The organism is Amycolatopsis sp. lyj-90 (assembly GCF_046549035.1).
Taxonomy (GTDB): domain Bacteria; phylum Actinomycetota; class Actinomycetes; order Mycobacteriales; family Pseudonocardiaceae; genus Amycolatopsis.
This window is the reverse complement of the sequence record NZ_JAJPWP010000009.1, coordinates 55,878-282,903: the sequence shown is the minus strand read 5'-3', so window position 1 is coordinate 282,903 and position 227,026 is coordinate 55,878. Positions and strand designations below refer to the sequence as shown.

The 227,026-nt window shown below is 69.1% G+C and carries 206 protein-coding genes, 3 tRNA genes, 1 pseudogene and 1 riboswitch (2 of these 211 only partly in view); of the genes and pseudogenes, 92 read left to right on the top strand and 118 right to left on the bottom strand.

From position 1 onward, the window contains the following. From ACLJPX_RS32495 to ACLJPX_RS32475, 5 genes are all read right to left on the bottom strand, one after another. Positions 1-79 carry the 5' end (the start) of an ABC transporter ATP-binding protein gene (locus ACLJPX_RS32495; protein WP_410604259.1) on the bottom strand. 854 nt of this gene lie to the left of the window's left edge, so the window shows 79 of its 933 coding nt (coding positions 1-79); its start codon is at positions 77-79; the stop codon falls past the left edge of the window. A gap of 198 nt (positions 80-277) precedes the next feature. Beyond that, on the bottom strand, positions 278-1,666 hold the full coding sequence (locus ACLJPX_RS32490) for a glycine--tRNA ligase (protein ID WP_101606096.1): 1,389 nt from the start codon (positions 1,664-1,666) through the stop codon (positions 278-280). 92 nt (positions 1,667-1,758) lie between these two features. Beyond that, positions 1,759-2,421, bottom strand: a complete 663-nt coding sequence (locus ACLJPX_RS32485) for a class F sortase (protein ID WP_410604258.1) — start codon at positions 2,419-2,421, stop codon at positions 1,759-1,761. An 87-nt stretch (positions 2,422-2,508) separates the two neighbouring features. Next, the gene (locus ACLJPX_RS32480; protein ID WP_410604257.1) at positions 2,509-3,138 is read right to left on the bottom strand and encodes a class F sortase; all 630 of its coding nucleotides are present in this window, start codon (positions 3,136-3,138) and stop codon (positions 2,509-2,511) included. 7 nt (positions 3,139-3,145) lie between these two features. Then, on the bottom strand, positions 3,146-4,216 hold the full coding sequence (locus tag ACLJPX_RS32475) for a hypothetical protein (RefSeq protein WP_410604256.1): 1,071 nt from the start codon (positions 4,214-4,216) through the stop codon (positions 3,146-3,148). A gap of 225 nt (positions 4,217-4,441) precedes the next feature. On the opposite strand from ACLJPX_RS32475, the gene ACLJPX_RS32470 reads away from it, so the two are divergent. Both ACLJPX_RS32470 and ACLJPX_RS32465 read left to right on the top strand, forming a co-directional pair. Further along, complete coding sequence (locus tag ACLJPX_RS32470; protein ID WP_101613013.1) at positions 4,442-4,825, top strand: ArsR/SmtB family transcription factor; 384 nt, start codon at positions 4,442-4,444, stop codon at positions 4,823-4,825. A 2-nt stretch (positions 4,826-4,827) separates the two neighbouring features. Next, on the top strand, positions 4,828-5,241 hold the full coding sequence (locus tag ACLJPX_RS32465; RefSeq protein ID WP_101606092.1) for a Fur family transcriptional regulator: 414 nt from the start codon (positions 4,828-4,830) through the stop codon (positions 5,239-5,241). 69 nt (positions 5,242-5,310) lie between these two features. On the opposite strand, the gene ACLJPX_RS32460 is transcribed toward ACLJPX_RS32465, so the two are convergent. From ACLJPX_RS32460 to ACLJPX_RS32355, 22 genes and pseudogenes are all read right to left on the bottom strand, one after another. After that, the gene (locus tag ACLJPX_RS32460; protein WP_410604255.1) at positions 5,311-6,036 is read right to left on the bottom strand and encodes a TIGR03943 family putative permease subunit; all 726 of its coding nucleotides are present in this window, start codon (positions 6,034-6,036) and stop codon (positions 5,311-5,313) included. Beyond that, positions 6,033-7,049 carry a permease gene (locus tag ACLJPX_RS32455; RefSeq protein WP_410604254.1) on the bottom strand — a complete coding sequence of 339 codons (1,017 nt, stop codon included), beginning with the start codon at positions 7,047-7,049 and terminating at the stop codon, positions 6,033-6,035. The genes ACLJPX_RS32460 and ACLJPX_RS32455 overlap by 4 nt, the downstream gene beginning before the upstream one ends. Before the next feature lie 37 nt (positions 7,050-7,086). Next, positions 7,087-7,509, bottom strand: coding sequence for a hypothetical protein (locus ACLJPX_RS32450; RefSeq protein ID WP_410604253.1), 423 nt, complete (start codon positions 7,507-7,509; stop codon positions 7,087-7,089). Further along, the gene (locus ACLJPX_RS32445; protein ID WP_410604252.1) at positions 7,506-8,327 is read right to left on the bottom strand and encodes an isoprenyl transferase; all 822 of its coding nucleotides are present in this window, start codon (positions 8,325-8,327) and stop codon (positions 7,506-7,508) included. The genes ACLJPX_RS32450 and ACLJPX_RS32445 overlap by 4 nt, the downstream gene beginning before the upstream one ends. A gap of 39 nt (positions 8,328-8,366) precedes the next feature. Beyond that, positions 8,367-9,128 (bottom strand): DNA repair protein RecO, encoded by a 762-nt coding sequence (recO, locus tag ACLJPX_RS32440; protein WP_101606087.1) that lies wholly within the window; start codon positions 9,126-9,128, stop codon positions 8,367-8,369. A gap of 49 nt (positions 9,129-9,177) precedes the next feature. Further along, on the bottom strand, positions 9,178-9,618 hold the full coding sequence (locus ACLJPX_RS32435; RefSeq protein WP_101606086.1) for a CD225/dispanin family protein: 441 nt from the start codon (positions 9,616-9,618) through the stop codon (positions 9,178-9,180). 27 nt (positions 9,619-9,645) lie between these two features. Then, positions 9,646-10,152, bottom strand: coding sequence for a CD225/dispanin family protein (locus ACLJPX_RS32430; protein ID WP_410604251.1), 507 nt, complete (start codon positions 10,150-10,152; stop codon positions 9,646-9,648). A 57-nt stretch (positions 10,153-10,209) separates the two neighbouring features. Beyond that, positions 10,210-11,397, bottom strand: a complete 1,188-nt coding sequence (locus ACLJPX_RS32425) for an RDD family protein (protein ID WP_410604250.1) — start codon at positions 11,395-11,397, stop codon at positions 10,210-10,212. A 147-nt stretch (positions 11,398-11,544) separates the two neighbouring features. Then, positions 11,545-11,997, bottom strand: coding sequence for a DUF2752 domain-containing protein (locus ACLJPX_RS32420; RefSeq protein WP_410604249.1), 453 nt, complete (start codon positions 11,995-11,997; stop codon positions 11,545-11,547). Beyond that, positions 11,994-12,344, bottom strand: a complete 351-nt coding sequence (locus ACLJPX_RS32415; protein ID WP_101606082.1) for a CD225/dispanin family protein — start codon at positions 12,342-12,344, stop codon at positions 11,994-11,996. Before ACLJPX_RS32415 ends, ACLJPX_RS32420 begins: the two co-directional genes overlap by 4 nt. A 25-nt stretch (positions 12,345-12,369) precedes the next feature. Next, the gene (locus tag ACLJPX_RS32410) at positions 12,370-12,711 is read right to left on the bottom strand and encodes a CD225/dispanin family protein (protein ID WP_410604248.1); all 342 of its coding nucleotides are present in this window, start codon (positions 12,709-12,711) and stop codon (positions 12,370-12,372) included. A 156-nt stretch (positions 12,712-12,867) separates the two neighbouring features. Then, entirely contained in the window at positions 12,868-13,767 is a 900-nt protein-coding gene (gene era, locus ACLJPX_RS32405; RefSeq protein ID WP_410604247.1) for a GTPase Era, read from the bottom strand. Beyond that, the gene (locus tag ACLJPX_RS32400) at positions 13,767-14,093 is read right to left on the bottom strand and encodes a cytidine deaminase (RefSeq protein ID WP_410604246.1); all 327 of its coding nucleotides are present in this window, start codon (positions 14,091-14,093) and stop codon (positions 13,767-13,769) included. Before ACLJPX_RS32400 ends, era begins: the two co-directional genes overlap by 1 nt. Next, the gene (locus ACLJPX_RS32395; RefSeq protein WP_410604245.1) at positions 14,086-15,438 is read right to left on the bottom strand and encodes a hemolysin family protein; all 1,353 of its coding nucleotides are present in this window, start codon (positions 15,436-15,438) and stop codon (positions 14,086-14,088) included. Before ACLJPX_RS32395 ends, ACLJPX_RS32400 begins: the two co-directional genes overlap by 8 nt. Before the next feature lie 2 nt (positions 15,439-15,440). Next, the gene (gene ybeY / locus ACLJPX_RS32390) at positions 15,441-15,995 is read right to left on the bottom strand and encodes an rRNA maturation RNase YbeY (protein ID WP_076166333.1); all 555 of its coding nucleotides are present in this window, start codon (positions 15,993-15,995) and stop codon (positions 15,441-15,443) included. Beyond that, positions 15,992-17,092: a PhoH family protein gene (locus ACLJPX_RS32385; RefSeq protein ID WP_410604244.1), complete on the bottom strand. Its 1,101-nt coding sequence runs from the start codon at positions 17,090-17,092 to the stop codon at positions 15,992-15,994. The genes ybeY and ACLJPX_RS32385 overlap by 4 nt, the downstream gene beginning before the upstream one ends. 114 nt (positions 17,093-17,206) lie before the next feature. Beyond that, complete coding sequence (locus ACLJPX_RS32380; RefSeq protein WP_410604243.1) at positions 17,207-17,557, bottom strand: histidine triad nucleotide-binding protein; 351 nt, start codon at positions 17,555-17,557, stop codon at positions 17,207-17,209. Between the two features lie 569 nt (positions 17,558-18,126). Continuing rightward, entirely contained in the window at positions 18,127-18,879 is a 753-nt protein-coding gene (locus ACLJPX_RS32375; protein ID WP_410604242.1) for a 16S rRNA (uracil(1498)-N(3))-methyltransferase, read from the bottom strand. Between the two features lie 3 nt (positions 18,880-18,882). Then, positions 18,883-20,049, bottom strand: coding sequence for a molecular chaperone DnaJ (dnaJ, locus tag ACLJPX_RS32370; RefSeq protein ID WP_410604241.1), 1,167 nt, complete (start codon positions 20,047-20,049; stop codon positions 18,883-18,885). A gap of 40 nt (positions 20,050-20,089) precedes the next feature. Next, positions 20,090-21,115, bottom strand: coding sequence for a heat-inducible transcriptional repressor HrcA (gene hrcA / locus ACLJPX_RS32365; RefSeq protein WP_101606072.1), 1,026 nt, complete (start codon positions 21,113-21,115; stop codon positions 20,090-20,092). A 108-nt stretch (positions 21,116-21,223) separates the two neighbouring features. Continuing rightward, positions 21,224-22,048 (bottom strand): annotated as a pseudogene (locus ACLJPX_RS32360) (aldo/keto reductase); the annotation flags it as partial. Positions 22,049-22,131: 83 nt separating this feature from the next. Then, positions 22,132-23,628 carry a CoA-acylating methylmalonate-semialdehyde dehydrogenase gene (locus ACLJPX_RS32355; RefSeq protein ID WP_410604240.1) on the bottom strand — a complete coding sequence of 499 codons (1,497 nt, stop codon included), beginning with the start codon at positions 23,626-23,628 and terminating at the stop codon, positions 22,132-22,134. 143 nt (positions 23,629-23,771) lie between these two features. Here ACLJPX_RS32355 and ACLJPX_RS32350 point away from each other — a divergent pair, with 143 nt between their 5' ends. After that, positions 23,772-25,394: a PucR family transcriptional regulator gene (locus tag ACLJPX_RS32350; RefSeq protein ID WP_410604239.1), complete on the top strand. Its 1,623-nt coding sequence runs from the start codon at positions 23,772-23,774 to the stop codon at positions 25,392-25,394. Positions 25,395-25,453: 59 nt separating this feature from the next. Further along, the gene (locus ACLJPX_RS32345) at positions 25,454-25,819 is read left to right on the top strand and encodes an SSI family serine proteinase inhibitor (protein WP_101606068.1); all 366 of its coding nucleotides are present in this window, start codon (positions 25,454-25,456) and stop codon (positions 25,817-25,819) included. 224 nt (positions 25,820-26,043) lie between these two features. Here ACLJPX_RS32345 and ACLJPX_RS32340 read toward each other — a convergent pair whose 3' ends face one another. From ACLJPX_RS32340 to ACLJPX_RS32315, 6 genes are all read right to left on the bottom strand, one after another. After that, entirely contained in the window at positions 26,044-27,075 is a 1,032-nt protein-coding gene (locus ACLJPX_RS32340) for a hypothetical protein (protein ID WP_410604238.1), read from the bottom strand. Positions 27,076-27,268: 193 nt separating this feature from the next. Then, the gene (locus tag ACLJPX_RS32335) at positions 27,269-27,886 is read right to left on the bottom strand and encodes an imm11 family protein (protein WP_410604237.1); all 618 of its coding nucleotides are present in this window, start codon (positions 27,884-27,886) and stop codon (positions 27,269-27,271) included. Continuing rightward, complete coding sequence (locus ACLJPX_RS32330) at positions 27,883-34,461, bottom strand: polymorphic toxin-type HINT domain-containing protein (protein WP_410604236.1); 6,579 nt, start codon at positions 34,459-34,461, stop codon at positions 27,883-27,885. Before ACLJPX_RS32330 ends, ACLJPX_RS32335 begins: the two co-directional genes overlap by 4 nt. A gap of 516 nt (positions 34,462-34,977) precedes the next feature. Next, a complete protein-coding gene (locus ACLJPX_RS32325; RefSeq protein WP_410604235.1) occupies positions 34,978-36,543 on the bottom strand; it encodes a DUF4153 domain-containing protein in 1,566 nt (521 codons plus the stop codon). A gap of 68 nt (positions 36,544-36,611) precedes the next feature. Continuing rightward, positions 36,612-37,649 (bottom strand): ATP-binding protein, encoded by a 1,038-nt coding sequence (locus tag ACLJPX_RS32320; RefSeq protein WP_410604234.1) that lies wholly within the window; start codon positions 37,647-37,649, stop codon positions 36,612-36,614. Then, positions 37,646-38,329, bottom strand: a complete 684-nt coding sequence (locus ACLJPX_RS32315) for a response regulator transcription factor (protein ID WP_168214530.1) — start codon at positions 38,327-38,329, stop codon at positions 37,646-37,648. Before ACLJPX_RS32315 ends, ACLJPX_RS32320 begins: the two co-directional genes overlap by 4 nt. 242 nt (positions 38,330-38,571) lie before the next feature. Here ACLJPX_RS32315 and ACLJPX_RS32310 point away from each other — a divergent pair, with 242 nt between their 5' ends. From ACLJPX_RS32310 to ACLJPX_RS32295, 4 genes are all read left to right on the top strand, one after another. Beyond that, positions 38,572-40,143: an NCS1 family nucleobase:cation symporter-1 gene (locus ACLJPX_RS32310; RefSeq protein WP_410604233.1), complete on the top strand. Its 1,572-nt coding sequence runs from the start codon at positions 38,572-38,574 to the stop codon at positions 40,141-40,143. After that, a complete protein-coding gene (locus ACLJPX_RS32305; RefSeq protein ID WP_101606063.1) occupies positions 40,094-40,936 on the top strand; it encodes a nitrilase-related carbon-nitrogen hydrolase in 843 nt (280 codons plus the stop codon). The genes ACLJPX_RS32310 and ACLJPX_RS32305 overlap by 50 nt, the downstream gene beginning before the upstream one ends. Continuing rightward, positions 40,936-42,321: a dihydropyrimidinase gene (gene hydA, locus ACLJPX_RS32300; protein WP_410604232.1), complete on the top strand. Its 1,386-nt coding sequence runs from the start codon at positions 40,936-40,938 to the stop codon at positions 42,319-42,321. The genes ACLJPX_RS32305 and hydA overlap by 1 nt, the downstream gene beginning before the upstream one ends. Positions 42,322-42,383: 62 nt before the next feature. Beyond that, positions 42,384-43,373, top strand: a complete 990-nt coding sequence (locus ACLJPX_RS32295; RefSeq protein WP_410604231.1) for a TIGR03842 family LLM class F420-dependent oxidoreductase — start codon at positions 42,384-42,386, stop codon at positions 43,371-43,373. 77 nt (positions 43,374-43,450) lie between these two features. Here the strand turns inward: ACLJPX_RS32295 and ACLJPX_RS32290 are convergent, their stop codons facing one another. Next, positions 43,451-44,941, bottom strand: coding sequence for an FAD-dependent monooxygenase (locus ACLJPX_RS32290; protein ID WP_410604230.1), 1,491 nt, complete (start codon positions 44,939-44,941; stop codon positions 43,451-43,453). A gap of 215 nt (positions 44,942-45,156) precedes the next feature. On the opposite strand from ACLJPX_RS32290, the gene ACLJPX_RS32285 reads away from it, so the two are divergent. Then, positions 45,157-46,626: an alpha/beta hydrolase gene (locus tag ACLJPX_RS32285; protein WP_410604229.1), complete on the top strand. Its 1,470-nt coding sequence runs from the start codon at positions 45,157-45,159 to the stop codon at positions 46,624-46,626. On the opposite strand, the gene ACLJPX_RS32280 is transcribed toward ACLJPX_RS32285, so the two are convergent. From ACLJPX_RS32280 to ACLJPX_RS32260, 5 genes are all read right to left on the bottom strand, one after another. Beyond that, positions 46,602-47,831 carry a styrene monooxygenase/indole monooxygenase family protein gene (locus tag ACLJPX_RS32280; protein ID WP_410604228.1) on the bottom strand — a complete coding sequence of 410 codons (1,230 nt, stop codon included), beginning with the start codon at positions 47,829-47,831 and terminating at the stop codon, positions 46,602-46,604. The two genes, ACLJPX_RS32285 and ACLJPX_RS32280, sit on opposite strands and share 25 nt — an antisense overlap. Before the next feature lie 87 nt (positions 47,832-47,918). Beyond that, on the bottom strand, positions 47,919-49,154 hold the full coding sequence (locus ACLJPX_RS32275) for a serine hydrolase domain-containing protein (protein ID WP_410604227.1): 1,236 nt from the start codon (positions 49,152-49,154) through the stop codon (positions 47,919-47,921). A 10-nt stretch (positions 49,155-49,164) separates the two neighbouring features. Further along, positions 49,165-49,965 (bottom strand): siderophore-interacting protein, encoded by an 801-nt coding sequence (locus tag ACLJPX_RS32270; protein WP_410604226.1) that lies wholly within the window; start codon positions 49,963-49,965, stop codon positions 49,165-49,167. A 30-nt stretch (positions 49,966-49,995) separates the two neighbouring features. After that, positions 49,996-50,352 carry a hypothetical protein gene (locus ACLJPX_RS32265; RefSeq protein WP_410604225.1) on the bottom strand — a complete coding sequence of 119 codons (357 nt, stop codon included), beginning with the start codon at positions 50,350-50,352 and terminating at the stop codon, positions 49,996-49,998. Continuing rightward, entirely contained in the window at positions 50,349-50,762 is a 414-nt protein-coding gene (locus ACLJPX_RS32260; protein WP_410604224.1) for an SgcJ/EcaC family oxidoreductase, read from the bottom strand. Before ACLJPX_RS32260 ends, ACLJPX_RS32265 begins: the two co-directional genes overlap by 4 nt. A 113-nt stretch (positions 50,763-50,875) precedes the next feature. On the opposite strand from ACLJPX_RS32260, the gene ACLJPX_RS32255 reads away from it, so the two are divergent. Then, positions 50,876-51,550, top strand: coding sequence for a TetR/AcrR family transcriptional regulator (locus ACLJPX_RS32255; protein ID WP_410604223.1), 675 nt, complete (start codon positions 50,876-50,878; stop codon positions 51,548-51,550). 47 nt (positions 51,551-51,597) lie between these two features. On the opposite strand, the gene hemW is transcribed toward ACLJPX_RS32255, so the two are convergent. From hemW to ACLJPX_RS32240, 3 genes are all read right to left on the bottom strand, one after another. Continuing rightward, positions 51,598-52,812 carry a radical SAM family heme chaperone HemW gene (gene hemW / locus ACLJPX_RS32250; protein WP_410604222.1) on the bottom strand — a complete coding sequence of 405 codons (1,215 nt, stop codon included), beginning with the start codon at positions 52,810-52,812 and terminating at the stop codon, positions 51,598-51,600. A 64-nt stretch (positions 52,813-52,876) separates the two neighbouring features. Continuing rightward, entirely contained in the window at positions 52,877-53,233 is a 357-nt protein-coding gene (locus ACLJPX_RS32245) for a hypothetical protein (protein ID WP_410604221.1), read from the bottom strand. 85 nt (positions 53,234-53,318) lie between these two features. Continuing rightward, complete coding sequence (locus ACLJPX_RS32240; RefSeq protein WP_101606044.1) at positions 53,319-53,732, bottom strand: VOC family protein; 414 nt, start codon at positions 53,730-53,732, stop codon at positions 53,319-53,321. An 82-nt stretch (positions 53,733-53,814) separates the two neighbouring features. On the opposite strand from ACLJPX_RS32240, the gene ACLJPX_RS32235 reads away from it, so the two are divergent. The 10 genes from ACLJPX_RS32235 to ACLJPX_RS32190 all read left to right on the top strand — a co-directional run bounded on the left by ACLJPX_RS32235 (position 53,815) and on the right by ACLJPX_RS32190 (position 61,808). Then, positions 53,815-54,387: a TetR/AcrR family transcriptional regulator gene (locus tag ACLJPX_RS32235; protein ID WP_101606043.1), complete on the top strand. Its 573-nt coding sequence runs from the start codon at positions 53,815-53,817 to the stop codon at positions 54,385-54,387. Positions 54,388-54,539: 152 nt separating this feature from the next. Then, positions 54,540-54,626: a putative leader peptide gene (locus ACLJPX_RS32230; RefSeq protein WP_360907593.1), complete on the top strand. Its 87-nt coding sequence runs from the start codon at positions 54,540-54,542 to the stop codon at positions 54,624-54,626. A gap of 36 nt (positions 54,627-54,662) precedes the next feature. After that, positions 54,663-56,357 carry a nitrite/sulfite reductase gene (locus ACLJPX_RS32225; protein WP_410604220.1) on the top strand — a complete coding sequence of 565 codons (1,695 nt, stop codon included), beginning with the start codon at positions 54,663-54,665 and terminating at the stop codon, positions 56,355-56,357. Further along, positions 56,354-56,506, top strand: a complete 153-nt coding sequence (locus ACLJPX_RS32220; RefSeq protein WP_101606041.1) for an Insertion element protein — start codon at positions 56,354-56,356, stop codon at positions 56,504-56,506. Before ACLJPX_RS32225 ends, ACLJPX_RS32220 begins: the two co-directional genes overlap by 4 nt. After that, entirely contained in the window at positions 56,503-57,198 is a 696-nt protein-coding gene (locus ACLJPX_RS32215) for a phosphoadenylyl-sulfate reductase (RefSeq protein ID WP_410604219.1), read from the top strand. Before ACLJPX_RS32220 ends, ACLJPX_RS32215 begins: the two co-directional genes overlap by 4 nt. Positions 57,199-57,209: 11 nt before the next feature. Beyond that, a complete protein-coding gene (gene cysD / locus ACLJPX_RS32210; protein WP_410604218.1) occupies positions 57,210-58,130 on the top strand; it encodes a sulfate adenylyltransferase subunit CysD in 921 nt (306 codons plus the stop codon). After that, a complete protein-coding gene (locus ACLJPX_RS32205) occupies positions 58,130-59,392 on the top strand; it encodes a sulfate adenylyltransferase subunit 1 (protein ID WP_410604217.1) in 1,263 nt (420 codons plus the stop codon). Before cysD ends, ACLJPX_RS32205 begins: the two co-directional genes overlap by 1 nt. Continuing rightward, the gene (locus tag ACLJPX_RS32200; RefSeq protein ID WP_410604216.1) at positions 59,389-60,138 is read left to right on the top strand and encodes a sirohydrochlorin chelatase; all 750 of its coding nucleotides are present in this window, start codon (positions 59,389-59,391) and stop codon (positions 60,136-60,138) included. Before ACLJPX_RS32205 ends, ACLJPX_RS32200 begins: the two co-directional genes overlap by 4 nt. Before the next feature lie 194 nt (positions 60,139-60,332). Beyond that, the gene (locus tag ACLJPX_RS32195) at positions 60,333-60,956 is read left to right on the top strand and encodes a cyclase (protein ID WP_101606036.1); all 624 of its coding nucleotides are present in this window, start codon (positions 60,333-60,335) and stop codon (positions 60,954-60,956) included. A 78-nt stretch (positions 60,957-61,034) separates the two neighbouring features. Next, positions 61,035-61,808, top strand: a complete 774-nt coding sequence (locus tag ACLJPX_RS32190; protein ID WP_101606035.1) for an enoyl-CoA hydratase-related protein — start codon at positions 61,035-61,037, stop codon at positions 61,806-61,808. Here the strand turns inward: ACLJPX_RS32190 and ACLJPX_RS32185 are convergent. From ACLJPX_RS32185 to ACLJPX_RS32175, 3 genes are read right to left on the bottom strand one after another with little or no spacing between them, the layout of a single operon-like run. Continuing rightward, entirely contained in the window at positions 61,805-62,161 is a 357-nt protein-coding gene (locus ACLJPX_RS32185; RefSeq protein WP_101606034.1) for a barstar family protein, read from the bottom strand. The genes ACLJPX_RS32190 and ACLJPX_RS32185 overlap by 4 nt on opposite strands. Further along, positions 62,158-62,643 (bottom strand): ribonuclease domain-containing protein, encoded by a 486-nt coding sequence (locus ACLJPX_RS32180; protein ID WP_410604215.1) that lies wholly within the window; start codon positions 62,641-62,643, stop codon positions 62,158-62,160. The genes ACLJPX_RS32185 and ACLJPX_RS32180 overlap by 4 nt, the downstream gene beginning before the upstream one ends. 11 nt (positions 62,644-62,654) lie before the next feature. Further along, positions 62,655-62,858, bottom strand: a complete 204-nt coding sequence (locus ACLJPX_RS32175) for a CDP-alcohol phosphatidyltransferase family protein (RefSeq protein ID WP_101606032.1) — start codon at positions 62,856-62,858, stop codon at positions 62,655-62,657. A 59-nt stretch (positions 62,859-62,917) separates the two neighbouring features. Here ACLJPX_RS32175 and ACLJPX_RS32170 point away from each other — a divergent pair, with 59 nt between their 5' ends. The 3 genes from ACLJPX_RS32170 to ACLJPX_RS32160 all read left to right on the top strand — a co-directional run bounded on the left by ACLJPX_RS32170 (position 62,918) and on the right by ACLJPX_RS32160 (position 66,661). Further along, positions 62,918-63,883 (top strand): quinone oxidoreductase family protein, encoded by a 966-nt coding sequence (locus ACLJPX_RS32170; protein ID WP_410604214.1) that lies wholly within the window; start codon positions 62,918-62,920, stop codon positions 63,881-63,883. Between the two features lie 173 nt (positions 63,884-64,056). Then, positions 64,057-65,103, top strand: a complete 1,047-nt coding sequence (locus ACLJPX_RS32165) for an alpha/beta hydrolase (protein ID WP_101606030.1) — start codon at positions 64,057-64,059, stop codon at positions 65,101-65,103. 79 nt (positions 65,104-65,182) lie between these two features. Further along, positions 65,183-66,661 carry an amino acid permease gene (locus ACLJPX_RS32160; RefSeq protein WP_410604213.1) on the top strand — a complete coding sequence of 493 codons (1,479 nt, stop codon included), beginning with the start codon at positions 65,183-65,185 and terminating at the stop codon, positions 66,659-66,661. Here ACLJPX_RS32160 and ACLJPX_RS32155 read toward each other — a convergent pair. Next, on the bottom strand, positions 66,636-67,685 hold the full coding sequence (locus tag ACLJPX_RS32155; protein WP_410604212.1) for an NAD(P)H-dependent flavin oxidoreductase: 1,050 nt from the start codon (positions 67,683-67,685) through the stop codon (positions 66,636-66,638). The two genes, ACLJPX_RS32160 and ACLJPX_RS32155, sit on opposite strands and share 26 nt — an antisense overlap. A 155-nt stretch (positions 67,686-67,840) precedes the next feature. Between ACLJPX_RS32155 and ACLJPX_RS32150 the strand changes: the two genes are divergently transcribed. From ACLJPX_RS32150 to ACLJPX_RS32140, 3 genes are all read left to right on the top strand, one after another. Beyond that, positions 67,841-69,604 (top strand): family 20 glycosylhydrolase, encoded by a 1,764-nt coding sequence (locus ACLJPX_RS32150; RefSeq protein ID WP_410604211.1) that lies wholly within the window; start codon positions 67,841-67,843, stop codon positions 69,602-69,604. Between the two features lie 70 nt (positions 69,605-69,674). Beyond that, entirely contained in the window at positions 69,675-70,253 is a 579-nt protein-coding gene (locus ACLJPX_RS32145) for a hypothetical protein (protein ID WP_410604210.1), read from the top strand. Between the two features lie 20 nt (positions 70,254-70,273). Further along, the gene (locus ACLJPX_RS32140; RefSeq protein WP_410604209.1) at positions 70,274-70,720 is read left to right on the top strand and encodes a pyridoxamine 5'-phosphate oxidase family protein; all 447 of its coding nucleotides are present in this window, start codon (positions 70,274-70,276) and stop codon (positions 70,718-70,720) included. A 51-nt stretch (positions 70,721-70,771) separates the two neighbouring features. Here the strand turns inward: ACLJPX_RS32140 and lepA are convergent, their stop codons facing one another. After that, positions 70,772-72,610, bottom strand: a complete 1,839-nt coding sequence (gene lepA, locus ACLJPX_RS32135; protein ID WP_410604208.1) for a translation elongation factor 4 — start codon at positions 72,608-72,610, stop codon at positions 70,772-70,774. A 113-nt stretch (positions 72,611-72,723) separates the two neighbouring features. On the opposite strand from lepA, the gene ACLJPX_RS32130 reads away from it, so the two are divergent. Next, the gene (locus ACLJPX_RS32130) at positions 72,724-73,311 is read left to right on the top strand and encodes a class I SAM-dependent methyltransferase (RefSeq protein ID WP_410604207.1); all 588 of its coding nucleotides are present in this window, start codon (positions 72,724-72,726) and stop codon (positions 73,309-73,311) included. Here the strand turns inward: ACLJPX_RS32130 and ACLJPX_RS32125 are convergent. Then, on the bottom strand, positions 73,308-73,682 hold the full coding sequence (locus ACLJPX_RS32125; RefSeq protein WP_410604206.1) for a VOC family protein: 375 nt from the start codon (positions 73,680-73,682) through the stop codon (positions 73,308-73,310). The two genes, ACLJPX_RS32130 and ACLJPX_RS32125, sit on opposite strands and share 4 nt — an antisense overlap. 23 nt (positions 73,683-73,705) lie before the next feature. Beyond that, positions 73,706-74,611, bottom strand: a complete 906-nt coding sequence (locus tag ACLJPX_RS32120; RefSeq protein WP_410604205.1) for an EamA family transporter — start codon at positions 74,609-74,611, stop codon at positions 73,706-73,708. 333 nt (positions 74,612-74,944) lie between these two features. On the opposite strand from ACLJPX_RS32120, the gene rpsT reads away from it, so the two are divergent. Continuing rightward, positions 74,945-75,205, top strand: a complete 261-nt coding sequence (gene rpsT, locus ACLJPX_RS32115; RefSeq protein WP_037310642.1) for a 30S ribosomal protein S20 — start codon at positions 74,945-74,947, stop codon at positions 75,203-75,205. A gap of 217 nt (positions 75,206-75,422) precedes the next feature. Here rpsT and holA read toward each other — a convergent pair whose 3' ends face one another. Further along, positions 75,423-76,409: a DNA polymerase III subunit delta gene (holA, locus tag ACLJPX_RS32110; RefSeq protein WP_410604204.1), complete on the bottom strand. Its 987-nt coding sequence runs from the start codon at positions 76,407-76,409 to the stop codon at positions 75,423-75,425. Positions 76,410-76,544: 135 nt separating this feature from the next. Beyond that, positions 76,545-76,677: riboswitch (SAM riboswitch) on the top strand. 12 nt (positions 76,678-76,689) lie between these two features. Between holA and thrC the strand changes: the two genes are divergently transcribed. Further along, on the top strand, positions 76,690-77,955 hold the full coding sequence (gene thrC, locus ACLJPX_RS32105) for a threonine synthase (RefSeq protein ID WP_276368351.1): 1,266 nt from the start codon (positions 76,690-76,692) through the stop codon (positions 77,953-77,955). A 16-nt stretch (positions 77,956-77,971) separates the two neighbouring features. On the opposite strand, the gene ACLJPX_RS32100 is transcribed toward thrC, so the two are convergent. The 7 genes from ACLJPX_RS32100 to nadD all read right to left on the bottom strand — a co-directional run bounded on the left by ACLJPX_RS32100 (position 77,972) and on the right by nadD (position 84,514). After that, positions 77,972-80,377, bottom strand: coding sequence for a ComEC/Rec2 family competence protein (locus ACLJPX_RS32100; protein ID WP_410604203.1), 2,406 nt, complete (start codon positions 80,375-80,377; stop codon positions 77,972-77,974). Then, positions 80,374-81,099, bottom strand: a complete 726-nt coding sequence (locus tag ACLJPX_RS32095) for a helix-hairpin-helix domain-containing protein (protein ID WP_410604202.1) — start codon at positions 81,097-81,099, stop codon at positions 80,374-80,376. The genes ACLJPX_RS32100 and ACLJPX_RS32095 overlap by 4 nt, the downstream gene beginning before the upstream one ends. Before the next feature lie 145 nt (positions 81,100-81,244). Further along, positions 81,245-82,090, bottom strand: a complete 846-nt coding sequence (locus ACLJPX_RS32090; protein WP_101606017.1) for a DegV family protein — start codon at positions 82,088-82,090, stop codon at positions 81,245-81,247. Between the two features lie 10 nt (positions 82,091-82,100). Continuing rightward, positions 82,101-82,826 (bottom strand): diglucosylglycerate octanoyltransferase, encoded by a 726-nt coding sequence (gene octT, locus ACLJPX_RS32085; RefSeq protein ID WP_410604201.1) that lies wholly within the window; start codon positions 82,824-82,826, stop codon positions 82,101-82,103. Between the two features lie 3 nt (positions 82,827-82,829). After that, positions 82,830-83,444 carry a histidine phosphatase family protein gene (locus ACLJPX_RS32080; RefSeq protein ID WP_101606015.1) on the bottom strand — a complete coding sequence of 205 codons (615 nt, stop codon included), beginning with the start codon at positions 83,442-83,444 and terminating at the stop codon, positions 82,830-82,832. Next, positions 83,441-83,860 (bottom strand): ribosome silencing factor, encoded by a 420-nt coding sequence (rsfS, locus tag ACLJPX_RS32075; RefSeq protein WP_410604200.1) that lies wholly within the window; start codon positions 83,858-83,860, stop codon positions 83,441-83,443. The genes ACLJPX_RS32080 and rsfS overlap by 4 nt, the downstream gene beginning before the upstream one ends. A gap of 54 nt (positions 83,861-83,914) precedes the next feature. Continuing rightward, positions 83,915-84,514: a nicotinate-nucleotide adenylyltransferase gene (nadD, locus tag ACLJPX_RS32070; RefSeq protein ID WP_076166208.1), complete on the bottom strand. Its 600-nt coding sequence runs from the start codon at positions 84,512-84,514 to the stop codon at positions 83,915-83,917. A gap of 161 nt (positions 84,515-84,675) precedes the next feature. On the opposite strand from nadD, the gene ACLJPX_RS32065 reads away from it, so the two are divergent. The 4 genes from ACLJPX_RS32065 (at position 84,676) to argS (ending at position 90,914) form a co-directional block, all read left to right on the top strand. Continuing rightward, on the top strand, positions 84,676-86,781 hold the full coding sequence (locus ACLJPX_RS32065; RefSeq protein WP_410604199.1) for a RecQ family ATP-dependent DNA helicase: 2,106 nt from the start codon (positions 84,676-84,678) through the stop codon (positions 86,779-86,781). Between the two features lie 144 nt (positions 86,782-86,925). Then, entirely contained in the window at positions 86,926-87,753 is an 828-nt protein-coding gene (locus ACLJPX_RS32060; RefSeq protein WP_410604198.1) for an alpha/beta hydrolase, read from the top strand. A gap of 78 nt (positions 87,754-87,831) precedes the next feature. Beyond that, the gene (locus ACLJPX_RS32055) at positions 87,832-89,118 is read left to right on the top strand and encodes an MFS transporter (RefSeq protein WP_410604197.1); all 1,287 of its coding nucleotides are present in this window, start codon (positions 87,832-87,834) and stop codon (positions 89,116-89,118) included. A gap of 71 nt (positions 89,119-89,189) precedes the next feature. Further along, the gene (argS, locus tag ACLJPX_RS32050) at positions 89,190-90,914 is read left to right on the top strand and encodes an arginine--tRNA ligase (protein WP_410604196.1); all 1,725 of its coding nucleotides are present in this window, start codon (positions 89,190-89,192) and stop codon (positions 90,912-90,914) included. Here argS and ACLJPX_RS32045 read toward each other — a convergent pair. Further along, positions 90,909-92,183 (bottom strand): FAD-dependent oxidoreductase, encoded by a 1,275-nt coding sequence (locus ACLJPX_RS32045; RefSeq protein WP_410604195.1) that lies wholly within the window; start codon positions 92,181-92,183, stop codon positions 90,909-90,911. The genes argS and ACLJPX_RS32045 overlap by 6 nt on opposite strands. Positions 92,184-92,272: 89 nt before the next feature. On the opposite strand from ACLJPX_RS32045, the gene ACLJPX_RS32040 reads away from it, so the two are divergent. The 3 genes from ACLJPX_RS32040 to ACLJPX_RS32030 all read left to right on the top strand — a co-directional run bounded on the left by ACLJPX_RS32040 (position 92,273) and on the right by ACLJPX_RS32030 (position 94,226). Next, positions 92,273-92,908 (top strand): TetR/AcrR family transcriptional regulator, encoded by a 636-nt coding sequence (locus ACLJPX_RS32040; protein ID WP_410604194.1) that lies wholly within the window; start codon positions 92,273-92,275, stop codon positions 92,906-92,908. Positions 92,909-93,000: 92 nt separating this feature from the next. Next, positions 93,001-93,492: a SigE family RNA polymerase sigma factor gene (locus ACLJPX_RS32035; protein WP_410604193.1), complete on the top strand. Its 492-nt coding sequence runs from the start codon at positions 93,001-93,003 to the stop codon at positions 93,490-93,492. A 2-nt stretch (positions 93,493-93,494) separates the two neighbouring features. After that, positions 93,495-94,226, top strand: coding sequence for a hypothetical protein (locus ACLJPX_RS32030; protein ID WP_410604192.1), 732 nt, complete (start codon positions 93,495-93,497; stop codon positions 94,224-94,226). On the opposite strand, the gene proB is transcribed toward ACLJPX_RS32030, so the two are convergent. From proB to ACLJPX_RS32005, 5 genes are all read right to left on the bottom strand, one after another. Further along, the gene (gene proB, locus ACLJPX_RS32025) at positions 94,223-95,332 is read right to left on the bottom strand and encodes a glutamate 5-kinase (RefSeq protein ID WP_410604191.1); all 1,110 of its coding nucleotides are present in this window, start codon (positions 95,330-95,332) and stop codon (positions 94,223-94,225) included. The genes ACLJPX_RS32030 and proB overlap by 4 nt on opposite strands. Next, positions 95,329-96,786, bottom strand: a complete 1,458-nt coding sequence (obgE, locus tag ACLJPX_RS32020; protein WP_410604190.1) for a GTPase ObgE — start codon at positions 96,784-96,786, stop codon at positions 95,329-95,331. Before obgE ends, proB begins: the two co-directional genes overlap by 4 nt. A gap of 107 nt (positions 96,787-96,893) precedes the next feature. After that, positions 96,894-97,151 carry a 50S ribosomal protein L27 gene (rpmA, locus tag ACLJPX_RS32015; RefSeq protein ID WP_003067129.1) on the bottom strand — a complete coding sequence of 86 codons (258 nt, stop codon included), beginning with the start codon at positions 97,149-97,151 and terminating at the stop codon, positions 96,894-96,896. Between the two features lie 38 nt (positions 97,152-97,189). Beyond that, on the bottom strand, positions 97,190-97,504 hold the full coding sequence (rplU, locus tag ACLJPX_RS32010) for a 50S ribosomal protein L21 (RefSeq protein WP_005158538.1): 315 nt from the start codon (positions 97,502-97,504) through the stop codon (positions 97,190-97,192). 170 nt (positions 97,505-97,674) lie between these two features. Continuing rightward, the gene (locus ACLJPX_RS32005) at positions 97,675-100,812 is read right to left on the bottom strand and encodes a translation initiation factor IF-2 N-terminal domain-containing protein (RefSeq protein ID WP_410604189.1); all 3,138 of its coding nucleotides are present in this window, start codon (positions 100,810-100,812) and stop codon (positions 97,675-97,677) included. 536 nt (positions 100,813-101,348) lie between these two features. On the opposite strand from ACLJPX_RS32005, the gene ACLJPX_RS32000 reads away from it, so the two are divergent. Continuing rightward, on the top strand, positions 101,349-102,779 hold the full coding sequence (locus tag ACLJPX_RS32000) for a S8 family peptidase (RefSeq protein ID WP_410604188.1): 1,431 nt from the start codon (positions 101,349-101,351) through the stop codon (positions 102,777-102,779). Between the two features lie 41 nt (positions 102,780-102,820). Here the strand turns inward: ACLJPX_RS32000 and ACLJPX_RS31995 are convergent, their stop codons facing one another. The 3 genes from ACLJPX_RS31995 to ACLJPX_RS31985 are packed head-to-tail and all read right to left on the bottom strand — an operon-like array spanning position 102,821 to position 105,379. Further along, the gene (locus ACLJPX_RS31995) at positions 102,821-103,648 is read right to left on the bottom strand and encodes an ABC transporter permease (protein WP_101606003.1); all 828 of its coding nucleotides are present in this window, start codon (positions 103,646-103,648) and stop codon (positions 102,821-102,823) included. A gap of 1 nt (position 103,649) precedes the next feature. Continuing rightward, positions 103,650-104,465: an ABC transporter permease gene (locus ACLJPX_RS31990; protein ID WP_410604187.1), complete on the bottom strand. Its 816-nt coding sequence runs from the start codon at positions 104,463-104,465 to the stop codon at positions 103,650-103,652. Then, entirely contained in the window at positions 104,465-105,379 is a 915-nt protein-coding gene (locus ACLJPX_RS31985) for an ABC transporter ATP-binding protein (RefSeq protein ID WP_410604352.1), read from the bottom strand. The genes ACLJPX_RS31990 and ACLJPX_RS31985 overlap by 1 nt, the downstream gene beginning before the upstream one ends. A 118-nt stretch (positions 105,380-105,497) precedes the next feature. Between ACLJPX_RS31985 and ACLJPX_RS31980 the strand changes: the two genes are divergently transcribed. After that, on the top strand, positions 105,498-106,523 hold the full coding sequence (locus tag ACLJPX_RS31980; protein WP_410604186.1) for a M14 family zinc carboxypeptidase: 1,026 nt from the start codon (positions 105,498-105,500) through the stop codon (positions 106,521-106,523). Positions 106,524-106,582: 59 nt separating this feature from the next. On the opposite strand, the gene ACLJPX_RS31975 is transcribed toward ACLJPX_RS31980, so the two are convergent. From ACLJPX_RS31975 to ACLJPX_RS31960, 4 genes are all read right to left on the bottom strand, one after another. Next, positions 106,583-109,927, bottom strand: coding sequence for a phosphodiester glycosidase family protein (locus ACLJPX_RS31975; protein ID WP_410604351.1), 3,345 nt, complete (start codon positions 109,925-109,927; stop codon positions 106,583-106,585). 128 nt (positions 109,928-110,055) lie between these two features. Continuing rightward, positions 110,056-110,799: a maleylpyruvate isomerase family mycothiol-dependent enzyme gene (locus ACLJPX_RS31970; protein ID WP_410604185.1), complete on the bottom strand. Its 744-nt coding sequence runs from the start codon at positions 110,797-110,799 to the stop codon at positions 110,056-110,058. A gap of 56 nt (positions 110,800-110,855) precedes the next feature. Beyond that, the gene (gene ndk, locus ACLJPX_RS31965; RefSeq protein WP_020629465.1) at positions 110,856-111,266 is read right to left on the bottom strand and encodes a nucleoside-diphosphate kinase; all 411 of its coding nucleotides are present in this window, start codon (positions 111,264-111,266) and stop codon (positions 110,856-110,858) included. 64 nt (positions 111,267-111,330) lie between these two features. Continuing rightward, positions 111,331-111,678, bottom strand: a complete 348-nt coding sequence (locus ACLJPX_RS31960) for a winged helix-turn-helix transcriptional regulator (RefSeq protein ID WP_410604184.1) — start codon at positions 111,676-111,678, stop codon at positions 111,331-111,333. 112 nt (positions 111,679-111,790) lie between these two features. Between ACLJPX_RS31960 and ACLJPX_RS31955 the strand changes: the two genes are divergently transcribed. Beyond that, complete coding sequence (locus ACLJPX_RS31955; RefSeq protein ID WP_410604183.1) at positions 111,791-112,684, top strand: NAD(P)-dependent oxidoreductase; 894 nt, start codon at positions 111,791-111,793, stop codon at positions 112,682-112,684. Here the strand turns inward: ACLJPX_RS31955 and ACLJPX_RS31950 are convergent. Then, on the bottom strand, positions 112,638-114,194 hold the full coding sequence (locus tag ACLJPX_RS31950) for an alkaline phosphatase D family protein (protein WP_410604182.1): 1,557 nt from the start codon (positions 114,192-114,194) through the stop codon (positions 112,638-112,640). The genes ACLJPX_RS31955 and ACLJPX_RS31950 overlap by 47 nt on opposite strands. A gap of 160 nt (positions 114,195-114,354) precedes the next feature. Between ACLJPX_RS31950 and ACLJPX_RS31945 the strand changes: the two genes are divergently transcribed. After that, complete coding sequence (locus ACLJPX_RS31945; RefSeq protein WP_410604181.1) at positions 114,355-116,736, top strand: penicillin acylase family protein; 2,382 nt, start codon at positions 114,355-114,357, stop codon at positions 116,734-116,736. 453 nt (positions 116,737-117,189) lie between these two features. On the opposite strand, the gene ACLJPX_RS31940 is transcribed toward ACLJPX_RS31945, so the two are convergent. Beyond that, entirely contained in the window at positions 117,190-117,591 is a 402-nt protein-coding gene (locus ACLJPX_RS31940; protein ID WP_410604180.1) for a DUF4233 domain-containing protein, read from the bottom strand. Beyond that, positions 117,588-119,264 carry a bifunctional tetrahydrofolate synthase/dihydrofolate synthase gene (folC, locus tag ACLJPX_RS31935; RefSeq protein WP_410604179.1) on the bottom strand — a complete coding sequence of 559 codons (1,677 nt, stop codon included), beginning with the start codon at positions 119,262-119,264 and terminating at the stop codon, positions 117,588-117,590. Before folC ends, ACLJPX_RS31940 begins: the two co-directional genes overlap by 4 nt. Positions 119,265-119,334: 70 nt before the next feature. Here folC and ACLJPX_RS31930 point away from each other — a divergent pair, with 70 nt between their 5' ends. Both ACLJPX_RS31930 and ACLJPX_RS31925 read left to right on the top strand, forming a co-directional pair. Continuing rightward, on the top strand, positions 119,335-119,964 hold the full coding sequence (locus ACLJPX_RS31930; RefSeq protein ID WP_410604178.1) for a class I SAM-dependent methyltransferase: 630 nt from the start codon (positions 119,335-119,337) through the stop codon (positions 119,962-119,964). Between the two features lie 107 nt (positions 119,965-120,071). After that, positions 120,072-120,947: an SGNH/GDSL hydrolase family protein gene (locus ACLJPX_RS31925; protein ID WP_410604177.1), complete on the top strand. Its 876-nt coding sequence runs from the start codon at positions 120,072-120,074 to the stop codon at positions 120,945-120,947. A gap of 70 nt (positions 120,948-121,017) precedes the next feature. Here the strand turns inward: ACLJPX_RS31925 and ACLJPX_RS31920 are convergent, their stop codons facing one another. Next, entirely contained in the window at positions 121,018-123,651 is a 2,634-nt protein-coding gene (locus tag ACLJPX_RS31920; RefSeq protein ID WP_410604176.1) for a valine--tRNA ligase, read from the bottom strand. Positions 123,652-123,757: 106 nt separating this feature from the next. Here ACLJPX_RS31920 and ACLJPX_RS31915 point away from each other — a divergent pair, with 106 nt between their 5' ends. From ACLJPX_RS31915 to ACLJPX_RS31895, 5 genes are all read left to right on the top strand, one after another. After that, positions 123,758-124,741 carry a hypothetical protein gene (locus ACLJPX_RS31915; protein WP_410604175.1) on the top strand — a complete coding sequence of 328 codons (984 nt, stop codon included), beginning with the start codon at positions 123,758-123,760 and terminating at the stop codon, positions 124,739-124,741. 29 nt (positions 124,742-124,770) lie between these two features. Beyond that, positions 124,771-125,094, top strand: a complete 324-nt coding sequence (locus tag ACLJPX_RS31910; RefSeq protein WP_410604174.1) for a hypothetical protein — start codon at positions 124,771-124,773, stop codon at positions 125,092-125,094. 43 nt (positions 125,095-125,137) lie between these two features. After that, a complete protein-coding gene (locus ACLJPX_RS31905; protein WP_410604173.1) occupies positions 125,138-127,453 on the top strand; it encodes an FdhF/YdeP family oxidoreductase in 2,316 nt (771 codons plus the stop codon). Then, on the top strand, positions 127,450-129,012 hold the full coding sequence (locus ACLJPX_RS31900; RefSeq protein WP_410604172.1) for an SMI1/KNR4 family protein: 1,563 nt from the start codon (positions 127,450-127,452) through the stop codon (positions 129,010-129,012). Before ACLJPX_RS31905 ends, ACLJPX_RS31900 begins: the two co-directional genes overlap by 4 nt. An 87-nt stretch (positions 129,013-129,099) precedes the next feature. Continuing rightward, positions 129,100-129,987, top strand: a complete 888-nt coding sequence (locus ACLJPX_RS31895; RefSeq protein WP_410604171.1) for a hypothetical protein — start codon at positions 129,100-129,102, stop codon at positions 129,985-129,987. 3 nt (positions 129,988-129,990) lie between these two features. Here ACLJPX_RS31895 and ACLJPX_RS31890 read toward each other — a convergent pair whose 3' ends face one another. The 4 genes from ACLJPX_RS31890 to ACLJPX_RS31875 are packed head-to-tail and all read right to left on the bottom strand — an operon-like array spanning position 129,991 to position 133,704. After that, the gene (locus ACLJPX_RS31890; RefSeq protein WP_410604170.1) at positions 129,991-131,397 is read right to left on the bottom strand and encodes an LCP family protein; all 1,407 of its coding nucleotides are present in this window, start codon (positions 131,395-131,397) and stop codon (positions 129,991-129,993) included. A 48-nt stretch (positions 131,398-131,445) separates the two neighbouring features. Then, positions 131,446-132,204 (bottom strand): SDR family NAD(P)-dependent oxidoreductase, encoded by a 759-nt coding sequence (locus tag ACLJPX_RS31885; protein WP_410604169.1) that lies wholly within the window; start codon positions 132,202-132,204, stop codon positions 131,446-131,448. 13 nt (positions 132,205-132,217) lie between these two features. Beyond that, the gene (locus tag ACLJPX_RS31880) at positions 132,218-132,346 is read right to left on the bottom strand and encodes a hypothetical protein (protein ID WP_255355414.1); all 129 of its coding nucleotides are present in this window, start codon (positions 132,344-132,346) and stop codon (positions 132,218-132,220) included. Then, positions 132,343-133,704: an OFA family MFS transporter gene (locus ACLJPX_RS31875; protein WP_410604168.1), complete on the bottom strand. Its 1,362-nt coding sequence runs from the start codon at positions 133,702-133,704 to the stop codon at positions 132,343-132,345. The genes ACLJPX_RS31880 and ACLJPX_RS31875 overlap by 4 nt, the downstream gene beginning before the upstream one ends. Positions 133,705-133,805: 101 nt before the next feature. On the opposite strand from ACLJPX_RS31875, the gene fdhD reads away from it, so the two are divergent. After that, positions 133,806-134,636, top strand: coding sequence for a formate dehydrogenase accessory sulfurtransferase FdhD (gene fdhD, locus ACLJPX_RS31870; protein WP_410604167.1), 831 nt, complete (start codon positions 133,806-133,808; stop codon positions 134,634-134,636). Between the two features lies 1 nt (position 134,637). Here fdhD and ACLJPX_RS31865 read toward each other — a convergent pair whose 3' ends face one another. Further along, positions 134,638-136,077 carry a carotenoid oxygenase family protein gene (locus ACLJPX_RS31865; RefSeq protein WP_101605981.1) on the bottom strand — a complete coding sequence of 480 codons (1,440 nt, stop codon included), beginning with the start codon at positions 136,075-136,077 and terminating at the stop codon, positions 134,638-134,640. A 75-nt stretch (positions 136,078-136,152) separates the two neighbouring features. Between ACLJPX_RS31865 and ACLJPX_RS31860 the strand changes: the two genes are divergently transcribed. Both ACLJPX_RS31860 and ACLJPX_RS31855 read left to right on the top strand, forming a co-directional pair. Further along, the gene (locus tag ACLJPX_RS31860; protein ID WP_410604166.1) at positions 136,153-136,851 is read left to right on the top strand and encodes a TetR/AcrR family transcriptional regulator; all 699 of its coding nucleotides are present in this window, start codon (positions 136,153-136,155) and stop codon (positions 136,849-136,851) included. Between the two features lie 127 nt (positions 136,852-136,978). Beyond that, positions 136,979-137,917 carry an alpha/beta hydrolase gene (locus ACLJPX_RS31855; protein ID WP_410604165.1) on the top strand — a complete coding sequence of 313 codons (939 nt, stop codon included), beginning with the start codon at positions 136,979-136,981 and terminating at the stop codon, positions 137,915-137,917. A gap of 6 nt (positions 137,918-137,923) precedes the next feature. Here the strand turns inward: ACLJPX_RS31855 and ACLJPX_RS31850 are convergent, their stop codons facing one another. From ACLJPX_RS31850 to tig, 6 genes are all read right to left on the bottom strand, one after another. After that, complete coding sequence (locus ACLJPX_RS31850) at positions 137,924-138,844, bottom strand: anti-sigma factor RsbA family regulatory protein (protein WP_410604164.1); 921 nt, start codon at positions 138,842-138,844, stop codon at positions 137,924-137,926. A gap of 76 nt (positions 138,845-138,920) precedes the next feature. Next, positions 138,921-139,301: a hypothetical protein gene (locus ACLJPX_RS31845; RefSeq protein ID WP_410604163.1), complete on the bottom strand. Its 381-nt coding sequence runs from the start codon at positions 139,299-139,301 to the stop codon at positions 138,921-138,923. Positions 139,302-139,405: 104 nt separating this feature from the next. Beyond that, the gene (clpX, locus tag ACLJPX_RS31840; RefSeq protein ID WP_101605976.1) at positions 139,406-140,701 is read right to left on the bottom strand and encodes an ATP-dependent Clp protease ATP-binding subunit ClpX; all 1,296 of its coding nucleotides are present in this window, start codon (positions 140,699-140,701) and stop codon (positions 139,406-139,408) included. A gap of 230 nt (positions 140,702-140,931) precedes the next feature. Then, positions 140,932-141,603 (bottom strand): ATP-dependent Clp protease proteolytic subunit, encoded by a 672-nt coding sequence (locus tag ACLJPX_RS31835; protein WP_016332354.1) that lies wholly within the window; start codon positions 141,601-141,603, stop codon positions 140,932-140,934. Between the two features lie 28 nt (positions 141,604-141,631). Next, positions 141,632-142,234: a ClpP family protease gene (locus ACLJPX_RS31830; protein WP_076166113.1), complete on the bottom strand. Its 603-nt coding sequence runs from the start codon at positions 142,232-142,234 to the stop codon at positions 141,632-141,634. 184 nt (positions 142,235-142,418) lie between these two features. Next, the gene (tig, locus tag ACLJPX_RS31825) at positions 142,419-143,789 is read right to left on the bottom strand and encodes a trigger factor (protein WP_410604162.1); all 1,371 of its coding nucleotides are present in this window, start codon (positions 143,787-143,789) and stop codon (positions 142,419-142,421) included. 466 nt (positions 143,790-144,255) lie between these two features. Between tig and ACLJPX_RS31820 the strand changes: the two genes are divergently transcribed. The 6 genes from ACLJPX_RS31820 (at position 144,256) to ACLJPX_RS31795 (ending at position 153,837) form a co-directional block, all read left to right on the top strand. After that, a complete protein-coding gene (locus ACLJPX_RS31820; protein WP_410604350.1) occupies positions 144,256-146,268 on the top strand; it encodes a fatty acid desaturase in 2,013 nt (670 codons plus the stop codon). Between the two features lie 188 nt (positions 146,269-146,456). Next, positions 146,457-147,995: a sensor histidine kinase gene (locus ACLJPX_RS31815; protein ID WP_410604161.1), complete on the top strand. Its 1,539-nt coding sequence runs from the start codon at positions 146,457-146,459 to the stop codon at positions 147,993-147,995. A gap of 4 nt (positions 147,996-147,999) precedes the next feature. After that, positions 148,000-149,850 carry a glycosyltransferase family 39 protein gene (locus ACLJPX_RS31810; protein WP_410604160.1) on the top strand — a complete coding sequence of 617 codons (1,851 nt, stop codon included), beginning with the start codon at positions 148,000-148,002 and terminating at the stop codon, positions 149,848-149,850. Positions 149,851-149,924: 74 nt separating this feature from the next. Further along, positions 149,925-151,178 (top strand): glycosyltransferase, encoded by a 1,254-nt coding sequence (locus ACLJPX_RS31805; protein WP_410604159.1) that lies wholly within the window; start codon positions 149,925-149,927, stop codon positions 151,176-151,178. A 4-nt stretch (positions 151,179-151,182) separates the two neighbouring features. Then, positions 151,183-153,033 carry an ArnT family glycosyltransferase gene (locus ACLJPX_RS31800; RefSeq protein ID WP_410604158.1) on the top strand — a complete coding sequence of 617 codons (1,851 nt, stop codon included), beginning with the start codon at positions 151,183-151,185 and terminating at the stop codon, positions 153,031-153,033. 105 nt (positions 153,034-153,138) lie between these two features. After that, entirely contained in the window at positions 153,139-153,837 is a 699-nt protein-coding gene (locus tag ACLJPX_RS31795) for a PP2C family protein-serine/threonine phosphatase (RefSeq protein ID WP_101605970.1), read from the top strand. A 9-nt stretch (positions 153,838-153,846) separates the two neighbouring features. Here ACLJPX_RS31795 and ACLJPX_RS31790 read toward each other — a convergent pair whose 3' ends face one another. Next, positions 153,847-154,311 carry a DUF2127 domain-containing protein gene (locus ACLJPX_RS31790; protein WP_410604157.1) on the bottom strand — a complete coding sequence of 155 codons (465 nt, stop codon included), beginning with the start codon at positions 154,309-154,311 and terminating at the stop codon, positions 153,847-153,849. A 72-nt stretch (positions 154,312-154,383) separates the two neighbouring features. Beyond that, positions 154,384-155,841: an amidohydrolase gene (locus tag ACLJPX_RS31785; protein WP_410604156.1), complete on the bottom strand. Its 1,458-nt coding sequence runs from the start codon at positions 155,839-155,841 to the stop codon at positions 154,384-154,386. 74 nt (positions 155,842-155,915) lie between these two features. On the opposite strand from ACLJPX_RS31785, the gene ACLJPX_RS31780 reads away from it, so the two are divergent. Beyond that, positions 155,916-156,656, top strand: coding sequence for a metallophosphoesterase family protein (locus ACLJPX_RS31780; protein ID WP_410604155.1), 741 nt, complete (start codon positions 155,916-155,918; stop codon positions 156,654-156,656). A gap of 52 nt (positions 156,657-156,708) precedes the next feature. Here ACLJPX_RS31780 and ACLJPX_RS31775 read toward each other — a convergent pair whose 3' ends face one another. Then, positions 156,709-157,161, bottom strand: coding sequence for a MarR family winged helix-turn-helix transcriptional regulator (locus tag ACLJPX_RS31775; RefSeq protein ID WP_410604154.1), 453 nt, complete (start codon positions 157,159-157,161; stop codon positions 156,709-156,711). A gap of 143 nt (positions 157,162-157,304) precedes the next feature. On the opposite strand from ACLJPX_RS31775, the gene ACLJPX_RS31770 reads away from it, so the two are divergent. The 3 genes from ACLJPX_RS31770 (at position 157,305) to ACLJPX_RS31760 (ending at position 161,400) form a co-directional block, all read left to right on the top strand. After that, positions 157,305-158,486, top strand: coding sequence for an MFS transporter (locus ACLJPX_RS31770; protein WP_410604153.1), 1,182 nt, complete (start codon positions 157,305-157,307; stop codon positions 158,484-158,486). Positions 158,487-158,514: 28 nt separating this feature from the next. Further along, positions 158,515-159,348 carry an aldo/keto reductase gene (locus tag ACLJPX_RS31765; protein WP_410604152.1) on the top strand — a complete coding sequence of 278 codons (834 nt, stop codon included), beginning with the start codon at positions 158,515-158,517 and terminating at the stop codon, positions 159,346-159,348. Between the two features lie 168 nt (positions 159,349-159,516). Next, on the top strand, positions 159,517-161,400 hold the full coding sequence (locus ACLJPX_RS31760) for a M48 family metalloprotease (protein ID WP_410604151.1): 1,884 nt from the start codon (positions 159,517-159,519) through the stop codon (positions 161,398-161,400). Here ACLJPX_RS31760 and ACLJPX_RS31755 read toward each other — a convergent pair. Both ACLJPX_RS31755 and ACLJPX_RS31750 read right to left on the bottom strand, forming a co-directional pair. Then, positions 161,390-162,223, bottom strand: coding sequence for an SAM-dependent methyltransferase (locus ACLJPX_RS31755; protein ID WP_410604150.1), 834 nt, complete (start codon positions 162,221-162,223; stop codon positions 161,390-161,392). The two genes, ACLJPX_RS31760 and ACLJPX_RS31755, sit on opposite strands and share 11 nt — an antisense overlap. 139 nt (positions 162,224-162,362) lie before the next feature. Next, positions 162,363-163,460, bottom strand: a complete 1,098-nt coding sequence (locus ACLJPX_RS31750; protein WP_410604149.1) for a hypothetical protein — start codon at positions 163,458-163,460, stop codon at positions 162,363-162,365. 144 nt (positions 163,461-163,604) lie between these two features. Between ACLJPX_RS31750 and ACLJPX_RS31745 the strand changes: the two genes are divergently transcribed. Together ACLJPX_RS31745 and ACLJPX_RS31740 are read left to right on the top strand one after the other, a co-directional pair. After that, positions 163,605-164,924: a serine/threonine-protein kinase gene (locus tag ACLJPX_RS31745; protein WP_410604148.1), complete on the top strand. Its 1,320-nt coding sequence runs from the start codon at positions 163,605-163,607 to the stop codon at positions 164,922-164,924. A 49-nt stretch (positions 164,925-164,973) separates the two neighbouring features. Continuing rightward, the gene (locus ACLJPX_RS31740; protein WP_410604147.1) at positions 164,974-165,369 is read left to right on the top strand and encodes a hypothetical protein; all 396 of its coding nucleotides are present in this window, start codon (positions 164,974-164,976) and stop codon (positions 165,367-165,369) included. On the opposite strand, the gene ACLJPX_RS31735 is transcribed toward ACLJPX_RS31740, so the two are convergent. Continuing rightward, positions 165,362-165,544 carry a hypothetical protein gene (locus ACLJPX_RS31735; protein ID WP_410604146.1) on the bottom strand — a complete coding sequence of 61 codons (183 nt, stop codon included), beginning with the start codon at positions 165,542-165,544 and terminating at the stop codon, positions 165,362-165,364. The two genes, ACLJPX_RS31740 and ACLJPX_RS31735, sit on opposite strands and share 8 nt — an antisense overlap. 68 nt (positions 165,545-165,612) lie before the next feature. Continuing rightward, positions 165,613-166,155, bottom strand: a complete 543-nt coding sequence (locus tag ACLJPX_RS31730; RefSeq protein ID WP_410604145.1) for a type 1 glutamine amidotransferase domain-containing protein — start codon at positions 166,153-166,155, stop codon at positions 165,613-165,615. Between the two features lie 100 nt (positions 166,156-166,255). Here ACLJPX_RS31730 and ACLJPX_RS31725 point away from each other — a divergent pair, with 100 nt between their 5' ends. Then, positions 166,256-167,263 carry a DNA topoisomerase IB gene (locus ACLJPX_RS31725; RefSeq protein WP_410604144.1) on the top strand — a complete coding sequence of 336 codons (1,008 nt, stop codon included), beginning with the start codon at positions 166,256-166,258 and terminating at the stop codon, positions 167,261-167,263. Here ACLJPX_RS31725 and ACLJPX_RS31720 read toward each other — a convergent pair. Beyond that, positions 167,246-168,823, bottom strand: coding sequence for a SpoIIE family protein phosphatase (locus tag ACLJPX_RS31720; protein WP_101605958.1), 1,578 nt, complete (start codon positions 168,821-168,823; stop codon positions 167,246-167,248). The genes ACLJPX_RS31725 and ACLJPX_RS31720 overlap by 18 nt on opposite strands. A 130-nt stretch (positions 168,824-168,953) precedes the next feature. Here ACLJPX_RS31720 and ACLJPX_RS31715 point away from each other — a divergent pair, with 130 nt between their 5' ends. Further along, on the top strand, positions 168,954-173,633 hold the full coding sequence (locus tag ACLJPX_RS31715) for a HAMP domain-containing protein (RefSeq protein ID WP_410604143.1): 4,680 nt from the start codon (positions 168,954-168,956) through the stop codon (positions 173,631-173,633). A 108-nt stretch (positions 173,634-173,741) separates the two neighbouring features. Here ACLJPX_RS31715 and ACLJPX_RS31710 read toward each other — a convergent pair. Beyond that, a tRNA-Gly gene (locus ACLJPX_RS31710) sits at positions 173,742-173,815 on the bottom strand. Between the two features lie 85 nt (positions 173,816-173,900). Between ACLJPX_RS31710 and ACLJPX_RS31705 the strand changes: the two genes are divergently transcribed. From ACLJPX_RS31705 to ACLJPX_RS31665, 9 genes are all read left to right on the top strand, one after another. Continuing rightward, positions 173,901-173,974 (top strand) — tRNA-Pro (locus ACLJPX_RS31705). Positions 173,975-174,036: 62 nt separating this feature from the next. Next, complete coding sequence (locus tag ACLJPX_RS31700; protein WP_410604142.1) at positions 174,037-174,477, top strand: GNAT family N-acetyltransferase; 441 nt, start codon at positions 174,037-174,039, stop codon at positions 174,475-174,477. A 60-nt stretch (positions 174,478-174,537) separates the two neighbouring features. Further along, on the top strand, positions 174,538-175,704 hold the full coding sequence (locus tag ACLJPX_RS31695) for an ROK family protein (protein ID WP_410604141.1): 1,167 nt from the start codon (positions 174,538-174,540) through the stop codon (positions 175,702-175,704). Between the two features lie 96 nt (positions 175,705-175,800). Next, positions 175,801-176,829 (top strand): ABC transporter substrate-binding protein, encoded by a 1,029-nt coding sequence (locus tag ACLJPX_RS31690; protein ID WP_410604140.1) that lies wholly within the window; start codon positions 175,801-175,803, stop codon positions 176,827-176,829. Further along, positions 176,826-177,587, top strand: a complete 762-nt coding sequence (locus ACLJPX_RS31685) for an ABC transporter ATP-binding protein (protein WP_410604139.1) — start codon at positions 176,826-176,828, stop codon at positions 177,585-177,587. The genes ACLJPX_RS31690 and ACLJPX_RS31685 overlap by 4 nt, the downstream gene beginning before the upstream one ends. Next, positions 177,584-178,423, top strand: coding sequence for an ABC transporter permease (locus ACLJPX_RS31680; protein ID WP_101605952.1), 840 nt, complete (start codon positions 177,584-177,586; stop codon positions 178,421-178,423). The genes ACLJPX_RS31685 and ACLJPX_RS31680 overlap by 4 nt, the downstream gene beginning before the upstream one ends. Next, positions 178,420-179,751 carry an LLM class flavin-dependent oxidoreductase gene (locus ACLJPX_RS31675; protein ID WP_410604138.1) on the top strand — a complete coding sequence of 444 codons (1,332 nt, stop codon included), beginning with the start codon at positions 178,420-178,422 and terminating at the stop codon, positions 179,749-179,751. Before ACLJPX_RS31680 ends, ACLJPX_RS31675 begins: the two co-directional genes overlap by 4 nt. Beyond that, positions 179,748-180,650: a TauD/TfdA dioxygenase family protein gene (locus ACLJPX_RS31670; RefSeq protein ID WP_410604137.1), complete on the top strand. Its 903-nt coding sequence runs from the start codon at positions 179,748-179,750 to the stop codon at positions 180,648-180,650. Before ACLJPX_RS31675 ends, ACLJPX_RS31670 begins: the two co-directional genes overlap by 4 nt. A 27-nt stretch (positions 180,651-180,677) precedes the next feature. Then, the gene (locus ACLJPX_RS31665; RefSeq protein ID WP_410604136.1) at positions 180,678-181,892 is read left to right on the top strand and encodes an RNA polymerase sigma factor; all 1,215 of its coding nucleotides are present in this window, start codon (positions 180,678-180,680) and stop codon (positions 181,890-181,892) included. On the opposite strand, the gene ACLJPX_RS31660 is transcribed toward ACLJPX_RS31665, so the two are convergent. Together ACLJPX_RS31660 and ACLJPX_RS31655 are read right to left on the bottom strand one after the other, a co-directional pair. Then, positions 181,889-182,335 carry a nuclear transport factor 2 family protein gene (locus ACLJPX_RS31660; protein WP_101605948.1) on the bottom strand — a complete coding sequence of 149 codons (447 nt, stop codon included), beginning with the start codon at positions 182,333-182,335 and terminating at the stop codon, positions 181,889-181,891. The genes ACLJPX_RS31665 and ACLJPX_RS31660 overlap by 4 nt on opposite strands. 3 nt (positions 182,336-182,338) lie before the next feature. Further along, entirely contained in the window at positions 182,339-183,214 is an 876-nt protein-coding gene (locus ACLJPX_RS31655) for a TIGR03619 family F420-dependent LLM class oxidoreductase (RefSeq protein WP_410604135.1), read from the bottom strand. Between the two features lie 130 nt (positions 183,215-183,344). Between ACLJPX_RS31655 and ACLJPX_RS31650 the strand changes: the two genes are divergently transcribed. Then, on the top strand, positions 183,345-184,130 hold the full coding sequence (locus tag ACLJPX_RS31650) for a hypothetical protein (RefSeq protein ID WP_410604134.1): 786 nt from the start codon (positions 183,345-183,347) through the stop codon (positions 184,128-184,130). A 108-nt stretch (positions 184,131-184,238) separates the two neighbouring features. Here the strand turns inward: ACLJPX_RS31650 and ACLJPX_RS31645 are convergent, their stop codons facing one another. Both ACLJPX_RS31645 and ACLJPX_RS31640 read right to left on the bottom strand, forming a co-directional pair. Continuing rightward, positions 184,239-185,048, bottom strand: coding sequence for an Fpg/Nei family DNA glycosylase (locus ACLJPX_RS31645; protein ID WP_101605945.1), 810 nt, complete (start codon positions 185,046-185,048; stop codon positions 184,239-184,241). Position 185,049: 1 nt separating this feature from the next. Then, complete coding sequence (locus ACLJPX_RS31640; protein ID WP_276368222.1) at positions 185,050-185,523, bottom strand: ribose-5-phosphate isomerase; 474 nt, start codon at positions 185,521-185,523, stop codon at positions 185,050-185,052. A 45-nt stretch (positions 185,524-185,568) separates the two neighbouring features. On the opposite strand from ACLJPX_RS31640, the gene ACLJPX_RS31635 reads away from it, so the two are divergent. Both ACLJPX_RS31635 and ACLJPX_RS31630 read left to right on the top strand, forming a co-directional pair. Continuing rightward, positions 185,569-186,312, top strand: coding sequence for a 2-phosphosulfolactate phosphatase (locus ACLJPX_RS31635; RefSeq protein ID WP_410604133.1), 744 nt, complete (start codon positions 185,569-185,571; stop codon positions 186,310-186,312). Then, a complete protein-coding gene (locus ACLJPX_RS31630; protein ID WP_410604132.1) occupies positions 186,309-187,112 on the top strand; it encodes an MBL fold metallo-hydrolase in 804 nt (267 codons plus the stop codon). The genes ACLJPX_RS31635 and ACLJPX_RS31630 overlap by 4 nt, the downstream gene beginning before the upstream one ends. Here the strand turns inward: ACLJPX_RS31630 and ACLJPX_RS31625 are convergent. Further along, positions 187,109-187,729 (bottom strand): disulfide bond formation protein DsbA, encoded by a 621-nt coding sequence (locus ACLJPX_RS31625; RefSeq protein WP_101605943.1) that lies wholly within the window; start codon positions 187,727-187,729, stop codon positions 187,109-187,111. The two genes, ACLJPX_RS31630 and ACLJPX_RS31625, sit on opposite strands and share 4 nt — an antisense overlap. Positions 187,730-187,896: 167 nt before the next feature. On the opposite strand from ACLJPX_RS31625, the gene pepN reads away from it, so the two are divergent. Continuing rightward, on the top strand, positions 187,897-190,473 hold the full coding sequence (gene pepN / locus ACLJPX_RS31620; RefSeq protein ID WP_410604131.1) for an aminopeptidase N: 2,577 nt from the start codon (positions 187,897-187,899) through the stop codon (positions 190,471-190,473). Positions 190,474-190,579: 106 nt separating this feature from the next. Here the strand turns inward: pepN and ACLJPX_RS31615 are convergent, their stop codons facing one another. Next, positions 190,580-191,062 carry a DUF5130 family protein gene (locus ACLJPX_RS31615; protein ID WP_410604130.1) on the bottom strand — a complete coding sequence of 161 codons (483 nt, stop codon included), beginning with the start codon at positions 191,060-191,062 and terminating at the stop codon, positions 190,580-190,582. Then, on the bottom strand, positions 191,049-191,312 hold the full coding sequence (locus tag ACLJPX_RS31610) for a hypothetical protein (RefSeq protein ID WP_410604129.1): 264 nt from the start codon (positions 191,310-191,312) through the stop codon (positions 191,049-191,051). Before ACLJPX_RS31610 ends, ACLJPX_RS31615 begins: the two co-directional genes overlap by 14 nt. Before the next feature lie 308 nt (positions 191,313-191,620). On the opposite strand from ACLJPX_RS31610, the gene ACLJPX_RS31605 reads away from it, so the two are divergent. Beyond that, positions 191,621-191,974, top strand: coding sequence for a hypothetical protein (locus ACLJPX_RS31605; RefSeq protein WP_101605939.1), 354 nt, complete (start codon positions 191,621-191,623; stop codon positions 191,972-191,974). Positions 191,975-192,109: 135 nt separating this feature from the next. Here ACLJPX_RS31605 and ACLJPX_RS31600 read toward each other — a convergent pair whose 3' ends face one another. Continuing rightward, the gene (locus ACLJPX_RS31600) at positions 192,110-192,604 is read right to left on the bottom strand and encodes an HNH endonuclease (protein ID WP_101605938.1); all 495 of its coding nucleotides are present in this window, start codon (positions 192,602-192,604) and stop codon (positions 192,110-192,112) included. A gap of 431 nt (positions 192,605-193,035) precedes the next feature. Between ACLJPX_RS31600 and ACLJPX_RS31595 the strand changes: the two genes are divergently transcribed. The 3 genes from ACLJPX_RS31595 to ACLJPX_RS31585 are packed head-to-tail and all read left to right on the top strand — an operon-like array spanning position 193,036 to position 195,982. Then, entirely contained in the window at positions 193,036-194,013 is a 978-nt protein-coding gene (locus ACLJPX_RS31595) for a mechanosensitive ion channel family protein (RefSeq protein WP_101605937.1), read from the top strand. A gap of 20 nt (positions 194,014-194,033) precedes the next feature. Beyond that, positions 194,034-194,429 (top strand): globin, encoded by a 396-nt coding sequence (locus tag ACLJPX_RS31590; protein WP_101605936.1) that lies wholly within the window; start codon positions 194,034-194,036, stop codon positions 194,427-194,429. Further along, positions 194,429-195,982: a glycoside hydrolase family 13 protein gene (locus tag ACLJPX_RS31585; protein WP_410604128.1), complete on the top strand. Its 1,554-nt coding sequence runs from the start codon at positions 194,429-194,431 to the stop codon at positions 195,980-195,982. Before ACLJPX_RS31590 ends, ACLJPX_RS31585 begins: the two co-directional genes overlap by 1 nt. Before the next feature lie 77 nt (positions 195,983-196,059). Here the strand turns inward: ACLJPX_RS31585 and ACLJPX_RS31580 are convergent, their stop codons facing one another. Next, on the bottom strand, positions 196,060-197,508 hold the full coding sequence (locus ACLJPX_RS31580; protein ID WP_410604127.1) for an LVIVD repeat-containing protein: 1,449 nt from the start codon (positions 197,506-197,508) through the stop codon (positions 196,060-196,062). Positions 197,509-197,594: 86 nt separating this feature from the next. On the opposite strand from ACLJPX_RS31580, the gene ACLJPX_RS31575 reads away from it, so the two are divergent. Next, positions 197,595-198,236, top strand: coding sequence for a DUF305 domain-containing protein (locus ACLJPX_RS31575; RefSeq protein WP_410604126.1), 642 nt, complete (start codon positions 197,595-197,597; stop codon positions 198,234-198,236). Here ACLJPX_RS31575 and ACLJPX_RS31570 read toward each other — a convergent pair. From ACLJPX_RS31570 to ACLJPX_RS31535, 8 genes are all read right to left on the bottom strand, one after another. Beyond that, entirely contained in the window at positions 198,233-198,517 is a 285-nt protein-coding gene (locus tag ACLJPX_RS31570; RefSeq protein WP_101605932.1) for a hypothetical protein, read from the bottom strand. The genes ACLJPX_RS31575 and ACLJPX_RS31570 overlap by 4 nt on opposite strands. Positions 198,518-198,580: 63 nt before the next feature. Then, positions 198,581-199,216, bottom strand: coding sequence for a hypothetical protein (locus ACLJPX_RS31565; RefSeq protein ID WP_410604125.1), 636 nt, complete (start codon positions 199,214-199,216; stop codon positions 198,581-198,583). Continuing rightward, entirely contained in the window at positions 199,209-199,628 is a 420-nt protein-coding gene (locus tag ACLJPX_RS31560) for an acyl-CoA thioesterase (protein ID WP_410604124.1), read from the bottom strand. The genes ACLJPX_RS31565 and ACLJPX_RS31560 overlap by 8 nt, the downstream gene beginning before the upstream one ends. Next, complete coding sequence (locus tag ACLJPX_RS31555; RefSeq protein WP_410604123.1) at positions 199,628-204,601, bottom strand: NAD-glutamate dehydrogenase; 4,974 nt, start codon at positions 204,599-204,601, stop codon at positions 199,628-199,630. The genes ACLJPX_RS31560 and ACLJPX_RS31555 overlap by 1 nt, the downstream gene beginning before the upstream one ends. A gap of 346 nt (positions 204,602-204,947) precedes the next feature. Further along, positions 204,948-207,473 (bottom strand): hypothetical protein, encoded by a 2,526-nt coding sequence (locus ACLJPX_RS31550; RefSeq protein WP_410604122.1) that lies wholly within the window; start codon positions 207,471-207,473, stop codon positions 204,948-204,950. Between the two features lie 16 nt (positions 207,474-207,489). Then, entirely contained in the window at positions 207,490-209,166 is a 1,677-nt protein-coding gene (gene ettA / locus ACLJPX_RS31545; RefSeq protein ID WP_101605927.1) for an energy-dependent translational throttle protein EttA, read from the bottom strand. A 97-nt stretch (positions 209,167-209,263) separates the two neighbouring features. Beyond that, positions 209,264-209,719, bottom strand: coding sequence for a single-stranded DNA-binding protein (locus ACLJPX_RS31540; protein ID WP_101605926.1), 456 nt, complete (start codon positions 209,717-209,719; stop codon positions 209,264-209,266). Between the two features lie 168 nt (positions 209,720-209,887). Next, positions 209,888-211,909, bottom strand: coding sequence for a cytochrome c oxidase assembly protein (locus tag ACLJPX_RS31535; protein WP_410604121.1), 2,022 nt, complete (start codon positions 211,907-211,909; stop codon positions 209,888-209,890). A gap of 42 nt (positions 211,910-211,951) precedes the next feature. Here ACLJPX_RS31535 and ACLJPX_RS31530 point away from each other — a divergent pair, with 42 nt between their 5' ends. Beyond that, entirely contained in the window at positions 211,952-212,590 is a 639-nt protein-coding gene (locus ACLJPX_RS31530; RefSeq protein ID WP_410604120.1) for a histidine phosphatase family protein, read from the top strand. Here the strand turns inward: ACLJPX_RS31530 and ACLJPX_RS31525 are convergent. Together ACLJPX_RS31525 and ACLJPX_RS31520 are read right to left on the bottom strand one after the other, a co-directional pair. Next, complete coding sequence (locus ACLJPX_RS31525; RefSeq protein WP_410604349.1) at positions 212,564-213,739, bottom strand: sensor histidine kinase; 1,176 nt, start codon at positions 213,737-213,739, stop codon at positions 212,564-212,566. The two genes, ACLJPX_RS31530 and ACLJPX_RS31525, sit on opposite strands and share 27 nt — an antisense overlap. A gap of 103 nt (positions 213,740-213,842) precedes the next feature. Beyond that, complete coding sequence (locus ACLJPX_RS31520; protein ID WP_410604119.1) at positions 213,843-215,021, bottom strand: MFS transporter; 1,179 nt, start codon at positions 215,019-215,021, stop codon at positions 213,843-213,845. Between the two features lie 121 nt (positions 215,022-215,142). Between ACLJPX_RS31520 and ACLJPX_RS31515 the strand changes: the two genes are divergently transcribed. The 3 genes from ACLJPX_RS31515 to ACLJPX_RS31505 all read left to right on the top strand — a co-directional run bounded on the left by ACLJPX_RS31515 (position 215,143) and on the right by ACLJPX_RS31505 (position 217,086). Next, positions 215,143-216,192: a LacI family DNA-binding transcriptional regulator gene (locus ACLJPX_RS31515; RefSeq protein ID WP_410604348.1), complete on the top strand. Its 1,050-nt coding sequence runs from the start codon at positions 215,143-215,145 to the stop codon at positions 216,190-216,192. A 188-nt stretch (positions 216,193-216,380) separates the two neighbouring features. After that, on the top strand, positions 216,381-216,770 hold the full coding sequence (locus ACLJPX_RS31510; protein WP_410604118.1) for a peptidase inhibitor family I36 protein: 390 nt from the start codon (positions 216,381-216,383) through the stop codon (positions 216,768-216,770). A gap of 242 nt (positions 216,771-217,012) precedes the next feature. Continuing rightward, positions 217,013-217,086, top strand: a tRNA-Arg gene (locus tag ACLJPX_RS31505). A gap of 242 nt (positions 217,087-217,328) precedes the next feature. Here the strand turns inward: ACLJPX_RS31505 and ACLJPX_RS31500 are convergent. Continuing rightward, entirely contained in the window at positions 217,329-217,739 is a 411-nt protein-coding gene (locus ACLJPX_RS31500; protein WP_410604117.1) for a MarR family transcriptional regulator, read from the bottom strand. A gap of 87 nt (positions 217,740-217,826) precedes the next feature. Here ACLJPX_RS31500 and ACLJPX_RS31495 point away from each other — a divergent pair, with 87 nt between their 5' ends. The 3 genes from ACLJPX_RS31495 (at position 217,827) to ACLJPX_RS31485 (ending at position 220,590) form a co-directional block, all read left to right on the top strand. Next, positions 217,827-218,903 (top strand): substrate-binding domain-containing protein, encoded by a 1,077-nt coding sequence (locus ACLJPX_RS31495; RefSeq protein ID WP_410604116.1) that lies wholly within the window; start codon positions 217,827-217,829, stop codon positions 218,901-218,903. A 78-nt stretch (positions 218,904-218,981) separates the two neighbouring features. After that, positions 218,982-219,605 carry an AmiS/UreI family transporter gene (locus ACLJPX_RS31490; protein WP_410604115.1) on the top strand — a complete coding sequence of 208 codons (624 nt, stop codon included), beginning with the start codon at positions 218,982-218,984 and terminating at the stop codon, positions 219,603-219,605. Continuing rightward, complete coding sequence (locus ACLJPX_RS31485; protein ID WP_101605908.1) at positions 219,592-220,590, top strand: aliphatic amidase; 999 nt, start codon at positions 219,592-219,594, stop codon at positions 220,588-220,590. Before ACLJPX_RS31490 ends, ACLJPX_RS31485 begins: the two co-directional genes overlap by 14 nt. On the opposite strand, the gene ACLJPX_RS31480 is transcribed toward ACLJPX_RS31485, so the two are convergent. Further along, positions 220,571-221,059: a hypothetical protein gene (locus tag ACLJPX_RS31480; protein WP_410604114.1), complete on the bottom strand. Its 489-nt coding sequence runs from the start codon at positions 221,057-221,059 to the stop codon at positions 220,571-220,573. The two genes, ACLJPX_RS31485 and ACLJPX_RS31480, sit on opposite strands and share 20 nt — an antisense overlap. Before the next feature lie 65 nt (positions 221,060-221,124). On the opposite strand from ACLJPX_RS31480, the gene ACLJPX_RS31475 reads away from it, so the two are divergent. Further along, the gene (locus ACLJPX_RS31475) at positions 221,125-221,589 is read left to right on the top strand and encodes an SRPBCC family protein (protein ID WP_410604113.1); all 465 of its coding nucleotides are present in this window, start codon (positions 221,125-221,127) and stop codon (positions 221,587-221,589) included. Here the strand turns inward: ACLJPX_RS31475 and ACLJPX_RS31470 are convergent. Further along, positions 221,529-222,980 carry an MFS transporter gene (locus ACLJPX_RS31470; protein ID WP_410604112.1) on the bottom strand — a complete coding sequence of 484 codons (1,452 nt, stop codon included), beginning with the start codon at positions 222,978-222,980 and terminating at the stop codon, positions 221,529-221,531. The two genes, ACLJPX_RS31475 and ACLJPX_RS31470, sit on opposite strands and share 61 nt — an antisense overlap. 92 nt (positions 222,981-223,072) lie before the next feature. Here ACLJPX_RS31470 and ACLJPX_RS31465 point away from each other — a divergent pair, with 92 nt between their 5' ends. Together ACLJPX_RS31465 and ACLJPX_RS31460 are read left to right on the top strand one after the other, a co-directional pair. After that, positions 223,073-223,501, top strand: a complete 429-nt coding sequence (locus tag ACLJPX_RS31465) for a winged helix-turn-helix transcriptional regulator (protein WP_101605904.1) — start codon at positions 223,073-223,075, stop codon at positions 223,499-223,501. An 8-nt stretch (positions 223,502-223,509) separates the two neighbouring features. Next, complete coding sequence (locus ACLJPX_RS31460; RefSeq protein WP_410604111.1) at positions 223,510-224,481, top strand: ROK family protein; 972 nt, start codon at positions 223,510-223,512, stop codon at positions 224,479-224,481. Here the strand turns inward: ACLJPX_RS31460 and ACLJPX_RS31455 are convergent. Both ACLJPX_RS31455 and ACLJPX_RS31450 read right to left on the bottom strand, forming a co-directional pair. Beyond that, entirely contained in the window at positions 224,459-225,847 is a 1,389-nt protein-coding gene (locus ACLJPX_RS31455; protein WP_410604110.1) for an amino acid permease, read from the bottom strand. The genes ACLJPX_RS31460 and ACLJPX_RS31455 overlap by 23 nt on opposite strands. Before the next feature lie 35 nt (positions 225,848-225,882). Further along, positions 225,883-227,026, bottom strand: partial view of a pyridoxal phosphate-dependent decarboxylase family protein gene (locus ACLJPX_RS31450; RefSeq protein WP_410604109.1) — the 3' portion only. 221 nt of this gene lie beyond the right edge of the window; 1,144 of the gene's 1,365 nt are visible here — the last part of the coding sequence; its start codon lies beyond the right edge, outside the window; its stop codon occupies positions 225,883-225,885.

Here is a 227,026-nt window from a genome sequence, read left to right as displayed (position 1 = left end):
CGGCATGGACGTCGCCATAGTGCTTACGCAGGCCGGAAAGCCGTACCGCCGCCCCCGCGGTGATGTCTTGTTCTCGCATGCCTAGAGCTTGTCGCGCTCAGGCGTCCCGTCCGTGGGCCGCGCGTCACGACCTGGGGGTGACAGTTGTCAGGGGTGGCGCGCTCTGGGGGGGTCCAGGGACGCTATGAAAGGCCCGTTACTTGCAAATTTTGCAAGTAACGGGCCTTTCATAGCGTTGGCGCGCGAGGTGTGGCGGCAGCGGGGTGGGTCGGGTTGGTCAGCAGCCGATCAGCCGGGCCGCCAGGTACGACTCGAGCTTGTCGATCGCGACCCGCTCCTGCGCCATGGTGTCGCGCTCCCGCACGGTCACCGCGAGGTCGTCGAGCGTGTCGAAGTCGACGGTGACGCAGAACGGCGTCCCGATCTCTTCCTGGCGCCGGTAGCGCTTGCCGATCGAGCCGGCGTCGTCGAAGTCGGCGTTCCAGTGCTTGCGCAGCATCGCCGCGACGTCACGCGCCTTGGGCGTGAGATCGGCGTTGCGGGACAACGGAAGCACGGCGACCTTGAACGGCGCGAGCCGGTAGTCCAGCTTCAGCACGGCGCGCTTGTCGACGCCGCCCTTGGCGTTGGGGACCTCGTCCTCGTGGTACGCGTCGACCAGGAACGCCATCATCGAACGGCCGACCCCGGCCGCGGGTTCGATGACGAACGGGCGGAACCGCTGCTTCGAAGCCTGGTCGAAGAACGACAGGTCGACGCCGGAGTGGTTCGAGTGCGTCGTCAGGTCGTAGTCGGTGCGGTTCGCGATGCCCTCGAGCTCGCCCCACTCCTGGCCCGCGTTGAACGCGAACCGGTACTCGATGTCGACGGTGCGCTTCGAGTAGTGGGAGAGCTTTTCCTTCGGGTGCTCGTAAAGGCGCAGGTTCTCCGGCTTGATGCCGAGGTCCTTGTACCAGTCGGTGCGCGCGTCGATCCAGTACTGGTGCCAGGTCTCGTCCTCACCCGGCTCGACGAAGAACTCCATCTCCATCTGCTCGAACTCACGCGTGCGGAAGATGAAGTTGCCCGGGGTGATCTCGTTCCGGAACGACTTGCCGATCTGGCCGATGCCGAACGGCGGCTTCTTCCGCGCGGTGGTCTGCACGTTGAGGAAGTTGATGAAGATGCCCTGCGCGGTCTCCGGACGGAGGTAGTGCACGCCCTCCTCGGACTCGACCGGGCCGAGGTAGGTCTTCAGCATCATGTTGAAGTCACGCGGCGCGGTGTATTCGCCCCGGTTGCCGCAGTTCGGGCACGGGACCTCGGACAGGTCGTCCTCGGTCACCTCCTTGCCCGTACGTGCGGAGAAGTCCTCCGCCAGCTGGTCGGCGCGGAAACGCTTGTGACAGGAGAGACATTCGATCAGCGGGTCGGTGAAGACGTCGAGGTGACCCGACGCGCTCCAGACCTGGCGGGGCAGGATCACCGAGGAGTCGAGGCCGACGACGTCGTCCCGGCTCTGCACGACGGTCTTCCACCACTGGCGCTTGATGTTGTCCTTGAGTTCGACCCCGAGCGGCCCGTAGTCCCACGCCGACTTGGTACCGCCGTAGATCTCTCCACACGGGAAAACGAAGCCTCGACGCTTACACAGGCTGACGACGGTCTCAATGGTGTTCGCGGGCACTCCACGCTCCGAAGCATGCGGGGACGGTTAGGACTTGGAACGACAAGACTAACCGCAGGACCCCGCACGACCTCCGGCGAGGTTGGAACGGCTCAGGGCCGGCTGACCAACGAGGCGGTGACGATGCGGTTGTCCTCGTAGCCGTCGGTCCCGCCGACGTACTCGCCACCGCACGTGACCAGCACCAGCCGGTGCGGCCCGTCCGGCCCGAACAGCTTCTCCGCCTGCTCGGCCAGCTTCGTTTTGTGCACGGTGACGATCTCGCCGATCTTGTAGACCCACTTGCCGCCGTCGGTGTCGACGACGTTGACCTCTTGCCCGGTCTTGAGCCGCCACAGTTCGTCGAACGGGCCCTTCTTGCCCTTCCAGTTCACGTGCCCGGAAAGCAGGGACGCGCCCTGGTCGGCGCCCAGTTTCGAGCCCCACCAGGTGGCTTCGTCGAGACCCTCGGGGATGGGGAGGGTCCCGTCGGCGGTCAGTTCCTTGCGGATCAGTTTCGCCGTGCCGCCACCGGGCAGTTTGACCGTTCCGGGTGCCTGTCCCGTGTCCGCGGCGACCTCGGCCGTCTGCACCGCCGACGTGTTCGCCGCGTCCTGGGCCGCCGCGACGACCGGCTCACTCCTTCCGGTGAACACGAGCACCGCGACCACGGCCGCCACCACGAAAACCGCGGCGCCGGCGAGGATCCATCGCAGGCCGGGGCGTTTCTTCGGCTGCTCCTCGCCCACCATGCCGTCGTCGAACTGTCCCACCATCGGGTATTACTCCTTGCTCGCGTCAAGCCGCCGGAGCGGCCGGTGTCGCTAGACACGCGACGCGAGCCGACGCGGGTTGCATCGACTTCAGGCGGGCGGCCCGGAAACGGGGGTCGCGACGACGACCCGGTTGTCCCGGTAGCCGTCGGTCCCGCCGAGGTAGTCGCCGCCGCAGGTGACCAGCACCAGCCGGTGCGGCCCGCTCTGGGCGAACAGTTTCGCCGCCTGCGCGGGCAGATCGTTCTTGTGCACCGTGACGACCTCGCGCACGCGATAGACCCAGACCCCGCCCGCCGCGTCGCTGACGGCCACTTCCTGGCCTTCCCGCATCCGCCACAGCTCGTCGAACGGGCCTTTGGCGCCGCTCCAGTTGACGTGCCCGGAGATCAGCGCGGTACCGGCTTCGGCGCCGAGCCGCGCGCCCCACCACGCCGCGTCGCCGAGACCGCGCGGGATCGGGAGGACGCCGTCGGCGTTGACCTCGGAGCGGACGAGCTTCGCCGAGCCGCCTTCGGGCAGGCGGATGGTGCCGGGCCGCTGCCCGCGTTTCGAGGTGTCGGCGGGCAGCACCAAAGGAGCGCCGTCCTCCCCCGGCATGACCGCGGGTTCCGCGACCGGGACCGCCGGTTCCGGCGGGATCCAGGTCAGCACGACGACGCCCGCGGAAATGGCGAGCGCGGAGACGACGGCGGAGAGTCCCGCCAGCCAGGTCCGCACGGGACCGCTACTTCTCCCGCGCCGGAACGGACTTGCGACGGCGGTGCAGCAGCATGGCCGCGACGCCGATCAGGATGCCGCCGCCCAGCAGCCCGAGCCCGACCACGGTCCGCGTCGAGCCGTCGGCCTGCGGCGGGATACCGCCCGCGGGCACCGTCCCCGGCACCGCGGGCTGTTCGGGCGCCGCGCCCGGCCCGGTGCCACCGGCGGGCTTCGCCACGAAGTTCTTCGGGATCGCGCAGCTCACGCCGCCGAGGACGATCGTCGTGCGGGCCTCGCGCAGGTCCTTGCCCACCGCGTCACGCACGTGCGTGACGATGTCCAGCTTCCAGCCCGCCACCGCGGTCACGTCGCCGTCGCGCCAGCCGCTCTGCCGGATGAGCTGGTCGAAGGCGGTCACCCGGGACACGGTCAGGTCGGAGGTCGTCTTGTCCTTGCTGAGGTTCTCGTTCTTGACGAACGACGGCGGCCCGAGCTTGAGTCCCTTGACGTCGACACCCGAAGCCCCGGACTGCCTGAGCGCGCCGGTCTCGTCCCGCACCCAGATCTTGCCCACGCTGGTCGACGACGTCGTTTTGCCCGGCGCGGCGCAGTTGACCGCGCTCTTCGCGCCTTCGAGCACCAGCACCGTGTTGTCCGCGGGCTTCGTGCCGCCGTGCCCGTTGTCGATCAGCGCGTAGTTGCTCTCCGCGCTCGCGGTCGGGACGGTGGTCTGCTGCAAGGCGGCGAGGACGTTGTGGTCACGGCTGGCGATCCCGGCCGGGTACGGGCTCTGCGCGCCGTAGCGGCCCAGGTTGATGTCCCATTTGTCGCCGAAGGTGTTCCGCTCGCCGTCGTCACGGGGGACGACGGTGCGGTCCGGGGAGAGTTTCGACTGTCCGGGCGACAGCGGCGAGCGCTGGGTCTCGGTGATCAGCGATCCCGGGTTCCCGATGCGCACCGACGCCACGTTCGCGAACGACACGGGGCCGGTCTTCTCATCCACGGCCTGCGTCGTCTGTGCCGAGGCCGGCCCCGGAACCGACGCCAAGGCGACGGCCGCCGTCGCGGCGGCCAGCTTCGTCACGAAACGAGTCATGTCTCCCCACTGCCTCCCTCTGACCCTCGCGACAACCTTGCACCGTTAGCGACCACATGCGAAGTGGAATGGTCATTTCTTTGCGAAGTCACCCGAAAGGAGCAGTAACGGCGCCGCCAAGTGGTCGACCGCTCGGCGAACAGACCACGCGGGACGGGAACACTAAGATGGGCTGGACTGTTACTGGCAATGACTTCGGAAATCATGATGAACTTGGAGGCGGCCATGGCTACGGTGACCCCGGACTCTGCCGCCCCGGGCTTCACGGAAGACCCCGGCCCGCATTCGACGGCCCGTCCCCCCGCCGAGCCCGCGGCGTCGGCCTCGGCCGCCGCCCTCGCGGACGCCGGCGACCTGCTCAGGGCGCTCGCCGCGCCCGTGCGCATCGCCATCGTCCTGCAGCTGCGTAACGCGGACAGGTGCGTACACGAACTTGTGGACACGCTCGATGTCGCGCAGCCGCTGATCAGCCAGCACCTCCGGGTGCTCAAGACGGCGGGCGTCGTACAGGGTGAGCGACGCGGCCGTGAGGTGGTGTACCGACTGGTCGACGATCACCTTGCGCATATCGTGGTAGACGCCGTAGCCCACGTTCAGGAGGGGAAGTGAGCATGAGTCCCACGACGGCCAACAGTTCCGCGCCGGTACCGGGACGCCGGTCGACGAAACAGCGGGCCGCCGTGGTCGAGCTGCTCAAGGCGATCGACGACTTCCGTTCCGCCCAGGAACTGCACGACGAGCTGCGCAAACGCGGCGACGGTATCGGGCTCACCACGGTGTACCGGACCCTGCAGTCACTGTCGGAGGCCGGCGAGATCGACGTCCTGCGCACCGACACCGGCGAGGCCATCTACCGGCGCTGCTCGTCGCACCACCACCATCACCTGGTGTGCCGTCTCTGCGGCAGCACCGTCGAGGTGGAGGGCCCCGCGGTCGAACGCTGGGCCGAGAAGATCGCCTCGGAGCACGGCTTCTCCGACATCAGCCACACCGTGGAGATCGTCGGGACCTGCTCGAACCACTGACGTTCAAAACGCTATGAAAGGCCCGTTACTTGCAAATTTTGCAAGTAACGGGCCTTTCATAGCATCGGGTCAGTACTCGTAAGGGTCCTTAGGCGCCGGAACCTGCCGCACCGAAGTGAGCGTCAAGTCCGGCATGTAGCTGTTCTCCCGCACCGCCGTCCCCGGGACGACGACGCCGGTCACCTCCAGCCAGGTGTCGTTGCCGAACCCCGAAACGCCGTCGCCCACCAGCCGCACGGTGATCGGGAAGGCGTCGGCCGCGCAGCAGCCGATCACCAGCCTGGCCAGCATCGTGTTGCCTTCGTTGTGCACGACGAACCCGGACAGCCGCACCGTGCGCCCGTTCAGGGACCCGCTCTTGTCCCAGCCCGCGCGGCTGACGAACTCGTTGACCTCCAGCGGCACCACGTCGCCCGCGGGCAGGGGCGGGAAGGCGGCCGCGTTGCTCGCCGACGCGCTCTGCGGCGCCCTGGCCTCGGTCCTGGTCACCGAGTCGGCGCCCAGCGCGGGCGGCGCGACCAGGAAGACGGCCAGCACCGGCACCATCAGCAGCCAGGCCGAACGCGTGTGGTGGTCGTGCGCGTGGACATCCCCCGGGACGGCGGCGGCGGCCCGGGCGGCCAGCAGGTCGCGGACGATCGCGACCGCGCCCAGCGCGACCATCACCGCGCCGCCCGCGATGATCCACGGCTGCTGCGCGGGTTTGACGTAGCGCAGGTAGTCGCCGTTGACGGTGATCTTGAGCAGCGCCCCGCCGAGCAGGATCAGCAGGATGTTCTGGGTCTCGCGTTTCACGCGCCACCTCCGAGGATGAGCACGCCCGAGACCACGGCGCAGGACAGCGCGACGACGAACGTCACCGGCGCGAACCGCAGCGCGAAGGATTTGCCGAAGGTGCCGGTCTGCAAGGCGAACAGCTTGACGTCGATGGCCGGACCGACCACGAGGAACACCAGTTTCGGCAGCAGCGGCATCGCGGTCAGCGACGCGGCGACGAAGGCGTCCGCCTCACTGCACAGGGCCAGGACGACGGCGAGCACGGCCATCACCAGCACCCCGAGCACGATCTGCTCGCCCAGCACGCCGAACCACTTGGCGGGCACCAGCACGTTCATCGTGGCCGCGATCATCGCGCCGAGCACGAGGAAACCGCCCGCCTCGACCAGGTCCCCGCGCGCGGTCTCGGCGAAGGTCTTCCAGCGCGAACCGTGCTGGACCTCCGGCAGCCGCCGCAGCGCCCGTTCCGCGATCCAGTCGAGCTTGCCCCACTTCGCCCACAGCCAGCCCATCACCATCGCCGTGGCGAGCGAACCGGCGAACCGGGCGAACACCATCTCCGGGTTCCCGGGGAACGCCACCGCCGTGGCGACCAGCACCACCGGGTTCACCGCGGGCGCGGCCAGCAGGAACGTCAGCGCGGCCGCGGGCGCCACACCCTGCCCGATCAGCCGCCGCGCGACAGGCACCGAAGCGCATTCACAGCCCGGCAGGGCGACCCCGGCCAGTCCCGCGACGCCGACCGCCGCTCCGGCTCGCTTGGGCAGCACCTTTTCCAGGACCCGCGCGGGGACGAACGCCGCGATAGCGCCGCTGATCAGCACCCCGAGCACCAGGAACGGCAACGCCTGCACGCAGACCGCGACGAACACCGTCGAACCGGTCCGCAGCGCGGGCACGTCGAAGACCTGCTGGAGCCAGCTCTGCCCGAGGATCGCGATCAGCAGGATCGCGCAGAGCACCTCGATCGAGGTGATCTTGAACCGCCGGGCCGGCTTCTTCTCCGGGGCGCTCCTGGAAATGGTTTCCATGCGCGAGATGATGCCAGGTGACCCTGTGTCCCGGCGGTCACTCCCCGGGAGCGGTGCCCAGCAGGTCGGTGCGCAGCTGCGAAGCGGTAGAGATGACCAGCATGAGCAGCGTCCCGAGCGGCGAGGAGTCCATGCCCTCGGCCGGGAACGCGTACCTCAGCGTGATGTCGATGCCCTTTTCCGAGCGCACGACCCCGAGCGTCCCGAACAGGCCCTGCCCGGCACGTTCCGCCGCCGAAACGGCGATCGCCGGATCGTCCGGCAGATCCCAGGCGACCACGCAGGTCAGGCTCAGCACGGTCAGCCCTTCGGCCAGCCGGGTCGCCTGGATGACGCAGGGAACGTCCGCGTGCGAGAAGGTCAGCGCGCCGTCGTCGTCGACGTGGACTTCGAGGTAGCGCTCGAGCGCTTCCCGCGCGGAGGTGAGCAGGGCCGCCGTGTCCGCCGCTTCGGTGGTCATGAGGTTCCTTCCGAAGCCTTGTCGATGGCGCCGCCGAAGCGGCGGTCCCGTTTCGCGAACTCGAGGCACGCGCGCCACAGGTGGGTGCGGTCGAAGTCGGGGAAGAGCGTGTCCTGGTAGACCATCTCGGCGTAGGCCGACTGCCAGAGCAGGAAGTTCGACGTCCGCTGCTCCCCCGACGGCCGCAGGAACAGGTCCACGTCCGGCATGTCGGGCTGGTACAGGTACTTCCCGATGGTCTTCTCGGTGACCTTGTCCGGGTTCAGCTTCCCGTCGGCGACGTCCTGGGCGATCCGGCGCATGGCGTCGGCCAGTTCGGCACGGCCGCCGTAGTTGACGCACATGGTCATGTTCAGCGCCGTGTTGTCCTTGGTCTTCTCCTCGGCGACCTGCAGTTCCTTGATGACGCTCGCCCACAGCTTCGGGCGGCGGCCCGCCCAGCGGATGCGGACGCCGATCGAGCCGAGGTAGTCGACCTGGCGGCGGATGGTGTCGCGGTTGAAGCCCATCAGGAAGCGGACCTCTTCCGGGCTCCGCTTCCAGTTCTCGGTGGAGAACGCGTACACCGACAGCCATTTGACGCCGAGTTCCACGGCACCGCTGGCGACGTCGATCATCACCGCTTCACCGCGCTTGTGGCCCTCGATCCGCGGCAGGCCCCGCTGGTTGGCCCAGCGGCCGTTGCCGTCCATCACCAGCGCCACATGCTTCGGGAGGAGTTCCCGGGGGATCTCCGGCGGCCGGGCACCGGACGGATGCGGCTCCGGCGCGCGAAGCTCGATTTGCGACGCCTTGTTCTCGCGTCCCCTGCGCAGCACCTTCGAGCCTCCTGATCGAGTGAACCTGTGCCTGCGACCCTACTGCGCCGGAGTGACGCCCTCCCGCGCACGCCTCTCCACCAGCGGCAGCGAGCGCAACTGGCGCTCCAGATGCCACTGCAGATGCGCCGCGACCAGGCCGGAAGCGTCCCGCCGCGGCACCGGCTGCGACGCTTCGGCCACCGGCCACTCCCCGTGCAGGAGCGCCGCGAGCAGGGTCAGGACCTCATGGGAGGGGTGGACACAGCCGGGAACCCGGCAATCCGGGCACATCGAACCGCCGGCGGACACGCTGAACGCCTTGTGCGGACCCGGCAGACCGCACCGGGCGCATTCGGTGATGGCGGGCGCCCATCCCGCGTAGGCCATGGCCCGCAGGAAGAAGGCGTCGAGCACGAGGGAGCTGTCCCGTTCGCCGCCCGCGAGTGCCCGAAGGGCGCCGACGACGAGCATGTAGAGCTTCAGCACCGGCTCGCCCTCTTCGGCGGACAGCCGGTCCGCCGTTTCGGCGATGGCGCTCGCGGCGGTGTAGCGCTGGTAATCGGCCACCAGCGGCAGCGCGAAGGCGTCGACCGTCTCGACCTGGGTGATCACGTCGAGGGAGCGGCCGGTGTAGAACTGGACGTCGACGTGCCCGAAAGGCTCCAACCGGGCCCCGAAGCGCGACGACGTCCGACGCACGCCTTTCGCGACCGCACGGACCTTGCCGTGCCGCCGCGTGAGCAGGGTGATGATCCGGTCGGCCTCACCCAGCTTGTGCGTCCGCAACACCACTCCGGTGTCGCGATAGAGGTTCACCACCCCGACATCGTCCCACCTGGGACCGACATCGGGGTGGTGCGCCCCGGAATCAGCAGTAGCTGCCGTAGCAGCTGTAGGTCGCCGTCGAAGCCGCGATGATCGAAAAGATGAAGATGACGATGCCGACGAGACAGCCGAGCCCGCCGATGATCGACGCGATCATGCACATGGTCTTCGTCGACCTCGACGCGTCCGCGGCGGCCGCGTAGTTGCCCTGCATCTTGTAGGTGTTGACCTCGTTGGACTTCATGATCGCGAAGATCGCGATGATCCAGCAGAGGAAGATGCAGCCGATCGCCCAGCCCTTGTAATCCTTGATGGCGTTGATGTCACCGCCGCCACCGGGCATGCCGCCCGGAGCGCCGTAGGGGGACGGCTGGCCGTACGGGGCCGGCTGGCCATAGGGAGAGGGCATGCCGCCGGACGGCGGGCCGTAGCCCGGCTGAGGCTGCTGGCCGTAGGGCTGCTGCTGGCCGTAAGGGTTGGTCATGTGAAGTGTTCCTCGTTGTTTTTCGGACTAGAACGACGCGGCGATCACGACGAAATAGAGAAGGGAGAACAGGCAGCCGACACCACCGATGATCGACGCGATCATGCACATCGTCTTCGTCGACCTCGACGCGTCCATGGCAGCGGTGTAGTTGCCCTGCATCTTGTAGGTGTTGACCTCGTTGGACTTCATGATCGCGAAGATCGCGATGATCCAGCAGAGGAAGATGCAGCCGATCGCCCAGCCCTTGTAGTCGGGGATCGAGTTGATGTCACCGCCGCCACCGGGCATGCCACCCGGGGCACCGTACGGCGCGGGCTGGCCGTAGGGCGAAGGCTGACCATAGGGAGCGGGCTGGCCGTACGGCATCGGGTTCGCCCCCGACGGCTGACCGTAGGGCGCGGGGGTGGCGCCGGAGGGCTGACCGTACGGCGCGGGCGTGGCGCCGGACGGAGGTCCGTATCCGGGCTGAGGCTGCTGGCCATAGGGCTGCTGCTGGCCGTAGCCGGGCTGCTGGCCGTACGGGTTCGTCATCGGGTTCCCCATTTTTGTGTCGTGCTTCCCGGCGGGTGGATCCCGCCGGTCGTTCCGTTACTGCTGCGGCGTTCCGGGCCCGTTCGGCCCGTCCGCCCCCGGCAGCTGCTGCCTCAGCTGCTCCGGCGTGATCTTCTGCGTCGGCTCGGCTTCGTCGAACCCGGACGGCGCCTGCTGAGACTGCTGACCGGGACGAAGCACCTGGGTGGGCTCGGCCTCGCCGAAAGCCGGTCCGGGCTGGGACTCCGGGGACGGCGCCGCGGTTCCCTGCGGCTGCTGACCGAACGGCTGGGACGGCTGAGAGGACTGCTGTCCGAACGGCTGCGCGGGCTGCTGCCCGAACTGACCCGGCTGCGGCTGCTGGGGCTGCTGGCCGAACGGCTGCTGCGGCTGACCGAACGGCGAAGGCTGCGCGGGGAACGACTGCGACGGCGCGGGGAATCCCGGGCTCTGGCCGAACGGCGCCGACGCGGTCGCGGTGGCCTCGCCGGGGACGACGACGGTGCTGAGGATCTTGTCGGCGAACGTCTGCTTCTTCTGGTCCCACAGCGGCCAGAGGTAACCGAGGCCGCAGACCCAGCCGTCCAGGTTGTGGCACAGGTCCCGGACGAAGGCCATCAACGGGCCGATGGGCTGCCCGTCGGCCTCGCGGACGAGCTTGATCTTCAGGATCTTCTTGCCGAGCGACTGGCCGGTGGTGCCCATCTTGAACCACCGGTTGTAGACGGTCCAGACGAGACCCGCGAGGTAGCCGATACCGGCGATGACGCCGCCGATGACCGAGCTCACGTTCGTGGCGATGATGGCGCCGACGACCGGGAGTACGACGATCGGGCCGAAGTCGATCAAGGTCCCCGCCGCGCGCAGGCCCCAGTGGGCGTAGTCCTGCTGCGGACCGAACTGGGAGGCCTGGCCGAACGGCGTCTGCTGACCCTGCTGCGGCTGGCCGAACGGAGACGGCTGCGGTTGCTGCCCGAACGGCGTCTGCTGCTGCGCGCCGAAAGGCTGCTGCCCGAAAGGAGACTGCTGTTGCTGGCCGAACGGCGAGGAGTGCTGCTGCCCGAACGGGGACTGCTGATCACCCTGGGGAGGCTGCTGCCCGAAAGGTGAAGGCTGCTCCCCCGACGACGGCTGTCCGAACGGCTGCTGCGGCTGCGGTGACTGCTGCTGCCCGTCCCCCGGCTGGGGCCCGGACCCGGGTGGCGGCTGCTGTCCCGGCGGCTGCTGGCCGTAGGGAGTGGTCATCGAAATCCCCTCGCTGGTTCCTCGCCCCTGGCGCACGGGGCCTCGTGCGGCGACCCGGGCTGAATGTACGGCATGGGTACACGCCGAGCAGACCGGTGCGCGGGAGCGTACTCGGTGCCACCGACGATCCGGGTCCCGGCCCGGCACTCACACGTGGAGCGAGGTGAACGGGGCGAAGGGCAGGTTACGGATGACGAACCACACGACGAACACGATGCCGAACGCGAGCGGCGTCCAGCGCCAGTGCAGCCAGCTGTCCATCGTGCGACCGCGGAGCCTGCCGACCGCCCAGGCGACGGTGCTCCAGACGAGCAGCAGAACGACCACAAAGGACACCGCGTTGTAGTGCAGCGCGGCGGGGATGTCGCCGTGCAGCACGCTGTAGACCATGCGCATGCCACCGCAGCCGGGGCAGGAGATGCCCAGCAGTGCCTTGGTGGGGCAGACCGGAAGCGGCCCGCCGGGAGTGGTGGGATCGCCCAGCCAGAGGGCGACGCAGCCGAGACCGGCGCCGGCGGCGATGGCCAGGGGCGGCCCCAGCGCGCGGGCCCGTGCTTTGAACCCGCGCGCCGGGAATCCCGTGTAGACGGACGTCGTCACGGCGTGAAGCTTCCCGCCGACGCTCCGATGATGATCATCACCACGACGAAGATGATGTACAACAGGAAGAGACCGCCGGTGGCGATCGCCCCCCACATCGACCACTTCTTCGCGTCGTCGGCGGCCTTCTGGGCTTCGGCGTGGAAGCCCTGCGACCACAACGTCTGCACCTGGCTCGACTTCACGATCGCCACGATACCCAGCGGCAGGCAGCACAACACCGTGCAGAGAATGGCCCACACCAGGTTGTTGTCCGGCGGCGGACCGTAGTTCGGCACGCCGCCGTAGTACGGCTGCTGCGGCGGAGGCCCGCCCGGAGGCGGGTAGTTCGGGTACTGGTCGGTCATGAGGTCTCCCCCTCGATAGCCGCTATCAGCGGTAGTTGTTCATGTCGACCGAGGTCGAGAAGACGCCGAGGGCGACCACCAGGACGAAGTACAGGATGCCGACCACGACACCGACGATCGCGGCGATGATGGCCCACTTCTTGGCGGCGTTGGCGGCTTCCTGCGCGGCGGCGGGCTGCCCCTGCGCCCAGAGCGTGTTCACCTGGGTCGACTTGACGATCGAGACGATACCGAAGGGCAGGCAGCACAGGATCGTGGTGAGGATCGCCCACACCAGGTTGTTGTTGGGCGGCGGGCCGGGGTTGTTGAAGCCGCCACCGCCCTGAGGGTCGCCGGAGTAGTTGGGCAGGCCCTGGTTGTCGGTCATTTACCGCTTTCCCTTCACGAATGAGATGTGGAAATCGACCCGCGCGCCGCCGCCCGATCAGCGATCACCGGAGTCGAGGAGTGAGACTCTAAGGTCACCCGTCCGGTTCCACATCATCAACCGGTCTCCGCGACCGAATCGAGACATTCCGTTCAGTCAGAAGCCCAGTCGTCGCAACTGACGGGGGTCGCGCTGCCACTCTTTGGCGACCTTGATGTGCAGATCGAGGTAGACCTTCGTCCCCAGGAGTCCTTCGATCTGCTGCCGGGCGCGGGCACCGACGTCCTTGAGACGCTCACCCTTGTGCCCGAGGATGATGCCCTTCTGGCTGGGTCGTTCCACATAGAGGAACGCGTGCACGTCGATCATGTCGTCCCTGCCCTCGTGCGGCAGCATTTCCTCGACGGTGACGGCGATCGAGTGCGGGAGTTCGTCCCGGACACCCTCCAGCGCGGCCTCGCGGATCAGCTCGGCGACCAGGGTCTGCTCGGGCTCGTCGGTGAGTTCCCCGCCCGGGTACAGCTGCGGGCCTTCGGGAAGGTGGCGCACCAGCAGGTCCGCGAGCGCGCCGACCTGGAAACCGTCCACAGCGGACACCGGGATGAGCTCGGCGAACTCCATGACCTCCTGCAGGGCGAGCAACTGCTCGGCGACCTGTTCGGGTTTCACGAGATCCGTCTTGGTGACGACACCGATCACCGGGGTGCGCTTGGCGATCTTCTTCAGTTCGGCGGCGATGAACCGGTCACCGGGACCGACCTTTTCGTTGGCGGGCACGCAAAGCCCGACAACGTCCACTTCGGACCATGTCGAGTGGACGATGTCGTTGAGCCGCTCGCCGAGCAGTGTCCTCGGCCGGTGCAGCCCCGGCGTGTCGATGATGACCAGCTGGGCGTCTTCGCGGTGGACGATGCCGCGGATGGCGTGCCGGGTGGTCTGCGGTTTGCTGGAGGTGATCGCCACCTTGCTGCCGACGAGCGCGTTGGTCAGCGTGGATTTACCCGCGTTGGGGCGCCCGACGAAACAGGCGAAACCGGAACGGTGCGGCTCGGCCATCAGTTCAGCACCTTGCCACTGGGATCGGCGAGATAAATGGGCGCCTTTTCGGCGATGTCGCGGACCGCGTGCACGGAGGCTTCTTTGAGCAGGCCTTCCCCGCTGACCACGACGGCTGCCTCGATTCCTTCGGCTCCGCTCGAAACAGCGGCGGCGACGGCGGCCTGCAGCGCGGTGAGCTTGAACGACGGCTGGTCGACCGTGCTCGCCGCGTAGGTGCGGCCGTCGGTGTCGCGCAGCGCGGCGCCTTCCTCGGCCTGGGTGCGGGCTCGCGCGGACCTGGCCAGGGTCACCAGCTTCTCGTCCTCGGCGTCCAGCTCAGGCATGTTCGACACTCCTGTCACTTTCATCGGGCTGCGGGACCCGGGTGCGGCGCCTGCCCTGGGCTGGGTCGGTCACCGCGGTCGCGTCGGCGGGATGGACGACCACCGTGGTGATCCGCATCCGCCCGCGCCGGTCCTTTCCGCCTTCGGCGAACAGCCGAAGTCCGGCGACCTCGGCTTCGGCCCCCGGCAGCGGGACCCTACCCAGTCGCTCGGCGAGCAGCCCGCCCACCGTCTCCACGTCGTGGTCTTCGAGGTCGATCCCGAACAGTTCGCCCAGGTCGTCGATCGAGAGCCGGGACGACACGCGGACCGCTCCGTTGTCGAGTTCCTCGACCTCGGGGCGTTCGTCGGTATCGGATTCGTCGGTGATCTCGCCGACGATCTCCTCGAGGACGTCCTCGATGGTGAGCAGGCCGGCGGTGCCGCCGTACTCGTCGACGGCGATCGCCATGTGGTTGTGCGAGACCTGCATCTCCTTGAGCAGATCGTCGAGCCGCTTCGAGTCCGGCACGAAACTCGCCGGGTTCATCAGCTCCTCGACCACGCGCTGCGGACCGCCCTCGCCCATGTAGGCGGGCATGAGGTCCTTGATGTTGACCACGCCCACGATGTCGTCGACGGATTCGCCGATCACCGGCAGCCGGGTGAACCCGGTGCGCAGGGCCAGCGCGAGCGCCTGGCGCACGGTCTTGTCGTGCTCGATCCAGACGATCTCCGTGCGCGGCACCATGACCTCGCGCGCGACGGTGTCGCCGAGTTCGAACACCGAGTGGATCATTTCGCGTTCGGATTCCTCGACGACGCCGCGCTCCTGGGCGAGGTCGACCAGTTCACGCAGTTCGACTTCGGAGGTGAACGGGCCTTCGCGGAAGCCGCGGCCGGGGGTGATGGCGTTACCGAGGACGATCAGCAGCCTGCTGAGCGGGCCGAGGATCGAACCGAGGACGCGGACCGGGCCCGCGACGACCAGGCCGATCCGGTAGGGGTGCTGGCGGCCGAGGGTGCGCGGGCCGACGCCGATGAGCACGTAGCTCACCACGACCATCACGCCGGCGGCGACGACGATGGCGAGCCACAACGGCTCGATCCAGCCGAGGATGTCGACGGTGACCAGCACGGTGGCTGTCAGCTCGCAGGTCATCCGCAGCAGCAGGATCAGGTTGATGTGGCGGCGGCGTTCGGCGATGACCAGCGCGAGCTGACGCGCGCCGGGGCGCCCGAGGCGGACGAGACCGTCGGCGCGGGCCTTGGAGACCGTGCTGACCGCCGCGTCGGCGGCCGCGAACACCCCGGCGAGCAGGATCAGCGCGATGGCGATGACCAGCAGCGCGGTCGGACTGCCCATGTCTAGGCGGGGGGTTCGTCGGCGGGCACGGTGTCCAGCCCGGCGGTGCCGAGGAGCCTGTCGTCCGCGGTGCGCTGCGCGTCGCGCCGGTTCACCGCGGCCACGGCCGCCTGGAACTCGCCGAGGATCCGCTTCTGCAGACCGAACATCTCGCGTTCCTCGGCGGGTTCGGCGTGGTCGTAGCCGAGCAGGTGCAGGACACCGTGCGTGGTGAGCAGGTGCAGCTCGTCGATCAGCGCGTGCCCGGCGGTCTTGGCCTGGTCCTTCGCGAACGCCGGGCAGAGCACGATGTCGCCGAGCAGCGCGGGTGAGGCGTCGGGCGCGTCGGGGCGGCGCGACGAGTCGAGCTCGTCCATCGGGAAGGCCATGACGTCGGTGGGACCGGGCAGGTCCATCCACCGTTCGTGCAGGTCCTCCATCACCTCGAGGGTGACGAGCAGGATGGACAGCTCGGCGAGCGGGCTGACCTCCATCTTGTCGAGCGCGAAGCGGGCGGCCGACACGATCGACGTCTCGTCGACGTTCACGCCCGATTCATTGGCGATCTCGATGCTCATGAACGGCGTTGCCCTTTCCAGCCACTGCCCTGGCCCCGGTTGTTGCCCTGGTCCTGGCTGTCCTGCACTGCCTGCCACTTCTCGTACGCGTCGACGATGTCGCCGACGAGCTTGTGCCGCACGACGTCCTGGCTGGTGAGCTGGGCGAAGTGCAGGTCCTCGACGCCTTCGAGGATGTCCCGGACCACCCGCAGGCCGCTCTTCTGGCCGTTGGGGAGGTCGACCTGGGTGACGTCGCCGGTGACGACGATCTTGGCGCCGAACCCGAGCCGGGTGAGGAACATCTTCATCTGTTCCGGCGTGGTGTTCTGCGCCTCGTCGAGGATGATGAAGGCGTCGTTGAGGGTGCGGCCGCGCATGTACGCGAGCGGCGCGATCTCGATCGTGCCCGCCTGCATCAGCCGGGGGATCGACTCGGGCTCGACCATGTCGTGCAGCGCGTCGTAGAGCGGGCGCAGGTACGGGTCGATCTTCTCGTTGAGCGTGCCCGGCAGGTAACCGAGGCGCTCGCCCGCCTCGACCGCGGGCCGGGTCAGCACGATGCGGCTGACCTGCTTGGCCTGCAGGGCCTGGACGGCCTTGGCCATGGCGAGGTACGTCTTGCCGGTACCGGCGGGGCCGATGCCGAACACGATGGTGTGCTTGTCGATGGCGTCGACGTAGCGCTTCTGGTTGAGCGTCTTGGGCCGGATCGTCTTGCCGCGCCGGGAGATGATGTTCATGCTCAGCACTTCGGCCGGCGACTCGGAGTCACCGGTGGAGAGCATGCCGACGGTGCGGCGGACGGTGGCCGGGTCGACCTGCTGGCCACGACCGGCGAGCGTCACGAGTTCGGCGAAGACACGTTCGGCGAAGGCGACGTCGGCGGGGGCGCCGGTCAGGGTGACCTCGTTGCCGCGGACGTGGACGTCGGCGGCGAGGAGTTCTTCGGCGACGCGGAGGTTTTCGTCCCTCGAGCCGAGCAGGCTGAGCGCGGCGGCGTCGGGGATGGGGAATCGGGACTGGGCCGCTTCGGTGACGGCGGCCTCGTCGGCCTTCGTCGCTGTGACGTCCGTGACGTCGGGTCGGGCGGCTTCACCCGGTACGGTTCCGGCCACGTGGCCTCGGGCCTACTTCCTGCGCTTACGCTGCGATTTTCAACGACACTGACAAGGTCGATGCTACTGGTTGCGGGTGGCGGCACGCAGTCCGGTTTCCGCAGGCCGTGCGCCTCAGCGCCCGAAATGCCCCAGCTGCTCGCCACCGAGCACGTGCGCGTGCACGTGGAAGACGGTCTGCCCGGCGTCACCGTCGGTGTTGAACACCACCCGATAGCCGGACCCGTCGATCCCCTCGATCTCGGCGACCTTCTTGGCGGCCAAGGCGATGTCGGCGAGCACCTGCGGGTCCGCCGCGGCCAGCTCGGCCACGTTCCGGTACCGCTTCTTCGGCACCACGAGCACGTGCACCCGCGCCTGCGGCGCTATGTCCCGAAACGCATACGTCGTCGCGTCCTCGTACACCTTTTCGGACGGGATCTCCCCCGCGATGATCCGCTCGAACAACGTCTCCGCGTCACTCATTGCCCCACCCTATCCCCCACCCGTCCCACCCCGCCCCAACGTCACCAGCGATCACATCGAAAAGTAGCGAAGGACCCCTTCACTACTTTCAAGGTAGGCAAGGAGGCCTTCACGACCAGAAGAACAACCGCCACTAGAGGACTACTTGCGAAACCCTCGTCACTCACCAGCCCACGACGACGCGCCAGCGTCGGCGTAGGGCGGCCACGTCATCACCTACGCACGCTTCGCTTTTGCTCAGTCTCCCGGCCGCCAACCGCCGCCGGACGCACCGTGGGGGGTCCGGGGGGCTCGGCCCCCCGGGTCAACACGCGGAACCGCGCCGCGGCGCGAATTTGGGGCGAAGCCCACAAATGAAGACGCCGCGGCGCGGTGGAGCCTGGGGGTCGCTCCACCGTCGCCGCGGCTCCGCCGGACCGAGGGGGGAGGTGCCCGGCGGGGATTCACGCGCGCGACTGGGCTTCATCCCCAGTGGCGCGCCGAAACCGTGTGTTGCGCGTCAGTTAACGAGAGTAACGGCTGTTTGCGTGATCGCGCCATAACTCGCCGCAAATTAGTGGGGTGTTTTTTCACGTCCAGCGGTCGGTGAGAACTCCCAGCGCGCCGAGCGCGACGGCGGCCGCGGTGGAGGTGCGCAAAACGGTGGGGCCCAACCGGATGGCGGTCGCGCCGGCGTCGGTGAGGGTGGTGAGTTCGTCGTCGGTGATGCCGCCTTCGGGGCCGACGACGAGGAGGATGTCGCCTTGTGGCGGGAGTTCGATCTCGGTGAGCCGGGTGGTGATGCCGGATTCGAGGACCAGGGCGCGGGAAACGGTCTGGACGAGTTCGGCGAGTTCGCGGGTGTTCGCGGGTTCGGCGACTTCGGGGACGTGGGCGCGGCGGGCTTGTTTGGCGGCGGCGCGGGCGGTGGCGCGCCAGCGGGCGAGGGCTTTGTCGCCGCGGGTTCCTTCTTCCCAGCGGGCGACGCTGCGGGTGGCGCGCCACGGGACGATCGCGTCGGCGCCGGCTTCGGTGGCGAGTTCGACGGCGAGTTCGCCGCGGTCGCCTTTGGCGAGTGCCTGGGCGACGATCACGCGCAGTGCGGGCGGTTCTTCGATCCAGTGTTCTTCGATGGCGAGGGTGAGTGCCGCGTCTCGGCCCGCCTGGACGGCTTCGACGACACAGCGCGCCATGCCGCCTTCGCCGTCGGAAAGCACGAGACGTTCGCCGACGCGCAGCCGCCGGACGGTGGCGGCGTGCCGGGCTTCCTCACCGTCGAGCGTGGTGCGCCCGGAACCGGGCAGCGCGGCGGTGAGGAAGACCGGCAGTGTCGTCTCGGGCACGGGTTACCGGTGGTTCTTGGTGCGCAGCTTGGAGAACAGCCCGCCGGGCTTGGAGCCGTTCGAGGAGAGCGAAGGCACGTCTTCGCCGCGCTGCTGGGCCAGTTCGACGAGGAGGTCCCGCTGGGCGTCGTCGAGTTTGGTCGGCACGACGACGTCGATGTGGACGTGCAGGTCGCCCCGGCCGTCGACGCGGCCGGAGGACCGCAGCCGCGGCATCCCCTTGGCGGTGAGCACGAGTTCGGTGGCGGGCTGGGTGCCCGGCTCGATGTCGAGTTCGTAGTCGCCGTCGATGAGCGTCTCGATGGGCACCGTGGCGCCGAGGGCGGCGGTGGTCATCGGGATGCGGAAGTTGCAGTGCAGGTCGTTGCCCTGCCGGACGAACACCTCGTGCGGTGCCTCGTCGATCTCGACGTACAGGTCGCCTGCCGGGCCGCCGCCGGGGCCGACCTCGCCCTGGCCGGAGAGCCGGATGCGCATGCCGTCGCCGACGCCCGGCGGGATCTTGGCGGTGACGTTGCGGCGCGCGCGGACGCGGCCGTCGCCGCCGCACTGGCGGCAGGGATCGGTGATGACCTCGCCGAAGCCGCGGCAGACCGGGCAGGGGCGGGCGGTGACGACCTGGCCGAGGAACGACCGCTGCACGGACTGGACCTCGCCGGCGCCGCCGCAGGTGTCGCAGGTCTGGCTGCCGGTGCCTTCGGTCGAGCCGGCGCCGCGGCACAGGTCGCACACGATGGCGGTGTCGACGGTGATCTCGCGGTCGACGCCGGTGGCGCAGTCCTCGAGCGTCAGGCCGAGGCGGATGAGCGCGTCGGAGCCGGGCTGCACGCGGCTGCGCGGGCCACGACCGCGTCCGCCGCCACCCCCGGCGGCACCGAAGAAGGCGTCCATGATGTCGCCGAGTCCGCCGAAGCCGGAGAACGGGTCACCGCCGCCCGCGCCGCGCGCCCCGCCGTCCATCGGGTCACCGCCGAGGTCGACGACCTTGCGCTTCTGCGGGTCCGACAGCACCTCGTAGGCGGTGGTCACCTCACCGAAGCGATGCTGCGCGTCCTCCGACGGGTTGACGTCGGGGTGCAGTTCACGGGCCATCTTGCGGTACGCGCGCTTGATCTCCTGATCCGTCGCGTTCTTCGCAACCCCGAGAATGCCGTAATAGTCCCTCGCCACCGTCTTCGCCTTCTCCTTCTGACTTCGACCTCAACGCGGCTCAGCGGCCGGAGAGGATCTGCCCCACGTAGTTCGCCACCGCGCGCACCGCGGCGATGGTGTTCGGGTAGTCCATCCTGGTCGGACCGACGACGCCCATCCCGCCCAGCAGCAGGTCGTCCATGCCGTAGCCGATGGACACCACCGAGGTGCTGCGCATCTGCTCGTCCTCATTTTCCTCACCGATGCGCACGGTGATCGCACCGGGGTTGCGGGCGGCCGCGAGCAGCTTGAGGACGATGACCTGCTCCTCGAGCGCTTCCAGCACCTGCCGCAGCGATCCGGGGAAGTCCGAGACGTTGCGGGTGAGGTTCGCCGTGCCGCCGAGGACCAGCCGCTCTTCGGGGTGCTCGACCAGCGATTCCACCAGAACCGTACAGACGCGGGTGAGGTTGTCGCGCAGCTCTCCCGGCGACTTCTCGGGCAGTTCGGCGACCGCCGCCGCGGCCTCGGAAAGACGGCGGCCCGCGAGCGCCCCGTTCAGCACCGTGCGCAGCCTGCCGACGTTCTCCTCGGTGATGACGTCCCCGAGGTCGACGGTGCGCTGGTCGACGCGGCCGGAATCGGTGATCAGCACGAGCATCAGCCGGGCCGGGGTGAGCGGGACCACTTCCAGGTGACGGACGGCGGAGTTGGTCATCATCGGGTACTGGATGACCGCGACCTGCCTGGTCAGCTGCGCGAGCAGCCGGACGGACCGGCGCAGGACGTCGTCGACGTCGGTGCCGCTGTCGAGGAAGGCCGTGATGGCCCGGCGTTCGGCCGTGCTCAGTGGTTTGACCTCGGCGATCCGGTCGACGAACAACCGGTACCCCTTGTCGGTGGGGATGCGGCCGGCGCTGGTGTGGGGCTGTGTGATGTAGCCCTCTTCTTCGAGCGCCGCCATGTCGTTGCGCACGGTGGCGCTCGACACCCCGAGGTTGTGCCGGTCGACGATCGCCTTGGACCCGACGGGCTCCTGGTTGGACACGTAGTCGGCGACGATCGCGCGCAGTACTTCGAAACGGCGTTCTTCGGCGTTGGCCATCCGCACCTCCCTCGGCTCGTCCTCACAACGAGTTTACGGAAGGCATAGTGCCCGGGGTGCCGAAGGACGCTTTCCCCGCATGACCCGAGAGGAAAGCGCCTGGTCCCCTCAGCTCACGGCGGCGGAAAGCGCGTCGTACTCGGCGTCGGTCAGCTCGATCTCCGCGGCGGCGACGTTGTCCTCCAGATGCGCGACCGACGACGTCCCCGGGATGGGCAGCACGACCGGCGACCGCTTGAGCAGCCACGCCAGCGCGAGCTGCGACGGAGAGCGGCCGTGTTCCTTCGCCAGTGCGGCGAGGGGGCTGTCGTCGCCCGTGAGCCCGCCGGTGGCCAGCGGGTACCAGGGGATGAAGCCGATGCCGTGTTCGGTGGCGTGGTCGAGCAGGGCCTCTGAGCGGCGGTTGCCGAGGTTGAACAGGTTCTGCACGGACACGATCGGCGCCGTCTTCTGCGCCTCGGCCAGGTCGGAGACGCTGACTTCGGACAGCCCGATGTGCCGGATCTTGCCTTCGTCCCGCAGCTCGGCGAGCACGCCGAGCTGGTCGGCCACCGGCACCTGGGGGTCGATGCGGTGCAACTGCAGCAGGTCGATCCGTTCGACGCCGAGGTGACGGAGGTTCAGCTCGACCTGCTGGCGCAGGTACTCCGGCCTGCCGACGACGGTCCACTGGCCGGGCCCCTGCCGGGTGAAGCCGACCTTGGTCGCGATGACGAGGTCGTCGGCGTACGGGTGGAGCGCCTTCTTGATGAGGTGGTCGGCGACGAACGGGCCGTAGGAGTCGGCGGTGTCGATCAGCGTGACACCGAGTTCGACCGCGCGGCGAAGTACGCGTACGGCCTCTTCGGGGTCCTTCGGGTCACCCCAGACGCCGGGGCCCGTCAGCTGCATCGCCCCGTAACCCAGGCGGAAGACGGGGAGATCACCGCCGAGCGCGTCGGGATGCTATGAAAGGCCCGTTACTTGCAAATTTTGCAAGTAACGGGCCTTTCATAGCGCGCGGGAGCGCGAAAGCGTCAGCTGTTGCGCGGGAACCCGAGGTTCACCCCGCCCTGCGAAGGGTCCGGCCACCGCGAGGTGACGACCTTCGTCCGCGTGAAGAAGTGGAACCCTTCCGGGCCGTAGGCGTGGCTGTCCCCGAACAGCGAGTCCTTCCACCCGCCGAACGAGTAGTAGCCGACCGGCACCGGGATCGGCACGTTCACGCCGACCATCCCGACCTCGACCTCGTTCTGGAACCGCCGCGCGGCCCGCCCGTCGTTGGTGAAGATCGCGGTGCCGTTGCCGTAGGGGTTGGCGTTGATCAGGTCCAGCGCCGCGTCGTACCCGTCGGCCCGCGCGACCGTCAGCACCGGGCCGAAGATCTCGTCGGTGTAGACCGACATCTCCGGCGTGACGTGGTCGAACAGTGTCGGGCCGAGCCAGAAGCCGCCGTCCTCGCCGTCGACCTCGATGCCGCGGCCGTCGACGACGAGGCGGGCGCCCGCCGAGACGCCCGCGTCCACATAGGACTCGACGCGTTCGTGGTGCGCGGCGGTGACCAGTGGCCCCATCTCCGAGGTGGGACGCATGCCGTCGCCGACGCGCAGCCGCGTGATCCGCTCGGCGATCTTCGCGACCAGTTCGTCGCCGACCGGGTCGACCGCGACCACGACCGACACCGCCATGCACCGCTCCCCCGCCGAGCCGAAGCCCGCCGAGACGGCCGCGTCGGCGGCGAGGTCGAGGTCGGCGTCCGGGAGGACGACCATGTGGTTCTTCGCGCCGCCGAGCGCCTGCACGCGTTTCCCGTGCCTGGTCCCGGTTTCGTAGACGTACTTCGCGATCGGCGTCGACCCGACGAACGAGATCGCCTTGACGTCGCGATGTTCCAGCAGGCCGTCGACGGCCACCTTGTCGCCGTGCAGGACGTTCAGGACGCCGTCGGGCAGACCCGCTTCGGCGAACAGTTCCGCGATGAAGGTGGCCGCGGACGGGTCCTTCTCGCTCGGCTTGAGCACGACGGTGTTGCCGCAGGCGAGCGCGTTGGGCACGAACCACAGCGGGACCATCGCCGGGAAGTTGAACGGCGAGATCACGCCGACCACGCCCAGCGGCTGCGAGATCGAATAGACGTCGACGCCGGTGGACGCGTTCTCGCTGAACCCGCCCTTGAGCATTTGCGCCGCGCCACAAGCGAACTCGACGTTCTCGATCGCGCGCGCGACTTCACCTGCCGCGTCGGATTCGACCTTGCCGTGCTCGCTGGTGACGATCTTCGCCAGCTCGTGGCGCCGCGCCGACAGCAGCTCGCGGAAGGCGAACAGCACCCGCGTCCGCCCGGCGAGCGACGTCCCGCGCCAGCCCGGCAGCGCCCGGGTCGCGGCCGCGACGGCGGCGTCGACGTCGTCTTGCGAGGCGAAGGCGACCTTCGCTCGTACCCGTCCGGTGGCCGGATCGAACACGTCACCGGATCGGTCGCTCACGCCCTCGGACGGTTTGCCGTCTATCCAGTGGTTGATGCGGTCGGTCACGGATTCCGCCCTCCTGATCGCCGGTGCCTGCTCCCGGTCGAGTCTGGGTGCGCGCGCCACACCGACGCCATCGGCAACGTGTACGGACTCCCGCCCCCGGCCGTACAGTCTGTCTCTCTGCGTTCCGACCAGGTGGGAGGCCGATGTACCCGACCGTCGCCGAGGTGCTCGCCCTGCCGGTGCTGCGCCAGGGCCGGCCGCATGTGGTGGCGGGCGCGGCGGGGCTGGACGCCCCGGTCCGCTGGGCGCACGTCGCCGAGGTCGCGGACATCGCTCCCCTGCTGCGGGGCGGGGAACTCGTGCTCACCACCGGGGTCGCGCTGCCCGACGACGGCGCCGCGCTCGCCAGGTACGTCGCCGATCTGGCGGGGGTCGGGGTGGCCGGGGTCGTCGTCGAACTGGTCCGACATTGGAGTGACAAGCTGCCGCCCGCGCTGGTCGACGCCGCGGACCGCCACGGCGTGCCGCTGATCACCCTTTCGCGGGAGACGCGGTTCGTGTCGGTCACCGAGGCGGTGAACGGGCTGATCGTGGACGCCCAGGTCGACGAACTCCGCGCCGCGGAACGGGTCCACGAGACCTTCACCGCGCTGACGGTTGCCGGTGCCGAGCCCGGCGAGATCCTGCGCGAGGTCGCGAGGCTCACCGAGCATCCCGTCGTGCTGGAGACGCTGTCGCACGAAGTCCTCGCCTACGACACGGCGGGGACGGATCCCGGCGAGCTGCTGCCCGGCTGGCCGTCGCGATCGCGGCCGGTGCAGGTCGGCGAGCGGACCGGTTTCCACCCGGGCGCGGGCTGGCTGATCACCGTGGTCGGCGCGCGCGGGCACGACTGGGGACGGCTGGTCGTCGTCTGCGGGGATCCGCCGTCGCGGCGGCAGGTCGTGGTCGCCGAACGCGCCGCGTCCGCGCTCGCGGTCCACCGGCTGGTCGCCAAGGACACCGACAGCCTCGAACGCCAGGCGCACCGCGCGATCCTGACCGAACTGCTGGCGAATCCGGTGCCGCCCGCGGAACTGACGGCGCGGGCTTCCGCGCTCGGGGTCCCGCTGACGGGACGGCTGCTGGTCGGGGTCGCCGTGCGGCCCCGGATCACCGCGACCGCCAAGACCGCGCAGTCCACTCCGGTGCTGCTGCGGGAACTCGCCGAGGCGACCGCGCTCGCCGCCCGGCGTGCCAAGGTGTCCGCGCTGGTGGCCACCGACGACACGCTGGTGCGCGCGCTGATCGCGCTCTCGCCGGAAGCGGGGGTCGACGCGGTCCTGCGGCGGCTGGCCACCGACGTCCACGAGGCCCGTTCCAGCGCGCCCGCGGTGGTCGCGGTCGGGACGACGGGCGCCGGGCCCGCCGACGCGCGCCGGACGCTCGTCGAGGCCGCCCAGGTCGCCGCCGCGGCGCTCGCCGAGAACGCCGAGCGGGTGGTCCACCGCCTCGACGACGTCCGGTTGCGCGGCCTGCTGCACCTGCTGGCCGGGGACGAACGGATCACCGCGTTCGCCGCGCGGGAACTCGGCCCACTGCTGGGCCGCGACGCCGCACAGGGCAGCAGACTCGTTCAGGCGTTGAGACATTACTGCGAACACGGTGGCAACAAATCGGCCGCCGCGGCCGCCGCGCACACTTCCCGCACCGCCTACTACCAGCAGCTGGCCCGGATCGAGCAGGTGCTCGGAGTGCGGCTCGAAGACCCGGAATCGATGCTCTCCCTATATGTCGCCCTGCTCGCTCACGACATTCGAGAGGCGAACGACCACACGACCGGGTGAGCAAATCTCACCCAAGCGTGGACCACAGTGATCGGGTCACATCAGCCGATAGTGGAAGTATGGCTTTCTTCGAACCGATCGGCGCCTGCGTCCTCGCGCTGGCCTGCATGGCCCCGGCGCAACCCGCCGAATCCACGTTCCAGCTGACCAGCCACGACGCACGCGGCCGGGTCGGCACCGTCTCGCTCAGCTGCGGCCCCACCGGGGGCTCACACCCCGGCCGCGGCGGCGCCTGCGCCAAACTGTCCGAAGTGGACGGAAAGTTCGACAGGCTACGCGCGGAACCGCGTTCCTGCACCTTGGAGTACAACCCGGTGGACGTCTCCGCGGTCGGCAAGTGGCGCGGCGAACCGGTCACCTACCGCACCTCGTACGCCAACCGCTGCGTCGCCGACACCGAGTCGGCAGGCGTCTTCACCTTCTGACTCGTGACCCCGTTGTCGCAAGTCCGTGAAGGCCTTTAGTCCGGGCGGTGTCCACATGCCGAGCGGCCCGGCGTGGTGATCGGTGACTGATTCCGGAGTCACGCTGGTCTCGGACGTTGATCAACGGAGGATCAGGGAAGCTCAACGTCCCGATCCTCCGTTGATCACGACGGCCCCTCCCTCGAGTCCCCGGCCTTGACTCTGAGGCTCAAGGGACTCGGCCCTCAGCCAAGAGGCCGGTATTCGACCTCGAGGTGCGGCTCGGCGTCGTTGTGGTGGCGTGTCACCACGAACAGGCGGTCCTGGTCGGCCGACCAGGACAAGCCGCGGGGCTGGACGGTCTCGCCGCTGTCCAGCGAGACGGTCTTGATCGGTGTCACGCCACCCACTTCGTAGATCAGCACGTCATTGCCGTCCGTGGTCAGCGCGCCCGCCGCCAGATGCAGGTCGTCGGGCGAAAGCGATACCGCGACCGGACGTGGCCGGGCGGCGTACGCGCCCCGCCGGGCCAGATCCGCGGAAGCGAACGCCTCCACCCGGTCGCGTCCGCCGGCCGCGCTGTAGAGCGTGGCCCCGTCCGAGGTGATGTCGGTGTCGTACAGCCCGGCGCCGACGACGTCACCCGTGGCACCGGTGCCGAGTTCCCCGCCGGACACGGTATACACCTGGACCATGGACTGGCTCAACGACAACTGCCCGGCGAGCAGCGGGCCGTTCGCCACACCCGACGAGGTCAGCAACGGCGCGCGCTGATAGCGGACGTCTTTCTGGTGATCGCCGGAGACCGGGGTCGCCGCGGCCGGGTCCAGCTTGCCGATCTTGCCCGAGAAAGTGCCGTCGACGCAGCCGTAGCCGAACCAGATCAGGCCACCGGTCCTGGCCAGATGCGTCGGGCAGGTGCCCGCGCCGGTCGGATACCGGGCCGTCTCGGTCAGCGTCGCGGTGTCGATCACCGAGATCGCGTCCCCAGCGGACAGTGCGACGTAGAGCTTGGTGCCGTCGGCACTCAGCACGAGCCCGTCCGCCCCCTGCTGATTCGGGATCGTCCGGCGAACCCTGGCGGAGAAATCCGTCACGACGATGCCGTTGCCGGAGCCACCGCCGGAAACGAACACCCGCTCGTGCGCGTCGTCCACGACGACGTCGCCGAACCCCGGCAACGGCAGCTCCTGTCCCGCCGACGCCACCGGCGCCGCGACGAAGGAAACCGTCATCGCCACCACCGCACCCAACCCCGCCAGCACACTTCGTCTCATCGCCCCTACCTTCCTCGTCTGCCCTCGACGTACCCCAAGCCCCGTCGAAGTGGTCTTTACCCCTGCGTCATGCGAAGTCCATGAGCATGCGCCACGATTTCCGGAGAAATCGCACCGCTCACCGACTTCCAGCTCGCGGTGAAGCACGACGCCGACAGGCCCGTCGCGGCGAAATCTCCCCGTACGGTTCCTGCTAGATCTTGCGATCCACCGGACGGAACTTCGTCGCCAAACGTTCGCCGTAGGTTCCTTCTTCGGAATCCCACACCGCGTTGAAGCGCAGCGCCGAAAGACCGGCGCCTTCGAACTCGTCGACCAGGGCATCGGTGAAGAGCAGCGGCCCACCCGGCTGCTGCGATATCTTGAATGCCCCGAGTCCGTCGACCTCATTCGCTCGAAACACGTACGAGCTGATCTCCCGCACCTTGCCGCTGCCACGGGAATAGCCGACCTCCGACTTCTCCTCGTCCAGCGCGTCCACGACGGTCAGGCAGTTGAACACCGCCACCCGCAGACCGTCACCCTCCAGAGGCAGAAGCTCCCCGTACGGGTCCAGCACCGGCCCAATCTTGTCGACAGCCTCGTCCCGAAGTATCAGCTGGTCCTGTCCCCGCCAGGGAAAATGTGTGTACTGGTCGGTGGACTCGCCACCCCGGTCACCGTCTTTCGTGACCAGTTCCATCTTCACTGGTTCCCAGGACGAGGTCTTTGGCTTCCCGTCGAAGGACAGCCGGTCGAAATCGTCGGAATCGACCGGGTTGATCCAATGAAACCCGCCAGGAGGAGCTATCTGGTATACCCGCACGCTCATTCACCCTTCGCCGGGAAGTAACGGCCACTGTTCAGCGCGTCCTTGATACCCGACAAGATATCGAACACGTCTTCCTTTGCCGCGCCGGCGAGTTTCGCGGTGATGTAGTCGTAGTAGCTCTCCCGGAACGTCTGGTTGTGTGGTGTCCGTGACGAACCCAAGGCTGTCGCCGCCTTCGCGTTGTGCGGCAGGTTGATCCCGTTCGCGGCATCGTTGATACCGATACCGGCGTCGTCGAGTGCCTTACGAGCCGACGCGGCCTTCGGTGAACCGTGCGGAACGATGTGGTGCGATTGCTCGCCGGTCCGGCGGGCGGGTTCGCCGGCGTTCTGCATCGCCCGGTTGAGCTTGCAGCTTTCGCCTGCGTTGTGGACCAGCAGTTCCTCACTGCCGACCGTGACGTAGTAGGTGTGCACATCCTCGACGGTCAGGTTGTGGACCTTCTGCGCTTGCGTCCACGCCCGCGTCGCGATGACGCTGAGACGCTTCCCGTCGTCGGTGCGCACCTGGTCGCCGGGGCGCAGATCCTTGGCGTTGACCCAACGGCCTTGCTGGTCGGCCCAGAACGGGTGCTCGCCCGTGGCGACCACGACGCCGGTCGAGCCGGCGCGGTCTCCGCCATCGGTGTCGACGGTGACCTCGACCAGGTTCTTGCTGCCCTCGCCGACGATGACCGCGGTGACCGGCCGGGCGACGGTGTCGCCGGTTTCCGGATCCGTGGCCAGTACTTGTTCGCCTTCACGGACGTCCTCGATGGGCTTGTGACCTCCGTCGGCCATCACCACCGTGGTGCCCGGAACGAAGCTGTTGCAACCCGCTCCCTTCGACGCTCCGCCACCGGACCCCTTGGAGGCGCTGGTGCCGCCCGCGTTGGCGGCCTGACCGCCGCCCGAGCCGCTGCCCGAGGACTTCTTGCCGGTGGACGCGGTGCCGCCCGCTTTTCCACCGCCGGCGCCGGAGGGCTTGCCGCCGCTGGAGCTTCCGGCCTTGGGGGCCGGTTTGGGGGCGGGTGCGGTCTTGGCGCCGTTGGCGCCGGCGTCGGCGGACTTGCTCGCGGTCTTGGCGGCGGTTTGCCCGGCGTCGGCGGCCTTGACCCCGCCTTGCGCGGCTTCGGCTCCCTTGACCGCGTATTTGCCCGCCTTGACCGCGGTAGCGCCCCAGCCGGCGAACGGGATCGCCGACGCCGCGGACAGTCCCGCGTTGGCCCAGTCGCCCTCGGCCGCGTACCAAGCCGCGTTGGCCAGATCCGCCGCTTCCCCGACCACCGGAATCACTCCGGCGACGTCGAGCGCGGCGTGCCCGATCTCCTTGGCGTTGTCACCCACCCAATCCACCGCGTCGTCGAACCAGCCGTGCCCGTCGATCTCCACCTGCGACAACGGGTTACCCGCGCCGAAGGTGTAGCGGTTGTTCGTCCACGGATCGGTGGTCATGCCGAGATCCGCCAGCGCCCCGTTGTACAGGTCCAGGGTCAGGAACCGGTTCAGGCCAGGGGAATAGTCCCGGAAACCCATGTCGTAGGTCCCGGTGGACTTGTCGTGCCGGGCGGTGTTGAACCGGTAGGAGTTCTCTTCGGCCTTGTCCGGGTTCGCCTGGTCGGGCTTGTCCTCGCCGGAGAACTGCTTCTCGTCGTCCTTGCCGTAGGCGGTGTAGCCGTAGGTGGACTTGGTGTTGCCTTCCGCGTCGGTGACCTGCTCGACGTCGGAGTGCGGGTTGAACCCGTACACCGCGTCCTCTTCGGTCCCGTTGTCCTTGAACTTGATCTGTGCCAGCAACTCGCCGTCGGCACCGTACTGGTAGGCCTTGCGCAGCTTGCCGTTCTCGTCCTCCGTCAGCACCTGGTCGGACAGGCCGAGGTGGTGGTAGGCGGTGGTCTTGTCGTCCACCTTCTTCGTCTGCTGCCGGTCGAGCGGGTCGTAGGTGTAGGTGGTGCTCTTCGGGCCGCGGCCGTCGTCCTTGATGTGTTCGGTCTTGCGGTCGAAGCCGTCGTAGGTGTACTTCTCCAGCTCCTTGCCCGACTGCGTGACCCTGTTCAGCTTGCCGAAGGCGTCATAGTCGTAAACCGCCTTCTGCCCGTCGATCGTCGACGACAGCAGCCTGTTCCGGTCGTAATCGAACGACGTCTTCTTGCCCGAGATCTCCTGCTCCCAGACGTTGCCGTTGTCGTCGTGCTTGTAGCTTTCCTTGCGCTCCCCGTCTGCGCCCTTCTTCGTGACCTCGCGCACCCGGTCCCGCGGGTCGTACACATAGGACGCGTCGGTGTCGATGGTCGCGCCGTGGTTGTCGGCGTTCTGGTTGCGGCCGTTGTCCTTGATCCGGTTGGAATTGGAGTCGTACTCCAGGTTGTGCTCGGCGACGACCGGACCGTTGTTCTTCTTGCGCTCGACCTGGGACCGCAGCAGACCGTCGAGGTAGTAGCCGTACTTGACGACGTTGCCGTTGCTCTTCACCTGTTGGTCGACGTGCCCGCGTTTGGTGTAGCCGAACGTGTTGACCTTGCCGGCATCGCCGTCGTTGCGCTTGTTCGTGGTCTTTTCGACCTGGTCGAGCGCGTTGTAGTCGTACAACGAGGTCCGGCCGTCGACCTTCGCCGACTTGAGGTTGTCGTTCTCGTCGTAGGTGTAGGCGGTACTGTGCTCGACCTTGCCGTTGTTCAGTTCGTCGACGAGATCGGCCAGGTTCATCTCGTCGTACCGGACGCGGTAGGTGTCGACCGGGGTCTCCGCCGAGGAGTCGGTCAGCTCGATCAGGTTGTCGTTGGCGTCGTAGCGGTGACCGAAGGTCTTCTTCTCCGCGTCGACGTCGGCGCTGTTGTCCCGCACCAGCTGGACGGCGTCGGCGGCGACCGAGCCGCTCGCCTTGCCGGACAGCGTCACGTTGCGCATCTGTCCCGCCGACATCGGGTATTTGCCGAGGCTGACCCACTCACCGGCCCTGGTGGTCTGATCCACTTTGCTGGCGGTCGCGCCCTTGTCGTGCTCGACAGTGTAAGTGGCGTCGGTGGCGGTGGCTCGCGGATACCGCACCAAGACCTCATAGGTGCCGTCGGCGGGCACTGGGGCCTTCCAGGTGAACGCCAAATCGGCGTTGCGGCCGTCGACGGCACGGTACTGCGTGCCTTGGAAACCCTTGTCCGATTCTGCCGTCGCCCAGTCGCCGGTGACCTGGGTGCGATCGGGGTTGGCGTTGTCGACCACGACCACGTTGCGGCCGACCGGGACACCTTCGTCGGAACGGGTCTTCAGCTTGCCGTCCGGGAAGTAGCCCCAGGTCTGCACCCGGTTCGCGCCGCCACCGGCACTGGTCAGCGTCCGGTTCGCCTGCTGGCCCGTCGGCGTGTAGTCGAAGGTGGTCTTGATATCCCACTGGTCGACCGATTCACGCAGCCAGCCGTTGTCGTAGTAGCTCAGCTTGGTGACGTTGCGGACCTGCTCGCCGTGCGATGGCGGCGCGGAGGTCTCCTTGACCTTGCCGACCTCGTCGTAGGTGGTGATCGTGCTGACCGGCTTGTCGTGTTCGGCGTCGCCGGCCGCGTAGGGCAGGATCTCCTCACGGGACCGGTTCAACTCGTCGTAGACGGTCTCGGTGACGAAGTCGTTCGCCTCGCCAGTGGTGTCCACCCCACGCGGGTTGATCGTCCTGGTCAGGTTCCCGACCTGGTCGTACTCGTACCGGGTGGTGAAGTACCGCAGGCCGTTGTCGTTGCTGTGCGGGGACCGCACCTCGGTCTGCATGGCCCGTTCGTCGAGGGTGATGAGGGTCTTGTTGCCCTCCTCGTCGATGCTGGCCACGACGTTGCCGTCCCGGTCGTGCTCGGTCGTCACCGAGTTCCCGTTCGCGTCGAACGTCGCCTGGACCTGGTGGTTGAGATCGAAGCGGTACTTCGTGGTGTAGTCGTTCGGATCGGGCGTCTTGTTCTTGCGGGCGTCGGTGTGGGTGACGACGTTGCCCACGTCGTCGTAGGCCGCCGTGATCTGGTTGCCCCGCACATCGGTGGCTCGCACGATCTGGTTCGCCTCGTCGTAGACGAAGGTGTAGCTGAAGTCGCGCGGGTCGTTCGGCGTGAGCACACCCTTGGGCTCGGTCTGCTTGATCAGGTTTCCGGCGGCGTCGTAACCGAAGGTGGTGATCTTCTCCGGCCCGTCAGGGGTGTCCTTCGGCGCGTGGACCGCGACCCGCCGGTCCATCTCGTCATAGGTGGTGCGGCTGACCGCGCCGTTGGCCGCCGTACTGGTCACCACGTTGTCGTTGCGGTCGTAACGCGGGCCGGGGGTGACGATGTAGGAGCCCGCCGCCTGGTCCTTCGGTTCCTTGGTGTCGAGTGGCCGCTTGAAGACGTCGTAGGTGTAGTTGCTGGTCTTGCCGCGCGCGTCGGTGATCGAGCCGACGTTGCCGATCTGGTCGTAGCGATACAGCGTCGCGCAACCCAGCGGATCGGTGATGACCCGCGGGAAACCGTTGGGGTCGTAGTCGCCGTAGACGGTCGTGTGTCCGTTGGCATCGGTCTGGTTTATGAGGTGACCGAAGCCGTCGTAGGAGTAGCGCGCGGTGTAGTCGCTCGCCTGCGGCGTGGCGTTGCCCTTCGGGTCGGTGACCGCGACCAGGTTGGCCCTGTCGTCGTAGACGAAGGTCCACTTGCGACCCTCAGGGGTGGTCTTGTCCGTCAAGTCGGCGACGTGACCGTTCAGGTCGGTGCGATAGCCGAGCTTGGTCGGCGGCCCGCCTGCCCGGTTGGCCTCGGCGTCCTTGATCTCCAGCGGATACCCGGTCTTCTGGTCGTAGACCCAGCTCTGCGTGGCGCCGTTGTTCTCCACCAGCTTGATGACGTTGTTGTCCTCGTCCCAGTGCAGGTGGGTTTTCTCGTTCTTGGCGTTGGCGACCCGCTCGGGACGACCGTAGCCGTCGAGCAGTGTCTTGCTGGTGTGCCCGTTGCCGTCGACGAGCGAGGATTCGATCTTCGACCCGGCGCCGCCGTCGGGATCGAAGTAGTCGAAGCCCATCGCGGCGGAGCGCCGGTCGGTGACCGTACGTACGTTCCACCGGCGTTGCGTGTCGCCGGCTTCGGTGAAGTAGCCGATGCGGGTGCTGTGCCCGTTCGGATCCACGACGGAGGTCAGCTTGACGCTGTTCTCGTCGTAGAAGAAGGTGAACGGCTTCGCGTCCGGGGTTCCGGCTCCGTCGATGACCTCGCCGAGGGCGCCGCGGTCGGTGTAGGTGAACGTCACGACGCGTCCGGAGACGTCGGTGACCGACTTGAGCTTGTCGATGATGAACAGGTTGTCCAGGCCGGTGCCGGTCAGCTTCTTGCCGCCGAGAATGTAGGAAAACGCGTCACCACGTTGGTAATAGTCCAGGGTCAGGGTACGGCGACCGGTCGCGTCGGTGACGTGTTTGAGCACACCGGTGTTGCGGTTGCCCAGCAGTGCGCGCTCATAGGTGAACGACATCGTGTTGCCGTTCTTGTCCACAGTGGATGTGTGATAGCCCTGGGAATCGAAGAAGAACCGGGTCCGCTCGGGCGTGGTGAACACCCAGCGGCGCTCGTCGGCGCCCCCGGGAAGGTACTGGAGGTACAGATGCACGCCTGCCGGGCTGTCGTAGGTCCATTTCGCCGAGTCCGAGGAATTGTTCTTGTTCAGTTCGAAGACGTGGCTGGTGCCGTCGCCGTCCACCAAGGTCACCGTGGTCGGCCAGCCGAGCAGACCGGGCAGCAGTCCGCCGAATTCCAGTGGGGTGCCGAGCCGGTTCAGCGTCGATGAGGTGACCGACCAGCCACTACCGGCATAGGAATCCGAGGTGTCGGCGCTGTTGCTGCTCAACCGCAGAAAACTGGCCAATCCACGACTGGGGTTGGTCAACACGTCGTAATTCCACACCGCGTTGCCCGAGAACTGGTTCACCGATACGGCGCCGCCCGCCCCGGTGGGCACTCCGACGTAGGAGTAGAACTGCTCCAGCCCGAGCTGGTCCGACGTCGGGCGCTCGACGCGGACCGGCTGGTCGAGAGTCGCCACCCCTGCCGTCTCGGAAAGCCACTTACGGGTCGAGGTGTCGTAAACGTCCCAGCGCAGCACAAACTGCTCACGCTCATTGCCGGTATCGGCCAGCGTCGGCGCCTTGACCTTGGCGTCCAGCGCCACGGCGGCGCCGGGGGCGAGGTCGGCCGGCAACGGAGTGTCGAGGCGGTTGCCGGCGGTGGCGTCCTGGCCGTTCGGCAGCTCCCACCGGTACGACAGCACATGTTTTCCCGCCACCAAAGGGAACTTGACCGTATTGGTCACGGTGACCTTCACCGGATACTCGTCACCGGGGATCATCCGCCGTGCCGTGTCCGGCGCCGAGTACGCTCCCGACGCGGCCTGTCCGGCTACGGGCCTGGTCAGTGGCGCCTGCGCCGACGTGGTCTTCGTCTCCGGCGGAGCGGCTGTCCGCGGGCATCGCGGTGACGGAGGCGCGGCGACCCTCGCCGCCGGGCCGGGCGCCGCCGCGACGGCGGGCGCGGGCACCAAGGCCACTCCCGCGAACGCGATCGCCGCCGCGGACAGCATCGAACCGAAACGGACTGGTCTCCCCATGATTCCCAGTTCCTTCCACCTTCGGAATTCGCGCGCGTTGAGCTACCACTCGTTAGCCGACACGAAAACGGCGAAGCGAATTGATTAAGTGTTTTCCCCAGTTGGTGCTCCGCCGCGTCTTGACGACGCACCCCCAGCCCCGACGTGCTCACCGAGAGCACGCCGACAGTCAAGCACCGACAGGCGCAAGCCGGAATAGGCCAAACAGGTGTCAAGGATGGCCGGTTAAGCACCGACAACCGACGGTGTAAGGTATCCAAGGAATTCTCGGCGAATGGCTACTGAGCCCACGCGCAGCACGATAACCATCAATTTCCGGTACGATAATTCCGATTTAGTCGGCTATCGAGCGTGATTTCCGCGAAAACCGTCTCGTGAAGGGCGTTTCCGCGGCGGCGCGTCAACCGCGCGGAGCCGAGCGAAGCTGCCGATCACTCCGGTGAGCCGGTCGCCGCCTGACCACCGCCTTGATCGCCCTCACCCCCACGAGGGCGATCAAGGCCGTGGTGCCACGGCTCAGCGACGGGCCGAATAGGCGCATTCAGCCTTACTCGCTGCGGCAACGGGGGTCTGACGCGCGAGGGACCGGCTCAGGTTCCATCCTCGCCAATCATCTTCCGAGATACCCGTCACGACCGGCCCGAGCACGCACGACCGCAGTGGCTCCGGGAGCCGGTCCGCCGCGGGGACGACGTCGGCGGAAAACCCTGACAGATAACGGGTGTCGAGCGTCTTGCCGTGCGCGATCCGGTCGATGTTGCGGTCGGCGATGAACCGTTCCGGATCGAGGACGGCCAGCCCCAGCAGCGCCGCGATCGCGGCACCGATGGCCGCGCGCGGCAGCCAGGACGACCGCAACGGGACCAGGGACGCCAGCACCAGCGAGAACACCAGGCCGATCCAGAGTTCGCAGACCTCCACCAGCAGCCGCAGCACGGTGAACCCGTACGCCTGCTGGTATGTCCACATGCGACTCAACGCCGACGCGACCAGCACCAGGCTGAGCACGCTCAGCACGCCGAGCAACCCGCGCTGCCAGGCGCGATCGGCCACCGACGACTTCGGCGCCCAGCGCAGCGCCGCCGCGACCAGCAGCAGGGTCAGCACGGTGATGGCGGACAGCTGCCAGAACCCGCTTCTGGCGTATTCGGCCGCCGTCAGCCCGCCCGTCCGCAGGACGTACTCGCTGCCACCGAACAGCACGACCAGGCGGACCACGACGAAGCTCGCGAACAGCGCCACCAGCACGCCCAGTGGCAGGGCCCACTCGAGCCGGTGCGCCAGCCGCCTGCGCGGCGCGTCGTCCTCGGCGGGCAACGGTGGGGCCGCCAGCAGGTAACACGCCCCGGCGACGGCGAACGCGGCCACGACGAACAGGAAACCCCAGCGCACGAAGGTTCCCGGGTCGAGCTCCGGGATCACCGAGTCGACGACGCTCGCGAACGCGGCGTCCGCGCCCCGCAGCAGCGGGACGAACACGAGCAGCAGCCCGGCGCTCGCCAGCACCGGCACCAGGAACCTCGGCCGCGTACGGCTTTCCGGCTTCTTGCCGAGCTTCACGAGCCCGCGCCCGATCCACGGGACCGAAAGCAGCGCTTCGATCGGGACCGCGAAGACGTCGTAGATGATCGTGTTCACGGTGCGTTTCCCGACCACCGCGAGAGATCCCGCGACACAGGCGGCCAGCACGCACAGCACGTTCAGCCACACCGACGCGCGGAACATGCCGACCGCGAGCAGTCCGAGCGCGACCGCCGCCCACAACGCGCTGGCGAGGCGGAAGTGCGGCTCGGCGTCACCGCGGGCCCGTTTGTCGGCGACGTAGACGGCCACGGCGAAGGCGAGCCCGGCCACGAACCAGCCGACTCCGGGATCGTCCGGCATGGCGACCGCGGCGATCAGCCCGGCGGCGACAGCGGCGGGCAGCACCGAACGGGGCAGCGGGACGATCGACGACTTCGGCGGGACCCGGGGCCGCATCAGCACCGGCACTGGTACTGGCACCGGCGGTGCGGGCGGCAAGGTGTCCGTCGCCGACGGGGGCGACGCGTGCGCCTGCTTCTCCTCTTGTTCTTCGCTCATCGAACCCTCCAGTTTGCGAAAGCACATTCGAGTGGGTGTGCGGAGCCGCGAAAAGAAAGCGGAATGGACTACGGAACCGGGATCACGACGCGGATGACGCAGCCCGGACGCCGTTCGGGGGCGACGACGGCGATGCTGCCGTCGTGGAGGTCGACCACCCACCGGGCGATCGCGAGCCCGAGGCCGGTGCCCCCGCCGCCCGCCCGCTCGCCGCGGGTGAACCGTTCGAACACGCTGTCCCGCTCCCCCGGCGGGATCCCGGGGCCTTCGTCTTCGACCTCGATGACGACGTCGGTCTCGCGGGCCTCCGCCCGCACCCGGACCTCGCCCCCGGCCGGCCCGTGCCGGACGGCGTTGTCGAGCAGGTTGACCACGACCTGGTAGAGCCTGCCGCGGTCGGCGACGGCCACCGCGCCGGGCGGCTGGACGTCGACCGCGAACCGCACGCCGCGGCCGGTCGCGGCGGAGGTCACCCCGGCCTCGGCGGCGACCTCTTCCAGCAGCAGTTCGAGATCGAACTCCTCCAGCTGCAACGGGAACGCGCCGGCGTCGATGCGCGAGAGGTCGAGGAGTTCCGAAACCAGCCTGCCGAGCCGTTCGGTCTGCTGCAGCGCGGTTTTCAGCGTCGCCGGATCGGGTTTGGCGACGCCGTCGACCAGGTTCTCCAGCACGCCGTTCAGCGCGGTGATCGGCGTGCGGAGTTCGTGGGAGACGTTCGCGATCAGCTCGCGCCGCCGTTGGTCCGAGGCGTCGAGGTCGGCGGCCATCTGGTTGAAGGCGTGGGCGAGTTCGCCGACCTCGTCGCGGGCGGTCGCCCGGACCCGCCGCGTGTAGTCGCCCTTGGCCATCGCCCTGGCGGCGGCGGTCATCTCGCGCAGCGGCCGGGTCATCCCGTGCGCCAGGATCTGCGAGGTGACCACGGCGAGCACCATCGCGGCGATCGTGGTGCGCGGCGGCAGCCAGCCGATCTGCCAGTTGAAGAAGGCGAACGCGATACCGCCCGAGGACACCAGCAGGATCGCGAGCTTGAGCTTGATGGACCGGACCGGGTCGAGCGGCCTCGGAAGCGCGTCGACGATCCGGCCGAACAGCGGGCGGAGTTTCACGATCCCACCTCCAGGGCGTACCCGACGCCGTGCACGGTGCGGATGAGGTCCGCGCCCAGTTTGCGGCGCAGCGCCTTGATGTGGCTGTCGACGGCGCGGGTGCCCGAGCCGGTGCCCGCGACGTCCCAGTCCCAGACCTCGCTCAGCAGCCGCTCCCGCGGCTGCACCGCCCTCGGGCGCTTCGCGAAGTGGACGAGGAGGTCGAACTCGATCGGAGTCAGCTGGGCCGGTGTGCCCGCCCGCGTGACCCGCCGCTGTTCGACGTCGATTTCGAGGTCGCCGAGCACGATCTTCGTGCCCGCTTCGCTCACGTCGGTCCGTGCCGACCGTTCGACGCGGCGCAGCAGCGCGTGCACCCTGGCCGAGAGCACGCGCATGGAGAACGGCTTAGTGAGGTAGTCGTCCGCGCCGACGCCGAGGCCGATCAGCATGTCCGTCTCGTCCGACCGGGCGGTCAGCATCAGCACCGGGACCGGGCGGCGGGCCTGGATCCGGCGGCAGACCTCGAGCCCGTCGAAGCCCGGCAGCATCACGTCGAGCACCACCAGATCCGGTTCCCGCGCGGCGTCCGTCTCGACGCCGGAAGGACCGTCGTGCGCCAGATCGACGGTGAAGCCCTCCGCGCGCAGCCGCGCGGCGATGGCTTCGGCGATGGTCACGTCGTCCTCGACGACCAGCACCCGGTGTCCTCCCAGTTCCATGGGGATGACTGTAAGCAGCGACCGTGGAGACCGTTCGGGTGAGCTGTGGAGATCCTGTGGAGATGTTTCACCCGGATTGCCGGATTACGACGACCGTGTGTGTGACGCAGGTCATGCACTCCGGACCCGGCGAACGCAATCGACAGTCTGCGCTCCGACGCCACCAACAGTGAACAGTCTGCCAGTCCCACCTGCGCGACGAGGGCGAGCACGATTCCGCAATGGAGCCGACGGCACGCGGAACCCAGCTCGTGCATCCTGATGGCCGGGTAGAACTCGGCGAGGTCGAGTCCTTGAAGGACAGCCGCTTCTACAACGAAGAACTCGCCCCGGTCCCGGTCGAAAAGCGGACCTGGACGACCTACAACTACTTCGCGCTGTGGATGGGGATGGCGCACAACATCCCCTCGTACGCGCTCGCCGCCTCCTTGATCGCGCTCGGCATGGACTGGCTCCAGGCTTTGCTGACGATCACCATCGGCAACCTGATCGTGCTCGCCCCGATGCTGCTCAACAGCCACGCCGGGACGAAGTACGGCATCCCGTTCCCGGTGTTCGCCCGTGCCTTCTTCGGCATGCGCGGCGCGAATCTCGCGGCGTTGCTGCGGGCGTTCATCGCTTGCGGCTGGTTCGGCATCCAGACCTGGGTCGGCGGCGAGGCCGTCTACATCATCGTCGGACGGCTGGCGGGCTCCGGATGGAAGGACTCCACCGTCGTCCTGGGCCAGCACTGGACGCTGTGGCTGTCCTTCGGGTTGTTCTGGCTGTTCCAGATGCTCATCATCTGGCGCGGGATGGAGGCGGTCCGCCGGTTCGAGAACTGGACGGCCCCGCTGGTCTCGGTCGGCTTCCTGATCCTGCTGGGCTACGTGCTGGTCAAGGCGGGCGGACTCGGCCCGATCCTGTCCGAACCCGGGAAACTGGGCTGGGGGCCGGACTTCTGGAAGGTGTTCGCGCCGTCGCTGATGGCGATGATCGCGTTCTGGTCGACGCTTTCGCTCAACATGCCGGACTTCACCCGCTTCGGCGGCAGCCAGGGCAAACAGGTCCGCGGGCAGATCCTCGGCCTGCCGACCACGATGACCTTCATCGCGGTCGTGGCGATCCTGACCACCTCGGGCGGCAGTGTCCTCTACGGGGAACAGATCTGGGACCCGGCGAAACTGGCCGACCGGTTCGACTCCCCGGTCGTGGTGGTGGTCGCGCTGATCGCGCTGGTGCTGGCGACCGTGTCGGCCAACCTCGCGGCCAACGTGGTCAGCCCGTCCTACGACTTCTCCAACGCCTTCCCGAAGAAGATCACCTTCGCCGTCGGCGGGCTGATCACCGGGATCATCGGCATCGTCATCCAGCCGTGGCGGCTCTACTCCGACCCGAACATCTACATCTTCGCGTGGCTCGGCTTCTACGGCGGCCTGCTCGGCGCGGTCGCCGGGGTGCTCGTCGCCGGCTACTGGGTGGTCAAACGCACGCGCCTCAACCTGAAGGACCTCTACACCGAACGCGGCGTCTACTGGTTCAAGGGCGGCTGGAACTGGCGGGCGCTGGTCGCGACGCTGGTCGGCGCCGTGCTCTCGGTCGGCGGCGCGTACGGCGGGCCGTTCCCCGCCGACGGGCTGATCCCGTTCCTGAAACCGCTCTACGACTACAACTGGGTCGTCGGACTGGCGGGCGCCTTCGTCGTCTACCTGCTGCTGGCCCTGCCCGAGCACAAGCGCACCGCCTACACAGAGGAGGAAGCAAGTGAGCGACCTGGTCCGAGCCGGATTGATCCAGCAGCGGTGGACGGGTGACAAGGAGTCGATGATCGCCAACGCGGTCGAAGCCATCGGCAAGGCCGCTTCGCAGGGCGCGCAGGTGATCTGCCTGCAGGAGTTGTTCTACGGACCGTATTTCTGCCAGGTGCAGGACACCGACTACTACTCCTACACCGAGGGCATCCCCGACGGGCCGACGACGAAACTCATGCAGGAGGTCGCCGAACGGCACGGCGTCGTGCTGGTCGTCCCGATGTACGAGGTCGAGCAGCCCGGCGTGTACTACAACACCGCCGCGGTGATCGACGCCGACGGGACCTACCTCGGCAAGCACCGCAAGAACCACATCCCGCAGGTGAAGGGCTTCTGGGAGAAGTTCTACTTCCGGCCCGGGAACCTGGGCTACCCGGTGTTCGACACCGCCGTCGGCCGCATCGGCGTCTACATCTGTTACGAGCGGCATTTCCCGGAGGGCTGGCGCGCGCTGGGCCTGGCGGGGGCGAAGATCGTGTTCAACCCGTCGGCGACCAGCCGCGGTCTGTCGGAATACCTGTGGCGGCTGGAGCAGCCCGCGGCCGCCGTCGCGAACGAGTACTTCGTCGGCACGATCAACCGGGTCGGCGTGGAACCGCTGGGCGACAACGACTTCTACGGTCAGACGTACTTCGCGGATCCGCGCGGCCAGCTGATCGGCGAGGCCGCTTCCGACACCGAGGAGGAGATCGTCATCCGCGACCTCGACATGGGGCAGCTCGCCGAAGTGCGGGACCTGTGGGCCTTCTACCGAGACCGCCGTCCCGACAGCTACGGACCCCTCGCGGAGGCGTGATGACCACCCTCATCAGCGGCGGGCAGGTGCTGTCCACGGCGGGCGCTTCGGCGGCGGACGTCCTCGTCGACGGCGAGACGATCGCGGCCGTCGGCGCGCCCGGCACCCTGGGACCGGCCGACGAGACCATCGACGCCACCGGGAAGTACGTGCTGCCCGGCGGGATCGACGCGCACACCCATATGGAGATGCCGTTCGGCGGGACGCATTCCGTCGACACCTTCGGCACCGGGACGACCGCGGCGGCGTGGGGCGGGACGACCACGATCATCGACTTCGCCGTCCAGGCCAAGGGCACCTCTCTGCTGTCCACCATGGACAAGTGGCACGAGAAGGCCGACGGCAACTGCGCCATCGACTACGGCTTCCACATGATCGTCTCCGACGTCAACGATTCGTCGCTGAAGGAGATGCAGGCGTGCGTCGACGGCGGGGTCGGCAGCTTCAAGATGTTCATGGCGTACCCGGGGGTGTTCTACTCCACGGACGGCGAAATCCTGCTGGCCATGCAGAAGGCGCGCGAAATCGGCGCCACGATCATGATGCACGCGGAGAACGGCATCGCGATCGACCAGCTGGCCGCGCAGGCGTTCGCCGCCGGGAAGATCGACCCGGTGCAGCACGGGCTCACCCGGCCGCCGGAGCTGGAGGGCGAGGCGACCTCGCGCGCGATCCAGCTGGCCAAGGTGACCGGGGCGCCGCTGTACATCGTGCACCTCTCGGCGTCGCAGGCACTCGCGGCGGTCGCGGAGGCGCGTGACAACGGTCAGAACGTCTTCGCGGAGACGTGTCCTCAGTATCTCTATCTGTCCATCGAGGACTTGGCTAAGCCGGATTTCGAGGGCTCGAAGTACGTCGCCTCTCCCCCGCTGCGCGAGAAGGCGCATCAGGCGGACCTGTGGCGAGGGCTGCGCACCAACGACCTCTCGGTGGTGTCGACGGATCACTGTCCGTTCTGTTTCAAGGACCAGAAGGAACTCGGCCGCGGTGACTTCCGCGCGATCCCCAACGGGATCCCCGGCGTCGAGCACCGGATGGACCTGCTGCACCAGGGTGTCGTGGCGGGCGAGCTCACCCTCGGCCGGTGGGTCGAGACCTGCTCCACCACCCCGGCGCGGATGTTCGGGCTGTACCCGCGCAAGGGCGTCATCGCGGCGGGTTCGGACGCGGACATCGTCATCTACGACCCGTCGGCGAAACAGACCTTGTCGGTCGAAACGCACCACATGAACGTGGACTACTCGGCCTACGAAGGAATGGAGATCACCGGGAAGGTCGAGACCGTGCTCTCGCGCGGCCGCGTGGTGGTGTCGCCTTCCGGGTTCTCGGGCAGTACGACGCACGGGAAATTCCTCTCGCGCGACCTGAACCAGTACTTGAACTGAGGCAATCGAACTCAGTGTGGCGAAGCCGCTCCGTTGAGGGTGGTGGAGGGGAAGAAGGCCGGATGGATTTCGGGATAGTGCTCCAGACCGACCCACCCGCACGCGACCTGGTGCGGCTGATGAAGGCCGCCGAGGACCAGGGTTTCCGCTACGGCTGGACGTTCGACTCGTGTGTGCTGTGGCAGGAACCGTTCGTCATCTACTCGCAGATCCTCGCGGCGACGTCGTCGATGATCGTGGGCCCGATGGTGACCAGCCCGGCCACGCGGGACTGGTCGGTGATGGCGTCGACCTTCGCCACGCTCAACGACATGTACGGCAACCGGACGGTGTGCGGGATCGGCCGGGGCGATTCGGCGCACCGGGTCGTCGGCATGGCACCGTCCACTTTGGCCACCGTGCGCGACTGCATGCACGTGGTCAAGGAGCTGGCCGAGGGCCGGGAGGTCCTGTTGCGGGACAAGCCGGTCCAGATTCCCTGGATCCGCAACGGCAGGCTCGAAATGTGGATGGCGGGCTACGGGCCGAAGGCGCTGAAGACGGTCGGCGAACACGCTGACGGCTTCATCCTCCAGTGCGCCGATCCCGCGATCGCCCGGTGGACCATCGGCGCCGTCCGCGAGGCGGCCCGTGCGGCGGGACGGGATCCGGGCGGGATCACGATCTGCCTCGCCGCACCGGCGTACGTCGGGGACGATCTGGCGCACCAGCGCGAACAGTTGCGCTGGTTCGGCGGGATGGTCGGCAACCACGTCGCGGATCTCGTGGCGCGGTACGGCGATTCCGGGCCGGTGCCGCGCGAACTGACCGACTACATCCGCGAGCGGGAGGGGTACGACTACTCGCACCACGGGCGGGCGGGCAATCCCTCGACCGACTTCGTGCCGGACGAGATCGTGGACCGGTTCTGCCTGCTCGGGCCGTCTTCGGCGCATGTGGAGCGGCTGGAGGAGCTGGCTTCGCTCGGGGTGGACCAGTTCGCGCTGTACCTCATGCACGATCAGCGCGAAGAAACCCTGAAGCGCTACGGCTCGGAGGTCATCGGCCGCTGACCCCTTCTGCGTTCAGTCCTCTACTTGCGGTCCTTGCGCGTGCAACTACCGCAAGTAGAGGACTAATCGCGTGGGGGTCAGGCGCCGAACCAGGCGGCGAGCGCTTCTCGCAGGCCGTCGTCGGTGTCCCCCGCCCAGGCGATGTACCCGTCCGGGCGGATCAGGAGGACGTCGGCGGGCCGGTCCTCGGCCTTGGCGACGTGGACGTCGACAAGTCCTTCGGCGAGCTCGCGGAGCTCCGGCCGTCCGGCGAGGTCGAGCAGGACCGGCCGCGCCGGGCGCAGCAACTCCCCGACGCTGGTCGCGCCCTGGTCGGTCTCCAGCGCGAGATCCGGGACGAAGGTGCCGGCGAGCGCGTGCCCGGAGCCGGGCATCGGGTAGCGCAGGTCGGTCCCGGCGAGATGCGCGGCCAGCCGTCGCGCGGGCTGCTCGTCGCCCAGCAGTTCCTGGAAGACCGTCCGGAGCGCCTCGGCGGCTTCGTCGTGCCCGCGCCGCAGCGCGACCTGCGCCTGGGACTGCAGCAGCGCACGGGCACCGGCGGCGTGCCGTTCCGCGTGATAGGTGTCCAGCAGTCCCTCCGGCGCCCGCCCCTGGATCTCGGCGGCCAGCTTCCAGGCGAGGTTGACCGAGTCGGACATACCGACGTTGATCGCCGTACCGGTCGACGGCAGCAGGTGGGCCGCGTCGCCCGCCAGCAGGACCCGTCCCTCGCGGTAGCGCTCCGCCTGGCGGGCGGAGAACTGGTAGCGCGAGAGCCGGACCGGATCGCCCAGCGGGACGTCACCGCCGAGCACGCGGCGGATGCTGTCGCCGAACTCGGTCAGCGTCAGCGGCACGTCGTCGTCGATCTCGCCGAGATCGTCCTCGGTGGTCTGGATGAACAAGATCCCCGGCGTCAGCGAACCGAGCGCGAACACCCCGTTGTCGGTGCGGGTGTAGCCCGCCTTGATCCGGCCCAGCCCCGGTGTCTCGATGTCGCCGTCGTCGTGCACGGTCAGCCCCTCGGGGATCTTGACCTGCCCGATCCGGTTGACCTCGGGATAGGTGGTCCCGGGGAACCCGATCCCGGCGAGCGCGCGGACGGGGCTGCGTCCGCCGTCACATCCGACGAGGTACGGGGCGGTGACTTCGTACTCCCCCTCCGGCCCGCGGACCTGGGCCGTCACGGAGGTGCCGTCCTGGGACAGTCCGATGACCTCGTGCCCGCGGCGCACCTCGGCGCCGAGTTCGAGAGCGTGTTCCTCCAGCATCCGCTCCAACAACTGCTGTCGCACCGACAGCGCCTTCAGCGGGGGCTCGTCGAACCGCGTGAGGTCGACGTGCACGCCGCCGAACGGGAACCGGTGGGGCGGGACGGGGTCGGTGACGAGCCCCCGGACCCGGTCCAGCAGGCCGCGGTACTCCAGCAGGTCCAGGATCTGCCCGCTGAGACCGTGGGCCTTCGGTGTCTTCCCCTGTTCCGGCCGCCGTTCCAGGACCAGCGGGCGCACCCCGGCCGGCCGCAATTCCGCGGCCAGCATCAGACCGGTCGGACCGGCACCCACGATGATCACGTCGACGTCCGTCAAATCTTCACTCCTGTTCGGCCTGTACTGGCTACGGCCGAGGATTCTGCGGTATCACCGGGGTCTTGCCGCAAGCCCCCAGGTGCGCTATATGTTGAACATGGAGGGGCGCGCCCCTCCTTTTTCGTGCCTGGCGGAGGCGGGGTAGGGCCTGCTCCACCGTCTTTCCGGGTACGCGCACCAGGGATCACGCGCCCGCGAGCCGAGACGCTGGACGGGTGACCACCAGCAGAGTCCGCACCGCCGCTTTGATCACCCTCACCGCACTCGCCGCCGTCACGATCGCGCCCGCGGTCTCGGCCACGCCGAAGGGCATCGCCTGGGGCCCTTGTCCGGCGGGATCGCCATCCGGCTATGACTGCGCCGAACTGGAAGTCCCGCTTTCGTACCGGGATCCGGGCGGCCCCCGGATCACCATCGCGCTCGGCCGCCTTCCCGCGACCGACCAGAAGCACAGACGCGGCACCGTCTTCACCAACCCCGGGGGCCCCGGGAATCCCGGCCGCTTCAGCGAGTTCCAGACCGCGTCGCTGCACCGGCAGTTCGACATCGTGGGCTTCGACCCGCGCGGCGTCGGCGCCAGTACGCCTGTCCGCTGCTTCGCGAGCGAAGCGGAACTCGAGCCGCTCAAGCGGGTGCTCGGCCAGTTCCCGATCACCGTCGAGCAGGAAACCCGGCAGATCGCCGACGTCCGTGAGGTCGCCGCCTCGTGCGGCCGCAACGCCGGGCCGCTGCTGGGTCATCTGTCGACCACGAACGTCGCCCGGGATCTCGACAAACTCCGTGAGGCCGCCGGTGAGCCCCGCCTGCGGTACTACGGTCTCTCGTACGGCACGTACCTCGGCGAGGTGTACGCCAACCTGTTCCCGCATCGCGTCGGGGCCTTGGCCCTCGACGCCGTCGACGATCCGATCGCCTGGTCCACCGGGCACCGTCCGGAGGACGCGAACGTCCCGTTCAGCACCAGGCTCGGCGGCTTCCGGGACGCGGACCGCGCGCTGCAGGCGTTCCTCGACGCCTGCGCGGCCGACGTCCGGTGCGCGTTCCGCGAACCCGGGACGGACCTACGGGCCAAGTACGACGGCATCCTCGACCGGCTCGAGGCCACGCCGGGCGCGATCACCTATCAGGACGTCATCCGGCGCACCCACAACGCGCTGACCGACGAGGGCAACTCGCCCGCGCTGGCGGAATTCCTTCAGTCCGCGACGAAATCGGCCTCGGCGAAAGCCATCGTGACGCCGTTCGACTCCGCACTCGGCGGTGGCGGGACGATCTGCGCGGACACCACGAACCCGCGTGACCCGGCGGCGTGGCCGAAGGCGGCCCGCGAGGCCGATCGAGAAAGCCGCGGTTTCGGTTCGTACGACACGTATCTCTCGCTGCCGTGTGCTTTCTGGCCCGCCTCCGACCCGGCGCGCTACACCGGACCGTGGAACCGGCCGACCGCCCCGATCCTGTTGCTGGCCAACGGCAAGGGCGATCCGGAAACGCCGTACGCCGGAGCGAAACGGACCGAACGCATCCTCGGGAACGCCCGGCTCCTGACGCTGGACGCCTGGGGGCACGGCGCCGCGAACCGCAGCAAGTGTGTCGACGCGGCCCTCGACGCGTACCTGATCCACGGCCGTCTCCCGGCGCGCGGCACCGTCTGCGCCCCGGATCAGAAACCGTTCGACTCGAGGTAGGCGAGCGCGACTTCCTCGTCGGTAAGCCAAGCGGCGTAGTCGGCGGGGTCGGAGAAGACGTGCGCGAACCGGCGTGCCACCTCGGGCGCCGTTTGCGCGGCGTCCAGGGTGGCCAGCACGTGATCCGGTGGCGGCGCGAGGAAATCGTTGCTCAGCCGGGTCGCGTGCTGTGCCTTTTCCCAGTACTTGGCGAAAGTACGGCGCTGGAACGCTTCGTCGAACGGGCGGTCGCCGTGGTCGAGGATGCTCTGTTCGTAGACCGCGGCCGCGTGCGCCGCCAGGTTCGCGCCCTGCCCGGCGATCGGGTCGTTCGTCACCGCGGCGTCGCCCATCGCGAGCACCTTCGCCCCCGACGGCAGCGTCCCGACCGGGTCACGCACGATCGGCAGGACCCGGCCGCGCAGGACGTCCAGCGGCCCGCTCGGGCGTGCACCGGCGAGCGACTCTTCGACCCACGGGAACTGCTTGCGCAGCAGCGTCATCGCGAGAGTGAAATGCTCGTCGACGTCGGTGACGTCGTCCCAGACGTCCATGGGCCCGCCGGGAACTCCGAAGAACCCGAGGCCGAAGACGGGCCCGCGCACCGACTGGACCGGCAACCCGAACAGCTCACCGGCCTGGGAAAGCCCGAACGTCAGGCCCGGATACACCGGAAGCGGCTCGTCGCCTCCGGAGACGAGGTACAGGATCCCGATGGTCCGCTGCGGTTCGCGATACGGGGAACGCGCGTCGTCACGCGGGAAGAGACCGTCGAACTGTGGTCCTCGCCCGGCAGCGACCAGCACGAGATCGAACTCGCGGGCGTACTCCTCCAGCCCGTCGGGCGTCACCTTGCCGATCCGCACCTCACCGCCGCGGGCGGCGAACGCGGTCAGCCAGTCGGACACCTTGACCCGTTGGTCGACCGACTGCGCGGGGTGGTCGAAGCGGGCGCGCCACGAGACGGCGGGCTCCGGGGAGTACCCGGCGAGCCCGAACGACGCGCCGAGCATCTCCGGGGCGGTGCCGTCCCAGAAGTTGATGCCCAGCGCGCGTTCCCGGGTCAGGGCGGGATGGAACAAACACTGGTTCGAGATGAGGCCGCCGGCACGGATCGTTCCGGCGTCGCGGTCGGTGACCACGGTGACGGCGTACCCGTGCCGCTGCAGGCCCAAGGCCAGGACCAGACCGGCTTGACCGGCCCCGACCACCGCGATCCGGCGCATGAGGACCCCTCCCCTTCGGCTGGGTCCAGTCTGGCCGGGTTTCCACCGCGGGGTAAAGGATCCGCCTGATGGGCTGCCCGAAAAGGATCAGCCCACGAGGGCTTGGTACACCAGATTGCGCAGTTCGGCGCGGATCGGATGGGTCGACGACGGCAGCAGCTGGGTGAAGAACAGCACCGTGACGTCCTCGTCGGGATCGACCCAGAAGGCGGTGCTCGCCGCGCCACCCCAGGCGAATTCCCCCGCGCTGGCGAGGGTTTTGGCCTTCACCGGGTCGTCGAGCACGGAAAAGCCCAGTCCGAAGCCGAAACCGTCGTACGGCGTCTCGGAGAACCCGACGCGACCATAGGTCTCCAGATCCACCCCGCCCGGCAGGTGGTTGCTCGCCATGACCTCCACCGTGCGCGAACCGAGCAGCCGGACGCCGTCGAGTTCACCGCCACGCAGCAGCATCTGTGTGAAGCGGTGGTAGTCACCCGCCGTCGAGACCAGCCCCCCGCCGCCCGAGAGGCACGTGGGCGTGACACGGCCGATGGCGCCCATCTCGTCGTGACGGAACGGGGCCTTCGTCTTCGGATGGGGCACATAGAGCGCGGCCAGCCGGTCGAGGGCGGCCGGGTCGGTTTGGAATCCGGTCTCGTGCATGCCGAGCGGGGTGAAGATCCGCTCGCTGAAGAAGGTGTCGAGAGACTGACCGGAGACGACCTCGACGAGCCTGCCGAGGATGTCCGTCGCGACCGAATAGTTCCATTCCGAACCGGGCTGGAACTGCAACGGCTGCCGCGCGAGCGCCTCGGAGACACTCGCGAGGTCGAGTCCCGGCGCGGTGCCCCAGTCGAAGCCGGCCTCGCGGTAGAGCGCGTCGACCGGATGCGTGCGGTGGAACCCGTACGTCAGCCCGGCGGTGTGGGTGAGCAGGTGCCAGAGCCGGATCGGCTCCGTCGCCGGCTCGGTCACCACCCGGACGGACGAGCCCGCCGTGAAGACCCGCGGTTCCGCGAATTCCGGCAGCCACCGGGAAATCGGGTCCCGGAGGTCGATGCGCCCCTCTTCGACGAGCATCATCGCGGCGACCGAGGTGACCGGCTTCGTCATCGAGAAGACACGCCAGATCGTGTCGGTCTCGACCGGGAGCCCGGCCTCGATGTCGCGCAGCCCGTTCGACGCGAGATGCGCGACCTTCCCGTTGCGGGTCACCACGGCCAGGTACCCGGGAAGCAGATTTCGCTCCAGGTACCCGTCGAAGTGCTTGTCGATCCGCCGCAACCGCTCCGCGTCGAAGCCCACCTCGGCCGGGTCGACGTCCACCTTCAGCTCGATCATGCGACCGAGGCTACGCGTTCCGTTCGGCCTGTTTCTCCAGTCGCCACGCCTCGTCGGTCTTCCCGATCCGCCAGTATCCGGAGATGGACAGCAGGTCGCGCCGCATTCCCCGGTCGTCCAGCAGGTGCCGTCGCAGATCCCGGACGAACGCGGCCTCGCCGTGTACGAACGCCTGCACAACGCCGTCACGCCACTCGAGCGCGCGGACGGCGGCTGCGAGATCGTCGCCCCGGCTCCGGTGCAGCCAGGTGATCCGCGCGTCGCCCTTGGTGGTCAGCGACTGCTCTTCGGCGGCGTCCTCGACGAGGATGACCGCGTGCACGGGAACGCCCGCCGGCATCGCTTCGAGTGACGCGGCGATCGCCGGAAGGGCGCTCTCGTCACCCGCGAGCAGGTGCCAGTCGGCTTCCTCGCTCGGCGCGTACGCCCCGCCGGGACCCGAGATCAGCAGCTCGTCGCCCGGTTTCGCGGCGGCGGCCCACGGTCCGGCGACACCCTCGTCACCGTGGTGGACGAAGTCGAGCACCAGCTCGCCGAGATCCCGGTCGAAGGCCCGGACGGTGTAGGAACGCATCCGCGGCCACTGCTCACGCGGCAGCTCTTCGCGGACGCGCGCCAGGTCGAACGGCTCGGGATAGGTGACGCCGGGCACCCGGAAGTGCACCTTGACGTAGGCGTCGGTGAATTCGTTGGGCTGGAACGAGGCGATCCCTTCGCCCCCAGCGACGATCCGGACCATATGCGGGGTGATCCGCTCGGTGCGCAGCACCCGCAACCGGGTCGCCGACACTGATCTCCGCGCCTCGGCCATTCACGATTCCTTTCATGAGGTTAGGTGAACCTAACTGAGCGTACGCCGATCCCGGATCGAGCGGGCGACGTCTCCCATCATCCGATCAAAGCTCTCCCGGACACGCCCGTCGAACCCGGCGAAGAACCGGTTGGCCAGCGGGACCGCCCACCGTCCCCGGGAAGCGACGTTGTACACCCGATGGGTTACCCGCGCACCGGCCGGATCATCCACGACGAGGTACTCCCCGCGGTACCACCAACCGCCCTGCTGGGCGATGAGGCCGCGCTCGGGGTCCATCTCGAAGCCCGGGTTGTACTGCTGCGCTTGAAGAAATCCCGCGATCCGGGCGAAGACCTCATCGGCGGACGCGGGCACCACGTCGTCGACTTCGACCAGCGGTTTCACGCCGCGCTCGCGGCCGGATCACTCACCCTGGTGTTCTGGAACGACGCGACCCGCCAGCCTTCGGACTCCTCCACCAGGACATACGTCAGTGTCGATTCCCGGCCGGGTTCGGGCTCGCCGCCCGCCAGCGACGATCCACCGCCGGACACGACGATCGCGACGTCGGGCCGCACGAACCGGACCTTGGGCTCCTCGCTCCCGGCGACCAGTTTCGATCCCTTCAGCAGCCCCCCGAACAGCGATCGGTGCGCGCTTTCGATGATCACGCGGCCCGGCATGTTCATGCCGAAGAACGTCACGTAGTCGGCGTCCTCGGTGAACAGGTGCGCGTACGCGGCCGCGTCACCCTCGTTCCACGCGTCGGCGAGCTTGCCCAGGACGGCCAAGACCTCGGCCCGTCGTTCGGTCATGATGTCCTCCAGTGGGGCGAACAGTGTTCGTGTGACGAACACTGTTCTACAGACGAACGGCGTTCGCGTCAAGTAGAGTTCGCGGGGTACCCCCGGATCAGGAGGCGAACGAAGTGAGCAGGCCCCGGCATCGCGCCGAGAAACCCGTGCTGTCCCAGGAGCTCGTGGTGAAGACGGCCCTGGACCTCCTCGCCGCCGAGGGGCTGGAGGCGGTGAGCATGCGGCGCGTGGCCCAAGCGCTGGAGACCGGCCCCGCGTCGCTCTACGCCCATGTCGCGAACAAGGAAGAGCTCCACGAGCTGATGGTCGACCACGTCCTCGACTTCGGCCCGGTCCCCGAACCCGAACCGGAGCGGTGGATCGAGCAGGCGAAGGACCTGTTGCGGGAGAACGTGCGCGCGCTGACGTCGTTCCCCGGAATCGCCAAGATCGCGTGGGCCATCCCGGTACCGGTCGGCGCGAACGCCTTGCAGCAGGCCGAAGCCATGCTCGCGGTGCTGCGCGCGGGCGGCCTCGACCTCAAGCAGGCGTTGTTCGCGGCCGACGCGCTCTGGCTCTACGCCAAGGCTTTCGCCTACGAAGGCGCGGGCTGGCAGCACGGCGACATCAACCTGGCCGAGCAGGAGGAACGCGGCAAGCAGATGGTCGAGTACATGACGTCGTTCCCGCCCGGCACGTTCCCGAACATGCTCGGCTCGGGCGAGTACTTCACCGCGGAGACGGCCCAGGAACGGTTCGAGTTCGCCATCGACCTGTTCCTCGCCGGCCTCGCGTCCAGGGCCTCGTGAGTGGTAAGGACGGTTCTAACCGCCCTTACCACTCACGAGGTCACCACTCAGGTGAGCCGCCGCACCAGTCCGTCCGCGAGCAACCGCCCGCGATCGGTCAGCACCGCCCGGTCCTGACCGTCCAAAGCGGACTGATCCAGTAGCCCCTCGGCGGCGGCGACGCGGGCTTCGGCCCGGCCGTCGTCGTCCAGGGCGCCGAGCGGAAGTCCTTCGGACAGCCGGAGCTCCAGCATCACGCGTTCCAGATGCCGGTCTTCGTCGGTCAGCAGTTCGCGACCGGCGGCCGGCGAGTCCCCGGCCGCGAGCGAGGCGGCGTACCGGGCCGGATGTTTGACGTTCCACCAGCGGACGCCGCCCACGTGGCTGTGCGCGCCCGGTCCGGCGCCCCACCAGTCGCCGCCGCGCCAGTAGCCGATGTTGTGCCGGCAGCGGGCTTCCTCCGAGGTCGCCCAGTTGGACACCTCGTACCAGCGCAGACCCGCCGAAGCGAGAACGCGGTCGATCAGTTCGTAGTCGGCGGCCAGCACGTCGTCGTCCGGCGCGGGCAGTTCGCCGCGGCGGATGCGGCGGGCGAGCGCGGTGCCCTCCTCGACGATCAGCGCGTACGCCGAGACGTGGTCGACACCGGCGGCCAGCACCGCGTCCAGCGAAGCCTGGAGGTCTTCGACCCGCTCCCCCGGTGTGCCGTAGATGACGTCGAGGTTGACGTGCTCGAATCCGGCGGCCCGTGCTTCCTCCGCCGCCGCGACCGGACGGCCGGGGGTGTGTACGCGGTCGAGGATCTTCAAGACGTGCTGTGCGGCCGACTGCATCCCGAGCGAGATCCGGTTGTATCCGGCGTCACGGATACCGTCGAAGAACTCGCGCGAGGTGGACTCCGGATTGGACTCCGTCGTCACCTCGGCGTCGGGCGCGAGGCCGAACGTGTCCCGTACGGCGTCGAGGACGCTTCGGAGCCCTTCGGCGCCGAGCAGCGACGGAGTGCCTCCGCCGACGAAGACGGTGTCGACCGCGGGCGGCTTCCCGAGCACGCGCGCGGCCAGGTCGAACTCGCGCTTGAGACCTTCCAGCCAGGACTGCGGCGACGAATCGCTGTCCAGCTCACCGGCGGTGTAGGTGTTGAAATCGCAGTAGCCGCACCGGGTCGCGCAGAACGGGACGTGCACGTAGACACCGAACGGCCGGGTGCCGAGCCCTTCCAGCGCGCTCTCGGGGAGCGCCGACTCGACGGGCGTGGTGGTTTCGGGCAGCAGTGCGGGCACACCCCAGTGTCCCCCACGCCGTGAAGGCCTCCTTCCCCGGGGAAAGAGGCCTTCACGGATCGCGCTATCTGTCGGCGATGTGCACCTTGACCGACGTCGAGCGGGTGCCGTCCTCGAACCGCACCCAGACGAGGGTCTCCATACTCAACGAGTAGTCGTTGACCACGTGGTCGAGCGACCAGTCGCCGTACTCGTCGGACTGGACGTCACGGCTCATGTTCACCTCGACCAGCACCACGTTGGCGAGGTGCCCCCGGGCGTTGGGCGAGCAGCCGACCGCCTCGAACCGGTACGAGCCGCCCTTGTGCAGCACCGCCCCCTCGTCGGGCGAAACCAGCCTGCACCCCTGCTCGGCCCCGGAAGCCGTACCCGGGATCAGCAGGGACGCCAGCACCATCGCGGCGACCACCCATCGGCGCATGCGCAACTCCTCCGTCCAGTGTGGATCGGAGACCGAAGCTAGCGGCGACGCGGGCCCTGCGCGGCCTCACTCACCCGAAGCGGTACTAGGCCAACCCGTTAGCGGCCAACCACTCCTGGCTCGGCGGGATCACCTCGATGATGTCGATGAGGAAGCCGTTGAGGTCCTCGATGTAGAAGTGCCGCTGGCCGAATTCCTCGTCCACGAGCTCCGTGACGATCTTGACCCCCTCCCCGCGCAGCCGCTCGTACTCGGCCGCCGCGTCGGCGACCATCAGGCCGACCATCGACCCGGCGGGCTCCTGCGCCCGCCAAGGCTCCGGCGTGGCCTTGTGACCGCGCTTCGCGAAGCTCATTTCATAGCCCGGCACCCCGACGTTGAGGCTGGAGAACCAGTCGAGCTCGATCGTCACCGTCAACTGCAGGTGCCGCTTCCACCAGGCGGTGGTCTCGGCGATGTCGTCGACGAGCACACAGGCACCGAAACCGCTGAGTTGCATTTGGCGTTTTCCTCCCAGAAGAACCACTTGATGCGTAGTACTATAGACATAGTGGTTTGATCGAAGCAAGGAGAATGTTCCGATGCGACAGAACCCGGAGCGCCGGACCGCCCTGACCGACGCCGCCATCACCGTCCTCGCCCGCGAGGGCGCCCGCGGGCTCACCTACCGCGCCGTGGACGTCGAAGCCGACGTCCCGCCCGGCACGACGTCCAACTACTTCCGGAACCGGGACCAGTTGCTCGGCGAGGTCGGCGTCCGCGTGCAGGAACGGCTGTCGGCGCCCGCCGACGTCATGGCGAATCCGCAGGCCGAGACGCCGTCCCACGACCGGGTCGGCGTGCTGCTCGGCGAACTCATGGGACGGCTGACCGGCCACCGCGAGCCGTATCTCGCCCTGCTCGAACTCCGGCTCGAAGCCACCCGGCGCCCGGAACTGGCGGCCGAGCTGACCAAGACCATCCGCGAGGGCATCGACATGAGCGTCGACTGGCACGTCTCGGCGGGAATGCCGGGCGGGCGGGCGGAGGTGCTGCTGATGTATCTCGCGCTGACCGGGCTCACCGTCGAACGGCTCACCCTCCCGGAAGTCCTCGCGGACGTCACCGACGAAGACGTCATCCGGCTCATCGTGGACCGTGTCCTCCCCTCTTGAGGCTTGCGCGTTTTGCGTCACAGTGGCGGCGGCGAACCCGCGCTTGACCTTCGAAACAGGGCCCTGACCAGCAGAAACAGTCGCACCAAGACGCAGTTCCCAGCATTCGGACCGGCCTAGACCACATAGTGGGCGCGTGGCACGCTGAACGAATGACCCGCGCCGGAATCACCCTCGTGGCACGCCGCCACGTGGATCTCCGTCGTGTGGCGAGCGCGCTCTGTGCGACGAACCGCTGACTCCCCGCCACCACCACGATCTGCCGGAGGACTCCCATGTCGTCGCCCACGCGCGAGACCCCTGCCCGCACGCCCCGGGTCAAACAGAAACGCGGCGAAGGACAGTGGGCACTGGGCTACCGCGAACCGCTGAACCCCAACGAACGGTCCAAGAAGGACGACAACCCGCTCAACGTCCGGGCGCGGATCGAGAACATCTACGCCCACCGCGGGTTCGACTCGATCGACCCCGGTGACCTCCGCGGCCGGTTCCGCTGGTTCGGTCTCTACACCCAGCGCAAGCCGGGCATCGACGGCGGCCGCACCGCGACGCTGGAGCCCGAAGAGCTCGACGACCGCTACTTCATGCTGCGGGTCCGGCTCGACGGCGGCGCGCTGACCACCGATCAGCTCGCCGTGCTCGCCGAGATCTCGCAGACCCACGCACGCGACACCGCCGACATCACCGACCGGCAGAACATCCAGTACCACTGGATCCAGGTCGAGGACGTCCCGACGATCTGGGCCAAGCTGGAGAAGGCCGGGATGACCACGATGGAGGCCTGCGGCGACAGCCCGCGCGTCATCCTCGGCTCCCCGGTCGCCGGCATCGCCGCGGACGAGGTCATCGACGGCACACCCGCGATCGACGAGATCAAGCGCCGCTACATCGGCGACCCGCGGTACTCGAACCTGCCGCGCAAGTTCAAGACCGCGATCTCGGGCCAGCAGGACGTCGCCCACGAGATCCACGACATCGCCTTCGTCGGGGTGAACCACCCCGAGCACGGGCCCGGTTTCGACCTCTGGGTCGGCGGCGGCCTGTCCACCAACCCGATGATCGGGCAGCGCTTGGGCGCCTGGGTCCCGCTCGACGAGGTCCCCGACGTCTGGGAAGGCGTGATCAGCGTCTTCCGCGACTACGGCTACCGGCGCCTGCGCGCCCGTGCCCGAATCAAGTTCCTGGTGAAGGACTGGGGCGCCGCGAAGTTCCGCCAGGTGCTGGAGGACGAGTACCTCAAGCGCAAGCTGACCGACGGCCCGGCGCCCGAGGTGCCCGCCACCCAGATCGACCACGTCGGCGTGCACCCGCAGACCGACGGCAAGTTCTACGTCGGCGCCGCGCCGATCGCGGGCCGTGTCTCCGGCGCCACCCTGCTGGCGGTCGCGAAGGCCGTCGAACGCGCCGGATCGAACCGCGTCAGGCTTACGCCGCAACAGAAACTCGTCGTCCTCGACGTCCCCGAAGCCGAAGTCGCCGGGCTGAAGGCCGAACTGGCCGACCTGGGCCTGCAGACCGAGCCGTCGCCGTGGCGGCGCGGGATCATGGCCTGCACCGGGCTGGAGTACTGCAAGCTCGCCATCGTCGAGACCAAGGCCCGCGCCATCCAGCTGGTCGACGAACTGGAGAAGCGGCTCGCCGACATCCAGGCCGAGATCGAGAACCCGGTGACCGTGCACCTCAACGGCTGCCCCAACTCCTGTGCGCGGATCCAGACCGCCGACATCGGGCTCAAGGGCCAGATCGTCACCGACGAGGACGGCAAGCAGGTCGAAGGCTTCCAGGTGCACCTCGGCGGTGGGCTCGGCCTGGACGCCGGGTTCGGCCGGAAACTGCGCGGGCACAAGGTGACCGCGTCGGAGCTGACCGCGTACGTCGAACGGATCGTGCGGGCGTACCTCGCCGGCCGCGAACCCGGCGAACGGTTCGCCCAGTGGGTCACGCGGGCCGAAGAAAGCGCCCTGCAGTGACCGAACGAGCGACGCCGTATCACTGCCCTTTCTGTGGCGATGAAGACCTGCGGCCTGAGGAGGGCGGCTCTTGGCTGTGCTCGGCCTGTCGCCGGGTCTTCACCGTGAAATTCCTCGGACTGTCCTTCCCGGAGGTGTCACCAGGATGACCGCCACTGCCGACTACAAGACCCTTGCCGAAAGGGCCTCGAAGGAACTCGCCGAAGCGACAGCCACCGAGGCCCTGCGCTGGACCGCGGAGACGTTCGGCGACGACTTCATCGTCGCGTCGAACATGCAGGACGCCGTCCTCATCGATCTGGCCACCCAGGTCAAACCCGACGTCGACGTGCTGTTCCTGCAGACCGGCTATCACTTCCCGGAGACCATCGGCACCCGCGACGCGGTGCAGGCGGTCTATCCCGGCGTGCGGATCGTGAACGCCCAGGCCGCGCAAAGCGTCGCCGAACAGGACGCGGAGTACGGCCCGAAACTGCACGAACGCGACCCGAACCAGTGCTGCCAGCTCCGCAAGGTCGTGCCGCTGCGGAACACGCTCGCGAAGTACTCGGCGTGGGTGACCGGCGTCCGCCGGGTCGACGCGCCGACCCGCGCGGACACCCCCATCGTCACCTGGGACGACCGCAACGGGCTGGTGAAGATCAACCCGATCGCGCCGTGGTCGGACGACGAGTTCAACGGCTACATCAGCGAACACGGGATCCTCGAGAACCCGTTGGTGTCCATCGGTTATCTGTCGATCGGCTGCGCGCCGTGCACCGCGAAGGTCGCTCCGGGTCAGGACCCGCGCAGCGGCCGGTGGGCCGGGCAGGGCAAGACCGAGTGCGGCCTGCACGGGTGAGAAGGGACGACATGACCACGCTCGAACCGGCGACAGACGCGGCTCAGGACAACCTGGCGGCGCTGGAATCCGAGGCCATCCACATCTTCCGCGAGGTGGCGGGCGAGTTCGACCGGCCGGTGATCCTGTTCTCCGGCGGCAAGGACTCGACCCTCCTGCTGCACCTGGCGATCAAGGCGTTCTGGCCCGCGCCGGTGCCGTTCCCGTTGCTGCACGTGGACACCGGGCACAACCTCGACGAGGTCATCGACTTCCGCGACCGCGTGGTCGAGCAGCACGGGCTGCGGCTGCTCGTGGCGAAGGTGCAGGACTGGATCGACGACGGCAGGCTCGAAGAGCGCGCCGACGGGATGCGCAACCCGCTGCAGACCACGCCGCTGCTCGACACGATCGCCGAGAACAAGTTCGACGCGGTCTTCGGCGGCGGGCGCCGCGACGAGGAACGCGCTCGCGCCAAGGAGCGGATCTTCAGTCTCCGCAACGCTTTCGGTCAGTGGGAGCCGCGCAGGCAGCGCCCCGAACTGTGGAATCTCTACAACGGCCGTCACCGCCCCGGCGAGCAGGTCCGCGTCTTCCCGCTGTCCAACTGGACCGAGGCGGACGTCTGGAACTACATCGCGCGGGAGAAGGTCGAACTGCCGTCGATCTACTACGCGCACCGGCGCAAGGTCTACCAGCGCGACGGCATGTGGCTGACCGAAGGGCCCTGGGGCGGGCCGCGGCCGGGCGAGGAAGTCAAGGAACTGACCGTGCGCTACCGGACCGTCGGCGACGGTTCGTGCACCGGCGCCATCGAATCGACCGCCGCCACGGTGGACGAGGTCATCGCCGAGGTCTCGGCCTCCCGGCTCACCGAACGCGGCGCCACCCGCGCCGACGACCGGATGTCGGAGGCGGCGATGGAAGACCGCAAGCGTGAGGGGTACTTCTGATGTCCAGCCTTCTCCGGCTCGCGACCGCGGGCAGCGTGGACGACGGGAAGTCGACCCTGGTCGGGCGGCTCCTGTACGACACCAAATCCGTTCTCGCCGACCAGCTGGACGCGGTCACCCGCGCCAGTGTCGACAAGGGACTGTCCACTCCGGACCTCTCGCTGCTCGTGGACGGCCTGCGCTCGGAACGCGAGCAGGGCATCACGATCGACGTGGCGTACCGGTATTTCGCGACGCCGAGGCGCAGCTTCGTGCTCGCGGACACCCCGGGCCACGTGCAGTACACGCGGAACACGGTGACCGGGGCGTCCACCGCGCAACTGGCCGTGCTGCTGGTCGACGCGCGCAAGGGCGTCATCGAGCAGACCCGCCGTCACGCGGCGGTGCTCGCCCTGCTGGGGGTCCCGCATCTGGTGCTGGCGGTGAACAAGATCGACCTCGTCGACTACGACGAAGCGACCTTCACCGTGATCGCCGAGGAGTTCGCCGAGCACGCCGCGTCCTTGGGCTACGAGCGGGGTTCCGTGCTCGCGGTGCCGGTTTCGGCGCTGGAGGGCGACAACGTCGCGGAGAAGTCGGACAAGACCCCCTGGTACTCCGGCCCGACCCTGCTGGAGCACCTGGAAACCGTGCCCGTGGCGCCGGATCCGCACGATTCGGCGTTCCGCTTCCCGGTGCAGTACGTGATCCGGCCGCGTACGGCCGATCACCCCGACTACCGGGGTTACGCGGGACAGATCGCGGCGGGCACGGTCCGGCCGGGTGACGAGATCGTCGTGCTCCCGCAAGGCCTCCGGAGCCGGGTGGAGGGTATCGACACCGCCGACGGGCCGCTTTCCGAAGCCGGGTCGGGCACCTCGGTGACCCTGTTGCTGGCGGACGATCTCGACATCTCGCGGGGTGATCTGATCGCCGCCGCCGACCGGCAGCCGACGGTGACCGACGAGATCACCGCGACCCTGTGCTGGCTCTCGGCCAAGCCGCTCAAACCGGGCGCGCGGGTGCTGGTGAAGCACGGCACGCGGACGGTACAGGCCCTCGTCGGCGAACTCCACGCCCGCTTCGACGAGCAGACTTTGTCCAGTGTGGACGGTCCGGCCACCCTGGAGCTCAACGACATCGGCCGGGTCACGCTGAGGCTGGCCGAGGAGATCGGCGTGGACGACTACGGCGTCAGCCCGCGGACGGGCGCGTTCCTGGTCATCGACCCGAAGGACGGCGACACCCTGGCCGCCGGGCTCGTCGGCGAAAGGTTCGCATGACCCCGAGCCGCACTCCGCCACTGGTCGCCGTCGCCCACGGCAGCCGCGATCCGCGGTCCGCCGCGACCATCCGCGCCCTGCTCGACGTCTCCCGCGGGCTGGCGCCGGGCCTCGACATCCGTGAGTCCTTTTTGGACCTCTCGGAGCCGTTGCTCACCGACGCCCTGCGCGGTCTCTACGCCGAGGGGCATCGCGAGGTCGTCGTGGTGCCGCTGCTGCTCGGCGTGGCCTACCACGCCCGGGTCGACCTGCCCGCGCTCGTCGCCGAGGCGACCGCGGACTGTCCCGGCCTCGACGTGCGGGTTTCCGGGGTGCTGGGCATCGACCCGATCATCGAGACGATCGCGCTGGACCGGCTCACCGAAGCGGGCGCCGATCTGGACGATCCCGGACTGGGGGTCCTGCTGGCGGGCGTCGGCTCGTCGAACGTCGCGGCGAACGACGCGGTCGCCGGGATCACCACCCGCTGGCATCTGCGTCGCGGGCTGCTCGCGACACCCGCCTTCGCCGGCGCCGCGCAGCCGGACGTCCCCGCCGCCATCGCGCGGTTGCGGCTCAACGGCGCGCGGCGGCTCGCCGTCGCGGGCTGGTTCCTCGCGCCGGGACTGCTGCCGGACCGGATCGCGCGCCTGGCCCGCGAAGCCGACCCGTCGGTGATCGTCGCCGGGCCGCTGGGACCGGATCCGCGGATCGCCGGGCTCGTCCTGGACCGCTACGACGTCGCCGCCGCCCGGCTCGCCGCCTGATCATTCATCGGCACAGTAACGCGACTCGTCCCGTTCGGGCGCTTGATACCGATCTTCGGAGGGTCTTGTTCCCAGTTCCGTGACGCCTCGCGTATGGGAACGGAGAATTCTTGACGGGTTACTTAACTTGCCGGTAACTCTCTAAACGCTGCGCAGCGCCCTTTCTCCCCATCGAACCCCCAGGTAGGTGGAACATGAAGGCTGCCATCCGTGCCCTCGTCTGCGCTTCGGCCGTCCTCGTCCCGTTAGTCGGTCTCTCCGCCCCGGCTTCGGCGGCGACCACCGTCGTCTTCGACTGCGAGGCGAAACCGCCGCTCGTCGGGAACAAGTACCTCAAGCTGAACCAGGACGCCGACGTCACCGCGCCCGCCACGGTCGCACCCGGTGCCGCCCTCGACGTCGTCATCGACCCGGCGGCCAACACCGTCCCGGCCGAGGTCAGCGGGTACAAGGTCAAGCACATCAAGGACTTCGCGCTGAAGATCCCGATCCCGGCGAACTCGACCTGGGTGGGCGCCGAGCTCAGCGGCGGCTCCGGCATCGGCTCGACCCCGCCGAAGATCACCGTCTCGGGCAGCGTCGCGACGCTGAGCTTCCCCGGCCCGATCGCGGGCGGCTCGACGTTCGAACTGCCGACCGTCACCGCGCACCTCACCGCGGGCTCGTCCGGCACCATCGAGACGAAACTGGCGGGCAGCGGCTACGGCGACCCGGGCCTGACCTTCACCGCGGTGGTCAGCGCCGGCTTCGACGTCTCGGCGCCGACGTCGTGTTTCCCGAACCCCAGCCCCACCTTCACCACGACGACGATCGGCTGAGCGGCGCCTGCGCCACCATCGGAGCATGGTGGCGCAGGCCACTGCCCGGCCCGACTTCGCCCGTGCGAAGGTGTGGCCATGGCTGACGAACTGGTGCACTACGACGTGGTGGGCGGCACCGCCACGATCACCTTGGACTCCCCGCACAACCGCAACGCGCTCTCCGCCCAGCTGCGGCGTGAACTGAGCGAGTCGCTGGACAAGGCCCAGGCGGACGACGCGGTACGGGTCATCGTGCTCACCCACACCGGCCCGGTGTTCTGCGCCGGGATGGACCTCAAGGAGGCCCGCGGCGCCGGTGCGGGCGCCCAGGGCGTCAACGAGTTCCCGAAGATCCTCGAGCAGCTCTGGACCAGCCCCAAGCCTGTTGTGGCGAGGCTGGCGGGCCCGGCACGGGCGGGCGGCATCGGCATGGTGGCCGCGACCGACATCGCCGTCGCCGTGCACGAAGCGACGTTCGCCTTCTCCGAGGTGCGGATCGGCGTCGTCCCCGCGGTCATCTCGCTCACCGTGCTGCCGCGGCTCAACGCCCGTGCCGCGCACGAGCTGTTCCTGACCGGCGACACCTTCGACGCGAAGCGCGCCGTCGAGATCGGCCTGCTGAACTCGGCCGTCTCGGCCGACGAACTCGACGGCGAGGTCTCCCGCTACGTCAAGGCTCTCGCCCTCGGCGGCCCGAAGGCGCTCGCGGCGACGAAGGAGCTCCTCAGCAAGCCCCGCCCGGCGACACCTGGCGAAGGCTTCGAGGCCATGAACAAGCTGTCCGCCGGGTTCTTCGCGAGCGAAGAGGGCCAGGAAGGCATCACGGCCTTCGCGCAGAAGCGCAAGCCGAACTGGGTCCCTGAGGCCTAGTCCGGCAGGACCACGGTGAGGCGCCGGGAATCCGATCGGTCCCCGGTCGGTCCCAGCGCCCGCTGTGCGTCCGAGAGCACGCTCCGGACGGCCAGGTAGGCCTTCGGATCGCGATCCTTGAGCACCGAGGAACCGGACCAGATCAGCACGTGCTCACCCGTCGGGAGCCACGACAGGTCGGTGAGGCAGTCGTAGAGCGCGTCGAGGTTCTTCCCGAAGTAGTCTGGGAACGACAGCGCCTCCGCGATCGCGTCGAGCGTGGTGGCCTTGTCGACCGTCCGGCCGCCGTCGATCAGATGCGGATGCGCGCCGCGGGTGAACGCCTTGTCCGCCGCGTCCTTCGCCGCGCTCATCGATCGGTGTCCACTACGACGAAGGACTTGTAGTGGTCGTCGGTGTAGTACAGCTCTTTGCCGGTACCTCTCACCAGCCGCCTCGCCCCGCGATCCGGGCTGCCCGGCGTCTTGACCGTGTATTCCCGGTAGTAGCCGGACGCCTTGGCGGGCAGGACCTTTTCCCGGTTCTGGAAGAGGACGTCGTCGTTGCGCGGATACGGATACGGTCCGCCCGCCTTGATGAGCCCCCAGGTCTCGGATGCCTGCGGGGGCAGTCCCGTGAGCGGTTTGACCGGGAGACCGGACTCCTCGCCCGCGACCTTGCCCTTTGCCCGGTTCGCTCCGGTCTCGCCCGACGGCTTCGCCGAAGCGGACGAACTCGCCGGGGCCGAGGTGCTCTTCGAATCGTCACCGCTGATGCCGTCCTTGACGAACCAGCCGGCGAGCACCAGCACGATCAGGCCGATCAGGGCGGCGGTGATCCGCCTACGGTTGAACATGGTGCGCCAGCTTAGGAGGGCCGGTCGGGGTCGTTCGCATCGCGGGCCGTGCCGAAGAGCCTGGCGACCTTCCCGAAGAGCGTGTCGAGCAACCAGGCCGCGACCAGGCACAGCGGCACCACGACCGCCATGACCAGCACGAACTGCACGGGGAACGGGGCCTGCGCGAGCCACAACTCGACGCCGTCCCACCAGTCTGCAAGCCCGTTGAACACGCTGTGAGCCTACGCTCGTACCCCCTGCCACCGCCGGTCAGGCCATGTAGGTTGCTGGAATGTTCGCCGTTTACGCTTCCGAACCCAACGCCGAAAAGCCGCTGGACTCGCTCGTGATCGGCGAGCGACCCGAGCCCGAGGTGCCCGAAGGCTGGGTGCGGGTCCACGTCAAGGCCGCCAGCCTCAACATGCACGACCTGTGGACGCTGCGGGGCGTCGGCATCAAACCCGAGCAGTTCCCGATGATCCTGGGCTGCGACGGGGCGGGCACCCTCGACGACGGCACCGAGGTCGTCCTCCACTCGGTGATCAACGCCCCGGGCTGGCAGGGCGACGACACTCTCGACCCGAAGCGCACCCTGCTCACCGAGAAGCACCAAGGCTCGTTCGCCGAACAGGTCGTGGTCCCGGCGCGCAATGTCGTGCCGAAGCCGTCGAGCCTGAGCTTCGCGGAAGCCTCGACCATGGGCACGGCGTGGCTGACCGCGTACCGGATGCTGTTCGTGAAGTCCGGGCTGCGGCCGGGACAGACGATGCTGGTCCAGGGCGCCTCCGGCGGCGTCTCGACCGCCCTCGTGCAGCTCGGGCGCGCGGCCGGATTCCGGGTCTGGGTGACAGGGCGTAGCGAAGAGAAGCGTGCGCTGGCCGAGAATCTGGGCGCACATCAGACCTTTGAGTCCGGCGCGCGGCTGCCGGAGCGGGTCGACGCGGTCTTCGAGACCGTCGGGAAGGCGACCTGGTCCCACTCGGTGAAGTCGCTCAAACCGGGCGGGATCATCGTGGTTTCGGGCTCGACCAGCGGTCCGGACGCTCACGCGGAGTTGCAGCGCGTGTTCTTTCTGCAACTGCGTATCGCGGGTTCGACGATGGGGACCAGGGACGAACTGACCGATCTCCTCGCTTATCTGGAGCTCACCGGGGTCCGACCGCAGATCGGCGCGGAATTGCCTTTCTCGGAAGCGAAAACCGGGTTTAAGAACATGCTCGACGGGGAAACCTCGGGAAAGGTCGTCTTCGCGCATTGATCGGAGGGGTGCGACCGCCCCCTCGCTGCGCACGCAGACGCACATCCCCGCGTTCCTCGCAGGTCAAACCGCGATTTTCCGATCTTGTCAAGTGTCAAGAACGTTATGACTCAGCAAGATTCTTACGACCAAAGTTCGACCAAAATCCGACCTCTCGCGGTTAACCTGGAATCATGACCGCATCGCAGCGGCCCGAACCGGCGGACCCCGGGGGCCGGAACAACGCCGACGCCGACCCGATCCGCGTCTCTTTCCGGCGCTATGCCGGTGTCCGCACCAGAGTGCTCGAAGTCGGGCCGCAGCCGGTGGAATCCACCGACCGCGCGCCCCGGCGGGTACTCGGCAAGCGGGCCACCGCGCGCGGGCACGCCAAGCCGACGGCACCGAGGCTGGTGCTGCTGCACGGCTATTGCGACAGCGCCGACACCTGGCGCCCGGTTCTGGAGTTGCTCGCGGCCGCCGGTGTTCCGGCGGTCGCGGTCGATCTGCCCGGCTTCGGTGACGCTCAGCCACTCCGGCCCGGCCCGATGCTCCCGCAGCTGGACGCCTTCACCGCGGCCGTGATCAAAGAGCAGGCCGTACTCGGCACGGTGGTGCTCGCCGGCAACTCGCTCGGCGGCACGATGAGCCTGCGTGCCGCCGAGAACCATCGGCTGCCGGTCTCGGGCGTGGTGTCGATCGCCGCGCCCGGTTTCGTGGACAGCTGGCTGATCCGCACCGTGGCCCGCTACCCGCTGCCGCTGCGGATGTACTCGGCCCTGCCGTTGCCGATCCCCGGCTTCCTCGTGCGCGCCGTCGCCGAGCAGGTCGTCCCCCGGCTGTTGTACGCCAACGCCACCGCGGCGGACGCCGAGCAGGTGCGCCGGTTCACGTCGCTGTTCCCGGACTACCGCTCCACCACCAGCCGGCTCGAACAGGCGAGGCAACTCGTCGAGGAGCTGACGAACGCGTACCGGCTCGAAGAGGTCCGCATCCCGCTCCTGGTGGTCGTCTGTGGCAAGGACAAGCTGGTCAGCGCCGCCTCCGGACGGCAGCTGCACGCACTGGTCCCGCACAGCAGGTTGATGGTCCGCGAGGACTGGGGCCACTGCCCGCAGCTGGACGACCCCGTCGAGATCTCGGAGCTGCTGACCTACTTCTCCGCCAGCGCGTCGAGGCCGTCGAAGATCGCCGCCGCTCGCGTGGCCGCCGAAGTGAGCGAGGACACCGTCGCCGGATAGGTGCGGTGTCCCGACTCCCGCTACGGTGCCCTTCGGACTGTGACCCAGTCCGAAAGTCACAACCTGTTGGGAGACGACGATGTCCGCACCGCGCAGCCTGGGCACGGGATCCGGGATGTTCCGCCGCAAACCGATCGACCAGATCCAAGAACTCAGTGACGGCGGTGGCGGGCTCCAGCGCACGCTGGGCCTGCGCCAGCTGACCGCGATCGGCGTCGGCGGCATCATCGGCGCGGGGATCTTCTCCCTGGCCGGCGCGGTCGCGAACCAGACGGCCGGCCCCGCCGTGCTCATCTCGTTCCTCATCGCGGGCATCGCCAGCGCGGCCGCCGCGTTCTCCTACGCCGAGTTCGCCGGGCTGATCCCCCGCGCCGGATCCGCCTACACCTACGGCTACACGGTGCTGGGCGAGATCGTCGGCTGGTTCATCGGCTGGGACCTGCTGCTGGAGTACACCGCGATCGTGGCGGTGGTCGCGATCGGCATCTCCGGCTACTTCAACGAGTTGCTGGGCTACCTCGACATCGATCTCCCGACGTGGATGCTGGGCGCTCCGGGCACCGAAAAAGCCGGTGTGGAACCGGGGTCCTACAAGATCAACCTGTTCGCCGTGCTGCTGTGCCTGCTGATCGCCTTCATCCTCAACCAGGGCATGAAGAACGCCGCACGGTTCGAGACGCTGCTGGTCTACCTGAAGGTCGGCCTGGTCCTGCTCGTGATCGTCGTCGGCGTCTTCCACATCAACACCGACAACTACTCGAACTTCTTCCCGTTCGGGCTCAGCGGCGCGTTCACCGGCGCGGCGACGGTGTTCTTCGCGGTCTTCGGTTATGACGCCATGTCCACCGCGGCCGAGGAATCGACCGACTCCCAGAAGCACATGCCGAAGGCGATCATCTACTCGCTCGCCATCTCGATGGTGCTCTACGTGCTGGCCTGCCTGGTCCTGACCGGGATGGTCAACTACAAGGACATCGACAGCGAGGCCGCGTTCTCCAGCGCCTTCGCCGGTGTCGGGATGAAGTGGCTCGGCCTGATCATCGCGGTCGGCGCGATCATCGGTATCACCACGGTGCTGTTCACCTTCCTCATGGGCGCGAGCCGCGTCGGCTACTCGATGAGCCGCGACGGCCTGCTGCCGAAGTGGTTCAGCAAGACCCACCCGGTGCGCAAGGTGCCGAGCCGGATGACGTGGGTGCTCGGCGTCGCGTCGGCGATCATCGCCGGGCTGCTGCCCATCGGCGAGGCAGCGGAACTGACGAACATCGGCATCCTGCTCGCGTTCGTCGTCGTCTGCGTCGCGGTGATCGTGCTGCGCTACAAGCAGCCGGACCTGCCGCGGACGTTCAAGACCCCGGGCATGCCGGTCGTGCCGATCATCGGCATCGTCTTCTCGATCTGGCTGATCACGTTCCTGAACTACCACACCTGGCTGCGGTTCGCGGCCTGGTTCGGCCTCGGCCTGATCGTCTACTTCGCCTACAGCCGCCGTCACTCCGCGATGAACCCTGGCAACGGCAACGCGAAGCAGGTCAGCGGAGACGACTCAAACGCGTAGCGGCTTCGCGGGCTTCGGCTTGGAGGCGTTCGACGATCGACGCCACCGGGCCGGAGTCCGCGAGTTCGTAGGTCTGCCCCGCGTAGAGGGACATCACTTCCGGGTCCCCCGCCTTGCCCGCCGCCGCGCGGATCGGTTTGGTCAGGTTGTTGACCTCCGGATACGCCGACGGCGCCGTGGCCGAGAAGTCCGCGACCGCGCGGTTGACCAGTGACCGGGCAGGACGCCCGCTGAACGCCCTGGTGAACGCCGTAGGCCTTCCCCCGTCCGCGAGCGCTTGCCGGTGCGCGGGCTGCGTCCCGGCTTCGTCCGCCCGCAGGAACGCGGTACCCAGCTGCGCCGCGTCGGCGCCCGCCGCCAGCACCGCCGCGATGTCGGCGCCGTGCACGAGCCCACCGGTCGCGACGAGCGGCAAGTCCGTCCGTGCCGAGACCAGGCGAAGCAGGCTGAGCACGCCGTACTGCACTCCCCCGCCTTCGGCTCCGGGCTCGTCAGCGAAGAGCCCTCGATGCGCTCCGGCTTCGAATCCCTGGACCACGAGCGCGTCCGCGCCGGCCGCCACCGCCTGGTCGGCCTCCGCCGGGCTGGTGACCGTGACGGCCACCTTGCTTCCGTTGGCGTGCAGGCGTTCGACGTCCTGGGGTGAGGGCGTGCCGAAGGTGAAGGAAACGACCGGCACCTTCCGCTCCAGCACGACGTCGAGTTTCGCGGTGTAGGCGTCGTCGTCCCAGCGCGGTTCGCCCGGCTCGACGCCGTAGCGCTCGGCCTCCGCGCGCCAGCGCTCGAGGTGGCCGCCGAGATCCGCCGTCGCGGCGCCACCCGGGACGAAGAGGTTCACCCCGAACGGCTCACCGGTGAGTTCGGCCGTCTCCGCGATCCGGTCCGCCAGGGCGTCGGCGCTCAGATAGCCCCCGGAGAGGAAACCGAATCCGCCCGCCGCGGTCACCGCGGCCACGAGCTCCGGAGTGGTCGGCCCGCCCGCCATCGGGGCCGCGATCACGGGGAAACGCAGGTCTTCGAACACGTTTCCGACGATAGTCCTCTCCTGGCGACACGGTATGTGACGTTCGAGTCACGCCAAGGTTCCTTGCTGGTGGTCTAGACCTTTAACGCCGAAAATGCGACGATCGGACAAGTCGTGACGCGGGTCACGTCTCCCAAGTCCCCCAGGAGGCCCTGGTGAAGACCTTGAGAGTGCGGCTCGGCCGCGCCTTCGTCGGGGTGGCGCTGCTCGCCGGCGTCACCACCGCAGCCGCCCCCGTCGCCGACGCGGCCACCCCGCCATTGCAGGCGATCGTCCCGGTACCGGTCTCGGCCCAGGCGGTCACCGGCGCCGACCACGCCCTGACCGCGACCACCAAGATCTACACGCAGGCCGGTTCGGCGCCCGCCAAGGCCGTTGGCGAGTACCTCGCCGGGGTCCTCCGCACGTCCACCGGCTTCGCCCTGCCCGTCTCCGACGCGCCCTCGGGCACGCCGACCGACGGCATCTCGCTACTGCTGTCCGGCGCCGACGCCCGAGTCGGCGACCAGGGTTACCAACTGAACTCGACGTCCGCCTCGGTCATCCTGCGCGCGACGACGGCTCAGGGCCTCTTCGGCGGCGTTCAGACGCTGCGCCAGTTGCTGCCCGGCAAAGTCGAGAGCCCCACGGTGCAGCAGGGCCCCTGGACCATTCCGGGCGCCACCATCCTGGACTATCCGCGTTTCGGCTATCGCGGCGCGATGCTCGACGTCGCCCGGCACTTCCACCCCGTCGCGACCGTCAAGCGGTACATCGACCAGCTGGCGCAGTACAAGATCAACAACCTGCACCTGCACCTGGCCGACGACCAGGGCTGGCGCATCCAGATCGACAGCTGGCCACGACTGACGACCTACGGCGGCAGCACCCAGGTCGGCGGCGGCGCCGGTGGCTACTACACCAAGGCGCAGTACACCGAGATCGTGAACTACGCGGCTTCACGGTTCATCACGGTCATCCCGGAGATCGACATGCCCGGGCACACCAACGCCGCCCAGGCGTCGTACGCCGAACTGAACTGCAACAACACCGCTCCCCCGCTGCGCACCGACACCGCGGTCGGCTACAGCTCGCTCTGCATTTCGAAGGAGCTCACCTACACCTTCGTCAACGACGTGATCCGGGAGGTCGCCGCGCTGACGCCCGGGCCGTACTTCCACCTCGGCGGTGACGAGGCCCAGGCCACCACCGACGCGGACTACCGCACCTTCATGAACCGTGTGCTGCCGATGGTGGCCGCCGCGGGCAAGCAGGTCGTCGGCTGGCACGAGATCGGCAAGGCCACCCTGCCCGCCACGGCGACCCCGCAGTTCTGGGGCACGACGACCTCCAGCACGGAGGTCTCGAACGCCGTCGCCCGCGGCAGCAAGGTGATCCTGTCGCCGGCGAACAAGGCGTACCTGGACATGAAGTACAACTCCAGCACGCCGATCGGGCTGTCGTGGGCGGGATACATCGAGGTCCAGGACGCCTACAACTGGAACCCGGGCGCCTACCTCTCCGGCGTGCCCGAATCCGCCGTCCGCGGCGTCGAATCCCCGCTGTGGACCGAAACCGTGGTGACCCCGGCGAACATCGACTACCTCGCCTTCCCGAGGCTTCCGGCGCACGCCGAACTCGGCTGGTCGCAGTGGTCGACGCACGACTGGAACGTCTTCCGGGTACGCCTCGGCGCGCAGGCCCCGCGCTGGCAGGCACAAGGCATCAACTACTACGCGTCGAGCCAGGTGCCTTGGGAAACCGGATCCGGCAACCCCGGCACCTGCTCACTCCCGGCGTGGGACCGCGCCTCGGTCTACACCGGCGGAGCGACCGTCTCCCACAACGGGCACAAGTGGGCGGCACAGTGGTGGACGCAGGGCGAAGAGCCCGGGACCACCGGCCAATGGGGAGTCTGGCGCGACAACGGCACCTGCTGAATCCGGCCGGGGCCGGTGGGGATTCCGGAAATCCTCGCCGGTCCCGGCCAAAACTTTCTAAACTGGCGGCATGGGGGCACACCCGGCGAAAACACGCTGGCACCACAGGTTCGCCGTTCACGAGATCATGGGCGCGATCGTCGCCGGCCTGGGTCTCCTCATGACCATCGGATGCGTGATCTTGGCGGCCATGGGCACCCTGCTCGCCCCGTGGTTTTTCGTGGTCCCGTTCCTGGCCGTCTGGCTGCTGGCGGGCTTCACGATGGCGATACCCGTCCTTTCCCAGCGGTCATCCGGGATCCGAGTCCGTGAAGAAGGCCGGTTCTTCCCCCGACGACAAATCGCCTGGGAAGACATCTCGGAGTTCATCGTGACCTCGAAGGCCGAAGATCTCACGTCGGAGTTCCTCAAGGCTCCCAAGACCGAGGAGTTCGGAGCCGGCCGCTCGATCCTCGTCGTCAAGCTCCGGGACGGCCGCCGGGTGCCGACGGAATTCCAAAGCCTGGGAAAGGAATCCCCCTTCGCCCCCGGCCCGGACGGGGAAGAGAGTCCCGGCTTCTATTGGCAACCGGCCAGGAAGTTCGACAACACCGTCATCGCCCTCCGGGCCGCTCTCGCGGCTCACCGCTCGTCTCCCGCGGAGGGCTGACCGGGCGCTACGGTGGTTCCATGGCCGCAGACCTCGAACTCGTCCGCACTCTTTCCTTGCGCGAAAACGGACTCGCGACCGTCGCGACGGTACGCGCCGACGGCACCGTGCACTCCTCGGTGGTGAACGCCGGGGTGATCGAAGACCCCGTCACCAAGGCTCCGGGAGTCGGTTTCGTCGCGGTGGGCGGGGCGAAGAAACTCGACCTGTTCCGCCGGGCCGGCCACGCCACGATCACCTTCCGCCGCGGCTGGGAATGGGCGGCGGTCCAGGGCACCGTCCACCTCATCGGCCCGGACGACCCGGATCCGGACTTCGACCCGGCCGGGCTCCCCGGGCTGCTGCGCGAGGTCTTCGTCGCGGCGACAGGCACCCATGACGACTGGGACGAGTACGACCGCGTGATGGCGGCCGAACGCCGTGTCGCCGTCTTCGTCACGGCGAACCGCGTCAGTGGAAATCGCTGACACGAAAAAGGCCGCCCGATAACGCTTCGGGCGGCCTTTTCGCGAGTGTCGCTACTTCTTCTTGCCGTTGTCCTCAGTGGACAGTGCGGCGACGAAGGCCTCCTGCGGGACCTCGACCCGGCCGACGGTCTTCATCCGCTTCTTGCCTTCCTTCTGCTTTTCCAGCAGCTTGCGCTTACGCGAGATGTCACCGCCGTAGCACTTCGCGAGCACGTCCTTGCGGATCGCGCGGATGGTCTCGCGGGCGATGATCCGGGCCCCGATGGCGGCCTGGATCGGCACCTCGAAGTTCTGCCGCGGGATCAGCTCGCGAAGCCGGTTCACCATGCGGTTGCCGTAGTTGTAGGCGTCGTCCTTGTGCACGATCGCGGAGAACGCGTCCACGCCCTCGCCCTGCAGCAGGATGTCCACCTTGACCAGGTCCGCCGCCTGCGAACCGGCCTCTTCGTAGTCCAGCGACGCGTAGCCGCGCGTACGCGACTTCAGCGTGTCGAAGAAGTCGAAGATGATCTCACCCAGCGGCATGTTGTACCGCAGCTCGACACGATCCTCGGACAGGTAGTCCATGCCGAGCAGCTGGCCGCGCTTGTTCTGGCACAGCTCCATGATCGTGCCGATGAACTCGGACGGCGCCAGGATGCTCACCTTGCTGACCGGCTCGAGCACCTTGTCGATCTTGTTCCCGGTCGGCCAGTCCGAGGGGTTGGTGACGTGGATCTGCTTGCCGTCGTCCTGCACGATGTCGTAGACCACGTTCGGCGCGGTGGAGATCAGGTCCAGGCCGAACTCGCGCTCCAGCCGGTCCCGGGTGATCTCCAGGTGCAGCAGGCCGAGGAAGCCGCAGCGGAAGCCGAAGCCGAGCGCCACCGACGTCTCGGGCTCGTAGTCCAGGGCGGCGTCGTTGAGCTGGAGCTTGTCCAGGGCCTCGCGCAGCTCGGGGTAGTCCGAACCGTCCACCGGGTACAGGCCGGAATAGACCATCGGCTTCGGCTCGCGGTAGCCCGCGAGGGCCTCCTTCGCGCCGTTGCGCTCGGAGGTCACGGTGTCACCGACCTTGGACTGCCGGACGTCCTTCACCCCGGTGATCAGGTAGCCGACCTCGCCGACGCCCAGCCCCTTGCTGGCCTTGGGCTCCGGCGAGATGATCCCGACTTCCAGCAGCTCGTGCGTGGCGCCGGTGGACATCATCTTGATCCGCTCGCGCGGGGTGATTTTGCCGTCGACGACCCTGATGTAGGTCACGACGCCCCGGTAGGTGTCGTACACCGAGTCGAAGATCATCGCCCGTGCCGGGGCGTCCGCGTCACCCTGCGGTGCGGGCACCTGCTTGACGACGGCGTCGAGGAGCTCGCCGACCCCGACACCGGTCTTCGCGGACACGCGGAGCACGTCCGACGGTTCGCAGCCGATGATGTGCGCGATCTCGGCGGCGTACTTGTCCGGGTCGGCGGACGGCAGGTCGATCTTGTTGAGCACCGGGATGATCTGGAGGTTGTTCTCCAGCGCGAGGTACAGGTTCGCGAGCGTCTGCGCCTCGATCCCCTGTGCGGCGTCGACCAGCAGGACAGCCCCTTCACACGCTTCGAGCGCGCGGGAGACCTCGTAGGTGAAGTCGACGTGGCCGGGGGTGTCGATCATGTGCAGGACGTGGTCCTGACCGTCGACCTTCCAGGGCAGGCGCACGTTCTGCGCCTTGATGGTGATCCCGCGTTCCCGCTCGATGTCCATGCGGTCGAGGTACTGCGCACGCATGGCCCGTTCCTCGACCACACCGGTGAGCTGCAGCATCCGGTCGGCCAGGGTCGACTTGCCGTGGTCGATGTGCGCGATGATGCAGAAGTTCCGGATGAGCTCCGGGGGCGTGAAGGTCGTGTCGGCGAACGTCGTCAACGGGTTTCCTCGCGAAGGTCGGGGTGTGCCACCTCTATGCTCCCATGCCGCTCCGGGTGCGAGTGGGGGTCATCCCCGATGCGGCCCGTGGCGTGCTGTGGTGCCCTCGAAGTATGAGTAATTCACTGACCCAGATCCTCGACAAGACGTTCGGCCATCCCAGGGGACTGCTCGGCCGGTTCGGTGGCCTGGCGATGGCGCACGGCAACGCTGCCACCGAACTCCGCATCGTCGAACTGGCCTCGATCGAGTCGGGCGAAACCACCCTGGTCGTGGGGCCTGGTCCTGGTATCGGCCTGCAGGCCGCGGCCGAGCGCGCCGGCCGCGCGATCGGCGTCGATCCGTCCCCGGAGATGCTCGCCCGCGCCCGCAGACGGTGTGGCGACAAGGTGGAGCTGCGGAGCGGCGCCGCGGACTCCACGGGCGAGCCGGACGAGAGCGTCGACGTGGTCCTGAGCGTCAACAACGTGCAGTTGTGGGAGGACCGGGCGGCCGGGTTCGCCGAGCTGTTCCGCGTGCTCCGGGCGGGCGGCAGGCTGCTGCTGTCGTCGCACGAGAAGTGGCTGCCGGTTTCCCGCCACGAGCTGGCCGACGAAGCGGCCGCCGCCGGCTTCACCGACCTGCAGACCTGGACCTGGGACCCGCCGGGCTTCGGCGCCTCGCTCGCCGCTCAGCTGCGCGCGGTCAAGCCCGCGGCCTAACGCGGGTCGGTCCGCAACGGATGCTCACGCGGCACCTCGACCAGCACGATCCTGGTGCCGTCCGGGTCGGCGATCCACGCTTCGTCCAGGCCCCAGGGTTCACGGCGAGCCCCGCGAACCGGGTCCAAGCCCTTCGCGGCGAGTTCCTCGAGTGCCGCGGGCAGGTCCCGGACCTGGAGCCACAAGGCGACGTCCGGGGTAGGGCCCGCCTCCCCGGTACCGACGATCTCGATCGACCCGTTCCCGGCGAAGAACACCGTCCCACCAGGGAACTCCTTGTCGATCGCCAAGCCAAGGGTGTCCCGATAGAACGCCGTCGACACGTCGAGGTCCTTCGGGTGGATCAGCACCCTGCTGCTCAGCACGTCCATGGCTCAATCCCTACCCGATGGGTTCAGGCCATCGCAATCGCGGCGATGCCCGCCAGCACCACCACGGACCCGACAAGCCTGCGTACGGCGTTCGCTTCCTTCAAGATCAGCCAGGCCGCCAAGCCGCCGAGGACGATGCTCAACTCCCGCGCGGGTGCGACGAGGCTCACCGGAGCGATCCGGAGGGCGTAGAGGACCAGCAGGTAGGCGATCGGTGAGAACAAACCGACGATGACGATTTCACGCTTGTGCTCGCGCCAGAGCCACGAGACCTCTTCGCGGTCCTTCAGCGCGTACGGCGCCATGAGCAGGCTCTGCACGATCGCACCGGTTCCGAAGTAGACGATCGGCGGGACACCGAGACCGGTGACCGAATGCGCATCCCAGAGTGTGTAGGCGGCGATCGTCAGTCCGGTCAGCAGCCCGTACGCCACGCCCTTGCGGCGAGCGACGCGATCCGCGGCGTCGGCGTGGGCTGGTACCCGACCGGTACCGATGACCAGCACCCCGGCGACCACAAGGAACGCGCCCACCAAACCGAGCGGCCCAGGTCGCTCGCCGAGCAGTACGACGGCCGCGAGCACCGAGATCAGCGGCCCGGTCCCGCGGGCGAGGGGATACACGACGGACAGGTCGCCGACGGCGTATCCCCGTTGGAGGACGACTCCGTAGGTGACGTGGAACACCGCGGTGACCGCGGCGGCGAGCAGCCATGTCCACTGTGGACGTTGCGGCTCCACGGCCAGCGAAACCGCCATGACAGGGATGAGCAGGACCGCGGACAAGCTGTAGTAGGCCCAGACGAACCGGGCTCCGCCACGGCGGATCCGCTTGGCTGCCAGGTTCCAGCCCGCGTGAATGACGGCGGCGGCGATGACGAGGGACAGGGCGGTGGCGTTCACTGCGGACCTTTCACGTTTTCCGCGCATGCGGAAAACACCGGTCCTCCAGGCTTTTGTCCCGTCAGATGAACGGCGGCGCTTCCGGCTCCGCCGATGGTGCCGCTCGGACCTGTCCCGCTTGCCCTGATTGTGTGTTTCGCTGAACGGGCAGGCGGCGGAACCCTAGGCACTACGCTCTCGACCGTACCGCAAGAGCCTCGCCGGAGGCGGCCGAGATCCGCTCCGGGACGGCTGTTAAGCTCGCCCTTCACCGCTGTGTGGCATTCCGTCATGGAGGAAACCCGCGCCGCTTTCACGAGCGCGCAGGGCCGGTCACAGCGCGGCGGTGAAACCACCGAGAGATTCAAGAGGAGCGCCCCCGTGGCCAACATCAAGTCGCAGATCAAGCGCATCACCACCAACGAGAAGGCGCGTCAGCGCAACCAGGCGATCCGGTCCTCGGTGAAGACCGCGATCCGCAAGTTCCGCGAGGCCGCCGACTCCGGCGACAAGGCCAAGGCCCTGGAGCTGCAGAAGGACGCGGCCAAGAAGCTGGACAAGGCCGTGACCAAGGGCGTTCTCCACGCCAACCAGGCCGCCAACAAGAAGTCCGCGCTGGCGAAGCGCGCTAACTCTCTTTAATCGCGCGCTGACGTAAACGCGCCGAAGGGGCGTCGATCCGCTTGTCACTCACGTGGCGCGGGGAGGCGCCCCTTCATCGCGTTTACGTGGGCCTTCGGCCCAAGGGAGGGCGCGCGACTGGTGAAGTCTCGCCGTCGCGCTGGCGCGCTTTCGGCGAGACAGTCCGCCGGTCCGGTTGTCGGGCGCGTTGACCTTCGGGGTTGGTCCGGCGGGTGTGTTAGCGGCTGGGGGTGCCGTGTGCGGCGACGACTTCCAGGACGGCGCGTTCCAACGCGTACTCCGGGTCGGCCGCGGCACCCTTGACCTCGGCGTTGAGCCTGGCGACGATCCGCATGGCGGTGGCGAGACCGTCCTGCCCCCAGCCGCGGGCCTGCCCCTGCGCCTTGCGCACCTTCCACGGCGGCATCCCCAGTTCGCCCGCCATCTGGTTCGGGTTCCCGCGACCCGCGCCGGACACCCGCGCGATCGTCCGGACGGCGTCGGCGAGGGCGTCCGCGACCAGCACGTGCGGAACGCCCAGCTGCATCGCCCAGCGCAGTGACTCCAGCGCCGCCGCCATGTCACCGGCGACGGCCTTCTCGGCGACCGCGAACCCGTTCACGTCCGCGCGGCCCCGGTGGTAGCGGCGGACCGCCTGCTCGTCGACCGCTCCCCCGGCGTCCGCGACGAGCTGGGTCGCGGCCGACGACAACTCGCGCAGATCCGAGCCGACGGCATCGATCAGCGCGAGCACGGCCGCACCGTCGATCTTCCCGCCGACCCGGCGGACTTCGTTGCGGACAAAGGATTCCCGCTCAGCGGCCTTGGTCAGTTTCGGGCACTCGACGACCTCCGCCCCGGCCTTCTTCAACGCCGTGGGAAGCGCCTTCGCGGCCTTGCTCCGGCCGCCTCCGCTGTGCACGACGACGAGCACGATGCCCTCGGCGGGCGCCTTGACGTAGGCCATCACCCCGTCGGCGAGCTCCTGCGAGATGTCGTGCGCGGATTCGAGGACGATCACCCTGCCCTCGGCGAACAACGAAGGGCTGACCATCTCCGCGAGCGCGGGGACTGTGAGGTCCGACACCCGGATCCGAGACAGGTCCGCCGTCGGATCGGCCGCTTTGGCCGCGTCCGAAGCGCTGCGGACCGCGCGTTCGATCAGCAGCTCTTCCTCACCGAGAACCAGGACCAGCGGCGATGGGGCGGAAGCTTGCGTCGTCACGGTGACGATCCTCCCACTCGTCCTCTCGGGTGCTTTGTCCGGTGACGTGTTCCGGGCACGGTGGCCCCACCCGAGCCTCATGTCGTACGGTGTTGGCGAGGCGACGCGCTCTAACGCGTGCCGACAATCGAATACCGCTCATCCAGAGGGGCAGAGGGAACGGCCCGATGAAGCCCCGGCAACCGGCGTCAGCCTGTCATTCCGCGATCGCGGGATAGCTGACGAACACGGTGCCAATTCCGGCCCGCCATGGCGGGGCAGATGAGGAAGGAACCTCGCGATGACCGCAACCCTCGGCACGACCTCCACCACCAAGACCCCGGATCTCGGACCGGCCGTCGAACTGGTGTCGAAGGAAGAGGGACACCGGCAGCCACTCGCCCCCGAATTCGTTTCCGCCGAGGACTTCTCGCCGCTCGAGGTCGCCTACGACTTCGGCCGCGTGCGCCGCGAGGACATCGAAGCCGGGCCGAAAAACATCTGGCGCTACAAGAAGCTCCTTCCTGTTCCCTCGAACGTCGAGGAAATCCCCAACACCGAACCCGGCGCCACCAGGCTCATCCAGGCCGACAGGCTCGCGAAGGCGTTGGGCGTCAAGAAGGTCTGGGTCAAGGACGACACCGGCAACCCGACCCACTCGTTCAAGGACCGCGTGGTCGCCGTCGCGCTGGCCGCCGCGCGCGAGTTCGGGTTCGACGTGCTCGCCTGTCCGTCGACCGGCAACCTGGCCAACGCGGTCGCCGCCGCGGCGGCCCGCGCCGGCTGGCGGTCGGTCGTGCTGATCCCGAAGACCCTCGAGCGCGCCAAGATCCTCACCACCGCCGTGTACGACGGCGACCTGATCGCGGTCGACGGCAACTACGACGACGTGAACCGGCTCGCCACCCAGCTCGCCGCCGAGCAGGAGAGCTGGGCGTTCGTCAACGTGAACGTCCGGCCCTACTACTCCGAAGGCTCGAAGACGCTGGCCTTCGAGGTCGCCGAGCAGCTCGGCTGGCGGCTTCCCTCGCAGATCGTGGTGCCGATCGCCTCCGGTTCCCAGCTCACCAAGGTGGACAAGGGTTTCCGTGAGTTCGGGCAGCTCGGCCTCGTCGACGAGACGCCGTACAAGGTGTTCGGCGCGCAGGCCACCGGCTGCTCGCCCGTCTCGGCGGCGTTCCGCGCCGGCCACGACGTCGTCCAGCCGGTCAAGCCGGACACGATCGCCCGTTCGCTGGCGATCGGCAACCCGGCCGACGGCCCCTACGTCCTCGACGTGGTCAACCGCACCGGCGGTGCGATCGAAGACGTCACCGACGAAGAGGTCGTCGAGGGCATCCGGCTGCTCGCCCGCACCGAAGGCGTCTTCACCGAGACCGCCGGCGGCGTCACCGTGGCGACGGCGAAGAAGCTCATCGAGACCGGCAAGCTCAACCCGGACGAGGAGATCGTGCTCCTGATCACCGGTGACGGCCTCAAGACCCTCGACGCCGTCGAGGACAAGATCGGCCCGAAGGCCACCGTCAGCGCCTCGGCCGACGCGGTCCGCGAGGCTCTCGGCATCTGAGTTCCGGCGGCCCGCCTCAAGAACGAGGCGGGCCGCGGGGCTCACCCCGGCGCGTCAGGGCAAGGCCTCGCGCGTCGGAGACGACCGCCGTGTCGCCGTCCGTGTCCGTCCTGGCGATCGCAGCGCCGACCGCAGCCAGATTGTCCAAAGTGGACTTGTTCGGGTGACCGTAGGTGTTTCCGGCGCCGACACTCACCAGCGCGGCCCTCGGCGCGACGGCGTTGAGGAAATCCGGTGCCGTGTAACGACTTCCGTGATGCGGGACCTTCAGGATCTCGGCACGCAGGTCGGCGCCTTCGGCCATCAGGTCGGCCTGGGCGGCGAGTTCGACGTCGCCGGTCAGCAGCAACCGGCCCGCCGGAGTCCCGGCACGCAGGACCACCGAACCGTTGTTGATCACCGTGCCGTCCTGTTCGAGGACCGAGCGCCGGGTGACGTACCGCGGCCCCAGTACGTCCAGTGTCAGTCCCGGCCAGTCCAGCCGTTGCCCGATCCCCAGTTCCAGCAAGGGAATCCCGCGGCGCGCGGTCTCGTCGGCGACCTGCCGCCAGGCCCAGGCGGGAGCCCGGCCCGGACCGACTGCGACCGCCCCGACCGACCGGCCCTCGAAGACGGATTCGAGGCCTCCGATGTGGTCGGCATGCAGATGGCTCAGCACGATCAGCGGAACGCGGTCCACCCCCAACCTGCTGAGGCATTCGTCCACCGGACCTGGTTCCGGCCCGGTGTCGACCAGGATCGCCCTCCCGGGCTCGGCCGTGGCGAGGACGACTGCGTCACCCTGTCCGACGTCGCAGGCGACGGCGCTCCACGACGCCGGTGGCCACGCCGGGGCCAGCACCCGCACCGGAACGAAGACGAGGAGCCCACCGGCCAAAGCGAGCGCCAGCAGGATCCTGCCGTGACGCAGCCGGATGGCGAGGAGCAGCACGACGAGCAGGCCGGCCACCAGCAGTCCGCCCCACCAGCCATCCGGCCAGTCCACGACCGCTCCCGGCGCGCGGGCGCCATGGCGGGCCACGGTGATGAGCCAGCTCGCCTCGGGTTCGGTCAGGCGGACGAGCAGCCTGCCCGCCGACGGCCACCACGGTCCGACGACGGTCGCGAGCACGCCGAACACGGTGGCCGGGGCGACCACGGGCGCGGCGAGCACGTTGGTCACCACCGAGACGAGACTGACCGATCCCGCCATGCCCGCGATGACCGGCGCCGTCATCACGAACGCGGCCAGCGGGATGGCCAGCCCCTCGGCGTAGCCGGCCGGCACTCCGCGTCCGACCAGCCACTCGGCCCACCTCGGGGCCAGCAGTACCAGCCCGGCCGTGGCCAGCACCGAAAGCGCGAACCCGAAGTCCGCGGCCATCGCGGGATCGGCCACGACGAGCCCCGCCACCGCGAACGCCAGCGCGGGTAGCGCCGAACCCCGGCGCCCCAGTGCGAGCGCCAGCAACCCGACCGCCCCCATCACCCCGGCGCGGAGCACGCTGGGCGCGGGCCCTGCGAGGACCACGAACCCGGCGAGCCCCGCGGCGGCCGCGGCGGCGGACGTCCGCGGCCCGACCCGGAGCACTCGCAGGAGGAGAAGGATCGAGCCGCAGACGATCGCCACGTTCCCACCGCTCACGGCCATCAGGTGGGACATGCCGGAGTCCGTGAACTCGCGCTCGACTCTGGGGGACAGTGTGCTCGTGTCCCCCACGACCAGTCCGGGCACCAGACCGGCCTGCTCCTCGGGGAGGACGGCGCACAGGTCCCGGAGCCCGGTGCGCAGCGATTCCGCGGCTCGCTGCCACCAAGGCGCCGGTCCGAGTGCCGACGGCGGACCTCGCACCGAGAGGACCGCGACCGTCAGTTCGGCCCCCTCTGCCGGTGCGAGCCGTCCGGAGGCGGTGACCTGCTGCCCGGGCAACAGGTCCGTCCACCCCGCGGCGGGAGCGAGCAGCAGGATCCGGCCGGCCGAATCCACCACCCGCTCCGCCGCCACCACGGCGTCCACCGTCGCGGCGATGACCACCAGGCGGGTGCCTGCCCGGCGATCGGCGTATCCGGCGCCGCGGACCGGACGTGGCCGCTCGGTGACCACCACCCTCATGGTGGCGTCGCTCCCCCGTGCGGCGGCGGCACGGAGGTCGTCGTGCTCGGCGGCCCGGATCCGCAGCGCCACCGGACCGGCGGTGAGCACCCCGAGGACCGCTAGCACGCCCAGGCCCGCCACCCACCGGGACGCCGTCCGGCGGGCACGGAGACCGGCTGCGATCGCGAGCACCACGGCGGCCGCACCGCAGAGCATCGTGATCCACCAGCCGCCGAGCAACCCGGAGAGAGTGCCGAGCCAGGCCGTCGCCGCGGCCGGTATCAGCCGCAGATCCTGACCTCGCCACGACGTGGTGTCCACTTCGGACGGATCGGCGGACGGGTTCATCCGACGGACACCAACTCCCGGATCTTCTTGAATTTTGCTTCGCCGATCCCTTCTACGTCACGGAGTTGCTCGACCGTGGTGAACCCGCCGTGCCCGGACCGCCAGTCGACGATGCGTTTGGCCATCACCTCGCCGACCCCGGGCAGGGAGTCGAGTTGCTCGGCCGTGGCCGTGTTCAGGTCGAGCTTCCCGGTCGGTGTTCCTGTTCCGGCCGCGGCCGGAACAGGAACACCCACGGCCACCTGCTCGCCGTCGGTGAGCCGCCGGGCCAGGTTCAGCCCGGTCAGATCCGTTCCGGGCGGTGCCCCACCGGCCGCCGTGAGGGCATCGGCGACCCGTGCGCCCGGAGGGATCGTGACCAGGCCGGGTTTGAGCACCCGGCCGACGACGCTGATCACCAGAGGCGCCTTGCCCGCCGCGGCGGGGGCTTCTCCGGCGGCCTTGGCCGACGGCAGGGGCGGCGGGGTCTCCGCCCCTGGCCGGTGTCCGAACAAAGCGATCGCGCCGGTCACGATCACGGCCACCGCGATCAGCACGGCCACCACGGCGAACCACCGCCGGTTCACCGGAACCCCGTCCGCCGTGAACCGGGCGGGCACCCAGCGGCGGACGAGCCTGCCCGAGGGCGGGCCCTGGGCGGCGGGCGACGACAGCTGCGCGGCCAGCCACGCCAGCCTGGCGTTGGCGGAGGAGCCCGGTGGACGGGCGGTTTGGTCGAACACGTGACCGACGCTACGGAGCGGGGGTGGCGGGCGGCAGTGGAGAATCGCGAGGCTGTGGACAAGTGGGGTGTTGTGGACAACCCGGCCCCGGGCGGGACCAGATCACCGGTTTCCGTCGGGGCCGTGTGGGATGGTGGCGGGTTTCCTAACCCGCCCGCTGGATCACGACACCGAGCACGCCGGGACCGGTGTGGGCCCCGATGACGGCGCCGATCTCCGACACCACGCACCCCTCCGGGCAGTCGATGGACTCTTCCAGCCGGTTGGCCAGTTCGACGGCGCGTTCCGGCGAGGCCAGGTGATGGACGGCGATGTCGGCGAGTCCGCCGTCTGCCGCTTTCACGGCGAGTTCGACCAGTCGCGCCACCGCGCGGTTCATCGTCCGCACCTTTTCCAGCGGCTGGATCTTGCCCTCGGACATGTGGAGTACCGGTTTCACCGCGAGCGCCGTGCCGAGCAGGGCCGCCGCCGGGCCGATCCGTCCGCCACGGCGCAGGTATTCGAGGGTCTCGACGGCGAACAAGGTCTCCGAACGGCTCACCGCGTCGACCGCGGCGGCCTCCACCTCGGCCGGATCGGCCCCGTCAGCGGCGGCGCTCGCCGCGCGCAGGGCGGCGAACCCCAGTCCCATCGCGGTGCTGCGCGAATCGACCACGCGCACCTTGTCCGGCCCGACCTCCTGGGCCGCGAGCACCGCCGCTTCCCAGGTCCCGGACAACTCACGGGACAGATGGACCGACACGACGGCGTCCGCGCCTTCGGCCAGCGCCGCGCGGAACTCCTTGACGAATTCGGCGGGGGTCGGCCGGGACGTCGTCACCATGCTGCGTTTGCCGAGCGCTTCGGCCAGAGCCGCGGGGCCCATCTCGACGCCGTCGAGGAACACGACGCCGTCCACGAGGACGTGCAACGGGACCACCCGGATCCCGTTCCGTTCGGCGAAGCCTTCCGGCAGGTGGGCGGTGGAATCCGTGACTACGGCGACCGACACGGCAGTCAGCCTACGTTGCCGCGGGGCGCAGCACCGGGGCCATCAGGCGGGCCATTTCCGCGCCGACGGCGGCGTGCCCTTCCCAGCCCCAGTGCATCCCGTCCGGATTGCCCCGGCCGCTCAGCACGTGATCGCCGACGACGGCCGCGAGATCGAGAAGCGGGACGTCCGCGCGGCGCCCCCAAGCGGCCATGGCCGCGGCGGCACCGGAACGGGCGGTGTGGACGCGGCCGTACGAATCGGACCGGTGCACGGACGGCAGCATGCCGAAGATCGGCAGCTCCGGTCGCAACACCCGCAGGGCTCCGACGGCCTCGTCGAGATAGCGGACGGTCAGCTTCGCCGGAAGAACCGCCGGACGTCCCCGGAAGGCGACGGCGAGCCGGGGCTGGGCGGCCAGATACGTCTTGCGCACCACCCGCCGCAGCTGGTCGGGGCGCAGATAGCGCAGCCCGGTCCGCAGATAGGTGGGCAACGGCGAAGGCAGGGTGTCCATGCTTCCGATGGCCAGCACCACGGCGTCGACGTGGTGGAGGTCGGCCCAGACCCGCGGATCGCCGGTCAGGGACCACCAGACGTCACGGGCGTTCCAGCCGAACCCGGCGACGAGGTCCGCATCGCCACCGAGCGCTTCGGCGGCGATATTGGGCCACAGGCGCGCGTCGTCGGCGGCGAGCGGGCCGTCCGGGCCGTGGAAGCTGAGGGAATCGCCGAACACCAAGAGGCGCGGGGCCATGGATCAGCCGGTGATTCCCGCGTTGTAGGCGGCCAAGCGCCAATTGCCGTCACGCCGGGTCAGCTCGACCCAGTGGCAGTTCGCGATCCCGCCCAGCGACGGCCAGGACGGGACCGGCAGGCCGAGCAGCTTCGCGGTCAGCGCGATGATCAGGCCGCCGTGCGTGGCCAGCAGGACGGCGTCGCCGGCGTCGGAATTGGCCTGGTCCAGATCGGCCACGACCTCCAGCGCACGTTCCGCGACGTCCACCCGCGACTCGCCGCCCGGCGGCGCCCAGGTCGCGTCGACCCGCCAGCGTGCGCGTTCCCCGGGGTACGCCTCGTCGACCTGCTGGCCGGTGAAGCCCTGCCATTCACCCAGGTGGGTTTCCCGCAGGCGCTTGTCGATCCGCAGAGGGACGCCGATGGCCTCCGTGAGCACGGTGGCCGTGTCGGTCGCGCGGCGAAGATCCGAAGCGATCACCAGGTCGGGTGAAAACCGGGCGAGCGCGGGTACGGCGAACCTGGCCTGGTTCCAGCCGACCGGCGTCAGCGCGGAGTCCAGATGTCCTTGCATCCGGCCCGCCGCGTTGTAGTCGGTCTCGCCGTGGCGCCAGAGCACCAGGCGCCGCGGACTCACGAGGCGCCTTGCGCGTCGGCGGGGTCCTCCTCGGCCGGGTCCTGCTGATCCGGCATGGTGAGACCGGCGACCTCGATGCGAGGGCAGTCCTTCCAAAGCCGCTCGAGACCGTAGAAGGAACGCTCCTCCTGGTGCTGGACGTGGATGACGACGTCGACGTAGTCCAGCAGGACCCAGCGGCCTTCGCGGGCGCCTTCGCGGCGGACCGGCTTGTGCCCGCCGAGCCGCAGCTGCTCTTCGACGTTGTCGACGATCGCGCCGACCAGTCGCTCGTTGGGCGCGGACGCGATCACGAAGGCGTCGGTGATGACCAGCTGGTCGGACACGTCCAGCACGACCACGTCGCTCGCCTTCTTGTCCGCCGCCGCATGGGCGGCCGCTACGGCCAGCTCTCGTGCCTCGGACGTGGCTGTCACAGTTCTCCTCAAAAGATGGCTTTACTCGCAGGTGCGCCCGACGAGAGTACCCGGTCAGCCACGGCGGTCCTTGCGATAGAGGTCCTTTTTGGCGATGTAGCGCACCACACCGTCGGGGACCAGGTACCAGACGGGTTCCCCGCCTTCGACCCGTTCGCGGCAGGCGGTGGACGAGATCGCCATCGCGGTCACCTCGACCAGGCTCACCTTGCCGCTCGGCAGATGCTGCGAATTGAGCCGGTAGCCGGGCCTGGTGACCCCGATGAAATGCGCCAGATCGAACAGCTCGTCGGCGTTGCGCCAGGTGAGGATCTGTTCGAGCGCGTCCGCGCCGGTGATGAAGAACAGCTGGTCGTCCGGATATTCCGCGCGCAGATCGCGCAGCGTGTCGACGGTGTAGGTCTGCCCGACGCGATCGATGTCGACGCGGCTGACCGAGAACACGGGGTTGGACGCCGTCGCGATCACCGTCATCAGGTAGCGGTCCTCGGCCCGGGTGACGACCCTGTCGGACTTCTGCCACGGCTGGCCGGTGGGCACGAAAATGACCTCGTCGAGCGCGAACCGGGACTGGACCTCACTGGCCGCGACGAGGTGTCCGTGGTGCACGGGGTCGAAGGTGCCGCCCATGACCCCGATCCTGCGTGGTGACATGGGTCGTGAGCCTATACATCGCACGAGGCTCCCCGCTCGGGTCGCCGGACCCACCGACAGTGGGTGATCTGGATCACATTACCCTCGGTTCCATGGATGAACGGTCCGTTCACGACATGCCGATCGCGACTTCGTCGGTGGCATGGGGTAGAGGTGGGGACGTGGACACATCGACTCTCCGGGACCGCGCCGAGACCCTCCTCCGGGCATTGGCGGGCGATGGCGCCCGGCTGCGCGAAGACCAGTGGACGGCGATCGAGGCGCTGGTCGCGCACCGCCGTCGCGCGCTCGTCGTCCAGCGCACCGGCTGGGGGAAGTCGGCGGTGTACTTCCTGGCGACGGCGTTGCTGCGGGAACGCGGCGAAGGCCCCACCGTGATCATCTCGCCGTTGCTGGCGCTGATGCGCAACCAGATCTCCGCGGCCGCGAGGGCGGGCATCCGCGCGGTGACGATGAACTCCGCGAACCCGCAGGAGTGGGATCAGGTCCAGGCCGCGATCGCGGCCGGCGAGGTCGACGTCCTCCTGGTCAGCCCGGAACGGCTGAACAACCCCGACTTCCGCGACACCGTCCTGCCGAAGCTCACCGCGAGCGCCGGTCTGCTCGTGGTCGACGAAGCGCACTGCATCTCGGACTGGGGCCACGACTTCCGGCCGGACTACCGGCGGCTGCGGACACTGTTGAAGGACCTGCCCGAGGGTGTCCCGGTGCTCGCCACCACCGCGACCGCGAACGACCGGGTGGCGACCGACGTCGCCGAGCAACTCGGCATCGGCAACGGAGGCGGCACCCTCGTCCTGCGCGGGACCCTGGACCGCGAAAGCCTCCACCTGTCGGTGGCCAAGCTGCCGACTTCGCAGGCGCGGCTCGCCTGGCTGGCCGAGCATCTGGAAGAACTGCCGGGCTCCGGGATCATCTACACGCTCACCGTCGCGGCCGCGCACGATGTGGCGGGACTGTTGACGGAGCGCGGTTATCCCGTCGCCGCGTACACCGGCAAGACCGATCCGGCGGACCGGCAGGCGGCCGAAGACGATCTGCTGAACAACAACGTCAAGGCACTGGTCGCCACTTCGGCACTGGGCATGGGATTCGACAAGCCGGACCTGGGATTCGTCGTCCACCTCGGGGCCCCTTCCTCCCCGATCGCCTACTACCAGCAGGTCGGCCGTGCCGGACGTGGCGTCGATCGCGCCGAGGTGATCCTGTTGCCCGGCCACGAGGACAAGGACATCTGGGCGTACTTCGGCTCGCTGGCGTTCCCGGACGAACTCCGGGTGACGCAGGTGCTCAACGCACTGGCGTACGCGGACCGTCCACTGTCGACACCCGCGCTCGAACCGTTCGTCGAGCTTTCCCGTTCGCGGCTGGAGATGGTCCTCAAGGTGCTGGACGTCGACGGCGCCGTCCGCCGGGTGAAGGGCGGCTGGGAGGGCACCGGCGAAGAGTGGCGCTACGACAAGGAACGCTACGCACGGGTGAGCGCGGCACGGACCAACGAACAGAACGCCATGCTCGCCTACCTCGAAACCACCGGCTGCCGGATGGAGTACCTGCGAAAGCAGCTGGACGATCCGGAGGCGACTCCTTGCGGGCGGTGCGACAACTGCACCGGAAAGCATTGGGACACCACGATTTCGGATGACGTCGTCGACGCCACCCGGCAACGGCTGCGCCGCCCGGGGGTCGAGGTCGCGCCCCGGAAGATGTGGCCGACCGGGATGGCCGGCCTGGACGTCCCGTTGTCCGGACGGCTGCCCGCCGGCGAGCAGGCCGAAACCGGCCAGGTCGTCGGCCGGGTGACCGACGTCGGCTGGGGCACCCGGCTGCGCGAACTCGTCGGCCCGTCCGCGGCGGACGCCGAACTCCCCGATGCGGTCTTCCATGCCTGTATCGAGGTACTCAAGGGCTGGCAGTGGACGGAGCGCCCGGTCGCGGTGGTGGAAGTGCCGTCCGCCACGCGGCCGCGGCTGGTCCACAGTCTGGCGACGAAGCTGGCCTCGATCGGACGGCTGGAATATCTGGGCGCCATCGCCTCCGCGGGGCCGCCTCCACGTCAGGCGAACAGCGCACAACGGCTGGCCGACCTGTGGAAGCGGCTCAGCCTTCCCGAGGAACTCGCCGCCAGGGTCGCCGCGGCCGAAGGCCCGATCCTGCTGGTCGACGACCTGATCGACACCGGATGGACGGTGACCCTGTCCGCACGCCTGCTGCGCCAGGCCGGGGCCCGCGCCGTCCTGCCGTTCGCTCTCGCCAGCACCTCGTGACCCAGGAGCCGTAAGCCGGACGAGTGAGACGAGCGCGACAGAACGCTCTGTCTCGTTTTGCTTGACCCTCGCCCCCTCCCTGGCCTAGCTTTGACCTCAGAACAAGACAGAACGTTCTGTTTCATCTAGAACTGGGAGAACGAGATGACCACGAAGATCCACCCCGCCGCCGCCGACACGATCGTCCTGGTGCACGGACTCTGGATGACTCCGCTGAGCTGGGAACACTGGATCGAGCGCTACGAAAACCTCGGCTTCAAGGTGATCGCCCCGACCTGGCCCGGCCTCGAGGGCGGCGCGGAGGCACTGCGGCGCGACCCCGGCCCGCTGGAAAACCTCGGCATCGAGGAGATCGTCGACCACTACGAAACGATCATCCGGGCACTGGACAAACCGCCGATCATCATCGGCCACTCGTTCGGCGGGGTGTTCGTCCAGTTGCTGCTCGACCGCGGGGTCGGTGCAGCCGGGGTCGCGATCGACTCGGGGCCGGTGAAGGGCGTGCTGCGACTGCCGCTGACGTCGCTGCGCGCGGCGTTTCCGGTGCTGGGCAACCCGTTCAACCTCAAGAAGGCCGTCCCGCTCACGCCGAAGCAGTTCCACTACGCCTTCACCAACAGCCTGTCCGAAGAAGAGTCGCGGAAGGTCTACGACCGCTACCACATCCCGGCCGCGGCACGCGTGCTGTTCCAGGGCGCCTTCGCGAACCTCAACCCCAAGGCCGTGACGAAGGTCGATCTCGCGAAGCCCGACCGGGCGCCGCTGCTGATGATCGCCGGTACCGCGGACCACATCGTCCCGCCTTCGATGAACAAGGAGAACGTCAAGCGGTACCGCAAGTCGCCGTCGGTCACCGAGTACGTCGAGTTCCCCGGCCGCACGCACTACATCGTCGGCCAGGACGGCTGGGAGGAGGTCGCGGACAAGGCCTTGGCGTGGGCGGTCGACCACACCCCGGTGACCACGAACTGATCCCGGCATTCGACAGGTTCTTTCCCGCACGGGGACTTTCTGGCAAGGTTCCGTCCACGCGCGAGTACGGAGGTACCGATGTCGGACGCCACGACGGAGCGGCTGGGGCATCGGCTCCCGGTGAAGAAACTGTTCGCCGCCAGCGTCGGGAACGCGCTCGAGTGGTTCGACTGGACCATCTACGCGACGTTCAGCATCTACTTCGCCAGCGAGTTCTTCCCGAAGGGCAACGAAGCCCTGGCGTTGATCAACACCTTCGCCACGTACGCGCTGGCGTTCTTCTTCCGGCCGCTCGGCGGCATGTTGCTCGGCCGCTTCGCCGACGTCAGGGGCCGGAAGCCGGCGATGATCCTGACCATCGTGCTGATGGCGGGCGGTTCGGTGGCCATCGGGCTCCTGCCGACGTTCGACCAGGTCGGTTGGCTGGCTCCGATCCTGTTGCTGCTGGCGAGGGTGGCGCAGGGACTGTCACTCGGCGGCGAGGTCTCCAACGCTTCGGCGTACTTGGGTGAGATCGCGCCGCCTTCCCGTCGCGGGCGGTACTCGGCCTTCTTCTACATCTCGACAGGTTCCGCCGTGCTGATCGCCTCGATCCTCGGTTTCGTGCTCGCGCGGACGATGTCCAAGGCGGACCTGACCGCGTACGGCTGGCGGATCCCGTTCCTGCTCGGCGGGGTTCTCGGCATCATCGGCTTGTGGCTCCGGCGCAGCCTCGTCGAAACCGAGATCTTCGAAGAGAAGAAATCGACCGCGCGCCGGGTCGAGCGACCGCTGCGCACCACGCTGCGCGAGCACCCGCGCGCCGTCGTGCAACTCGTGGGCTTCTCGATGCTGTCGACCCTTTGCTATTACACGTTCTTCAGCGCCCTGACCTCGTTCGCGGTCAAGACCCGCAAGGCCGACGACGTCGACGTGTTCCTCGCGTTGTCGATCGCGACGGCGTTGTTCGTCGCGCTCCAATATCCGATGGGCGCGCTGTCGGACCGCTTCGGCCGCAAACCGCAGCTGCTCGTCTGGGCGGCGGCGACCGCGATCCTCATCGTCCCACTGTCCACTTTGGTCAGGCCGGGCCTGCCGGGACTGCTGGTCGTGTTCTGCGTCGGACTCTGCCTGTACACGGCGATGACGTCGATCGCGCCCGCGATCATGAGCGAGCTGTTCCCCACCGAGCTGCGCGGTCTGGGCATCGGCGCCTGGTACAACCTGACCGTCGCGTTGTTCGGCGGTACCGCTCCCCTGGTTCTCACCGCGCTGTCCGACGCCGGCTTGTCGACGCTGTTCTTCTGGTACGTGGCCGCCGGAGCGGCGATCGCGTTCTTCGTCATCCGGACCCTGCCGGAGACCAAGGGCAGCGACCTGCGCTGAAAACTCCGTCGCCCACGACGCGGCTGGTGGCTACCCTCGCGCTCCTACGACGAGCGTGAAGGAGGGACACCGTGTTGTTCGGCGATGTGAGCGAGGAATTGGCGCGACGCGTGGTGGAGGCCCTTCGCCGCGTCACCGACATCGAGCCGCCTGCCGTACTGGTCCGGGTCTCCGCGCGGAGCGGTGTCGACTACCAGTGCGATCTCGCGATGAGCCTCGGCAAACGGCTCGGCAAGCCGCCGAGGGAGATCGCCGCCGACATCGCGCTGCACCTGGATGTCGCCGATCTCGCCGAGCCGCCGGAGATCGCAGGACCGGGCTTCCTCAACTTCACGCTGCGCTCGTCGTGGCTGGAAGACCGGACGACCGCGCTCAACGGTGACCCGCGACTGGGCGCCGTGGCGACGCCGCGACCGCGGCGGATCGCCATCGACTACAGCAGCCCGAACGTGGCGAAGGAGATGCACGCCGGACATCTCCGGCCCACGGTCATCGGTGACGCCATCGCGCGGCTGCTGCGGTTCGCGGGCCACGACGTCATCCCGCACAACCATCTCGGCGACTGGGGTACTCCGTTCGGCATGCTGATCGAGCATCTGCTCGACGAGCGCCCGGAGGGTCCTTACACGATCGGGGACCTCAACGGCTTCTATCAAGCCGCCCGGTCGAAGTTCGAGGCAAGCGAAGACTTCGCGCCCCGGTCGCGGGAGCGTGTGGTCCTCCTGCAAAGCGGCGACGAAGAGACCTTGTCGTTGTGGCGGCATCTGGTCGACGAGTCGACAAGGCATTTCACCCAGGTCTACGAACTCCTCGGGATCGGCCTGTCGAGTGAGGACGTTTACGGCGAAAGCTTCTACAACCCGTTTCTCGCCGCGGTCGTGGACGACCTGACCGCCGCCGGGCTGACCGAGATCAGTGACGGCGCCGTCTGCGTCTTCCCTGACGGCTTCCGCAACCGGGAAGGCGATCCGCTGCCGCTCATCGTGCGCAAGCGCGACGGCGGTTACGGCTACGCGGCCACCGATCTCGCGACCCTGCGGTACTGGACGGAACAGCGGGAGGTCACCGATCTGCTCTACGTGGTCGGCACACCGCAGGCGCAGCACTTCGCGATGGTGTTCGCCGTCTGCCGGGCCGCCGGATGGCTCCGCGAGGAGCACCGGGCCGAGCACATCGGGTTCGGCTCGGTGCTGGGAGAAGACGGCCGGGCCATGAAGACCCGGGCCGGCGAGTCGGTCCGGCTTTCCGATCTGCTCGCCGAAGCGGTTTCCCATGCCGCCGAAGTGCTCGAAGGCCGGGGCGACCTCTCCCCCGGGGTCAGGGAAGAGGTCGCCCCGGCGATCGGGATCGGCGCGATCAAGTACGCCGATCTTTCCGGCGATCGCGAGCGTGACTACGTCTTCTCCTGGGAGCGGATGCTCTCCAAGAACGGGAACACCTCGGTCTATCTGCAGTACGCCCACGCGCGGATCCGTTCCGTGCTGGCGAAAGCGGATCAGGATCTCGCCGATGCGCGGATCCTGCTCGGTCATCCCGCCGAGCGGGCGCTGGCGCTCGCCTTGGCCCGCTTTCCCGAGGCGATCGGCGCCGCGACCACCGGGTATCTCCCCCACAAGCTGTGCACGTACCTCTACGAAACCGCTGTCGTGTTCTCGCGGTTCTACGAACAGTGCCCGGTGCTGGGCGCGGAAGGACCCGGCCTCCGCGATTCGCGCCTGCTGCTGGCCGAACTCACCGCGAAGACGCTGGCGCTGGGTTTGTCCCTGCTGGGCATCTCCACTCCCGGCAGGCTATGAGGTGCCCTGATCACTGAAGGCCTTGCGCTTCAACGGAGGGACGGCCTGGAAGAAACGGAACATCCCCCGTGCCATCGCGCGGCCCACCCGGTTCTCCGACACGAACTGACGCGCGCTGCGTTCCGAGTCGCGCACCGCCGCGAAGCCGTAGTCCCGCATCTGCCGTTCGTAGTCGGCGACCGCGGTGCGCACGTCGCCGGTCTCGCGCGCGGCGACGAGGTTGCGGCACAACAGGCGCGCGTCCCGGAGCGCGGTGTTCGCGCCGATGCCGCGGAACGGCGTCATGCTGTGGATCGCGTCGCCGAGCAGGGTGATGTTGCTCGTCGGCCACGGCGCGACGGGCTTCGACGTGAAGATCGGCAACCGGGACACCGAACCCGCGGGCGAGCCGGCGACCAGTTCCTTGAACGCGGGATCCCAGCCGTCGATCAGGTCGAGCACGAGAGCCCGCAGGGCTTCACCGTCCAATGAGGACACATCGTCCGGGTAGCGCCGGTTGCCCGCGGCGAAAGCCCACATGATGTAGCTCGACGTGTTGTCGAACAGGACGGGGTCGTAACTCGCGGTCTCGTCATTGACCGACGAGGCGCCGTCCAGCTCGTGCGGCGCGCTGAACAGTCCCGCCCCGGCGCGCGGCATCACCAGGCTCGGGCCGTCGGTGAGCCTGACGGGCAGGCGTTCCCGGGTCTCGGCTGTCAGCGGATGCTTGCCCGCGATCGCGACGATCCCGGTGTCCACCCGTTCGGCTTCGGGAAGGAACTGTTTGCGCACCCGGGAATTGGCCCCGTCCGCGCCGATGACCAGATCGGCCTCGACGGTGCTCCCGTCGGCGAACTCGCAGACGACCACCTCCCCTTCATCGCGGTAGCCGACGAACTCCTTGCCGTGGTGCAGAACTCCGTCGAGCCCGTCGGACAGCACCTGGTGCAGGCTGATCCGGCTGACCGAATGGTGGTTCGACGCGGGATCCGGGCTCCAGGTCAGTTCGCTGTCGATCACCATCAGGTCTTTCAACCGTTCGGTCACGAAGCTGAACTCTCCGCCCGTGGTGCCGGTCGTCGCCAGGAACCGTTCCCAGAGTTCGGAGGGCAGGCATTCGTGCAGCGCGGCCGAACCCTGCGGATTGATGTGCACGCGATAACCCTGCAGCCGCTCGGTCCTGGTGCGGCTGCGCTCGTGGACGGACACCTCGGCCCCCGCCTTGCGCAGCCCGTGCGCCAGGCAGAGCCCACCCGTACCGCCGCCGATGATCGCGATCCTCGTGGTCATGGGATCTCCTCTCTCCGCCGACCACTATCAACCAGACGGATAATAAAGTCAACCAAACGTTTGAAAGAGTCAGCGGCTAAGGTGACCCCATGTCCGAAGCCGCCCCGCGCAGCCCTCGTCGCGCCCCCGTCGAACGCCAGCGCGACCCCGAGCGCACCAAGACACAGCTCTTGGAGGCGGCGAAAAGCGAGTTCGGCGCGAAGGGCTACGCCGCGGCACGAGTCAGCGAGATCGCCGCGAGGGCGGGCGTGAACAAGCAGCTGATCTCGTACTACTTCGGCGGCAAGGAAGGGCTCTACAACGCGCTGACCGCGACGATGTACGACGACTACGTAGCGGCCTCCGAGCACGACATGCCGTTCTCGGAGTCGATCCGGTTCTTCGTCCAGTCGGGGATCCGGGACCACGATCTCGCCAAACTGTTCCTCTGGGAGAACCTGACCGACGGCGCCCCCGACGCGATCGGCGTCGAGGGCCAGCGCGGCTTCCTCGATCGGCAGGTGGAGTACGTGCGGGCCCGCCAAGCCGCGGGAGACTTCCCCGCCGACCTCGATCCGGCGTTCCTGCTGGTGATCTTCATGGCCGCGGCCAGTGCCTCGCTGGCGTTCCCCCGTGTCGTCCGGGCCGTCTCGGGCCAGGATCCCCAGTCGGCCGAGTTCGTGGATGCCTACGGCGAGCAGTTGGCACGGCTCATCGGTCACCTCGCCGATCCCGGGAAGCGATAGCAAAGGTCCCTTGCTCCCCCGTCGCGGAATCACTTGAACCTTTCGGACGCCTTCCGGACTAGAGAGAGTGAGACGAGGGGGAGGTGGCCGGTGTGGGACAAACCAGAGACGCCGACTTCAGTGAGTACTTCGCGGCCCGCGTGCAGCGGTTCCGGCGACTGGCGTTCGGCATGTGCGGCGACTGGCACGGCGCCGAGGACCTGGTGCAGGCCACGTTCATCCAGCTGTACCGGCGTTGGCGGCGGATCAGGCCGGACACGGTCGACGCCTACGCCCGCCGGATCCTGCTCAACCTCTTCCTTTCCCGAAGGCGGAAACACGGCCGGGAGCTGGTGACCTCGGCGCCGCCCGACCAGGCCGCGCCACCGGGCTACGACAGCCACGACCGGATCGACCTCGAACGGGTGCTCAGCGGCCTGACACCGCGCCAGCGCGCGATGGTCGTCCTTCGCTTCCTCGAAGACCTTTCGATCGCCGAAGTCGCCTCGTTGCTCGGCATCGCCGAAGGCACTGTCAAAAGCCAGACCGCCCGCGGGGTCGAGGCACTGCGCGCGGTCCTCCCCTCCCCGACGAGCAAGGAGTAGTCATGGAAGACCACGATGTCCGCTCCGCGCTGAAGGAGTACGTGACCGAGACGGAGCCGCCGATCGGGCTCACCGGCGAGGGCGTGCTCACCGCGGGCAGGCGGTCCCGGCGACGCCGTCTGACGACCATCGTCGCGGTGGTCGCGCTGGCCGTGGCGGGATTCCCGGTGGGAACCGCGCTCATCACCCTTCCGGACCGGGCCGAACCGGCCTCGATCTCACCCTGCGGTGAAAAGTCACCCGAGGAGACCCCGAAGGCGGTGACCACTCGCTTGGAGTGCTTGCTCGACCAGGCGATCCGCACGTATATCACCCCGGCGGACCCGCTCAAGCTGGACGCCTATCCCTCGACGGGCAAGACGCTCTACGTCATGTCGACCGAGGTGAGCGACCGGACGGGTTCGCTCTTCGTGGACCTGGCGACCAACGACGGCACACTGCTTTCGGCGGGAACCGCTTGCGAGGTCCAGGAGCCGACTCCGACCACGTGCTCGGCGAGCCTGATCCGCGGCGGAACCCTCGTGGAGACGACGATCAGGAAGCCCCGCAACCCTGACTTCGTCATCTACCAGGCCGCCTATCGGACAGCGCAGGCTCTCATCGTCGTCAGTTCCAGCAACTCCACCGAAGTGGGAACAGACGAACAGCCGTATCCGCCGGGGCAGCGCGAACTGCCTCCCCTGACCCAAGCCCAGCTCCGCGAGATCGCCCTGACCCCGGGCCTGGTGCCCTAACGACGCAGAGGGACGAGGTCGTCCGCGTGGACGACCTCTCGCCGCTGCTCGGCGGGGAGGTCATGGCTGGAGCGGCCGATGAGATCGGGCAGTTCGCCCGCGTCGAAGGCCACGACCCCTCTCGCCACGGTCCGCTGCCGGAGGTCGACCAGGTCGACGACGTCGCCCGCCTGGAAGTCCCCTTCGACGCCGGTGATCCCGGCGGCGAGCAGGGAACGGCGGCGACGGACGACGGCCGAGACCGCGCCGTCGTCGAGGTGCAGTTTCCCGGACGCGCCCGCGGCGTAGCCCAGCCAGAACCGGCGGGCCGACAGACGGGAATCCGCGGCGGCGAACGCCGTGCCGACCTCGGCGGTGGTGAGGGCGCGTGCGGCTTCGGAAGCGGCGGCGAGCAGGACCGGGATCCCGGCGCCGGCGGCGGTGCGGGCCGCGGCGAGCTTCGAGACCATGCCGCCGGTGCCGAGCCCGGAGCTCGACATGCCGACGGTGATTCCGTCCACATCGGACTCCCCGGCGACCTCGGCGATCTTGCGGGTCGCGCCGTCACGGGGGTCTCCGTCGTACAGACCGTCCACATCGGACAGCAGGACGAGCGCGTCGGCGCCGATCAGGTGGGCCACCAAAGCGGCCAGCCGGTCGTTGTCGCCGAAGCGGATCTCTTCGGTGGCCACGGTGTCGTTCTCGTTGACCACCGGAACCGCGCCGAGGGCCAGCAAGCGGGTGAACGTGTTCTGCGCGTTGCGATAGTGGGCACGGCGCACGACGTCGTCCGACGTCAGCAGAACCTGGCCCACCGTCAGGGAAAACCGGCCGAACGACTCGGCGTAGGCGTGGGCAAGCGCGAGCTGCCCGACGCTGGCCGCGGCCTGCTGGGTGGCCAGGTCACGCGGTCGCTTGCCGAGCGCGAGCGGCGCGAGTCCCGCGCCGATCGCCCCCGAGGACACCAAAACGATCTGCGTGCCGCGAGAGACCCTCTCGGCGATCGCGTCCACCAGCGCGTCCAGCCTGGCCACGTCGAGACCGTCACCGGCGGTGGTCAGCGCGGAGGAACCGACCTTGACGACCACGCGCTTCGCGCCGGCGATCGCACCACGGGCAGAGCTCACTCGTCGTCCGTCTCGTCTTCGACACCGTCCGGACCGTCACGCCGGATCCGGCGGGCTTCCTTGCGATCGGAGGCACCGATCCGGCTGTTGTTCTCCAGCCGCACATCCGTGCCACGGCCCGACATGTGCACCGCGACCCCGGCCGGGGTCGACGGCTCCCATTCGAACTGGACGTCGCCGATGGTGACCGGGCTGCCCGGCACGGCTCCCTTGCGGGCCAGCGCTTCCTCGACGCCGAGGCGCTGCAACCGGTCCGCGAGATAGCCGACGGCCTCGTCGTTGGAGAAGGTCGTCTGGCGGATCCACCGCTCCGGACGGACGCCGCGCACGATGAAGGCGCCTTCCTCCTCCGGGTCGAGCTCGACGGTGAAGCCCGCGTCGTTGACGGCCATCGGCCGCAGCACGACCTTCTCCGGCTCCGGTTCCGGCTGGTCGGCACGGTACTTCTCGACCACGGCGGCGAGCGCGTAGGTCAGTTCCTTCAGCCCCTGGCGGGACGCCGTGGAGATCTCGAACACACTGAGCCCGCGGGCTTCCAGCTCCGGGCGGACGAACTCGGCGAGTTCGGCGGCGTCCGGGACGTCGATCTTGTTGAGCACCACCACCCGCGGCCGATCGGCGAGGTCGCCGCCGAGGCTCGGGGTGTAGCGGGCCAGTTCCTCTTCGAGGGCGTCCATATCGGACAGCGGGTCGCGCCCGGGCTCGAAGGTGGCGCAGTCGATGACGTGCACCAGCACCGCGCACCGCTCGATGTGGCGCAGGAAGTCCAGGCCGAGGCCCTTGCCCTCGCTCGCGCCGGGGATCAGGCCCGGCACGTCGGCCATGGTGAACACGGTCGATCCGGCGGTGATCACGCCCAGGTTCGGCACCAGGGTGGTGAAGGGGTAGTCGGCGATCTTCGGCTTGGCCGCGGACAGCACCGAGATCAGCGAAGACTTGCCCGCGGACGGGAAGCCGAGCAGGCCGACGTCGGCGACCGAACGCAGCTCCAGGACGAGGTTCCGGCTCTCCCCCGGCTCGCCCAGCAGCGCGAACCCGGGCGCCTTGCGCGTGCTGGAGGCCAGCGACGCGTTGCCGAGGCCGCCACGGCCGCCCTGGGCGGCGACGAAGGTGGCTCCGGAGCCGACCAGGTCGGCCAGGATCTCGCCGTCCTCGGTCATCACGACGGTGCCGGAGGGGACCCGCATCTCCAGCGTGTCGCCCGCCGCTCCGGAGCGGTTGCCGCCCTGGCCCATCTTGCCGCTGCCGGCACGGGCGTGCGGGCGGAAGTGGAAGTCCAGCAGGGTGTGCACGCCTCCGTCGACGATCAGCAGGACGTCGCCGCCGTTGCCGCCGTTGCCGCCGTCCGGGCCGCCGAGGGGCTTGAACTTCTCGCGGTGCACCGAGGCGCAGCCGTTCCCACCGTCACCGGCGGTCAGGTGGATCACCGCGCGGTCCACGAAACGGGACGCCATGACTTGCCTCTATTCACTCGCGAGAGAAGGGATACACAAAACAAACGAGGGGTGGGCCCGGATATTCCGGCCCACCCCTCGTCAGAGGTCTAACTAGAAGCCGAAGTTCAGGCTTCGGACGGCACGATGTTGACCGTCTTGCGGCCACGCTTCTCGCCGAACTGGACCGCACCGGCGGCCAGCGCGAACAGCGTGTCGTCGCCGCCGCGGCCGACGTTGACGCCGGGGTGGAACTTGGTGCCACGCTGGCGGATCAAGATCTCGCCCGCGTTGACTTCCTGGCCGCCGTAGCGCTTGACGCCCAGTCGCTGCGCGTTCGAATCGCGACCGTTGCGGGAGCTGGACGCACCCTTCTTGTGAGCCATGGCTCAATCCTCTTTCTGACGAAGATCCGGAGAAAGTCCTACTTGGAGATGCCGGTGACCTCGACGCGGGTCAGCTTCTGCCGGTGACCCTGGCGCTTGTGGTAGCCGGTCTTGTTCTTGAACTTGTGGATCCGGATCTTCGGACCCTTGGTCTGCTCGACGACCTTGCCGGTGACCGAGACCTTCGCCAGCGCGTCGGCGTCCGTGGTGACGTCGCCACCGTCCACAAAAAGGACTGCGGGGAAGGTGTGCTCGGTACCGGGCTCGCCTTCGAGCTTCTCGACCTCGACGACGTCGCCGACGGCCACCTTGTACTGCTTGCCGCCAGTCTTGACGATCGCGTACGCCGACACGGAAGTCTCCTGCTTACTCGACAACGGGTGGGGGCTTGCGTGACCGGCCCATCGGATCTCTCTCGGTGGTCCAGGTTCTGCGCAAGGTGCCCGCCGCTAAGTGGCGGGCCGCTCTACAGGTTACGGGGGGCTCCCCGGTGCGATCACACCGGGGTGCCCCTCGGTGTTCACTAGCTCTTTTCCGACGCCTTGACCGGGGGACCGGCCGGCCGTGAGGCCGTCCGTCGCGGACGACGGCGGGTGGTGGAGCGACCGGCCGGGGCCGGGACGTCCACCTCGGGTTCGGTCTCCTCCTGAGCCGCCGGAACCTCGGGCTCGGAAACCTCTTCCGTCACAACGGTCTCAGGAGTCACCGGAACCTCGGGGGCTTCGGGCTCCGGGCTCGATTCCCGGACGGCGGCGACCTCTTCTTCGCGCGCGGCCGGAGCCTCGTCGTCCGGAGTCGTCACCGGTTCACCCGCGACCTCGGTCGCGGGTGCCTCGGCGACGGGCTCGGAAACCGGCTCAGCGGCCGCCTCGGCCGCTTGCTCGACGGTCGCCTCGGTGATGGGCTCCGAAGCTTCCTTCGACGGCTCAGCCGCCTGCGGGGCGTGGCCGTTGAGCGCGGCGCCTTCGACGTTCTCGGTGATCTCGTGCGGGTGCTCGCCCTTGGCCGCCTTGGCGGCGTTGGCGACGGCGTGGACCGCCGAAACCACCGACTCACGCTGGCCGGAAGCCGGCGGAGCCTCGGTCTTGGCCGCCACGGGCTCGTTCTGGGCCTGGTCCTCGCCCTTGCCACGGCCGCGGGACCGGCGGGAGCCCTGCTCCTTGCCGCCCCCACCACTGCCGCCACTGCCGCTGCCACCACCGTGGCTGTGACCGTTGCCACCGCCACCGGTGCGCTGCGGTTCGGTCGAGACGACCACGCCGCGGCCCTTGCAGTGCTCACACGGCGTCGAGAACGCCTCAAGCAGCCCGGTGCCGATCTTCTTGCGGGTCATCTGCACCAGGCCGAGGGAGGTGACCTCGGCGACCTGGTGCCGGGTGCGGTCGCGCCCGAGGCATTCGGTCAGGCGGCGCAGCACCAGTTCACGGTTGGATTCGAGCACCATGTCGATGAAGTCGATGACGATGATGCCGCCGATGTCCCGGAGCCGGAGCTGGCGGACGATCTCCTCCGCCGACTCCAGGTTGTTCCTGGTCACCGTCTCCTCGAGGTTTCCACCCGATCCGGTGAACTTGCCGGTGTTGACGTCGATGACCGTCATCGCTTCGGTGCGGTCGATGACCAGGTAGCCACCCGAGGGCAGCCAGACCTTGCGGTCCAGCGCCTTGGTGATCTGCTCGTCGATCCGGTGGTCGGCGAAGGCCGAACCGGTGCCCGTGTACCGCTTGACGCGGTCGGCCAGGTCCGGCGCCACGTGCTGCACGTAGTTGTAGATGGTGTCCCAGGCCTTGTCGCCCTGGATCTCCAGCTTCGCGAAGTCCTCGGTGAACAGGTCGCGCACGACCTTGACCAGCAGGTCCGGCTCTTCGTAGAGCATGACCGGGGCGCTGTTCTTCTTGCCGCCGTTGCCGGCTTCGGCCTTCTCCTTGATGACGTCCCACTGCGCCTTGAGGCGGCGGACGTCACGGTCCAGCTCCTCCTCGACGATGCCCTCGGACGCGGTGCGGATGATCACACCGGCGTCCTCGGGGACGATGCGCTTGAGGATGTCCTTCAGGCGGCGGCGCTCGTTCTCCGGGAGCTTCCGCGAGATGCCGGTGGCACCGCCCGCGGGCACGTAGACCAGGAAGCGGCCGGGCAGCGAGATCTGCGTGGTCAGCCGGGCACCCTTGTGCCCGACCGGGTCCTTGGTGACCTGGACCAGCACGGAGTCACCGGTGGAGAGCGCCTGCTCGATCTTGCGGGCCTTGCCCTCGAGACCGGCGGCGTCCCAGTCGACCTCACCGGCGTAGAGCACGGCGTTGCGGCCGCGGCCGATGTCGATGAAGGCGGCCTCCATCGACGGCAGCACGTTCTGCACGCGGCCCAGGTAGACGTTGCCGACGATCGAGCCGGTGCCCGACGACGTCACGAAGTGCTCGCACAGGACGCCGTCCTCGAGCACGCCGATCTGCGTGGACTCGCCCTTCTCGGCGACGACCATGGTGCGCTCGACCGACTCGCGGCGGGCGAGGAACTCGGCCTCGGACAGGATCGGCGCGCGGCGGCGGCCGGCCTCGCGGCCGTCCCGGCGGCGCTGACGCTTGGCCTCCAGCCGGGTCGAGCCGCGCACGCTGCGGACCTCGTCCCGCGCGGGACGCTCGGTCTCGGCGGCCTTGGCCTGGCGCACGTGGACGACCGTGTTGGGCGGGTCGTCGCTGGTGGACTCGGCGTTGTCGTCGTCCCCGCCCTTGCGACGGCGGCGGCGACGGCGGCGCTTGCTGCCGTTGTCGGAATCGCCGTCGTTGTCCGAATCGGACTCCGCAGAATCAGACGCGGGCGACGTCTCTTCGGCGGTCTCGGACTCGGCCTCGTCTGCGTCCTTTTCGTTCTTGTCGCTCCGGTCCTTCCCCCGCGGCTGACGGCCGCGAGGAGGCTCGGACTGCTCGTCTTCGTTCTCGGACTCGGCCGAGTTCTCGTCGCCGCCCTTGCCGCGGCCACGGCCACGACGTCCGCGACGGCGGCGGCGACGGCCGTTGGCGTCGTCACCGTCGTCGTCACCGTCCTGGTGATCGGCTTGCTCGGCGGGAGTCTCGTCCTCGTCGGTGACGGGCTCTTCGGTCGGGGTGAAGGCAGGCTCCGGCTTGCGGACGGGCTTCGCCGCGACCGGCTCCGGCGGCAGGAACACCGGCGACGGTGCCGCGAACACCGGAACGTGCACGGCGGCCTTCGACGGCCTGGTCGACCGCTGCGGCTGCTCCGGGGTCACCGGGGCGGCCAGCGCGGGCGGGACACGCTTCGCGGGCGCCTCCTCCTGCGGGGCGGGCTCCGGCTTGACCTCGGGCTTCGCTTCGGCCTTGACCTCGGGCTCGGCAGCCTTCGGCTTCTCGACAGGAGCTTCCGCGGGAACCTCGGCGACCGGGGCCGCTTCGGTGGTCTCGGGCTCGTCTCCGCCGGTGAGGGCCTCGGCGAGCTTGATGGCCACATCGCGGGTGACGCTGGACTGCGCGCTGCGGACGGTCTCGCCGAGCTCACCGAGCTTGGCCATCAGTTCACGGCTGTTGGATCCCAAGAGCTTCGCCAGGGCGTGCACCCGGATCCGGGGAGGCAGTTCGGCCAGCTGGCCTGCGATGGGTGTGGCGGTATTCCCGCCGGTGACGGCGGGTGTGTCCGCGTTCGACATATATCTCCTCCGCCCCCGGGCGCGTCGGCTGGCTCACACCGGCTCGACGCGGCCGCGCAGGGGCCCCTTTCTGTTCGTTCCGCCGTGGTGGTCACCAGCAGCGGGAATCCTTGCCCGGCACCGCGACGGCGCCGGGATTGTCCGGGCGCCGCGTACGGCTGAAGGTCTGCTCGGCGGAGCGCTGGCCACGTTCGCGACATCGGGCCGCCCGCCACGTCGTCGAGCCGCATGCAGCGGCGACGCGTGTGGAGGATGTGCAGCACACCACCGGGCCACGAGACCGCGAGCACCACCTCTCACGTGTGCCCGTCGGCCAGCGGCCAACGCGAGTATCCCACACCCCGGCCCCACTCCGGTGTACTCGGTGCCACAGACCTGACTCCCGGGCGCGCCGCGACCACCGGCCGAGCGAACTTCGCGGGAGAGCTTGTCGACCCGGCCGAGGGTGGCTAGCGTGCCGCTCGGGGGTGCCGGAATCCAGCCCGGCCCAGGCCGCGGCACCCTCGTTGTCCCCTGTTTCTCCGGTGGGAGGTCCGGTGTCCCTGCTGGGACGGTCCCTGCGAGCAGCCGTGTGCGCCTTCGTGGTGCTCTGCGGCTCGGTCGCCGCTGTCTCGACGGCGGACGCGGAGCCATCGTGCCATCCCCAAGGACGGGCGCTGCGCTACGTCGTCGCCTTCGACAGGGGTACCACCGAAGCCGAGGCCAGGACCGCGATCACCGGCGGCTGCGGCAGCACGACGATCTACTACCCGCAGATCGCGGTGGCCGTCGCGACCTCGGCCGACCGGGACTTCGCCGAACTGGTCCGGCCCGCCGCCGCGTTCAGCGCGCAGGCGGAACGGCTGGCGGTGCAGCGGGCCAACGGCACCCCGTCGGCCAAGGCCGCACCCACTCGCGCCGGACTGGAACCGACGGATCCGGCGAAGGTGGACACGGCCGACCGCACCGGCGAGCAGTGGGACATGCGCGAGATCGGGGCCGACAAGGCCAGGGTGATCGAACGGGGCAGCAGCGACGTCGTCGTCGGCGTCCTCGACTCCGGTGTCGACGCCGCCCACCCCGACCTGACGACCGCGCTCGACCCCGGCAAGTCGGCGGGCTGCCTGACCGGCGTGCCCGACCGGAACTGGACCGCGACGACGTCGGTGCACGGCACCCACGTGGCCGGCATCATCGCCGCGGCCGACGACGGCAAGGGCGTCACCGGGGTGGCGCCCGGGGTGCGGATCGCCTCGGTGAAGGTGATCGACGACCGCGGGTACGCCGACCCCGAGGCCGCCGTCTGCGGGCTGATGTGGGCCGTTTCACAGCGCATGGCCGTGACGAACAGCAGCTACTTCGTCGATCCGTGGTCGCTCTCGTGCGCCCACGACGACAAGCGGGGCGTGGTGAACGAGGTCATGGCCCGCGCCGTCGAGTACGCGACCTCGGCGGGCACGCTCAACGTCGCCGCGGCGACCAACGAGGCCGTCGAGCTGGCGCCGTCGGCGCGCTCGGGTGCCCGGACCCAGGCCGAAGGCTGCCAGGCGCTGCCCGCCGGCCTGCGGGACGTCGTCGCGGTGTCGTCCGTGAGCGCGGAGCGGGTCAAGGCCGGCTACAGCTCGTACGGACTCGGAGTGATCGCCGTGACCGCGCCCGGCGGCGAGGCCGGGCGATGCGTGCTCTCGACCGTTCCCGGCGGATACGCGCCGCTGTGCGGGACGTCGATGGCGGCGCCGCACGTCGCCGGTGTCGCGGCCCTGCTCGCTTCGGAACACCCCGGCTACGGCGCCCGCCAGCTGAAACGGACGCTGGACGCGCAGGCGGCTCCGATCGCGTGCCCCGCCGACTACGACCTGACCGGCGACGGCTCGCAGGACGCGTACTGCACCGGGTACGCGGGCTTCAACGGCTTCTACGGACACGGGATGGTCGACGCGCTGGCCGCCGTGGCGCCCCGGCAGCCGGGCGCGAACGCGGCCCGGTGAGTTCGGCGTCCCGCGTTCAGTCCTCTGAATGCGGGACGAGGTCAGCGCAGCAGGAGCTTGCCGAACCGCCGCGACGCTCCGTAGATGCCGATGGCCGCCAGCGCCAGCAGGTACGCCACGTTCCCGACCATGCTCCACGACAGCACGCCGACCGAGAGGCCGCGCATCAGCTCGATGCCGTGGTACAGCGGGAAGATCCGCACGATCCACTGGATCGCCTCGGGGTAGACCGACAGCGGGTAGAAGGTCGTGGAGAACAGGAACAGCGGCATCAGCACGAGGTTGATGTAGTCGAACTGGGACACCGACCGCAGGAAGGTCACCAGCACGATGCCGACGGCCGAGAACGCCATCGCGATCAGCAGCGCCGCCGGGATCATCAGCACGGCCCACCAGGACCCGGGGAGCCCCATCGCGGTCATCACGCCGAGGAAGGTCACCGAGTAGATCCCGCCGCGCAGCACCGACCAGCCGACCTCGCCGAGCGCGATGTCCAGCGGCCCGATCGGGGTGGCGAGCATGGCGTCGTACAGCTTCGCGTACTTCAGCTTGAAGAACAGGTTGTACGTCGAGTCCAGGATCGCGCCGTTCATCGCCGACGCCGCCAGCAGACCGGGCGCGACGAAGGCGACATACGTCATCGTCTGGCCACCGGGGCCGACGACCTCGCCGACGAGTTTGCCGAAGCCCAGCTGGAAGGCCATCAGGTAGAACAGCGGCTCGAAGGCGCCGGACACGAACAGCATCCAGACGTGCGAGTACGTCAGGAACGTGCGTTCCAGCACCGCCTTCGAACGGCCGCTGTACATCGACGGCGGCAGGACGCGCAGCAGCACCCCGCGCCGCGGATCCCCCGTGATCACAGCCATTTCAGACCACCAGCCGTCGGTAGAAGTACTTGTGCGCCAGCGCCCAGCCCGCACCGGCCAGCACCATCAGGAAGGCGAGGTGCCCCAGCGTGGCGAGCGGTCCGACGGTGCCGAGGCTGACCGCCCTGGCTGCCTCGTTTCCGTGCCACAGCGGGGAAATCCAGGCGATCCACCGCAGTGGCACCGGCAGTTCGGCGATCGGGAAGAACGTTCCGGAGAACAACGTCATCGGGATCAGGATGAACCTGAACACCAGGCCGAACCGGGCTCCCTCGTCGTACGTGGTCGCGGCCAGCGCCATCATCGGGGTGCCGCAGGCGATGCCGGTGAGCGTCCCGATCAGGATGACCGCGAGCACGCCGAAACTCGTCCACGAGCCGAACAGGGCGGCGATCACGGCGTAGATCGCCCCCGCCAGGGTGAGCCGGATCCCCACCCAGATGATCTGGCTGCCGAGCACCTGTCCCGGGGTGATCGGGGACGCGGTGACGGCCACGTAGCTCTGCTGCCATTTGAACCCGGACAGCACCGGGTAACTCGACTCCCCCACCGCCAGCTGCGCGCCGCCGGCGACGAGCAGCGCGGGCGCGACGTACTCGAGGTACGAGAACCCGCCCGTCGCGGCGCCCGCCTGCACCTGCGAGCCGAAGCCGAGCCCCATCGCCGCCAGGAACAGCACCGGTTGCAGGCCCGTCGAGTACAACGTCGACAGCCAGTACCGGCGGTACCACATCCAGTACCCCTCGACCCGCAGCCAGGCGCCGAGCCAGGTCGACACCACGCGGCCCGTGGAGGCCTTCGTCTCCGCTGTGGTCATCAGTCCACCAGCGTCCGGCCGGTGAGGCGGAGGAAGACGTCCTCCAGCGAACTCCGGCGGACCAGGCTCGACAGCGGCCGCAGCCCGCGCGCGTGCGCCTGTTCGAGGGTGGCCTCGCCGGTCATCGTGTAGAGCAGGACACGGTCCGGCAGCACCTCGACGCGTTCGGCGAGGCCCTCGATCCGCTTCGCGGCCGACTCCTGCTCGCCGTTCGGGAAGCGCAGTTCCACGACCTCGCGGGTGGAGTACCGGCTGATCAGGTCGGCGGGCGAGCCTTCGGCGGCGATGCGGCCGTTGTCCATCACGACCAGCCTGTCGCAGAGCTGCTCGGCCTCGTCCATGTAGTGCGTGGTGATGATCAGCGTGGTGCCGCCCGCCTTGAGCCGGAACAGCCTGTCCCACAACAGGTGGCGGGCCTGCGGATCCAGCCCCGTCGTCGGCTCGTCGAGCAGGAGCAGCTCCGGGTCGTTGACCAGGGAGCGCGCGATGGTCAGCCGCCGCTTCATCCCACCGGAGAGCGAATCGACCTCCGCGTCCGCCCGGTCGGTGAGCTGGGCGAACTCCATCAGCTCCTCGGCCTTGCTCCGCACGTGCGAGCGCGAGAGCCCGAAGTAGCGGCCGTAGATCTGCAGGTTCTGCCGGACGGTGAGCTCGGTGTCCAGGTTGTCCTGCTGCGGCACCACCCCGAGCCGGGCGCGGATCTTCGGCCCCTCGACGTCCGGATCCATGCCGAGGACCCGCAGGTCGCCGTCGCTGCGGGGGGACACGCTCGCGATCATCCGCATGGTGGAGGACTTGCCCGCGCCGTTGGGCCCGAGGAAGCCGAACGCCTCCCCCGGGCGGACCTCGACGTCGATCCCGCGTACGGCCTCGAAATCGCCGAACCGCTTGACCAACGCCTTCGCCTGCACCATCGCCGGTCCGTGCTCTGCATCACCCACGGTTGGCACCCTAGGACCTGCCACCGACAAAATTCGACCGGTTTAACCGCGCCCTTGTTGGACGGTCCCGGCTCGTCGATACTCACCGACCATGAGTCTCAAGCCCAGAATCGCCCTGTTGTCCGTTTTTGTCAGCGCCGGGCTCCTGGTGGCGCCCGCCGCGCAGGCAGCCGAGACCGCCGGGACCACTGTGGACGGTCGGACCGTCGACCCGCGTCCCTCCACCGCCAAGCTCGCCTTCGAGCTGCACAAACTCGCCCTGCTCAGCCACGGGAAGATCCGCGTGGACAAGATCGGCCGCAGCAACGAGGGCCGTCCGGTGTGGGCGGCCAGGGTCGGCCACGGCAAGACCCGGATCCAGTACGTCACCCAGCAGCACGGCGACGAGCCGCTCGGCACGCCCGCCGCGCTCGAGTTCCTGCGCCAGGTCGGCGTCGGGCACAGCCCGTGGGCGCAGAAGCTGCTCTCGAAGGTGACCGTCGACATCGTCGTGCGCGCCAACCCCGACGGGAACGAGCGCGACTGGCGCTACAACTACGACCCGGACGCCACTCCCGAATACGGTGAGAAGGGCAAGGGCTACGACATCAACCGGTACCACGACCCGGCTGTCGCACCCAAGGACAACCCGGCCACCGAAGCGGGCCTGATCCAGCGGCGGAACGCGTCGTTCAAGCCGGACATCATGGTCGACTACCACATGCAGGGCCGGTACAAGGATGCCAACGGCAGGGAGATCACCGCGTCGACGCTGTGGCCGACGAATGCGGGCGTGAAACAGTCCGATGTGGACTTCGCGAAGCAGATCGCGGTCGTGGTGCAGCGGTCGATCGACGGCAACGGCGGCTATGTCTCGCAGTATCCCGGCGGTGACTACCAGGGCATCGCGCGCAACGGGTACGGACTGCTCGGCAACGGCAGCGTGCTGATCGAGCTGAGCCTCATCCCGGAGCGGGAGCAGGCGCAGATCCAGGACGCGCTGGCGTCGATGCTCGCGATCGCGAAGACCGCGGCCGACGGTTCGGTGCGGAAGGTGGACCCGGCGAAGGCCGACGCGATCCCGCCGCGCGGTCCGGCGCTGCCGGGCACGGTCGAAGAGGCGCACGAAGCCGCTTGAGGGACGCTATGAAAGGCCCGTTACTTGCAAAATTTGCAAGTAACGGGCCTTTCATAGCACTACCGGACGGTGATCGAGAGGCTCTTCGCCACCCCGTTGACGGTGACCGAAAGGTTCGCCACTCCCGGCCGCAGCGCGGTCAGTACCCCGGTCGCCGGGTCGAAGGACGCGACGTCCCACGGCATCGCGGGCAGGAAGCCGTCGGCGACGTGCGTGGCCCAGCCGCCCTTCCAGTCCGCGCTGACCGGGTACGAAACCGGCACCTGACGCGCTCCCTGCGTCACCGCGGCCCGGATGTCCGCCTTCTCCCCGCGCGCCAGCGACGACGGCCCGGACAGCGTCAGCGCGTCGACGTTCGGCCGCGTCTCGAACCGCACCGGCTGCGCCTTGTCCCCCGGCTCGAACCGGACCATCGTCCATCCGACGAAACCGCCGTCACCGGGCGCGGCCGCGGGCGACTTCCCGGAGTTGCCGTTCACCAGGTACGGCACACCGTCCACGCGCGACAGGTTGAAGACGCCCGCGTGCGAAGCGATCGCGGCCGCCTGCTTGCCCGACTCGCGTTCGAAGGCGGTCAGCCAGCCGGTCAGCATGGCGGCCTCCTTGCGGTCGGCCAGTTGCGAGTTCCCGGTGGGACTCGGGTCCTTGACCGGATGGTGCATCGCGACGGCCACGCCGCGGATCCGCCGGTCGGCCTTCGCGCCGTCGAGCGCCTCGCGCAGCATCCGGATCTGGTCAAACCCGCCCGCGCGCAGCGAACCGCGCGAGGAGTCCATCAGCACCAGCCGGATCCCGGCGACGTCGACGACGCGGTGGGTCTCGCCGAACGCCGCCTGGAACTCGGCGAGTCCGTGCCCGCCGTCGGCCTCGTGGTTGCCGGGCACGTAGTACCAGGGTGCCTTGCCGACGAGTTCCTGATCGATGATCGAACGGGCCAGCACGAAGTCGGCGGCCGTGCCGCGGTCGACGAAGTCGCCGTTGATCAGCACGAGATCCGGTTTCGCCGCCACCGCCTCGCGCAGCGCGCGCCGGGCCTGGGCGACCAGCGGCCCGTTCGGGTCGTCGGCGGTGAACTGCGCGTCGCTGACCACGGCGATCCGCAGCCCGCCGGTCGCGGTGCCGTCGGTGATCAACCCCGGGTCACGCGGCGCCGGGTCGGCGGGGACGGCGGCTGCGGGCGCGACCTCGAAGGTGAGGTCGTCGAAGACCAGCCGTCCCTCGTACTGTTGATCCGGGACGTTCTCGACGGCGTAGAACCTCGTCAGCCGCTGCCCGTCGGGGAGACCGGCCGGGATCGCCGCGCGGACGTAGCGCCAGCCCGTCCAGTCGACGCTCAGCGTCAAGTCCACAATGGACGGAACGTTGGCGGCGTCGCGGAGTTCGGCCCGCAGCCAGGCCCCCTTCGCGTCCCCGTTGACCCACAGGCCGACGCGCTGGGTGCCGGGCGGCAGCGTGATCGGCGCCGCCGAGTTGACGTAGGCCGCGCGTGTGGCGTTGGTGCCGTTGAGCCGGTAACCCAGCGCGAGACCGCGTCCGCCGTCACGGCCAGCCGCCTCGGAAAGCGCGGCGCCGACGACAGCCGGGAAGACACTGGCGGACCAGCCCGCCGGGCCGTCCAGCGAAGCCACCACGCGGGATTCCGTGCCGACGGACGCCGCCAGATGCGTCACCTTCCCGCCCGCGGTGGCGGTGATCGCCGAAGCGCCCGAGGCCTTCAACGCGGTCACCGCGAACCCGTCGCCGGACGGCTCGATCCGCACCACGGCGGGGTCGTAGTCGAGTTTGACGTCGTCGGGTTCGATCCACGTGCCGTAGCCGTCGGCGTCATAGCCGAGGACCTTGAACGTGCTCTTCGCGCCTTCGCCCGACAACGCGACCTGCTCGGTGCTGGTGCCCAGCCGGACGGGTGAACCGAGGACGTTCAGCGTGGTCTTGCCCAGGACACCGCCGCGCTTCGCGTAGACCTCGACGTCCGCGGGCGCGTCGGGCCGGAACCGGTCGGCATGCCCGGTGAAGACACCGTTGGTCACGGTGCCGCGGAAGGGATTCGTGCTGACCCACTGGGCGGAAGCCGTGACGGCGGCCCCGGTCTCGTCATGCGCGCCGGCGGCGAGTTTCCGCGTCAGCCCGGAAAGCACGCGAGTGGCGTCAGCGGTGTCCTGCGCGGGACGGGGCGAGAAGCCGGTCAGGCGTCCGCTGCCGGGCACGGTGGTGACGCCGATCCCGTTGGGCACCAAGCGTTCCCCACCGTCCGACGGCGAGTTACGCACGAGCGGCGCCTTCTCGCCTTCCTCGCGGGCGAGCAGGGTCGAGGAGCCGCCGCCGTCGAGGTTGATGGCGTCGTCCGCGCCGAGCGACTTCAGGTGACGGGCGAGTTCCAGTTCCGTCATGCCGCGGCTGTCGGCCTGCCGTCCGTCGACCGTGGCGAGCCACATCTTGGTGCCGTCGGCGGAGAACCCGACCGCGGTCCGCGGGTGCATGGCGACGTTGTCGACCGGCTGGATCACGCCGTCGCGCAGCAGGACGACGTTCCCGCCGATCGAGACGGACAGCTTGCCCGCGTCGCTCTTCGGCGCGTAGGCGACACCGACCCGGTCACCGGTCTTCAAGCCGGACAACGCGTCCACGCCGCCGTCGCGGGCGAGCAGGACCGTCACGCCCGCGGCGATCGGGCCGTCCGCGGGCTGCGGCCGCACCTGCGTGACGACACCGTCCCGGAGCTCGATCTCGACGACGCGCCGGGCGCCCGCGACCGAGGTCCGCCGCGACGACGCGCCCCACAGCGGCGTGTAGACGCCGATCGCGTCACCGCCCAGCACCGGGCTGTTGAAGTTCGACGCGGGCACGATCTTGCCGTCGGGCAAGGTGATCGACGCGTCGAGGAACACCTCCGCGAGGCGTGCCTTGCCTTCCTCGGTGATCGACGCGGTCAGGTTGTGGCCGCGCGCGGGCGCCGTCTGGAGTTTCCCGGCGTCGACGCCGACGCCGATCGGCGCGCCGGTGGCGTTGATGTCGAAGAAGTCGCCGTTGACCCCGGCGACCGCGCCGGACCTGGCGACCTGCTGCGACAGCGGCGTCCGCGCGGAAACCGTGCCAGGGCTGAGGTACGCCGGTTTGAGGGTCTTGCTGGTGAGGTCGACGGCGAGGGTGTCGCCGCGGATCCAGCCCGCCGGGTCGTACCGGTCGAACTCGGTGAGGCTCAGGCCCGGTGCCACGCGCGAAGTCGCGCTGGTGGTGACGAGACCGTCGTCGGGCGCGGCCACGGCGTACGCGGACGGGCCCTCTTTCGCCGAGGAGGCCGCGGGGGCGGCTTCGACGGGCGCCGGACCGAGCGGAGCGGTCAGGGGATCGGCGTGCACCGGCGCGGCGATCAGCGAAACCGGCAGCAGGGCAGCGAGCAGCAACAGGCGTGATTTTCTCACGAATTACCCCACGATCGAGTGACAGGCGGCTCCGCCCAGCACAGCGGACGCGAGCCGCCAGGAGAAGACCCCGAGGTGAACGTGAACCGAACGGCGTAGGGCGCCGAAGCTCAGGGAGTGAAAGGCCCGGCGAGGAAGGTCTCGGCGGCTGCGACGTCACCGGCGAGCTCGAGGCCCGACTCGGCGAGACCGACCCGTTGCCACAGCAGCAGATCGAGTCCTTCCGCGGGACCTTCGACGACAGCGCCCGCCGCTTCGGCGGGGTCGGCCTGTCGCGAGCCGGGAACGTCGTCTTCACCCGGCGGTGTGATCAACCAGGCGTGTCCGGTGTCGGACGTCTTCAGCAGCAACGGAACGGTGACCACCGGCGGGGTGTGCCAGCGCTTCACCTTCGGCAGCATGCCGACGAGGACCTCGTCCACGCCGTCGGCGGCGACGGACGGGTCGAGGGTGTACGGGGTTCCGGCCGCGCGATGCGCGTCGAGCAGGTGCACCGCGGTCTCGTGGACCTGGCGGCGGAACCAGAAGGCCTTGATCTTGGCGGCGGCGGTGAAGTTCCAGGCACGGTCTTCCGGGGAAGCCGCGCTCAGGGCCTCGATCAGGCCGTCGGCGCATTCGCGGTACCAGGCGGTGAGGTCCGCATCCGGTTCGACTTCGAAGATCTGCGGGGCAGGCTCACCGGTCCGGGCGATCTCCGTCGCCCAGCGATGGACGTTGCCGAGGTGGACGACCAGGTCACGCAGGCTCCAGTCGCCGCAGCACGGCACCGGCGCGGCGTGGTCACCGGTGCTCGCGACCTCCGCGAAACCGGCGGTGAGTTCCCGCAGCCGTGCCAGGTACTCGTCCGGTGTCATCGCCACTCCCCCAGATCCGTGGGTGACGCGGTCTTCCCGCGTCACCCACGAGTGTGTCAGACCTCGGGGAACCAGAGCTTGAGCTCGCGCTCGGCCGACTCCGGGGAGTCCGAGCCGTGCACCAGGTTGTACTGGGTCTCCAGCGCGAAGTCGCCGCGCAGGGTGCCCGGGGTGGCCTTCTCGACCGGGTCGGTGCCGCCGGCGAGCTGGCGGAAGGCGGCGATGGCGCGGGGTCCCTCGACGGCGAGCGCGACCAGCGGGCCCGAGGTGATGAACTCGAGGAGGTCGCCGAAGAACGGGCGCTCCTTGTGCTCGGCGTAGTGCTCCTCGGCGACCGAGCGCTCGACGGTGCGCAGTTCGAGGGCGACGAGCTTCAGGCCTTTGCGCTCGATGCGCGAGATGACCTCGCCGACGAGGCCGCGCGCGACGCCATCGGGCTTGACGAGGACCAGCGTGCGTTCAGTCACGGCGGTATTTCTCCTTGGGTGGGTTTCGTGCTATTCGCCCGGAGCCTACTGGGTGCTTCGCCGCTCACTTCACGTCGGACCAGGGAAGGGCTTCGATGCGCTCGAGATGCTCCTCGCCCCACTCGCCGAGCGCGGCCATCGCGGTGTCGAGGGACTCCCCGAACGCGGTCAGCGAATACTCGACCTTCGGCGGAACCTGGTGATACACCTCGCGATGCAGCAGTCCGGTGGTCTCCATCTCGCGCAGTTGCAGGATCAGCACCCGTTCGCTGATTCCGGGCACCGCGCGCCGCAGTTCCCCGAAGCGCAGCGGCCCGTCCTGGAGCGCGAACAGGACGAGCCCTTTCCATTTGCCGCCCATGACGGCGATCGCGGCGTCGAGGCCGCAGGTGAACGTGCGGTTCTTGGTCATCGTCACACATACCTTTTTGTCAGTACCCGGCAAAATTGTAGGTACTTGAAGGAATGTACGTGAAGCCCCAGCATGAAGTCATCCCGAAGATTTCCCTTGACTGGAGCGAAAAATGACGAAGACCCCGGTGACCGTCGTCGGACTCGGTTCGATGGGCTCGGCCCTGGCGGGCGCGTTCCTCGCCGCCGGGCATCCGACCACCGTGTGGAACAGGACGGCTACGAAGGCCGATCCCCTTGTCGCACAGGGAGCCCTCAAGGCCGCAACGGCCGAAGAAGCGGTGCGGGCGAGCCCGCTGATCATCGCCTGCCTGACCACCTATGAGGACACTGTCGCGGCCTTGGACACCGCCACGCTGACCGGACGCGCCTTGGTCACGCTGAACAGCGGCTCACCGGCGGGAGCGCGGCGGATGGCGGACTGGGCGGCGGGCAAGGGCGCACGGTTCCTCGACGGCGCGGTCAAGAACGTGCCGTCGGCCGTCGGTGCGCCGGACACGCTGCTGTACTACGGCGGCGACAAGTCCGTCTTCGACGAACACGGGGACACGCTGCGGGTGCTGGGTGGCGACACCGTCCACCTCGGCGAGGAGACCGACCTCGCGGCGCTGTACGAAACGGCCGTCGGCGGCACCCTGTTGCCCGCGCTGGTCGGGTTCTTCCAGGGTGCCGCCTTGCTGCGGTCACGCGGCCTCGAAGCCGAGACACTCCTGCCGTACGCCACCAAATGGTTCGAGATGATCATCTCGGTGCTTCCGATGTACACCAAGGAAATCGACAGCGGCGACTACTCCGCTCCCGCCGCCTCGGTGGACATCTTCCACGCCGGTGCCGCCACCGACCTCGAACTGGCCGAGGAGGGCGTCGACGTCGGCTGGCAGCTTCCGCTGCACGACCTCGTGCGGCGGGCCGCCGAGGCCGGGCACGGCGACCGCAGCATCGCGGTCCTGACGGAGTTGCTCAGCGTTGGGGCTGCAGGGTCTTCTTCCACAGCGAAGCGCCCGTAGCGTCGCGCAGATCGACGGTGAGCGTGCCGCTGCGGCCGTCGATGTTCACCTCTCCGAAGTGCTGGAACCCGTCCGCGGGCGAGGTGTTCGCCGCGGGCGGGGCGTGCACGAACACCGCTTCCGGCCCGAAGGTCGGGTCGAGCGTGTTCGGGCCGAACGCGCCGGCGTTGAGCGGGCCGGAGACGAACTCCCAGAACGGTTCGAAATCGGTGAAGGAAGCGCGATCCGGCGAGTAGTGGTGTGCCGCGGTGTAGTGCACGTCGGCGGTCAGCCAGACGACGTTGCGCACGCGGCGCCGCGCGATCTCCCGCAGCACCCAGGCGAGTTCGGTCTCGCGGCCGCCGGGCGCGCCGGGCAGGCCGTTCGCGACGCCCTCGATGCCCTTGCCGTCCGGGACGGTGAGGCCGATCGGGAGGTCGGCCTGGACGATCTTCCAGGTGGCGGTGCTGCGGTCGAGCGCGTCGACGAGCCAGCGTGCCTGGCGGTCGCCGAGGATCCGGCCCGGCTTGGTCTGGTCCGCGGTGTTGGCGTCCTTGTAGGTCCGCATGTCCAGCACGAACACCTCGGCGCGCGAACCGTGCCGGAAGTTGCGGTAGACGCGGCCGTCGACGGCCTGGCGGCGGTCGATCGGATGCCATTCGTGGAACGCTTGGAACGCGCGGCCGGCGAGGACGTCGACGCGCTTCTCGGTGTACTCGGGACGGTCGTTGAGGATCTCCCCCGGGTACCAATTGTTCACGACTTCGTGGTCGTCCCACTGGACGTACGCGGGCACGTTCGCCGTGAAGCGCTTGAGGTTGTCGTCGAGGAGGTTGTAGGCGAACTGGCCGCGGTACTCGTCGAGCGTCTCGGCGACCTTCGACTTCTCCGGGGTGACGATGTTGCGCCAGACCCGCCCGCCGGGCAGCGCGACGGTCTCGGTGAGCGGCGCGTCGGCGTACACCGTGTCGCCGCAGTGCAGGAACAGATCCGGACGACGGTCGGCCATCGCGCGGTAGATCGTCATGCCGCCGCGTTCGGGGTTGATGCCCCAGTTCTGCCCGGCGACGTCACCGGACCACACCAGGCGGACGTCGGAGCGGCCGAGCGGCGCGGTGGCGAACCGGCCGGTGACGGCTTCGCTGCAGGTACGGCCGTCGAGCGATTCGGCGGTCACGCGGTAGTGGACCTCGGTCCCCGGCAGCAGACCGGCGACGCGGACCTTGCCGGTCCCGCCGGTCTCCGGGCTCATCACCGGACCGCGCACGCGGCGCGCGTGACGGAACGAGGGGTCCCTGGAGACCTCCACGATCAGCCGCGAAGGCCGGTCGGCGCGCGACCAGACGATGCCGGAGCCGGTGGTGACGTCGCCGGACTGGACACCGTGGGTGAGCACCGGACGGCCGCCGCGGATCAGCGGGACGGCGTTCGCGGTCGCGGTTCCGGGGAGGAGCAGTCCGCCCGCGACGGCCCCGGCGCCGGTGAGACCGGCTTTGAGCAGCGTGCGGCGATTGTGGTGGGAAGCGGTCATGGCGCGGTTCTATCCCGCGGCCACGGCCGGTGGGCCAACGGCGGTTTGCGCGGCGGTGAACGAGTGGGCGGTATTTCTGCCTCCACCGATCGGCCGCTGCTTCCCCGGTGTCCCCGCAGGTAGCTTCGATCACGGGGATGATCGATCCGGAGGGGGAACGATGCGAAGAATCCAACGTGGCTTCGTGCTGCTCACAGCGGCTTTGGCGACGTCGAGTCTGATGACGGGGGTCTCGTCGGCGGACGAGCTGGGCCGGTCGCGGGCGGTGATCAGCTACACCGAGTTCGGGATCCCGCATATCGCGGCCAAGGACTTCGACGGACTCGGCTACGGCTACGGTTTCGCCGCGGCCAAGGACAACGTCTGCGAACTCGCCAACACCTATCTGACGGTGTCCGCGCGGCGCTCCGCGTACCTCGGGGCGGGCGGCCAGGGCAATCCGGCGATGAGCGAGGCGAAGACGAACCTCGACAGCGACCTGCATTTCCAGCGGATCAACGACTCGGGCGTCGTCGAACGCCTCGTCGCCCAGCCCGCGCCACACGGCCCGCGCACGGAGGTGCGGGAACTGGTTTCCGGCTACGTCGAGGGCTACAACACGTATCTGAAGCAGACCGGCGCCGACCGCATCACCGATCCGGTCTGCCGCGGCGCGGACTGGGTCCGGCCCATCACCGAACTCGATTTTTACCGGCACTTCTACGCCGTCTCCTCGGTGGCCGGGCAGGGCCTCCTCGCCTCCGATCTCGCCAGGACCCAGCCGCCGTCCGCGAAGGACGCTCCGGCCGCGGCCCCGGACTCGGCACCGCGGATCGCCGACGGGCTCCGCAAGGCCATGAAGACGGGCGAGCTCGGCAGCAACGGCATCGCGATCGGGGGCGACGGGACGCGCTCCGGCGGCGGCCTGCTGCTCGGGAACCCGCACTACCCGTGGCAGGGCGGGCGCCGGTTCTGGCAGTCGCAACTGACCATTCCCGGCCGGTTCGACGTCGCGGGCGGAAGCCTGCTGGGCATCCCGCTGCCGCAGATCGGGCACACCGCCGACGTCGCGTGGACGCATACGGTGTCGACCGCGATCACCTTCGGCCTCTTCGAGGTGCCGCTGACTCCTGGTGACCCCACGACCTACCTGGTCGACGGCAAACCGGAGAAGATGACCGCGCGTGAGGTGAAGGTCGAGGTCCGCGAACCGAACGGCGAGCGACGGCTGGTCGGCCGCACGTTCTACGGGACGCGCTACGGCCAGGTGATCGGGTCCGCCTTCGGGGTACCCACGCCGTGGACGGCGAAGTCCGCGCACGCGCTGCGGGACGGGAACGCGGGCAACCTGCGCGGCCTCAACACCTGGTTCGAACTGAGCAAAGCGCACAGCACCAAGGAAGTCGCCGAGGCGCTCGCCCGGACCCAGGGCGTCCCGTGGGTCAACACGATCGCCGCCGACCGGGCCGGTAACGCGCTCTACACGGACATCCAGGTCGTCCCGCACGTCACCGACGAACGGGCCACGACCTGCGGGACCCCGCTCGGCCGAGCGTTGTTCCCCGGCACCGGATTGTCCATTTTGGACGGCTCGAAGTCCTCGTGCAACTGGGGAAGCGACCCCGGCTCCCTCGAACCGGGCCTGTTCGCGCCGTCCCGGCTGCCGGTGCAGCAGCGCCGCGACTACGAACTGAACGCCAACGACAGCGCCTGGCTCGCCAACGCGCGCGCCCCGATCGCCCCGCTCCCCCGGATCGTCGGCACGACCGGGACGCAGCGTTCGGACCGGACGCGGGAAGCGCTGATATCCGCCGAAGAAGGCTTGGCGGGCAAGGACTTCACGCCGTCGTCCATGAAGGACCTGCTGTACCGGGACCGAAGCCGGACCGCCGAACTCACGGCCGCCGACACGGCAAGGATGTGCGCGGCCTTCCCCGGCGGACAAGCACCATCCGCGTCGGGCCCGGTGCCCGTCGGGAACGCGTGCGCCACCCTGGCGGCGTGGGACCACACTTTCCGGCTCGACAGCCGCGGCGCACTGTTCTTCCAGCGGTTCGCGGAACGGCTCGGCGGGCTGCGGAACATCTGGCAAGTCCCCTTCGATCCGAACCAGCCGGTCACGACGCCCAATACGCTCGCCACGGGGAATTCAGCGGTGCAGAGCGCTTTCGGTGACACACTCGCGGAATTCCGCGGCGGCGGGCTCCCCGTCGACGGCAGGCTCGGCGACAACCAGGCCGTGACGCGGGCCGGGCAGCGAATCCCGATCCACGGCGGACCGGGCGGCCTCGGCGTGCTGAACGTGATCACGTCGCTGTGGGATCCGGCGAGGGGCAACCACGAGGTCGTGCACGGATCCAGTTTCGTGCAGGTGGTCGGATTCAGCGGCAAGGCCTGCCCGGACGTCTCGACGATCCAGACCTACTCGCAGTCGACTGACGTCACTTCGCCGCATTTCGCCGACCAGACGCGGTTGTACTCGCAGGGCGGCTGGGTGCGGGGGCGGTTCTGCGGGGCGGACATCGCGAAGTCACCGGAACTTCGGGTAGTGCGACTGCGGTAGGCGTTGGGCTCGTGAGTGGCAAGGACGGTTCTGGTGGACCCGTCTTTGCCTACCCACTGGATCCTGGGTGAGTGGGGAGGATTCGGGACGTTCAACGTCTCAAATCTTCCCCGCTCGGCTGCCGTCAGCGAGGTCGCGGGAGTGACACGGTCTACTCCCATTGACGATGAAGGAATCAGGACACTCAACGTCCCAATTCCTTCATCGTCAACTTCGGCACCCGCGTGAGCCGCGACCCCGTAGTGGTCAGGTGGCCGCGTGAACCGAGCGTGGAGGAATCAGGACGTTGAACGTCCCAAATCCTCCACACACGAACCCGCCGCGGCGAAATTCGGTGTCATCAAGCTCCGAGAACGGAACGGGCCCCTCGACTCCCGCACCCCACCTTCACCCTGGTCACGCCTAGGTAGGCAAATACCGGTCCGCTCTAACCGCCCTTACCACTCACGAGGCCTACTGCTGCGGTTGCTGCTGCTGACTCGGGAGCGTTCCGGCCGCCATCCGCCTCGCCACATCCCGGCGCAGCCACAGCAGCCACAGCCAGAACCCGAGGAAGATCACCCCGAGGATCGCCACGGCGGGCAGCGCCACGAAGAACGCGATCAGCGCGACCTGCAAGACCAGTACCGCGGGCACCGCCCAGGGCTTCTTCAGGAAACCGCACAGCACGATCAGCGCGATCGCGATCGCGATCGTCGACCAGCCGGTGACCGAACCGACGCCGCCGCCGAGTTTCGCCACCACCGGCAGCGCGAGCGCGACGGTGATGCCCTCCATGATCAGGGAACCGGCCATCACGCCCCGGAAGGACTTCATCGGGTCCTTGGCCGGCGGCTTCGGGGTCTCGTCGGTCACGCCGGCTCCTTACCGAACAGGGTCCTGGCTTCGCCCGCGGTGACGACCGAGCCGGTGACCAGCACGCCTCCGCCCGCCAGGGGTTCCTCGGGGTCGTCGCTCTGCTCGACGAGGCCGATGGCCGTCTCGATCGCGGCGTCCAGGCTCGCTTCGGCCACGACGCGATCTTCGCCGAAGATCGAGATGGCGATGTCGTTGAGTTCGTCGAGCGGCATCGCGCGCGGGGACGAGTTCTTGGTGACGACGATCTCGGAGACGACCGGTTCCAGGGCGTCCAGGATGCCGCGAGCGTCCTTCTCCGCCATGACGCCGACGACGGCGACGAGGCGGCGGAAGGCGAATTCTTCGGCGACGGTGGTGGCGAGCGCCTTGGCGCCGTGCGGGTTGTGGGCGGCGTCGAGCAGCACTGTCGGGGCTGCGCGGACGCGTTCCAGCCTGCCGGGGGTCTCGACCTCGGCGAAAGCCTCACGGACCGCTTCGACGACCAGTTGCCTGTCCTTGCCCGCGCCGAAGAAGGCTTCGACGGCGGCGAGCGCGAGCGCGGCGTTGGCCGCCTGGTGCGCGCCGTGCAGCGGCAGGAAGATCTCGTCGTAGACGCCGCCGAGGCCCTGCAGCTTCAGCATCTGCCCGCCGACGGCGATCTCGCGTTCCAGCACGCCGAACTCACTGCCCGCGCGGGCGACGCTCGCGTCGACCTCGACGGCGCGTTCCAGCAGGATCTTCTGGACTTCGGGGTCCTGGTCGGCGATGACCGCGACGCTGCCGGGCTTGATGATCCCGGCCTTCTCGACGGCGGCCTTGGCCGGATCGCCGCCGAAGTACTCGACGTGGTCGACGCCGATCGGCGTGATGACGGCGACGTCGCCGTCCACGACGTTCGTGGCGTCCCAGGAGCCGCCGAGGCCGGTTTCGACGACCGCGGCCTCGACGGGCGCGTCAGCGAAGGCCGCGAACGCCATCCCGGTGAGCACCTCGAACTTGCTCATCGGCACCGCGTCGGGTCCGCCCGCGTTGTCGACCATGGTCACGTAGGGCGCGACGTCGCGGTACAGGTCGACGTACGCGGCGGCGGAGATCGGGGCCCCGTCGAGCGCGATCCGCTCGGTGACCAGCTGCAGGTGAGGGCTCGTGTACCGGCCGACGCGCAGGCCCATCCGGGTCAGCAGCGCGTCGATCATCCGCGTGGTCGAGCCCTTGCCGTTGGTCCCGGCGACGTGCACCACCGGATAGCCGCGGTGCGGTTCGCCCATGAGGTTGACCAGGGCCGCGATCCGGGCCAGTGACGGCTCGATCTTGGTCTCGGGCCAGCGCAGGTTCAGCTCGGCCTCGACCGCGAGCAGTTCGCGGCGTGCCTGCTGCCCGTTGGGGTCGGCCGGGGCGAGGTCGTCGCCCTGATCGTCCAGTTCGTGCAGTTCCAGGTCCTCCGGGGCGGCCAGGTCCGGCACGGGTCCGAGCGCGAGGTTGTCCCCCAGCTGCCCGATCCCGCCGATCCCGCCGCCCGCGCCGCCGCCCGCCTGGTACGCGGCATCGGGGGCGTCCAGATCCGGGTCGGTGTCGTCGGACGGATCGTGGGCGCGTGCCCCCAATTCGTCGACGCCGGCGAAACTGTCCAGATCTGCCAGGTCCGGGGATTCTGCGAACTCTTCAGAATCCCGGCCGTCACCTCGCGGCACGAACTCTCCTCTTAGTGTTACTCCCTGTCGGAGCGAGTCTACGTGCGGCTTTTGCTGGCACTCTCGACGCATGGGGTTCAACCACAACGACCACTACCACCCGCTGCTGCTCGACCAGCTGCCGCCAGGTCCGGGGGTGGCGCTGGAGGTGGGCTGCGGCAGCGGACGGTTCGCCAGGCGGCTCGCGGCGACCGGGATGCACGTCGAGGCGATCGACCGGTCCGGGCCGATGGTCGACCTCGCCCGCGCCGCCGGTTCGCCGGGTCCCGGCACGATCTCCTACCGGCAGGCCGACGTCTCCACCGAGAAGCTGCCGGGAGAGGCGTACGACTTCATCTCCTGCCTCGCGTCACTCCACCATGTCCCGTTCGAAACGGTCACGAAGCTGCGGGACGCGCTGGTCCCCGGCGGGGTGCTGGCCGTGCTCGGTCTCGGCAAGCCCAGTACGCCTTCCGACTACGCCCGCGCTCTCGTCGCCTCGCCGGTCAACGCGCTGGCCAGGGTGGTCGTGTACGCGGGCGAGCGGCTCAACGGCGGGATCGATCCGCTGCCGGCCGCGCCGATCAAAGAGACGTTTCCGCCGATGAACCGGATCCGGCGCGACGCGGCCCGGCTGCTGCCGGGGAGCAAGGTGCGGAATCTGCTCTTCTTCCGCTATCTCCTGGTCTATCGCAGGCCGGAAGACGATCACCCGATGTGACACCCCAAGCGGGTGAAGCTCGCGCCCGACCACCCGATCGGCGGCGCCGACGGGGGCGGATCCGGTTCATTTTTGAGGGGCCAACCAGTCCGGAGATCGGGGTCCTCATGCGCTTCAGACGCGTCCTGTTCGCGGCCGTCTCGACCGTCGTCCTGCTGATCGCCTCCACCACGGCGGCCACCGCCGCCGAGCGGTCCTACCGGAATTACGTCGCGCTGGGTGATTCCTACACGTCCGGACCGCTCATCCCGCTCCCCCGCCTCGACCCGCTGTTCTGCGGGAAGTCGACGCAGAACTACCCGTCGATCCTCGCCGCGGCGCTGCGGGTCCGCTCCTACACCGACATCAGCTGCGGCGGTGCGGACACCACCAACATGACCCAGTCGCAGAGCGTGATTCTCGGCAGCAATCCACCGCAGTTCAGCGCCCTGCGTGCGAACACCGACCTGGTCACCGTCGGCATCGGCGGCAACGACTACGGCGTCTTCGGCGCGCTGGTCGGCACCTGCCCGTCACTGCGCGCGAGCGATCCCACCGGGAACCCCTGCCAGGACAAGTTCACCGTCGGCGGCGTCGACACCATGAAGGCCAAGATCGCCGACACCGGCAAGAACGTCGAGAAGGTGCTGGCCGGGATCCACGCCCGCTCGCCGCGGGCCGACGTGCTCGTCATCGGCTACCCGCGGATCGCGCCGGAATCCGGCTACTGCCCGAAGATCCTGCCCTTCGCCGAGGGCGACTACGCGTGGCTCAACAGCGTCGAGAAAGCGCTGAACTCGGCGATCGGGAAGGCGGTCGCCGAGGACGGCAAAGCGTCCTTTGTGGACACATTCGGCCCGTCCGCCGGGCACGACGCCTGCGCGCCGAACGGGGCCGCGTGGATCAACGGGCAGCACACGAAACTGCTCGCCGCGGCGGCTTACCACCCCTATCGCACCGGGATGGCTGGCGTGGCCGGAGTGATCCTCCGCCACCTCCGCTGAGCCTCCCCGCGTGCTATGAAAGGCCCGTTACTTGCAAATTTTGCAAGTAACGGGCCTTTCATAGCATTGGTCAGGAGGCGGGAAGCGTCGCCAACCGGGCGTTGATGCGCTCGATGTCGGCCACCGCGGTCTCCTTGCGGGCCCGGATCTTGCCGATCACCGGCTCCGGTGCCTTGCCGATGAAGGCCTCGTTGCCGAGTTTGGCGTCGGCCAGGGCCAGTTCCTTCTCCGCCACGCCGAGGTCCTTCTGCAGGCGCTTGCGCTCCGCGGCGACGTCGATCGTGCCGGACAGGTCCAGTTCGACGGTGACGACACCGGCCGACAGCCCGACTTCCAGCGACGCGCTCGGCGCGAAGCCGTCCTCGGGCGCGGTGAGCCGGACGAGCGAGCGGATCGGCTCGTCGTGCCCGGTGATCTCGGCGAAGCCGTCGCCGGACAGCCGCGCGGCCACCTTCTGGCTGGGCTTGAGGCCCTGGTCCGCGCGGAACCGGCGGACCTCGGTGACCAGCTTCTGCACGTCGGCGATCCGCTTGTCCGCCACGGCGTCGGCGTACGAGGCGTCGGCCACCGGCCACGGGGCGATCACCAGCGACTCGCGGCCGGTCAGCGCCGTCCACAGCTTCTCGGTGATGAACGGGATGAACGGGTGCAGCAGCTTCAGCACCGTGTCGAACACGTGCCCGAGCACCGCGCGCGTCGCCGTCACGCGGGCCTCGTCACCCTGGAAGACCTGGACCTTCGACAGCTCCAGGTACCAGTCGCACAGCTCGGTCCAGGTGAACTGGTAGAGCGTGTCGGTGGCCTTGGCGAACTGGTAGTCCGCCAGGTAGCCGGTGACCTCGTCGACGACGTTGCCGAGCCTGCCGAGGATCCAGCGGTCGGCCTCGGTGAGTTCGGCGGCGGGCGGCAGCGGGGCGTTCGCGTCCGCGCCGTTCATCATGGCGAACTTGGTGGCGTTCCAGAGCTTCGTGGTGAAGTTCCGGGAGCCCGCGACCCACTCTTCGCCGATCGGCACGTCCGTGCCCGGGTTGGCGCCCCGGGTGAGGGTGAAGCGCAGCGCGTCGGTGCCGTAGCGGTCCATCCACTCGATGGGGTCGACGCCGTTGCCCGCCGTCTTCGACATCTTCTTGCCGTACTGGTCACGGACCATGCCGTGCAGCGCGATGGTCTTGAACGGCGCCTCGCCGGTGGCGTAGAGGCCGAACATCATCATCCGCACGACCCAGAAGAACAGGATGTCGTAGCCGGTGACCAGCACCGACGTCGGATAGAACTTGTTCAGGTCCGGGGTCTTCTCGGGCCAGCCGAGGGTGGAGAACGGCCACAGGCCCGAGGAGAACCAGGTGTCGAGGACGTCCGGGTCCTGGGTCCAGCCCTCGCCCGTGGGCGGCTCCTCGTCCGGTCCGACGCAGACGACCTCGTCGTTCGGGCCGTACCAGACCGGGATGCGGTGGCCCCACCACAGCTGGCGCGAGATGCACCAGTCGTGCAGGTTGTCGACCCAGTCGAAGTAGCGCTTCTCCAGCTCCGGCGGGTGGACGTTCACGCGGCCGTCGCGCACCGCGTCACCGGCGGCCTTCGCGAGCGGGCCGACCTTGACGAACCACTGCAGCGAAAGCCGCGGCTCGATCGGCTCCTTCGACCGCTCGGAGTGCCCGACGCTGTGCAGGTACGGGCGCTTCTCCGCGACGATGCGGCCCTGCTCGCGCAGCTTCTCCCGCACCGCGACGCGGGCCTCGAAGCGGTCCATGCCGTCGAACTCGGTGCCGGTGCCGTCGATCCGGCCCTGCTCGTCCATGATCGTGATCATCGGCAGGTCGTGACGCTGGCCGATCTCGAAGTCGTTCGGGTCGTGCGCGGGGGTCACCTTGACCGCGCCGGTGCCGAACTCCGGGTCGACGTGCTTGTCCGCGACGATCGGGATCCGGCGCCCGGTCAGCGGCAGCTCGACCTCGGTGCCGATGAGATGCGTGTAGCGCTCGTCGTCCGGGTGCACCGCGACGGCGGTGTCGCCGAGCATCGTTTCCATCCGGGTGGTGGCCACGACGATCGCGTCGTCCCCGTCGCCGTAGCGCATGGAGACGAGTTCGCCCTCGACCTCCTCGTGCTTCACCTCGGCGTCGGACAGCACCGACCGCAGCTCCGGCGACCAGTTGACCAGCCGCTCGGCGCGGTAGATCAGGCCGTCGTCGAAGAGCTTCTTGAAGATCGTGTTGACGGCCTTGGACAGGCCGTCGTCCATGGTGAACCGCTCGCGGGTCCAGTCGACGCCCTCGCCGAGGCGCTTCATCTGGGCGAGGATCTTGCCGCCGTGCTCGTTCTTCCACTGCCAGACGCGGTCGACGAAGGCCTCGCGGCCGAGCTCGCGGCGGCTGGTGCCCTCGGCGCGGAGCTGCTTCTCGACCAGCGCGTGGACCGCGATGCTCGCGTGGTCCATGCCCGGCAGGTACAGCGTCTCGTCGCCGAGCATGCGGTGGTAACGGGTGCTGGCGTCGATCAGGGTGTGCTCGAAGGCGTGCCCGATGTGCAGCGAACCGGTCACGTTCGGCGGCGGGATGACTACCGTGAACGGCGGCTTGTCCGACGTGGGGTCGGCCGTGAAGTACCCGGCGTCTACCCAGCGCTGGTAGAGCGAGGCTTCTTCGTCGGCCGGGTTCCAGGCACCCGGTAGGTCGGTCTGCTGCGGCTGGGCGTTCTCGGTCACATTGTCAAGTCTACGAACCCCCTCCAGTGAGTTCGTCACCGGCCGTAACGCTCGCCGTCCCCTGCCGATGAGGATTTGTCACAACGCACTGGGGAGAGGCATTTTCGTGGAAGATCGGCGCCTGGAGACACATCCGGACCTGATGGATCCGGAATGGCGCAAGCAGGCCGAACGCGAAGCCCGGATCGGCGCGAAGAAGGACCGCAAACGGATACCGAAACCGAGGTCGCGCCGACGTTTCCGGATGTCCCGCCGGGGTCGCGTCCTGACGCTGTTCCTCGTCGTGACCGTGGTCGTGCTCGGAGCCGGGGCGGTCGTCATGCAGCAACTGCGGGGACGCGACGCCGGATCCGGACAACCTCCGAGAGCGGCTCCGGTGGCGATCGGCGTCGACCTCGCCCGGCCTTACGAGCGCACCCCTGCCGTGAACTGGCGAGAGGGGCTAGCCGGGATCACCGTGCCGGCGGGGCAGCCGGTCGGCGACTTCACCGCGCAAGAGGTCGACGCTGGATTTCGGACGGTGACGCAGGCCATCGCGGCCGCACGGCTCGGCACCTCGGCGCTGCGGGCCGGCGACGGCTCGGAGCTGCTCGCCCTGCTGACCCCCAACGAGCGCGCCCGGCTCGAACCGACGCTCAAGGGCCCGGTCACCGCCGAGAAGGGCAATTACCTGACCCTCATCGGGCCGAAAGGCCTGCTTCCGGTGACCCCGCGGATGACCGGCTTCCTCACGGTGAAGCCCGGTCGCCAAGGTGAGCTGATCATCCACGCGAGTTACGCGATCGCTTACGCCTTCGACGCGCTCCCGAACGAGGCCAGGACCCCGGCGGACATCGTCCCGCTCGTCCGCGAGGAGCAGGACTACGTGATCCGCAAGGCGCCGCCGTTCGAGCAGGCCGACGCCGGGCTCGGTTTCGGGGACGGCGAGGCCTACAAGACACGCATGGCCTGTGACGCGGCCAAGGCCGGGATCCTCGCACCCCAGTACGCTGACAAGGACAGACCCGTCGGCGTCGGCGCGCCCGTCGTCGACGAAGTCGCCACCTACGACCCGACGAAGCCCCTGCCGTCGCTGGAAACCTGCAAGTAGCAGGCCGAACCCTGGGGAAAAGGACCGAGATGGACGAAGAGGACCGGCGGATCGAGACCCATCCGGACCTGGTCGACCCGAACTGGCAGAAGCACGCCGAACTGGACGCCTGGCTGGGTGCGAAGAAGGAACTCAAGAAGAAGCGCCGCAAGCAGCGCAAGGCGGCGGCCTCCGGTGGCGGTTACCGCGAGCCGGGTTCGAGCCGGTGGCCGGGCATCGCCGCGATCGTCGGCCTGATCGTGCTGGTCCTGGCCGCGGTGACGGTGAACGCCGTGCAGGAGCGCGGCGTCAACGAGACGCCGTGGTTCCCGCTGGACGAGTCGCAGATCACCCGGCTCGTCACCGACGCCTGACCCCTCGGTCGCGCGCCGGGGCGGCAAGGCGCACGATGGTGGCATGACCCGCGAAGCACCCGCGAACGACGTTGACGAGACACAGCTCGAGGTCGGGAAACCGAAGAGCTGGGCGGCCGGGATCCCCGGGGTCGCCGTCTCCCTGGTGCGTGGCATGGAGCAAATGGGCGCCGCGCGCACGGTCAAGACGCTGCGCCTGCTGAACCAGCGCGACGGCTTCGACTGTCCCGGCTGCGCCTGGCCCGAGCCGCGCGAGGTCGACGGCGAGCACCGAAAACTCGCGGAGTTCTGCGAGAACGGCGCGAAGGCCGTCGCCGAGGAGGCGACCAAACGCCGGGTCGGACGCGAGTTCTTCGCCGAGCACTCCATCCAGGAACTGTCGGGGAAGACCGACTACTGGCTCGGCCAGCAGGGCCGGATCACCGAGCCGTTCGTGCTGCGCGAAGGGGCTTCGCACTACGAACCGATCTCCTGGGCCGACGCCTTCACCCTGGTCGCGGACGAGCTCCGTGCGCTCGGGGACCCCAACGAGGCGATCTTCTACACCTCCGGGCGCACCAGCAACGAGGCCGCGTTCCTCTACCAGCTGCTCGTGCGGTCCTACGGCACCAACAACCTCCCGGACTGCTCCAACATGTGCCACGAGTCGTCCGGCGCCGCGCTCGCGGCCACGACCGGGATCGGCAAGGGCTCGGTGACGCTCGCCGACATCCACAAGGCGGACCTGATCGTGGTGGTCGGCCAGAACCCGGGCACCAACCATCCGCGCATGCTGTCCGCGCTGGAAGAGGCCAAGGGCAACGGCGCGAAGATCATGGCGGTCAACCCGCTGCCCGAAGCCGGTCTGATGCGGTTCAAGAACCCGCAGAACGTCCGGGGCGTGGTCGGCAAGGGAACCCCGCTGGCCGACGAGTTCGCGCAGATCCGGCTCGGCGGCGACCTCGCGCTGTTCCAGGCGATCGGGCATCTCCTGCTGCAGTGGGAGCAGGAGACCCCCGGCACGATCGTCGACCGCGCGTTCGTCGAGTCGTCCACCGAGGGGTTCGAGGACTACGCGAAGCATCTGCGGGAGATCGACTGGGCCGAGGTCGACACCGCGACCGGGTTGCCGCGCGAGCAGATCGAGCGGCTGGCGCGGATGATCGCGACGTCGGAGCGGACCATCTACTGCTGGGCGATGGGCCTGACCCAGCACAAGCACGCGGTGCAGACGATCTCCGAGGTCGCGAACCTGGCGCTGGTGCGCGGCATGATCGGCGAACCCGGCGCGGGCCTGTGCCCGGTGCGCGGGCACTCCAACGTCCAGGGCGACCGGACGATGGGCATCTGGGAGAAGATGCCGGAGTCCTTCATGGACGGTCTCGACGCGGAGTTCGGCATCAAGGTGCCGCGCGACCACGGCTACGACACCGTCGCCGCGATCCGCGCGATGCGGGACGGGAAGGGCAAGGTCTTCTTCGCCGTCGGCGGCAACTTCGCTTCCGCCACCCCGGACACCGAGCTGACCGAGAAGGCGCTCAAGTCCTGCTCCCTGACAGCGCACGTGTCGACGAAGCTCAACCGCTCGCACGTCGTCCCCGGCAAGACCGCGCTGATCCTGCCCACCCTCGGCCGCACCGAACGCGACACCCAGGCCGCCGGCGAGCAGTTCGTCACCGTCGAGGACTCGATGTCGCAGGTGCACACCTCACGCGGCAGGCTGGCCCCGGCCAGCGAGCACCTGCTTTCCGAGGTCGCGATCGTCTGCCATCTCGCGGAAGCGCTGCTCGGCGCTGGGCATCCCGTGCCGTGGCGGGACTTCCACACCGACTACGACCTCGTCCGCGACCGGATCGCGCGCGTCGTCCCCGGCTGCCACGACTACAACGCCCGGGTCCGCGAGCCCGACGGGTTCGTGCTCCCGAACGCGCCGCGCGATTCCCGGCAGTTCAACGGGACCGCCAACGGCAAGGCGAACTTCACCGTCTCCGCACTCGAATACCCGCAGGTGCCCGAAGGCAGGCTGCTGCTGCAGACGATGCGCAGCCACGACCAGTACAACACCACGATCTACGGCCTTTCCGACCGTTATCGCGGCATCGAGGACGCCCGGCGCGTGGTGCTGGTGAACCCCGACGACCTGGTCTCGCTCGGCCTGGCCGACGGCGCGATGGTCGACCTGGTCTCGGAATGGCGGGACGGCGACCGCCGGGCGCCGCGGTTCCGGGTGGTCTCCTATCCGACGGCCCGGGGCTGCGCGGCGGCGTACTTCCCCGAGGCGAACGCGTTGGTGCCGCTGGATTCCGTGGCGGACAAGTCGAACACCCCGGTGTCGAAGGCGGTCGTGGTGAGGTTGGAGCCGCTAGATTCCCCCTCATGAACCCTGGGGACGTCGCCGGTGAAATGGCGCGCTTACTGCACGACAGCACGAAAACGACCTTCACGAGCGCCGTGCTGCGGATCCACAACACCGGCGGCGGGTTCTCGCTGCAGGCGGAGACGGACACCGGCCGGTACCTGAGTCCCGACATGACGGCGCTGTCGGAGCTGTTCCGGCCGCTGCCCCCGTCGATCTACGAGGTCCGGCTGAGTCACACCGGGGAGTACACCTTCCTCGCGACGCCGGACGTCGGCACCATGTCACCGGCGTGGCTCGTGTTCGACGACGGCTTCCGCTATCCGGGGCATCCGCTGCCGGGTCTCCCGTTGCCCGCGCGATCCCGGCCGACCGGGGCGCCGACCGATCCGGCCGTGCTCGCCCGGATCACCGCCCTCGCCACGGAATTCGCCGGGTTGTACGAAAAGATCAAGGGCCACGCGCCGGACTGGGAGCCCGGCCGCACCGAAGCCGAACTCGCCGAGGCCGAAGAGCGGATCGGCGCGCGGCTGCCCGAAGACCTTCGCGCGCTGTTCCGGGTGACGGGCTGGGACAACGAATCGGGGCTGCTGGGCCGGTACGCCCACGATCCGCTCCCCCTGCTCGTCGAGCGCTACCTCGACGGCGCTCCCGGTTCCTACGGCTGGGAAGACCCGGTCACCGAAGAGGGCGTGGTCTTCGAGACGCGGCCCGCCGGCCGGGTGAAACGCTTGTCCCGCAACGATTGGTGGATCACCTTCGGCAGCGACCACGCCGGTGACTTCCTCGCCGCCGACCTCGACCCGGCGGAAGACGGGGAGAGCGGCCAGATCCTCGAGTACGGGCGGAACGTCTGGGGCCCCGTCCGGTACGTCGCGGCCTCGATCACCGGGATGATGGAAGAAGTCGTCCGCGCGCTGAAGGCGGGCGAGTACGACAACGACGAACCCGATTCGCCGTATCTCATCGCCGAAGCCGCCTTCCACGACGAGTCCGCCCGCGGCCACGACCAGGTGCTGACCGAGACGACGGACCTCGGCGGGGTCGCCGATCCGGAACTCGTCCAGGAGCTGTACCTCAACGACCCGGGCTCGGTGGACCTCGCGATCCTGAACCCGTTGTCGTCGTTGCGTCATCTGCGGGTCAACCGCGCCGATTCCGTCGTCGCGGACCTCTCCGGGTTCCCGGCGCTCGAAGCGGCGAGCATCGAGACCGCGAAGGTGGATCTCACCGGGATCGCCGGGCACCCCGCCCTGTGGGGTCTTTCGCTCGCCGGGGTGAAGCATCCGATCGACTTCGGCCCGCTGCTGGGACTGCCGGGGCTGATCAGACTGGGGCTGGCCGGTCTCGACGTGCCCGAGCTGGAACGCGTCGGCGAACTGGCCTCGCTGCGGGTGCTCACCCTGGACGACGGACAGGTCCGGCGGCTGCTGGACGCCGGTGTCACGCTGCCTTCGCTGGCCGCGATCGAGATCACCGGCGGGGCCTCGCTCGCGGAGATCGTGCGATTGCGCCGAAGGCTGCGTCCGGACGGCCCCGCGCCGGAGGTCATCGAGGCTTCGGGCACGCTGGCCGCACCATAGGCTGCCCGCTTGGCGGTGCCGGACGAGGCCGATCCGCGCCCACCGTGAAGGGGAAACCCGTTCACGTGCTCGCGGAAAGGCCTTGCCATGTCACGAAGATCGATCCTGCGCGGCTTCGCCGCCCTGGTCTCGCTCGTGCTCGTCGCCGTGCTCCCCGGAGCGGCCACCGCCGCTCCGGCCGCACCGCCGCCACTCCCGTTCGTCTCCCAGCTCGATCTGTCCTGCTACCGGACCGAGGGCTACAAACCACCGCCGATCACGGTCACCACGAGGCATCTCAACCCGGTGCTCGCGGGCCTGCCCACGGAAACGACCCGCCTGGGAGAACGACAGCAACTCTGTGTGCCGGTCGCGAAGAACGGGGTCGTCCCGCCGCGCGGGATCCTCGACTACGTCCGCTGGGTGGACCTGTCCTGCTACCGGATCGAAGGCGGCGCGGCGAACTTCCCGCTGACGCTGAGCCACCTGAACCCGGTCGTGCAGAAGCTGGGGATCCAGGACGCCCAGGTGACGATGCTGTCGCCGGAGCAGTTGTGCGTCCCGGTCGCGAAGAACGGGGTGCTGCCGCCGCCGGAGATCCTGTCGTTCGTCCGGCACATCGATCTCAAGTGCTACGCCCTGCGCGTCCTCGGCATCCCCGGCCAGGCCTTCCCGCTGGCGCTGGGGCACCTCAACCCGGTGCTGGCCGACCGGCCGAAGGTGGACGTCAAGGTCGGCAACACGCGGCAGTTGTGCGTCCCGGTCGCCAAACGCGGTGACGAGATCCCGCCGGTGGTGCTCAACACCGTCCAGTGGCTCGATCTGGCGAAGAGCGATGTCACGACCAGCCCGAGTGTCGTCGGCCCGCTCACGCTGAAACTGACTCATCTGAACCCGGTCCTGGCGAGCCTTCCCTCGGAGCAGGTCACCATCACCGAGCCGGTCCAGCTGGGTCTTCCGGTCGCCAAGAACGGCAAGATCCCGCCACGGGAATAGCCGTCAGTTGATGCAGCCGGTGTCGTCGGAGGTGATGGGCTGGTCGGTCCGGACCCCGGCCGCCCCACCGCCCGCGGACACGCCGGGTCCCTTGTAGACCTGTCCGAGCACGACCTGCACATGGCCCGCCGCGACGGAATCGGCCTTCTGGGTTTCCAGTCCGCCGAGCAGTTTCGCGATCTCCGTGGCGGGCCCGGACGCGTCGCTGAACCGGACGACGGAAGTCCGCCGTCCGGTCTCGGCCGTCGCCTCGCCCTTGCCGAATCCCTTTTCCGCCAAGAGATCCGCGACGCGAGCGGCGAGGCCGTCCTTGCCGCTCGCGTTGACGACGTCGACCTTGGGGCCGGCGGGTGCCTGCGGTGTCGTGGGCTGGGCGCCGATCAGCGAGGCGGCGAAGGCGCGCACCTGCTCGGGATCGACCTGCACGGCGGTCGCGGTCGGCTGCCTCGGGTTGTAGCGATAGTCGGGGTTGACCACCGGGATCGTGTCGAAGGCGATGCCGCCGCCGGAGACGCCCCGCATCTGCCGGACGAAGTCGAGCAGATCCCACGAGCCGTCGAGCACGACCGAACGTTTCACCGCGTCGATCAGTTCGGAAAGGCGAGCCGGGTTGGCGAGCGTCCCGGCGGAGAGCACCTGCTTCGCCAGCCCGGCGAGGAACACCTGCTGACGGCGGACGCGGTCGAGGTCGCTGCGGGGCAGGTCCTCGCGCTGGCGGACGAAGGCCAGCGCGTCGGCGCCCTGGATCGTCTGCTTGCCCGCCTTGAAGTTCGCGCCGGACTTGACGTCCTTGGTGTCGCGCTTCAAGCACACCTCGACCCCGCCGACGGCCTTGCTGATGTCGTAGAAGCTCTGCAGGTTGACCTCGGCGAAGTGATCGATCTTGACGCCGGTGAGGTCCTCGACCGCCTTCAGGGTCGCCTTCCGCGCGGCCGTGATCGCCACCTTGTCGATCTCGGCCTTGTCGGTCTTGCCCGCCTCGCGCTGCGCACTCGCCGAAGCGAACTTGGCGTGCCCGAAGATCCCGTTGATCTTGGTCTTGTCCTTCGTCCCCGGCTCCGAGACCCAGGAGTCGCGCGGGATCGAGAAGGCCTTCACCGCTTTTTGGCCGTTGGGGATGCGGAGCACGATGAGGGTGTCGGTCAGATCGTCGCCGTTGGCGCCCACGCGCAGCTCACGCAGCATCTCCTGGGACAGCGGGTTGCCGTGCTCGTCGGTCCGCGAATCGCGCCCGACCAGCAGGATGTCCAGTGACCCGTCGGCGGGCTGCTCCCCCGGGTCCGCCGCCCCCTCGATCACGTCTTCGCGGGTCACACCGTCCAGCGACTTCATGGTCGAGTACCCGTACGCGGTCCCGCTGAACACCGCCACCGCGAGAACGGCGACCAGGACCTTCCCCAGCTTGTGCACGTTCCTTGGACGCGCGAGGAGCCCATATTGCTGCAGAGGTGATCCACTTCACATCCGTAGATGCGACGCGCCGTTCAGGTCGAGGATCGCGCCGGACGCCCAGGCGGCTTCGGCGGAAGCGAGGTAGAGCACCGCCGCCGCGACCTCCTCCGGCGTGCCGACCCGGCCGAACGGGCTCTGCTCGCGGAGGGCCTCGCCGCTCGCGCCTTCGAGCTTGACCGCGACCCGGTCCGTGGCGGTGAAGCCGGGTGCGACCGAGGTCACCGCGATCCCGTGCGGGGCGAGCGCGACGGCGAGCGACTGCCCGAGCGAGTGCACCGCGGCCTTGCTCGCGCCGTACGCCGGGAACTCGGGCTCGCCCTTGAAAGCGCCCCGCGAGCCGATGTTGACCACCCGGCCGGGTGCGCCGCGCTCGATCATGTGCCGCGCCACGCAGTAGGTCACGTTCGCCGTGCCGAGCACGTTGACGTCGACCATCCGCCCCCAGACCCGCTGCCAGTCCGCATAGGACACCTCGGCGACCGGATGGGCCGCCGAGGGCGACGGCGCGTACGCGGCGTTGTTGACCAGGACGTCGACCCCGCCGACCAGGTCCTCGGCTTCGTCCGCGATCCGTTGCGCCACTTCGGGATCGGAGAGGTCACCCCGGACCAGCCCGTGGCCGGAACCCGGGAGCCCGCCGAACGTCCGCTCGGCGTCCTCCTGGTTCGAAGCGTAGTGAACGGCGACACGGTCGCCCTTTTCCGCGAAGGCGCGGGCGATCGCACGGCCGATGCCGCGCGATGCCCCGGTTACCAGAACTCCCACGTGCCGACCTTACTCAGCCGCCGAAGAGCTGGACCACCTTCCGGAACAGTTCGTAGACGCCGTAGGCGAACGGGAGCGCGACCCACAGCCACGCGAAGACCATCAGCCCGGTGCGTCGGCGCTCGGGAGCCTGTTCGGTCATCGGGCCTCACTCCTCGCGGGCTCGCCGGACGGCGCCGGCTCGTGGAACTTCGGGTTGACCGGCCGCACCAGCTCGTTGGCGACGAAACCGACGGCCAGCAGGCCGATCATGATGAACAGCGACGTCGTGTAGAGGTCGGGGCCGACCTTGCCCGCCGACTTCTGGCTGTCGGAGATGGCGTTGACGATCAGCGGCCCGAGCACGCCCGCCATCGACCACGCGGTCAGCAGCCTGCCGTGGATCGCCCCCACCTGGTAGGTGCCGAAGAGGTCCTTCAGGTACGCCGGGATCGTCGCGAAGCCGCCGCCGTAGAAGGACAGGATCAGCATGGCGCACAGGACGAACACGAGTTTCGAGGCGTTGGTGGTCAAGGCGATCACCAGGTACAGCAGGGCGCCCGCGCCGAGGTAGAGGCGGTAGATGTTCTTGCGCCCCACCAGGTCCGAAGTGGACGACCAGACGAACCGGCCGAGCATGTTGGTCAACGACAGCAGCGCCACGAACCCGGCCGCGGCGGCCGTGCCGACCGGCGTCGAGGTCTCGCGGAAGAAGTCCGCGATCATCGGCGACGCCTTCTCGAGGATCCCGATGCCCGCGGTCACGTTGAAGCACAGGACCACCCAGAGGAGCCAGAACTGCGGCGTCTTGATGGCGTTGCGCGCCGACACGTTCGCGGTGGTGATCATCGCGTTGCCGTGGTCGGTCTTCGGCTCCCAGCCCTTCGGCTTCCAGCCGTCGGCAGGGACCCGGATCAGCAGGATGCCGAGGGTCATGAAGACCGCGTAGACCAGGCCGTGCACGAGGAACGCCGTCGCGACCGTCCCGATCGTCCACGGCGACGCGCCGAGCATCTGAGAGGACCACGGGGAGGCGATCAGCGCGCCTCCGCCGAATCCCATGATCGCGATCCCGGTGGCCATCCCCGGCCGGTCCGGGAACCATTTGATCAGCGTCGACACCGGCGAGATGTAGCCGATGCCGAGCCCGATGCCGCCGATCCCGCCCCAGCCGAGGACGACGAGCCAGTACTGCGACGTCGCCACGCCGAGCGCGGAGATCAGGAAGCCCGAACTGAAACAGACCATCGAGACGAACATCGCCCAGCGGGGTCCGTTGCGCTCGACCAGCGTCCCGCCGAACGCCGCCGACAGCCCGAGCATCACGATGCCGAGCTGGAACGGGAGCGCGCTCTGCGTGCCGGTCAGCCCGAGCGTCTTCTCCAGCGGGAGTTTGAAGACACTCCACGCGTACGCCTGCCCGATCGACAGGTGGACGGCCAGCGCGGCGGGAGGCACCAGCCAGCGGCTCCAGCCCGGCGGGGCGACAATGCGTGAACGGTCCAGGAAGCCGACAGCCATCCGGCGCCTCCGTACTCTGGGGATGTGCACTGGGAATGTATTACTTAATGCCCAGCGTTGCAGTACCCGAGTGTCGAACAACCGGTCAGAAGGGTGGACAAGTGGGCAGGGTGACGGTGCGCCGTCCGGTGCGGAAGATCTCCGCGACCAGGGACGTGCGGCGCCCTGACGCGCTCGCGGCCGAAGAACCGCTGGAGATCAGGGTCGGCGGCAAGGCGCTCGCGGTCACCATGCGAACCCCCGGCAATGACGTCGAGCTCGCGCACGGCTTCCTGCTGTCCGAGGGCGTGCTCACCTCCCGCGAGGACATCGCGGTGGCCCGGTACTGCGACGGCGTCGACGACCAGGGCCGCAACACCTACAACGTGCTGGACATCGCGCTGGCCGAGGGCGTCGCTCCGCCGGAGACGGGCGTCGAGCGGAACTTCTACACCACGTCCTCGTGCGGCGTCTGCGGCAAGGCGGCGCTCGACGCGGTCAAACTGCGGAGCCGTTTCTCACCGGGGAAGTCCGGATTCGCGGTGAGCAAGGACGTGCTGGCCAAGCTCCCGGACACGCTGCGCACGCACCAGAAGGTCTTCTCCAGCACCGGCGGGCTGCACGCGGCCGCCCTGTTCGACGCCGAGGGGAACCTCGCCGTCGTCCGGGAGGACATCGGCAGGCACAACGCCGTCGACAAGGTCCTCGGGTGGGCCCTGCAGGAGGGCCGGATCCCCGCGGCGGACACCGGTCTGCTGGTGTCCGGCCGCGCGTCGTTCGAGCTGGTCCAGAAGGCCGCCATGGCCGGGATCGGCCTGCTGGCAGCGGTTTCCGCGCCGTCGTCGCTGGCCGCGGAACTGGCCGAGGAGAACGGCATGACCCTCATCGGTTTCCTGCGCGGCGACAGCATGAACCTCTACACCGGGGAGCAGCGCGTGCTCGGGCTCGGCTGATTCAGGCACCCACCCAGTTGCCGTGGAAGCCGTTGGGCACCCGGTCCGGCAGGTGCACGGCGCCGACGGTCTCCAGCGTCCCCGCGTCCAGGATGGTCAGGTCGCTCTTCTGCGTCGCGGGATCGTAGACGAACCCCATCAGCACGCCCTCGTCCTCGCCCGCGTCCACAGAGGACGGGACGAACACGAACTCCCCCACCTGGCTGCCGGGGCCGAATTCCTTCGACTCGACCGTGCGCTTCCACAGGTCGTGCTTGAGCAGTGACCCCGCCGAAGCCGATCCATCCTTTGTGGACACCGAGTAGCCGTACCGGTGCGGCCGCCCGAGCAGCCGCTCGTCGACGCGCGGGAACTCCTGGCCCTGGTCGTCGAGGCGTTCCTCGACGACCTTGCCGACGGTCAGGTCGACGGTCCAGCGGTCCAGGGTCGGCGGCCCCTCGGCGGGGCCGAGGAGTTCGCTGTCGAACATCTTCGGATGCCGGACGACGTCCAGCACGATGTCCTCGCCGTCGTCGTAGGCGTTCATCGGGTGGAACACGTAGCACGGCTCGATCTCGAACCAGCGGACGTCGCCGTTGCCGCCTTCCCTCGGCATGACGCCGATCCGCGCCGGGTAGCCGGGATTCCAGCGGTACGGCAGGCCCGCGTTGCCCGAGATCCGCGAACGCAGCCTCGCGCTGAGCGGATCCGGCACCTTCACCTTGCCCACCAGCGCGGACACCACCAGCTGGGCGGGCGTGCGCAGGAACGGCGGGACGGACGCGGCGACGGCCTGCTCGGCGTCGAACGTGACCGGGAGGTCGTAGAAGACGACGTACTTCTCGGTCAGGGAGAAGTCGTGCATCATCGGCGAACCGGTGACCTCGATGTCCACCTTGCGCCGCGCGTGGCCATGGGCGTCGATCACCGAGTACTGGACCTTGTTGCCCAAGCCGAAGAAGTACGACACGGCGTGCAGTTCGCCGGTCTCCGGATCGCGCTTCGGGTGAGCGGTGTAGCCGCCGGGCAGGGTGCCGTCGAAGTCGCAGGCGCCGACCGTGTCGAGCTCATCGGTCATCTCGAAGCTCGTGGCGCCGCCCTCGATCAGCGCGAGGGTCTTGCCCGCGTGGCCGATCACGTTGGTGTTCGCCCCCATCGAGGCGATCCCGAGGGCCGGGCCGCCCTCCCAGCGCTCGCCGAGTTCTCGCGACAGCCTCGGGTTGCGCACCCAGCGGTTGCGGTACCACTCGGCCTGGCCGTCCCGCAGCCGGACGCCGTGCACCATGCCGTCGCCCATGAACCAGTGATAGGTGGCCGGGTCCACTTCGGACAGCGGGTTCGGCCCGTTCCGCAGATAGCGCCCGTCCAGGTACTCCGGGATGTGCCCGGTGACGCGCAGTTCGGTGATCGTGTGCTCACGGCTGACCGGGGCGAAGTTGCCCTGGAGGAACTTGTTACCCATCGCAGGCCCCCTGGATCGGTGACTATAACGCGGTTATGGATACATTTATAACAGGGTTATGGAATACTGGCAAGCATGTCCCCGAAGCCCGCCACCGCCGAGGTCAAGGCCAAGCTGATCGACGCGGCGATCAGGCTGCTCTCCGACGGCGGCCCGGAAGCCCTCCAGGCCCGGAAGCTGGCCGCCGAGATCGGCGCGTCGACCATGGCCGTCTACACCCACTTCGGCGGGATGGGCGCACTGGTGGACGAGGTCGCGCGCGAGGGATTCAGGCGGCTGTCGGCGAATCTGGGCGAGATCGAGGACACCGGCGATCCGGCGGCCGACATGCTCACCCTCGCTCTGACGTACCGGCGGACCGTGGTCGACAACCCGCAGCTCTACGCGGTGACCTTCGGCCAGAGTCAACCCAGCGGGCAGAAGGCGGCGCTGGGCGACATGACCAACGAGGAGACCCGCCAGAACCTCAGCGAAGAAGGCATCGAGGCCTTCGGCTTTCTCGTCCGCGGCGCGAAGCGGGTGATCGACGCGGGCCGGTTCCGCCCGGCCTCCGAGTTCGACGTCGCCGCCCAGCTCTGGAGCGCCGTGCACGGCTACATCACCCTGGAGGTCGCCGGCCACTTCGGCGACGGGGAGAACGGCGTGGACCAGATCCTGGTTCCCCTGGCCACCGCCCTCGGAGTGGGTCTCGGCGACACCTTGGAGGCCGCGACGCGGTCCGCGCGTGTCTCGATCGAGTCATGGCGCGCGAAAGAGGGAAACATCGGCACCTGATCCGGCGATACCCCGGTCACAGGTCGGCGACACGTGCAACCTTCGGGCTTCGGCGCACGTCTGACCTGATAGATGATCATTGCCCGGTAGGAGACCGACCGGGAATGGGGACGGGGAACGGGGACAGGTGAACGACGACCAGGGGCAGACGACGCTGCCGGGGGTGCATGGCGCCCGCCGGTGGCTGAGCCGTCGTTCCGTGCTGATCGCCGGCGCCTCCGGTCTCGGGGTGGCGGGGCTCGCCGCCGGAACGGCCACCGGAGCCCTGCCGTTCAGCGAAGCGCTCCAGCGGGCACTCGGCGTCGCATCGCCGACCCCGGCCACCCAGCTGGGCAGCCCCCGTGTCGAACGTGTCTACTCCGAAGCCCGCGGCCGCGAGGTCGACCTCGTCCTGATGCTGCCGACCAAGGCGCCGCCCAAGGGCCTGCCGATGTCGCTGATGCTGCACGGCCTCCACGGCACCGCGCGGCACGCGGCCCCCACCGGGCTCCTCAAGCAACTCGGCAGCGACGTCGCCCGCAAGGCGGTGCCCCCGTTCGGGTTCGTCGCGGTCGACGGCGGCGACCACTACTGGCACGAGAACCAGCCCGGCGACAACCCGATGGCGATGCTGCTCGAAGAAGTCCCCCGCTGGCTGGCCGCCCGCGGCCTCGGCGGCCGGGACGGGCTGCCGTTCGCGGCCACCGGGCTTTCGATGGGCGGCTTCGGCGCGCTGCTCTACACCCGGCGCCGTCTGGAACGCCGCCGCCCGCCGTCCGCGGTCGCGGCGCTCGCACCCGCGCTGATCACGTCGTGGCCGGAGATGAGCAAACGGCGCGCGTTCCGCGACGCCGCCGACTGGGGCTCGCTGGACCCGTTGCGCCACATCGACGTCACCAAGAGCGTGCCGACCGGGGTCTGGTGCGGAACCGAAGACCCGTTCATCGGCGGGGTGCGGAAGTTCATCTCCGAAGCGCGTCCCCTGGTCGCGCACACCGCGCGCGGCAAGCACGGCGACGCCTTCAACCGCACGGTCGTGCCGAGCCTGATCGCGTTCCTCGGCAAGCACGTCCCGAAGAACGCCTGACCGGGTTCACACGCGGAAGAAGATCCTGGTGACGGTCGCGCCCGGTCTCCGGTACTGCCGGACCAGGTCGGCGACCTGATTCACCAGCACCAGACCGCGTCCGCCGATCTGCCCCGGTGAGGCGGGACGGCGGCCCGCCAGCGGATCGCTCAGCGTGCCTTCGTCGATGACCTCGCAGAGGACATGGTCCTCGTCACGCCAGACACGGACGACACCGTGGCCGGATCCGTGCAGCACGCTGTTGGCGGACAGTTCCGCCACGGCGAGCACGAGATCCTCCACCCGGTCCGGGACGAGCCCGCTCTCCTCCGCGCGCTCCTGCGCGAAGTGGCGCACCGCGCCGAGCCTGGCGAGGTCGAAGCGGAACGCGTCGGCCGACAGCGGCTCGGGCAGCGGCAGGTTGTACTTCTCGACGACCGTGTCGGGCGCGTAGCCCGCGCTCGGGCGATCGCCTTCGGCGCCGGAGAGCGTCGGATGGGTCAGCTCGGCGTCGGCGAGGACGTCGCCTTCGAGGCGGGTGCGGTCGTACGGGCACAGGATGCTGAGGTCCCGGTCGCCGAAGGCGAAGTTGATCAGCGCCTCGTGCTGCGCGCACGCCGGGTACTCGATGGCCGACCGCCCCGCCCAGATCGGCTCGCCGATGATCCGGACCGGCCCCTGCCGGTTGTCCGCGAACGCGAGGAGCACACCGGGGAGGATGCGGCCCGGATTGCGACCCGCCTCGGTCATGTCGATCAGCTCGACTTCGGCGGCCGAATCGCCCAGGGCCTCTTCGATCAGGGTCAGATTTCGGCCCGGAACGGCCACCGCGACGGGTTCGTCGAGTTTCAGGCCCTCCAGGATGTACGGAATCGTACCGTTCAGGTACTCGGAGTCACCGGAGTAGAGCAGCCCCACATGTGAGAAGGGCCCTGCGGTGACTGTCACTGACTCGTCTTACCCCGTGAAGGTGATTCTGAAACCCTGCTAACGGAGGAAAATCCGAAATCGGTCTTCGGGCTGATCAGCCGAGCCAGCGACCCGCCATCGAGATCAACCAGAATCCGACGAGCGTCGCACCGGTGAACAATCCGGTCCAGGCGACGAGGGCCTGGTCCGCCTCCGCGCTCCGCGCCGCCTTGATCCGGATGAGCGCGTACGCCGAACCGGCGAACAACGGCAGCGGGATCAGCGGCAGCGGCGACAGCCGGACGACGCCGGCCACCAGGCAGGTCGCCACCAATACGCCCAGCGCGATCGTCAGCGCGCGCGGGATCCACGGATGCCCGCGATAGGCCCCGAGGATGATCCGTTCGGTGAGTTCGACGAGTCCCCTGACCTCGCGTGGACTCGCGGCTGCCAGTTCGGGAGCCTCGTTCTCGTCCTTCGTGGGAGTCAGCGGCACTGTCGCATCCTATCTCGGTCGGGTCACCGGCCGGACGGGACCGGAGAAACCGATGCCCCGGCCGGAAGGATCCGGCCGGGGCATCGGTGACGAAAGATCTCCGCTCAGGCGGACTTCTCACCGCGTTCGCTGCTGCGACGGCGTGACGGCTGGCGTGCCACGATCGTCGGGTTCACGTTCTCGCGGACCGTCTGCTCGGTGATGACGACCTTCGCGACATCGTCGCGACTGGGAATGTCGTACATGACCGGCTGCAGGACCTCTTCCATGATCGCGCGCAGGCCACGGGCGCCGGTGCCGCGGAGCACGGCCTGGTCGGCGATGGCCTCGAGCGCGGTCTGGGTGAACTCCAGCTCGACGTTGTCCATCTCGAAGAGCTTCTTGTACTGCTTCACCAGCGCGTTGCGCGGCGTGGTCAAGATGCTGACCAGCGATTCCTTGTCCAGGTGGGTCACCGTCGCCACGACCGGGAGCCGGCCGATGAACTCCGGGATCAACCCGAACTTGATCAGGTCCTCCGGCATGGTGTCGGAGAAGATGTCGCTCTCGTCGATCTCGGCCTTGGTACGGATCTCCGCGCCGAAACCGAGGCCGCGCTTGCCGACCCGCTCGTTGATGATCTTCTCCAGCCCGGCGAACGCGCCGGCCACGATGAACAGCACGTTCGTCGTGTCGATCTGGATGAACTCCTGGTGCGGGTGCTTGCGCCCGCCCTGCGGCGGCACCGAAGCGGTGGTGCCCTCGAGGATCTTCAGCAGCGCCTGCTGCACACCCTCGCCGGACACGTCGCGGGTGATCGACGGGTTCTCCGACTTCCGGGCGATCTTGTCGACCTCGTCGATGTAGATGATGCCCGTCTCGGCCCGCTTGACGTCGTAATCCGCCGCCTGGATCAGCTTGAGCAGGATGTTCTCGACGTCCTCGCCCACGTAGCCGGCTTCGGTGAGCGCCGTGGCGTCCGCGATCGCGAACGGGACGTTCAGCATCTTCGCCAGCGTCTGGGCCAGGTAGGTCTTGCCGCAGCCCGTCGGGCCCAGCATCAGGATGTTGGACTTCGCCAGTTCGACGGTCTCGTCCTTGGAATCCTTCGGTCCGGCCTTGTCGTCGGACTGCACACGCTTGTAGTGGTTGTACACCGCCACGGCCAGCGAACGCTTCGCGTCGTCCTGGCCGATGATGTACTGCTCGAGGAACTCGTGGATCTCGGCGGGTTTGGGCAGCTCGTCGAGCTTGACCTCACCGGCCTCGGCCAGTTCTTCCTCGATGATCTCGTTGCAGAGATCGATGCACTCATCGCAGATGTAGACCCCGGGGCCGGCAATGAGCTTCTTCACCTGCTTTTGGCTCTTGCCGCAGAAAGAGCATTTCAGCAGGTCGCCGCCGTCACCGATCCGTGCCATGGCCGTTGACCTCGTCCCCTCCGGCGCAGTGTCTGCGCCTGCACTGTCGTGCCTGACTGTCGTACCCCGGTCACGGATGACCTCTCGGAGCCTCACACATTGCCACTGACGGTACCCGTCCGATGCCGCCGGCGGGAGAACCAACGTCACATCTGAGCACGCCAGAAGCTGACCTTAGACCAGGGATCCGGTGCGTGTCGTCTCCCGACACGCACCGGATCCCGGCACGATCAGCTGCTCGAAGCCTTGCGGTACTCGAGGACCTCGTCGACGATCCCGTACGCCTTGGCCTCGTCGGCCGTCAGGATCTTGTCGCGCTCGATGTCCTTCTTGACCTCGTCGGCGTCCTTGTTCGTGTGCTTCGCCAGGATGACCTCCATCTGACGGCGCACCCGCTGGATCTCGTTGGCCTGGATCTCCAGGTCCGACACCTGGCCGTAGGTGCCCTCGGTGGCGGGCTGGTGGATCAGCACGCGCGAGTTCGGCAGCGTGAACCGCTTGCCGGGGGTACCGGCCGCCAGCAGCACCGCGGCGGCCGAAGCGGCCTGGCCGATGCACATGGTGACGATGTCGGGGCGGACGTACTGCATCGTGTCGTAGATCGCCATCAGCGCGGTGAACGAACCACCGGGCGAGTTGATCAGGATCATGATGTCGCGGTCCGGGTCCTCGTGCTCGAGGTGCAGCAGCTGGACCATCACGTCGTTGGCCGACGCGTCGTCGATCTGCACGCCGAGCATGATCTGACGCTCTTCGTAGAGCTTGTTGTACGGGTTCGACTCCTTGATGCCGTAGCTCGTGCGCTCGACATAGGAGGGCAGGACGTACCGCGACTGCGGCAGCTGGAGCCGCGACTGCATCCCCGGCGCCTGCGACCCGATCGGAAGCTGGAAGTTGCTCATTGAAATTCTCCTGTGTGCCGGAGCCGGATCAGCTGTTGGGAAGCGGGTTCTCGCGAGTGAGGACCTGGTCCACGAAGCCGTAGTCCTTCGCCTCCTGCGCGGTGAACCAGCGGTCGCGGTCGCCGTCCTTGACGATCTGCTCGACCGTCTGGCCGGTCTGCTCGGCCGTGATCTTGGCCAGCTCCTGCTTCCACTTGCCGAACACCTCGGCCTGGATGGCGATGTCGGAGGCCGTGCCGCCGACACCCGCCGAGGGCTGGTGCATGAGGATGCGCGCGTGCTGCAGCGCGTACCGCTTGCCGGGCGTGCCGGAGGAGAGCAGGAACTGCCCCATCGACGCGGCCAGGCCCATCGCGTAGGTCGCGACGTCCGGGCGGATCAGCTGCATGGTGTCGTAGATCGCGAATCCCGCGGTGACCGAGCCACCGGGCGAGTTGATGTAGAAGCGGATGTCCGACTCGGAGTCGTCTGCGTCGAGCAGCAACAACTGGGCGGTGATCCGGTTCGCGACCTCGTCGTTGACCTCGGAGCCGAGGACGACGATGCGCTCCTGGAGCAACCGCTCGAAGACCGAGTCGGTGAGGTTGAGCCCTGCGGTACCGGTCCGCGCCTCGGGCGTGTGCTGCGTCACGTCTGCCTGCCTTTTCGCCGACGGCGGCCAGCCGTGCCTCGGCCGCCGCTGTATGTCCAGATGCTGTGTCCAGGTGCTGAGGATCTTGCAACCGACCCTAACGAACTTGGGCGGTGCAGAATGCCTGACACCGCCCAAGTTCGCTTACAGCTTTACGGTCCGTTTCGCCGGGACCGCGTATTCCCTACTCGGCCGCAGTCTTCGCGGTCTCCTCGGTGACCTGCGTCTCCTCGGCTGCGGGGCCGAAGAGCTCCTCGAGGTCGACGGCGCTGCCGGAGGCGTCGGTCACGGTGGTCTTGCGGACCACCGAGGCCAGCGCCTTGCCGCGGCGGACGTCGGCGTAGATCGCGGTCAGCTGACCGGACTGCTGCGCCCGCTGGACGTACTCGTCCGGGCTGACGCCGAAGCGCTGCGCCTGGTAGATGATCCGCTCGGTGAGCTCGCCGTCGTTGACCGACGTCTGCTCGGCGTCGGCGATGCTGTCCAGCAGCAGCTGCGTGCGGACCGCCTTCTCCGACTCCTCGCGGACCTCGGTGTCGAACTCCTCGACGGTCTTGCCCTCGGCCTCGAGCGCCTTGGCGAACTGCGCCTCGTCGTGGTCGAACGGGTGGATCGCGTCGTGCTTGCGGTTCTCGATCTCGGCCTCGAGGACCTTCTCCGGGATCGCGACCTCGGTGCGCTCGAGGAGTTCCTCGAGGACCTTGTCACGGGCCTGGACGCCCTGCTGCATCTTCTTGACGCGGCCGAGACGCTCGCGAAGGTCGCCCTTCAGCTCGTCGATCGTGTCGAACTCGCTCGCCATCTGGGCGAACTCGTCGTCCGCCTCGGGCAGCTCGCGCTGCTTGATGGTCTGCACGGTGACGGTGACGTCCGCGTCCTTGCCCGCGTGCTCGCCGGCGACCAGCTTCGTGGTGAAGGTCTTGGTCTCGCCCGCGTTCGCGCCGATGATCGCCTCGTCGATGCCGTCGACGAGCTGGCCGGAGCCGATCTCGTAGGACAGGCCGGTGGTCGAGGCCTCCTCGACCTCCTGACCGTCGACGGTGGCCGCGAGGTCGATCGAGACGAAGTCGCCGTTCTCGGCCGCGCGCTCGACTCCGGTCAGCGTGCCGAAGCGGGCGCGCAGCTCGTCGAGCTGCTCGTCGATCTCGGCGTCGGTCAGTTCGACGTCGTCGACGCTGACCGCGAAGCCTTCGAGGTCGGGCAGCGAGATCTCCGGGCGGATGTCGACTTCGGCGGTGAACTCCAGGACCTCACGGTCCTCGAGCTTGGTCACCTCGAACTCGGGCTGGCCCAGCGTGCGGACCTCGCCCGCGCGCACGGCCTCCATGTACTTGGCCGGAATGACCTCGTTGACGACCTCGTCGAGCACCGGGGCTCGCCCGATCCGGCTTTCCAGCACGCGAGCCGGCGCCTTGCCCGGACGGAAGCCGGGGATGCGCACCTGCTGGGCGATCTTGCGGTAGGCGCGGTCGAAGTTCGGCTTGAGCTCGTCGAACGGCACCTCGACATTGATCTTGACTCGCGTCGGGCTGAGCTGCTCGACGGTGCTCTTCAACGTATTCTCCTCGAGCGGTAAACGATGTGATTGAGCATCCGCATGCGGTCGACAGCGGATGTGCCCTGGCCAGCTTGCAGACCGGGCCGTCCGAGTCTAGGCCCCGCGGCTCACCGGTCCGGTCCCGGGGCCATCCCGGCCTCGTCGCGACCGGCCTCCGGGCCCGATCACACGTTTCGAAAGCCGTCCGACGAACCAAGGGCGGACCACCCGATCGGAGCAGTTTTCGGTTCTTCTCTGTTACGAACCGGCCCATTCCTGGACACGGATGCGTGCCACGCTTCACCATCGGGCGCCGTGTCGAGGTGTTTCGGCAGGTAGTTGAAGTTTACAAACCAGGACCAGTTGTCTACGGTGTGACAGCTTCGTCCCGGTAGCCATCGACCGAGGGGACCGATCGATGACCGTCGCCGCCACCCGGTCCGGGGACACGGGGGAACTGGCCGAGAGAGCACTGAGACGCGGGGTGCCCAATCCGCGGATCCCGCTGCCGGTGGTCTCGGTGCCGACGGTGTTGTTGTTCACCGGCGGGATCATGGTCTGGGTGGGCGCCACCTGGCTGGTGGTCAACGAGGCCGCGCCGCTGTGGGTGACCATTCCCCTGCACGCGCTCGTCACCTTCACGATGTTCACCGTGCTGCACGAGTCGACGCATCACGCGGCCGGGCAGCTCACCTGGGTCAACGAACTGCTCGGCAGGCTCGCGATGCCGTTCGTGGCGGGCTACGGCTCCTTTCCCCTGGTGCGCTACATCCATCTGGAACACCACCGCAACACCAACGAGGACGCCTACACCGATCCGGACGCCTGGACCGCGCACGGCCCCTGGTGGCAGTTGCCGCTGCGGTGGCTGACGATCGACTTCTGGTACGCCCGCTTCTATGTGGCGAGGCAGCGCACCCGGCCGCCGTCGGAGCGGATCGAGACCGCGGCCGTCGTCACCTTGTGCCTCGCCGCGTTCGCGTGGCTGGCCGCGACCGGCCACGGCTGGGAACTGCTGATGGTCTACCTGATCCCGCAGCGCGTCGGGCTCGCCGTCCTGGCCTGGTGGTTCGACTGGCTCCCCCATCACGACCTCGGCGAGCAGCGGAAGAACCGGTTCGGCGCCACCCGCGTCCGCGTCGGGCTCGAATGGCTGATGACGCCGATCATGCTGTGCCAGAACTACCACCTGGTTCACCATCTCCACCCGGCGATCCCGTTCTACCGGTACCTGCGCGCGTGGAAGGACAACCGCGACGCGTACCTCGCCAGGGACGTTCCGATCGCGACGGCGTGGGGCCGCGAACTGACGTCGTCGGAGTACCGCGAATGGCGTCAGCTCACCGGTTCGTTCGACGAGGAACCGCCCGCTCCCCAGCCCCGGCAGCCGAGCCGGTTCCACTCGCTGCGGGTCGCCGAGGTCCGGCCGTTGTGCGAGGGCGCCGTCACCGTGACGTTCGACGTGCCGGAGCGGCTGCGGGAGACCTTCCGGTTCACCCCCGGCCAGCACCTCGTCATCCGCGCGGAGGTCGACGGGGAAGAGGTGCGGCGCGCCTACTCGATCTGCTCGACGCCGGACTCCGGAGAGCTGCGGATCGCGATCAAGCACCAGATCGGCGGTGCGTTCTCGACGTTCGCCACCACCGAACTGGAGGCGGGCGACGAACTGGAAGTCCTGCCCCCTGACGGTGAGTTCACGCTGACCCCGGAGCAGGGTCGCTCCGGCCGGTACGTCGCGCTCGCCGCGGGCAGCGGGATCACGCCGATCCTGTCGATCCTGACCGCGACCCTGCTGAACGAGCCGAACAGCAAGGCGACCCTGCTGTACATCAACACCTCCGGCGCCACCACGATGTTCGCCGCCGAACTCGGCGTCCTCGCCGCCCGGCTGGGCGGACGGCTGCACGTCGTGCACTACCGCACCGACGAACGCGACCCGGATCTGCGCACGCAACGGATCGGGAAGCCGTTCGACACCGTCGGCGAGGCACTGGCGATCTCGCACGAGCGCTACCAGCGCGGCCGCCTCGACGGCACGCGCCTCCGCGCGCTGCTGCAGGCACGACTCCACCCGGCGAAGGTCGACGACTGGTTCCTGTGCGGCCCGCGCGAACTGGTCGACATGGCCCGCCGGACGCTGGCGGACAAGGACGTCCCCGAGGAGAACGTCCACTTCGAGCTTTTCCAGGGCGCGCTGCCGGTCCGCCCGTCGCAACGACCGGGCCCGCTGCTCACCGTGACGGCGGGCGGGAAGACCGCCGAAATCCCCGCGACGGTGGGCGAAACCGTGCTCAGCGCCGCGTTGCGGCACGGCGTCGACGCGCCGTACGCGTGCGTCGGCGGGGCTTGCGGGACGTGCCGGGCGACCGTGGTGCGCGGCAGCGCGCGGATGGACGTGCACTACGCGCTCGGGAACGAGGAGGTCGCGGCCGGGCGGATCCTGACCTGCCGGGCGGTGGCGACCTCACCCGAACTCGCGGTGGACTACGACTCCTGAACTCTCGGTTTCGGGTCAAGAGAGCGCTATGAAAGGCCCGTTACTTGCAAATTTTGCAAGTAACGGGCCTTTCATAGCGTCGGGGGGGGTGGGGGGTGGGGGGTGTCAGGAGTGGGACACCCGCGCACACAGCGGGCTCACAGGCGGGACACAATGCGCGCATACGACCGCGGCGCACGCTCGAGGGCATGGCATCCGGCTCGGTCCCGACCACCGGCCCGCGCCGGTGGTCCCGGCCCGGGCGGCTTTCCCTGCGCACCAAGCTGACCGGCTCGATGGTGCTGCTGCTCACCTTCGTCTGCCTGGTGATCGGCGTCGCGAGCGAGATCGCGCTGCGGTCGTTCCTCGTCGGCCAGATCGACGGCCAGCTCTCGGCCGCGTCGGCCCGCGCCCACGACTACGCGAACCGGCCGCCGGACGACTCGCCCGGACCCGGTCCCAACCCGCTCAACGCGCCGGGCCAGGCGTCGGGGACGTTGAGCGTGCGCTTCTCCGGTGACCGGGTGCTCTACGCGGGAGTCCTTACGGTGCAAGGCCTTCCCCAAGGCTTGTCGGTCGCGCAGGAGTCCGGCCTGCTCTCCATCCCGGCGGACCGCCCGCCGATGACGATGGCGCTCGGCGGGCTGGGCGACTACCGGGTGCAGGCCGTCTCGATCCCCGGTGGCGTGGTCGTCACCGGTCTCCCCCTCGGACCGATGCAGGACACGTTGACCACGGTCGGCTGGATCCTGTTCGGGGTCGCGGCGGCAGGCGTCGCCGGTGCCGGGTTCCTCGGCGCGTTCGCGGTCCGGCGCACGCTGCGGCCGCTCGACCGCGTCGCGGCGACGGCGGGCCGGGTGTCGGCGATGCGGCTCGACCGCGGTCAGGTCGCGCTTTCCGTGCGGGTGCCCGAGATCGACACCGATCCGCGCACCGAGGTCGGCCAGGTCGGTTCGGCGCTGAACCTCATGCTCGGGCATATCGCGCAGGCGCTGGAAGCCCGGCACGCCAGCGAAACCCGCGTCCGCCGGTTCGTCGCGGACGCGAGCCACGAACTCCGCACCCCGCTCGCGGCGATCCGCGGGTACGCCGAACTCGCCGGCCGCGGCAGCGCTCTGGTGCCACCGGAGGTCGCGCACTCGATGTCCCGGATCCAGTCCGAGTCCGCCCGCATGACGACGCTCGTCGAGGACCTCCTTCTGCTGGCGAGACTCGACGACGGACGACCGCTCGACGTTGGCGTCGCCGACCTCACCCGGCTGACCGCGGACGCGGTCGGCGACGCGCATGTCGCCGGCCCGGACCACCGCTGGGAACTGCGGCTGCCGGAGGGGCCGGTGCACGTCCGCGGCGACGTCCAGCGCCTGCACCAGGTGCTGGCGAACCTGCTGTCCAACGCGCGGACGCACACCCCGCCGGGCACCACGGTGATCACCGCGCTGAGCCGCTCCCACACCGGGGCCGCGGTGCTGACCGTCACCGACGACGGGCCCGGCATCGCGCCGGAACTCCTGCCGAGCGTGTTCGAACGCTTCGCTCGCGGCGACTCCTCGCGTTCACGGACCGCGGGCAGCACCGGACTCGGGATGGCCATCGCGTCGGCGATCGTGGTGGCCCACCACGGCACGATCGAGGTGCACAGCCGCCCCGGGCACACCGAATTCGCCGTGTACCTGCCGGTGATCGATTCCTCACAGCGGGTGCACAGCTTCGGCACAACCACGCCCCAGGTCGGCATTCGACCCTGAGGCCATGACCCTCCTCGCCTCCCGCGACGAAGCCGATCAAGACGCTCCACCCGTCCGGGGCAGGCCCGACGGCCCGCGCTGGGTCCGCCCCTCCCTCGCCGCGCTTCTGCTCGCGACCGCCGTCCTCTATCTCTGGAACCTCGGCGAATCCGGTTGGGCCAACGCCTTCTATTCGGCGGCCGCGCAAGCCGGATCGCTGAGCTGGAAGGCGTTGTTCTTCGGATCGAGCGACGCCGCGAACGCGATCACGGTCGACAAGACACCGGCCGCGTTGTGGGTGATGAGTCTTTCCGCGCGCCTGTTCGGCGTCAACGCCTGGAGCGTCCTCGTTCCGCAGGCGCTGATGGGCGTCGGCTCGGTGGCGCTGCTGTTCGCCACGGTGCGACGCACTTCCGGCCCGGCCGCGGGTCTGCTGGCGGGCGCCGTCCTCGCGCTCACCCCGGCCGCCGCGCTGATGTTCCGGTTCAACAACCCCGACGCCCTGCTCGTCCTGCTCCTGGTCGCGGGTGCCTACTGCGTCGTCCGCGCACTGGAGACGGCGAGCCCGCGCTGGCTGGCGCTGGCCGGGGTGGCCGTCGGTTTCGGCTTCCTCGCCAAGATGCTGCAGGCGTTCCTGGTGCTGCCCGCGTTCGGCCTCGCCTACCTGATCGCCGCGCCGGCCTCGCTGGGCAAACGGTTGCTTCACCTGCTCGGAGCGGTGGGCGCGACCCTCGTCTCCGCCGGCTGGTACCTCGCCGTCGTCGCGTGGTGGCCCGCCACCGACCGGCCGTACATCGGCGGCTCGCAGGAGAACAGCCTGTGGGAACTCGCCTTCGGCTACAACGGTTTCGGCCGGATCACCGGTGACGAGGTCGGCAGTGTCGGCGGAGGCGGCAACGGCGGCTGGGGCGGTACCGGCTGGGACCGGTTGTTCGGCACCGAGATGGCGGGCGGGATCGCCTGGCTGCTCCCGGCCGCCGCCCTCGCGCTGGCCGCCGGGCTGTGGTTCACCCGCCACGCCGGGCGCACCGACCGCGGCCGCGGGGCGCTGATCCTGTGGGGCGGCTGGTTCCTGAGCACTGCCGTGGTGTTCAGCTACATGAGCGGGATCATCCACGCGTACTACACGATCGCGCTCGCCCCGGCGATCGCCGCGCTCGTCGGGATCGCGGGCGTCCAGTTGTGGCGGGCACGGGGGAATCCGGCCGCCGCGGGCACGTCGAGCGCCGGGATCGGCTTGACCGCGCTCACGGCGTATCTCCTGCTGTCGCGGCAATCCGACTGGCTTCCCGGGCTGGCGATCGCGATCCTCGTGGCCGGGCTCCTGTGCGCGTTCCTGGTCTTCTTCGCCGCACGCCTACCCGACGCGGCAAGGCGCCTAGTCGCCGTCGGCGCGCTCGTCACCGTTCTCGCGGGCAGCGGCGCGTACACGGTCGCGACAGCCGCGACCCCGCATTCCGGCGCGCTTCCTTCCGCCGGACCCGACACCGGCCGGGGCATGAGAATGGGCGGCCCCGGCGGCCTGCTCGGAACGAGCCTGCCCGGCGAGAACCTCGCGGCCCTCCTGCGGCAGGACGCCGCGAACTACCCGTGGACGGCCGCGACGGTGGGCTCCAACAACGCGGCGGGCTACCAGCTCGGCGGCGGGGCGCCGGTGATGGCCGTCGGCGGGTTCAACGGCACGGATCCTTCCCCCACCTTGGAACAGTTCCAGGAGTATGTCCGAAGTGGACAGATCCATTACTTCCTCGGTGAGGGCATGACGATGCGCGGGGAGACCGGCAGCGACGCCGCCGAGCGGATCGCCGAATGGGTCCGGGCGAACTACACCCCGACCACTGTGGACGGCGTCGCCGTCTACGACCTGAGCCGGTGAACCCGATGGCGGAACACAGCGACGGCACAGGCGGGACACAAGCCGGCCTCAGCGCGATGACCGAGATTGACGCTATGACAGCCGCGATCATCTCCGGCGCCGACACCGGCCGCCGCCCCGCCATCGCCCCGACCGGCTCCCCCGTCCTCGACGTCGTCATCCCGGTCTACAACGAGGAAACCGACCTCGAGCCGTGCATCCGGCGCCTGCACGCGCATCTCGCGGAGCAGTTCCCGTACCCGTTCCGGATCACCGTCGCGGACAACGCCAGCACGGACGGCACCCTGCGCGTGGCGATGAGACTGAGCCGCGAGTTCGACGACGTCGAAGTCCGGCATCTGGACGAAAAAGGCCGCGGCCGCGCACTGCGCACCGTCTGGTCCACATCGGACGCTCCGGTGCTCGCTTACATGGACGTCGACCTCTCGACCGATCTGGCCGCGCTCGGTCCTCTCGTCGCACCGCTGCTGTCCGGACACTCCGATCTCGCGATCGGCAGCAGGCTCGCCCGCGGCGCGCGGGTGGTGCGCGGGCCGAAGCGGGAGTTCATTTCCCGCTGCTACAACCTGATCCTGCGCGGCACGCTGGCCGCGAAGTTCAGCGACGCGCAATGCGGATTCAAGGCGATCCGCGCCGACGTCGCCGAGCGGCTGCTCCCCCACATCCAGGACACCGGCTGGTTCTTCGACACCGAGCTGCTCGTGCTGGCGCAGAAGGCCGGGCTGCGGATCCACGAGGTCCCGGTCGACTGGGTCGACGACCCGGACTCCTCGGTGAACCTCGTCGCCACCGCGACCGCCGACCTCAAAGGCATCGCTCGGCTGACCAAAGCGACGCTGACCGGTGAGATCCCGATCAGCGGCCTGCGCGAGCAACTCGGCCGCGCGCCGATCCAGGTGCGGGCACCGGGGGTGGCGCCGAGCCTCGTGCGGCAGCTGGTGCGGTTCGCCGCCGTCGGGGTCGTGAGCACCATCGCGTATCTCGTGCTTTTCCTGCTGCTGCGGACGTTCACCGGCGCGCAGGCGGCGAACCTGGTGGCGCTGCTGGTGACCGCGATCGGCAACACCGCGCTCAACCGGCGCCTGACCTTCGGCATCCGCGGCCGGGGAGGCGCCGGGCTGCACCAGTTCCAGGGCCTCGTCGTGTTCGGTCTCGGGCTCGGGCTCACCAGCGGCGCGCTGGCGCTGCTGCACACGATGACCGCGCCCGGGCTGCCGCTCGAGATCACCGCGCTCGTGCTCGCGAACCTCGCGGCCACCGTGCTGCGTTTCCTGTTGCTGCGCGGCTGGGTCTTTCGCCGCCGGCCCGCCACTCAGAGGGAGAACTGACCCCATGACCACCACACTCGCTTCCCGGGTGGAACCCGGCCCTGTCGAGGAAAACGTCGTCGAACCGCAGGGCCGGTGGGTCCGCCCCGCGGTCTTCGGGCTGCTCGCCGCGACAGCGCTGCTGTACTTCTGGAACCTGACGGCCTCCGGCTACGGCAACTCGTTCTACGCCGCGGCGGTGCAGTCCGGCACGCAGGACTGGAAGGCGTGGCTGTTCGGCTCGCTCGACGCAGGCAACGTGCTGACCGTCGACAAACCCCCGGCCGCGCTCTGGGTCACGACGGCGTTCGCGCGGCTCTTCGGTTTCTCGAGTTTCACCGTGCTGGCCCCGCAAGCGCTGATGGGTGTCGCCTCCGTCGGGCTGCTGTACCTGACGGTGAAGCGGACCTCCGGACCCGTCGCCGGGCTGTTCGCGGGGGCGGCGCTCGCCGTCACCCCGGTCGCCGCGCTCATGTTCAAGTTCAACAATCCGGACGCGTTGCTGACGCTGCTGCTGATCGCGGGCGCGTACTGCACGGTCCGCGCGATCGAAAAGGCGAGCCCGCGCTGGCTGGCGTTCGCCGGGGTCGCCATCGGCTTCGGTTTCCTGACCAAGATGATGCAGGCGTTCCTGGTGCTGCCCGCGTTCGGCCTCGCCTACCTGATCGCCGCGCCGACCTCGCTGGGCAAACGGTTGCTTCACCTGCTGGGAGCGGTGTTCTCGGTCGTCGTTTCGGCAGGCTGGTTCATCGCGCTGGTCGACCTGTGGCCGACCGGCTCACGGCCGTACATCGGTGGCTCGACCGACGACAGCCTGCTCGAACTGGCGCTGGGCTACAACGGCCTCGGCCGGATCTTCGGCGGGAGCGGCGGCGGCGGTGGCGGCGGCATGATGGTCGGCGGCGCGGGTGGCGGGAACGTCGGTTTCGGCGGCGAAAGCGGCCTGACCCGGATGTTCGGCGCCAGCTTCGGCGGTGAGGTGTCGTGGCTGCTGCCCGCCGCGCTGATCGGCCTGGTGGCGGGACTGTGGTTCACCAGGCGGGCCGCCGGTACCGACCGGACGAGGGCCGCGCTGATCGTCTGGGGCGGCTGGATGCTCGTCACCTCGCTGGTGTTCAGCTACATGAGCGGCATCGTGCACCCGTACTACGCCGTCGCGCTGGCGCCGTCGATCGCCGCCGTGGTGGCGATCTCCGGGACTTCGCTGTGGCGCGGCCGGGCGCATCTCGCGCCGCGGGTGGTCCTGTCGCTGATGATCGCGGCGAGCGCGGTCTGGGCGTACATCCTGCTCGACCGCGACGCCGACTGGCTGCCCGCGCTGCGCTGGATCATCGCCGGGCTCGGCCTGGTGACCGCGACCGTCGTCCTGGTAGGTGTCCCGCCGAGGCGCAGACTCGTCGCCGTCGTCGCGACGGTCGCCGTGCTGACGGTCGGTCTCGGGACCACCGCGTACGGCATCGAAACCGCCTCGCAGGCGCACTCCGGTTCGATCCCGACGTCCGGCCCCTCCTCGAGTGGCGAGCCACGCGGGATGGGCATGGGCATGGAGGAGGGCTCGTCGGCGGAGCTCGGGACCGTGCTCGCCGCGACGACGACGAAGTGGGCGGCGGCGACGTCGAGCTCGCAGTCGGCGGCGAACCTGGAACTCGCGAGCGGGAAGTCGGTGATCGGCATCGGCGGCTGGAGCGGCTCGGATCCGGCGCCGACGCTGGCGGAGTTCCAGCGGTACGTGGCCGACGGCGACATCACGTACTACGTCGAAGGCGGCCGGGGCGGCGGTCCCGGCGGCGGGTCGGACGAGATCGCCGAATGGGTCGCGGCGAACTTCACCGCCACCACGGTCGGCGAACAGACGGTGTACAACCTGCTGTCCTGACCGGTCCAACCCGACCCACGGACTTCCGACAGCCAACCCTCAGGCCGCGCACAGGAACCAGGCGGATGCTGAAAGCAGGGATCACCCAGGGGTGAGGAGAAGACCATGAGGGAACTTCCACACTGGCACACGGCGAGCGCGCAGGGCCCGCGCGAGCACAACGCGGACGCCGTCGGGGCCTACGCGGCCGCGGGCGGAGCGGGGATCGTGTTCGCGCTGGCCGATGGAGTCGGAGATCACCCGAACGCGGGACACGCGGCACGGACGGCGGCTTCGGCGGCGGCCCGGTCGCCGGTCGCCCAAGGGCCGGTCGCGGCCGTTCTCGCTGCTCAGCGCGCTGTACTCGAACATTGCGGGGCCGGTGACTGCGTCCTCGTCGTGGCCGTCCAGAGCGACGAGGGGTATGGCGTCGCGTGGGTCGGGGACGCGCGGGCGTACTCTTGGGACGGATACACCGTGCGGCAGGTGACGAAGGACCATACGCTCGCGCAGTACTTCCGCGACCACGATCAACCCGTGACACCGCGGATGGAACACGTCGTCACCACCAGCGTCCGCACGGCCGGTGCTCACGAGATCGGCACGGCCACCGTCACGACCGGAGGGCTTCTGCTCACCAGTGACGGCGTGCACAAGACGCTCAGCGGGCCGACCATGCTCGACATCCTCGGGATGCCGGACAGGGCGGCCACGGAGCTGGTGCGGACGGCGATCTCGCTCGGTGGCTCCGACAACGCCACCGCGATCGTGGTGGATCCGCCCCGTGCGGATCTCACCACGGAGAAATTTCGCGTCGCGGCCTGAACCGGGCGGTCAGGCCGCGACGCGATCCCGTTTGAGCTGCCGGTACTCGCGCAGCACCAGCACGACGATCACGACGTCGAGGGCGGCGAAGAACGGCAGCGCGAGCGAGTGCGTGTGGATCGCGCGGAAGATCTCGTAGACCACGAACGCCGAGAGCACCACCGCGGCCACGGGGTAGGCACGCATCACCTTGCGAGCCAGCGCCCAGACCAGGCCGAGCTTGATGAGCCCGTGCGCGACGAGGTACACGACGGCGAACGTCCGGCCCTCGACGAAGTGGCCGGCGGCGAGTTCGAGGTGCCGGGCCAGGGTCCCTTCCGGGTCGCCGAGCAGGTCGCGGGTGACCACGGCGTGCGCGAAACCGGTGACGACCGACGCCGGGACGATCATCAGGACCAGTCCGCCCACCAGCTGCAACGCACCATCGAGCCCCTTCAAGGCGATGGCGATCCGGAACAGCTTCTCGGTGCTCATGGGCGCTCCCTCCGCGATCACCTCACCCTGCCGCACCACACCCCCGCTCGCAGCCACCGTCACCGGAAGGGGTCAGGACGCGTAGGTGATCCTGCCGTTCATCACGGTGGCGGTGACCGGAGTGTCACGCAGTCCGGCCGGGGACAGCCGCGACGGATCCACCGCGGTGACGACCAGATCCGCGACGTCGCCGACGGCCACCCCCGCCCGGCCGCCCGACGCCGCGGCGAGCGCGGCCTCCAGCGGCATGGCCTGCTCGGGATGCCACGGCGGGCGGTCGTCGTCGGTGCGGCTGACCGCCGACGCGATCGCGTCCCACGGGTCCAGCGGGGCGACCGGCGCGTCCGAGCCGAACTCCAGGGTCACCCCGGAGCGATGCAAGGCGCCGTAAGGGAAAGCCCGGTCGGTCCAGCCGTGCCAGTGCCGGTCGGCGACGTCGCGGTCGTCCGGCTGATGCGCGGGCTGCACACTCGCCACGACACCCAGTTCGGCGAACCGCGCGACGTCCTCGGCACGCACCAGCTGGGCGTGCTCGATGCGGCCGGCGCATCCGACGTTCGCGAAGGCGTCGAGCGCGATCTTGTTGGCGTGATCGCCGATCGCGTGCACCGCGGGCGAGAGACCGTGCTCGGAAGCCTTGCGCATCAACGGTTCCAGCTCCTCGGGCGGCAGTTCGAGCAGCCCGTGGGACTCGGTCCCGGCGTAGTGCCCCACGCAGTACGCGGTGCGCGTGTTCAGCGAACCGTCGACGAACAGTTTGAACGGGCCGACCGTGAGCAGCCCGCCGGTGTCTTCGAGGACGTCGCCGGTGCGGTGGCCGCGTTCGACGGCGGTCTCGAGCAGGTACTTCGCGATCACGCAGGAAACCCGGACCGGCAAGGGTTTCCGCGCCAGCCGTCGCCGCCAGGCGGTGACCGTGTCGGTGTACTCGTAGTCGACGATCTCGGTGACGCCGCGGGCGGCCGCCGCGTCGAGCGCGTCGGCGACCCAGCCGTCGATGACGTCGTCCGGGGCGACCGGGAGTTCGGCCGTCGCGCTCATGCAGTCGTTCTCCAGCAGCACACCGGTCGGATGGTCGCGGCCGATGAGTTTCAGCGCGGCGGGGCTGAGCCACAGCGTGTGGAGGTCGGCGCTGAACAGGGCGACGGGGTGCCCCGGCAGTGCCTTCTGCAGCAGGTCCTTGTGCGGGGCGTCGGGCCAGAGGCCGTCGCGGAATCCGGCGCCGAGCACGAGATCGCCGGGCGGCACGGGGTTCGCCAGCAGATGGGCGAGCACGAGCTCGACCGTGTGCGCGGCGGATTTCGCCTCGCCCAGCGGGATCCGGCGGCGCGCGGCGGACCACTGGGCGGTGTGCACGTGCGCGTCGACGAGTCCCGGCAACAGCGTTCCGCCGTGCCCGTCCAGGGTTTCCGACGCTTCACCCGCTTGTCCCGGGCCTCCGATGGCCGCGATCCGGCCACCCTTGATCAGTACGTCCGACAGGGAACCCGCCAAGCCGACCCGGACCCGGCGCAACAGAAGATCGTCCACGCCCTCACCTTGCCAGCTCGGCCGCGTTTAGTCCTCTGGTTGCGGTCCGGCAAATCCGTTGACACGCTGCGATCATGGCCACGATCGCGGTGCTGTCCGACATCCACGGGGTACTTCCGGCCCTCGACGCCGTCCTGGCGGAACCCGGCGTCGATCGCCTCGTGGTGACCGGTGACATCGCGGCGGGCCCGCAACCGGCGCAGGTCCTCGACCGCCTGATCTCGCTGGGAGACCGCGTCGTCTGGGTACGCGGCAACGCCGACCGCGAACTCGTCGCCCTCGCGAACGGAGGCGAGACGGCCATCCCCGACCCCATCGCCCCCTGGGCGGCTTCACAGCTGCGGCCCGACCACGTGGACTTACTGGCCGCTCTGCCTCATCCGGTCACTCTGGCCGTCGAGGGATTCGGGAAAGTCTTGTTCTGCCACGGCACTCCCCGAGACGACGACGAGGTCGTCCTGGTCGACTCCGCACCGGAGCGCTGGGCGGACGTCCTCGCGGGTCTTCCCGCCGACGTGTCGACCGTGGTGTGCGGGCACACCCACATGCCCTTCGCCCGATTGGCCCATGGCCGTCTCGTGGTGAACCCGGGCAGCGTCGGCATGCCCTACGGCCGTCCCGGCGCGCACTGGGCGCAGCTCTCCGACGGCGCCGTCACCCTGCGCCGCACGACCTTCGACATCGACCGGGCCCGCGCCGCGATCCGCGCCGATTCTTCCTACCCGGACGTCGACGAATGGACCAGCTACTTCCTCAACGCCCGGGCCTCCGACACCGAGGCCTTGGCCGCCTTCCGGCCGCGTTCCGTCCTCTAGTCGCGGTCCTTGCCCGCGCAACTACCGCAACAAGAGGACGAAACGCGGGGTGTCAGGAGCGGGCGAAGGTGAGCTTTCCGAGCGCGGCGACCAAGGGCGCGAGTTCGGGGAGGTCCTCGGCGGCGGCCAGCGCGCCGGTGAGGACGCTGTCGTGCGTCGGCCGCGCGGCCGCGAGCAGCTCCCGTCCCGCCGGGGTGACCTCCGTGTAGATCCCCCGCCGGTCGTCCGGGCACAGGTACCGCTGCAGCAGTCCCCGGTCCTCCAGCCGCGACACCAGCCGCGTCGTCGCCGACTGGCTGAGCACGACGGCGTTCGACAGCTGGTTCATGCGCAGGTGGAAGCCGTCCTGGCGGCCGAGCACGTCCAGCACGGTGTACTCGCTGACGGACAGTTCGTGCTTCTGCGCCAGCGCGCGCTCGAGCGCGTCCTCGATCCGCGCGTGCAGTGCGGCGAGGGTCCGCCAGCCCTGCGCGCGTGCTTCCACGGCGTCGTCGGCCAGTGACACGGTTCACCTCTTCCCCGGTTGCCCGAACTTCGTTGCGTCGTGCATCATCAAGCGTGTGCAATATACGGCGCATGCAACTATTTCAGACGCCCGTAGTTGCCTACGCCAGCCAACACCACTCTACGGGAAGAAGTGAGGCCTCCATGCCTGCCGCACTGCTCGCACTGGCGATCAGCGCCTTCGGTATCGGCACCACCGAGTTCGTGATCATGGGCCTGTTGCCCGAGGTCGCGAGCGACTTCGGCGTCTCGATCCCCTCCGCGGGGCTGTTGATCTCCGGCTACGCGCTCGGCGTCGTGGTCGGCGCCCCGGTGCTGACCGCGCTCGCGTCGCGGGTGCCGCGCAAGACGGTCCTGGTCGGCCTGATGGTCCTGTTCATCGCGGGCAACGTCGTTTCCGCGCTGGCCCCCACCTACGGCCTGCTGATGATCGGTCGTGTGATCGCCGCGCTCTCGCACGGCGCGTTCTTCGGCGTCGGCGCGGTCGTCGCCTCCTCACTGGTCGCCCCCGCCAAACAGGCCAGCGCCATCGCGATGATGTTCACCGGGCTGACCGTCGCCAACGTCCTCGGCGTCCCCGCCGGGACGGCACTCGGGCAGGCGCTCGGCTGGCGCTCGACGTTCTGGGCGGTCAGCGTCCTCGGGGTGGTCGGCCTGATCGGGATCCTCGCGCTGGTACCGGTCCAGGCGACGACGCGGAGCGCCGGGCTGCGCAGCGAACTCGCCGTCTTCCGTCGCCCCCAGGTGTGGCTCGCGCTGGCGATGACCACGCTCGGCTTCGCCGGGGTGTTCGCGTCCTTCACCTACATCGCCCCGATGATGACCGAGGTCGCCGGCTTCTCCCCCGGCGCGGTGACCTGGCTGCTCGTACTGTTCGGCGCCGGCCTGTTCGCCGGCAACCTGATCGGCGGCAAGGCGGCCGACCGGGCGCTCATGCCCAGCCTGTACGTCATCCTCGCCACCCTCGCGGCCGTGCTGGTCGTGTTCGTCTTCACCGCGCACGCCCAGATTCCCGCCGCGATCACCATCGCGGTCTTCGGCGCCGCCGGTTTCGCGACCGTCGCGCCACTGCAGGCCCGCGTCATGGACAAGGCCGAAGGCGCCCCCGCGCTGGCGTCGGCCGCCAACATCGCCGCGTTCAACCTCGGCAACGCCGGGGGCGCGTGGCTCGGCGGCCAGGCCATCGGCGCGGGCCTCGGCTACACCGCGTCCAACTGGATCGGCGCCGCGCTCGCGCTCGCCGGACTGCTGGTCGCGGTCATCTCAGGCATGCTCGACCACGGGCGGCGGAAGGCTCGTCGCGCCGAACTGGCCCCCGCCGTCTGACCCGCAAGTACCCACGAAAGGAACACAAGTGACCGACATTCCCACCGTCAAGCTCAACAGCGGGGTGGAGATGCCGCAGCTCGGGTTCGGCGTCTTCCAGGTGCCGGACGAGGAGACCACCGCCGCGGTCAAGACCGCGCTGGACGCGGGCTACCGCAGCATCGACACCGCCAAGGTCTACGGCAACGAAGCAGGCGTCGGCAAGGCACTGGCCGAGTCCGGCATCGCCCGCGACGAACTGTTCATCACCACCAAGCTGTGGAACAGCGAGCAGGGCTACGACGCCACGCTGAAGGCGTTCGACGCCAGCCTGGCCAAACTGGGCCTGGAGCGGCTGGACCTCTACCTCATCCACTGGCCGACGCCCGAGCGCGACCTCTACAACGACACGTGGAAGGCCTTCGAGAAGCTCTACGCCGACGGCCGGGTGCGCGCGATCGGCGTGTCCAACTTCCAGCCCGCCCACCTCGAGCGGCTTCTCGACGCCGGTTCCGTCACCCCGGCGGTCAACCAGGTCGAGGTGCACCCGTACCTGCAGCAGGCCGAGGTGCGCGAGTTCGACGCGAAGCACGGCATCGCGACCGAAGCGTGGAGCCCGCTGGCCAAGGGCGGCGACCTGCTCGGCGAAGCCGCGGTGAAGGCGCTCGCGGAGAAGCACGGCCGCACTCCGGCGCAGGTCGTCCTGCGGTGGCACCTGCAGCTGGGCAACATCGTGATCCCGAAGTCCGTGACGCCGTCGCGGATCAAGGAAAACCTCGACGTCTTCGGGTTCACGCTGTCGGAGGAGGACATCGCCTCGCTGTCCGTGCTGGACCGGGGCGAGCGGACCGGACCGGATCCCGACACCTTCAACGTCGCGTAGCCGGAGCCTCGTGAGTGGTAAGGACGGTTCTAACCGCCCTTACCACTCACGAGGTCTCTCCCGTCCCAGGTGGCGGGCGTAGCTCTTCGTTCCCGCACGAGTCCGCTGGGTAGCCGGTTACTATTCGGCCGCACAGACGGCACTTGTGCGAAAAGAGGTAACCGGACGATGCAGGCCCGAGGACGCGCCGTCCTCGCGACACTTCTGCTCGTGGCGTTCCCAGTGGTGGTCGTCGCGGTGGGTGTCGCCAGTGTGCTGGCGGGCCTGCGGATCCAGGGCAAGATCGGCACCTACGTGATGCTCGCCGGGCTCGCGATCATGATCGCGCTCGCCTTCGGGCTGGTGAGCGCGCTGCGGGCGCGGCGGCCGCCGATCGAGGGACCGCGGCTGGATCGTGACGCCCATCCGGAGCTGTGGGAGATGATCGACGACCTCGCGGCCCAGGTGAAGACGCGGCCACCGGACGAGATCGTGCTGATCGGCGAGATCAACGCGGCGGTCAGCGAGGACGCCCGGTTCCTCGGCCTGCGACCGGGCCGCCGGACGATGCTGGTCGGACTGCCGTTGCTGGCCGCGCTGAGCGTGAGCGAACTGCGTTCGGTCCTCGCGCACGAACTCGGCCATTACAGCGGCGGCCACACCCGCCTGCTCGCGCTGACCTATCGCGGCACCCAGACGCTCGCCTTCACCGTCGACAGGCTCGACGGCGGCCCCGCCAGGGCCCTGCTCTCCGCCTACTCGAAGCTGTACCTGCTGGTCGCGCGGTCGGCGAACCGGCGGCAGGAACTCCAGGCCGACGAGGCGTCCGTGCTCGCGGCGGGAAGCCGGACGGCGGCCGCGGCGCTGCGGAAGGTCGCGACGCTCGACCCGCTCTGGAAGGACTACGCCGAGCGCTACATCTCCCTCGGCGCGGCGGCGCGGCGCACTCCCGCGGTGCTGCTGGGCTTCCGGTCGTACCTCAACCACCCGGTCCAGCGGGACTGGATGACCGAGTACGCCGAAGACATCCTCGACGGCGAGGAGCTCTCGAAGTTCGACAGCCATCCGCCCACGAAGCGGCGGATCGCCGCGCTGGCCGGTGTGCCGGACAACCCGGTGAAGCCGGACGCGCGGCCGGGCTGGGCGTTGCTGGGCGCGCCGAAGATCGATGTCCCCGAAGCGGAACTGGCGGTGCTGATCCGCGACGTCGGGCCGCGGGCGGACTGGGACGAGGTCGTCAAACGCGCCGGGCGGGCGTCGGTGGCGGAGGGCGCGAAGCTGCTGACCTCGGCCGGGATCGAGAGCAGGCTGGCGCCGCGCGGCACGATCGGCGAAGTCGTCCGGGTCCTTCGCGACGGCGACGCGGACGCGCTCGCCAAACCCCTGCGGGCCCCGTCCCGCGAAGAGGGCCGCGCACTGCTGACCGAGTTGTTCGCCGACACCATCACCGCCGCGATGATCGACAACGGTGTAGCCGCGCACCGCCTGAACTGGGGCGGTGGCTGGGAACTGTGCCTCGGCGACGGCGAACCGTTCGACGTCACCGAACTCGTCGGCCCCGCGGTGCAGAGCCCGCGCGCGGTCGACGAACTGGTCCACAACCTGCAGTTGCTCACCGTGCCCGCCGCGTACTTCTGCAAACAGGAGCCCGAACGGGAGCCGGATCCCGCCGAAGCACGGATGCTCGGGATGTTCACCGCGCTCAAGGCCAAGCGAAAGCTCTACGACCTGATCGTCTGCGACACCGAAGTGGTGTTGCTGCCGATGTCGCGTTCGGTACTGGTCCGCCGCGGTGTCGCCGGGCTCATCGGAGCGCGGGGGGTGTCGGACCGCAAACGGATCCGGAAGCTGCGGGAACGCGGCCTCGACGATCTGCGTGCCGAGCCGGGCGCGCGGCGGATCCCGTTCACGGACATCGTCGCGGGCGGTTTCCCCCGCCGGAAGCTCACCGTCTACCTGACGATGGAACTCTCCGACGGCGAAACGCTGGAACTGGCGATCACCGGCAACACCGAGGACTTCGGGACCGCCCACGACGACCTGAAGGCGTTCTTCGGCTCGCTCAAGGCTTGACCGCCACGCCGCCCACGCTCAGGTAGTTCAACCGGGTCAACGGAGCCAGTCGCGGGCCTTCCGGCCACCATTCGTGCAGATGGACGAGGCCGGGTTCGAGCATCTCCAGCCCGTCGAACAGCGACTCGATCTCCTCGCGGCTGCGGTGCACCGTGGGATAACCGATGCCGTCCATCAGACCATCGAGCTTCCGCGCGAACTCGCCGTACGGCCCCTCGCCGTCGGTGTAGTAGTGCGTGAGCAGCAGATACGACCCGGGGGCGAGCGCGTCGACATAGCCGCGGACGATGGCCCGCGCCCTGTCGAGGTCTTCGATGTGGTGCAGTACGGCGTTGAGGAGCACCGCGACCGGGCGGTCGAGTTCGAGGTGCTCGGCGATCGCCGGATCGTTCAGCGTCTGCTCGGGATCGCGCAGATCCGCGCCGCTGACGTGCACCAGGTGGTCTTCCAGCAACGCCAGTCCGTGTGCCTGGACCACCGGGTCGTCGTCGACGTAGATGACCAGCGCGTCGGGGTTGTACCGCTGCGCCGTCTGGTGCGTGTTCTCGACGTAGGGCATGCCGGAGCCCAGATCGAGGAACTGGCCGACCCCACGGGTACCGGCGAGGAACCGGACCACCCGGCTCGCCCAGGACCGGAACTCCTTGGCCACCGCGGCGCCGTCGGGAGCCACCGTGAGGAAGGCCTCGACGGCCAGCCTGTCGATCTCGTAATGGTCGTGTCCCCCGAGAAGGGCGTCCTTCATCCGGGCGAGATTGGGCTTGTCGTAGTCGAGGGGCGGTAACGGGCGCCTCGGCACAGACCGGACCTCGTCCGAAGTCATGGACACGCTCCACCCTTCAGCCGTATGCGGATCGCGGCGAACACGGTCCACGGCTCCCTCGACATCGACGGACAGTGCACAGGTTACGACATGGCGTATGGGAAGTGAACCTCCCCACAGCCTTGCCTACCTGCAATGATCATCGGAAGAGGAGCTCACCCCAGGTGATCCCGCCGTCGGTGGTGCGGTACACGGCCGAGCCGCCCTCGGCGTCGGGGAGCCCGTCGACCACCACCCCGACGAGCTCGTCCGGGAAGTCCAAATCGTTGAGACAGACACCCCGGCCACTGAGCACCGTCGTCGTCCAGGTCGTCCCGCCATCGGCGGTGCTGTGCAGGAATCCCGTGCCGCCGCCTTCCGCCGCGACGGTCGCCGCCGCGGGCGAAGCGGCGCTGAAACTCTGGTCGATCCCGAGTGTGGGCGCTTGCGCCGTTCCGGTGAACCGCCCACCGAGCTTCGGCGCGCGCCACAACCGCCGGACGGTCGCCCCCGGCTGCGGCGTCCCCGGTCCGCCGCTGCACAGCGCCAGCACGTGCCCCCGCCGGACTCCGCTCAACGAAGCCGAACTGTCCGCCGGGCACGGTGCGGGCGCGGACTCGAAGGTCAGGCCGTCGGACGACGTCCAGTACTTCTGGACGCGGTAGTCCGCCCCCATCGACACCTGGATCCCGCCGCTGGTGGCGATGTCGCCGTAGGTCGCGGAGCCGGTGACGGTGAACCCGGGGACCGGCTGGAGGACCCGCGTGCCGGCGATCCCGGCGTACAGCGTCGTCGTGGACGGGCGGCCGAAACCGGTGACCATCGCGAACACACGAGGTCCTGCTTCGGTGATTTTCGAAATATAGAAAGGTTCCCGGACTCCGGCGAGGCGGACTCGGGACCAGTTGACACCGCCGTCGCGGCTGGCGAGCAACCGGGCACCGTCGGAGAGGAAGATGTCGCGCTCGTCGATCACGGTGAGCTTGACCTGGTTGTGGTTGTCCGGCAAGGAGATCGGCGGCGTGCCGACTCGCCGCCACCGCTTCCCGCCGTCGGTCGTCGACAGCAGCGACGCGCACCATCCCGGGTTCCCGCACGGCGAAAACCCGAGAACGAACCCGCGCAGCGGCCCGGTCCAGCTCGTCGACGCGGGCGCGAAACCCTTGGGTACCAGCGAATCGGCGGTGGCGGGCGGGGTGATCACGGCGATGGCGGTCAAGGCGATGGCGGCGAGCGCGGCCCACCGGTTCGGCTTCATGACCACGAGACGTCCGGCCCCCTCGCGGGTTGCCCGCCGTTCGGGGTGAACCCGCGGATCACGTCCGGTACGCTCGCAAACCTTGTTTCGCCCGGAGCCGGACCGGGTATACGGCGTTCGGCCGGTGAGACGGAGGTAGCACCGATGGACGACGCGGGTTCGCGCGCTGGCGGTGACGACGACGAAGACCTCGACGCTGGGACCACCCAGCGACGGTTCAGCCTGAACGTCCACGACCCGGATCACCTGCCGCGCAAACTCGCCGGCCGGTACGAGGTCGGGGATCTGCTCGGCCGCGGCGCGACCGCGCGGGTCTTCCGCGCCCGCGATCTGCGCGAGCGGCGCGAGGTCGCGCTGAAACTGTTCCACGCCGACACGATGACCCGCGACGAGCGCCGTCGCGAACAGGAGATCCAGGTCCTGAGCGCGGTCCGTCATCCCGGGCTCGTCCCGTTGTACGACGCGGGTTCCGACGATGGCTACACCTATCTCACGATGCGTCTGGTCGAAGGGCCGAATCTGGCCCAGCGCCTGCGATCCGGCCCGCTCTCCCAGGACGCGGTCGTCGATCTGGCCGCCCGGTTGAGCGACGCGCTCGCGCACGTCCACGCGCACGGCATCACCCACCGCGACCTGAAACCGGCGAACATCCTGATGGCCGACGACGGCCCGTTGATCGGCGATTTCGGCGTCGCGCACGCCTTCGACGCCACCAGGGTGACCGAAACCGGCGGCGTCGTCGGCACGGCGGCTTACATGGCGCCCGAACAGGTCCGCGGCGAGAACGTCGGCCCGCCCGCCGACGTCTACTCACTCGGCTTGGTCCTGCTCGAATGCCTGTCCGGGGAACGCGAGTACACCGGGACGCCGGTCGAGGCCGCGGTCGGGCGGCTGCACCGGTCACCCCGGATCCCCGCCGGACTGTCGGTGACCATGACGACACTGCTGCGCGGGATGACCGCGCGGAAGCCGTCGCAGCGCCCGACCGCCGCGGCGATCTCGCGGATCCTGCTGGAGGACTCCACCGGGACCAAGGTCGCCCATCTCAACCCGGGCACCCGCAAGCGGGCGGCCGTGGTCGCCGCCATCAGCGCGCCCGCCGCCGCGATCACCGTCGGCGTGCTGCTGATGGTCAGCCAGACCGGGACGAACCCGCCCGCCCCGCCGGGCGGGATTCTCCCTCCGGCGGTGACAGGCACCTCAGGTCCGTTGGCGGGACAGGGAGAACAGTCCTCGGAAGCCGTCGAAGTGCCGACCCGCGACGCGAAGGTGCCCAACGGCACGGTCGTGGTGACCGAAGCCGTCCCCGTCTCCGTGAACCGGCCCAACACCGCCGAAAGCGTCGGCGTCACCTCGACACCGAGTGGCGCGACGGCGTCGAACGGCGACCCGAGCACCTCGGACAAACCGAGCAAGACGAAGACCCGGACCAAGTCGAGGACCAAGACCCGGGATCCCGGCTGAGCTTCCGCCCGGCCGGGCTGTCCACTGTGGACGATGATGGGAGACGGCGATGAGCTACATCAACGACCCGCGTGACCCGCAGGTGCCCCAAGAGGAGATCGTCGAACGGACACCCGCCCGGATCCGCGTCGTCCGCGTCGTCAACGCCCTGATCCGCGCCGTGTGCTCGGTGTTCGCACTGGTGCTCGTCGTGCACATCCTGCTGGTGTTCGGCGAGGCCAACGCGGGCAACGGTTTCGCGCAGCTGATCGACCAGTGGTCGCGAGGGGTCTCGCTGGGCCTGCGCAACCTGTTCACCCCGGAGGGGGCGAAGCTGCGAACCCTGCTCAACGACGGATTGGCCGCCCTGCTGTGGCTCATCATCAGCGGCGTGCTCACCGACCTGATCACCCGGATCGGCATCCCCGGCCCGAAACGGGTCTGGTACCGGCGAACGCTCAGTTGAGCGAATCCGGCTTCCCCCGCGGGGCGTCACCGGCCTGGGCCTGCTCGGTCTGGGCGTCGGTGACGGCCGCGGCGGTGTCCACGGCCTGACCGGCGGGCTGCTGCCGTCCGGTCTCCGGTTCGGTGTCGAAATGCTCACGGCACCAACGGCCGTAGCGTCTCGAATGCACGGTCATCGCGGCACCTCCTTCTCTGCCACCAGACTCCCCCAATTATGTGACGAGCGCCACTCGTTTACCCGGACTCACTTGCCGAATTCGGACACGATCGCGGCACAGAACGCGGGCAGGTCATCGGGATTCCGGCTCGAGATCAGGCCGTTGTCGTTGACGACCTCCTGGTCGACGACCGTGCCGCCGGCGTTGCGGATGTCGGTGCGGACGCTGGGGTACGAGGTGAGCGTGCGACCGCGGACGACGTCGGCCTCGACCAGCGTCCACGGACCGTGACAGATGACCCCGACCGGTTTGCCGCTGTTCACGAAGTCGCGGACGAACCGCACCGCGTCCTCGTCCGCGCGCAGATTGTCCGGATTCATCGTGCCGCCGGGCAGGACGAGCGCGTCGAAGTCGTCGACCGTGACGTCCTTGACGACGCGGTCCACAGTGAACTTGTCCGCCTTGTCGATGTCGCCGTTCATGGCCTGGATCTCCCCGGATTCCAGGGAGACGACCTCGGCCGTCGCTCCGGCATCGGTGACCGCTTTGCGCGGTTCGACCAGTTCGACCTGTTCCACGCCGTCCGCGGCGAGAATGGCCACGCGGCGCCCGTTCAGCGATGTCGCCATCGGGATTACCTCCTCAAGTCGGCTTCGCCCCCGGATTACCCCGGACCGATCCGGTCGAACCACCGGTATGAAGCACGATCACCGGGGGTATCCGGATCGCATGCGACTACGGCGAGCGGACCTCGGGTCCCCCGGCATCCGAAGACGGCGCAGAGGCCGTGGCTTCGGCTATCTGACCCCGGACGGCGAGCCGCTGAAGGACGCGCAGACGATCGACCGGATCAACGCGCTGGCGATCCCGCCCGCGTGGCGGCGCGTGTGGATCTCACCGCACGAGAACGCCCACATCCTGGCCGTCGGGGTGGACGACGCCGGGCGCCGCCAGTACCTCTACCACGAGGATTGGCGGCGGACCCGGGACGAAGAGAAGCACGAGCGCGTCCTCGCGCTGGCACGACGGCTCCCCCGGCTTCGCGAAGCCGTCCAGGAGGATCTCGATTCCCGCGGGCTCACGCGCGAACGCGTCCTCGCCGGCGCGCTGCGCATGCTCGACCTCGGGGTGTTCAGGACCGGCGGGGAGAACTACGCCGACGAGAACGGCACGCACGGGGTGGCGACGCTGCTGTGTGAACACGTCTCGGTGAGCGAAGGCTGCCTACTCTGCGATTACCCCGCGAAAGGCGGAATCCAGCGGAAGGTCCGGTTGCGGGACGACCGCCTCGTGCGGCTCGTCCGCTCTCTTCGGCGCGCCCGCGGCGGGGAGGTGCGCCTGCTCGCCTACCGCGACGGCCGCGAATGGCAGGAGGTCCGGGCCGACGACATCAACGAACGACTCAAGGAACTCGTGGGCGACGACTTCACCGCGAAGGACCTGCGGACCTGGAACGCCACCGTCCTCGCCGCTTCGGCCTTCGCGGACAAGGAAAAGCCGTCCAGCGAACGGGGCAGGAAACAGGTCGAGAAGGCCGTGATGACCGAGGTCGCGGCGGGCCTCGGCAACACCCCCGCCGTGGCGAGACAGTCCTATGTGGACCCTCGGGTGACCGAGGCGTACCGGCGGGACCGGACCATCGAACGCGCGGTGCGGCGGGCCGGGAAGGCACCCGGTCCGGACGAGGCGAGGGAGATCGTCGAACGGGCGGTGCTGCGGCTACTGCGCGGGTCGTGAGGCCTCGATGGCGAGGACGGCGATGTCGTCGTGTGTCCCGCTGCCAAGCCATTCCCGCACCGCCGAGCGCACGCGGGCGACCACGTCGCGGCCGGACAGCCCCCGGCAGCCGGTCAGCAGTTCACGCAGACGCTCGTCCCCGAACAGGTCCGACGGGCGCTCATGGTGGCGCGCCTCGGTGATCCCGTCGGTGTAGAGCAGGCAGACGTCGCCCTCGGCCAGCCGGATCGTCGTCTCCGCGAACCGGGCCTGCGGGGAGATCCCGACCAGCGTGCCGGGCAGGGTGATCTCGTCGACCCCGCCGCGGCGGCGCACCACCAGCGGCGCGGGATGCCCGCCGGAAGCCAAGGTGACGGCGAGACCGTCCTCACCCGCCAGCACCGAACCGAGCACCAGCGTGGCGAACCGGCCGCTGCCGCCGGTGATGAGCAGGGAGTTGAGCAGGGTCAGCAGCGTCGTGTTGTCGTGCTCGACGAGATTGAGCGCGGCGAGGGTCTGCCGGACCCGGCCGGTGAGCGCGGCCGCCTCGGCTCCCTTGCCGCAGACGTCGCCGAGCACGTACATCGCGCCGCCGTCTTCCCTCGGCAGGACGTCGTAGAAGTCGCCGCCGACGTCGAGCAGGCCGCTCGAGGGCTCGTACCAGACGTCGAACTTGACGCCGGGAACGTCGGGCGGCGGCGTCGGGCGCAGCGTGGTCTCCAGGCCGCGGGTGGCCTCTTCCTGGCGGGCGTAGCGATGCGCGTTCGCCAGCGCCGTCCCGGCCGCCCGGGCGAACTCGGTCACCGCGCGCGAGTGGTCGTCGCCGAACGCGGGGGCACCGCGCCTGCCGAGCATGACCGCGCCGGTGACCCCGGCACCGCCGTCGAGGCCCAGTGAGACCACGGTGACCGACGAATGGCCGGCGAGGCGCTCCGCGACGACCGCGGGCAACGTCGCGACCTCTTCCTCCGGCACGGCCTTGGCCTCGGGTTCCTCGGTGGAGGCGAAGGTTCCGGCGAGCACCGGCGCCAGCTGGGCCGGGACGCGGCGGATCCGGCCGTGCCCGTGGCTGGTGCGGTGGTCGCAGCTCCACCATTCCCACCGGCCCCGGGTGGTCGGCAGCAGGACGAACACACAGTCGGCGAGTTCGGCGGCGGCGACCTCGGCGATCACCTTCGCCGTCCCGTGCCGCCCCCGGGCGGAGGCCAGGCGGGGCGCCGAAGCGGCGAGGAAACCGTCGACGCGCGGGCCGTCGGCCGCGACCTCGGAGGTCACCGTCCAGGCGTGCCAGCCGCCGGGCAGGGTCCGGATGCGCGCGGGGAACCGGCGGCCGGTGTGCTCGACATGGCCGACGTCGGGGCCTTCGGCGGTCAGTACCGGGCGGCCGCCGCCGAACAGCTCGCGGGCGGCGGGGTTGGACCAGCGCAGCGCGCCGCCGACGTCCTGCACGAGCACGGCGTCACGCACGTCCTCGAGCAGCTCGCGCCAGAACCTCCCGGATTCGGGCAGCGCGCTCTCGCTCGTCGTGGGCGACGGCTCCGAGGGGAGCGACGTCGAGGCCGGGGCCGGCCGTGACACCATTCCCGGACCTCCTCCTGCCTGGCGGGTAGCGCAGCGTGAGCGGGCGGACTGGCTCGAAGTGTAGGTCGAATCATGGCACGCTGATGCGACGACCATGGCTTGGCATGCGTGGTGGAGAGGGTCGACACAGATGACACAGCACTCCCAAAGGGACCGGACCCCCGTGGAAGGTGGTGGCGCCCAGGTGGACGAAGCGACTCTGGAACGCCTGCTCGCGGCGGCTCGTGACCTCGGGGACGGCAACTTCCGGCGACGGTTCGTGGCGCACGGCGACGGGCTCGCGGCCCAGCTCGCGGGCGCCTTCAACGACATCGCCGAACGCAACCAGCGGCTGGTGACCGAGCTCCTGCGCGTCCGCGAAGCGGTCGGCAAGGAAGGCAGGCTGACCGAGCGCGTCGCGGCCGAGATCGGTCCCGGCGGCTGGGCGACCGCGGTCGACGTCGTCAACGGGTTGATCGAGGACGTGAGCAGGCCCACTGCCGAGCTCAACCGCGTCCTGGGCGCGGTCGCCGAGGGTGATCTGTCCGAGCCGATGCCCCTGGAAGTCGGCGGACGGCCGCTGCAAGGTCAGTTCGCCGAGGTCGCGAAGACGCTGAACGGCCTGATCAAACAGCTTTCCCGGTTCGCGACCGAAGTCACCAGAGTGGCCCGTGAGATCGCCACCGAAGGACGGCTCGGCGGCCAGGCCGAGGTCCCGGGCGTGGCGGGCACCTGGCGTGATCTCACCGACAACGTCAACGTCATGGCCAGCAACCTGACCGACCAGGTCCGCAACATCGCCCAGGTGACCACCGCCGTGGCGCGGGGAGACCTGACCCAGAAGATCAACGTCGACGCGCGCGGCGAGATCCTGGAGCTCAAGAACACCGTCAACATCATGGTCGACCAGCTCTCGTCGTTCGCCGACGAAGTCACCCGCGTCTCGCGCGAGGTGGGTAGCGAAGGCCGTCTCGGCGGACAGGCGCAGGTCCCCGGCGCGGCGGGCACGTGGCGCGATCTCACCGACTCGGTGAACCTGATGGCGGACAACCTGACCGACCAGGTGCGGAACATCGCCCAGGTCGCCACCGCCGTGGCCAAGGGCGACCTCTCTCAGAAGATCAACGTCGACGCCAAGGGCGAGATCCTCGAACTCAAGAACACCCTGAACACCATGGTCGACCAGCTGTCGTCCTTCGCCGACGAAGTCACCCGGGTCGCGCGGGAGGTCGGCAGCGAAGGGCGTCTCGGCGGACAGGCGACCGTGCCGGGAGTCGCGGGCACCTGGCGCGGGCTCACCGACTCGGTGAACCAGATGGCGGACAACCTGACCGACCAGGTCCGCAACATCGCCCAGGTCACCACCGCCGTCGCGAAGGGCGACCTGACGCAGAAGATCACGGTCGACGCGCGCGGCGAGATCCTCGAACTGAAGACGACCGTCAACACGATGGTCGACCAGCTCTCGTCGTTCGCCGACGAAGTCACGCGAGTGGCGCGCGAGGTCGGCACGGAAGGTCAGCTCGGCGGGCAGGCGCAGGTGCCCGGGGTCGCCGGGACCTGGCGCGACCTCACCGGGTCGGTCAACTTCATGGCGAACAACCTCACCGCACAGGTGCGGAACATCGCCCAGGTGGCGACGGCGGTGGCGAAGGGCGACCTGTCGCAGAAGATCGCCGTCGACGCCAAGGGCGAGATCCTCGAACTCAAGAACACGCTGAACACCATGGTGGATCAGCTGTCCTCGTTCGCCGACGAGGTCACCCGGGTCGCCCGCGAGGTCGGCAGCGACGGACGGCTCGGCGGCCAGGCGCAGGTGCCCGGTGTGGCCGGGACCTGGAAGGACCTGACCGACAACGTCAACTTCATGGCGAACAACCTGACCGACCAGGTGCGGAACATCGCCCAGGTCACCACGGCGGTGGCCAAGGGCGACCTGACGCAGAAGATCATCGTCGACGCGCGCGGCGAGATCCTGGAGCTCAAGAACACCGTCAACATCATGGTCGACCAGCTGTCCGCGTTCGCCGACGAAGTCACCCGCGTCTCCCGCGAGGTCGGTACCGAGGGCAAGCTCGGCGGCCAGGCGCAGGTGCGCGGCGTCGCCGGAACCTGGAAGGACCTCACCGACAACGTCAACGTCATGGCCGACAACCTCACCGACCAGGTGCGGAGCATCGCCACGGTGACGACGGCGGTGGCGAACGGCGACCTGTCGAAGAAGATCGCGATCGACGCGCAGGGCGAGGTCGCCGTGCTCGCCGAGACGATCAACAGCATGGTCGAGACGCTGCGCGCGTTCGCCGACGAGGTCACCCGGGTCGCGCGCGAGGTCGGTACCGAGGGCATCCTCGGCGGCCAGGCCCGCGTCCCGAACGTGGCGGGCACGTGGAAGGCCTTGACGGACAACGTGAACGTCATGGCCGACAACCTGACCGGCCAGGTCCGCAGCATCGCGACGGTGACCACCGCGGTGGCGCAGGGCGATCTGTCGAAGAAGATCGACATCGACGCCCGCGGCGAGATCCTCGAACTCAAGACGACCATCAACACGATGGTCGACCAGCTGTCGTCGTTCGCCTCCGAGGTCACGCGTGTCGCCCGCGAGGTCGGCACGGACGGCACGCTCGGCGGCCAGGCGGAGGTGCCCGGTGTCGCCGGGACGTGGTCGCGGCTGACCGAAAGCGTGAACCAGCTGGCCGGAAACCTGACCACCCAGGTGCGGGCGATCGCGCAGGTGGCCACCGCGGTGACCGCGGGCGATCTGACCCGGCACATCACCGTCGACGCGTCCGGGGAGGTGGCCGAACTCAAGGACAACATCAACCAGATGATCGCGAACCTGAAGGAGACCACCCGCGCGAACCGCGAACAGGACTGGCTCAAGACCAACCTCGCCCGGCTGTCCGCGCTCATGCAGGGTCACCGCGATCTCGCTTCGGTGGCTTCGCTGATTCTCAGTGAGCTGACGCCGCTGGTGTCCGCGCAGCAGGGCGCGTTCTTCCTCGCGCGCGAAGACGAGCAAGAGGAAACGGTCCTGGAGAGCATCGCCACCTACGGGCTGGCGAAATCCCAAGCGGGCCTTCGGTTCTCCCCCGGCGAATCGCTCATCGGACAGGCCGCCGTCGACCGGCGCACGATCCTGGTCCACGAAGCGCCGCCGGAGTACGCGCTCATCTCGTCGGGACTGGGCTCGGCCGCGCCGGTGAACGTGATCGTGCTGCCGGTGCTGTTCCAGGGCGAGGTGCTCGGGGTGCTGGAACTGGCGACGATCAACGCCTTCAGCACCGTCCACATCGACCTGCTGGAGCAGCTGAAGGAGACCATCGCGGTCAACGTCAGCACCATCCAGTCCAACTCGCGCACCGAGGCGCTGCTGACCGAATCCCAGCGCCTGGCACAGGAACTGCGCGCACGATCCGAGCAGTTGCAGGCGCAGCAACGGGAACTGCGCCGGTCGAACACGGATCTGGCGGAGAAGGCGGCGCTGCTGGCGCAGCAGAACCGCGACATCGAGGTCAAGAACAGCGAGATCGAACAGGCGCGGCAGGAACTCGAAGAGCGCGCCGGGCAGCTGACCATGGCGTCGCAGTACAAGTCCGAGTTCATGGCGAACATGTCGCACGAACTGCGGACTCCGCTCAACAGCGCGCTGATCCTCGCGAAGCTGCTGTCGGAGAACCCGGACGGGAACCTGTCGGAGAAGCAGATCCAGTTCGCGCGGACGATCTACTCGGCGGGCAGCGACCTGCAACAGCTGATCAACGACATCCTCGACATGGCCAAGGTCGAGGCCGGGCATCTCGATCTGCAGATGTCCGACGTCACGCTGCCGGAAGTGGTCGAGTACGTCGAATCGATCTGCCGGCCGCTGACTTCGGACAAGGGCCTGGAATTCGCCGTCCTGATCGACCCGCCGGTGCCGTCGTCGATCCACACCGACGAACACCGCGTGCAGCAGGTGCTCCGGAACCTGCTGTCCAACGCGGCGAAGTTCACCGACGAGGGCGGCGTGCGCCTGCACATCCGGATGGCCGACCCGGGCGAGGTCGAAGCCGACTCACTCCGCCAGGCTCCCGGCGTCCTCGCGTTCGCCGTCGAAGACACCGGAATCGGCATCGCGCCGGACAAACTCGCGATCATCTTCGACGCTTTCCGCCAGGCCGACGGCACCACCAGCCGCAAGTACGGCGGCACCGGGCTGGGCCTGTCGATCAGCCAGCAGCTGACGGAACTGCTCGGCGGCGAACTGCGCGTCCGCAGCGAACCCGGCAAGGGCAGCACGTTCACCCTGTACCTGCCGGTGAGCGCGTCGAACCTGATCGTCCCCACCACACAGGCGAGCGGTGTCCCGCTGATCATGGCCGTCCCGCAGGTGATCCCGGTGACCTCGTCGCTGCGGTTCCACGGCGAGAAGATCCTGATCGTCGACGACGACCTTCGCAACGTCTTCGCGCTGGCCGCCGTCCTGGAACGCAACGGCCTGGAAGTCATCTACGCGGAGACCGGTGTCGCGGGCATCCGGGCCCTGGAACGGCACGAGGACACCGCGCTGGTGCTGATGGACGTGATGATGCCCGAACTGGACGGCAACGCCACGATCACCGCGATCCGCGCCGAAGCCGCGCACGAGGACCTGCCCGTGATCGCCGTCACCGCGAAGGCGACCGCGGAGGACAAGGCGCGGACGCTCGCTTCGGGTGCGGACGACTACGTGACCAAGCCTGTCGACACCGACCGGCTGCTGGACCTGATCGCGGCGCACCTGGAAGCGGATGCCGCCTCCAGCGGCCTCTCGCAGGCCGTTGTCCCCGCGGACACTTCGGACTGAGGCCGCGGCCGCGTCTCGTGAGTGGCTAGGACGGTTCTAACCGTCCTAGCCACTCACGAGACGAAAGAACCCGCAGGCCAGAGTGCCTGCGGGTCTCGTTCGGAGCGGTGGAGCGGGTGACGGGAATCGAACCCGCGTAGCTAGTTTGGAAGACTAGGGCTCTACCATTGAGCTACACCCGCGTGCCCCCGGAGTACCGGGTGCGAAAACAGCTTAGCGTGACCCGCTAGGCTGTGTGCACACCCCCCGGCAAGATCGGGGAAGTCACGGGATGTGGCGCAGCTTGGTAGCGCATCCGCTTTGGGAGCGGAGGGTCGCAGGTTCAAATCCTGTCATCCCGACTCGATGAGGCCGGACCTGCGGGTCCGGCCTTTTTCGATCCGGAAGCGCAGGAGGAGAGCCCATGGAGATCCGCCCGGCCCGCGACACCGACGCCCCCACCGTGACCGCGCTGCTCACCGAGCTGGGCTACCCGGACAACAACGAGGCCGACGTGCGCCGCCGGCTCGAACGCTGGACCCGTCATCCCGAGGGCGCCGCGCTCGTCGCCGAGTCGGACGACGGCGTGATCGGTGTCGTCGCGGTGGTCGCGATCCCCCTTCTCGAGAAGGAAGGCTCCGGCGGGCGGATCGTGGCCCTGGTGGTGGACGAGACCCAGCGCGGCACGGGGGTCGGACGCGAGCTGGTCGCCGCGGCCGAAGCGCAGGCGCAGCGCTGGGGCTGCAACTTCATGGAGGTCACCAGTTCCCGCCACCGGACCGGCGCGCACGCCTTCTACCGGGCGCGCGGCTACGAGGACCGCTGCGAAAAAAGTGCCAGGTTCGTGCGCCAGCTGAACGTCTGACCTGCTCCCGGATGCTGAGAGCCCTAGGCCCCTCGGCACCCGCTTGCGAACATCGGCACCGTGACCGGCAGGCGGAGCGCCAGTGCCAGCGCGGTGCTCCGCGTGGTGCTGGACGAAGGGGCGATAGCGCGCAGTACCATCGCGCGCCGCACCGGGCTGTCTGCGGCGGCCGTCACGGGGCATGTGGCGGAGCTGATGCGCCGGGGGTTCCTCATCGAGCTGCCCGAGGTCGCCGGCGCGGTCGGCAGGCCGCATGTGCCACTGGAACTCGACACCGAGCGGTTCGTGGTGGGCGGCGCGCATATCGCGGTCGACCATCTCACCGTCGGGTTGCTGGACCTGCGCGGGAAAGTGCTGGCCCAGCAGGAGGCCCCGCATCACGGCGCCGAGCCCGCCGTCCAGGTCGCGCAGATCGCGGAGTTGCTCGACGACCTCCTCATCGGACACGCGCCGGAGCGGACGCCGCTCGGGCTGGGGGTGGCGACCGGCGGGTGGGTCGACGAGGCCTCGGGGACGGTGGTGGAGCACGGTTTGCTCGGCTGGCACGGGGTTCCGTTGCGCGAACTGCTCACGGAGGTCACCGGTCTCGACGTCCGGGTCGACGGGCATTCGCGGGCGCTCATCCACGCCGAACGCCTGCTGGGGCAGCCGAGAGCGCGCAGCAGTGTCGTGCAGTTGTTCACCGGCAACGTGGTCGACGCCGCGTTCGCCACCGGCGACACCGTCCATCATGGTCCTCGCTCGGCCGCGGGCGCCGTCGCGCATCTGCGGGTCGACGACAGTGAAGAACCCTGTCGCTGCGGGCGTTCCGGTTGCCTCGAAGCCACGGTGTCCGAGCGGACGGTCGCCCGTAAAGCCGTCGAGGCGCAAATCATCGAAGAACCGAACTTCACCGACGTGCTCCATTTGGCGGCGTCGGGAAACAAAGGCGCCATCGCCATTTTTCACGAGCGTGCGCGAATTATCGGACAGGCCGCCGCCTTGCTCTTCGACGTCCTCAATCCGGAAATCCTCATCGTTCTCGATCAGAGTGTACGCGACGTCGAAGGCTGCCTTTCCACGATCCGGGACGAGGTCTCCCAGCGATCCTGGATCTGCCAGGACGCGGCGAAAAATGTTGTGATGTCGAGCTTTCCGGGTACCGAGCTGGCGACGGCCGGTGGCGCCGTCATGCTGAACGTCCTCTACGAAGATCCGCTTTTCACGAAGCTCGCCAACGCCTCTTGAGTCGGGGTTACTTCATTTAATCGCAAAATTGACGCTCTCCGCCGGGCCTGCGAAGAATCTCCTTCAACGACGCGAACCCGAACGAAAGAGCCCACCGTGAAGAAACCAGTGCCCTTACTCGCCGCGGCCGCCGTGCTTCTCGCCGGGGTGGCGCTGTCGGGCTGCGGCGCGTCCGCGAGCCCGGCGGGCGCCGCCGGACAGCCGGAGAAGCTCGAACTCCGTTACCAGGGATCGGCGAACAACGTCACGTTCCCCGAACTCGCCGAAGACCTCGGCTACTTCGGCCCGGTCAAGCTCAAGTGGGTCGGGAACACGATCAGCGGGCCGCAGGACATCCAGTCCGCAGCGACCGATCAGACCGATTTCGGCGGCGCCTTCACCGGCGCGGTCGCCAAACTCGTCGACGCCGGCGCCCCGATCAAGGCTGTCGTCAACTACTACGGTTCCGACGAGAAGACCTTCCTGGGCTTCTACGTCAAGGAAGACAGCCCGATCCGCAACCCCCGCGACCTCATCGGCAAGAAGGTCGGCGTCAACACCGTCGGCGCGAACCTGGAGGCCGCCCTCGACACCTGGCTCAAGCGCCAGGGCCTCTCCGACGCCGAGATCGACCAGGTGCAACTGGTCGTCCTGCCGCCGATCAACACCGAACAGGCCCTGCGCAACGGCCAGATCGACGTCGCGGCGCTCAACGGCGTGCTGCAGGACCGCGCGACCGCCGTCGGCGGCCTGCGGCCCATCGTGAAGGACGTCGAGGCGTTCGGTCCCTACAACGGCGGGCCGTACGTGCTGCGGACCGACTTCATCAAGAAGTACCCGGAGACCACGAAGACCTTCGTCGCCGGTGTCGCCAAGGCGATCGAATGGGCACGCACCACGCCGCGCGAAGAGGTGATCGCCCGGTTCACCAAGATCATCCAGAACCGCGGCCGCAACGAGAACACCGAAACGCTCAAGTACTGGAAGAGCACCGGCGTCACCAAGGGCGGGCTGATCTCCGACAACGACTACACGCTCTGGACGGACTGGCTCAAGCAGTCCGGGTTCATCAAGAACGACCAGGTCGACCTGAAGAAGCTCTACACCAACGAATTCAACCCCTTCCGCGAAGGCGGTGGCGCATGACCGCCAAGATCAGCCTCCGCTCGGTCACCAAGACCTTCGGCGCGTTGACCGCGCTGGACGACGTCTCCCTCGACATCGAGGACGGCACGTTCCTGTCGCTCGTCGGACCGAGCGGGTCCGGCAAATCGACCCTGCTCGACCTGCTCGGCGGTCTCGCGAAGCCCAGCTCCGGCGAGGTCCTGATCGACGGGAAGCCCGTCACCGGACCGGGTCTGGACCGCGGGGTCGTGTTCCAGCAGTACGCCCTGTTCCCCTGGCGCACCGCACGCGCCAACGTCGAATTCGGCCTCGAAGGTGGCACGCTCACCAAACGGCAGCGCGCCGAACGGGCGCGCGAATTCCTCGACCTGGTCGGGCTTTCCGGCTTCGAGGACCATCTCCCCCACCAGCTTTCCGGCGGGATGAAGCAACGGGTCGCGATCGCGAGAAGCCTCGCCTACGACCCCGACGTGCTGCTGATGGACGAGCCGTTCGCCGCGCTGGACTCGCAGACCCGCGAGCTGCTGCAGGAGGAACTGCGGCGGATCTGGGGCCGCACGGGCAAGACCATCGTGTTCATCACCCACAGCATCGAGGAAGCCGTCTATTTAGGACAGAGGGTCGCGGTGCTCACCTCGCGGCCGGGCAGGCTCAAGGACGTCGTCGACATCGACCTCGGCGACCGCTCGAACGACGACCTGCGGTCGGCTCCCGCGTTCGTGGCCCATCGCCATCAGCTGTGGGAACTCCTGCACGACGAGATCCGGAGGGCCGCGTGACCACCACCCTCGAAGCGCCCACCGTCCACACCGGACCGAAGGTCGCCGAGCAACCTCGCAAGAAGAAGAACCGGCTGAGCAAGGCCTTCCGCAGTTCGGCGGCGATCCTGCTCTTCCTCGCCGTCTGGGAACTCGCTCCCCGCTTCGTCCTCGACGAAGGCACGCGGACCTTCCTTCCGCCGCTGTCGGAAGATCTCGTCGCGCTCTGGGAGCTGGTCCTCAACGGGCAGCTGGCCGACCATCTGCTGGCGAGCCTCGGCCGGTCCGCCGCCGGGTTCGTGATCGCGGTGGGCGTCTCGGTCCCGCTCGGGCTGCTGATCGCCTGGTACCGACCGCTCGCGGAGTTCCTGAACCCGTTGCTGGAACTGGCCCGCAACACCGCCGCGCTGGCCCTGCTGCCGGTGTTCACGCTCCTGCTCGGCATCGGCGAAGTGTCCAAGATCGCGCTGATCGTCTACGCCTGCGTCTGGCCGGTGCTGCTCAACACGATCGCCGGGGTGAACACCGTGGATCCCTTGCTGGTCAAGGCCGCGCGTTCGCTCGGGTTGTCGAGTCCGAGCCTGTTCCGGAAGGTGATCCTGCCGTCGGCGGTGCCGACGATCTTCACCGGTATCCGGATGGCGGCGGCGTACTCGATCCTCATCCTGATCGCCGCCGAAATGGTCGGCGCCAAGGCCGGGCTCGGCTATCTGATCAACAACTCCCAGGTCAACTTCCAGATCCAGCAGATGTACGCCGCGATCATCACGGTGTCGGTGCTGGGCCTGGCCATCAACGCGGGCTTCGTCGCACTGGAGCGGCGATTCTCCACCTGGCGTGTCAAGGAGAAGGCATGACCTCGCAGAAACACCTGCACCTCAACGCGTTCGTGATGCCGAACGGGCATCACGAGGCCGCCTGGCGGCATCCGAGCACGGATCCGCGCCGCGCCGCGACGCTGAAGCACTATGTCGACATCGCCCGCACAGCGGAGCGCGGCAAGCTGGATTCGCTGTTCCTCGCCGACGGCGTCGCCTTGTGGGGCAACGTCCGCTACAACTCGCACACCCTGTTCGAGCCGCTGACACTGCTTTCGGCGCTGGCCGGGGCCACCGAGCACGTCGGCCTCATCGCCACCGCGTCGACGACCTACAACGAGCCGTACCACCTGGCGCGGAAGTTCGCGTCGCTCGATCACCTCAGCGGCGGGCGCGCGGGCTGGAACATCGTGACGTCGGCGGGTGAGGACGAGGCCCGCAACTTCAACCGCGACGCCCGGCCGGCGCACGCGCTGCGCTACGAACGCGCCACCGAATTCGTCGAGGTGGCCAGGAAACTCTGGGACAGCTGGGACGACGACGCGGCCAGGATCGACAAGGAAACCGGGGTCTACGCCGACACCGACCTCATCCACCCGATCGACCACAACGGCCCGCATTTCCAGGTACGCGGCCCGCTGAACATCCCCCGGCCGGTGCAGGGACACCCGTTGCTGGTCCAAGCCGGTTCGTCCGAGACGGGCAAGGAGTACGCGGCCCGGTTCGCCGAGGCGGTGTTCACCGCGCAGCAGACGTTCGCCGAGGGCAAGGCCTTCTACGACGACGTCAAGGGCAGGCTCGCCAAGTACGGGCGCTCGCCGGAGGAGATCAAGATCCTGCCGGGGATCAGCCCGATCCTGGGCCGCACCGAGGCCGAGGCGAAGCAACGCGAGGCCGAACTCAACGCCCTCATCACGCCCGCGTACGGCGTGCGGCAGCTGTCGAACATGCTCGACCACGACCTCACGCCGTATCCGCTCGACGGTCCGCTGCCCGACGTCGGCACCTTCACCGAAGGCGCGCAGAGCCGGTTCGAGCTGGTCACCGGCCTGGCGAGGCGCGAGAACCTGACCATCCGCCAGCTGATCGAGCGGCTGGCGGGCGGCCGGGGACACCGTGTCTTCGCGGGGACCGCCACGCAGGTCGCCGACCAGCTGGAGCACTGGTTCACCGAAGGCGCCGCGGACGGCTTCAACGTCATGCCGCCCACGCTGCCCGGCGGCCTCGAGGACTTCGTCGACCTCGTCGTCCCGGAACTCCAGCGGCGCGGGCTGTTCCGCACCGAATACACCGCCACGACCTTGCGCGGCCACTACGGCCTCGCCCGCCCAGTCAACCGAATCCCAGTGAAGGAGCACGCCGCATGACCGCCCTCAACACCCAGGTCGAGGTCCGCAAGATCACCGGCAGGATCGGCGCGCAGGTCATCGGCGTCGATCCGGCCAAGGAACTCGACGCCGCGACCGTCGCGTTCGTGACCGACGCCCTGCACGAGCACAAGGCGCTCGTGTTCCGCGACGTCGACCTCGACGACGCGGGCCAGCAGCGGTTCGCCGAGCACTTCGGAGAGCTGACGAAGGCGCACCCGACCGTCCCGTCGGTCGAGGGCGAGCCCGCCATCCTGCCGGTCGACAGCGAGCAGGGTCGCGCGAACCAGTGGCACACCGACGTCACCTTCGTGCACAACCCGCCGAAGGCCAGCACGCTGCGCAGTCTGGTCGTTCCGCCCTACGGCGGCGAGACACTGATCGCCAACTCGGCCGCCGCCTACCGTGACCTGCCGGAGCCGCTGCGGGCGTTCGCGGACGCGCTGCGCGCCGAGCACACCAACGACTACGACTACGCGAAGGCGCCCGAGACCCTCGACGAGGCGGAGCAGGAACGCCGCAAGGTGTTCGTCTCGCAGAAGTTCCGCACCGTGCACCCGGTGGTGCGGGTCCATCCGGTGACCGGCGAACGCGGGCTGTACATCGGCGGGTTCGCGCAGCGGATCATCGGGCTGTCCAAGGGAGAGTCGCGCGACATCCTGCGCCTGCTGCAGTCCTACGTGACGCGGCCGGAGAACGTCGTGCGGGTGAGCTGGGAGCCGAACCAGCTGGTGCTGTTCGACAACCGCATCACCCAGCACTACGCCGTCGACAACTACGACGACCTGCCCCGCCGCCTGAACCGGGTGACCGTGGCGGGCGACGTCCCGGTGGGCATCGACGGAGTGCCCAGCGAATCCCTCGAAGGCGACGCTTCGCACTACTCCCCCGTCGCCTGACGTCCCGAATGGGGTAAGACTGGCGTCGTGAAGGACGATCGCCGGATCGAAGCGCTCCTGAGGGAGCTGGCCCCGCAGGTGATCGGGCTGCTGGTGCGCAAGCACGGGCAGTTCGACGCCTGCGAGGACGCCGTCCAGGAAGCCCTGCTCTCGGCCGCGCAACAGTGGCCGGAGCAGGGCATCCCGGACAGCCCGAAGTCCTGGCTCGCGACAGTGGCGTCACGGCGGCTGGTGGACGAGTGGCGCAGCGAGAGCGCGCGACGCCGTCGCGAAGAGAACGACGCGCTGATGGACCCGAGTGAACCATCCACCGTGTCCTCATCGGACGACACGCTCACCGTGCTTTTCCTGTGCTGCCACCCCTCCCTGTCCGCGCCGTCGCAGCTCGCGCTCACCCTGCGCGCCGTCGGCGGCCTGACCACGGGGGAGATCGCGAACGCGTTCCTGGTGCCGGAATCGACGCTGGCCCAGCGCATCAGCCGTGCGAAGCAGACCATCAAGAGGGCGGGCGCGGAGTTCGTCCTGCCGCCGCCCGCCGAACTCTCCGAACGGCTCCGCGTCGTCCTGCAGGTGCTGTACCTGATCTTCAACGAGGGCTACACGACCAGCGGCGGACCCGACCTGCAGCGGGCCGACCTGACCGTCGAGGCGATCCGGCTGACCCGGCTGCTCCGGCGGCTCATGGCAGGCGAGGACGAGGTCACCGGCCTGCTCGCGCTCATGCTGCTGACCGACGCCCGCCGCGCCGCCCGCGCCGTCGGCGACGGATCGCTCGTCCCGCTCGCCGAGCAGGACCGCACGCGCTGGGACCAGGAGATGATCGCCGAGGGGGTCTCGCTGGTGAGCGAGGCTCTCGAAACCGGACCTGTCGGGCCGTACCAGGTGCAGGCCGCGATCGCCGCCGTCCACGACGAGGCGGCGACCGTGGCGGACACCGACTGGCACCAGATCCTCGCGCTGTACGACGTCCTCGAGAAGGTCTCGCCCGGCCCGGTGGTCACGCTCAACCGCGCCGTCGCGGTCGCCGAGGTCAACGGCCCGGAAGCAGGTCTCGAACTGCTCGCCACCCTCGACGACGACAGCCGGATGAGCCAGACCCACCGGCTCGATTCCGTCCGCGGGCATCTGCTGGAACTGGCCGGGGACACCGGCGCCGCGCGCGAGGCGTACCTGCGGGCCGCGGGGCAAACCTCGAGCGAGCCCGAAAAGCAGTACCTGACCCGGCGCGCGGAGCGGCTCTAGTCTTCGACCTTCTTGGCGGTGGCCATGGCGCGCTCGGTTTCCCAGTACGCCCGCATCGACACGATCAGCCCGTCTTCACGGACCCGGTAGACGAACACGCCGTCGGTGTCGACGCGATAGCCGCCGGGCAGGTACGTCGTGATCGTGCCGACGTTCGCGACCTCGTCACCGGCCGCGTGGGAATCGCGGATGGTGAACTGGAAACGTTCGACGTTCCCGATCGTCTTGTCCCAGAAGGCGCTGATCCCGTCCTGGCCGTGGTGTCCCTTGCCCTCTTCGTCGAACATCGACGGGCCCACGGGATCTTCGACGACGGCGTCCCCGGCGAAGAGTTCGAGCCACGCCGCCTTGTCGCCGGCGGTGACGGCGGTCATCGAGCGAAAAGCGGCTTCGCGCGCGGGCGGCTGTGTGGCGGCCGGATCCCAGCAGACGTCGACACCCATGGCTCAGTCTCCGATCTTCGCGATGATCTCGTCGCCGAACTTCTTGATGGAATCGAGCTTCGGGCCGACTTCGGCGTCGAAACCGAGGCCGTCGAACACCCACGGCATGGTGATGATGTCGGTGACGCCGATCTCGCCCTGTTCGCGATAGCCGTCGAGACCGAACTTGTCGATGCAGACGGCCTGGTACTCGAACGGGTCATCGGCGCGGCCTTGCTCGGCCAGCAGCCCGCGCAGCTTGACGATCGTTTCGCGGAGGTCGTCGAATTTCATCATCGCCGACGACCAGCCGTCGGCGACGCGCGCGGCCCGGCGCAACGCGACATCGGTGTGGCCGCCGATGTAGAACGGCACGCGTGACGGCGGTGTCGGGCTCATGCGGAGCTTGTCGAAGTCGAAGAACTCGCCGTGGAACTCGACCATCCCGCCGTCGAGGATCAGCCGCAGCACCTCGATGGCCTCGTCCACGCGTTTGCCGCGCTTCTCATACGGCGCGCCGCACCAGCGGAACTCCTCCGGCGACCAGCCGACACCGAGCCCGAGACCGAAACGGCCGCCGGTCAGCGCCGCGACCGAGTTGACCTGGCGGGCGAGCAGGACCGGGTTGCGGGAACCGAGTTTCAGCACGGAGGTGTAGAACGTGAGCCGCTCGGTGACCGCGCCCATCGACGCGGCCGCGACCAGCGGATCGGCCCAGGGCGTCTCCTCGGTCCAGAACCGGCTGCCGTCCGGTGTGTACGGATAGTCGGCCGAGACCGTTTCGGAGTAGAACAGGGAATCCGGGAGCGCGATCGAGGAGAACCCCGCCTCTTCGGCGGCGCGGGCGAGCTCGCCCAGCTGATCGAGCGGATTCATCGCGATCGACAGGGTGAACTTCATGGGGCCGAACTATAACGTGTTCTAGTTTGCCCCGCCAGTGGTCGCGGTGACCGGGAGCACTGGCGGGAACCCTCCGCCCGGCGGCCGCGTTGATCGGGCAAAAGGCCGAACGATTCCTGGAGTTGAACCCATGGGTACCGCGATCTTCCTGATCGTGCTCCTCGTCGTGGTGGTCGGCGGCGGCATCTACTTCGCGAAATCCCAGGCGGCGGCCAAGAAGCGCCAGCTGGACGACGCGAAGGCCGACGCCCGGCGCCTCGTCGAGCGGCTCGGCGGTCAGGTCATGAACATCACCGGCACGGACACCGCCTCCCAGCAGGCGATGGCGGACGCGTCCGAGCGCTTCACCGCGGCGGGCTCCCAGATGGAGCAGGCGCAGACCGTCGAGCAGGCCCGGCTGGTGCGCGAGACGGCCATCGAGGGTCTCTACTACGTCCGCGCCGCCCGGCTCGCGATGGGCATGGACCCCGGCCCGGAACTGCCCGGCAGCGAAGAGCGCGACCGCGCGGGCAAGGTCACCGAACACCGCTCCGTCGACGTCGAGGGCGAGCACTACGAGGCTTCGCCGGACCCGAGCCAGCGGACGCCGCACTACTACCCCGGTGGACGCGTGGCGGGCCGTCCGGTGCCGCAGGGCTGGTACAGCGAGCCGTGGTGGAAGCCCGCGCTCGTCGCCGGTGCCTGGGGTCTCGGTTCGATGCTGCTGTTCAGCGCGATGTTCTCCGGAATGGCGGGGATCGCGAGCGCGTCGGCCTGGGAGTCCGGTTACGACGCGGGCCAGGAGGACGCCGGGGCCGCCGATGGCGGCGGTGACGCGGGCGGCGACGCCGGAGGCGACATGGGCGGGGACGCCGGTGGGTTCGACGGTGGCGGCTTCGATGGTGGCGGCTTCGACGGCGGCGGCTTCGACTTCTAGCCGCGCGTCGGTCCCTCAAGCGCTATGAAAGGCCCGTTACTTGCAAATTTTGCAAGTAACGGGCCTTTCATAGCGTCCGGGACCGAGGTCGGGCAGGGCGGGCGGAGGTCAGGCGGGTTGGCAGGTCGGGCACCAGAAGAGGTTCCGTGCCGCCAGATCGCTCCGCAGCACGGGCGTCCCGCAGACGAGACAGGGCATCCCCTCGCGCCGGTAGACGTAGACCTCGCCCCCGTGCCGGTCCTGCCGCGGCGCGCGGCCGGTCGCCTCGGGCAGGTGTTCCGGCGCGACCGTGTCGATCCGTCCCACCCGGACACCGTGCCGCATGAGCGTCACGAGATCCGCCCACATGTCGTCCCACAGCGCGCGATCGAGCGCGCGGCCGGGGACGAGCGGGGCGACACCGTGCCGGAAGAGCACCTCGGCGCGGTACACGTTGCCGACGCCCGCGAGCACCGACTGGTCCATCAGCAGCGCCGCGATCGACGTCTTCGACCGGGTGATCCGGTCCCACGCCTTGTCCGGCTTCGCGTCACGGCGCAGCGGATCCGGGCCCAGCCGCGCCTTGATCGCGTCGACGCGGGGCGCGTCGAGCAGTTCGCACTGGTTCGGGCCGCGCAGGTCGGCGGAATGCGTCGGGCCGACGAGCCGCATCCGCACCTGCCCGATCGGTTCGCCCACCGGCAACGGCTCGTCGGAGAACGTGCCGTAGAGGCCGAGGTGGACGTGCACCGTCCCGTGTGGACCGTAGTCGTGGAACAGGTGCTTCCCGTACGCCTCGGCCTTCACCAGCACCCGGCCGTCCAAACGGGACGCTTCGGCGGCGAACCGTCCCTGCGGACTGCTCACCTCGACCGGGTGACCGGCGAAACGGCGTTTGTGCAGACGTGCCAGGCGATGGAGCGTATGCCCCTCGGGCATGTCAGTGCTCGGGAAGCGGCGGCGGCCAGCCGGTGTTCTCGTAGTCCAGGATCTGCTGGACGCGACGGCCGTGGCGCTCGTCCGGGCTCGGCGGGGTCGCGAGGAACGCCTCGACGATCTCGGTGGCCTCTTCGGTGGTGTGCATCCGCGCGCCGACGCCGATCAGCTGGGCGTGGTTGTGTTCGCGGGTGAGCTTCGCGGTCTCGACGCTCCAAGCGAGGCCGGCGCGAGCGCCCTTCACCTTGTTGGCCGCGATCTGCTCGCCGTTGCCGGAGCCGCCGACGACGACGCCGAGGCTGCCCTCGTCCGCGACGACCCGGCGGGCCGCCTCGATGCAGAAGGCCGGGTAGTCGTCGGCCGCGTCGTAGACGAAGGGACCGACGTCCTCGACGTCGTGGCCCTGCTCCTTGAGGTGGGCCACGAGGTGGTTCTTCAGTTCGAAACCGGCATGGTCAGAGCCAAGGTAAACACGCACAGCGCGGAGTCTGCCATCACGTTCCGGCGCGGGCATGCTGTGGGGGTGGACATCTGGGGCCAGACCGAAGCGGACATCAGACTCGAATGGGGACCCGAAGGCGTCGGCGTCCTCGGCGGCGCGTGCGCGGTACTGATCATCGTCGACGTACTTTCCTTCTGCACCACCACGGATCTCGTCCTCGGCAACGGAGGACGCGTGCTGCCGGTCCGCTGGCGCGATCACCGGGGCGAGGATGCCGCGAAAGAGCGAGGCGCCATCCTCGCGGGTGAAGGCGACTGGACTTTGCGACCTTCGTCTGTGACGGAAATCCCTCCCGGCACCCTCCTCGCGCTCCCCTCCCCCAACGGCGCCACGCTCTGCGACGCCGCCGCCACGACCGGTGCCGAAGTCCTCGCGGGCTGCCTTCGCAACGCCACCGCGGTCGCCGCTCGCGCGGCCGAACTGGCGGACGGCGCGCCGATCGGCGTCGTCCCGGCCGGGGAACGCTGGGGTATCGACATGCACACCGAAGCCAAGAAGTTCGGACCGCTGAGGCCCTGCGTCGAGGATCAGCTCGGTGCGGGCGCGATCATCGCCGCGCTCGGCGACTACGGCCGTCCGTCCGCCGAGGCCCGGCTCGCGGCGATCGCGGCCAAAGCGATCGACATCGCCGAAGCGCTGACAGAGTGTTCCTCAGGGCGCGAGCTCGCCGCGGCCGGGCACGCGAACGACGTGACCCTCGCCGCCCGGCTCGACACAAGCAGCACGGTTCCGGTGCTGCGCAACGGAATTCTGGAGGACCTGTGACTTGGCTCGAACTCGCGGACGGCGTGTACGCCCGGCGTTACGAAGAGCTCGACCTGACCGTCGGCCTGGTCGTGGGCAGTGACCACTGCCTGGTCGTCGACGTCCGCGGAGACGTCGAACAGGGCGCCGAACTCGCCGCGGCGGTCCGGGAGATCACGCCGCTGCCGTGGTCGGTCGTCTACACCCACGCGCATTTCGACCACGCCTTCGGCACCACGCCGTTCCTGCCGTGCGACGTCTGGGCGCATGAAGGCTGCCTGACCGAGCTGACCACCTACGGCGAGGGCGCGCGGCGCAAGTGGGTGCAGCACTATCTCGGAGAGAACCGCCCGGAGATGGCGGAGGCGCTGGAGCGCACCGTGATCACCCTGCCGGACAAGCCGGTCTCCGGCACCGCCGAGATCGACCTCGGCGGCCGCACGGTCGTGTTGCGGTTCCTCGGCCGGGCTCACACCGATCACGACCTGTTCGTCCACGTGCCCGACGCGGGAGTCATCTACGCGGGTGACGCCGTCGAGAACGCCGAAGCGGGCTTCAGCGCCTTCTCGTTCAACGAGGACAGCTCACTCGTGGAGTGGACCGGGGTGATGGGCGCGATCCTCGAACTGGAGCCGAAGATCATCGTCGCCGGGCACGGGGCGCCGGTCGACACCGCCTTCATCGAGAAGCACCGCGAAGGGCTGCGTGAGCTCACCGCGCTCAAAACCGCGATCGCGGCAGGAGACCTCACGACGGACGAAGCCGTCGCGAGGTCCTCCTACCCCGACGATGTCACCAGAGCGGCACTCGCGACGGCCTAGTCGAAGTTCAGGTCCCCGGACCGGGTGCGCTTCAGCTCGAAGAAGTCCGGGTAGCTCGCCAGCGCGCGGGCGCCGTCGAAGACCTTGACGGCGTCCTCGCCGCGCGGGATCGAGCTGAGCACCGGGCCGAAGAAGGCGACCCCGTCGATGTGGATGGTCGGCGTGCCGACGTCCATTCCGACCGGATTCATACCTTCGTAGTGACTCTTTTTCAGCGCCTCGTCGTACTCGGTCGACTCGGCGGCCTCGGCCAGCTCCGCCGGGGCTCCGATGGCTTCGAGGGTCTCCTTGATGACCTTCGGGATGTCCTTGTCGCCCTGGTTGTGATGGCGCGTGCCGAACTCCGTGTAGAAGTCGCGCAGGGCCTCCTCGCCGTTCTTCTGCGCCAGCGCGGTCGCGACGCGGACCGGGCCCCAGCCGCGGTCCAGCAGCTCCTTGTACTGCTCAGGCAGGTCCTCGCGGCCGCTGTTGAGCTCGGACAGGCTCATGATCCGGAACCTCAGGTCGAGGTCGCGGTGCTTCTCCACCTCGAGGATCCAGCGCGAGCTGATCCAGGCGAAGGGACAGATCGGATCGAAGTAGAAGTCGACCTTGGTCGTCTCGGACGGGGCGGTCATCAGGTTCTCCCAGTGCCATCGTCTTGGGTGGGCCGGTACACGCAGGGTGCTACACAGCGAGCCAACATCGCGGCCGTCGGCGTTGTTCCCGTCGTCAGCACCGGCCTGGACATGATTGGATGCCTGTAGTTGGAAACCAAAACCGATACCGATGACCAGAGGTGCCAGTGCCCGCCCCCAACCTGACCCGAGACCAAGCCAAGCTGCGCGCGGATCTGCTCGACGTCGAGTCCTACGACATCGAGCTGGATCTGACCGACGGCCGCGGCGGTCCCGGTGAGAAGACCTTCACGTCGAAGACGACGATCAAGTTCGCGAGCGCCAGAAGCGGCGAAGCGTCATGGATCGACATCGTCGCCGAGGGGATCGAGTCGGCCGTCCTCAACGGGACGGAGCTCGACGTCAGCGGGTACGTCGAGGACAAGGGCGTCGAACTGCCCGGACTCGGCGAGTCGAACGAGCTCGTCGTGGACGCGGTCTGCCGGTACATGAACACCGGCGAAGGCCTGCACCGGTTCGTCGACCCGGTCGACGACGGCGTCTACCTCTACACGCAGTTCGAGACCGCCGACGCCAAGCGCATGTTCGCCTGCTTCGACCAGCCCGACCTCAAGTCGGTCTACCGGCTCACCGTGCTCGCGCCGAAGGACTGGAAGGTCATTTCGAACGCGCTGGTCGAGTCGGCCGAGGAGACCCCGGAAGGAGCCGTCCGGACCGTCTTCGCCGTGTCCGAGCGGATCTCGACCTACCTGGTCGCGCTGATCGCGGGCCCGTACAGCGTGTGGCGCGACGAGTACTCCGACGAGCACCGCACGATCCCGCTCGGCATCTACTGCCGCTCCTCGCTCGCCGAGCACATGGACGCGGACAGGCTGTTCACCGAGACCAAGCAGGGTTTCGCCTTCTACCACGAGAAGTTCGCCACCCCGTACCCGTTCTCCAAGTACGACCAGCTGTTCGTGCCGGAGTTCAACGCGGGCGCGATGGAGAACGCCGGCGCGGTCACCTTCCTGGAGGACTACGTCTTCCGGAGCCGCGTCACGCGCTACTACTACGAGCGCCGCGCCGAGACGCTGCTGCACGAGATGGCGCACATGTGGTTCGGCGACCTGGTCACCATGCGCTGGTGGGACGACCTGTGGCTGAACGAGTCGTTCGCGACCTTCGCGAGCGTGCTGGCCCAGGCCGAGGCGACCGAGTACAAGAACGCTTGGACCAGCTTCGCGAACATCGAGAAGTCGTGGGCGTACCGGCAGGACCAGCTGCCCTCGACGCACCCGATCGCGGCGGACATCGTCGACCTGCACGCGGTCGAGGTGAACTTCGACGGGATCACCTACGCCAAGGGCGCGAGTGTCCTCAAGCAGCTCGTCGCCTATGTCGGGCTCGACCACTTCCTCGAAGGCCTGAAGGTCTACTTCGGCAAGCACGCCTGGGGCAACGCGACCCTGGCGGATCTGCTCGGCGCGCTGGAAGAGGCCTCCGGCCGCGACCTGTCGTGGTGGAGCGCGCAGTGGCTGGAGACCACCGGCCTCAACTCGCTCAGCCCGCGCTACGAGATCGGCGCCGACGGGAAGTACACCGCCTTCGCCGTCACCCAGACCGGCGCCAAGCCGGGTGCCGGTGAACTGCGCGCGCACCGCGTCGCGGTCGGGGTCTACGACGAGGACGAGAACGGCAAGATCGTCCGCAAGCACCGCGTCGAACTCGACATCGACGGTGAGCGCACCGAGGTGCCGGACCTGGTCGGCCTCCCGGCCGGCAAGCTCGTGCTGGTCAACGACGACGACCTGACCTACTGCACGATGCGGCTCGACCCGGCGTCGCTGACCACGCTGATCGACCGCATCGCCGACATCACCGATCCGCTGCCCCGCACGCTGTGCTGGTCGGCGGCGTGGGAGATGACGCGCGAGGCCGAGCTCAAGGCCCGCGACTTCGTCACGCTGGTGCAGCGCGGCGTGCACACCGAGACCGAGGTCGGCGTGGTGCAGCGGCTGCTGCTGCAGGCGCAGACGGCGCTGAACTCGTACGCGAACACCACGTGGGCGGCGGACAAGGGCTGGCCGGAGTTCAGCTCGCGGCTGCTGGAGCTGGCGCAGGGCGCCGAGGCCGGTTCGGACCACCAGCTCGCCTTCGTGAACTCGCTCGCCGGTTCGGTGCTCGACGACAAGACGCTGCAGATCATCTCCGGCTGGCTCGACGGCACGGCACCCCTGGAGGGCCTGACCGTCGACACCGACCTGCGCTGGCGGCTGCTGCACACGCTGGTCGCGCACGGCAAGGCGGAGAACCCGGAGATCGACGCGGAACTCGCCAAGGACGACACCGCCGCCGGGCGGCGTCAGGCGGAGCGCTCACGGGCGCTGCGGCCGACCGACGAGGCGAAGGCCGACGCGTGGCAGCGGGCGGTGTACGACGACGAGCTGCCCAACGCGGTCAGCGACTCGCTCATCACCGGCTTCTCCCACCCCGGCCAGAAGCACCTGCTCGGCGACTACGTGACGCGCTACTTCGACGTCATCGACGAGGTGTGGCAGCGGCGCTCCAGCGAGCGCGCGCAGCCGACCGTGGTCGGGCTGTTCCCGTCGTGGGCGGTCGTGGCGTCGACCGTGGAGGCGTCGGACGCGTGGCTGGCCGGGGAAGACCACCCCGCCGCGCTGCGCCGTCTCGTGTCGGAAGGCCGGGCCGGGATCGTGCGGGCGCTGGCCGCCCGTGAGTTCGACTCGCAGGCCGGGCTCTAAAGGCTCTAACGTCCCGTAAACGCTATGAAAGGCCCGTTACTTGCAAATTTTGCAAGTAACGGGCCTTTCATAGCATCTGGAGACGGAGCAGAGCGGAGCGAAGTGCTTAGTGCTGCGGAGCGCCGGCCTGGTCGCTCAGCATGCGGAGAGCGTTCACGAGCCCGCCGACGAGGTCGCCTTCCTTGAAGGAGGCCACCATGCTGGCCACGGCGAGCTTCGCGCCGCGGTCGGGCAGGCGGTGCTTGGCCTGCGAGCCCGTCACGATCTCGATGGCGCGCTGCCCGGGCGACACGGCGACGAACACGCCGTCGGCCGGGTTGTCGGTCGTGGCGAGCATGCCCTCGGCGGTGACGCGGGTGTCCTCGCCGAGGTCGCCGAGGTACACGCTGAAGTCCAGGCCGGTCTCACGGCTGGCCAGGGTCAGCGCCTCGTCCAGCCGGGCAAGCTGCTGGGTGGTGAATGGGCTGATCGGCCCAGCCGGTTCGTACATCTTGGCGGCGGAGATCCGGCCGCTGGAGGTAACGACGGCGCCGTAACCGGGCTCTTCGTCAACAGCGGTGGACGAATGGGTCAGTTCACCAGTTGCCACGAGCGCCTCCCGTCACCGAAGTCGTGTTCGCCGCGCCGACGGCGGTCGCGCCGCCCGCGGTCGCGTGCGAATGCCTGGCGCCGACACCGTCGGGGTTGGCGCTCCACCACATGGCCGGGTACTCCCACGGCTGCCCCGGCCGGTACCGGGCGACGCCCGCGCCCTTCGACCGCAGCGTGGCCACTCCGCAAAGCGCGTAGATGGCCAAGGGGATCACCGCGAAGACCAGGATCGTCTCGACAAGGTTCACGCGCGTGAGCGTATCCGACGGGGGTCGGGAACGCCGGGCCGCACCCGGTACGCACCCGCGCGGACGTGCTCCGTGACACGGACCGCTCACCGCCCTGAGGGGGCCGTCCGCCGCTTGCCGCGAAAGCGCTCCCACGTTGAGCCGAAGCCCTCAAGGCCGAAAGGTTGCAACTCAACGTACGGGCGGCCGCACCCGGCGCTGTCGTCTTGTCGCGGCCTTGAAATCCTCGTAGCTTTTTCACCTGTACGGGCCTTGCGCCCAGCTCCCACACCCCAGCAGGTAACGCACCGGTCGCAGGAGGATATGTCATGCAGAGCACCCAGACACCCGGCCAGGCGATCATCGACGACGTTTCGTCACTCTTCGAAATTGGATTCGTCCCCGGTACGCGTGTGACGGCGGGCACACGGGTTACGCGCGGTACACGCGTCACTCGCGGTACGCGGGTCACCGCCGGAACCCGGGTCACTCGCGGCACCCGCGTGACTCGTGGCACTCGCGTCACCGCCGGCACTCGCGTCACCAGGGGCACGCGCGTCACTCGCGGCACCCGCGTGACGGCCGGAACCCGCGTCACCTGCGGCACCCGGGTCACTCGCGGCACCCGCGTCACCCGTGGCACGCGCGTCACCTGCCAGAGCGACTTCTCCCTCGCCGCCTGAGCCAGAGCACGGCCGGCTGACAGGGAAACGGCGTACTTGTAGCGGTAGAGAGCTTCATCACGGCATCATCGGCCCGCCCCGGCCGCCGAAAGGCAGCCGGGGCGCCGACGTGTTCGGAACCCGGTCAAGGCCCGGTCAGGCCGCGGTTCCCAGGTACGGCCGCCACAACGGGTCGGCCTCCTTGGAATGCGCGAGCAGCCGCCAGTGCGGCCCGTGCGGGGCCCTCGGCACGACGCGCAGCCGCCAGCCGATCTCGGAAAGCAGCTTGTCCGCCTTCCGGTGGTTGCACTTGGCGCAGCAGGCCACGCAGTTCGTCCAGCTGTGGGGACCGCCCCGGCTGCGCGGGATGACGTGGTCGATCGTCTCGGCCCGCCCTCCGCAGTAGGCGCAGCGGTACCGGTCGCGATGCATCAGCCCGGCCCTGGTCAGCGGCACCTGCGCGCGGTAAGGCACGCGCACGTAGGTGCTCAGCCGGATCACCGAGGGTACGGGCAACGACACCGAAGCGGCGTGCAGTTCGAGCCCTGCCGGGTCGCCGTGCACCACCTCGGCCTTGCCGCACATCACGAGGACCACAGCGCGCCGCAGCGGCAACGCCGTGAGCGGCTCGAACGTGGCGTTCAACAGCAATACCCGTCTGCGGCCCCAAGACGACGCTGTAGTCGTAGTGGGTACCGCCGAAGTCGACGGATCCCGCCCTCTACGCTGTCCGGGCGGGCGGGCAACACCCCCTGGCCGCGTTCCCGGCCCGCCCGGTGGAGCCCCGTGCGAGGGGGCACCTCCCGGATGAGCGCGCAACACGACCTCCGGCGCCTGTCCGGCCAAGGCTTGGCTCGGGACGCCGAGGGGGATGGGTTGTCGGTCTGGCACTCGACCACCTCCACCGGTGCAGGCATAGTCGACCACAGATCAGCCCCAAAGTGCACGTGTGTTAGTGGACGTGTCACATGCGCGCGACCCGGCGGCCACCTGATACCGGGTTTTTCGGATCCGCCGGAGCGCCCGCCGCGCCCGAGCAGCGCGAACGATCCCCGCCGAGTACGAAAGGACATTTCTTCTCAGTGAACCTGCTGCCCACCGAACCCCCTGCCTGCACGAAGGACGCCAGCACCCTGTGCGGTCAGGTGTTCGAGGTCACAAAGAACGAATGGCTCTCCGCGTCGGCAGGCTGGCTGCTGACGAAGCCGATCAAGATCCTGATGATCATCGCCGTGGCGTTCCTGCTGCGGTACCTGGTGCGTCGCCTGATCAACCGCGTGACGCGGATGCCGAGCGGTTCCAAGAAGCTGCCAGCCCTGTTGAGACCGTTGCGGGAGAAGGCTCCCGAGATGCTCGGGTCGGCGGTGATGGAACGGCGCCGTCAGCGCGCCGCCACCATCGGCTCGGTCCTCAAGTCCGTGGCGACACTGTTCATCTACGGCCTGGCGTTCATCCTCGTACTGGGTGAGCTGGGCATCGACCTGGCGCCGATCATCGCCTCCGCCGGCATCGTCGGTGTCGCGCTCGGTTTCGGCGCGCAGAACCTCGTCAAGGACTTCCTTTCCGGCATCTTCATGATGATCGAGGACCAGTACGGCGTCGGTGACGTCGTCGACGTCGGCGAGGCGGCAGGCACCGTCGAGGCCGTCGGCCTCCGGATCACCACCCTGCGTGACATCAACGGCACCGTCTGGTACGTCCGCAACGGCGAGGTGCTGCGGGTCGGCAACTCGAGCCAGGGCTTCGCCGTGGCCGTCGTCGATGTCCCGCTCAGCTACTCCGCCGACGTCGAGAAGGCCACCGAGCTGATGGCCGCCAAGGCGACGTCCCTGTTGGAAAGCGAGGGACTGGCGCCCAGCGTGCTGGAGCCGCCGGAGATGCTCGGTGTCGAGACCGTGACCCCCGAGGGCATCAAGCTCCGCCTGACGGTGAAGGTCCGGCCCGGCAAGCAGTGGGCGGTGCAACGCGCGCTGCGGGCGCACCTGCTCGGCGCGCTCGACGAAGCGGGCTTCGAGCCACCTCTGGGGCGCTTTATGTCGTCCGGCCCCGCGGCCCAGTAGGACAAGGGCAGAATGGAGCTGTGTCCGTGAGCGAACCAGACCCCACGACCTTGTACGAGGCGATCGGCGGTGAACCGGTCTTCACCCGGATCGTCGCGCGGTTCTACGCCGAAGTGGCGGTCGACGAGGTGCTTCGGCCGCTGTACCCGGAGGAGGACCTCGGCCCGGCCGAGGAGCGCTTCCGGCTGTTCCTCATGCAGTACTGGGGCGGCCCGCACACCTACTCGGACCAGCGCGGCCACCCGCGGCTGCGGATGCGGCACGGGCCGTTCAAGATCGGCCCGATCGAACGCGACGCCTGGCTGCGCTGCATCAAGATCGCGGTCGACGAAGAGAACATCGAGGAGCCCTACCGCGGTCAGCTGTGGGCGTACCTGGAGATGGCCGCCAACAGCATGATGAACAGTTTCGTCTGATGAAGCGCGACGTGGCTTGGTGGGACCAGGCGGTCTTCTACCAGGTCTACGTGCGCTCGTTCGCCGATTCCGACGGGGACGGCGTCGGTGACCTCGAAGGCATCCGCGGCAAGCTCGGGTACCTGGAGCTGCTCGGGGTCGACGCGCTGTGGCTGACGCCGTTCTACCGCTCGCCCATGGCCGACCACGGGTACGACATCGCCGATCCGCGCGATGTCGACCCGATGTTCGGCACCCTCGGCGATTTCGACGTCCTGCTGACCGAGGCGCATAAACGCGGCATCAAGGTCACCATCGACGTCGTCCCCAACCACACCAGCAACACCCACGCCTGGTTCAAGTCGGCGATGGCGGCGCCGCCGGGGAGCCCGGAACGGGATCGCTACATCTTCCGTGACGGCCTCGGCCCGCGCGGCGACCTGCCGCCGAACAACTGGGTCAGCGCGTTCGGCGGCCCGGCGTGGACCCGGGTCCCGGACGGCCAGTGGTATCTGCACCTGTTTTCCCCGCAGCAGCCGGACCTGAACTGGGGCAACCACGAGGTCGCCGCCGATCTGGAGCGGACCCTGCGGTTCTGGCTGGACCACGGCGTGGACGGCTTCCGCATCGACGTCGCGCACGGCATGGCGAAACCGCCGGGCCTGCCGGACATGGACCCGCGGGTGACCCCGCACGGGCCGAGCGAGTTCTACGACCCGCGGTTCGACAACGACCGCGTCCACGAGATCCACCAGATGATCCGCAAGGTGCTCGACGAGTACCCGGGCGCGATGGCCGTCGGCGAGATCTGGGTGACCGACGAGGAACGGCTCGCCCGCTACCTGCGGCCGGACGAACTGCACCTGGCGTTCAACTTCAGGCTCGTGCTCACGCATTTCGACGCCGACGCGCTGCGGACGGCCATCGAACGGTCGTTGGCGGTGCCGAAGTCCGCCGGTGCCTCCGCCACCTGGACGCTGAGCAACCACGACGTCTGGCGGCAGGTCAGCCGGTACGGCGGCGGCGAGCGGGGGGTCCGGCGGGCCCGCGCGATGGCACTGGTCGAACTCGCGCTGCCCGGGACGGTCTACCTGTACAACGGCGAAGAACTGGGACTCGGGAACGTCGACCTTCCGCCAGACGCGCTCGCGGACCCGCGCGCCAAGACCTCCGGCGTCGAATTCGGCCGGGACGCGTCGCGCGTGCCGCTGCCGTGGGAAGGCGACCTGCCGCCGTTCGGTTTCTCGCGGAATCCGCGGACGTGGCTGCCGATGCCCGCTTCGTGGGCTTCGGTGACCGTGGAAGCCCAGCTGGAGGATCCTGCGTCGACGCTGTCGCTGTACCGGCGGGCGATCGAGATCCGCAAGTCGCACCAGGCTTTCAGCGGCGAAGACCTCGAGTGGTACGGCGCCCCGGCGGGCTGTTTCGCGTTCCGGCGGCGGGGCGGCGGGCTGGTCTGCGCGCTGAACACGTCGGCGAGCCCGATCGCGCTGCCGCCGGGCGAGGTGCTGCTGTCGAGCGTTCCGCTGGTGAACGGGAAGCTGCCTCCGGACGCCGCCGCCTGGCTCGTCTGAGTGCCCCCTCCGGACGCTATGAAAGGCCCGTTACTTGCAAAATTTGCAAGTAACGGGCCTTTCATCTCACGCTAGGACTAGTTGAAGCCCGGGTGCAGCTTGTACTGCGTCTGGGCGTTGAACTGGTTCTGCCGGACGAGCTTCGCCGGGAAGGTCCGCCAGTCGTTGAGGTCCAGGACGTCCAGGCCCTTCACGATGTCGGACGAGAAGATGTAGCCGTTGTACCAGTATGCCGACCACGTCCCACCACCGACGAGCTTCTCGTTCGAGAGCGGGCCCCGCTCCCAGTACGCGATCTCCTTCGGCTTCTTCGAGTCGGTGAAGTCCCACACCGAGACGCCGCCCTGGTACCAGGACTGGACCATGATGTCCTTGCCCGGCACCGGAACCAGCGAACCGTTGTGCGCAACGCAGTTCTCGGTCTCGGACTGGAGACGCGGGATCTTGTAGTAGTTGCGGAACTCCAGCTTGCGGTTGTCGCCGCGGCCGGTGATGTCGTAGATGCCGTTGGCACCGCGGGTGGAGCCGAACTTCTCCAGGCAGGTCGCCATGCCGCCGCCGCCGAGTTCGTCGGTGAAGACGACCTTGGTGGCGTCGTTGTTGAAGGTGGCGCTGTGCCAGAACGCGAAGTTCACGTTGTCCTGGACCCGGTTGATGACGCGCGGCTTGAGCCGGTCGGCGATGTCGATCAGGACACCGTCACCCATGCAGGCACCGGCCATCAGGTCCTTCTCCGGCAGCGCCGTCAGGTCGTGGCAACCGGTGGTCGCCGACCGGTTGGTGCCGTCGGGGTTCGGGCCGCCGGCGTTGCCGCCGTCCGGGAACAGCACCGGCGTCGCGACGAGCGAAGCCTTCGCCGGGTCCTTCACCGGGACCTTGATGATGGAGAGCTTGTCGTGCGGCGGCTGGCAGTCGGGCAGGTTCGCCGACGGCGCGTACGACGAGACGTAGATGTAGACGTCCTTGCCGCGCTTGTCCGGCACCAGGGTGTTGGTGTGCGAACCGCAGTCGGTCTCGACCGCCGCGACGTACTTCGGCGCCGCGAGGTTCGAGATGTCGAAGATCTTGATGCCCTCCCACGCCGTCTTGTCCGACGCGGGCTTCGCGACGCTGGTGCACGAGTTGTCGCTGCGCGAGGCGTCGGTCGACAGGAAGAGCAGGTCGCCGGAGATCGACACGTCGTTCTGCCCGCCGGGACAGAGGACCTGGCTGACGATCTTCGGGCGGTAGGGGTTGCGGACGTCGTAGACGTTGAAGCCGTCGTACGTGCCGGTGATCGCGTGACCCTTGGTGAACGCGATGTCGGTACCGGTCGAGTCCTTGGTGAACGGTCCCTGCTGCGGGACGTTCGCGATCGACCGGAGATTCGGGCTGTGGACGATCTCGTCCACAGCCGGGATCGTGGTCGCCGACGGCTCGGCGACGACGGCCGGCGCGGCGAACGCACTGACGGCGCCGAGGGCGGCGACGGCGGCCACTGACACGAATCCCCTGGTCAAGCGACGTTTCAGCCCAGGCTGCAGCACGATATGGCTCTCCTTCCACCCAGCTTTACGCGCACCTTATTCCTTATTTAGGCTCAGCAGATACCGACCAACGGAGGATCTCCGGGATGAGAAAAAGTTTGACATCGGCGCTGCTCGTTGCGGCTTTCGTCGTCTCGGGCTGCACGGGCGACGAATCACCCGCCGAACCGGCATCGAGCGCACCGGTCATCATTCCGGGCAAACCGGGCGAGCAGGCGGGCACCGGCTCCCCCGGCCCGGTGAACCGCGATCAGGCAGGCGAGGCCGACGTCGAGTACATGACGATGATGATCCCCCACCACCAGCAGGCGAAGGTGATGACCGACCTGGTGCCGGGCAAGACGGCGAACGAGCAGCTCAAGGCGATCGCGAGCCGGATCTCGGTGGCGCAGGACGGCGAGGTCGCGATGATGAAGACCTGGCTGTCCGACCGCGGCAAGCCGGTGCCGGGCGAGGGTCACGCCGGCCACGGCGGAGGGCATGACCACGGGCTCATGCCGGGCATGGCGACCGAGGCGCAACTGGCCGATCTGCGCGCGGCGAGCGGTCCGGCGTTCGAAAAGCTGTTCCTCGACCTGATGATCGCGCATCACCAGGGCGCGCTGACCATGGCCGAAACCCAGCTCGGCAAGGGAGTGGAAATCAAGGCGCAGGAGATGGCGCAGGAGGTCATCACCGGCCAGTCCGCCGAGATCGAGCGCATGAGGACGATGCGAGGAAAGCTCTAGGCGTCGCCTGAGGAGCCCACGTCACCGGAGTCGTCGAGGGTGCCCGAGACGATCCAGGTCGCCAGCGCGGCGGCCTGGACATAGGGCGCGGCCTGCGCGGCGGCGCGTCCGGCGGCCTTGGCGCGCCCCCATTTCTCCGGGCGTTCGGCGCGTTCCGGCGCCTCCTCACCCGGCGGACGCTCGGTCCGCCACGGGGTCTCCTCGGGCCGGACCTCGGCCAGGAAGTCCGCGGTCGGGTCTTCCCCGTCCTTGCCGTCGTCGCGAGGGCCGCTGTCGCTCATGGGGACAGCCTGACACCGCGGGCGGCCGGAAGCCACCCGCGGCGCGAAGCCGTAAGGCCCCTGTCAGAACAGCAACGGCAGGAGCGCGTGGCGGCGTTTGAGCACGGCGCCGTAGCGGGCGTCGATGCGCATCCACGAATCCGTCGCGGTCACCCGGACGACGTCGCCGGCGATCGACGAGTCGACGAAACCCATCCCGGACAACGCGAACAGGCACCGCATCTGGACCTTGATCTCCTGCTCGCCGCCGGTGACGGTGAGCACCGCCTGGTCCATCAGGGAGGCGGGCGGGTTGCCGTGCGGGCCGACGTTGTCGCGGGCCAGCGCGACGCCGCGGTCGGCCAGCTCCGAGATCACCGTCGCCGGCAGTTCGTCCACCAGCTGCCAGCGGCCGGGTGCGGGCAGCTCGGAATGCCACATCAGGTCGCGGGCCGGGCCCGGATCCATTCGTTCGCCGCCGGCGATGGTCAGCGCGGCGAGCAGTTCGTTCCCGGACACCGTGATGTCCGACGGCGTGATGTCACCGGCGACGGCCCTGGTGGCGAGGACTTCGAACGGGGTCGCGCTCCACGCCTCGACGACGCCGTCACCGCGCTGCCGCAACCGCACCAGCGTGTTCTGGTCGAGCCGGACGGCCCTGGCCACGAACGCGCCGAGCGTTTCGCGGTCCCCCGCGTCCGGGATGACGAGCTCAGGCATCCGCGAACCCCTTCTCCAGGAAGGCGCGTTCGTCCTCGGTCAGTCGCCGGGGCCGCTCCGTCCCGATGTCGAACGGCGCGAGCACCGTCTCCGCGGTGACCGCGACCTTGTCGACCTCGGCGGGCCCGTCGTGCACCTTGTAGCCGAGGGTGAAGCTGGCGTGCTTCAAGTCCTTCAACGAGATCTCCACCCGGATGTCCTGATCGGACACCACGATCGGCGAACGGTAATGGACGGCCAGCTTCACCACCACGATGCCCTTGGGCAGTTCGGTGAGCCCGGCCCGGACGGCGTCCCCGAACAGCAGGGGGATCCGCGCCTCTTCGAGCAGGGTCACCAGGTTCGCGTGGTTGACGTGCCCGTAGACGTCCATATCCGACCAGCGTGGCCGGATCAGGGAAATGTAGCTCACTACCTCACCGTGCTCCGGATCTGCCTCGCCGCCACCGACAGCGTCGCCAGGTCGAGCTTGCCGAACTGGCTGATCTCGTCCAGTGCGACACGAGCGCGCTGCAGCCGCGAGGCGTTCGTCTTCTCCCAGTGGGCGATCTTCTCGTCCGGGTCGGTACCCGAATCGCTGTGCCGCAGCGCGTCCAGCGTGATCGCCCGCAACGAACCATAGACGTCGTCCCGCAGCGCCAGCCGCGCGAGCGCGTGCCAGCGGTTGCCGCGTTCGAGACCGCTGATCGACGTCAGCATCTTGTCGATGCCGAGGTGGTCGGACAGGGCGTAGTACAGGCCCGCGGTCTCCGACGGGGTGTGCACCGCGTCGATCCCCGCCTGCTGCTCGGCCAGCTCCGCGACGTCGGTGACGTCGAGCAGGCCGAAGGTGTGCAGCAGGAGCGCCACACGCTCCGCCAGCTCCGTCGGGACGCCCTTCTCCACCAGTCGCTCGGTGTTCGCGTCCACCGACTCGCACTCGACACCGCGAAGCAGCTCGTGCGCCCGCGGGGCCATCTCGCCGACGACCCGGCCGAACCGGTTGATCTCGGCGAGCGGGGCGAGGGGCTGCGGCCGGTTGGTGAGGAACCAGCGGGCGGCCCGGTCCAGCAGCCTGCGGGTCTCCAGCATCATCTCGTCCGCGACCTCGGTCGGCACGACGTTGTCCAGCGCGTCGATCTGCGCCCACAGCGAGGGCAGGTCGTACACGTGGGTGACCACGGCGTACGCGCGGACGGCGTCGGTCGCGGTCGCGTTCATCTCCTCCATCAGGCGGAAGACGTAGGAGATCCCGGCGCCGTCGACGACCTCGTTGGCCACCATCGTCGTGATGATCTCGCGCTTCAGCGGGTGCTGGAAGATCGCGTCGCCGAAGCGCTCCCGAAGCGGCTTCGGGAAGTACTCGGGCAGACGGCGCGAGAACACCTCGGAGTCCGGCAGTTCGCTCGCCAGCAACTCGTCCTTGAGGTCGAGCTTGACGTGCGCGAGCAGCGTCGCCAGCTCCGGCGAGGTGAGCCCCTCGCCCGCCTTCTCCAGCGCACGGAACTCCGCCGAACTCGGCAGCGCTTCGAGCTTGCGGTCGAAAGCGCCCTTCGCGACCAGTGCCGCGACGAGCCGCTGGTGCACCGAGACCATCGGCCCGGCGTGCGCCCGGCTGACCCCGAGCACGGCGTTCTGCCGGTAGTTGTCGGCCAGCACCAGCTCGCCGACCTCGTCGGTCATCTGCTCCAGCAGCTCGTTGCGCTGCTCGGCGCCCAGCGATCCCGTCGAGACCAGGTGGTCCAGCAGGATCTTGATGTTGACCTCGTGGTCGGAGCAGTCGACGCCGGCGGAGTTGTCGAGCGCGTCGGTGTTGATCTTGCCGCCCGCGCGGGCGAACTCGATCCGGCCGAGCTGCGTCAGTCCCAGGTTCCCGCCCTCGCCGACGACCTTGACGCGGAGCTGGTTCCCGTTGACGCGCAAGGCGTCGTTGGCCTTGTCGCCCGCGTCGGCGTGGGTCTCGTTCTCGGCCTTGACGTAGGTGCCGATGCCGCCGTTCCACAGCAGCTCGACCGGCGACAGCAGGATCGCCTGCATGAGGTCGGCCGGGGCCAGCGCGGTGACGTCCTCGGCGAGCCCGAGCGCTTCGCGGACCTGCGGGCTGATCGGGATCGTCTTGGCCGACCGCGAGTAGATCCCGCCGCCCTCGCTGATCAGCGAGCGGTCGTAGTCCTCCCACGACGAACGCGGCAGGTCGAACAGCCTGCGGCGCTCGGCGAACGAGGAGGCCGCGTCCGGGTTCGGGTCGAGGAAGATGTGCAGGTGGTTGAAGGCGGCCACCAGCCGGATGTGCTCCGAGAGCAGCATGCCGTTGCCGAAGACGTCACCCATCATGTCGCCGATGCCGACGACGGTGAAGTCCTCGGTCTGGCTGTCCTTGCCCAGCTCGCGGAAGTTGCGCTTGACGCTCTCCCAAGCACCCTTCGCGGTGATGCCCATGGCCTTGTGGTCGTAGCCGACCGAACCACCGGAAGCGAAGGCGTCGCCGAGCCAGAACTTGTAGTGCGCCGAGACCTCGTTCGCGATGTCGGAGAACTTCGCGGTGCCCTTGTCCGCCGCGACCACGAGGTAGCTGTCGTCGCCGTCGTGGCGGACCACGCCCGGCGCCGGGACGGTCTTGCCCTCGACCCGGTTGTCGGTCACGTCGAGCAGGCCGGAGATGAACATCCGGTAGCAGGCGATGCCCTCGTTCAGCTGGGCGTCGCGGTCCAGGCCCGGGTCGCCGGTGGCCGTCGGCGGGCGCTTGACGACGAACCCGCCCTTCGCGCCGACGGGCACGATGACCGCGTTCTTGACCGCCTGCGCCTTGACCAGGCCGAGGATCTCCGTGCGGAAGTCCTCCCGGCGGTCGGACCAGCGGAGGCCACCGCGCGCGACGTCGCCGAAGCGCAGGTGGACACCCTCGATCCGGGGCGAGTACACGAAGATCTCGTACTTCGGCCGCGGCTCGGGCAGCTCGGGCACCGCGCTCGGGTCGAGCTTGAGCGCCAGGTACTGCCGGGAATTCCCCTCGCCGTCGGTGACGTGGTAGTTCGTGCGCAGCGTGGCGAGGATGACCGCCATCAGCCGTCGCAGGATCCGGTCCTCGTCGAGACTGGTCACCTCGTCGACCAGCTTGCCGATCTCGGCGGTGAGCTGGTCGGCCTGCGACGCGCGGGCCTCGGTGCCGAGCGCGAGGTCGAAGCGGGTCTCGAACAGCCGCACCAGCGCGGTGGCGATGTCGGTGTGCGCGAGGACGGTGTTCTCGATGTACTCCTGCGAGAACGGGATCTTCGTCTGGCGCAGGTACCGCGAGTAGGCCCGCAGGATGGCCGCCTGGCGCCAGGTGAGCCCGGCGCTCAGGACGAGACCGTTGAAGCCGTCGACCTCGCAGTCGCCGCGCCAGGCGGCGTAAAACGCGTCCTGGAAGCGGACGCGCAGGTCGAGGTCCGCGTGGTCGAGGACCTGCGGGTCGATCCGCAGGCCGAAGTCGTAGATCCAGGACCGGCCGCCGTCTTCGCGGCGCAGTTCGTAAGGCCGCTCGTCGACGACCTCCACGCCCATCCGCTGCAGGACCGGGAGCACCTGGGAGAGGGTGACCCCCTCGCCGCGCAGGTACAGCTTGAAGCGCCGCTCCCCCGCCTCGGCGTCGGCCGGCAGGTAGAACGACATCGACAGGTCGCCCTCGTCGGTCAGCGCCTCCAGGGCGCGAAGGTCCGCGAGCGCTTCGAGCGCGGTGAAGTCCTCCTTGTAGCCCTCGGGGAACACCGCGGCGAACCGCTGTCCCTGCTCGCCGGCGGATTCCTCGCCCAGCAGGCCGATCGCGACGCCGCTGTCCCCGGCGCGCTCGCGGCGCTCGGCGAGGATCGCCTCGACCATCCGGTCGTCCCAGCCGCGAACGGCTTCGTTGAGCCGTTCCTGGATGCGCAGGGTGTCCGGCTCGGACCGCTGCGACGGGTCGGTGTGCACGATGAAATGCACCTGCGCGAGCACGGTTTCCCCGATGCGCGCGCTGTATTCCAGTTGCGTGCCTTCGAGTTCTTCGAGCAGGACCTCCTGCATCGCGAGCCGCGAACGGGTCGTGTAGCGGTCGCGCGGGAGGTACACGAGGCAGGAGTAGAAACGGCCGTACGGGTCACGACGCAGGAACAGCCGCAGCCGGCGGCGATCCGAAAGCGTGATCGCGCCTGTCGTCGTGGAGTACAGCGAATCGGTGTCGGCCGAGAACAGGTCCGCGCGCGGCCAGTTCTGCAGCACTTCGAGCATCCGCTGCCCGGAGAAGGATTCCATCGGGAAGCCCGCGCGGTGGATGACCTCGCGGACCCGGTTGCAGACCACCGGGATGTCCAGCACGTTCTCGTGCAGGGCGGTGGTGGTGAACATGCCGAGGAACCGGTGTTCGCCGGTGACGTTTCCCTTGTCGTCGAACGTTTTCACGCCGACGTAGTACGGGTACACCGGGCGGTGCACGGTGGACGGCGCGCTCGCCTGCGTCAGCACCAGCAGCGTCGGCGCGAGCGCGGACGCCGCCGTGTCGGGACCGGCGGTGAGGCTGCGCGCGGCCAGGCTGTCCTGGCGCAGCACGCCCAGTCCGGTGGCGAGCACCGCGCGCAGGGCGGGCTCTTCACTGTCCGGGTGCGGGTTGTCGATCAGCTCGTAGCGGCGGTAGCCGAGGAAGGTGAAGTGGCCGTCGGCGAGCCAGCGCAACAGCCGCGCTCCCTCGGCGACCTCACGCGTGGACAGCTTCGGCGGGTCCGCGTCCAGCTGGTCGGCGAGGCGGCGCGCCGTCTCGGCCATCTTGTCGGTGTCCTCGACGACCTCGCGCACGTCACCCAGCACCGACGAAAGCCGGTTGTCCAGCTCACGGGCGCGGTTCGGGTCCGTCACCAGGTCGATCTCGATGTACATCCACGACTCGGCCGCAGAATTCGGCGGCGGCTCCGCCGGATCGGCGTCCGGGTGGACCGCCTGCAGCTCGCCGGTCAGATCGCGGCTGACCACGACGATCGGGTGCACGATGCGCTGCACCTGCACCCCGTCACGGGCGAACTCGGCCGCGACGGAATCCACGAGATAGGGCATGTCGTCCGTGACGACCTGCACGACGGTGGCCTCACGCGTCCAGCCGTCTTCGGGACCGGTCGGGTTCAGCAGCCGCACCGCGGGGCGGCCGGGCATCCGGTCCTTCGCCAGGTGCAGATGCGAGCGGACGGCGCCGACGAGGTCGACCGGGTCGTCACCGAGAATCTCTTCGGCCGGGATGTGCCGGTAGTACAGGCGGATCAGGTCGCCGATCTCCGGGGCGTACGCCGCGGCGGCGTCGATCAGGTCGTCCCGGATCTGCTCCGGGTTCACCGACCGGCGCCGAGCGCCGTCTTCGGTGCCGACATCTTTTCCGGGCAGGGACGAGACTCCCGTCGAGCTCATTTGAGGCAACTCTCCACTGTAGCGAGATTGACACCGCGACCGGCACGACTCTGTGCCGGACCAGACCCAACCTACAGCTTTGGACAGTCGGCCCGACAAGGCCGGGTCATTCCCGGTCGTCGAAGATTTCCCTGCTCAGATACCGGAATCGCCGTGATCGGTTCAGCTACTCGCGGGTCACATAGGCGGTCTGTCCGGCCCTCGCCACGTCCCGCCGCACCGGGGGTGACCAGCACCCCATCTCCTCGCGAACGAGTGGGACGCGGTCTCACCCGGCCGACTGAATCGTTCAAGCCCGCGAGGGCTCCCACCGGGGGCGTAGCAAGGGACCTTTGCTATCGCCCGGTCAGTCGCTCCCGTTGGTGCGATGCCGGTCGCGGCCGTTGACCGGACGCTTTCCCGAGTCCTGGGAACCGAGCTGCTTCACGAGCGCGGCCGCGCTGGCGGTCCCCGCCTGGTGTTCGGCGAGCGCACGGGCGAGCAGGTCGGCGAGACCGGCGTCCGGCGGCGGCTCGTCCTCCGCGATCGCGCGGGCGTAGCTCTCCGGGAACGGCGTGATCGGGCGCCAGGAGCCGGTGTCGGTCAGCGGGTCCAGCGACGGCGGCATCCGCAGACGCGGCAGCCACGGGTCCGCGACCTCTTCCGGGGGGCCCTGCCGGGGAGTTTCCTGGGCGCTTTGCCGGGTTCCGCCGCCGTAGGGCGGTGGCGGGTCTTCCCGGGGCGGCGGAGCGAGCGGCACGGCGGGTTCGGCGTACTCCACCGGAGGCTGTTCCCGGCGCGCGCGTCCGGCGTCGGCGCGTTCCTCGGCGACGGGATCGGGATGCACGGGATCCGTGGCACCGTCCGCGCGGCGACGGCCACCGCCGTGCCCGCCGGTATTCGAGATCCCGAGCCGGTCCAGCACCGATTTCGCCGCTACGGAACCGTGTTCGGCGTCGTGCCTGGTCTTGCGCGAAACGGGCGCGGCGGACCGGCGGACCCGTTCCTCGGCCGCCCACTCGTCGCTCTCCCACAACGGGGCGGCGGTCCCCGGCGGACGCGGCGGTTCGGCCTCCGCCGCGATCCGCGGCCGGGGTTCGGCGGCGGGCTCGGGGGCCAGCAGCAGTTCCGGGACCACGGGCTCCGGCTCCTCGTACCGGACGGGCACCTCGGGGCGCCGGCGCGCGGCCGGGATCGGGGCTTCAGGCCGGGTGACCTCGGGTTCGGGAACGACGGTCTCGCGTGCGGCAGGCGCCTCCGGACGCCTGCGCCGCGAGGGCTCCGGCGTGGGCTCCGGTGCAGGGCGTGAGACCGGTTCAGGACGCGGCGCGGGCTCCGGTTTCGGCGGCGGCATCAGTTTCGGCGCGGCAGGCTCGAACCTGATCGCCGGCTTGGGTTGCTCAGGCTTCTTCGGTACCCGGCGGCGCCAGTCACTGTCGGACGCCGCGGCCTCACGGGACGGCTCCGGACGAGACGGCGGCTTCAACACCGGCGGCGCTTCGGTCTTTTCCGCGGCGGGAGGCTCCGCCGGACGCGGAGGCACAGCGGGGCGCGGCGGCTCGACCGGCGTGTTCCGCACCGGCTCGGGCTCCGCCTTCCTGTGCTGCCTCGCGGGCCTCGGCGGCTCACGACGAACCGGAGGTTCGGGCGCGGCCCGCTTCGGGGGCGCCACGTCGATCGGCGCCATCACCGCGGTCACCTCGGCGGGAGCCGGAGCCGGAACCGGCGCGGGTGCCGCGGCGACGGCCCGCAGGACGTCGTCGAGGTCGACAGCGGCGTTCTCGGCCGCGCCGAACTCGCCGAGCAGGACGTTGCACGCCTGCCTGCGCGCACGGGCGTGCAGATGCTCGGCGGCCCGCGAACGATGCAGGCAGCCGATGGCCTCCTCGGCCCGGCCGAGCCGTTCTTCGATCTGCGCGAGTTCCAGCCACAGCCGCGCCGTGATCGCGTGCAGCTTGTGGTCTTCGGTCCCGGCGACCGCTTCACGGACGAGCATGCCCGCAGCTTCCCCGGATCCCGCGGGCAGCAGGACGCGGGTGGCCACCGCCAGCCGCAGCCACGCGGCGGGCGCGATCCCGGCGGCCCGGACGGGCGCGGCGAGGATCGGCTGCGCGACCTCCAGCGCCATCTCCGTGTCGCCCCGGTCCAGCAACGTGCAGACGAGCTGGAGGACCAGCCGGATCCGGACGAGACCTCCGTCGTCGTCGGGGTTTCCGAGCTTTTCGAGCATGCCCAGCCCGGTCCGGGCGGCGTCGGCCGCGGCCGTCAGGTCGCCGTGACGACGACGGTGCGCCGACACCCCGACCCGCAGCATCGCGCGGATCAGCAACTGCGAATCCGCCGTCATCGCGCCGTCGCCGAGCACGAGCTTGTCCGCCTCGGCGAGCACCCGGTCCAGTTCCGCCTTGCGGCCGAACTGCGCCAAGCAGCCGACGAGATGGCACAACGCCTCGGCCCGGTGTGCCGGCGAGACCGCCGGATCCGCCAGCAGCGGACGCAGGGCGGCCAGCCCGGTCAGCGGGACGCCGACGCTGCGCGCGCAGACCGCGAGATCGATCCTCAGCCGGGCGGCGATGTCGCCGTAGCCCGCGTGTTCGGCGGCGCGCAGGGCGGCCACCGCCCTGCCGACCGTCCGGGGACGGCCACCAAGCCGGACCCGGGCGCTCACCACCAGGCTTTCCGCGCGGATCCACTGCTCGTCGGCACCGGCGGCCTCGGCGAGCGCGGCCGCGCGCTCCCCGAGGACCAAGGCGAGTTCGGGCGCCCTCAGGTGCAGGGCGTCCGCGCGTTCGATCAGCCTGCCGACAGCGGACAGGGTTACCCCGGTGGCAGCCGTCCGCCCACCCACCATGGTGGTGGGCGGGCCCGGCCGTTGGCGCTTGCTGGCTTCCACGGGGAACCCCCGGCCCTCAGTCGCGGGTCAGCTTGCGATGGGTGACGCGGTGCGGACGAGCCGCCTCGGCACCGAGACGTTCGACCTTGTTCTTCTCGTAGCCCTCGAAGTTACCTTCGAACCAGAACCATTGCGAGGGGTTCTCCTCGGTGCCTTCCCAGGCGAGGATGTGCGTCGCGACCCGGTCGAGGAACCACCGGTCGTGCGAGATGACCACAGCGCAGCCGGGGAACTGCTCGAGAGCGTTCTCCAGCGAACCCAGGGTCTCGACGTCCAGGTCGTTCGTCGGTTCGTCGAGCAGGATCAGGTTCCCGCCCTGTTTGAGGGTCAGCGCCAGGTTCAGCCGGTTGCGCTCACCACCGGAGAGCACACCCGCCGGCTTCTGCTGGTCCGGGCCCTTGAAACCGAACGCGCTGACGTAGGCACGCGAGGGCATTTCGGTCTGCCCGACGTGGATGTAGTCCAGCTTGTCCGAAACCACCTCCCATACCGTCTTCTTCGGGTCGATCCCGCCACGGTTCTGGTCCACATAGGACAGTTTGACCGTCTCGCCGATCTTGACCACGCCGTCGTCCGGCTCCTCGAGCCCGACGATCGTCTTGAACAGGGTCGTCTTGCCGACACCGTTCGGCCCGATCACCCCGACGATGCCATTGCGCGGCAGGTCGAAGGACAGCCCGTCGATCAGCACACGGTCGTCGAAGCCCTTGCGCAGCTTCTCGACCTCGACGACCACACTGCCCAGCCGGGGCCCCGGCGGGATCTGGATCTCTTCGAAGTCGAGCTTGCGGTGCTTGTCGGCCTCCGCCGCCATCTCTTCGTAGCGGTCGAGCCGGGACCGCGACTTGGTCTGGCGGGCCTTGGCGTTGGACCGGACCCATTCGAGCTCGGTCTTCAACCGCTTGGCGAGCTTGGCGTCCTTCTTGCCCTGGACCTCGAGGCGCTCGCGCTTCTTCTCCAGGTACGTGGAGTAGTTGCCCTCGTAGCCGACGACGCGGCCGCGGTCGAGCTCCATGATCCACTGCGCGACGTTGTCCAGGAAGTACCGGTCGTGCGTGACGGCGAGGACGGCGCCGGCGTAGTTCGCGAGGAACTGTTCCAGCCACAGCACGCTTTCGGCGTCCAGATGGTTGGTGGGCTCGTCGAGGAGCAGCAGGTCGGGCGCGGACAGGAGCAGCTTGCACAGCGCGACCCGGCGGCGCTCACCACCGGAGAGGTGGGTGACCTGCTCTTCCGGCGGCGGGCAGCGGAGGGCGTCCATCGCCTGCTCCACCGCGGAGTCGATCTCCCACGCGTCGGCGTGGTCGAGGTCCTCCTGGAGCTTGCCCATCTCCTCCATCAGCTCGTCGCTGTAGTCGGTCGCCATCAGCTCGGCGACCTCGTTGAAGCGGTTGAGCTTGACCTTGATGTCGCCAAGGCCTTCTTCGACGTTTTCGCGGACGGTCTTCTCTTCGTTGAGCACCGGCTCCTGCATGAGGATGCCGACGCTGGCGCCAGGCTGGAGGAAGGCTTCGCCGTTGCTGGCCTGCTCGATCCCCGCCATGATCTTCAGAACGGTGGACTTACCCGCGCCGTTCGGCCCCACCACGCCGATCTTGGCGCCGGGGTAGAACGCGGTGCTGACGTCGTCGAGGATGACCTTGTCCCCGACGGTCTTGCGCACCTTCTTCATGGTGTAGATGAACTCGGCCATACAAGCGATCGTAGAGCGAGCCGATCGCGGCCTCGACGGCGGTCACCACCGAACTACCCACGGTCAGCCCGACATCACTGAGCGAGCATCGGAACCTTCACGCCACGGGTGCCTCTTCGAGCGCGGTGACCATGGGATTCCCCACGGGCGGCGGTGCCATCGGGATCGCCCTGGGCCGATCCCGCCCGGCTCGCCGGATCTCGGCCGAGCAGCGCGCGAGGTTGGGCCCGATCGAGAAGGCCTCAAGCTCAGGTAGACCGAGAGGTGCCGGGATCTCCTCCGCGGTCTCGGCGCCGCGCAGCCGCCCGGCCACGATCACCGGATCGCCCTTGCTCAGGCACGAAAACGCCGCCATCGCCAGCTTGCGCCAGCAGGTGACCTTGACCGCGAGCTGCCGTCCCTCGCCCCACTCCCCTCTTTCCTTGTCGTACCGGCGCTCGACACTCCGCAAGCCGAACGACACGACGTCGTGCCCGTGCACCCGTTCCGGATGGTGGACCGGTTCGCTGGTCAGGTTGCCGATCATGGTCACCCACGTTTCGCCCATCGCCATCACACTCGCCTTTCTCCTCGGTGTTTCCCTTGATCACAGACTGCCTCGGATCAAAGGCCGAAAAGGGGCGCGAATCGGATCTGTGGACAACTCGGGGCGATGTGGGCTTCCTGTGGACAACTCGGGCGAAAGCTGCCGGGCGCGCGAGGACTTGTGGTAGCGCTTGGCCTAGGAGTCCCGTCCTCGGCCCTGATCCGCGAGGTTCTTCAGCATCGCGTTGTAAGCGTTCAGATCCGCGTCGCCCGAGGCGTCCTCGCGGCGGTCCTTGCGCCGGGCCTCGCGCTCGTCCTGGCGTGCCCACTGCACCAGCAGCGCGACGAGCACCAGCAGGACCGGCACTTCACCGGACGCCCACGCGATACCGCCGCCGAGGCGCTGGTCGGTGAGCAGATCGGTGACCCACGGCAGTTTCAGCCCACGGTAGAAGTCCTGGCCGAGCACGGTCTGCATGCTCATCAGCGCGATCCCGAAGAACGCGTGGAACGGCATGGCGGCGAACATCATCCCCAGCCGCCCCAGCGGCGGGATCCGGCGCGGCGCCGGGTCGACGCCGATCACCGGCCAGTAGAAGACGTATCCGGCGAGCAGGAAGTGCGCGTTCATCGCGAGATGCGCCCAGTGGTAGTTCAGCGCGGAGTCGAACAGGCCCGAGAAGTACAGGCCGTAGAAGGAGCCGACGAACAGCAGCAGCGCGACGACCGGATGCGTCAGGAACCGCGAAAGCGGCGAGTGCACGAAGGCGAGCAGCCATTCACGCGGTCCGGGCGGGGCGTCCTTGCCCGCCGCGGGCAGCGCGCGCAGCGCGAGCGTCACGGGTCCGCCGAGGACGAACAGCACCGGCGCCACCATGGACAGCAGCATGTGGTTGCCCATGTGCACGCTGAACATCGCGGGCGCGTACCGGCCGATGCCGGACGACGTCGCGATCAGCAGCACGAAACAGCCCGCGAGCCATGCGACGGTCCGGCCGGTGGCCCATGTGTCGCCGCGGCGGCGCAGTCGCTGGACCCCGGCGAGGTACAGCCCGGCGAGAACGATCGCGAGGGTGCCGTAGACGAGGTCGAACCGCCAGTCCGTGAGCAGCCTGAGCACGGTCGGCGGGCCGTAGAGGTCGTAGCCGATCAGCAGTTCCGTCGTCGACGGCTGGGAGAACGACTCCTGCGGCGGCGGGGTCTTCGCGAGGCCGGTGGCGATGCCGATCGTGACGAACATGATCAGCACCTCGACCGCGGCGAGCCGCAGCAGTTGCCCGCCGCCGGCGCCGTTCACCAGCCCGGCGACGCCCTTCTGGCGCTGCTGGTGCCCGAAGACGCCGAGCAGCAGCAACGCGACGATCTTCGCGAGCACGAGCAGGCCGTAGTCGGTGGTGAACAGGTCGGCGATCCTGATCCGCACCAGCGCGTTCACGATGCCGGAGACCGCCATCACGACCCAGCAGACCAGCGCCAGCTTCGAGAACCGTGTCGCGGCGAGCTTGAGGTTTTCGCCCCGGCGCCAGCCGAGGGCGAGCACCGCCACCAGCCCGCCGACCCACAGCGCGGCGGCGACCAGGTGGTACAGGAGGCTGTTGGTCGCCATGTCGTGCGAGCCGCCGCTCGCGGAGTGCCCGGTGACCGCGACCGGGATCAGGCCGCCGACGGACAGGAAGAAGACCACCGTCGTCCAGCCCCAGGTCAGCGCGAGACGGCAGCCGAGCGCGACCAGCAGCGCGATCAGCGCGGTGAACAGCCATGCCTTGGGCTGCTCGATGGCGTCCACGAGGTCGATCAGCACCTGCGGCGAGAGCACCTCGGTGAACGGGCGCCCCGCGCCGTCGGCCGCGGAGAAGAAGATCGACGCGGCGGCCGCGAAGAACCACACCCACGCGGCGACGCCCGCGACCCGGATTGCCGCGTACCCGTCCGCGGCGAGCGTGCCGGACTTCTGCGGCGGGACGAGGAACGCGGCGAGCAGCAGCGAACCCACGCACAGCACCGAAGCCGCCTCCGCCAGCACCCGGACGACGGTGATGCCGTAGCGCGTCACCAGCCCCGGATCCGGCAGGCCGGCGATGACGTAACCGGCGCCACCGGTCAGCGCGACCAGGCCGACGGCCACCACCGCCGCCAAGAACACTCCGATCGACACCAGCGGCAGGACACCGGCCTTCCGCGCGGGTGGGGCCGGTTTCGTCTCGGGGTCTGAAGGCACGTCACGAGGGTAAGCCGGACGGAAAAGGGGCAAGATGGCGGCGTGCGGATCATCCTGCTGAGGCATGCCGAGTCGCTCGGCAACGTCGACGAACTCGCGTACACGCGGATCCCCGACCACTCCCTCCCGCTGACCGACGCGGGCCGCGAACAGGCTCGGCAGGCGGGTCCGGAGCTCCGGGAACTCCTCGGCGGCGAGCGCCCGGCGGTCTACGTCAGCCCGTATCTGCGGACGCGGGAAACGTTGCGGCTACTGGACATCCGCGACGTCTGCGAGCGGATCACGCAGGAGCCGAGGCTGCGGGAACAGGACTGGGGCAATCTCCAGGATCCGCTGGAGCAGGAGGTGCAGAAGCAGCGCCGTCACGAGTTCGGGCACTTCTTCTACCGGCTCCCGTTCGGCGAGTCCGGGGCGGACGTCGACGACCGGGTCGCGGCGTTCCTCAGCGAGCTGGCCGCTTGCGGCGAAGATCACCCTGAGACCGTGCTGGTCGTCTCACACGGCCTGACCATCCGCTTGCTGTGCCGTCGGCTCTTCGGCTGGAGCATCGAGCTGTTCGAGTCGCTGTCCAATCCGACGACCTGCGAATACCGCGTCGTCGAACGCGAAGGCGACAAGTGGACGCTGGACCGCCCGTTCCGCCAGTGGCGGGACTCACCCGACGGGGACACTCAAGACTGACGGGGCGAGAAGCACCACTCTCGTGCCCAGGCCCGGGCTGGATTCGATCCGCGCGAAACCACCGATCTCCGCCATCCGCGCGATGATCGAGTTCTCGAGACCGAACCCGCGCCGCCGGCCGCCGACATCGAAACCGGCGCCGTGATCGCGCACCGTCAAGGAGATCCCGCCGCCGATCCCCTCGACGCTGACGACGGCCCGTCTGGTCCCGGAGTGCTTCAGCGTGTTGCGCAAGGCCTCCCTGGCCGCGTCGTGCAGCGCCATGGCCGCCTCCTCCGCGAGGCCCGGACCGCAGTCGTCCTGGATGACGACCTCCGCACGCAGTCCTTCCGCGGCCATCTCGGCGGCGAGCAGCCGGAGACGCTGGTGCAGCCCGACGGACTCGGCGGGTTCGTGCTCGAGACTGATCCGGAGGCGCATCGCCTGGGCGCGGGCGGTGCGGCGGACCCGGTCGAGACTGGCCGCCGGATCGAGTTCGTCGGCGGGCGCGGGAATGGCGAACGACTCCATCACCTGCAGGACGGTGTCGTGGACGTCGCGGCGATGCCGTTCCCGTTCCGCCGCCCGGCCCTGCTGCTCGCCGAACCCGAGCGCGAACCGCATCGACGCGCCGACCAGGCCCACGATCGCGAGGCACGCCACCAGCGCGGTCCCGAGCGTGAGGAAGAGACCGAGTGAGGTGGCCGGGTCCAGCAGGGAGTGCAGCACCACCGCGCCCCCGATGACCGCCGCCCCCGCCAGCGCGCCACGCAGCAGCGTCCAGATCATCACCGTGCCCATCAGATGGGTCCAGGTGATCGACGTGATCGCGACGTCCCGCGCGAGCAGGGCGGCGCCCAGGGTCAAAAGCACGGCGACCCCGGCGTCGACCGCCGGCACCAGGCGCGTACCGGCGGGATCGCGGGCGGACCAGCGAAAGACCCAGGCCGCTTCGGCGACGTTCGGCACCAGGTGCAGCACCACGAACGTCCACAGCACCGGCGTTCCGCCGAAGCCCGCCGCCCACAGCGCCTGCACCAGCATCACCAGCCGGAACACCACCGGGACCAGCACGAGCCGGGGCAGGGTGGTCTGCACCAGCCGCGCCGGTATCCCCGGAACCTGATGACGACCGGTCAGGACCCCCACGCCGCCCCCGAGCATCAGCACCCTCACGCCGCTCCTCCCCCGGATCAGCCACCCTGAAACAGCGAACGAGTCGCATTCATTTCAGTTTACAAGCAATCAGCTTGCCCGCGTCGCGGCGAGGATGTCAACGGGCGGCGGGTTCGGACATCTCCTCTCGTTTCGCCGCCCGCGCCGCGGCGAGCGCGGAGGGCACGATCAGCGCGGCGGTCAGGCCGACGAACAGGAACGACACCGAAAGCGACGTCACCTGCGCGATTCCGCCGATCAGCGGCGGTCCGGCGAGGAAGCCGGTGTAGGCGATCGCGGTGACGAAGGCCAGTTCCCGCTCGCCTCCGGTGCCGTCGGCGCGTTTGCCCGACGCCCCCGCGAGGCTCAACGCGATCGGGAAGGCCGCGGCCAGCCCGGCACCCGCCAGCGCGAAGCCGACGAACCCGAACACCGGCCGGCCCGCCAGCGCGGCGAGCACGAGCCCCGCCGCGGCGATCCCGGCGCCCACCGCCAGCGCGCGGGTCGCGCCGAAGCGGTTCTGAAGCCAGGCGCCCGCGAGCCTGGCGAGCGCCATGGACAGGGCGAACCCGGAGTAGGCGAAGGCCGCGGCACCGTCACCGACCCCGTGCACGGACGTCATCAGCAGAGCGGACCAGTCCGAACTCGCGCCTTCCGCGATCGCCGAGAACAGCGCGATGGCGGCGAGCAGCCAGAGGACCGGACGCTTGATCGGCGGCACCCGCGGCTTCTCGACGGGTCCGGCGTGCTCGGGCCGCGCGCCGGGAACGGCCACGACGACGAAGGCGAGCACGACCAGCGCGGCCAGGGCGGCGACGGTGAGATGCCGTCCCGGCGACCAGTGGTGCGAAGCGGCGAATCCGGCGGCGACGGAGCCCGCCAGCGCGCCGAAACTGAACCCGGCGTGCAGGATCGGCATGATGGCCCGCCCGGACCGGCGTTCCACCTCGACGCCCGCGACGTTCATCGCGACGTCCAGTGCGCCGACACTCGCGCCGAGGACGAACAGCGCCCCGGCGAGCAGGGCGACCGACGTCGAGAAGCCGATCATCGGCAGCGCGGCACAGGCGATGATCGTGCTGCCCGCGACCACCGCGCGCGCACCGTGCCGCTCGATCAGCCGCCCCGAAACCGACGCCGCGATCAGCATGCCGACGCTGGCCCCCAGCAGGGCCAGGCCGAAAACACCCGGCGAAGCGTTCACCCTCTCCGACAACGCCGGAGTCCGCGGCGCCCACGAGCCGAGCGCGGCCCCGTTGAGCGCGAACACGACGAAAACGGCCGTACGGTCACGCATAGACCCCAGTCTCCTTCCGATTCCTATTCCCCCAGAATGACTTAAGCGCTTCAGAAAGTCCACCGGCCCTTGCCGGGACTAGACTGCGGCGGTGACCAGCACGCGACGGCGACGGCCGACGTTGGACGATGTCGCCGACGCCGTCGGGGTGTCACGGGCGACCGTCTCCAACGCGTACAACCGGCCCGACCAGCTGTCCGCCCGGCTGCGGGAAGAGGTGCTGCGCGCGGCCAAGAAAATCGGGTACGCGGGGCCGAATCCGACGGCGCGCAGCCTGGCCACCAGCCGCACCGGCGCGATCGCCGTGCTGCTCGACACGAACCTTTCGACGGCCTTCTCGGATCCCGCGTTGTCGCTCACCCTCGACGCGCTCTCGACCGTCGTCGACCCCGAGGGCCACGCCCTCCTGCTGCTCCCCGGCGACGGCGAGAGCGGCGGCCCGCGCGCGGAGCGGGTCCTGACCGCGCAAGCCGACATCGCGGTGGCGTATTCGCTGGCGGACGGCGCGCCCGCGCTGAACGCGGTCCGCGATCGGGGCATGCCGCTGGTGGTGATCGACCAGCCGCATATCCGCGGTTCGGCCAGGGTCGGCGTGGCGGACCGGGCGGGGGCGGCCGCGGCGGCGCGGCATCTGCTGGAGCTCGGGCACCGGCGGATCGGGATCTTCTCGGCGCAGTGCCTCTCGGCACCGCGCGGGGGCGAACTGAGCGTGGCGGAGGCCGGGAACAGCCGGTTCCACGACAACCGCGAGCGGATGGCCGGCTATCTGGAGACGCTGACCGGGGCCGGTGTCCCGGCTGCGGACATCCCGATCTGGGAGGCGTCCGGGCTCTCGGTCGAAAGCGCCCTCCCGAGCGCGTTCGGCCTGCTCGACCGGCATCCGCGGCCGACGGCGCTGTTGTGCATGTCGGATCTGCTGGCGCTGGCGGCGATCTCGGCGGCTCGGCACCTCGGGCTGTCCGTCCCGGGTGATCTTTCCGTCGTGGGCTTCGACGACGTCCCGCCCGCCCGGTGGTCCGAACCACCGCTGACGACGGTCCGGCAGGACCTCGCCGCCAAGGGACGGGCGGCCGGCGATCTCGTGCTGGGCCTGCTGCGCGGGGAGAAGCCTCCCGCTCCCGCCGAGTTGCCCGCCGAACTGGTCGTCAGGGACTCCACCGCGCGCGTTTAGCAGCCGATTCCGGCGAGCACAAGGCGGTGCCGGTGATATGTGGACAACTCGCCCCGATCAGGCGGCGCACAACTACTTATCCACAGAAGTAGAAATGCGGGCAGACAAAGCCTTCCCCTCGGGTCATCGTGGAATCACACATTCACCGACGGCGATCGAGCCGCCGATTCACGGGGGAGAACCCAGTCATGCAACGACGTTTGACGAACCTGCGCGCACGCCTTCCGCACGTCCTCCTGCTGGCCATGTTCGGCCTGCTGACCAGCGCCGGAGTCGCGAGCGCCACCACCGGCCCGCCCGCACCCGTCTGTCAGAAGGGCGAGTTCTGCGTGTACGGCGAAGAATCGTTCGGCGGCGCCGCGCACAAATTCGACCTGCGCACCTCCAACCCCGAGGAATGCATTCCCCTGCCCGAAGGCTTCGACGGACATTCGTTCGTCAACCGGCTGAGCCGCGACGTGACGATTTATCAGAGCGAGGAGTGCACCACGGAGGGAGATTTCATCACCTATCCGGGTGGCGGCACCTACGTACCCCAGGGACCGTTCGTGATCCGCGCCCTCAAGATCTGGGACTGACCACCCCGGCGGTTCGTGCCGGTCGCTTGCAGCAGAGTCGACTCGCGACCTGCGCGAACCCAGGGGCCGCTCCCCCAAAGCGGCCCCGGCCCGTGAGCGCGTCACCCCGCGTCGTGACGCGCTCACGGGTGTTCCAAAAAACGGTGGGCCCGACCTGAAACGATCTGGCGGTGTCGAACGATCGACAGGTTGGCGACGGCTAAGCTGCCGATGCTGGGCGACACCCAACGTCGCCGACGTCGGCCCTCGTAGCTCAGCTGGATAGAGCAAGAGCCTTCTAATCTCTAGGTCGCAGGTTCAAGTCCTGCCGGGGGCACGCCGCCGAGGGAAACCCCTGGTCACGAAAGTGGCCAGGGGCCCCTCTCTCATCACGCCAACAGCCCGTGGTCACCGTCGTTCGCGGGCGCCCGGTGGTATCAGGCCGTCGTGCCCAAGGTGGTCAGCGATCCGGATGATCACGCTCTGGATCCGGACGACTCCACGTCAAGATCCACCGGGGTTTCCTGAATCAAAGCCAACAACTCACCGGCATGAATACGGGAACCGAACCCGGATACGTCAGTCGCCGAGACCCCGCAACGTCACGAGCAGCTCGTCCGGCACGTCGAGCCGGGCTTCCACCTCGGTCACCTTCGCGGCCACGCGCCGGTGCGTCGCCCGGCCGCGGGCGCTGAGGTGGACGAGCACCCGGCGCCTGTCCGCGGCGTCGACCTCGCGGTAGGCCTGCGCGGTGGTCACCAGTTTGTCGACCACCCTGGTCAGGGTCGGCCCGGTGGTCAGCGTCCGGTCGGCGAGATCGGCCATGGCGAGGCCGCCCTTGCCGCTCAGCGCGTCCAGCACCAGCCATTGGTCCAGGGTGAGGCCCTCTTTGGCGAGCACCTGATCGACCAGGGCTGCGACGGCCCTCGCGGCCCGGGTGAGCGAGCCGGTGAGCGACGGTCCCGCCGTCGCGACGCCTCGTGTGCCCATATCCCGTCCCCTTGCCAAAACCGGACACCCTCGCAATACTTCCAGGTGAAAGCACTTTGACCTTACCGGGCCACCGCACGGAGCGCCATGCCCCCACGCCTCGCCACGCGGACCCGCGACGACACCTGGCGCGTGGCCATGGTGGTCCCGTTGCAGGGGCCCGCCGGGCTGTTCGGCCCGTCCTGCGAGGCGATCACGGATCTGGCCGTCCACGAACTCAACGAATCCGGCGGCATCCTCGGCAGGCAGGTCGAGGCCGAGGTCGTCGACGGCGGCGGCAGCCCCGCGCAAGTGGCCGAGGATCTGCGTCGTCTCGTCGAGAACGGACAGGTCGACGCGGTGAGCGGCTGGCACATCTCGTCGATCCGGCACGCGCTCGCGCCGGTCGTGGCCGACAGGGTGCCGTACGTGTACACCTCGCTCTACGAAGGCGGCGAGCGCCGCTCGGGCATCTTCTGCACGGGCGAGACCCCGCGCTGCCAGATCGAACCGGCTTTGCGCTGGCTGCGCGACCACCTCGGCGCGCGGCGCTGGTTCGTCGTCGGCGACGACTACGTCTGGCCGCACCGGACGACGCGGGCGATCCGGCACTACGCCAAGGATCTCGGCCTGCGCATCACCGGCGAGGCGTTCGTCGGGCTCGGCGAGGGCGATATGTCCACAGTGGTCCGTTCGGTCGAACGGTCCACAAGCGACGGTGTGCTCATGTTGCTGGTCGGACAGGACGCGGTGCGCTTCAACCGGGCCTTCGCCGCGCACGGGCTCAGTGACCGGCTGATCCGGTTCAGCCCGCTGATGGAGGAGAACATGCTCCTCGCGAGCGGCGCGAACGCCACGGCCAACCTCTACGTCTCCGCCGCCTACTTCCGGTCCATGGTCACCGCCGACGCGATGGACCTGCTCGGCCGCTACGTCGATCGCAACGGTCCCGGCGCCCCGGCCTTGAACAACGCCGCCGAATCCTGTTACGAGGGACTGCACACGCTGGCGGAACTCGTCCGGCGGGCGGGGACGCCGGACCTGCCCGCGCTCAACGCGGCGATCGACGGTGTCGCCTACCACGGGCCGCGCGGCACGGTCGAGTTCCGCGGGCAGCAGGCCGACCAGCACGTCCATCTCGCGGTCGCCGACGGCTACGACTTCGAAGTCCTCACCCGGCTCTGAACTCCTTTCCCTTGACTCACCACCACTCACCACATACTTTCATTTGAAAATATTCCATGTGACGCAGTGGAGGTGAGCATGGGCAACGTGGGCCTGCTCTACGTCGGCGCCGCCTTGATGATCAACGGCCTGATGTTGCTCGGCCGGATCCCACCCCGTTCGGCGGCGGTGCTGAACCTGTTCGTGGGCGCGCTGCAGTGCGTCACCCCGACCGTGCTGATCGTCCAGGCGGGCGGGAACCCGGACGCTGTTCTCGCGGCGTCCGGCCTGTACCTGTTCGGTTTCACCTATCTGTACGTCGGCATCGCGAACCTCGCCGGCCTGGAACCCGAAGGCATCGGCTGGTTCTCGCTCTTCGTGGCGGGCGCCGCCGTGGTCTACGCGGGAATCGCGTTCTGGCACGACAACGATCCGGTGTTCGGCGTCATCTGGCTGTCCTGGGCGTTGCTGTGGGGATTGTTCTTCCTGGTGCTCGGCCTCGGCAAGGAACGGCTGACGCGGTTCACCGGCTGGACCGTCCTCCTGCTCAGCCAGCCGACCTGCACGCTGCCCGCCTTCCTCGGCCTGACCGGCGCCTACCGCAGCGACGGCGGGACGGCACTGCTCGCGGCCGCCGTCGCCGTCGCGCTGGTCGCGGTGGCCGGTTCCCTCGACGTCCTGAAAACCCAGTCGGAGAAAAGGAGTCTTCATGCGACACGGTGACATTTCCGCCAGCCCGGACACGGTCGGCGTCGCGGTGGTCAACTACAAGATGCCGCGGCTGCACACCAAGGCCGAAGTCCTCGACAACGCCCGCAAGATCGCCGAAATGGTGGTGGGCATGAAATCCGGGCTTCCCGGGATGGACCTCGTGGTGTTCCCCGAGTACTCGACGCAGGGCATCATGTACGACCCCAAGGAGATGTACGAGACAGCGGCCACGATTCCCGGCGAGGAGACCGAAATCTTCGCCGCCGCGTGCCGGGAAGCGCAGACCTGGGGCGTCTTCTCCATCACCGGCGAACGGCACGAGGACCACCCGAACAAACCGCCGTACAACACCCTCGTGCTCATCAACGACCGCGGCGAGATCGTCCAGAAGTACCGCAAGATCCTGCCGTGGTGCCCGATCGAAGGCTGGTACCCCGGCGAGGAGACCTACGTCAGCGACGGCCCCAAGGGCCTGAAGATCTCGCTGATCATCTGCGACGACGGCAACTACCCGGAGATCTGGCGCGACTGTGCGATGAAGGGCGCCGAACTGATCGTGCGCTGCCAGGGCTACATGTATCCGGCCAAGGAACAGCAGGTCCTGATGGCCAAGGCGATGGCGTGGGCCAACAACTGTTACGTGGCCGTGGCGAACGCCGCCGGTTTCGACGGCGTCTATTCCTACTTCGGCCACTCCGCGATCATCGGCTTCGACGGCCGCACGCTCGGCGAGACCGGCGAAGAGGAATACGGGATCCAGTACGCCCAGCTGTCGGTGTCGGCGATCCGCGACGCACGGACCTACGACCAGTCGCAGAACCACATTTTCAAGCTGCTGCACCGCGGTTACACCGGCGTGCAGGACGCCGACGAGGGCGACAAGGGTGTCGCGGACTGCCCGTTCGACTTCTACAAGCTGTGGGTCACGGACGCCAAGAAGGCGCAGGAGAAGGTCGAGTCGATCACCCGCGACACCATCACTCCTCGGCACCCATGATGAGGACGGTGAGCCGGACACCGCGGGTCGTGTGGACGAAACTCAGCACCAGCGGGACGAGCACGAGCGCGAAGTAGGTCCACAAAGGCCAGTGGTACAGATGGTGCAGGTGCCACGTCTCCTTGAGGGCGATGAAGAACGCGCCCGCGCACACGATGAACCAGCCTTTGGCCTTGTTGGCGAAGGTGGTCATGGTGCGCCGCTGGCTCGCCGAGAGCGTCTTCATGAACTCGCGCTGCGCCTTCTTCCGGCGACGGCGTTCCTTGATGACGGCCACCGGCGGCATCAGCCACCACCAGCGTGACGTGGGGGTGCCGCCGGTGGGACGGCGTGTCTCGACCGAACGGAGGTCTTCGAACCGTTCGCTTTCCTCGCGCAGTTCCAGCGCGCCCTGGTACATGGGCCCGGCGACGAGGAGCCAGCCGCCCAGGAAGGCGGACCAGGCGACGAAGTACTCGATGTGGATCACCCCTCCCCGGACCAACGACGTCCGCGATCCGCGATGATCAGCCTATCCGCCCTAGAATCGGGAGGATGGACAGGATCGACAGTGGCAGCCGTGTGATCGCCGCACCGCCCGAGGCCGTCTACAACGCCTTGCTCGACCGGGAATCCCTCGAAGCCTGGCTGCCGCCCGAGGGCATGCGCGGCCGGATCGAACGCTGGGATCCGCGGCCCGGTGGCGGTTTCCGGATGATCCTCACCTACCTTGACGCGTCCGCCGCACCGGGCAAGTCCTCGGACGCGACGGACGTCGTCGAAGTCGGGTTCGCCGACCTGGTGCGGCCGGAACGCGTGGTGCAGCTGGCCGTCTTCGAGTCCGGCGACCCGGCCTTCGCGGGCACCATGACGATGACCTGGCGGCTCACCGCCGCGGGTGACGGCACCGAAGTGACCGTCACCGCGACGGACGTGCCGTCCGGTATCGGCCAGGCGGATCACGAGGCCGGGATCGCCTCCTCGCTGGCCAATCTGGCTTCCTTCACCGAAACGCGCTGACGACCGGACGCGATGATGATCGCGGCGAGGACGGCCATCATCAGCGGCACGACCAGCGCCGCCCGGTACCCGCCGAGCGCGGCGCCCGGCGAACCGTCGCCGAGAGCGGCGACATTGACGGCGGTCACCGCGGAAAGGCCGAGCGCCGCGCCGAACTGGAAGGCCGTGTACAGCAGTCCGCCCGCCAGTCCTTGCTCGTCCTCGGCGATCCCGTCGGTGGCGACGATCGTCAGCGGGCCGTAGGCGAGGGCGAACCCGAGGCCCAGGATGATCATCGACGGGAACATCGCCGCGTACGTCCAGTCCAGGCCCAGCGGCAGGAAGAGCGCGTACGCCACGGCGGCGAGCACGAAGCCGCCGAAGATCAGCCGCGTGTTGCCGAACCTCGCCACCAGACGCGGGGTCAGCGTCGGCGCCAGGATGGCGTCGATCCCGACCGCCAGCAGCGCCAGGCTCGTCTCGAGCGTCGACCAGCCCCGGAGTTCCTGCAGGTACAGCGTGACGAGGAACTGGAACCCGAAGAACGAACCCGCGAAAAGCAGCGCGCTGACGTTCGCCCGCACCAGCGGGCCCGATTTCAGGATGCCCAGCCGCACCAACGGCGCGGGCGAGCGTCGTTCGATGGCGACGAACGCCGTCAGCGACGCCACTCCCCCGGCGAAGGACGCGACGGTCCAGCCCCAGCCCTGCCCGGGGTGTTCCAGCCGGACCACCGCGTAGACGATCAGCAGCATCGCCACGGTCACGGTGATGGCTCCGGCGAGGTCCAGGCGCCGCGGAGGGCGCTCCTGGTTCGCGGGTTCCTTGATGAGCCAGAGCGCGGCGGCCAGGATGACGGCGGACAGGATCACCGGCGTGAAGAACACCCAGCGCCAGTCGATTTTGGTCAGCAGTCCGCCGATGACCAGGCCGAGCGAGAAACCGCCTGCCCCGGTACCGGCGTAGAACAGCAGGGCCTTGTTGCGTTTGGGCCCTTCCTCGAAGCTCGTGGTGATGATCGACAGGCCCGCCGGGGTCATGAAGGCCGCGGCGACGCCGGTGACGAACCGGGCGAGCAGCAGCATCCAGCCCTCGGTGGCGAACCCGCCGAGCCCGGAGAAGACGAGGAACACCACCAGCCAGGTGAGGAACATGCGGCGGCGGCCGTACATGTCGGCGGCGCGGCCGCCCAGCAGCATGAAGCCGCCGTAGCCGAGCACGTACGCGCTCACCACGCCGCTCAGCGTCGCCGTCGACAGGCCGAGTTCGGCCCGGATGGACGGCAGCGCCACGTTCAGCATCGCGACGTCGATGCCCTCCAGGAAGATGGCGCCGCACAGCACCAGGAGCACGCCCCAGGCCCGGCCGCTCATCCGGCCGGTGGCGCTCGGGGGCGTTCGTGTTGTGGTCAAGGTCTGTTCTCCCTCGGTGGACACGGGACCGACGGTTACTCCTCTGCCAGTCGGTTCCCTCTTGTAACCAAGGGGATCTTCCGTCACCATCGATGACCATGGAAGAAGGCACTTTAAACTCACCCAGTCGTTGTGAACTCACCGAGGAGGACTACGAGGCCTTCCAGTGGGACACCCGGGAGGACTGCGAAGTCCGCCAGATCCTGGACCGGGTGGCGGACAAGTGGTCGCTCCTGGTCATCGCGCTCCTCGACCGGAACACCCTCCGGTTCACCGAGCTGAAGTACAAGATCGACGGCATCAGCCAGCGCATGCTCACCACCACGCTGCGTCATCTGGAGCGCGACGGGCTCGTGAACCGGACCGTCTATCCGGTCGTACCGCCCCGGGTCGAGTACGCGCTGACGCCGATGGGGATCACGCTGCACAAGACCATCCAGTCGCTGGTCAGCTGGACCGAGGACCACCAGAGCCAGATCGCCGTCGCGCGCGCCCAGTACGACAAACGCGTCAACGCCTAGGGAGCCGCATGGCCAGACTGTCCGGAGGGGATCCGTCACTGTTGCGGCGGCTCAACGCCATCGCCGTCCTGCGAGCGCTGTACGCGGCCGAGGAACTCACCCTCGCGGAACTGGTCAAGGCGAGCGAGGTCTCCCGGCCGACGGTCGAGGAAATCGCCGCGGACCTCGGCGGACAGGGCCTGGTCGAGGAGGTCCCCCTCTCCCCCGACGCGCCGCGCCCGGTGGGCAGGCCCGCCAAGCGGTACCGCTTCCGCCCCGAGGCAGGGCACGTCGCCGGCCTCGAAGTCGGCCCGCACCAGGCGTTGTGCCTGGTCGCGAACCTGCGCGGCGAGGTCGTCGGCAGGGCGAGGGCCGAACTCACCCCGGAGCTGGACGCACCCGGCAGGCTCGCCACCGCGCACCAGGTGCTCGGCGCCGCCGTCGCGGGCCACGCGAACCTGCGGGTGCTCGGCGTCGGCACCGCCGGCGTAGTGTCCGGCGGCAAGGTCGTCCGCGGCGATCGCCTTCCCGGCTGGACCGGCCTCGACCTGCCCGCGGAATTCGGCGGCGGCTGCCCGGTGCTGGCCGGGAACGACACCAAGCTCGCGACGCTGGCCGAGCACTGGCGCGGTGCCGCACACGGCGTCGACGACGTCGTCTACGTACGAGCGGGGCGCACCGTCTCGCTGGGCCTGCTGCTCGGCGGCAAGCTGCACGACGGCCACAACGGCGCGGCGGGCGAGATCCGCGCCCTGGAGCGGACCGGCGGGTTCCTCGAACTCGTCGCCGCGACCGTGCTCACGGTCGACCCGCAACTGGTGGTGATCGGCGGCGGGCTCTCGCTGACCGCGCCGCTGCGTACCGAGCTGGCCCGGCTGTGCCTGTTCCCGGTGCGCGTCGAGACGTCGATGCTCGGCGAAGACTCGGTGGCGCTCGGCGCGCTCCGGCTGGCGCTGGGCCGGGTGGAACGCGAACTGTTCAGCGTCGCTGATGTCGCCTGAGCAGGCTGATCACCACGATCAGCACCGCCACCGCGCCACTGGTGAACAGCTGCGCCCGGGCGTCAGCGTCGGTCCACATGAGCACGAGGACGCCCGCCATCGCGATCAGGGCGACCCAGCTGAGCCACGGGAAACCCCACATCCGCACCGGCAGGTCGGCGGCCGTGCCGTCGGCTTCCGCCCGCTTCCTCAGCCGCAACTGGGAGATGGCGACGAAGATCCAGACCAGCAGGATGTTCGCCCCGATGGCGTTCAGCAGGAACGGCAGCACGTGTTCGGGGGCGAGGAAGTTCAGCAGCACGGCCACGAACCCGAAGGCCACCGACGACAGCACCGCCGTCCGGGGAACGCCCGCGCCGGACAGCTTCAGCATCGCGCGCGGCGCTTCACCGCGATCGGCGAGGGAGAACACCATCCGCGAGGCACCGTAAAGGTTCGCGTTCAGCGCGGAGAGCAGTGAAGTCAGGACGACGAAGCTCATCAGCAGCGCCGCAGACGGCACTCCGATCTTCTCCAGGATGGTCACGAACGGGCTGGCGTTGGCCGAAGCGGACTCCCACGGCAGCAACAGCACCATCAGTGCCACGGAGCCGATGTAGAACAGCAGGAGCCGCACGATGACCGTGCGCGTGGTGCGGCGGATCGACCCCGCGGGATCGTCGGACTCCGCCGCGGCGATGGTGACCAGTTCCATGCCGCCGAAGGAGAACGCGACCGCGAGCAGGCCGGTCAGCACGCCCTGGAGGCCGTTGGGCAGGAAGCCGCCTTGCCCGGTGAGGTTGCTCAGGCCGACCGGCGACGTCCCCGGCAGGATCCCGAACACCGCCAGCGTGCCGAGCACGAGGAAGCCGACCACGGCGGTCACCTTGATGGCGCCGAACCAGAACTCGAACTCCCCGAACGACCGCACGGCGAACAGGTTCACCACGGTCAGCACGGCCATGAAGAGCAGCACCCAGGTCCACTGTGGAATCGCGGGCAGCAGCCCGTTCGCGATCCCCGCCGCCGCGGTCGCCTCGGCGGCCACCACGACCACCAGCAGGGACCAGTAGAGCCAGCCGACGGTGAACCCCGCCCAGCGCCCGAGCGCCTTCTCCGCGTACACCGAGAACGAACCGCTGCTCGGCTCGGCGGCCGCCATCTCGCCCAGCATGCGCATGACGAGCACCATGAGCAGGCCCGCGACCACGTAGGACAGCAGGATGCCGGGGCCCGCGGTCTTGATCCCGGCGCCGGTGCCGACGAACAGCCCCGCCCCGATCGCCCCGCTGATCGCCAGCATGGTGACGTGCCGCCGCCGGAACCCGGTACCGAGCGATCGGGTCTCGATCGCGGTCACGGGTTCGGCGGGACCTGGTGCGGGCATGGCTGATCCATTCATTCGCGGCGGCTGATCGGTGCTCAACGGCGGGACAACTCTTCCAGCCGCTCGTGGAGCCGGTCGACGTGGTCTTCGCTTTCGGGCTTCATCAGCACGCTACGCAGGATGCGCGCGCCGTCCGCATCCGCGTCGACCCCGGTGTGACGCAGGCCGAACTGCGACTCGCTCACCCGCAGCGTGCTCAGGAACACCGGATCCTTGGCCGCGGCCATGCCGACGCGCATGATCCGCTCGCTCGCCTCGTCGATCTTCGACAGGGAAAGCGGTTCCGTGCGGGGGAAGTACGCGACGATGTCAAGTTCCGGTGGTTGGTACAGGTCGAAACGCTCGGAGTCCTCCAGCAGTTTCGCCCACCGCAACGCCGCGCGGCGCCCGGCCGCGAGCACCCGGCCCAGGCCGTCGGGAGTGGGCGGCAGCAGCCGGAAGGTGAGCCACAACGCGGCGGCGGCCGCGCCCGCCCGGGAGCATTCGAGACTGATCTCGCCGAGGTGCAGGTCTTCCGAGGTGAAGTAGGTGTAGGGCGAATCGTGCAGATAGAACCGGCCGGCCGCGGGGTCCTTGAACAGCACCGCGCCGCAGCCGTAGGGCTGGAGGCCGTGTTTGTGCGGGTCGATGACGATCGAGTCGGCCTCGGCGATGGCGAGCCACGGCGCTTCAGGCAGCCCTTCCGGACCGTCCAAACCGGACAGAAGCCGGAAGAACCCGCCGTAGGCCGCGTCCACGTGCACCCGGATGCCGTAGCGTTCGCGCAGCGCCACCACCTCGTGGACCGGTTCCACCGTGCCGAGCGCGGTCGTGCCGGCGGTGACCACCACGGTGCCGATCTTCCCGGTGCGCAGCAGGTCTTCGAGCGCGTCGAGATCCATCGCGCCACGGGCGTCGACGGGCACGGTGTGCCCCTCGACGCCGAGAACGCCGCACATCCGGCCGTGCGTGTAATGCGCCTCGGCGCTGTAGGCGATCCCCTTGCCCGGATGCGTTTCGCGCGCGACGAACAGCGCTTCGAGGTTCGCCACCGTGCCGCTCGTGGTCAGATGCCCCAAGTGCTCCGCGTAGCCGAACATCGTGGCCAGCTGACGGACGACCTCGCGTTCCATCTCGGCCGTCGCCGGGCCGCCGTCGAGCGCGTGGTTGTTCGGGTTGACCAGCATCGCGGTCAGATAG

Excerpts from the sequence above, each read along its gene's own strand:
- ACLJPX_RS32140 (WP_410604209.1), top strand. The coding sequence starts at position 70,274 with ATGGCCGCAGACCTCGAACTCGTCCGCACTCTTTCCTTGCGCGAAAAC.
- ACLJPX_RS32270 (WP_410604226.1), bottom strand. The coding sequence starts at position 49,965 with ATGGCCGAGGCGCGGAGATCAGTGTCGGCGACCCGGTTGCGGGTGCTG.
- ACLJPX_RS31760 (WP_410604151.1), top strand. The coding sequence starts at position 159,517 with ATGCAGGCCCGAGGACGCGCCGTCCTCGCGACACTTCTGCTCGTGGCG.
- ACLJPX_RS31980 (WP_410604186.1), top strand. The coding sequence starts at position 105,498 with ATGAGTCTCAAGCCCAGAATCGCCCTGTTGTCCGTTTTTGTCAGCGCC.
- ACLJPX_RS31835 (WP_016332354.1), bottom strand. The coding sequence starts at position 141,603 with ATGAGCAACTTCCAGCTTCCGATCGGGTCGCAGGCGCCGGGGATGCAG.
- ACLJPX_RS31500 (WP_410604117.1), bottom strand. The coding sequence starts at position 217,739 with ATGGGCACACGAGGCGTCGCGACGGCGGGACCGTCGCTCACCGGCTCG.
- ACLJPX_RS31880 (WP_255355414.1), bottom strand. The coding sequence starts at position 132,346 with ATGACCGAACAGGCTCCCGAGCGCCGACGCACCGGGCTGATGGTCTTC.
- ACLJPX_RS31925 (WP_410604177.1), top strand. The coding sequence starts at position 120,072 with ATGCGCTTCAGACGCGTCCTGTTCGCGGCCGTCTCGACCGTCGTCCTG.
- hydA (WP_410604232.1), top strand. The coding sequence starts at position 40,936 with ATGACCACCCTCATCAGCGGCGGGCAGGTGCTGTCCACGGCGGGCGCT.
- ACLJPX_RS31780 (WP_410604155.1), top strand. The coding sequence starts at position 155,916 with ATGGCCACGATCGCGGTGCTGTCCGACATCCACGGGGTACTTCCGGCC.
- ACLJPX_RS31715 (WP_410604143.1), top strand. The coding sequence starts at position 168,954 with ATGACACAGCACTCCCAAAGGGACCGGACCCCCGTGGAAGGTGGTGGC.
- ACLJPX_RS31565 (WP_410604125.1), bottom strand. The coding sequence starts at position 199,216 with ATGCCTGAGCTCGTCATCCCGGACGCGGGGGACCGCGAAACGCTCGGC.
- ACLJPX_RS31895 (WP_410604171.1), top strand. The coding sequence starts at position 129,100 with ATGTCACGAAGATCGATCCTGCGCGGCTTCGCCGCCCTGGTCTCGCTC.
- ACLJPX_RS31995 (WP_101606003.1), bottom strand. The coding sequence starts at position 103,648 with ATGGCTGTGATCACGGGGGATCCGCGGCGCGGGGTGCTGCTGCGCGTC.
- ACLJPX_RS31655 (WP_410604135.1), bottom strand. The coding sequence starts at position 183,214 with ATGAAGTTCACCCTGTCGATCGCGATGAATCCGCTCGATCAGCTGGGC.
- ACLJPX_RS31970 (WP_410604185.1), bottom strand. The coding sequence starts at position 110,799 with ATGACACCGGACGAGTACCTGGCACGGCTGCGGGAACTCACCGCCGGT.
- ACLJPX_RS31985 (WP_410604352.1), bottom strand. The coding sequence starts at position 105,379 with ATGGTGCAGGCGAAGGCGTTGGTCAAGCGGTTCGGCGATTTCGAGGCC.
- ACLJPX_RS32145 (WP_410604210.1), top strand. The coding sequence starts at position 69,675 with ATGGGGGCACACCCGGCGAAAACACGCTGGCACCACAGGTTCGCCGTT.
- ACLJPX_RS31660 (WP_101605948.1), bottom strand. The coding sequence starts at position 182,335 with ATGGGTGTCGACGTCTGCTGGGATCCGGCCGCCACACAGCCGCCCGCG.
- ACLJPX_RS31650 (WP_410604134.1), top strand. The coding sequence starts at position 183,345 with ATGGGTACCGCGATCTTCCTGATCGTGCTCCTCGTCGTGGTGGTCGGC.
- ACLJPX_RS32295 (WP_410604231.1), top strand. The coding sequence starts at position 42,384 with ATGGATTTCGGGATAGTGCTCCAGACCGACCCACCCGCACGCGACCTG.
- ACLJPX_RS31455 (WP_410604110.1), bottom strand. The coding sequence starts at position 225,847 with ATGCCCGCACCAGGTCCCGCCGAACCCGTGACCGCGATCGAGACCCGA.
- ACLJPX_RS31510 (WP_410604118.1), top strand. The coding sequence starts at position 216,381 with ATGCAACGACGTTTGACGAACCTGCGCGCACGCCTTCCGCACGTCCTC.
- ACLJPX_RS32485 (WP_410604258.1), bottom strand. The coding sequence starts at position 2,421 with ATGGTGGGACAGTTCGACGACGGCATGGTGGGCGAGGAGCAGCCGAAG.
- ACLJPX_RS32395 (WP_410604245.1), bottom strand. The coding sequence starts at position 15,438 with ATGGGCAGTCCGACCGCGCTGCTGGTCATCGCCATCGCGCTGATCCTG.
- era (WP_410604247.1), bottom strand. The coding sequence starts at position 13,767 with ATGGCCGAGCCGCACCGTTCCGGTTTCGCCTGTTTCGTCGGGCGCCCC.
- ACLJPX_RS31585 (WP_410604128.1), top strand. The coding sequence starts at position 194,429 with ATGAAGCGCGACGTGGCTTGGTGGGACCAGGCGGTCTTCTACCAGGTC.
- ACLJPX_RS31555 (WP_410604123.1), bottom strand. The coding sequence starts at position 204,601 with ATGAGCTCGACGGGAGTCTCGTCCCTGCCCGGAAAAGATGTCGGCACC.
- clpX (WP_101605976.1), bottom strand. The coding sequence starts at position 140,701 with ATGGCACGGATCGGTGACGGCGGCGACCTGCTGAAATGCTCTTTCTGC.
- obgE (WP_410604190.1), bottom strand. The coding sequence starts at position 96,786 with ATGGCGTCCCGTTTCGTGGACCGCGCGGTGATCCACCTGACCGCCGGT.
- ACLJPX_RS32335 (WP_410604237.1), bottom strand. The coding sequence starts at position 27,886 with ATGAGCGTGCGGGTATACCAGATAGCTCCTCCTGGCGGGTTTCATTGG.
- ACLJPX_RS32200 (WP_410604216.1), top strand. The coding sequence starts at position 59,389 with ATGACCCCGAGCCGCACTCCGCCACTGGTCGCCGTCGCCCACGGCAGC.
- ACLJPX_RS31860 (WP_410604166.1), top strand. The coding sequence starts at position 136,153 with ATGTCCCCGAAGCCCGCCACCGCCGAGGTCAAGGCCAAGCTGATCGAC.
- ACLJPX_RS32215 (WP_410604219.1), top strand. The coding sequence starts at position 56,503 with ATGACCGCCACTGCCGACTACAAGACCCTTGCCGAAAGGGCCTCGAAG.
- ACLJPX_RS31490 (WP_410604115.1), top strand. The coding sequence starts at position 218,982 with ATGGGCAACGTGGGCCTGCTCTACGTCGGCGCCGCCTTGATGATCAAC.
- ACLJPX_RS31955 (WP_410604183.1), top strand. The coding sequence starts at position 111,791 with ATGACGAAGACCCCGGTGACCGTCGTCGGACTCGGTTCGATGGGCTCG.
- ACLJPX_RS32100 (WP_410604203.1), bottom strand. The coding sequence starts at position 80,377 with ATGAACCCGTCCGCCGATCCGTCCGAAGTGGACACCACGTCGTGGCGA.
- ACLJPX_RS31700 (WP_410604142.1), top strand. The coding sequence starts at position 174,037 with ATGGAGATCCGCCCGGCCCGCGACACCGACGCCCCCACCGTGACCGCG.
- ACLJPX_RS31625 (WP_101605943.1), bottom strand. The coding sequence starts at position 187,729 with ATGACCGCCCCGTCCGAGACGACCAAGGTCGACTTCTACTTCGATCCG.
- ACLJPX_RS32125 (WP_410604206.1), bottom strand. The coding sequence starts at position 73,682 with ATGGACGTGCTGAGCAGCAGGGTGCTGATCCACCCGAAGGACCTCGAC.
- ACLJPX_RS32345 (WP_101606068.1), top strand. The coding sequence starts at position 25,454 with ATGGCTTTCTTCGAACCGATCGGCGCCTGCGTCCTCGCGCTGGCCTGC.
- ACLJPX_RS31790 (WP_410604157.1), bottom strand. The coding sequence starts at position 154,311 with ATGAGCACCGAGAAGCTGTTCCGGATCGCCATCGCCTTGAAGGGGCTC.
- ACLJPX_RS32120 (WP_410604205.1), bottom strand. The coding sequence starts at position 74,611 with ATGCGCGGAAAACGTGAAAGGTCCGCAGTGAACGCCACCGCCCTGTCC.
- ACLJPX_RS32170 (WP_410604214.1), top strand. The coding sequence starts at position 62,918 with ATGTTCGCCGTTTACGCTTCCGAACCCAACGCCGAAAAGCCGCTGGAC.
- ACLJPX_RS31770 (WP_410604153.1), top strand. The coding sequence starts at position 157,305 with ATGCCTGCCGCACTGCTCGCACTGGCGATCAGCGCCTTCGGTATCGGC.
- nadD (WP_076166208.1), bottom strand. The coding sequence starts at position 84,514 with ATGTCACCACGCAGGATCGGGGTCATGGGCGGCACCTTCGACCCCGTG.
- ACLJPX_RS31730 (WP_410604145.1), bottom strand. The coding sequence starts at position 166,155 with ATGGCGACATCGCTGAACGGGCGCCGCGTGGCCATTCTCGCCGCGGAC.
- ACLJPX_RS31875 (WP_410604168.1), bottom strand. The coding sequence starts at position 133,704 with ATGGCTGTCGGCTTCCTGGACCGTTCACGCATTGTCGCCCCGCCGGGC.
- rpmA (WP_003067129.1), bottom strand. The coding sequence starts at position 97,151 with ATGGCTCACAAGAAGGGTGCGTCCAGCTCCCGCAACGGTCGCGATTCG.
- ACLJPX_RS32340 (WP_410604238.1), bottom strand. The coding sequence starts at position 27,075 with ATGAGACGAAGTGTGCTGGCGGGGTTGGGTGCGGTGGTGGCGATGACG.
- ettA (WP_101605927.1), bottom strand. The coding sequence starts at position 209,166 with ATGGCCGAGTTCATCTACACCATGAAGAAGGTGCGCAAGACCGTCGGG.
- ybeY (WP_076166333.1), bottom strand. The coding sequence starts at position 15,995 with ATGAGCATCGAGATCGCCAATGAATCGGGCGTGAACGTCGACGAGACG.
- ACLJPX_RS32245 (WP_410604221.1), bottom strand. The coding sequence starts at position 53,233 with ATGCGCCGATGGGTGGTCGCCGCGATGGTGCTGGCGTCCCTGCTGATC.
- ACLJPX_RS32470 (WP_101613013.1), top strand. The coding sequence starts at position 4,442 with ATGGCTACGGTGACCCCGGACTCTGCCGCCCCGGGCTTCACGGAAGAC.
- ACLJPX_RS31725 (WP_410604144.1), top strand. The coding sequence starts at position 166,256 with ATGCGACTACGGCGAGCGGACCTCGGGTCCCCCGGCATCCGAAGACGG.
- ACLJPX_RS32185 (WP_101606034.1), bottom strand. The coding sequence starts at position 62,161 with ATGAGCGCGGCGAAGGACGCGGCGGACAAGGCGTTCACCCGCGGCGCG.
- ACLJPX_RS31805 (WP_410604159.1), top strand. The coding sequence starts at position 149,925 with ATGACAGCCGCGATCATCTCCGGCGCCGACACCGGCCGCCGCCCCGCC.
- ACLJPX_RS31460 (WP_410604111.1), top strand. The coding sequence starts at position 223,510 with ATGGCCAGACTGTCCGGAGGGGATCCGTCACTGTTGCGGCGGCTCAAC.
- ACLJPX_RS31755 (WP_410604150.1), bottom strand. The coding sequence starts at position 162,223 with ATGACTTCGGACGAGGTCCGGTCTGTGCCGAGGCGCCCGTTACCGCCC.
- ACLJPX_RS32410 (WP_410604248.1), bottom strand. The coding sequence starts at position 12,711 with ATGACCGACAACCAGGGCCTGCCCAACTACTCCGGCGACCCTCAGGGC.
- ACLJPX_RS32040 (WP_410604194.1), top strand. The coding sequence starts at position 92,273 with ATGTCCGAAGCCGCCCCGCGCAGCCCTCGTCGCGCCCCCGTCGAACGC.
- ACLJPX_RS32160 (WP_410604213.1), top strand. The coding sequence starts at position 65,183 with ATGTCCGCACCGCGCAGCCTGGGCACGGGATCCGGGATGTTCCGCCGC.
- ACLJPX_RS31465 (WP_101605904.1), top strand. The coding sequence starts at position 223,073 with ATGACCATGGAAGAAGGCACTTTAAACTCACCCAGTCGTTGTGAACTC.
- ACLJPX_RS31570 (WP_101605932.1), bottom strand. The coding sequence starts at position 198,517 with ATGAGCGACAGCGGCCCTCGCGACGACGGCAAGGACGGGGAAGACCCG.
- ACLJPX_RS31750 (WP_410604149.1), bottom strand. The coding sequence starts at position 163,460 with ATGAAGCCGAACCGGTGGGCCGCGCTCGCCGCCATCGCCTTGACCGCC.
- ACLJPX_RS32190 (WP_101606035.1), top strand. The coding sequence starts at position 61,035 with ATGGCTGACGAACTGGTGCACTACGACGTGGTGGGCGGCACCGCCACG.
- ACLJPX_RS31800 (WP_410604158.1), top strand. The coding sequence starts at position 151,183 with ATGACCACCACACTCGCTTCCCGGGTGGAACCCGGCCCTGTCGAGGAA.
- ACLJPX_RS32130 (WP_410604207.1), top strand. The coding sequence starts at position 72,724 with ATGAGTAATTCACTGACCCAGATCCTCGACAAGACGTTCGGCCATCCC.
- ACLJPX_RS32350 (WP_410604239.1), top strand. The coding sequence starts at position 23,772 with ATGTACCCGACCGTCGCCGAGGTGCTCGCCCTGCCGGTGCTGCGCCAG.
- cysD (WP_410604218.1), top strand. The coding sequence starts at position 57,210 with ATGACCACGCTCGAACCGGCGACAGACGCGGCTCAGGACAACCTGGCG.
- ACLJPX_RS32060 (WP_410604198.1), top strand. The coding sequence starts at position 86,926 with ATGACCACGAAGATCCACCCCGCCGCCGCCGACACGATCGTCCTGGTG.
- ACLJPX_RS32455 (WP_410604254.1), bottom strand. The coding sequence starts at position 7,049 with ATGGAAACCATTTCCAGGAGCGCCCCGGAGAAGAAGCCGGCCCGGCGG.
- ACLJPX_RS31540 (WP_101605926.1), bottom strand. The coding sequence starts at position 209,719 with ATGGCGATGGGCGAAACGTGGGTGACCATGATCGGCAACCTGACCAGC.
- ACLJPX_RS32325 (WP_410604235.1), bottom strand. The coding sequence starts at position 36,543 with ATGAGCGAAGAACAAGAGGAGAAGCAGGCGCACGCGTCGCCCCCGTCG.
- thrC (WP_276368351.1), top strand. The coding sequence starts at position 76,690 with ATGACCGCAACCCTCGGCACGACCTCCACCACCAAGACCCCGGATCTC.
- ACLJPX_RS32415 (WP_101606082.1), bottom strand. The coding sequence starts at position 12,344 with ATGACCGACCAGTACCCGAACTACCCGCCTCCGGGCGGGCCTCCGCCG.
- ACLJPX_RS32230 (WP_360907593.1), top strand. The coding sequence starts at position 54,540 with ATGACCCGCGCCGGAATCACCCTCGTGGCACGCCGCCACGTGGATCTC.
- ACLJPX_RS31945 (WP_410604181.1), top strand. The coding sequence starts at position 114,355 with ATGCGAAGAATCCAACGTGGCTTCGTGCTGCTCACAGCGGCTTTGGCG.
- ACLJPX_RS31745 (WP_410604148.1), top strand. The coding sequence starts at position 163,605 with ATGGACGACGCGGGTTCGCGCGCTGGCGGTGACGACGACGAAGACCTC.
- ACLJPX_RS31815 (WP_410604161.1), top strand. The coding sequence starts at position 146,457 with ATGGCATCCGGCTCGGTCCCGACCACCGGCCCGCGCCGGTGGTCCCGG.
- ACLJPX_RS32380 (WP_410604243.1), bottom strand. The coding sequence starts at position 17,557 with ATGAGTGACGCGGAGACGTTGTTCGAGCGGATCATCGCGGGGGAGATC.
- ACLJPX_RS31475 (WP_410604113.1), top strand. The coding sequence starts at position 221,125 with ATGGACAGGATCGACAGTGGCAGCCGTGTGATCGCCGCACCGCCCGAG.
- ACLJPX_RS31795 (WP_101605970.1), top strand. The coding sequence starts at position 153,139 with ATGAGGGAACTTCCACACTGGCACACGGCGAGCGCGCAGGGCCCGCGC.
- octT (WP_410604201.1), bottom strand. The coding sequence starts at position 82,826 with ATGGCCCCGCGCCTCTTGGTGTTCGGCGATTCCCTCAGCTTCCACGGC.
- ACLJPX_RS31810 (WP_410604160.1), top strand. The coding sequence starts at position 148,000 with ATGACCCTCCTCGCCTCCCGCGACGAAGCCGATCAAGACGCTCCACCC.
- ACLJPX_RS31740 (WP_410604147.1), top strand. The coding sequence starts at position 164,974 with ATGAGCTACATCAACGACCCGCGTGACCCGCAGGTGCCCCAAGAGGAG.
- ACLJPX_RS31605 (WP_101605939.1), top strand. The coding sequence starts at position 191,621 with ATGCAGAGCACCCAGACACCCGGCCAGGCGATCATCGACGACGTTTCG.
- ACLJPX_RS32280 (WP_410604228.1), bottom strand. The coding sequence starts at position 47,831 with ATGCGCCGGATCGCGGTGGTCGGGGCCGGTCAAGCCGGTCTGGTCCTG.
- ACLJPX_RS31675 (WP_410604138.1), top strand. The coding sequence starts at position 178,420 with ATGACCTCGCAGAAACACCTGCACCTCAACGCGTTCGTGATGCCGAAC.
- ACLJPX_RS32450 (WP_410604253.1), bottom strand. The coding sequence starts at position 7,509 with ATGACCACCGAAGCGGCGGACACGGCGGCCCTGCTCACCTCCGCGCGG.
- ACLJPX_RS32005 (WP_410604189.1), bottom strand. The coding sequence starts at position 100,812 with ATGTCGAACGCGGACACACCCGCCGTCACCGGCGGGAATACCGCCACA.
- ACLJPX_RS32030 (WP_410604192.1), top strand. The coding sequence starts at position 93,495 with ATGGAAGACCACGATGTCCGCTCCGCGCTGAAGGAGTACGTGACCGAG.
- ACLJPX_RS32165 (WP_101606030.1), top strand. The coding sequence starts at position 64,057 with ATGACCGCATCGCAGCGGCCCGAACCGGCGGACCCCGGGGGCCGGAAC.
- ACLJPX_RS31865 (WP_101605981.1), bottom strand. The coding sequence starts at position 136,077 with ATGGGTAACAAGTTCCTCCAGGGCAACTTCGCCCCGGTCAGCCGTGAG.
- ACLJPX_RS32235 (WP_101606043.1), top strand. The coding sequence starts at position 53,815 with ATGCGACAGAACCCGGAGCGCCGGACCGCCCTGACCGACGCCGCCATC.
- ACLJPX_RS31950 (WP_410604182.1), bottom strand. The coding sequence starts at position 114,194 with ATGACCGCTTCCCACCACAATCGCCGCACGCTGCTCAAAGCCGGTCTC.
- ACLJPX_RS31735 (WP_410604146.1), bottom strand. The coding sequence starts at position 165,544 with ATGACCGTGCATTCGAGACGCTACGGCCGTTGGTGCCGTGAGCATTTC.
- ACLJPX_RS31485 (WP_101605908.1), top strand. The coding sequence starts at position 219,592 with ATGCGACACGGTGACATTTCCGCCAGCCCGGACACGGTCGGCGTCGCG.
- ACLJPX_RS32425 (WP_410604250.1), bottom strand. The coding sequence starts at position 11,397 with ATGACCACTCCCTACGGCCAGCAGCCGCCGGGACAGCAGCCGCCACCC.
- ACLJPX_RS32260 (WP_410604224.1), bottom strand. The coding sequence starts at position 50,762 with ATGACCGAACGACGGGCCGAGGTCTTGGCCGTCCTGGGCAAGCTCGCC.
- ACLJPX_RS32435 (WP_101606086.1), bottom strand. The coding sequence starts at position 9,618 with ATGACCAACCCTTACGGCCAGCAGCAGCCCTACGGCCAGCAGCCTCAG.
- ACLJPX_RS31645 (WP_101605945.1), bottom strand. The coding sequence starts at position 185,048 with ATGCCCGAGGGGCATACGCTCCATCGCCTGGCACGTCTGCACAAACGC.
- ACLJPX_RS31905 (WP_410604173.1), top strand. The coding sequence starts at position 125,138 with ATGACCCGCGAAGCACCCGCGAACGACGTTGACGAGACACAGCTCGAG.
- ACLJPX_RS32180 (WP_410604215.1), bottom strand. The coding sequence starts at position 62,643 with ATGTTCAACCGTAGGCGGATCACCGCCGCCCTGATCGGCCTGATCGTG.
- ACLJPX_RS32430 (WP_410604251.1), bottom strand. The coding sequence starts at position 10,152 with ATGACGAACCCGTACGGCCAGCAGCCCGGCTACGGCCAGCAGCAGCCC.
- ACLJPX_RS32205 (WP_410604217.1), top strand. The coding sequence starts at position 58,130 with ATGTCCAGCCTTCTCCGGCTCGCGACCGCGGGCAGCGTGGACGACGGG.
- ACLJPX_RS31520 (WP_410604119.1), bottom strand. The coding sequence starts at position 215,021 with ATGCGTGACCGTACGGCCGTTTTCGTCGTGTTCGCGCTCAACGGGGCC.
- ACLJPX_RS32400 (WP_410604246.1), bottom strand. The coding sequence starts at position 14,093 with ATGCCTGAGCTGGACGCCGAGGACGAGAAGCTGGTGACCCTGGCCAGG.
- hrcA (WP_101606072.1), bottom strand. The coding sequence starts at position 21,115 with ATGGCCAACGCCGAAGAACGCCGTTTCGAAGTACTGCGCGCGATCGTC.
- ACLJPX_RS31670 (WP_410604137.1), top strand. The coding sequence starts at position 179,748 with ATGACCGCCCTCAACACCCAGGTCGAGGTCCGCAAGATCACCGGCAGG.
- ACLJPX_RS32225 (WP_410604220.1), top strand. The coding sequence starts at position 54,663 with ATGTCGTCGCCCACGCGCGAGACCCCTGCCCGCACGCCCCGGGTCAAA.
- ACLJPX_RS32310 (WP_410604233.1), top strand. The coding sequence starts at position 38,572 with ATGGAGCCGACGGCACGCGGAACCCAGCTCGTGCATCCTGATGGCCGG.
- ACLJPX_RS32045 (WP_410604195.1), bottom strand. The coding sequence starts at position 92,183 with ATGACCACGAGGATCGCGATCATCGGCGGCGGTACGGGTGGGCTCTGC.
- ACLJPX_RS32465 (WP_101606092.1), top strand. The coding sequence starts at position 4,828 with ATGAGTCCCACGACGGCCAACAGTTCCGCGCCGGTACCGGGACGCCGG.
- ACLJPX_RS32475 (WP_410604256.1), bottom strand. The coding sequence starts at position 4,216 with ATGACTCGTTTCGTGACGAAGCTGGCCGCCGCGACGGCGGCCGTCGCC.
- ACLJPX_RS32195 (WP_101606036.1), top strand. The coding sequence starts at position 60,333 with ATGAAGGCTGCCATCCGTGCCCTCGTCTGCGCTTCGGCCGTCCTCGTC.
- ACLJPX_RS31930 (WP_410604178.1), top strand. The coding sequence starts at position 119,335 with ATGGGGTTCAACCACAACGACCACTACCACCCGCTGCTGCTCGACCAG.
- ACLJPX_RS31495 (WP_410604116.1), top strand. The coding sequence starts at position 217,827 with ATGCCCCCACGCCTCGCCACGCGGACCCGCGACGACACCTGGCGCGTG.
- ACLJPX_RS32240 (WP_101606044.1), bottom strand. The coding sequence starts at position 53,732 with ATGCAACTCAGCGGTTTCGGTGCCTGTGTGCTCGTCGACGACATCGCC.
- ACLJPX_RS31990 (WP_410604187.1), bottom strand. The coding sequence starts at position 104,465 with ATGACCACAGCGGAGACGAAGGCCTCCACGGGCCGCGTGGTGTCGACC.
- ACLJPX_RS31685 (WP_410604139.1), top strand. The coding sequence starts at position 176,826 with ATGACCGCCAAGATCAGCCTCCGCTCGGTCACCAAGACCTTCGGCGCG.
- ACLJPX_RS32055 (WP_410604197.1), top strand. The coding sequence starts at position 87,832 with ATGTCGGACGCCACGACGGAGCGGCTGGGGCATCGGCTCCCGGTGAAG.
- ACLJPX_RS31910 (WP_410604174.1), top strand. The coding sequence starts at position 124,771 with ATGGACGAAGAGGACCGGCGGATCGAGACCCATCCGGACCTGGTCGAC.
- ACLJPX_RS31960 (WP_410604184.1), bottom strand. The coding sequence starts at position 111,678 with ATGACCAAGAACCGCACGTTCACCTGCGGCCTCGACGCCGCGATCGCC.
- ACLJPX_RS31575 (WP_410604126.1), top strand. The coding sequence starts at position 197,595 with ATGAGAAAAAGTTTGACATCGGCGCTGCTCGTTGCGGCTTTCGTCGTC.
- ACLJPX_RS32330 (WP_410604236.1), bottom strand. The coding sequence starts at position 34,461 with ATGGGGAGACCAGTCCGTTTCGGTTCGATGCTGTCCGCGGCGGCGATC.
- ACLJPX_RS32275 (WP_410604227.1), bottom strand. The coding sequence starts at position 49,154 with ATGATCGAGCTGAAGGTGGACGTCGACCCGGCCGAGGTGGGCTTCGAC.
- ACLJPX_RS31720 (WP_101605958.1), bottom strand. The coding sequence starts at position 168,823 with ATGGTGTCACGGCCGGCCCCGGCCTCGACGTCGCTCCCCTCGGAGCCG.
- ACLJPX_RS31900 (WP_410604172.1), top strand. The coding sequence starts at position 127,450 with ATGAACCCTGGGGACGTCGCCGGTGAAATGGCGCGCTTACTGCACGAC.